The following is a 201220-nucleotide window of genomic DNA, read 5'->3' as shown; positions in this document are numbered from 1 at the left end:
CCCGAAGGCCCACTACCCGAAATGCGGGCAGTACCCGACATCGCCACCCTGCTCAACAAAGCCAAACACCAGGCAGAAAGCGCCGGCAGGGCGGAAAAGACACCGGCAAAACCGGCAAAGCAGGCCAAGCAGGCCAAGGGTTCCAGCGGTTGCGGCGTCGGCAACCACGAGCGCGGCACGGGCAACGAAACAGCCGATGCCGACCATGAAGGCAGCGGTGCCAGCGACACCACTAACGAGAATGGCCGCACACCGGCGAACGACCCGGACGAGCCGCCACCTTTCTAAACACTGGTTGAGCCGCGACGACGACCACCGCCATCCGGCATATAGCGACAAAGGCCCGGCGCGCAGCCACATCTTGAACGAGCGACGAGGTCCTGATGTGACAATGCAGATGCCCTGCCCGACAAGTGGGTATACCCTTCCCCGCAGCGGACAGATGACAAGCGGCGGGTTGTCGGAATATATGCTGGGTCTATGGTTTCCGTTCCTCAAGACACAGTTGTTGCCCGCGACCGACTATTGAGCCTTATCAACGAATTGGCAGTCGTCCGCGGACGTGTAACACTCTCCAGCGGCGAGGAAGCTAACTATTACATTGATCTGCGTCGTATTACCCTGCACCATGAGGCATCAAAGTTGGTGGGGCAAGTAATGCTCGACCTGATGGACAAGGCCGGATTCGACGGTATCCAGTCGGTGGGCGGTCTGACTATGGGGGCAGACCCCGTGGCAACGGCCATCATGCACGCTGCCGGTGATGCAGGCCGGGGAATCGATTCCTTCGTGGTCCGTAAGGCGCAAAAATCCTACGGTATGGGCCGCCAGGTCGAGGGTCCGGACGTCGCAGGACGGAAGGTCATCGCGTTGGAGGATACGTCGACCACGGGCGGTTCGGCGCTGACTGCGGTCGAAGCGCTGCGCAAAGCAGGTGCCGACGTCGTCGCTGTTGCTGTCATTGTGGATCGGAACACCGGCGCCGGTGACCGCATCGAGGAGGAAGCCGGTGTTCCGTACCTGTACGCATTCGGCAAAGACGAACTGGACGTTGACTAGCAACTGTTGGCTGACCTGGCACGGACTAACAGACGTTGGACGGCCAGTCGTGGGAATGACAACCGTAGTGTGACGGGGCGCGGGAGGAATCGTTGAGCGGGAAAATCGTCCTGAGGGAGCTCGCGGACACGGACATCCGGGCCGTGTCGGAGATCAATAACTCGGTTGTACCTGCGGTCCCGTACACCGACGAGCGGGGGATCGCGGATCTAATCCAGGTGTCGGGTTTGAGCTTGGTCGCGGTGCCGGAGGACGAGACGTCCCGTGTCGTGGGATTCGTGCTTGGCGTGCCGGCTGGTGCTGCTTACGACAGCGAAAACTTCCGCTGGTTCGAGCAGCGCGGCGAGCCACATTTTTATGTGGACAGGATCGTGGTCGCGGGTGGAATGCGTGGGCGGAACGTCGGCGTGCTCCTCTACGACGCTGTTTTTGAGCACGCCTTGGCCAACGGAGTCGAGCAGGTCACCTGCGAGGTGAACATCGACCCGCCGAATCCTGGATCGTTGAAATTCCACGGCCGGCTTGGATTCACCGAAGTGGGACGGCAACCCACAAAAGAGGGCACGGTAACGGTGGCCATGATGTCGCGAAAGCACGAGCCACCGCGCCACGGAGCGGGCGGCGACTGAACTGAGCGTGACGCCGCTGAGACGGCCCGGTGCCACATGTCTAAATCCCGCCTGGCGCAACCTAAATCTGTTCGAACAGGTCCGCGACCGAACCGAGGACCTGATTTGGCCTGAACGGGAATGCCTCGATGTCCTCTTCCTGAGTGATTCCGGACAAAACCAACACCGTGTGAAGGCCCGCTTCCATCCCCGCAATAATGTCGGTGTCCATCCGGTCGCCGACCATCGCCGTCGTCTCCGAATGAGCTTCGATCTGATTCATAGCCGAACGGAACATCATCGGATTGGGCTTGCCTACGATGTATGGGTGCCGTTTAGTGGCGGTGGTGATCAGCGCGGCTATCGATCCTGTAGCCGGCAGTGGGCCGTCTTTCGAGGGGCCGGTGGCATCCGGGTTGGTGGCGATGAACCGGGCACCTTCGATGATCAACCGGATAGCCTTCGTGATGGCTTCGAACGAGTAGGTGCGGGTTTCACCGAGGACAACAAAGTCCGGGGCCTCGTCGGTGAGGACGAACCCCGCCTCATGCAGTGCTGTCGTCAGCCCGGATTCGCCGATGACATAAGCTCTGCCGCCCGGCAACTGCTGCTTCAGGAATTGCGCAGTGGCCAGCGCGGAGGTCCAAATGTTCTCCTCCGGGATGTCAAGCCCCGAGCCGCTCAGCCTGGCACGCAGATCGCGTGGCGTGAAAATGGAATTGTTGGTCAACACGAGGAACCGCTTGGACGTGTCGACCCACCGTTCAATCAGCTCGGATGCGCCCGCAATGGCCTGGTTTTCGTGCACCAGCACGCCATCCATGTCCGTCAGCCAGCATTCAATGTGCTCGTTCTTCCGCATCCAAGGTCCCTTCGCTAGCTTGGGCGTCCGCATCAAGTCTTGCACCTTAGGGTTAAAGCGTGAAGGACAACGACGCCGGGCATCGCCCCACTTCCGCATCATACCCAGAGCCCCGCACTAAAGGGGGTGCGACGGTGCCTGGGCAGCGAGACCCGGCCGCAGCAGAATCGGCGCCCGCCCGGCCGAAAGTCGGCGTCGGCCCGTGGGACGGCCCGTGGCCGGAGGGCGGCCAATACGACCCCGAACTGCTCGCCGGGGGTGACACCCGGAACGTGGTGGACGAGTACCGCTACTGGAAGCATGACGCTATCGTGGCCGACTTGGACTCCCGGCGGCACTCGTTCCATATCGCGATTGAAAACTGGCAGCACGATCTGAACATCGGCTCGGTTGTCCGCACGGCCAATGCATTCCTGGCCAAGGAAGTGCACATTATCGGACGCCGGCGGTGGAACCGGCGCGGTGCGATGGTCACCGACCGATACCAGCATGTCCGCCATCACCCAACTGTTGAAGAGTTCACCGAGTGGGCCCACGGAGAGGGATTGCGGGTTGTGGGAATCGACAATTTCCCGGATTCCGTCCCGTTGGAGACGTATGATTTTCCTGCCAATTGCGTCCTCGTGCTGGGGCAGGAGGGTACGGGTTTGACCCCCGAGGTTCATGCGGCGGCCGACAGCACGTTATCCATTGCCCAGTTTGGCTCCACCCGGTCCATCAATGCGTCGGCGGCGGCAGCGATCGCCATGCACGCCTGGATGCGTCGGCATGCTTTCGGTCAGAGCGTTCAATAACAGGAGGAATTGTTGTGTGGGAAAACCTGGGCGTCAGTCCGGTGGAAGCGGCTATGGTGGCCGTCTCCGCGATCGGCATGTATTTCACCTTCCTTATCCTGATCCGGTTGCTCGGGCAGCGTGTTCTGGCGAGCATGTCCAGTTTCGACTTGGCGGCGATTATCGCGCTCGGGGCTGTGGCGGGCCGTTCGATCCTGGGCTACACCCCGACCTTGACTGCCGGCGTGATCGGCGTGGGGACGCTGCTGGCGATGCAAGCCATCACGGGCAGAATCAGACAAAGCCGCCGTGGCTCGGCCCTGGTCAGCAACCGCCCCCTGCTGCTGATGGCAGGACGTGATGTGATGACCGAAAACCTGCAACGCGCGCACATGGTCGTCGATGAACTTCATGCCAAGCTGCGGCAGGCGGGAGTGCGGACGACGTCGGAAATCGCGTGTGTGATTCTGGAATCCACCGGTGCTGTCTCCGTCATGCGGCGCGGCGAGCTTATCGATCCGGTGCTGCTGGACGACGTCCGCGACGCCGCCCGGATCCCGGCAGAACTGGTTGGGACACCACCGTCGGGGCCATAGGCCGAGGGCTCAAAAGTTCACACTCTCCGTAACGGCTTGGGACTCGTTAGGATGGACTCAGCCCCTGCAACATCTCCATTTCGAGTTACGAGGAGTTCCCATGCCCATCGCGACACCAGAGATTTACACCGAGATGATCGACCGCGCGAAGGAGGGCGGTTTTGCTTACCCGGCAGTGAACGTCACTTCTTCGCAGACATTGAACGCCGCACTGCAGGGGTTCGTCGATGCCGGTTCTGACGGCATCATCCAGGTTTCAACAGGCGGTGCCGGTTACTGGTCCGGCTCTTCAGTCAAAGACATGGTCGCCGGGTCCCTCGGGTTCGCCGCATTCGCCAAGGAAGTGGCCAGGAAGTACGACGTGAATGTCGCACTGCATACCGACCACTGCCCGCAGGACAAGCTCGATGACTTCGTCATTCCCCTGCTGGAAGCTTCGGAGGCCGCGGTGAAGCGGGGAGAAGACCCGGTTTTCAACTCCCACATGTGGGACGGGTCGGCCGAAACTGTCGAGCAGAACCTCCGCATTGCCGAGGATCTGCTGGCGCGTACCTCGGCCGCGAAGATGATCCTCGAGGTTGAGATCGGCACCGTCGGTGGCGAGGAAGACGGCGTGGCCAACGAGATCAATGACAAGCTCTACACCACGGTCGAGGATGGCATGAAGACCATCGAGGCCCTCGGCTCCGGCGACAAGGGCCGTTACATCACCGCGTTGACGTTCGGCAATGTCCATGGTGTCTACAAACCCGGCAACGTGAAACTGCGTCCGGAGATCCTCAAGGAGATCCAGGACGAGGTGGGCCGGAAGATCAGCAAGGAGCGCCCGTTCGACCTGGTGTTCCACGGCGGATCCGGCTCCAGCCAGCAGGAAATCGCCGATGCGGTCTCCTACGGAGTGATCAAGATGAATATCGACACCGACACCCAGTATGCGTTCACCCGTCCGGTCGCCGGACACATGCTGGCCAATTACGACGGCGTGCTCAAGGTGGACGGCGATGTCGGCAACAAGAAGATGTACGACCCCCGCGTGTGGGGCGCCGCTGCCGAAAAGAACATGGCCGCACGTATCGTCGAGGCGGCACAGTCCCTCGGCTCCGCCGGCAAGAAGCTTTAGGGGTACTGGATGTCAGGATTGCAAGGTAAAAGCCTGCTCGACGGTCCCGAACCGACGCTGCTGCCGGCCGAGCCTGAGGTCATCGAACGCCTGGAGGCCGGCGACGAACCGGTTGATCTGGCCGCCAGGTTCCCGTCGTCGTCGCTGGTGTGGGCCTTGCTGGCCAATGACGCGTACGCCGAGGGCAGCATCATCGAGTCCTATGCCTACGCCCGGGTGGGGTATCACCGCGGCCTGGATGCGTTGCGCGGTTCCGGCTGGAAGGGCCACGGTCCGGTGCCGTTCTCACACGAGCCCAACCGTGGATTCCTCCGGTCGCTGTATGCGCTGGGGCGTGCGGCCGGCGCGATTAATGAGGTGGAAGAGGCCGACCGGATTGCCAAATTCCTCAACGATTCGGACCCGGACGCAGCCGCGGAATTGAGTAAATAACAGTACCCAAACCCCCATACGGGCCAACCCCTTGTAGAATTGTTGACAAAGTAGAGTTGTTGACAAAACGACGTCAAGCGAGGGGAACGAATGGCACAGGGCCGCACCATCGAAACATTGGTGCAGGAGTCGACGCCGGCAATTATCGCCGGCAAGCTGCGGCACGCCATCGGCTATGGCGAGCTCACACCCGGCACCCGGCTGGGTGAAGCCGACCTTGCCCAACAGCTCGGGGTGAGCCGGGGGCCGCTGCGTGAGGCCATGCAGCGGCTGACCCAGGAAGGGCTGCTGACCAGCATCCGCAACAGGGGCTTGTTCGTCGCGTCACTCGGGGAGGACGATGTGCGGGATATCTACTTCGCCCGCACGGCCGTGGAAATGGCCGCCCTGGGCCGGGTGATGGCCGGCGACAACGCTGCCGCGGCTGAGCGCCTGCTGGAACCGGTCGCGGAGATGGACCGTGCCTCGGCCAACCACGATGCCGCCGGGGTGGGGGAGGCGGATATTTCGTTCCACGAGGCACTTGTGGAGCTCGCGTCAAGCCCTCGGCTGTCCCGGATGCATACCACCCTGCTGACCCAGACCCGCATGTGCATCACCGCGTTGCAGGAGACCTACCCGGAGCCGGACGGCCGGGTGGCTGAGCATACCGAGATTGCCGAGACCGTGCGGGCGGGGGAGACCGGCGCCGCCCATGAGCTGTTACAGGCACATATGGACGACGCCGTCACCCGGCTGCTCTCAGGGGCCCCCGGGCTCTTGTAAGGCACCTCTCGCGGCCACTTGTTGTCAGTCTGCCCGCGACCTGTTGTAAGCCAGGCCCGTTCTACTTGGACAGGCTGGTGACCGGCTTCTTGTTGTAACCGATCAGGTCGAACCCGGCGTCCTTCAGGTCGGCATCGTGGGAACCAGGGAGTTCGTCACCGCGCAGGGAGCGTCCGGCGGTTTCCCGCATCAGGATGATGGAAATGAGCCCAACGACCCCGGCGGCCATCAGGTAGAACCCCGGAACCAGATTGTTGCCGGTCACGTTGATCAGGCCTTCATTGACGGTTGCAGCGGTGCCGCCGAAGATCGCCGTCGAGATGTTGTAGCCGATGGCGAATCCGGAGTATCGCACTTGGGTCGGGAAGATCGCAGGCAGGGTCGAAGAGACCGAAGCGATCAGGATGACCAGCAACAGTCCCAGGACCCCCAAGCCGGTGAACTGGAAGAAGACACTGTCCGAATTGATCAACATGAATGACGGGACGGATAGCAAAATGTAGCCGGCGGCGGCCGTCAGCAGCAGCGGTTTCCGGCCAACGCGGTCGGTCAGCGCACCCATCGGCGTAATGACGATCATCATCACGATCATCACGGCCACCAGCATGAAGTTGCCTTGGGCCGTGGTCAGTCCAAGAGCGCTGCTCAGGTATGCAGGCATGTAGGTGAGGATCAAGTAGTACGCGATGTTGAGCAGCACCACGAAGCCCATCAGGACGAGGATCTGCCGCCAGTACTTGCGCAATAGGTCCCGCAAAGGGCGCTTCGTCGTCTCGTGCTTTGCTGCGGCTTCGGAGAACACCTCAGGCTCAGTCAGCCGCACCCGCAACCAGAGGGCAACCAGTCCCAGCGGCAGGGTGACAAGGAAAGGCAGCCGCCACCAACCGGCCAGCATGCCATCATCGCCCACGAGGAGGATCATCACCGTGCACAGCGCAGCCCCGGCAGTTGTCCCGGCCAGCGTGCCCAGTTCCAGGAACGAACCATAGAAACCGCGCTGCTTGTCCGGAGCGGACTCAGCCATGAATACAGCCGCTCCGCCGTACTCGCCACCGGCCGAGAAGCCCTGGATGATGCGCAGCAGGATCAGCAATGTGGGCCCCAGCATGCCAGCCACCGCAGTGGGAGGCAGCAAGCCGATGGCCGCCGTCGCGCCGGTCATCATGGTGATGGTCAAAACCAGCACCTTTTGCCGCCCGATCTTGTCGCCCAGCGGGCCGAGGACGATACCGCCGAGCGGACGGAAGAAGAAGGATATTGCCAGGATGAGGAAGGCGTAGAACACGCCCAGCCCGCTTCCATCTCCGCTGCCGCCCAGGAATAGCTGGCCCATATAGATGGCCAGGTATCCGTACACCGCGTAATCAAACCATTCGACGGCGTTGCCGAGGGCGGAGCCTGCAATTGCCCTGTGCAAGGTCTTGCGTTCGGCCGGATCCATGTCCTTGACGGTTTTCCGGCTCGGGTAATATTCAGGAGTTTCGCTGGGTGGGGGCACAGGGGCCCCCTGGTTCTCCGTTGTCATCGTTGCCTTACTTCTCGAAGGGAACAGCGTGCATTGGTGCGAGGCAACCGGCTGGAGTTACTCCAGCTGACCGGAAGTGATTCTCATACACATTAGTGCATATACGCGCGCCGCCGTCGTCATTTCGGTAACACTGACAGATTCGTCAGGCTGATGGGCCTGGTCGTTCAGCCCGCCCGGGCCAAGGACGATGGTGTCAACTGAAAAGTCACGGGCGATGAAACCGCCGTCACACGCGGCTGTCCAACCACCGACCGGGCTCTGCCCGCCACCGGCGTCGGCAAGGGCTTCCACTGCCGCGGATACCACCGGGCTGTCGGCGCTGGTGCGGAAGCCGGGCATTTCCATGGTGACGTCGAGTTGGACGGAGATTCCGTCCGTGTCGATACCGGCTTCGCCGATCTGCTTCCGCAAGGCGGCGGCGAGTTGTTCCGGGTCCTCGTCTGGCATTAATCGCCGGTCCAGGGAGACAGTGCAACCGGCGGCAACAATCGAGGTGCCGTGCCCGCCTTCGATCCGGCCGACGTTCCAGGTGCCGTGTCCCAGCAGCGGATCGGGGTCGGTCGCCAAGCGCTCACCGTCGTGCCGGATCAGCTCCAGCACACGGGAGGCGGCGTCGATGGCGTTCCGGCCGTCGGTCGGATTGCCGGAATGGGCGGCGATTCCGGTGACGGTCAGTTCGAAATAGCTGTCGCCGCGGCAACCGATGACGGTTTCGAGGTCGGTGGGCTCGGCGACGATGCAGGCCGCGTATGCGCCCGGACCTGCAGACCGGTCCGCGCCGGCCGTTGTGGGGACGTCGTTATGCACGGCGGCGGCCTGCCGGGCAAATGCCCGGATGCCCAGACCATGTTCCTCCTCGTCCACGGCACACACCAGCTGCACCGGGGCCGGCAGCTCGGTCCCGGCCCGCGCCAGCGCGCCCATGGCAACGACGACGGCGGCCAGACCACCTTTCATGTCGGTTGACCCGCGCCCGTACAACCTGCCGGCCTTGAGCACAGGAGTAAACGGGTCGCGGCTCCAACCGGCCCCTGCGGGCACCACATCCGAGTGGCCCAGGAAAATGACCGGTGCTGCACCGGGACCGGAACCACCCGGCAGGGTCGCCACCAGATTGGGCCTGCCGGGCGCGGCTTCGGCCACTTCCGTCTGTAGCCCGTAGTCTTCGCAGGCCTGGCGCAGCACCTCAACCGCCGCCGCTTCGGTGCCGCCGGGATTCTCGCTGGCGGCGGCAATCAGCTTCGACGTCAGGTCGACGAGTTCGTCCTCGTCGACCTGGTCGAGGACGTGCTGTTCGGCGGCGGTGAGCGGCGACGTCAACGGGCTCCCTGCACAGCGGCAAGTTCCTTGTCCATGGCATTGGCGAGGCGCTGCACGCCTTCCTCAATCCGCTCCGGGCTGGAGGATGCGAAGCACAGCCGCAACGCGTCGTCGAACTTGCCCGACGGCGACAAAGCCGGCCCCGGAATGAAGGCCACTCCTTCGGCCAGCCCCGTTTCGAACAGCGATTGGGCGGAGATTTGCGCATCCTCGCCTTGCAGGGTCACCCAAAGGAAGAAACCGCCTTCGGGGTCGGTGGACCGGATGCGGTCCCCTAAGTGCCGGTCCAGGGATGCCTGCATCGCCTGCTTGCGTTTCAGGTACTCCGTGCGGAGGCCGGTGAGGTGTTCGTCCAGCCCGCCACGGCGGATGAACTCGGCGACAATGTGCTGGTTTGGCACATTGGTGCAGGTGTCCATCGCCTGCTTGGCACTGATGACCAACGGCCGCAGTGATGGATCCGTGTTGACCCAGCCAACCCGCAGCCCCGGAGCCAGGATCTTGGAGAAGGTCCGCACCGAAAACAGCAGCGGATCTTCCGGGCTGATGGAGTGGAATCCGCCGACGTCTTCGCCGGCGAAACGCAACAGGCCATACGGATCATCGTCGATAATCACGCTGTTCCACTCGTGGGCCAGCTCCAGCAGCCGCTTCCTGCGGGCGACCGACAGCGTTGTTCCTGACGGATTCTGGAAGTTGGGGATGACGTAAATGGCCTTGGGGGTCCGGCCGGCCTCGTTGACCAAGTCCGGTAGTGCCTCGACGACCATGCCGTCTTCGTCCATGGGGACTTCCAGCAGCTCCGCTCCGTAACTCAGGGCCGTGGCACTGCCGTTGGTGTAGGTGGGGCTTTCGATTGCCACCAGGTCTCCGGGATCGACGAAGATCTTGCAGGCCAGGTCCAGGCCCTGCATCCCGCCGGCAGTGATGGTGATCCGCTCGGCCGGTGTCGGTTCGGCAGTGGTGGCGAGGTAGTCCACCAGCTGATTCAACAGCCGGGGCTCACCCTCGCTGGCTCCATAGGTGAAGGACTCGCTGTCGAAAATACTGCCGGCGATCTCCCGGAAGACGTCCGTCGGGACGGCCTCATTGGCCGGCGCTCCCATGGCAAATCGGACAATGTCGTGCTTTTGCTGTGCCAACAGGGACGTGCTGGAGTCAATAATGGACCCCACAAGCTGATCGGCACGCCGTGCGAGGGGCAGGGTCTGCGTATTCATTCTCAACTCCTTATCTGTTTCAGCTGACGGGGGAAACTGGTGAAAGCCTCGACGCCGTTGGCGGACACCCTGAACGGTTCGGACAGTTCATAGCCGTAACCCTTCATCCACATCCCGCCGATCAGGTGGAAGGTCATATTCTCTTCGAGGATGGTGTCGTCCTCGGTGCGGATACTCACGGTACGTTCGCCCCAATCCGGCGGGTATCCCAGCCCGATGGAGTAGCCAAGACGGGATGGTTTCTCCAGACCCTGGGCCCACAGCACCTCGTTCCAGATCCTGGCCAGCTCGCGCACCGGCAACCCCGGCTTAATGGCGTCCATGACAGCGTTGATGCCTTCGTCGGCGGTTGAGGAAACCCGTACCAGCTCGTCGGAGGGCTGCCCCAGAATCACTGAACGGGCCAGCGGGGTGTGGTACCGCTTGTAGGCTCCTGCGAGTTCCAGCACCACCGCCTGGCCTTCTTCAAAGCGGTCTTCGGTCCACGTCAGGTGCGGGGCGTCGGAGGCTTCGCCAGTTGGCATCATGGGAACAATCGCGGGATAGTCGCCGCCCACTTCCTCGGTCCCGGAGATCTGGGCCCGGCTGACTTCGCCGACCACATCACATTGCCGGGCGCCGGGGCGGATCACGTCCAGCGCGACGCTCATGGCCGCGGTGGCGACGGTGGCTGCCTTGCGCATCAGCTCAATTTCGCGGTCCGACTTGATCAGCCGGACCCAGTTGACCAGTTCGTAGCAGTCGACAAAGTCCCATTCCGGGATGGCATTGACGAAGGCCCGGTATCCCTTGGGCGAGAAGAAATGGGCATCCATTTCCATCCCGATGTAGCCGTCGGCACATTCGGCCACGACGCCGCGCTCGCGGAGCATGAAGGACACCCAGTCGAAGGGATGGATATGGGGCCGGTGGATGTACCGTTCCGGATAACCGATGATCTGGTCCATCGGCATCCAGGACGTGCGGAAGCCGGGCCGCGCATCCATTTCCCGGGCGAAGAACAACATGTCGCCCTCGGCGGGGACGAATAGAATCTGCGGGGTGTAGAACGACCAGGCGTTGTATCCGGTCAGATAGTTGATGTTCGCCGGATCGGCAATGAGCAGGGCGGAGAGCCCCTGGGCCGACATGCGGTCCCGTACCCCGGTAAGCCGTTCAGCATACTCTTGTGCAGAAAAATCCAGATCGGAAAAATCCACCGCCGAACACCGTCCCTTCACAGATTGTCAACAATTATCACGCTACGTCCGTTACCACGTCGTCAACAAGAGACACGCGGGTATTTTTGAACCATCTGGCTGCCGCCTGCCGCCTGCCGCCCGCCGACGCGGGACCGAGAACGGCCTTCCCCGCCCAAAACGCTTGTCCGCACGGCCACTGTTGACACCGGGGGGCCATTCTCGACACCGGGGCCGTTCCCGCCGATGCACCACACCAGGCGGGCCGGTGCCGGACCGGGCGGTGCCGCCCCGTACCGGCGGGCCACCGGCGAGGGCGCCGGATCAGGTTTTGGGGATGGCCAGGTACTTGTACTCGAGGAACTCCTCTATCCCGACCTTTCCCCCTTCTCGTCCCAGCCCCGACTGCTTGATGCCGCCGAACGGCGCAGCCGGGTTGGACACCAGGCCGGTGTTCAGCCCCACCATTCCCACTTCCATCTCGTCGCCGAGCCGAAGCGCCAGGTCCACGTCCTGGGTGAACAGGTAGCCGACCAGGCCCCACGGGGTGGCATTGGCCAGCCGGAGGGCCTCGTCTTCGTCGTCGAAAGTGATCACCGGTGCCACCGGACCGAAGATCTCGGTGTCCATCAGATCCGATTCCGGGTTCACATCCGCCAACACCGTCGGCGGATAGAAATACCCCGGCCCGTCCTGCTTCGTTCCGCCGGTCACCACGGTGGCGCCACGGCCGACGGCGTCGCTGACCAAGGCCTCGACCTTGGCCACGCCATCGGCATCGATGAGCGGGCCGACGTCGACCCCGTCCTCAGTGCCGTTGCCCACCGTGCGGGCGGCCATCCGCTCGGCCAGTTTCGAGGTGAAGTCGGAGGCAATCGAGCGGTGCACGAAGAACCGGTTGGCGGCCGTGCAGGCCTCGCCCATGTTCCGCAGCTTCGCCATCATCGCGCCATCGACCGCCTTGTCCAGGTCCGCATCGCGGCAGACAACGAACGGCGCATTGCCGCCCAGTTCCATGGACGTGCGCATCACATTGTCCGCGGACTGGCCGATCAGGATCTTGCCCACCTCAGTGGAGCCAGTGAAGCTGACCTTGCGGGCAATACCGGAGTTCATCCAGGTGCCGACCACGCTGCTGGAGCTGGACGTGGTGACCACATTCAACACACCGGGCGGCAGGCCCGCTTCGACCAGGATGTCCACCAGCGCCAGCGAGGTCAGGGGAGTCACCCCAGCGGGCTTGAACACCATCGTGCACCCGGCGGCGATGGCCGGACCGATTTTCCGGGTTCCCATGGCCAGCGGGAAGTTCCAGGGGGTGACCAGCACGCACGGACCCACCGGCTGCTTGCTGACCAGGATGCGGTTCTTGCCGTCGCCTGTGGTGGTCTGGTCGCCGCCGACCCGTACTGCCTCTTCGGAGAACCAGCGGAAGAACTCGGCGCCGTAGGCCACTTCGCCCCGCGCCTCGGCCAAGGGCTTGCCCATTTCCGAGGTCATGATCAGGGCCAGTTCTTCGGCCCGGTCCATGATGATGTCGTAGGCCCTGCGCAGGATCTCGCTGCGGGTCCGCGGCGGGGTCCTGGCCCAATCGGCCTGGGTGTCGCCGGCGGTTTCGATGGCCCGGCGGGCGTCGGCGCTGCTGCCGTCTGCCACCGCGGCAATCACCTCGCCGGTGGCCGGATTCTCCACGTTCATGGTGGATCCGCCCTCGGCATCCTGCCACTTGCCATCGATGAACAATCCGGTGTGGATGCCGGCTATCAGGTCTTTTACGTCGGTCATGGTGATCCTCCCGGTTGTTGTTGGTTGGTGCTGCTGTCGGCGGGGGTGCTGACGTCGGTGCTGCCGTCGCTGCCCGTGCCGCCGTCGAGCAGCTGGGCCAGATGGAGCGAGGTGCGGTCCGGTTCCAGCTGGTTGACCTGCATCAGGCAACTGAACCCGTCGGTGAGCACCGGCACGGAGTCGTCGGTGGCCTGCAGCGCCGGTATCAGCGCCTGTTCTGCGACCTGCATGCTCACGTCATAATGCTCGGCCTCGAAACCGAAGTTGCCGGCAACTCCGCAGCATCCGGTCGCCTCCCGGACCTCTGTGACCCCTGCCGCCTTCAGCGCTGCCCGCTGGGTGGATTCGCCGAACACGGAGTACTCGTGGCAGTGGGTCTGCACCGTGACGGCCTCCGGAGCCTGGCCATCGCGCCATTGCGGCGTCCAGCCTCCGGCGGCCAGTTCCGTCACCGCCGAGGCAAAGCTGGTGACTCTGTCTGCGACGCGGTGTGCGGCGTCGGTGGGGACCAGCTTGGGCAGGTCTTCCTTGAGCGCGGCGGCGCAACTGGGTTCGACGACGACGATCGGCCGGTCGGTGCCGTCGTCGAGGGTGCCGGCTGTCTTGTTCAGGATCTTTTTGGCCGTGCCGAGCTGCCCGGTGGAGATCCACGTCAGGGCGCAGCACGATTCGGCATTGCACTGCACCGTCTTGTCGGCATCGTTCAGCACGCGTTGGGCTGACCCGGCGACTTCGGGGCGGAAGCCGCGGGTGAAGGTATCGATGAACAACACGACGTCGGAGGTCTTGGAGCCGGCGTCGGCGTCCTTCCCGCTACCGGCCCCCAGCGCCCGCCGCAGTGCTGCCGCCGTCGTGAATCTGGGCAGCACTCGGTGGGGTGTGACCCCTCCCAGCCGGACCGCGAGATGACGCAGCGGGGTGGCCAGCAGCAGGTTCACCAGCGGTGCCATCCTGGTGGTGAGTTTCAGCCAGCGGGGCAGCCAGCCCAGCGAATAGTGGGAGAGGGGACGACGACGGCCGGCGTAGTAGTGGTCGTAGAACTCCGACTTGTAGGTGGCCATATCCACGCCTACCGGGCAGTCCGTGGCGCAGGCTTTGCAGGACAGGCACAGGTCAAGCACCTCGCGCGCGTCGTCGGACCGCCAGCCTTCCTCAACGGTTTTCGCCCCGCGGACCATATCCTGCAGCACCCGGGCGCGGCCGCGGGTGGAATCCTTCTCGTCGCGGGTGGCACGGTAGCTGGGGCACATCACGCCGCTGGTATCCGAGCGGCACTTGCCCACCCCCACGCATCGCTGGATCGAGTCGACGAACGGGTCGACGCGCTTCTGCCCGTCGCCCGAGGGCTGCACGGGCGTCAGATCGAAGCTGGTCCGCCACTGGCGGTCGGGGACGCCTTCCATCCAGAGGTTGTCCATCATGCTGTCCGGGTCCACCAGCGAGCCCGGATTGAGCCGGTTGGCCGGATCCCAGATCTGCTTGAACCTGGCGAAGGCTGACAGGATCTGCGGCGAGTACATGATCGGCAGCAGCTCGGACCTGGCCCGGCCGTCGCCATGCTCACCGGAGAGCGAACCGCCGTGCCGGACCACCGTCTGTGCCGCCGCGCGCAGGAAGCTGGCCATCACCTTCCTGCCGTGGTCGGTGCGCTGGTCGAAGGTGATCCGCACATGCATGCAGCCGGCTCCGAAGTGGCCGTAGAGCACTCCGTTGAGGTTGTACTCGTCGAGCAGGGCGAGCAGGTCGGCCAGATAATCGGCCAAGTGCTCGGGGGCGACGGCGGCATCTTCCCAGCCGCCCCACGATTCGCCGCCGGAGTACAGCCGGGTGGCCAGCCCCGCGCCCTCCTCGCGGACCCGCCACAGCGAGGCGCGTTCTGCCGCATCCGGAACCGGGCGCCCTTCGACCAGCCGGCCGTTCTGCCGCAGCCGGTCCAGCAGCTCGTCCGCTTCGGCCGCCACCGCGTCGGCGTCCTCGCCGTCGAGCCCCACGTACAGCCAGGCCTGGCCGTCCGGCAGGCCCTGCACGGCGTCTTTTCCCCGGCGCGCGCGCAGGGTCTTGACGATCTTCTCGTCGATCCCCTCGATCGCCGACGGCTTGAACTCGAGAATCGTCATCACGTCGGCGGCCGCATCCACCACGTCCTTGTAGCCCAGGCTGACCAGCAGCGGCGCCGTGGGGGTGGTGACCAGCTTGACGGTGGCGGAGACGACGACGGCGCAGGTCCCCTCACTGCCCACCAGCGCCCGGGCCACATCGCAGTGGTTCTCGGGCAGCAGGTGCGCCAGGTGGTAACCGGAGACCTGGCGCGGAATCTGGTCGAGCTGGAGCCGGAATTCGGCGAGGTTGTCCGCCGCGAGCCGCTTGAGTTCGGCTGTGATGCTCTCTGCCCGGCCGGACGCCTCGGTGTCCTGCGGATCGGTGGCTTCCAGCCCGGTGCGGGTCGCGGTCAGCCGCAGCCCGTCGGCAGTGACCAGATCCAGGCTGATCACATGGTCGGTGGTGCGACCGTAACGGACCGAGTGGTTCCCGCAGGCGTCGTTGCCGATGGCCCCGCCGAGGGTGGCGCGGCTCTTGCTGGACGGATCCGGGGCGAAGGTCAGGGCCCCGCCGGTGGCCTCCTGGACCACCCGCTGGAACGTGGTCAGCACGATGCCCGGTTCGGCGTCGGCCGTGAGGTTTTCCTCGTCGATGGCAGTGACTGTATTCATGTACCGCGACATATCCATCACCACGCCGGGACCGATGCCATTACCCGCCATCGACGTGCCGCCGCCGCGGGAAATCAATGCGATGCCATTGCGGTGGCAGTAGCGTACGGTGGCGACGACGTCGTCGGCATGGCGCGGAAAGACGACGCCGACAGGTTGGATCCGGTAGTTCGAAGCGTCGTAGGAGTACTCCGACAGGCGACGCGTGCTGGTATCGACATGCAAGCCCGCAGCCTCAAGTTCAGCCAGGGTGCCGCCAGTGGTGGTCAATGGTCCCATTGGCGGTCTGCGACCTGCCTTTCCGTGTGTTGCCTTGCGGCGTGGGTCACGTCGGTCATGGCTCCATCGTCGGGGCAACTGGCCGGATTGTCAACAATCCACATTGACACGTTCAACGCCGCTTCCTAGAGTCAGGATCATGTCCGCGGAACAGCAGAAACCAAAACTCGTCGTCCTCGGCGGCGCCGATCATCCCAAGCCCGCGGGCATGGAGCCAATTGAGCAGCGCGCTCACGTGCATTACGTGGACGCTGACGGGTTGGCCGACGCGCTTCCGGGCGCCGATGCGCTGCTGCTGTGGGACTTCTTTTCCTCGGCGTTGAAGGACTCCTGGCCGCACGCCGACAGCCTGCGCTGGGTGCACGTGGCGGCCGCCGGGGTGGACGCGATTCTCTTCGACGAACTGGCCGGATCCGACGTCGTCATCACCAACGCCCATGGCACCTTCGACCGGCCGATCGCCGAATATGTGCTGGCCACCATCCTCGCGGCCGACAAGGACCTGTACCGCAGCCACGACCTGCAGCGCGAGAAGACCTGGCAGCACCGCGAAACGCGGCTGGTGACCGGGTCCAAGGCGCTGGTTATTGGCACCGGTGGCATTGGACGGGAGACGGCCCGGCTGCTCCGCGCGGCCGGGCTCGAGGTGCGCGGCGCCGGCAGGACCGAGCGGCAGGACGACGACTTTGGCGCCGTGCTGGCCACCTCCGAACTCGTCGACCACATCGGCTGGGCCGACCACGTCATTACCATTGCGCCACTGACCGAGCAGACTCGCGGGATGATCAACGCCGACGTGCTGGCCGCGATGAAACCGTCAGCGCATCTGGTCAACGTGGGGCGTGGACAATTGGTCGACGAGGCCGCGTTGATTGAGGCGCTGACCTCCGGTTCCATCGCTCAAGCGTCGCTGGATGTGTTCGAGCAGGAGCCGCTGGATGAGTCCAGCCCGCTGTGGACCATCCCGTCCGTCCACATTTCCGCGCACATGGCCGGCGACGTCGTCGGGTGGCGGGAAACCCTTGGCGGGCAGTTCAAGGAGAACGCCTCAAGGTGGCTCGACGGCGGCGAACTGGCCAACGTGGTCGACAAGCAGCGCGGTTACGTCCCCGGGCGCCGTTGAGCCGGCCTGCAACGCTTGACTCAACTGTGACCTGCAACTCGAAAAGCATGGCGCTTCTCAGCTAGACTTGGCTGGTAAGAGCCCCTTTCCTCTTACCTGTCGACGGCGCAGAACGAGCCCGGCGTAAGATGCACAAGGGGCGTTTTCATGCTCTGTTTGATGTAGGGCTCATCGGCGGACGCCGGACCGGAAGGCAGGAGTTTCCATGCCCGCAATCGTGATTGTCGGTGCCCAGTGGGGCGACGAAGGTAAGGGCAAAGCGACCGACCTACTCGGCGGGCGCGTTGACTACGTGGTCAAACCAAACGGCGGCAACAACGCCGGCCACACCGTCGTCGTCGGCGGTGAAAAGTATGAACTGAAACTCCTCCCCGCCGGCATCCTCAGCCCCAACGTGGTTCCCGTCATCGGCAACGGCGTGGTGGTCAATCTGGAGGCGCTGTTCGACGAGATCGACGGCCTCAATGCCCGCGGCGCCGATACCTCGCAGCTGCGGATTTCGGCGAACTCCCACTTGGTGGCGCCGTACCACCAGGTGATGGACAAGGTCACCGAGCGGTTCCTGGGCAAGCGCGCCATTGGCACCACCGGCCGGGGGATCGGACCGGCGTACATGGACAAGGTGGCCCGACTCGGCATCCGCGCCCAGGACCTGTTCGACGAGTCCATCCTGCGGCAGAAGGTCGAAGGCTCGCTGCGGCAGAAGAACGAACTGCTGGTCAAGGTCTACAACCGCCGCGACATCGGCGTCGACGAGATCGTGGACTACTTTCTCAGCTTTGCTGAGCGGCTGCGCCCGATGATTGTCGATTCCTCACTGCTTCTCAACGACGCGCTGGACGAGAACAAGGTGGTGCTGCTCGAAGGCGGGCAGGCGACCTTCCTCGACGTCGACCACGGCACCTACCCATTCGTGACGTCATCGAACCCGACAGCGGGAGGCGCCAGCGTTGGATCCGGCATCGGCCCGACCCGGATCAGCCGGGTGGTGGGCATCGTCAAGGCGTACACCACCAGGGTGGGCGCCGGCCCGTTCCCCACCGAGCTGTTCGACGACATGGGCGAATACCTGCAGAAGACCGGCGGGGAATTCGGGGTCAACACCGGCCGTCCCCGCCGCTGTGGCTGGTACGACTCCGTACTGGCGCGGTACGCCAGCCGGGTCAACGGATTCACCGACTACTTCCTCACCAAGCTCGACGTGCTCACCGGTCTCGACCGCATCCCGGTCTGCGTGGCTTACGACGTCGACGGCATCCGCCACGACGAAATGCCGATCACCCAGACCGACTTCCACCATGCCGAACCGATCTTCGAGTACTTCGACGGGTGGACCGAGGACATCACCAAGGCGAGGACTTTCGAAGACCTGCCGGGCAATGCGCAGTCCTACATCCGCGCGCTGGAGAAGCTGTCCGGCACCCGATTCTCCGCGATCGGCGTCGGCCCGGACCGGGAGCAGACCATCGTGTTGCATGATCTGATTACAGGGTAGGTTGATTGGCTCAACTCCTGGATTATTCCACCAACGGGCCAAGGTTATTGGGGCTCAGGATTCAGTTGTTCCTCGTGTCCGTCTTTTTTGCGCCGGAGGTATTTCCAAGTCTGGAACGGCTCTGAGCATAAAACGATCAAAGTGCGGAACTGTGAATCCGGCATAGCCATGTGAAGGAGTGTAAAGCAACCCCATGCTGATCAATTCGGAGCGAGTCGGTGCCAACTGGGTTGACTCCCGCTCCATTATCCCGGCAACGTCCGCAGCTTTTTGGGATTCGGGCCCAAGCTGTGCCATAGCTCGCATGTAAGCGATTTGAAGTGGTGTAGCCCTATCCAAGCGCACCCTGAAGAAAGATGAGTCGAGCTTGGCTTCGTATGCGTCTTTGGCATCTTCGACGTCCTCCAAGGTTATAGTGTTCCCCTCGGCTACTGCCCAGACTTGGTATCCAAGTTCCTGGATAAAGTAGGGATACCCTTCGGTTAGCTCGAACGCGCGATATATGGCCTCGTTTTGGAATTCGACGCCTTCAAGCTCTGCCGACGCGACCAGAGCGGTTCTTGCATCGTCAAACGAAAGAGATCCGATATTTGGGAACTTGAACAGCCGCTCTGCGTATGATTTTGCGTCGCCTGCCAGCTCTTCAATTTGTGGCAGCCCTGCGCCGACAAAAGTTAACGGCAACTTCTTTTGCACGGTCTTATGTATAGCTTGGATGATTGCTTCCAGCTGCGATCGGTTGAGAAATTGAACCTCATCAACCAATAGCACAAGGCCAGTTCCGTGCTCCTTAGCTGCCTCCCCTATGGAAATCAGAACGTCGGTAAGATCCAATACCAAGTCGCCATGATCTGCGATACCTTCGGCCGGTGGAATGTCCAGTGACAGAATAGGGGCTCCCGACGCTGGTTCGATCGATAGGCTAAAGGACCGAAGGGCTTGGGCGGCCGCTTTGGCCTTGTCTCCCCATTTAGCCGTTGGGGATATTTGATAGAGCGCCGTACGTAGCTGTGCATATATGGTTTGCCGAAAGCGTTCATCGTCGTGTTTGCTGGCCTCCAGCTCCAAGACTCGCCATTTATGCTCCTCGGCAACTTGTCGAAACTCACCGAGCAGTACTGTTTTTCCCACGCCTCGAAGTCCGGCGATGATCATGGATTGGTTGGTTCGGCCTCGATCGAGTCGACCCAACAGGACCAGGAAGTCTTGTATGTACTCATCACGACCGCTGACGATCTCTGGTGTGGCCCCCGCATTAGGGGTGTAAGGGTTTTTCACTGGGTCCATGTGGCCATTTTACTCCATTTAGTTAACTTTATCGCACTCTTATAAAGTGGCCTAAAGTTGATAACTTCCGTTCCCTGCTGTCAGTGACCCGCCTGCTCTCCCTCGCCCCTTCCGAGTTGGGCCTTGTAGGCTTTAAAGCCCATGGACCATCTGCAGTGAAGAGGGCTCGGAATGAAAGTCAGTGTTGGCCAATTTCACCCCGGTGGGGTGATGGACGAGAACATCGCCACTATGCGCCGTCTCGCGGTGGAAGCCAAAGCCGATGGTGCGTCGCTGGTGATCTTCCCGGAAGAATCGATGTTTACTGTCGGTTTGGTGGAGGGCGACTTCATCGCGGCAGTGGATGAAAACTGGTCCAAGTTCGTCCAGCAACTGTCGTTTGTCGCCAGCGAAGTGCAAATCGCGATTGTGGCAGGCGGCTATGAGTCCAGCGGCGAGGAGCGGCCGTATAACACCTTGGTGGTGGTTGACGACGAAGGCCGGATAGTCGACACCTACCGCAAACTGCACCTCTACGACGCGTTCTCTTACCAGGAGTCAAAGCGGATCAAGCCCGGCGACACCGGCATCAAGACGGTCAATATCGGCGGCCTCAACGTTGGCATTATGACCTGCTACGACATCCGCTTCCCGGAACTGGCCCGGGTGATGGCGGACGCCGAGGTCGATCTGATCGCCGTCGCTGCGGCCTGGTTCAAGGGCGATCACAAGGTTGAACATTGGGAGTCACTGCTGAAGGTGCGCGCCATCGAGAACACGGTATGGGTGGCGGCGGCCGGAACGTCCAGCGATCACTGCATCGGCCACTCAGTCATCCTCGATCCGATGGGTGTTCCCCATGGGTACCTCAACGACGAGCCGGAGGGGCTCGTCACGGTGGATGTGACCAAGCGGCGGATCGACGAGGTCCGTGAGTTCCTCCCGGTGCTGAAGAACCGGCGGCTGGAAACATCTCCAACCATCGTCGAGAGTCACTGAACGATCAACTCCGGCGCCGCCAATTCAGTATGCCGCACGACAAACCCAACCCGGTGGCCATGATTCCTCCAGCGGCCATGAGGTTCAGGCCCGCACCTGTCTGTGCCAGCTGCGGGCGGCCGGACACTGTCGCCGGCTGATGTCCCGAAGGCACTTGGCCCCCGGGACGAGGGGTGGTGGGAGTGGCCGGTTCATTGCTTCGGAGCTCAGCGGCCTGCGTGGCCGAGTCGTGCTGCGTCGGTCTCGGAGACTCTTCAGGCGTTGCCGGTGTGGCGTGTTCCGGCGCTGCGGCTTCCGTTTCCGGTGTTGCCGCTGGAGCAACGCACACTGTTTCTTCGGGGATGCCGTACGACGACGTGTAGGGCAATGTCCGTGCGCTACCCGGCAAAGAAGCCACAACGGTATAGCACCCGGGACCTGGAAAAGGACCAAAGGTCCGGCTGCGATGTTGTCCGTTGCCAGCGGGTATGGTCATTTTCGTGAATACCGGTGCCTCCTTCGGCACTGTTGCCCGTTGGCGTGGTGCCTCTTCCAAAGGACCGTACATGGTCAGCCGGATCCGGGCGTCTTCGGGCATGTCGTCCGGCAAACCACCCACTGTCACCATATCGGTGGCCGTGTCGCCCACAACTGCCTCGCGCCGGGATAGTTTGGTCTTGACCTCCGCGTGCCATGGGACCAAGGTGGTTTCGTGGGCGACACCGAACTTGCTCTGCCAGGGTTTGACAAACTGCGCCGCCTGTTCAGGCTTGGTGCTCACCGGATCAATCGTTCCGGTCCATACGTAGTAGCCCGGATCTGCCACTTTCAGGGACGGCGTCTCGTAGGTGCCGGGACCGTGGACTCTGGTGGTTACCGTTCCAACTTTTGGTGTGCCGGTAGGGACAGTCCCGCTCAATTCCGGCTTCTGGTCGAGCGGGCCCCAGAGCGTGGATTTCACTGCTACCGACAGCGGTTTGCCGGTAGTGGGCTGATGCAGCCATCGATTCGGGGAATCCTGTCCGGTGTCCGCCGCCGACACTGTCAGAATGTCGTGCACCCGGCTGCCCGGATCCGCCCGCTCGCGGGAAGTTTGCGTAGTGACTCCAGGCTGGAATGCAGGTAATGCAGCGACTTTTGCCACGGTTTCCTCGGTCGTCAGCACCGGGGCCGTGAGCAGTCGTTGCGCGGACTCCCGGTTCGGTGCCAGCCAACGGACAGCATCAGAGGGAGTTGCGGGCACCTCAACTCTCAGCGTTCCGGTGCCGAGGGTGGTTCGGTCCAGTTGCAGCATTCTTTGGCTGGTTTGGCTGGTTTGGCTGGTTTGGCTGGTCCAGCTGGTCCTGGTGGTGCCATCCGTGAAGGTGAAGGCACCTGTCACCTCGGCCATGACCCTTAAACCCCCGACCGGGGTGTTGTCCGCGCCGAGGACCGCAATTGCGGCTTCGCTGACCAGCCCCGACTCAGAGTCGTCTCCCATAATGATCCGGATGGAGTAGGGACCTGCATTATCCAGCGCTGTCATCGTCATGGACTTCGCGGATTCGACGATTCCGGCAGGCAAGTTCTCCTGCTGGATGAACGTTGCCATCTTGGCGGAGTCCCACGCCATGCCGGGCGAGGTCATCGCCCAGACCGACAATTGTACGGCTGCCGCCGTGTGTTTCTTTGAGGTGCTGCCCCAACGGTTCAACACGTAGGCCAGTGCGGCGTTTTCGTCCGGAGTCAGCGCGTGACCATCGCTGCGGATAAATCGGCCCTGGTGGCCGCCGTCGTAATCCTGTGCATACCGCGGGGCCAGCTTGTCGAAGTCAGTGCAGTACGCCGTCCGGCCATTGTCGTTGACGTACTGGCCAACGAAATGGTTGGTGCCTCGGATTCCTGCACCTTTGTTCCACTCATGCTGACCTGCGGTGGCCGGGTCAACTGATCCGGGGACGAACAGCCAACTGCACAGCATCAGCGCGATGACTGCCGCCGCGCGACCCGTCCAGTGGGCAGTCGGTGTTCCGCGCCGTGGTCTTCCAGACGTGAGGCGAGGCCGGGGCGTGATGGAATGGCGGCTCGACAGCAAGGATCCTCCAAGGCTTCAGGATGAACGTGTACTGAAGCCACCCTTCCGGGCACCGCCTTAACCCGGTAGTCCGGACTATTCCGATGTGGAGGGGGCCGGTCGGCCGGCCCTGTGTGGAGGACAAGACGGAGGCCCTCACGTGGGGCCGGTCCGGGATGGGGCTACATATCAACTACGGGCTGACTCGTCGCAGTTCTCTGTCAGCCATTGCTTCACCGGGTCGAGGGCGTCCTGCAGTGCCTCGCTGTTGAACTCAGGGTTCTCCGAACCATCCGAGGCGTCAGGGGACGGGACCTGGACCGTGCCGTCATCGGCGCCGCTGCCGCCGTCGCCGCTGCCATCTTCAGTTTTGCTCTCCACGGGTGAATCTTTGCCCCCGGCCCGCTCGCCGGCGGCGACGCGTTCGCCGAATGTATCGATCAGCAGCTGCACGCGGGCGAAATCAGCCTTCAGAGCCTCAGGTGCGGAACGTTTCATCTTCGCAATTTCGTCTTCGGCATTGTCGATTTCCCGAGCGTCACCGCTGAGGTTGAGGCTCATGGGCAGTACAGCGACGGCGACGACGTTGGCAGCGACGGCGGTGCAAGCCCCGGAACGGGAGTTGTACCTGCCCCATTTCCCGGAAGCCGTGGAGGTGGCGTCGGGTGAGGCTTCCGAGGACTCCGGCGACGGTGAAGGGCTGGAGCCGGTCGTCTGTTCCGATGAGGGCGGTTGCGACGGCTCGCTGGTTTCAGGATCGGAGGGTTCATCTGTGCAGCCGGTGAGTACGACGGCGGCGGCCAGCGCGCACGCTGCCGTCCAGCGGCGGCGGGAACGCCGATGACGAATAGCCGGCGCTGGCAAAACGTCTCCGACGGTCTGGCTGTTCACCGGTTGCCACCTCTCCATACAGACACCGGACCTTATAGGAAACACCCTACGCGTGCTGTACATTGAGCGGCCAGCGGTGGCTCCGGCCCCGGCGCCGGGCACGTATTCTATGGGCAGGCGGGAACGGCACTGCCCAGTGTCGGGGCCGGGCAAATGCGACATCGTGCCGCGACCAGTGCGGCACCGGTGAACCAAAGGGGTGCGCGCGATATGCGGATGCTGTTCCTGATTGTCCGCGTCGCCGCGCTGGTGACCGGTTTGTGGGCGTTGATGTGGCGCGCAGACTGCGTGTTCGCCACCGGTACGTGCCTGGCCGCGAACCTGTTCAGCTACTTCACCATCCACAGCAACATCATGCTGGTCCTGGTGCTGATGATTGCCATGTATTACGGTGCTTCGTCCATTCACGAGCCGGAGTGGCTCACCGCTGCCCGGGCCCTGACAACTACGTACATGATCGTCTCCGGTACTACCTTCGGCGTGCTGCTGGTCAATGCCGACCTGCTCAATCACCTGTTCCTGGTTCCGCTGTCCTCCAAAGTGCTGCATTTCGTGCTGCCGGCGTATGCGGTGCTGGATTTCCTGTTGGTGCCGGCCCGTCACCGCTTGCACTGGAGCATCGGCTGGTTGTCGATGATCTTCCCGCTCATTTGGACGGTTTATACCCTGATTCGCGGGCGCCTGGCAGGCTGGTATCCCTATTTTTTCCTCAACCCGGATTTGGTGGGCGGTTATCGGACGGTGTTGATTTATGCCGGCGTGCTCGCCGCGTTCATCCTGCTGGTTTCATTCATCGTTGTTGCCCTCAGCCGGTTGCCCATTGCCAAGCTGCCGGAGGACTGAATGGGTACCGAGTGGATAACGCTTGTGTATCAATAACGGACGGTGCGCCCTGCCGGTGGGATGATGGAAAGATCAACCTTTGGGGTGTTTCGTCAACGAAGACGAGGAGGGCTCGTCATGCGGACTGCAGAGCGGAGCCGCGGCATGCAGATTGCGATTACCGTGCTGTGGGCGTTACTGGCCGCGCTGGTCGCCGCCGTCGTCATCCGGGCAGCAGTGCAGAAATTCCTGGGGGTACCTGCAGCCCTGGAACCGTTTGAAGAATTCGGCTGGCCAACGTGGACCATCTACTTAACCGGGATTGGCGAAATCATCGGATCCATCGCCTTGCTCATCCCGCGCACCCGGCCGTTCGGCGGAATCCTGCTGATCATCATCATGATCGGTGCCGCTTTCACCAATTTCGCCAATGGACATCCGGACTATGTGCCGCTGAATGCGGCGATCATCGCCGGGTCGGGATTGTTGGTCTGGGAGGCGCGGGACCAATTGCATGTTCCGGTGCGCGGGGCGCGCGGAGACAGGCGGGCCCGGACAGAGTAGCGGCCGAAACCGGGCTCGGGCGTATTTCCCCGTTAGGCCGTGACCTGCCGCTTGGAAGAAATCACCCCGGTATTGAAACCAGCGAGGTTCAGGCCGCCGTGGAACCGTGCGTGCTCAATCTTCACGCAGCGATCCATCACCACGTTGAGACCGGAGGCCTCCGCCTTGCGGGCAACCTCTTCATGCCACGATCCGAGCTGCAGCCACAGCGTTTTCGCGCCGACGTCGAGGGTTTCCTCCAGCACGGCCGGCAGGTCGTCATGCTTGCGGAACACGTCCACCAGGTCCGGTGTTTCCGGCAGGTCCGCCAGCGACGGATACGTCCTTTGTCCGAGGATCTCGTCGACCACGGGATTGACGAAATAGAGCCGGTAGGGCGACGAGGACTGCAGGTAGGTCGCCACGAAGTACGAGGCCCGCGAGGGCTTGTTGGAGGCGCCGACGATGGCGATGGAGCCGGTGTTGCGCAGGATTCGCAAGCGGTCCGGGGCCGACGGGGCCACCCACGGGGTTGCCGGAGTTTCGGTGCTCACTGATTGGCTCCTTCAAAGTCTCGATGCGGGTCTCGGTGCGCTCGTTCCTCGCTTACTCGACCACCGGTGGGGACGGCGGCGGTCAGTGCCTGGTCGAGGTCCCAGAGGATGTCCTCCAGGTCCTCCAGACCCACCGAAATCCGCACCAGGTCCTCCGGAATTCCGGCGGCCTCGAGTTGTTCCGCGTTCAGCTGCTGGTGCGTGGTGGACCCGGGGTGGATCACCAGCGTCCGGGCGTCGCCGACATTGGCCAGGTGGCTGGCCAGTTGCAGCGATTCGATGAACTTTTGTCCGGCGTCGCGCCCGCCCTTAATACCGAAGCTGAAGACGGAACCCGGTCCCTTGGGCAGGTACTGCTGCGCCCGCTCGAAGTGCACATGCGAGGGCAGGCCGGCGTAGCTGACATACTCGATCCGGTCGTCAGCGTCGAGCCATTCCGCAACTGCCTGAGCGTTCTTCAGGTGCTCGTCCATCCGCTGCGGCAGCGTCTCCACACCCTGCAGCAACTGGAACGCGGCCTGGGCGGAGAGCGAGGGTCCGATGTCACGCAGCTGCTCGGAGCGCAGCTTGGTAAGGAAACCGTATTCGCCGAAGTTGTCCCACCAGCTGACGTTGCCGTACGAGGCAACCGGCTCGGTCATCGACGGGAAGTTGCCGTTGCCCCAGTTGAAGCGGCCGGATTCGACGACGACGCCGCCCAACGTGGTGCCGTGCCCGCCAATGAACTTGGTGGCGGAGTGGATGACGATGTCGGCGCCGTGCTCGATCGGCCGCACCAGGTAAGGCGTCGACAACGTGGCGTCGATGATCAGCGGGACCCCGGCGTCGTGCGCCACCTTGGCCAACCCGGCGATGTCCGCGACCTCGCCCGAGGGGTTGGCGATGACCTCGGCGTAGACCGCCTTGGTGTTCTCCTGGACCGCGGCGGCGTAGTCGGCCGGGTCGGTGCCCGGGACAAAGCTGGTCTCGATCCCGAAGCGGCGCAGCGTTACGTCGAGCTGGGTCACCGTGCCGCCATAGAGGGCTGAGGCCGCCACAATGTGGTCCCCGACGCCGGCCAATGCGGCAAAGGTGATGAACTCGGAGCTCATGCCCGACGCCGTCGCCACCGCCCCGATGCCGCCTTCCAGCGAGGCGATGCGCTCCTCGAACGCCGCCACAGTGGGGTTGCCGATGCGGGAATAGATGTTGCCGTACTTCTGCAGCGCGAACAGGTTGGCGGCGTCGTTGGTGTCCTTGAAGACGAACGACGTCGACTGGTAGATCGGCACGGCCCGGGAACCATGGGTGGCATCCGGGGTGCCGCCGGCGTGCAGGGCGCGGGTGCGGAATCCGAAGGAAGGTTCGGTCATGGGGAGGCTCCTACTCCATCGGTCCTGGCGGTAGCACCCGGATGTCCTTGCGGACCGGGTTGCTGCGGCGTCGCGGAGCCAGATCTCTCAGCCGCTCGGGATGGTCAAGTTTCAGTCTGGCAGGCCGGCGCCGGTGATTCCAAACAATGTTGCGCCCGGTTGCGCGCGAGCTACCGTTCGGCTAGTACTTGTTGGATGTCGCCGATGCAGGGTTCGTTTTGCAGGGACGTGGTGTCGCCGAGCTCGGTGCCTTCGTACAGCTGGGTGAGCAGCCGGCGCATGATCTTGCCGGATCTGGTCTTGGGGATGTCGGGAACGACGACGACGGCGGCCGGCTTCGCGATCGGCCCGATCTCCCTGGCCACGTGGCGCCGGAGTTCATCACCGGAGGCCAGACCGTCGCTCAACACCACGAACGCGGCGATGGCGTGGCCGGTCTTCGGGTCGGCAATCGGGGCGACGCCGGCCTCGACCACGGACGGGTGGGACACCAGGGCGGACTCGATCTCGATCGTGGACAGTCGGTGCCCGGACACGTTGATCACGTCGTCGGTGCGGCCCAGGATCCAGGTATCGCCGTCGTCGTCATACTTCGCGCCATCTCCGGCCAGGAACCAGCCCCGCAGGGCGTACTTGCGCCAGTACGAATCCAGGTACCGCTGCGGGGCGTCCCAGACGGTGCGGGCCATCGCCGGCCCGGTCTTGTCCACGACGATGAAGCCCTGCTCGTTGGCAGCCACCTCGGCGCCGTCGTCGTCGACGATTCTAGTGCTGACGCCGGGCAGCGCCCGGCTGGCGCATCCCGGTTTGAACCCGGAATCCGTGGGGCGCGGGGAGAGGATGGTGGCGCCGGTTTCGGACTGCCACCAGGTGTCGACGACGGGCAGCTCGCCATGGCCGAACTGGTCCCGGAACCAGTGCCACGCAGCCGGGTTGATCGCCTCGCCGACGGTGCCGAGCACACGCAGCGACGAGAGGTTGTAGTGCTCCGGCACGCCGTCCGGGAACCAGCCCATCAGCGACCGGACCAGAGTTGGCGCGGTGTAGTAGCTGGTGACGCCGTAGCGTTCGATGATCTCCAGATGCCGGCCGGCGTGCGGAGTGTCAGGCGTACCCTCGAAAATCACCTGCGTGACGCCGTTGGCCAGCGGCCCGTAGATCTCGTAGGTGTGGGCGGTGACCCAGGCGAGGTCCGCGGTGCACCAGTGCACGTCGGCACTGCGCCGCTCCGGATCCGGGTGGCTGAACAACAGTTCGTGGCTGTAGGCCGCCTGGGTGAGGTAGCCGCCGGAGGTGTGCACCAAGCCCTTCGGCCTGCCGGTGGTTCCGGAAGTGTACATGATGAACAGAGGCGTCTCGGCGTCGAAGGCCTTAGGCACGTGGTGCTCGGAGGCAGGGTCGACGACGTCGTGCCACCAGACATCGCGGCCGCGGGTCCACGGGACGGACAGTTCCTGGTTGGAGCGTTTGCCCTTGCCCGAGCTGCGGGATCCGCTTTTGGAGGTGCGGCGGATGACCAGCACGTGCTCGATGTTGTTGTCTCCGGCGACGGCGGCGTCAGCGTTCTCCTTGACCGCAACAGCCTTGCCGCGGCGGAACTGGCCGTCGGTGGTGACGAGCAGTTTAGCCCCGGTGTCCTCGACGCGGAACCGCAGCGCCTCGGCAGAGAAGCCGCCGAACACCAGGGAGTGTATGGCGCCGATCCGGGCGCAGGCGAGCGTGACGACGATGGTTTCGACCAGCACGGGCAGGTAGATGACCACGCGGTCGCCCTTGCCCACGCCGAGTTTCGTCAGCGCGTTGGCCGCCTTGGAAACTTCCTTCTGCAGCTGGGCGTAGGTGACGGTGCGGCGGTCTCCGGGTTCGCCTTCGAAATGCAGTGCCACCTTGTTGCCGCGGCCGGCCTCCACGTGGCGGTCCACGCAGTTATAGGCAACGTTGAGTGTGCCGCCGGCGAACCACTCAATCGCGGGCACGCTGAGAGCCAGGTCGTCGCCTTCGGCGGCCAGCGCGTCGTCGTAGTCGAGACCGCTCAGCGGTGCGGCCGGTTCGAAGGTGTGGGCGGTGTGCCAGGGCGCGGCCCAGTCGAGTTTGTTGGCTGCTTCTTCCCAGAATGCAATGCGTGCGGTTTCGGAAGCGGACGCGTCACGGGAGCCTCCACCTGTCGAAGGGTGTCGGCCGGAGGCGAGGTCGAGAGTCATATCAATCTCCATCGGTCCTGGCGGTAGCACTGTCCTGATGCTGTCTCTGTCGCCGGGGCGACACGTGTCGAAGATCAAGGGGTTGCTGCGGCGTCGTCGATCCAGGTCTCTTAGCCGCTCGGGATGGGCAACTTCCAACTAAACGCGATACAGCCCGTCGGTTTCAAGCCGGGGAGTCATAATATGAAATCAAGTTGATAGGATAGTCGGGTGCAAACTCTTCTTTACCTCTAATCGGACTCCGGACGGCCCGCCTCAGCCACTGAGCTTGCGGGCGTTTTGACATGGCCGGTGCACGGCCGCGTGTCCGTTGATTTAACACACCTCCCCTGGCGAGGGGACGCGTGTGTCTGGAGTTAGAGGAAAAATGAAGAGCACTCTTATACTGCCCGCTCGTGCGCGGGCGCAACTGATGACATCCGGCCTCTGCGTTAACCGCGGTGGCCGACGCGTCCTCTCACAGGTTGAAATGACCGTATCGCCCGGTTCCCGGTGGGGCGTGGTCGGGGAGAACGGCCGGGGAAAATCGACACTGATACAGGTCCTTGCGGGCACATTGACACCCGATGAGGGCCGGGTGCAGCGGATTGGCACTGTCGGCGTGGCTGACCAGGAGATGGCATCGCACGGCAACAGGACGATTGGCCAATTCATCGATGAACAGATTGCCGACGCACGTGCGGCACTGGCTGCACTCGACGAAGGTGCGGCTGCCCTGGCCGAGGGCAGTCCGGGTGCCGAGCACGAATACACTGCCGCGCTGGAAGCGGCCGAGGCGCTCGACGCCTGGGACGCCGACCGCCGCATCGATCTCGCGCTGGACCGTCTGGATGCGGTGGCGGACCGGAGCCGGTTGCTGGCCGAACTGTCGGTCGGCCAGCGGTACCGGGTGCGTCTGGCATGCCTGCTCGGCGCGGAAGTCGACTTCCTGCTGCTGGACGAACCGACCAATCACTTGGATGCGGCAGGACTCGACTTCCTGACGGCAAAACTCCGCGAACATGCCGGAGGTGTCGTCGTCGTCAGCCATGATCGGGCCCTGCTGTCCGACGTCGTGACGACAATACTCGACCTTGACCAGAGCCGCGACGGGCTGCCGCGGGTGTACGGAGACGGATTCGACGGCTACCGCCAGGGGCGCGAGGCCGAACTGCAACGTTGGGAATCGGAGTACGAACGGCAACAGTCGGATCATGCTCGGCTTACCCATGATCTGGCCGAAGCCCGGAACCGGCTCAGCTCCGGGTGGCGTCCGGATAAGGGCACGGGCAAGCACCAACGGCAGAGCAGGGCTCCGGGCATTGTTCGTTCGGTGAACCGCCGCCGTGACGAGTTGCAGCAGCACGCCATCACGGCTCCGGTGCCGCCGCTGCGGTTCCGGATGCCGGAACTGCCTGCCCATCCAGGCGTCGCCTTGGTCACCGCAGACGGCGTACGGGTCGCGGACAGGCTGCATGACGCCGTCGACGTCGGCCTGGCGTCAGGTTCGCGGCTGGTGGTGACCGGGCCGAACGGTTCGGGCAAGACAACGTTGCTCTCCGTGCTGTCCGGTCGGCTCGAACCTACGAACGGCACCGTGCGGCAAGCCCGCAACGCCCGCGTGGGACTGCTGCCCCAGGAATCGGTCGGCTTTGCGCGGGGAGGGCCGGAGGACGTGTTTGGAAGCCACATGGGCAGACTGGTCAGCTCTGGAACGTTGAAGGAGGACGAAGCGATACCCCTGTCACAGTTGGGACTGCTGTCGGCGGCGGATCTCGACAAGCCGGCCCGGGAATTGTCCATGGGACAACAGCGCCGTCTGGACCTTGCTATGGTGCTCGCCTCCCGACCGCACGTCTTGCTGCTCGACGAGCCGACAAACCACCTCTCGATTGCTCTCGTGGACGAGCTGACCGACGCCTTCGGTGCCACCGAAGCTTGTGTGGTGCTGGCCTCCCACGATCGCCAGCTACTGCGGGACACGGAGGATTGGCCGCGGCTTCAACTCAGTTCAGTGCCTGCACCCCGTTCACCTGCCTGAGGGGGCCCGGCGGCAGCACTGTTCCCCATTTGGCGTGCGTTTCGTAGGGTAGGGGCAAGGAGGCGAACAGCCATGCCGACACCTCAACACCGCCGAACCCCACGACTTGCCCGTGCCATCGCTATGGCCGGGTCGCTGCTGGCGACCGCCGCGACACTGACTGCCGCCGCGCCGGCAACGGCGGCGGACCACAGCAAAGCCGACGGGGACCGAACCCACCATCGCAAGGAATTGGCCGGATTCGGAGACTGGACGTCCAACGGAGGCGGACCGGACAACCGGTTCTGGAACCGAGCCGAGTTCCACATCACGGTCGACACGGTTGATCAACTCTCCCCCGCATATCACGTCACCACCCCTCTGAAGCCTGTCGGTGAACCGATCGTCGCGGGAGGTCGCGTCTACCAGCTGCACGAGAGCGGCGTCGCCGCCTATGACACCGACGACGGCGACGTGCTGTGGAAGATCCGGCTGGACTCAACGCCGACGGATATCGCCTTCTCGCAGGGCATGGTCTATTTATCCACCGGCAGCCTCGGCGAAACCTCCACCCTGTACGCCATCGAGGCCGACGGGGACCGTCAATGGTCGAATAGCGCCCGTGATATCCACTTTGATCAGCTGCTCGCCGCTAACGGTCGGGTCGCGGTATCCGGCTCTGCACGTGGCGGCGGCCCGCACCGCGTGGAAGTTTTTCGATCGGATGGCTCGCTGGCGTGGACCCGCGACGACGCCGAAATTGCGCCCAAGTCCCCGATGGTCGATCCATCTGGCAGAATCTACTTGCGCCCGTGGAACAAGTGGTCGCCGAAGCACGAGACAGTGGCCGTATCGCTGCAGACGGGGCTGAACCAGGGGCACATCGACCGCCCGCTCCAGCCGCGGACAACCCTACCCTTTACCGGCCACGTGCTGGCCATGGAGGACATTGGGGTCATCCACCATCGGGCTATGTCGATCGATACGACCACCGGCAATATCTTCTGGGAAAAGGAGACACCGTGGTTCGCAAGCGAAGCCACGGCAGCAGTCAATGACTCACACATCTACCTGGCCGAAACCAACGATGATCTGAACGTGTCGGCCCTGCGTTCCTGGGAGCAGGATTCCGGTCGGTTGTCATGGCGGACGAGGCTACCCGAGGGGGCCGACATGGGTGATCCGGTGGTCGCCGGCGGGCTCGTCTACCTCAGAGTCAGCGAAGGCGGCTCCGAATCCCATCTCTATGCGTATCGCACCAGCGATGGACACAAGGTCTGGAGCCATCCGGTCGATCCACGCTCTTGGATGCAGCATCCGGTGATTTCCCACGGCACTCTGTACATGCGCACCGCGGACGGTTTCGCCGCGCTGCGACCGGAGTGATGCTCGCAGGGCAAGCCTGAGGCAATGTTGACGCCGCCGCCTCCTACCAGTGGAGATTCGCCTGAAACTGCCTTGCGGGGATGCTACCGGCGTAGTGGGTCATAAGCTATACGCCCGGCGCCGGCGGTACCTTTCCTGGGTTTGTCGAGGCTACTTGGATTTGTTGCCGACGCCGACGGCGGCCAGCAGGGAATCGCGCACGCGCGCCAGCGAGGTGGAGTTGATATCGCGGGGGCGCAGGGGGAGAGCATCGAGCACCTGGACGATGCTGGAGCCGATGCTCGGTCCGCCGCCGTCCTTGGACGTGCCGCTGCCGCTGTCCTGCGTGTCGTGTTTCAGGATCCGGCCCTGGACGACGTCGGCGTCGTCGGTGACGGCCTCACCATCGTCGGTGTTGGTCTTCGAGGAGCCGAGGACAATGATCCGGTCGGCCAGCTGCAGGGCTTCGTCGACGGCGTCGGTGACCATCAGCACCGTGGTGCGAGCCACCCGGTGGATATCGAGCAGCAGTTCCTGCGTCTTTGCGCGGGTCCTGGCATCGAGGGTGCTGAACGGTTCGTCGAGCAGCAGCACGCCGGGGTTGCGGGCCAGCGCCTTCGCCAGTGCGACGCGCTCGGCCAGTCCGGCGGGCAGGTCGCTCGGCCAGAGCTTGGCGAACTGCTCCAGGCCCAGCAGGTTCAACAATTCGGCGACCTTGGCCTTGCCATGCTTGGCGCTGGTACCGATCGGCAGGCCCATCGCCACGTTGGCCTGGATGGTGTGTTCGGTGGACAGCTGGCTCGGTCCGGAAGTCACGGCGCACCGATTGTCCACTGCGGCCACCGGGGTGTCGCCGATGGTGATGGTTCCGCCGCCGCTGGTGTCCAGGCCTCCCGTGGCCCGCAGCAGCGTCGATTTGCCGCACCCGGCAGGTCCGACGATGGCGACGAACTCACCGGCGTTGACATCCAGATTGATGTCCCGCAGTATCGCCTGCCGGTCAGCGCCGGTCCCGGAGCTGCGGTGTAGCGCGTTGAATGAGACGGGCAGGGCAGGATGGAAGTGTGGTGCGACCTTGTTGGACATGGTGCTCCCTGATTGGTCTCAGCATCGGTTGGGTCTCGCCCGTCACTGACGACAGGATACTGCCACCAACTAAACTGGATGCAGCGACAGGCCGACAAATCCGGTTTGTAACATATCGACGCGATGCCGGCAGCGGAGCCGGTGTCGGCAGCACAGAAAGGCGCCACATGGCCCATGTAAACGACCCGGACACCGTCAAACGGCTGCTGACCACCCAGGGCCGGTGGGCCGTCGTCGGGCTCTCCACCAATACCGCCCGCCCGGCGTATGGGGTCGGGCAGTTCATCCAGCAGCGGCTGGGGATGGAGATTATCCCGGTCAATCTCAAGGGCGAAGGCGTGCACGGTGCCACCGGCTGCCGGAAACTGGCCGACATTGACGGGCAGATCGACGTGGTGGACTGTTTCGTCAATTCGCAGCGTGTCGGCGCGGTGGTGGACCAGGCGATCGAAGCGGGGGCGAAGGCTGTGTGGCTGCAACTCGGGGTGATCGATGAGGACGCTGCGGCGCGGGCAGCAGCAGCCGGGCTCGACGTCGTGATGGACACCTGTCCGGCAATCGAGGCGCCGCGGCTGGGACTGTGAGCCGGTCGCCGTCGGCTGTCGTGGGCGAGCCCGCCGGTGAAACGGCCGGCGGGGCAGGCTCTCGCCACTATGCTGTAGAACATGCAGGCAGCAGAACTGAAAAGCGCATGCCTGGCTCTGCCGGGCACATTCGAAGATTTCCCGTTTGGGCCCGAGGCGTCGGTGTTCAAGGTGCGCGGCCCCGGGGGAAAGGCCAAGATGTTCGCGCTGGCCGATCTGGACTCCGCAGAGTTGAGCGTCAGCCTCAAGTGCGAGCCGGCGCTGGCCGAACAGTTGCGCGCCGCACACACCGAAATCACCGGCGCGTATCACATGAACAAGACGCACTGGAATGGCGTGCGCTGCGACGGTGCCCTGCCGGCAGATATGATCCGGGACATGATTGAAGACTCGTACGACCTCGTGGTGGAGTCCCTTCCGCGCAAAGACCGTGAAGCGCTCAAGTGGAGCGGACTGGCGGCCGGAGGATCATGCTGACTCCCGAGCTGCTGGACATTCTGTGGGACTTCTCCGACCCGGCGGACTCTGAGGAGCGGTTGCGGCAGGCGCTGCTCGGCGGGCAGTACGACGACGTCGAGCAGGCCGAGCTGGCCACGCAGGTCGCCCGAGCGATGGCGCTGCAGGAGAGGTTCGAGGAAGCCAAGGAGGCGCTGGCCGAAGTTTCCGAGTCCCATGCCAGCCAGCATCCGGCGGTGTGGGCGCGGGTGCTGCTGGAACGTGGCCGCATCCTGACCTCGACCGGGCACAAGGCGCTGGCGATCTCGGTGCTCGAACGCGCCGCGAATCAGGCCGCCGAGCACGGGTTGCTGTTCCTGGGGGTGGATTCCCTCTACATGTTGGCTGTCGCCGACACCGGGCATACCGAGGCGTGGACCCTGAAGGCGCTGGAAATGGCCGAGCAGGCCGAAGACCCGCGGACGGCGCAATGGGCGATCACGCTGCACAACTTCCTGGGGTGGCACTTCGACGAAGCCGGCGACCATTGGGGCGCGCTGCACCACTTCCGGCTGGCCAAGATCTCGGCCGACGAGTGCGGCACCGACGCGCAGCGGCACGTCACGCAGTGGACAGTGGCACGGTCGCTGCGCACCATCGGACGGTACGAGGACGCCCTTCAGATCCAGGAAGAGCTCGAAGCCAACGACCCCGAAGACCCGCAGGTGACCGAAGAGCTGATGGAGCTGAGATGGGCCATCACCGACCGGAAGCGGGACGCGTAGCGTCGACGCTAGCCGAAGTAGGCGGGCAGCGTCCCCTCATGGGCCTCCCGCAGTGAGGCCAGCGGCAACGTGAAGTGCCCCTGCACGTCCAGGGCGGGTTCCGGCTGGGTCTCCGCGCGCTCGCTGGCGCTCGCTTGGTCGACCACCGGTGATCGACCAAGGCGCTCCGCGCCGCGTGGAGATCCCGGAGGGTTGTCGACGACGCCGATGCGCAGGTGGGCGAAACCGCGGGCCGTGCACATGTCGGTGAACCGCACTTCCTCCGTGCGGGCCACCGAGACGACGGCGCGGCCCTGGGTCTCGCTGAACAGGGCGGTGAACGCGTCGATGCCGTCGCGCTCGCAGAGTTCATCGATCCCGACCCGGGCGCCGACGCCAAACCTCAGCGCCATCTCGGACAAGGTCGCTGCCAGTCCACCTTCGGAGACGTCGTGTGCGGCGTCGATCATCCCGTCCCTCGAAGCATTAATCAGGATCTCGCCCAGCTGCTTTTCGATGGACAGGTCGACGGCGGGTGGCTGGCCGCCCAGGTGTCCGCGCAGGTTGGCCCATTCGGAGCCGTCCAGCTCGTCGGCGGTGGTGCCGAGCAGGTAAAGGGCCTGCCCGTCGTCGCGCCATCCCGAGGGGGTGCGGCGACCGACGTCGTCGAACAATCCCAGCACGCCCACCACGGGAGTCGGGGGGATAGCCACACCGGAGGTCTGGTTGTAGAGGGAAACGTTGCCGCCGGTGACCGGGACGCCGAGTTCCTGGCACGCGTCCGCCAGCCCGCGGATGGATTCGGCGAACTGCCACATGATTTCCGGGTCCTCGGGGGAGCCGAAGTTCAGGCAGTCGGTCACGGCCATCGGCTTCGCTCCGGAGGTGGCTACGTTCCGGTAGGCCTCGGCCAGCGCCAGCCGGGCGCCGTCGTAGGGATTCAGGTAGCTGTAGCGGCCGTTGGCATCGGTGGACACCGCGATGCCGAGGCCGCTCTCTTCGTCGACGCGGATGACGCCGGCGTCATCAGGCATCGCCAACGCGGTGTTGCCCTGCACGTAGCGGTCGTACTGATTGGTCACCCAGTCCTTGGAGCACATATTGGGCGAAGACATCAGCTCCAGCACCGCGGCCGCGAGTTCGGGTCCGGACTGGGGGCGCTCCTGGTGCTGCTTGCTCGCGCGGAAGGAAGACTTCTGCAGCTCGTCCAGCCAGTCGGGGCGGTGATAGGGGCGGTCGTATACCGGCCCTTCGTGGGCGACGGTCTTCGGGTCGACGTTGACGATCTCCTCGCCGTCCCATTCGATGACCAGCCGTTCGGTGTCGGTGACCTCGCCGAGCCAGGAGTATTCGACGTTCCACTTGTCCATGATGGCTTCGAAGGCCGCCGCGTTTTCCGGGGTCACCACCGCCATCATGCGTTCCTGGGACTCGGACATCAGGATCTCGCCCGGGGTCAGGGTGGGATCGCGCAGCAGCACGTTGGTCAGCTCCACATGCATGCCGCCGTCGCCGTTGGATGCCAGCTCGGAGGTGGCGCAGGAGATGCCTGCGGCCCCGAGGTCCTGGATGCCTTCCACCACGGAGGCGGCGAACAACTCCAGGCAGCACTCGATCAGCACCTTCTCGGCAAACGGGTCGCCGACCTGGACGGCCGGGCGCTTGGAGGGTTTCGAAGAGTCGAAGGACTCGGATGCCAGCACCGAGGCGCCGCCGATGCCGTCGCCGCCGGTCCGGGCGCCGAAGAGCACCACCTTGTTGCCCACGCCCGAGGCGTTGGCCAGCCGGATGTCCTCATGGCGCATTACGCCCACGGCCAGCGCATTGACCAGCGGATTACCCTGGTAGGCCGGATCGAAGACCACTTCGCCGCCGACATTGGGCAGCCCGAGCGAGTTGCCGTAGCTGCCGATGCCGGAGACGATCCCGTGCACCAGCCGCTGGCTGTCCGGATGGTCGATGCCGCCGAAGCGCAGCGCATCCATCACCGCGACCGGGCGGGCACCCATCGAAATGATGTCACGGACAATGCCGCCGACGCCGGTTGCCGCACCTTGGAACGGCTCGACCATGGAGGGGGAGTTGTGCGACTCGATCTTGAAGGTCACCGACCAGCCTTCGCCAATGTCGACGACACCGGCATTCTCGCCGATGCCGACCAGCAGGTGCTGCTTCATCGCCTCGGAGACCTTGTCCCCGAACTGGCGCAGATGGACCTTTGAGGACTTGTAGGAGCAGTGCTCGGACCACATCACCGAGTACATCGCCAGCTCGGCAGCGGTGGGGCGGCGGCCAAGGATCGTCTGGATGTCCTCGAACTCGTTTTCCCTCAGCCCCAGATCGGCCCACGGCAGCTCCGAATCAGGAGTGCGCGACGCGTGCTCGACGGTGTCCAGGTTGAACTCTTCAGTCATGCTTCCCTTACGCAACCAGCAGTGTATTAAGGACGGAGGTGAACAGCGACAGGCCGTCGGTGCCCGAGGCCAGCGGGGTGTCGCCGAAGCGGCGGTCAGCGCCGGATGAGTCAGGTCCGAAGCCGGGCTCAACGGCATGTTCGGGGTGGGGCATGAGGCCGACGACGTTGCCCGCCGCGTTGGAGATGCCCGCGATGGACCGGCGGGATCCGTTGGGGTTTGACTCCGCGTAGCGGAACACTACGCGGCCGTCGCCCTCCAACTGGTCCAGAGTGTGCTCGTCGGCGATGAACTGCCCGTCCTGGTTCTTCAGCGGAATCACAATCTGCTCCCCTGCCGTGAACTGGTTTGTCCATGACGTCGAGGCATTCTCCACGGTGAGTTTCTGGTCCCGGCACATGAAATGCAGGTTCTCGTTCTTGACCATGGAGCCGGGAAGCAGGTGCGCCTCGGTGAGCACCTGGAATCCGTTGCAGATGCCCAGCACCGGCAGCGGCGAGCCGGGAGCCTCGGCCGCCGCGGTGACCTTGCCCATCAATGGGGCGAAACGGGAGATGGCACCGGCGCGCAGGTAGTCGCCGTAGGAGAAGCCGCCCGGCAGCACCACGGCATCGACATCCTGGAGCGAGCCGTCACCGTGCCACAGGTTGACCGGCGTGGCTCCCGCGAGGCGGACGGCGCGGGCGGCATCGCGGTCGTCCAAGGTGCCGGGGAACGTGACAACGCCGATGCGCGCACCGGCGGCATCGCCCTCAAGCGGAGCCATCGTCGATGACCTCCACGCGGGTGACGTCCTCAATCACCGGGTTGGACAGCAGGGTGGTGGCGGCCGTTCGGGCCTGCTCCAGCACCTCGTCGGTGATGTCGCCGTCGACCGCAAGCTCAAATCGTTTGCCTTGCCGCACTTCGCTGAAGCCGTTGAGACCTATCCGGGGCAATGCCCCGGCGATCGCCTTGCCCTGGGGATCCAGGATCTCAGGCTTGGGCATGACGTCGACAACGATTCGGGGCATATGCCTCACTCCTGCGGGGTAAATGTCATCGGGGCCGGCGCATGCCGAGCCCCTGGTGCGCCACCAGTCTACCGGCCACGCGGAGCCGGGGCTGAATCGTGACAGCGGGAGAGCGGCGGGTATGGCTACATCACACCACCGGCGCCGAGAATTGGTTCCATGGCGTTCCACCGGGAAATCTCGCAACCGTCCGTGCGGGCAAACTCGGCCTGCACAGGCCGTCCGTTGACGGTGCCCTTGACGGTTGCTGTCTGAGGGCCGCCGTACTGCTGGGTGCACTGCATCGTGGGGTCGGGCTTGGTGAAGAACAGCGCACGAGCCGACTTTTCAACCAGGGCGCAGGCAGCCTCCGGCTTGGGTACGTTGGAGGCCTCGCTCGGAGTGGTTCCGTCGCACTGCAGGAGGTACTTCTGTGGCTCCGCTCCGGGTTCCGGGGTGACCGTGATGCGCAGTTCGACGTTGTAATGGCCCTCGTCCGGTGCAGGTCCGGTGCTGTCACTGCTGCCCGGCGTTGCCGATGCTGAGGTCTCAGGCGGCGCCGACGCAGAGGTTCCAGGCGGTGTCGGGGCTGTGCTGTCGGGTGGTGTCGCCGTCGGGCTCTTGGTCCCTGGTTCCGTGCTGCCTGAGTCCGCGCAGGCGGTCAACAGCAACAGCGACGCGCATGCAGGCAACAGGAAGCGGGCAAACGCATCACTTGTCCGTCTCATCTGCTGCCTTCCGTCCGGCCCCACTGTCGAGCCTAGCCAGAAAGGGTCAGATCATCGACCACTTTGCATAACGATGCGCGCAAGATTTGGGCCTCTGCGGCGAATTCACGCTGGCCCTTGGCGTACTGTGCCTTGCCGTCCGGGGTCTCGATCCGGATCGGTTCGTACCCCCAGTCGGACAGGTCGTAGGGGGATGCCTGCATGTCCATCCGGCGGATCCGCCACGACAGTTCGAAGCAGTCCATCAGCAGCTCGCTGGGTATTGCCGGGGACAGCTTGTACGCCCATTTGTACAGGTCCATATTGGCGTGCAGGCAGCCGGGCTGTTCCAGGTCGCGCTGGGTTTGACGGGTCGGTTGCAGCTCATTGCGGGGTGCGGCCTCGTCAGTGAAAAACCGGAAGGCGTCGATGTGCGAGCACTTGATCCTGCTCTGCTCGACCACGTGGTCGGTGCCGCTGCTGCCCAGCCGGAGCGGCAGATACTCATGGCGCACGTCGTCGGGCTCCACCCGGTAGACCATTGCCCATTCATGCAACCCGAAGCATCCGAAATGCGGGCTGCGGTCCTTGGTCCGTCCCAGGATGATCCGACTGAAATCGACGGCCGACGCCCGCTCGGCGGCGAACTTTGGCAGATCCAGGGCCACCGCCGTCGTGCCTACCTCCAATCCCAGGCCGGCCACTTCGCCGGCATCGAGTTGGCGGTGGAACTTCCACGATGCGCGTTCGGCGGCGGCTTCGCCGGTCAGCACGACGCCGGGCCCCGGGTGCCAGCGGCGCAGCTGGCCCGGTTTGTGGCTGTAGTACGTGAAGAGGAAGTCTTCCACCGGGTGCTTCTGTCCGGCCGAGCGGCGCCGCAGGTACGGTTCGGTGAACGGCTCAACCCGGCGCCGGTGGTCCTCTTCGCGTTGGCGCCACTGTGCTTCGGACAGGATCGTCACTGATGGTGCCGGGTCCGTTCGTGCCGGGTCCATCACTCGGAGGTTGCGGAGTCGTCTGCCGCGGCGTCGTTTGCTCCGGCGTCGCCTTCTGCGGGACGGTGGGCGGCGGCAATGAGGCGCTGCATCATCGTGTTCAGCCGCACCGCGTCCTCCATCTCCAGCCCCAGCCGTTCAGCCATGATCGAAGGAACCTGCCTTGCTTCCTCGCGCAGTTCCTTGCCCTTGTCCGTCAGCTCGATGTTCATGGAGCGTTGGTTGCCCGGCTGCCGGTGCCGGGTGACCAGCTCCGCGGCTTCCAGGCGTTTGAGCAGCGGGGAGATGGTGGCATTTTCCAGCATGACGGCGGCACTGATGTCCTTGACCGAACGCGGGCTGCGTTCCCATAGCGCCAGCATCACCAGATACTGCGGGTGGGTAATGCCCATCGGGGCCAGCACCGGACGATAGGCAGCGATGACCGAGCGTGAGGCGGCGCTGAGGGCAAAACAGAGCTGTCGCTCGAGCAACAGGTCATCGTCGGCGGGAGCTGTTTCCTGCTCAGCTGCCGGGACGGAATCGGTGGAGGACATAAGGCAATTCTGGTTGCGGGCGGGGTGTGCACACAATTAGTTAGTGCACTAATTGTTAGGGTACCATTGAAGCGTCAACACGGTACTGAAAGGGGCAGCCATGAGCAGGGGCGAGGCATTCGCAGCGCGGATGATGCGTTTCACCGGCAAGCTGCGGCACATTTTTGGCCCTGCCGCCACCGGCAGCCTGGATGAACCGGTCAAGGAACCGACGGAAGCGCAGCGCCGTGACCATGAACAGCACATGGCGCAATTCACGGTCGAGCGGCTGCCCAATGGCCAGAGCTACCTGGTGGCCAAGGACCCGTCCGACGGATCCAACCTCAGGTAACTGCGGTCAGGTACCTTCGAATTAGCGTCCGGTGCCGCCGTAAACGGTCGCTTCACTGTCGCTGTCCAGATCGAATGCCTGGTGGACGGCCGCGACGGCTGAATCGAGCAGGTCAGCGCGGGTGACAACGGAAATGCGGATCTCGGAAGTGGAGATCAGGTCAATATTGATGCCCGCCGCCGAGAGTGCCTCGAAGAACCTGTGTGAGACCCCGGGGTGCGAACGCATACCTGCGCCAATCAATGACAGCTTGCCGACGTTGTCGTCGTACTGAACGGAGTCGAAACCGATGCCGGGCTGGGCAGCTTCCAGCGCGCCCAGCGCCGTGGCGCCTTCGGTCATGGGCAAGGTGAACGATATGTCGGTGCGCCCGGTGCCCTTGGTGGACACGTTCTGCACGATCATGTCGATGTTGGTGTGCGCGCCGGCGATGACGCCGAAGATCTCCGCGGCCTTGCCCGGAATGTCGGGCACGCCGACGATTGTGACCTTTGCTTCGGAACGGTCGTGCGCTACGCCGGAAATGATGGGCTGTTCCAAGGCAACTCCCTCTGAGATGGTGATTTTGTCGCCGGGGCTGGGCATAACCCATGTGCCTTCATGCCGGCTGAATGATGAGCGGACGTGCAGCGGCAGCCCGAAACGGCGGGCATATTCCACCGAGCGCAGGTGCAGCACCTTCGCGCCGGCGGCCGCCATTTCCAGCATTTCCTCGCTGGTGATTTCGTCTATTTTCTGGGCGTTGGCCACGATCCGCGGATCGGCAGTGTAGATGCCGTCGACGTCGGTATAAATCTCGCAGACATCAGCCTCCAGGGCGGCTGCAAGTGCGACGGCGGTGGTGTCCGAGCCGCCTCGGCCCATGGTGGTGATGTCGTTGGTCTCGCGGCTCATGCCCTGGAAGCCGGCGACAATGGCGATGTGGTCTTTGTCGAGGACGTGCTGCACGCGGTGCGGGTCGACTTCCACCAGGCGGGCCTTGCCGTGGATGGCGTCTGTCATCAGGCCGGCCTGGCTGCCGGTGAAGGACTGGGCGGTGGACCCCATCGAGTCGATGGCCATCGCCAGCAGCGACATTGAAATCCGCTCCCCGGAAGTGAGCAGCATGTCGAGTTCCCTCGCCGGCGGCCCGGACGTGACCTGTGAGGCCAGATCCAGCAGTTCATCGGTGGTGTCGCCCATGGCGGATACCACGGCCACTACCTGGTTGCCGGCTTGCTGGGTTTCGACGATCCGCTCCGCGACCCGCTTAATGCCGTCGGCATCGGACACGGAGGAGCCGCCGAACTTCTGGACAATCAAACTCATAGATGCATAACTCACTGGGATAGACGGTGGTAGCAGTGGCGCCGCGCGCGGCGTTGAACACTAATTCTAGCCGCGACAACGGATGCACAGGAATTGCGGTACTTAACCTTGGCGCGGCGGCGGGTTCCGCATCCGCCGCCGCGCCAGCGTTCCAAGCGTTCACACGATGGCGTGCAGGAACTGTTTAGTGCGCTCCTCTTGGGGGTTGCTGAACATTTCCTCGGGAGTGTTTTCCTCCACGATGTGACCGCCATCGAACATCATCACACGGTTGGAGACGTCCTTGGCGAACTGCATCTCGTGAGTGACGATCAGCATGGTGATGTCGGTCGTCTCCGCCACCTGCCGCAGCACGGCCAGGACCTCGCCAACGATCTCCGGGTCCAACGCCGAGGTGACCTCGTCAAGCAGCAGGATGTCGGGATCCATCGCCAGGGCGCGGGCGATGGCAACGCGCTGCTGCTGTCCGCCGGATAGTTGCAGCGGATGCTGGTTGGCCTTGTCGGCCAGGCCGACCTGATCCAGGAGTCCTTGGGCCTTGGCCTTTGCATCGGCCTTGGACATTCCCAGAACGTGCACGGGGGCTTCGATGATGTTCTCCATCACCGTCATGTTGGGGAAGAGATTGAACTGCTGGAACACCATGCCGATCCGCTTGCGGATTTCGTTACGATGCTTCTCCCTTAGCGCGACCCGCTTGCCGTCACGCTTCTCATACGCCAACGGGTCGTCCTCAATGTAAATGTATCCGCCGCTCAATTCCTCCAAGGTCATCACCAAACGGAGAATCGTCGTCTTACCCGAACCGCTGGGCCCAATCAACGTCACTCGGTCGCCCTTTGCAACCGAGAAGTTCAGGTCTTTCAGGACGACATTGTCGCCGAATCGTTTCTCCACGTCCTCGAAGAGGATGGCCGGATTGTTATCAGTAGCTGAAGGCAAGGCGCTTTTCCAATCTTCCAACAAGCAAAGCGGTGGGATAACTGGCGGCGAGGAAAATGATGCCAACCAGGGTTAAGGGCTCGGTGTAGTTGAACGTGTTTGCACCATAGATGCGACCGGCGTTTACGAGTTCCACCAAACCGATGATGATCAGGAAAGGAGTGTCTTTGAACATGGAGATTGCGTAGTTGCCCAAGGCCGGTACGGTGGCCCGCAAAGCTTGAGGGATGACCACTGCCCTCCATGTGCGGCCCTTGGACATGGAGAGCGCCGTTGTGGCTTCCCATTGTCCCGCAGGTACCGAATCAATCCCGGCACGGTAAACCTCCGCCATGTAGGTGGAGTAGTGAATGCCGAAGACAATGATGCCGCAAACCATCGCGCTCAGATTCGTGAAGGTGTAATAGACGAGCAACAGCTGCACCACGATCGGTGTCATCCGGATGAAGTCCACGGCGAATTTAATCACAGCATCCACCGGCTTGGGGACCGACCGTCGCAGCATAGCAATAATCAGGCCAAGCACTGCGGCGATGGCAGTGCTGACCACAGTGACCACCAGCGTGACCTGGAAGAATGCACCCAACAAGGTGGGGAGCACATCCCATACCGTGGCCCAATTCCATTCAAACTCGGTCATGGCAGCACCCCCGTTTCCGCACTTGGACGGGCTGGCTTCAGGCTCAGCATCTCACGCAACGATTCGCCGCGGCCCAAACGGTGCTTGGCCCTCACCTCGAGCATGTTCATGATCAGCGTCAAAATGTAGGCGATGATGAAATACGAGCCGAGGCCGACAAGCCCATAGGCGAACCACGTACCGGTATCGAGTCGCAACTGGTCGACGCGGAAGGTCAAATCATAGATCGTGATGAAGCTGACTACGGCGCTGCCCTTAAGCATGTGGATCAACAGATTCGTCAAGGACGGGATCATCAGTGCCCAGGCCTGCGGGAAGATGATCCGGCGCATCCGATGAACGCGGGACATGCTCAGTGCCGTCGAGGCTTCCCACTGCCCGGACTGCACCGAGTTGATAGAACCCCGTACCACCTCGGCACTGTAGGCGCCATAGTTCAGCCCGAGTGCCATGACCCCGACGAAGATCACATTCAGATTGATGCCGAGCCCCGGCAAAATGAAATACAACCACAGGAGTTGCACGACAAGGGAAGTGCCGCGGAAGAACTCGATAATGGCCCGGGCAATTCCGCGTATCAGCGTATTCGGTTGCCGGGCCATCAGGCCCAGCGTGACGGCGATGATCATCGCCAGGGCGGCGCCGCCGAGCGTCAGTCCCAGGGTCACCCAGACCCCGTTCATGATGCGCGGCAGCGCCTCCGCTAGCTCTTGGAAATATGTCATGGGGAAGGGCTTAGCCTACTTCTCCGGCACACAATTCCTTAGTGGTGAGGTCCTTCGGCGGGAGGTTTTCGGCGGTGAAGCCGTAGTCTCCGACCACGTTCAGGTACGTTTCCTTGTCGGCAAGGACGTTCTTTTCGAGGGCTTCGTTATAGGCCTTGCGCAGTTTGTCATCGCCCGCGCGGAACACGGTTGCGCCGGAGCCGATCTGCTTCTCGCCGTCAATCACGGCGGTGAAGGCTTCGGTGACCTCAATTGGCACATTCGGGTTGTTATCCGCCATGTAGTTCAGCGAAATGGCCGTCATGGCGAAGGCATCGGCGCGTCCATTGGCGACAGTGTCCATGCCGGTTTGCGCATCCGGAACTGACGTGACACCGGAAATGCCCATATCTTCGGCGTAACCGGCCTCAATGCCACCGGCCAGCACGGCGAGCTTGACGTCGTCGGCCTTCTTGACTGACTTCAGGTCGCTCAATCCCTTGGGGTTGCCTTCCTGGACCATCAGCGCTGTGGTGTACATGATCGTGGGGTGGCTGAAGTCGGCATTCGCGCAACGCTCCGGAAGGATGGACATACCGGAAGCGACCACATCGAAGCGTCCGGCGTTCAGGCCCGGGATCTGGGCGCCCCAGTCGACCTTTTCGGCCTCGACGTTCTCCACTCCCATGCTGCCAAATACTTCCTTGATGATGGCAACGGAGCCGCCCTTGAGCTCACCGTCATCCAGGAAGGAGTACGGTGCCTCGCCGGCGATAGCGACCTTGACGCTGCCCGCATCCTTGATCTTCTGCAGCGTGTTCGCAGAACCACCGCCGGTTTCTCCACCGCCGCCATCGCCGCCGGAATCGTCGCCACTGCCACCGCCGCAGCCCGCGAGGAGCCCCAGCGCCAGAACACTCGTGGCCGCGACGCCAATGCGTCCGGCGGAGTTGAATCGTGATTTCATCATGTTCCTCTTTCGGTCATTGCGAAGGGACGAAGCCACCGAGTCTGCCCCCCAAGGTGGCAACCCCAGCCGACCCGACCCGAAATACGGTCATGGATCTTTGTCTACGGTAGGCAAATAATTCCCCCACATACAATCCGGAAAACTGTATGTAGTATTGTCTACAACTACAACATATAGACCTTTTTCCGCGTGATCGCCAGCACAAAACGATTAAGTTTGATGGTTTGGACGTGGTTTTCACCGTAGATCACGGTTTAGTTACGATTGACGCTGATTTGTCATTCAGCCGCCTCGCGCCACGGAGCGGCCAAGGTGTCGGGAGGGCGCATGGCCCAGCACATGTCGCAGAACGGAGTTCCGGCAGTATTCCGGGTGCCTCGTGCGTCAACCGTGGATTTGATCGCACGGGAATTGCGGAATGCGATCTATTCCGGAGCCTTGGCCGTTGGAACCCAGCTCGGGGAAAAGGAGATCGCCCAGCAGCTGGGCGTCAGCCGAAGCCCGCTGCGGGAAGCCGCGCAGCGCCTGGTGCAGGAAGGCCTGTTGACCGCCACGCCGGGGCGTGGCTTGCGGGTCAGCACCATCAGAGGCGAACAGGTCAATGACCTGTATGTTGCCCGGACCGCCGTGGAGTCCGAAGCGGTCCGGCTATTGATCAACCATGACGACGAGGAGGCGATCGCCGGCGTCGAGTCAGCGCTCGAGGAGCTGGTCAACGCCAGCCGGGGCCGCGACCCCCATTCTATTGGCGACTCGGATCTCGATTTTCACTGGGCGTTGGTGGATGCCGCGGGCAGTCAGCGTTTGCGCCGTTACATGTCTACGTTGGTGCTCGAGACCAGGATTGCCAGCTTCAGTGTCCCCGAAGGATTTGTCGTACGCAGGAATGTTGCCGCATCCCACGAGACGATTCTTGAAGCAATCCGCGCCGGTGATGTTGAAACCGGAGTGGCAGCAGTGGCGGCCCTGATGGACGAGGCGGTGGCCCGGCTGACAGGGCTGGAACCGGGTGCTCTGGACGTGGAAACAGTCGGGGAGCCGCATCAGACGAGCGCAATCGCGCTTGAGCCACTCTCGCATCATTAGCGTAGGCGCGCACGGGGTTGATGGAGGGGCAAGCAGCAGGTTGATGCTGTGCGGCAGCGGCTGCCGCCGTCGTCGTCGGTCAGGAGCTGACGCTGCGCCGCCCCTCAAACGCCCGGCCCAGGGTCACTTCATCGGCGTACTCCAAGTCGCCGCCGACGGGAAGTCCCGATGCCAGCCGGCTGACGGTGACACCGATGCTCTGCAGCAGCCGGCCCAGATAGGTTGCCGTTGCCTCTCCTTCCAGATTCGGATCCGTGGCGATGATGATCTCCTGGATCTGCTCATCGGACAGCCGGGTCATCAGTTCCCGGATGCGGAGTTGCTCAGGACCGATTCCGGCAATGGGATTAATCGACCCGCCGAGCACGTGGTAGCGGCCCTTGAATGATCGCGTACGTTCGACGGCAATGACATCCTTGGATTCCTCGACCACGCAAATGACGCTTGGATCGCGCCGTGTGTCCCGGCAAATGCTGCAGGTGGCCTCTTCGGTGACATTGCCGCAGATCTCGCAAAACTGGACGCGTTCCTTGACCGTCGTGATGGACGTGGCGAGTCGCTTCATGTCTTCCGGATCCGCTTCCAGAATGTGGAAGGCGATGCGTTGAGCCGATTTGGGCCCTACTCCGGGCAGTCGTCCGAGCTCGTCAATCAGCTCTTGAACGGCACCTTCGTACACACGACCTCAATCTTGTAGTTGGAAGCAGCTCAGCCAGAGCCGTCGACATTGCGCTCCTCGATGAGCCTGCCACCCAGGATGCGTTCGACGGCGGCCCGACCGACCAGCCCCGACTCCTCTATGGTCTCGTCGTCGGCGCTGGGAATGTCCTCGATCGTGTCCAATTCTACGCCACGGCTGGTCTCTTCCGGCTCATCCGGAGGCTGGGCTGCGGCGCTCCGCGACATTTCCTCGTAGCGGCTGAGACGGCGTTCCGGCGGTTGGTCCTGTGGCTGTGCAGGGCTATCGCCGGGGCTGCCCGTGGCAACGGGTTCCGGCCAGGAGACATCGTCGGCGGTATCCGACGTCGGGATATTGCTGGCGTCCCAACTATCGTCCGGTACTGGCTCCGGACCCCAATCAGCCTGGCCTTCTTCGTCCTGGTCGTCATCCCAGTCCGAGGTCGGGGCGCTGCCGTTAGTGCTCCAGCCAGAAGCCGGGGCAGCGCCGTTGCCGTTCCGGTCAGCGCCAGAGGCAGCGCCGTCATCTTGTGGGTCTGGTGCCGATTGCGGTGCTGCCCAGGATTCCCCTGCGCTCGCCGCCGGCGTTGGCCGGCTAGAGGCTTTTGGGTCTGGCTCACCCGCTGACGGGTCGTCGTGAACCGGACGGATCGCGCACTTCACACCCAGGACCTGATTAATGGCCTGGCTCATATTGTCCAAATGGTCCTGGCGATTGAATCCTGCCGCGCGGCCCGGGGAATCGAAGGACAGCTCAACTGTGGTGCCGTCGAAGGATTTCACCGCGGCATAGTCCTTGACCATCATCCAGGAAACCTTGCGGATACCGGACAGGGTATCCATGATCTCGGGCCAGGCCCGCCGGATCATTTCAACACTTCCGGCGCCTCCGTTGGTTGAATCTGCCGCCCGGGCCGGGCTGGCTGCGGCAGCTTCCGGCGCGGGATCCGACGGGGCGGCGGTGGATGTATTGGCCCAGTCAGAGGCCGGGCCCGATCCGGCTGGCGGTGTCCCGTCGTCGGAGTCAGGGCCGTGTGGTTCGGCCGCTTGCTCCGGTTCTTCCAACGGGGCGGGACGTGCCGGCGCTTCGGGCCGGGCAGGCGGGGCGGATTGCTCCTGGGCGGATTGCTCCTGGGCGGAGGCCGCAGGTTCGGATGTCGCAGCTGTGGGCGTGGCAGGACCGGATGCCTCGGGCACGGAGGATACGGGGCTCGACGCGGCGGGACCGGATACCGCTGGATCGGATGCCGGCGCTGGAGGAGCTTCGGGCTCGGCCGCAGGCGCTGCAGACGCGTTGGATTGGGGCGCGTCTGCCGGTGCGCTCTGCTGTTCGGCGGGCTCGGCCGGAGGCGCTGCGGCCGGGGTGCCTCCGTATTGCAGGCGGCGTTCGATCCGGTCCACCCGGGCGGCGAGGCCGCGTTCGCCCTCTTCCGCGCCGGGCAGCAGGATCCGCGCGCACAACAGCTCCAGATGCAGCCGCGGCGAGGTGGCGCCGGTCATCTCGGTCAGCGCGGTGTTGGTGATGTCGGCTGCCCGGGACAGTTCGGCCGCCCCCAGATGGCTGGCCTGATTGCGCATCCGCGAGATCTGGTCCTCGGGCATGCCCCGCAAAATCGCATGGGCGCTGTCCGGCATCGCATTGACGATGATCAGGTCCCGGAAGCGTTCGAGCAGGTCCTCCACGAAACGGCGCGGGTCGTGCCCGGTCTGGATTACCCGGTCCACCGCCCGGAAGACAGTGGCCGCGTCCGCTGCCGAGATGGCGTCGACGACGTCGTCGAGCAAGGAGGCGTGGGTGTAGCCGAGCAGGGCGACGGCCATTTCGTAGTCGAGACCCTGATCGGCTGCCCCGGCCATCAACTGGTCGAGCACGGACAGCGAATCCCGCACCGACCCGCCGCCGGCGCGGACAACGAGGGACAGCACGCCGGGAGCCACCGGAACAGACTCGCTCTGGCACAACCGTTCCAGGTATCCCAGCAGGGGTTCCGGCGGGACCAGCCGGAAGGGGTAGTGGTGGGTCCGCGAGCGGATGGTCCCAATGACCTTGTCCGGCTCCGTGGTGGCGAATACGAACTTGATGTGTTCGGGCGGTTCCTCGACGATCTTCAACAATGCGTTGAAGCCGGCCGAGGTCACCATGTGCGCCTCATCGATGACGAAGATCTTGTAGCGGTCCCGCACCGGAGCGAAGGTGGCCCGTTCCCGCAAGTCGCGGGCGTCGTCGACCCCGCCGTGACTTGCAGCGTCGATCTCGATGACGTCCAGGCTGCCGCTGCCGTCGCGGGAGAGTTCCACACAACTGTCGCACACCCCGCACGGCACATCGGTGGGGCCCTCGGCGCAGTTCAGGCAACGCGCCAGGATGCGCGCCGACGTCGTTTTTCCGCACCCGCGCGGCCCGGAGAAGAGGTAAGCATGGTGGACCCGGTTCTTGCGCAGGGCAACGCGCAACGGGTCGGTGACATGCTCCTGGCCAATGACGTCGGCAAACGTGTCCGGCCGGTAGCGGCGGTACAAGGCTACGTTGGATGGGGCGGCGGACTGGGCGCCACTGGCCACGGAAACGTCATCGGCTGCTTGGATATCAGCAGAGTTCACGGCATTCCTCCAGTCACAGTAAAACCCTATCGGCACCTGGCGGCGGAGTGCACCCGCGCAGGTGTGCAGCTGTTGATATCTCTTCCGCTGCGCACGGCAGACGCCGGAGTCGAATGAGAAGACCCCTCACGCACCCGCCAGAGCCCGCTTACCCTTGCTACCTTCCGGTCCTGGGGGAGTTCACAGGATGACGCCACGTGAGGGGCCAGCCAATAGTCTACCTGACGGCGAAGTTCAGGCGGAAACCGGCGGTCGTTCGGTTTGAAGTGGCCGGTTCCACGGCTGAGGAATGCGTATTGGGAGTAGTTGCCGATCCATGCGGCGCCGGCTCGGAGCCTCGATTCGGCTCACAGAAATGCTTCAGGTATTCTGGAGTCTGCTCAAACGAGGAGGATTCGCCTAGCGGCCTATGGCGCACGCCTGGAACGCGTGTTGGGGTAACGCCCTCGAGGGTTCGAATCCCTCATCCTCCGCCATTGTCTTGACTCGAATATCGTTCTGATGAGTCGCGGCACAGACAGCACCCCGGTCTTCGGATCGGGGTGCTGTCGCGTGTGCAGCCTGCCGGTGTTCGGGCCAGGAGTAACTTCGCCCGATATTGGGCACCTTGTACCTGCGGACCGCGTTTTTACTCCGCAGCCGAACGCCGCAGCACCCGTTCCAGCCGTCTGCGGGCTGCTTGTTCGCTCGGTCCCACGCGGCCCAGCACCAGGCGCATTCCGGCCAGCGCCGCCCCGGCCGCGGCCGAGGCCGGAAGCGGCACGGGTCCCAGCGCCGCAGGTTTCAGGCCCAGCAGGCGGCGGTATTTCGGTTCAATGGTCGATACCGCCCCGGCGAAGAGCATCCGGTACCCGATCTTGAGCCTCGGATGCAGCGGCGGATCGCGGATGAAGCGGACGGCTTCGGCGACCTGGGGACTGTGGGTGAGGGTGCCGGCGTCGTAATGGCTGTCCAACTGCCGCCGCAACTGCGCCTCAGACGTCGGCGGATCCGGCACCTGCATCAGGCGGCCCGCCGTCGACCATTCACGGACGTAGGCATCAGGGCCGCCGGGGATCCGTCCGCCCCAGGCCTGATGCGTCCTTAAGAAGGAATCGGTGAAGGCGAGGTGAACCCAGCCGAGCAGCTCCGGATCGTTGGCACTGTAGGGCCGCTGCCGCCCGCCGGCGTCGACGTAGCTGCCGGAGACTTTCCGGTGCAGGTCCAGCACCCAATCGGAAGCATCCCGGGCAGCGGTGGTGCTCCCGTAGGTGACCGTGAAAATCCACCGGATGGTGCCGGCCAGCCTGCCCAGGGGGTCGTGCCGGAACCGTGAATGGTCATACACGCCGGCCATCGCCCCGGGGTGAAGTGTCTGCATCAGCAGCGCGCGGATGCCGGCCACGGTGCTCGCCGTCGAGCCATGCACCGCCCAGGCTGCCGAACCGGGACTGAAGTAACCGGCGTCGTCCCCGTCGGCCAACGCCTGCACCCAGCCGGGCAGACCATCGGCCTGACCGGTGAACGTCGTGCGCAGCAGTCGCCGCTGCGGGGCCAGCAGATCCGCCATGCTTTAAGTATGCGCCGCCGGCGCCGGACACGGCAGGGGGTGACAGGTCATCCCCCGCGTCCAGAGCGTCCGCCGCGCCCAGAGCGGGGGGCGTAAATTCAATTTGTCCCCGACGTTCTTTAGTCTGGATGGGTGATCTTCAAAGCTGTGGGCGAGGGACGCCCGTACCCGGACCATGGATACCAGAGCCCCAAGGACTGGGCATCGGTGCCTCCCCGCCAGGTGCGTCTGGACGAGCTCGTGACCACCAAGGGGACCCTTGACCTGGAAGCGCTGCTGGCGGAGGACTCGACGTTCTTCGGCGACTTGTTTCCGCACGTGGTGCAGTGGAAGGACACCTTGTATCTCGAGGATGGGCTGCATCGTGCCGTCCGCACGGCTTTGCACCAGCGGACTATCCTGCATGCCCGGGTGTTGGTCATAGATGAATAATTCGGGGCGAAAGCGGGGGCTGTTTAAGCGTCGGCCCAAGGAGCCGGACACCCTGCACGGCCAAAAGATTGTCACCGGCGAAGAGCTGCGTGAAGTATTCGACGACGGCGGTGAAGCTGAGTATCTGCCCGGTTACCGGCGCCGGCTGGTGCACGGCGTGGTGCTGACCGTCCTCGTTGCCGCCCTGATCACCGCGGTGCTGCTGGCGCTGGCCATCGCCCGCGGCGAGTTGAAGGTTCCGTTCCTGCAAACCGAGGCAGCGGAGCCGGTGGCCTGCCCGACGGCGGTCTTCAGCTACCCGGCCAACGAAAACGTCAACATCAGCGTCTACAACAGCACCAATCAAGGCGGGTTGGCCAGTGGCACCGCCGACAAATTGCGGAAGCGCGGATACACCGTCGGCCAGATCGGCAATAGGAGCCTGAACAACAACTCGGGCACGGCTGTGATTGTCTCCGGCGAGGCGGGACGGGCCGGCGCCTACAACCTGCAGCAGAACATCAAGGGCACGGAGTACGTGGCCGATGACCGCCAGGACGATTCCATCGACGTCATCCTCGGCCGTGGGTTCAGCGGGTTGGTGCCGGCGGAGAAGGTGGACGAGTCGGCCGGGCAGTTGTCCTGCCCGCGGCTCAGCCCATCGCCGACGACGACGGGGACCGGGACGGCTTCCGGCGGGGAGTCTGCGGAGCCGACTGCGGAGCACGGTTAGACAGCGCAGCCGTCCGGCCCGCACGCTGCGTCACCGCTGCCGCCGTCGTCGTTGGCCATGACCAGCGGGTGCGATTCTGGCCATGCCTGTTCGAGGGCGCGGGTGAAGGTCTCCACCGGCTGGGCGCCGGAGATGCCGTACTTCCTGTCGAGGACGAAGAACGGAACCCCTGTCACGCCCAAGGCTCTGGCTTCATCGACATCGGCGCGGACGTCCGCTGCGAAGCGTTCGCTGTCCAAGGTGGTGCGGATTTCGTCTGCTGCCATGCCCAAGCCGGTGCCGACCCTTACGAGGTACTCGGTGCTGCCGATGTCTTCGCCGTGTTCGAAGTGTCCGGACAGCAAGGTCTCTTTTGCCTGATCCATTGAGCCGTGCTGCTTGGCCAAGTGGAGGAATCTGTGGGCGGTGAAGCTGTTGGCCACTACGAGTGAATCGAAATCGTAGCTGAGCCCTTCGCCGGCGGCCTGTTCCATCACGTGGTCGAACATCTGCCGGACCTGGGCCGGCGGCATTCCCTTCATTTGGCTCAGGTATTCAGTTTCGTTTCCGTCGAAGTGTTCCGGCAGGGAAGGGTCCAGCTGGTAGCTGCGCCAGTGCACCTGGACCTCGTCGCGGTGTTCGAAGGATACGAGGGCGGACTCGAAGCGGCGTTTGCCGATGAAGCACCATGGGCAGGCGATATCGGACCAGATCTTAACCTTCACAACCGGCACAACGCCGCAGTCGGGAGGAACATTCCTTGGCCGCAGGGATAGCGGCTCCGACCGCCGAGTTAGCGGGTCAGCCGTGAGTTAGCGGGTTGCAACGGGCTACGTGACGGGCAAGCCGCTATCTCGGTGGATTGAACGGGCGCTGCCCGCCCAGGGTGACGATCGATGCCACCGTCTACGGCGGCCGGCTGGACTCGCGGTGGAACTCTGGCACGATCGGACTATGACGAACTCATCAACGATCCTGACCCACGATCTCGCCCGTTCGGCCCGGGCACTGACCCAAGTCTCGGCGAAGGTCATCGGACTGGCCGCCGGGTTGGAGAAGCAACAGGTCAGGGACTTCGAGAAGGGCAACCGGACGTTGACCGCCGAGCAGAAGGTGCGCCTGCGCCGTGCCCTGGAGGAACACGGCGTGGACTTCATCGCCGACGACGATCAGGGTGGCTACGGGGTCCGCCGGAAGTTCAATACCTCGAAGGTCCGCCGCCTCGAGACCTGGGAAGGCGAAGGCGGTCCGGCCTACGAGGACGACATTTAGGGGCTCCCACCCTGCCGGGCACGCCGAGGTAGCCCCTGAGCCGTGAGATAGCCCGTTGCAAGGGGCTACCTCACGGCTCAGGGGCTAAGTCAGCAGGTTTCGGCATGAATGCCGCCGCACCGGCCTTACGCGGCGGCGGCGAGTGCTTCCTGCCTGCACAGGTACCGGGCGTAGGCCGGCACGGTCAGGAAGGTGGGGAACTCCTCGCCGAGGGCGACTTCCTCGAAGATGCCGCGGGCGTGGTCGAACCTGTCGCCATCGAACCGTTCCAGCGAAGCGAATTCCTCCTCCACCAGTTGCTCCACCCAATCGGTCGTGATGATTTCGCCGTCGTCGGTGATTGCCTCCGCGCTGATCCACTGCCAGATCTGCGAGCGGGAAATCTCGGCCGTGGCGGCGTCTTCCATCAGATTATTGATGGCAGCCGCCCCGTTCCCGCGCAGCCAGGACTCGATGTAGCGGATGCCGACTTCGATGTTGCCTCGGATGCCGGTCTCGGTGATGGCACCTTCGGTGCCGGCGATGTTCAACAAGTCCCTGGCGCTGACGGGGACGTCCTCGCGCAGCCGGTCAATCTGGTTCGGGCGCTCGCCGAGAGTGCCGTCGAAGACCTCCATGGCCACCGGGACCAGGTCCGGGTGGGCGACCCACGAGCCGTCGAAGCCGTCGGAGGCCTCGCGGGTCTTGTCCTGGCGGACTTTCTGCAGCGCCTGCGAGTTGGCGTCCGCGTCCCGCCGGTTGGGGATGAAGGCTGCCATTCCGCCGATGGCGTGGGCGCCGCGGCGGTGGCAGGCACGGACGAGTTGCTCGGTGTAGGAGCGCATGAACGGTGCTGTCATGGTGACCAGATGGCGGTCCGGCAGCACGAACCGCGGTCCGCGGGTGCGGAAGTTCTTGATCACCGAGAAGATGTAGTCCCAGCGTCCGGCGTTCAACCCGGATGCGTGGTCCCGCAGTTCGTACAGGATTTCCTCCATTTCGAAAGCTGCCGTGATGGTCTCGATCAGCACCGTCGCCCGGATGGTGCCCTGCTCAATGCCGAGCAAGTCCTGAGCCAGGATGAAGATGTCGTTCCACAGCCGCGCTTCCAGATGGTTCTCGATCTTCGGCAGGTAGAAGTACGGGCCGCGTCCGGCGTCCAGCAGCCGGCGGGCGTTGTGGAAGAAGTAGAGCCCGAAGTCGACCAGCGCGCCGGCGACGGGGGTGCCGTCGATCAGCATGTGCTTCTCCGGCAGGTGCCAGCCCCGGGGACGGACGACGATGGTGGGCATATCGGTCAACTGCTGGTGGCGCAGCCGGTACTCCTTGCCCTCGGGCGAGGTGAAGTCGATCCGGCCTTCCAACACGTCCGTCAGGTTCAACTGCCCGTTGATGACGTTCGACCACCATGGGGTGGAGGAGTCTTCCATGTCCGCCAGCCACACCTTGGCCCCGGAATTGAGGGCATTGATGGTCATCTTCCGGTCGACCGGGCCGGTGATCTCCACCCGCCGGTCCTCCAGCCCGGGCGCCGCGGGGGCGACCCGCCAGGAGTCGTCGTTGCGGATGTGGGCTGTATCGGTACGGAACTTGGGGTCGGCGCCATTGGCGATCTGCCGCCGTCGTGCCTGCCGGTCCTGCAGCAGTTCCTGGCGACGGCTGCTGGTGGCGTGATGCAGCCGGGCGATGAAGTCCAGCGCCTCGTCAGTCAGCACTTCGTCCTGGCGGTCGATGGGCGGGGCGGTCAGCGTGATCGTCGGTGTTGATGTCTGGTGCATGGTGTCCTCCTTCGGGACAGTGCGGGCTCTCGGGCGGAGCGTGCGCGGATTAGAACTGGGATTCTTCGGTGGAGCCGGCCAGCGCGAGGGTGCTGCCGGAGGGGTTGAGTGCGGTGGAGACCAGGTCGAAGTAGCCGGTGCCCACTTCGCGCTGGTGCTTGGTGGCGGTGTAGCCGCGGTCCTCGGAGGCGAATTCGCGTTCCTGCAGGTCCACGTAGGCGCTCATCCCGTCCCGTGCGTAACCGTGGGCCAGGTCGAACATCGAGTAGTTCAGCGCGTGGAAGCCGGCCAGCGTAATGAACTGGAAGGTGAAGCCCATCGCGCCGAGCTCGCGCTGGAACTTGGCGATGGTCTCCGCGTCCAGGTGCTTGGACCAGTTGAACGACGGCGAGCAGTTGTAGGCCAGCATCTGGTCCGGATGTTCGGCCTTGACCGCCTCGGCGAACCGGCGGGCGACGGCGAGATCCGGCGTGCCGGTCTCCATCCAGATCAGGTCGGAATACGGGGCGTAGGCCTTGGCCCGGGCGATGCAGGGTTCGATGCCGTTGCGCACCTTGTAGAAACCCTCCGCGGTGCGCACTGGCTCTGATCCTTCGCGGATCAGGAACTCGTGGTCCCGCTCGTCGGCGTCGGAGGTGATCAGCGTTGCGGCTTCGGCATCGGTGCGGGCCACAATGACCGACCCGGCCCCGGCGACGTCGGAAGCGAGCCGGGCGGCGTTGAGCGTGCGGACGTGCTGCGAGGTGGGGATCAACACCTTGCCGCCCAGGTGCCCGCACTTCTTTTCCGAGGCGAGCTGGTCCTCCCAGTGCACCCCCGAAGCGCCGGCGGCGATCATCGACTTCATCAACTCGAAGGCGTTCAGCGGCCCGCCGAATCCGGCTTCGGCGTCAGCCACGATCGGGACCAGCCAGTCCTCGACGCTCTGGATGCCCTCGGAGAACTCAATCTCATCGGACCGCAGCAGTGCGTTGTTGATCCGGCGGACCACCTGCGGCACGGAGTTGGCCGGGTACAGCGACTGGTCCGGGTAGGTCTCTCCCGCCAGGTTCGCGTCGGCGGCGACCTGCCAGCCGGAGAGGTAGATGGCCCGCAGCCCGGCCTTGACCTGCTGCACCGCCTGGTTGCCGGTGAGCGCCCCGAGCGCATTGGTGTACTTGCCGGCGGCCGCTTCTTCGGTGAGTTGTTCCCACAGCTTCGCAGCGCCGCGGCGTGCCAGCGTGTGCTCTTCCTGTACCCGGCCGGAGAGCTTGACGACGTCGGCGGCCGAGTAGTCCCTGGTGACGTTCTCCCAGCGGGGGTTGGCCTGCCATTCCAGTTCCACGGCTTCTGCGCGGGCTTCGGGGCTCTGGTGGTCCGTCATTGCTCTCTCCTTGTGTTGCGGGACCGGCTGGTGGGCCGGTCCGGTTGGGACGAAATTTCTTCGTGATATCCACTTTTCGGCACTCTTCAAGGGCTGGCTAGGGGTAATCTCTGGAAAGATTTGCAATTCTTTGCGTATTATCAAGAAATGCATACATCAAGCTGGAATAGTCCCCGGCCGCAGCGTTCCGGGATAGGAACAGCGGCCGACGACGGAATCGACGTCATCTCGCTCGGCCGCCGGGTGCGTCATCTGCGCAAGACGGCGGGCATGACCCTCGATGCGCTCGGGGAGGCGGTCGCTACGGCGCCGAGTCAGTTGTCGCTGATTGAAAACGGCAAGCGCGAACCGAAACTCGGGATGATCAAGGCACTGGCTGCCGCCTTCGGGGTCGGCATCGATGAGCTGCTGGGAGCGGAGCCGCCGAGCCGCCGGGCCGCGCTGGAGATCGAGCTGGAACGGGCCCAGCGTGGACCGCTGTACCAATCCCTGGGACTGCCAACCGTGCGGGTTTCCTCGAGGCTTCCCATGGATGTCCTCGAGTCGCTGGTCGGCTTGCAGAACGAACTGGAACGGCGTCTGGACGAGCAGGCGGCCACTCCCGAGGAGGCACGCCGGGCGAACACCGAACTGCGCGACGAAATGCGCAGCCGCAACAACTATTACCCCGAAATCGAGCGGCAGGCACAGGAACTGCTCACCGCCGTCGGGCATGTCTCCGGCCCGCTGTCCCACCATGTCGCCGCCGATATCGCAGAACATCTTGGGTTCGGGCTGCGGTTCGTGGGGGACTTGCCGCACTCCACCCGGTCGGTGACGGACTTGAAGAACCGCATCATCTACCTGACGCAGAGTTCGGCCGCCGACCATGATCCTCGCTCGGTGCTGCTGCAGGCGCTCGGCCACTACGTGCTGGGACACGAGACGCCGGTGGACTACAGCGATTTCCTGCGTCAGCGCGTCTACACCAACTACTTCGCGGCGGCCCTGCTGATGCCCGAAAAGGACACCGTCGCGTTCCTGCAGGAGGCCAAGAACGCCAAGGAACTGGCCATCGAGGACCTGCGCGATGCGTTTGCCGTCTCCTATGAATCCGCGGCGCACCGGTTCACCAACCTGGCCACCGAGCACCTGGGCATCACCTGCCACTTCCAGAAGGTGCACGAATCCGGCATCATCCACAAGGCCTATGAGAACGACGGCGTCAACTTCCCCGCCGACCACACCGGAGCCATCGAGGGCCAGACCATCTGCCGCTACTGGACCTCGCGGGAGGTGTTCGACGTGCCGGACAAATTCCGCGCCTACGACCAGTACACCGACACCAAGGTCGGCACATTCTGGTGCACCGCGCGGACCGAACGGCACTCGTCCGGGATGTACTCGTTGAGTATCGGCATCCCGTACAAGGACGTGAAGTGGTTCCGCGGCCGGGACACCACCGAGCGGTCCAAGTCGAAATGCCCGGACGAGACGTGCTGCCGCCGCCCACCGGAGAGTCTCTCGGCCGAATGGGGCGGGCAAGCCTGGCCGGCGGCCCGCGCCAACACCCACCTGCTGGCGGCAATGCCGCAGGGCGCCTTCCCGGGAGTGGACGAGACCGAGGTGTACCGGTTCCTGGAAGCTCATGCGGGGCGGTAAAGCAGGTGTGGTCTGGCGCTGGCTGATGACGTTGTGTTCCCACTGGATTGGATCCACAGGGTGGAGGATGGAATAGACGCGTAGCGCACCAGCCGATGACAATGAAGTATGAGGTCTCGGAATAAAGAACGGAGGACAGTATGACGACGGCTACAGTGCCCGTATCTCCTGATGTCCTGCGTTGGGCGCAAGCACGCTCCGGCCGCGACGATTCGTACTTTGCCGGACATTTCGATGACTGGTTCCAATGGCTGGAAGGGATCTCCGCACCAACGATCAATGAAGTCGAAAAATTGGCGGACGCCACGCACGTACCCTTTGGTGTTTTCTTTATGGACGAAGCGCCCGACGTTCGGCTTCCCATTGCAGACTTTCGCTCGGGACGCTCAAACGACGCCGCCATGCCGAGCCAGGACCTGCTCGACGTCCTTTACCAGTCTCAGCGCCGCCAAGCATGGTACCGCGATTTCGCCGTCCGAGATGGTGAAGAGGAACGCACGTTTGTGGGGTCTGCAACGGTGTCTGCCGATTCCCGCCAGGTCGCGGCGGAAATCCGTAGACAGTTGGGCTTTTCCGTGCAAGATCGCCAGCGCCTCCGGATCATGTCTGAGGTACGGAAACACTTGATCCGTGCCGCCGAAGAGCTGGGTATCCTTGTCGTAGCCACATCCATGGTTGCCAACAACACTCACAGGATGCTGGATCCGCATGAGTTCCGTGGTTTTTCGCTCGCGGACGTCATCGCCCCGTTCATCTTTATAAATTCGGCGGATACCAAGAACGGTCAGATCTTCACGTTCATCCATGAATTCGCCCATCTGTGGCTTGGGCAGTCCGGCGTCGATGATCAGGGGCCTGAGAACCTCACCGACGATGCCGTCGAACGCTGGTGTAATTCCGTGGCTGCTGAAGTGCTCGTGCCCATCGACAGTCTGCCCTCGAGCGCGGACGAACACGAGCTCATCGATACCTTAGAAGAATTGGCGCAGCGATACCGGTGCAGCACGCTCGTGATCCTGTTGCGGCTGAGATCTGCAGGTCTGGTTGCGGCTGATGGCTTTAGCGACATATACGAACATGAACTCGCACGGGTCAATGCACTGGCTCATGCGTCTGAGGATCAAGCCCGTTCGGGCGGCACATTCTATGCGAATCAACCTCTGCGTGTTGGTGAGACACTCTCTAAGGCAATTATCCAGGATGGGCTGGAGGGTGGGACGCCGCTGCCCGATGCAATTCGGCTACTGGGATTCAAACACCTGGAGCAGTTTGACCGGTACGCGGAAGAGTTGGGAATCGCGTGAAGTATATTGTCGATACCAATGTTCTCGTCGAAGCCCATCGCTTCTATTACGCCCATGACATTGCGCCGTCATTTTGGGACTGGCTGACGCACATGAACGACGCCGGGAGTATCTATTCAGTCCCGGCTGTCAAAAACGAACTTGGCGGCGGCGATTGGCTTGCGGACTGGGTCCGGCGCCGGAAAAGCTCGTTCTGGATAACCGAAACAGCAGCGACTGTGACCGCTATTCGGGACTGTGTTGCCTGGGCTGACTCCGAAAGTCAGTTTACCGACGCCGCCTTGGCCGAATTCGAGGCGTCTGCGGATCTTCGGCTCGTTGCCGAAGCACGAGCCAGCCAGGCGCTGTTGGTGACGCGTGAGGTTTCAGATCCACGATCCAAGAAGCGCGTAAAGATGCCCAACGCCGCCCAGGCCGTTGGCGCCTCGTGCGCGAGTCCTTTTACGATGTTCCGACAACTCGGACTGACGTTCCGGACGTCGCCGGAGTCATCCGGGCAGTTGGACTTGGGCTGAGCGAACGACATGGAGTTGTGTCGGATGACTGGTGAAGTTGAAGGTCAGCTGTTTGCTTGGATGAATGCGGCGACCCGCCCGGACAGCGAAGCGCCGACTTCCTCTGCGGGCCGCTTGTTGCCGGCAACATTGAAGGAGTGGTCACCGCCGTCAATCCACTGAAGGACTGCCGACTGCCCAATCGCATCCACCACTGCTTCGAGTTTGTCGGTGGTGGCGAAGGTATCCCGGGTTCCTTGCAGGAACAGCATGGGCAGGGTGAGACCGTAGAGGTGTTCGTCGCGGACCTTGTCGGGTTTGCCCGGAGGGTGCAGGGGGTAGCCGAGATAGACGAGGCCGCCCGCTTCCATTCCCTCGGCCACCGCCATCGATGCCATCCTTCCGCCAAAGGATTTGCCAGCAGCCCACAGCGGCTCGCCGCCGGACCGGGACGCTGCTTCGGCCATCGCCGCCCGCCAGGTGGCGATAGCCTTGGGCGGACGGTCGGGAAACTTCTTGCCTGCTTCCCGGTACGGGAAGTTGAAGCGCAAGGTGGCCGCACCGGCGTCGTTCATGGCCCGCGAAAAACCGGACATGAAGGGATGTTCCATGCCGGCTCCTGCCCCATGCGCCACCACGACCGTGGCGAACGGGGAGTCGGGCCGGGCGTAGATGCCGGATACGGTCTCCTCGCCGGCGGCAAAGGTCAACGGCGTTTCGATCGAAGTCATGCGTTCATCATGCATCAACACGTGGATTAGCGACAGGAACGCATGGGTTGCCGCTAACCCCAAGGTGTTGGATGCGGGTTCTCAGCTGTCGCTGACGGTGAAGCGGGTCAGGCGGTGGGCCGGCTCCTCGATCTCGTCGAGGATGGCCACGGCCATCGTGCCGGTGGTGGTGTGCGATTCGCCATCGGGCGCGTACAGGAGTGCGTCGCCGCCGAGCGTGGGCTTGGTGGCCTCGCCGGGGGTGAATTGCGCAGATGGTGACACACCGACCCAATCAACCTCGGTGACGGTGCGCAGTTGCTCGAGTTGCTTGAGCTGGTTCTCGGGAATGGAGACCCACGCCTCGGCCCCGGGGAGGTTACGGAGGTCTTCGACGAACAGGTGGTTATCCCCGCCTGTGGTGAGGCTGCCGGCACCGAGGATAAAGACGAGTCGGGGAGCGTGTTCGCCGCGTCCCTGGTCAACCAGGGACTGCGTCAGGTCGACGTGCAGATGCGCCTGGTCGGGCGCGGCACCGAAGGCATTGACGACGACGTCGAACCCCGCCAGGTCTTCTGCAGTGAGGTCAAACGCATCACGTTCCAGGATCGCGGCATCGTCACCGAGTACCTCTGCGGCCCTGGCCGGGTTACGGGCTATAGCGGTGGTCTGATGGCCACGCTTGGCCGCTTCGGCGAAAAGGGCGCTTCCGGCGTTGCCTGTTGCTCCGATAATTCCGATCTTCATTGAAACTCCTTTCGTGGGCAGGGGCGACCCTGGGAGCTGCGGTTATGAGTCTCCAATAGGTGGAATCAATTGAAGGAACAACTTATTCCGTGCGCCCAACGCCTGCCTGCGCCCGAGGTCAAACACTTCTGAGATCGGATCGCATCGCAAGGTCAGCGGCTGTCCACGCCATCGCGATGGCGCCGTCGACGACGGCGCGGTCGGCCGTTTCTGTGATGCAGGCGGCCGTGAAATCGGGTTGGTGATTCACCGCGGGGCTGCAGCCGAGATCGAGCATGGGGTGAATGGTCGGTACGACGTGGGAGACGTTGCCCATGTCGGTGGCCGCACCGGCGAAATCGGAGGGGACGGGAGGGAATACGCGCCCGAGGGTTTCGGCATTGGCGCGGTAGAGTTCCAGCAATCCGGCGTCGGGGCGCAGATCCGCGTAGTCCGGACCGGTGGTCGTGGCCGAGAGCTCGCAGCCGGTCGCCGTGGCCCCTGCTTCGAAGCAACGGAGCACGCGTTCCTTCAACGCGGCCAGGGCTTCAGCCGTATCGGACCGGAGGACCCAGTGGCCGCTGCTGTGATCGGGGATGATGTTTGCCGCGCTTCCGGCATCGGAGACGACGCCGGCGACTCTGTCGTCCTTGCTGGTCTGTTGGCGCAGCAGTCCGATGGCAACCTGGGCGATGGTCATCGCGTCGGCGGCATTGATGCCAAGCTCAGGGTGTGCGCCGGCGTGGGCGGGTTTTCCGGCGTATGACACGTTGAGCTGGGTGACGGCAGTTCCGGGCATGGCGGTCATCTCGGCCGTGGCGGGGTGAACCATCATCGCCGCGTCGAGACCGTCGAACGCGCCGCGTTCGAGCATGAGCACCTTGCCGCCGCCACCTTCCTCGCCAGGCGTGCCGAACACGGTGACGGTCAGGCCCAGCTCATCGGCGAATTCGGCCAGCCCCAGTCCCGCGCCGACTGCGGCGGCGGCGATTACGTTGTGGCCGCACGCATGCCCGATGTCGGGCAGAGCATCATATTCGGCACAGATGCCGACGTGCACGGGACCCGAACCGATCGAGGCGCGTACCGCCGTCGGCAGCCCGTAGCAGCCGTGCTTCACCTCGAATCCGGCATCTCCGAGTGCTTCCGCTACCCATGTGCTTGCCTGCACCTCTTCGAAGGCCAGTTCCGGGTGGGCGTGGATTCGATGGGACAGGTCGACGAGGTCGTTTGAGGCGTTCCGGATGCGCGATTCGATGTCGGACCTCACCGTCGACGGGGCCACCGGTGACTGGGCCAATGTTGTCCTGGCCGCCATCACTGCGCCGAACTCGCGGTGGCCGGCTCCGTGGCCGATGACGTCGGCGCCTCCGCTGGAGTGTCGGGCGGCGGAGCGATGTGAACGGACACCGGACGAGTGGCGGCGTCGAAGGAGGCGGTGGACCCGGTGGCACCCATGCCGCTGGAGCGGGCCGGTTCGTAGATGCTTTCCGGACCTCCGCCCTGCCACTGGTTGACCCAGACCACGCCAGCCGGGATGCGGGAAGCCGCGGCAATGTGTTCGGGGTCGTTGCTGTAGACGGTTGCCGCGAGCCCGTACGTGGAGTTCGAGGCACGCTCGAGTCCCTCGTCGAAGGAGGAAACGACGCTCACCGGGGCGACCGGGCCGAAGGTCTCCTCAGTCATCACCAGCATCGAGTCGTCGACGTCAGTGAGCACGGTGGCCGGATAGAAGAAGCCCGTACCGTCCGGCAATTGGCCACCCGTACGGAGGCTTGCCCCGCCGGCGAGGGCGTCGGTGACGTGGTCGTGGACGATCTGCCGCTGCTGCTCATTGACCAGCGGCCCCAGCATGGTGCCGTCGTCGAAACCATTACCCATGGTGTATGTCTCCGCTGCCGCGGCCAGGGCGTCGATGAACTCATCCGCAACGTCCTGGTGGACATAGATCCGTTCCATCGAGGTGCAAATCTGCCCGGTATTGACGAAGGCACCGAAGGCGACGGCTCCGGCCGTGGCCGCGACGTCCACATCGGCGTCGACGATGACCGGGTCCTTGCCGCCGAGTTCGAGGATGGAGCGATGGAGCAGCCGGCCCGTCTCGGCCCCGACCTGCTGACCGGTGGTGACGGATCCGGTGAAGTGGACGAGCTCCACCTGCCCGTGCGCGACCAGCGGTTGACCGGAGCGGGCGTCGCCGAGGACGAGATTCACTACGCCATCCGGCAGGTCGAGCAGTTCGAACAGGCGGGCGGTTGCCAGCGGCGTGCGCTCCGAGGGCTTGACGACGACGGTGTTCCCCGCCGCCAGCAGAGGCCCGAGCGCACCGAGAACCATCGGCACGGGGAAGTTCCAGGGAATGACGACGGCGGCGACCCCGAGCGGCCGGCGGATAATCCGGGTTTGGCTCCCGCCGGGCAAATCGACGGTCTTCTCGAATGGATAGGACAGCGCCTGGCTCGCAGCGGCCTTGAGCCCTGCGGTGCCGGCTTCGATGAAGGAGCGTCCCAGCCCGACCGGTTTGCCCATCTCCCGGCACTCCAGCTCGGCAAGTTCGCCGGCATGCTCGGCGATTCGATCAGCCCACGACTCGATCCGGGCGGTGCGATCGGCCACGGACAGTGAACTCCAGGACGTCTGGGCGGCAACTGCCGCGCCAACGGCGTCGTCGACGTCGTCAGCGCATCCGGCCGGGAGCCGTCCAATGGTCTCTTCGGTGGCAGGGTTGACGAGATCGAGGAACGTTTCGCTGCGCGAATCCGTCCAGGAGCCGCCGATGTGGTGTTGCAGGGTCTTCATGAGTAAGCACTCCTAATGAGGGGTTGGGCGCTGGCGCCGCTTTTGGGGCCGGGTGGCCGGGACCGGAATCGGGATCAGGGCAGGGGGTCAGGCGAGACGGTCTGCCATGAGTTCGCCGGCCATGATGGCGGTCAAGTTCGTGTTGGCCCGCGGAACGGACGGGAAGATGGAAGCATCGATGACGTGGAGGCCCTCGACGTCGAGAACCCTGCACGCCGGGTCCACCACGGAGTCGGCGTCGTCGGAGGCGCCCATTCGGCAGGTGCTGGTGCCGTGTTGCGCATCCCCCGCGGTGGCCAGCAAATAGTCATCGAGTTCGCCGTCATTGTCCAACGCCGCGAACAGCGCCTGGTTTTCCCGCTCGATGGAGCCGTCGAGGATCGATCCAGTGGCCTCGTTGCCCGCCAGCCGAACCAACGTCCGCACCCCATGGCGCAAGCGGGAAAGATCCCGCTCATCCGATAGCATGCGCAAGTTGACCTCCGGCTGGGCGGCCGGGTCTGCCGAGGTCAGAGTCAGCTCCCCGCGCGAATAGTTCTGGTTGAGCCAGACGCCGTAAGCGCCGAACTCGGCACCGGTGTTGGCAGTTGCCATGGCCAGCACGCTCTGGTTCATCGAGACGAACATCAGGTCGTTGACGTGTGCCTCCGGGCCGCTGGTCCAGCGGACACACACGTTGGTGTGCCGGTCATGGGGTGTCTTGTTGGCGGCTTCCTTGGCCAGCGGAAGGGACAGCATGGCCATCGGGTGGTCCTGCAGGCCCTGTCCGACAGGGAGGTCGGCTCGTGTCTCAATGCCGAGGGAGCGCAGCTGCCGCTCCGGCCCAATGCCGGAACGCATGAGAATGGCCGGTGAATGGATCACGCCCGCGCTGAGGACCACGGTCTCGGCGCGCTCGACTACTTCCTTCCCGTCAACGAGGTAACGGACGCCGACCGCGCGGCCGCCTTCGAAAATGACCTTGTCCACCAAGGCGTCGCCCCGGATGGTGAGATTGGAAAGATCACGGGCGTCCTCAAGATATGCGTCATTGGTGGAAACCCGCCGACCGTCCCGGGAATTGATCGGATACGGAGAAACGCCCGTGCCGTCCGGAGCGTTCACATCGGGTGACCGCTGAAAACCGGAGGCCAAGGCAGATGCCGACAGCGCGGCGTCGACGGATCCCCACCGGTCCTGGGGCATGCGGAAGATCGGGGTCGGCCCGCCCCGGCCGTGATACGACTCGTCACCGAACTCCTCGTCGTCCTCCAGCTTGGCGAAGTAGGGGAGCACGTCCTCGGGTGCCCACCCGCTGCAACCCGCCTCTGCCCAGACTGCGAAGTCGGCCATCGGAGGGCGGATTGCGATTTGCCCGTTGACCGACGAACTGCCGCCCACGCCCCGGCCGCGCCAGTATGGCGCGGCCGGCTGCTTGCCAGTGCGGGTGGCATCCAGGCCCGTCCACACCATGCCATCGACGGCTGTGGGATCCATCAGCGCCACGACCGGGTTGGGCGACCGCCATGCCTCGTGCATGTCGGCGGAGCGGTAGTCGCTGCCGGCTTCGAGCAACAGGACGCGTTTACCCTTCTCGGCGGAACGGACAGCAAAGGCCGAACCAGACGAACCGGCTCCGACTACGATGACGTCCCAGCTCTCGTTCGTCATGTTGCTTCTCCCTTGCATAAACTCAAGTAACTGATGGCATTGGGCCGGTTGCGATGGCCACAATGTTTACTATGCGTCACCTCACACGTTCAGTCAAGAATGAATATTCAATTCAACGTGAACTTTTAGGAGTAGCCCGTGTCTGTGCCAACCAGTACCGATGAGAACGGTCTGGAACATGCGCTGATTGAGGACTTCGGCGTCCGTATCGGCGGTGCCATGGGATGGCCGCCGATGGCGGGGCGGGCCGCCGGCGTGCTCATGCTCAGCGAGTCACCGCTGACGCTGGCGCAGCTCCAGGATGCTCTCGAGGCCAGTAAGGGTTCGGTGTCGGAGACGACGCGGCTGCTGATGGTCAACGGCGTCGTGGAGCGGTTCAAGGAACCCGGCCAGCGGCAGTTCGTCTTTCAATGGCGGCCTGACGCATGGATCGGGTGTCTGCAACATCAGGTGGAGGCAACGACCCAGCTCCTGACTTTCGCCCGGGATGCCCAGCAGAAGGGGGCCGACCTTCCGGCGGTGCAGCAGCGGCGGCTGCAGGACATGGCCGACTACTACGTCTTCATCGCGGAGCGGTTGGAAAGACTGCTGTCGGAGTACGTGGAGCGGTGGGAAGGTCAATCACGAGGCGAGGACTAACGGTCGGGGAGAAATGAGAGCGCGTGCAGGAATGGAGCTTTAGCGCTCAGGATCGCGGTCCCATGCTCGGCGACGCATCAATCGCCCGTCCGGTGCCCATCCCCTCCAGCAGTTCGCGGACTGCCGAGAGGCTGTCCACCGTCGGGGACCATCCCAGTTCGGTCCGTGCCCGGGTGGTGTCCATCGGAGGGGTCTGCCGGGCCATATCCACCCATCCCGGATCCAGCGCCACCAGGCGAAGCCGCCAGGCGATATCAACCAGGGCGCGCACCAGCGGCACTGGGATCGGTAGCCAGCGTCTGGCTCCGACTAATGTAGCGACGGCGTGCGGGCCCAGCACCGGCTCTGCGGCAATGTTGAAGGCTCCGGCGGAGCGTCGGTCCAGCACCCGCCAGTACGCGTCCGCCAGATCGTCGGCATGGACGGCTTGGAAAATGAATTCGGCGGGGAATGGCAGCAGCGGGATCCGCAACGTGTGGATGGCAGGCGTGGGCAGCCACCCAATGAAATACCGGGCGATCTGGCTGCCGGCGTCGGGCTGGAAACTCAGGGCCTGCCGGATCCTGGAGACCGTGATGTCTGGATGGGCGGCCTCGAAATCATCCAGCAGTGTTTCCTGCTCACCCTTGAAGCGGCTGTAGTGGGACGATCCGATGCCGCCGGTCGGCCAGTCCTCATCCACCAATCTGTCTTTCGGCCCGGGAGAGTAGGCACCCAGCGAGGTGGCGCACACCACCTGGGATACCCCGGCGTCGGCTGCCGCGGCCAAGACGTGGGCGGTGCCGTCGACATTGATCCGACGCATCGCTGCTTCGTCCCGGTTCGGCTGCAGCACCCAGGCAAGATGTACGACGGCATCGCACCCCTTGAGCGCCTCAACCAGCTCCGCATGATGGCCGGAAGCGACGTCGTGGCTGACCCAGGTGACGCCGTCGTACGGTTCCGCCGAGTCGTCCGGCAACCGCCGGGCTATCCCGACCAGCTGCACCCCGCCGTCGTACTCTGCTGCTGCGCGTTTGAGGCGCCGCAACAGCGCCGTGCCGATGTTGCCGGTGGCTCCCACAATTCCGATGCGCATGCTTTGACCGTAGCAAGGGGGCGTCGGCCCAACAATGGCCCGGTCGACCCCTACCCCGCCAGCGCGGCAGCGCCAATCCGGTAGCGGCTACCTTTGTGCTCCTCGGGCAACTTGTCCCCCTGGTTGAACAGCTTGTTCCGCAGGGTGCCTTGGACGTATTCGGTGGGGTAGGCGCCGCGCTTTTGCAGCTCCGGCACCACGAACTCAATAACGTCCTCGAAGGTGCCCGGTGTGATCGCGTAGGCGAGATTGAAGCCGTCGACGTCGGTCTCCTCCACCCATTCCTGCAGCTGGTCGGCGATTTCGATACCGGAACCCACCATACGGGGCCCGAGGCCGCCGATGCCGGCCGTTTCGGCGATATCGCGCAGCGTCCAGGGCGTGCCGTCGTCGTTGACCTTTTGGAAGTTCGTCACGGCGGACTGGATGGCGTTCGAGTCCACGTTGCCGATCGGCTCATCGAGCTCATGGCCGGACAGGTCAACGCCCATCCATCCGGACATCAGCGCCAGCGCCCCCTCGTTGCTGATGTAGGACTGGTAGTCCTGGTGCTTTGCCTCAGCCTTTTCCGAAGTCTCGTCCGTGATGATGGTCATCAGGGTGTAGATGCGCACTGAATGCCGGTCGCGTCCGGCGGCCTCGACGGCGTCGCGGATCTTTTTCACGGTTTCTTTCAGCCGGGTCTTGGTGGGGGAGCCGACGAAGATTGCCTCGGCGTTTCCGGCAGCGAATTCGATGCCGCGCGGGGAGGCGCCGGCCTGGTAGATCACCGGAGTGCGCTGCGGGGAGGGCTCGCTGATGTGGCTCAGCGGGACATTGAAGTATTTGCCCTCGTGGCCGATGTCGTGAACTTTGTCCGGGTCGGTGAAGACACCGGTTTCGCTGTCGCGGACGACGGCGTCGTCCTCCCAGGAGCCCTCCAGTAGTTTGTAGATGACTTCAAGGTATTCATCGGCGTGATCGTAGCGTTCGTCATGCTCCAGCTGGTCCTTCGCGCCCAGGTTCTGGGCCGCCGACGGCAGGTATCCGGTCACCACGTTCCAGCCGACCCGGCCATTGGTGATGTGGTCAAGGGTCGAGAGCCGGCGGGCGAACGGGTACGGATGTTCGTAGGCGGTGCCGGCGGTGATGCCGAAGCCGAGGTGTTCGGTGACCAGGGCCATGGCAGAGACAAGCAGCGCGGGATCGTTGACCGGTGTCTGGGAGGCGGATCGCACCGCCGCGTCACGGTTGCCGCCGAACGCATCGTAGGTCCCCAGGACGTCGGCGATGAAGATACCGTCGAAGAACCCTTTCTCCAGGGTCTTGGCCAGCTCAGCCCAGTAACGGATGTCGGTGTAATCGGCGGACCGGTCGTCAGGGTGGCGCCACAGTCCCGGTGACTGATGCCCGACGCAGTTCATGTCAAAGGCATTGAAACGGATGTGCCGGCCGGTGTTGTCGTTCGTTGTCATCGCAGGGGCTCCTTCGAATCGGCCCATGGAATGCACATCCTGCCGCATATCTCCGCGCGGGTGATCGCGGGAGAAAAACGCAAAGCTGATGTTTCTCCATCGGTCCTGGCGGTAGCACCTTTTTCGTGTCAGACACGACTTGGTTGCTGCGGCGTCAACGATCCAGGTCTCTCGGCCGCTCGGGATGGTTACAGTCTCTATTTGACCCTATGCGGGCCTCCAACGACAATTTCCGCCGGTCATAATCCTTAACGCAGCATCCACGGCCTGAATATGGCGACACCCCGTATCAGGCTGTATCATTGAGTATGAGCACGCCAACTTCGAACTATGTTGCGGAACTTCATGAAGCACTCCATCGGCGGGGGGATCCCATGAGTCCCCAGGATTTCCTCGCCATCCTCCAGGAGATTGGCGGTGGCCAGTCCGAAGCTCTATCCGCCGGAGAGCGCGAATTCATTCTGGGGCACACAGACTTGACCGAGACCGGCCTGACTGACGAAGCCCGCACGGCCTCACGAATGAAGGCGCTAAAGGGGCGCATCACTGCTGACGAGTCGATAGAGGCCAACTCGCTGACTACTGCTGAGGTTGCGCAGCTGCTGGGACGGCTTGAGTCGAACGTGCGGCGGTCACGTCTAAGCGGCGACCTATATTCCCCGGGCACTGGCGTCGCAGAAAGCACCCTCCGGTTCCCCCGGTGGCAGTTCACCGAAGAAGGGCACGTGGTTCCCGGCCTGCGCCGCCTCCTGCCGCTATTCCCCCGCTATTTCCACCCGCAGTCCATCGAGCGATTCATGACCTCCCCCAACGAGGCCCTGGGCGGGCTTTCACCCGTCGAGTTTTTGACATCCGGCGGGGACGTTGATGCGGTCGAGCAGCTGGTTGACGAATTGGGATACGAGTGAGTTCAGGGAAGCCGAAGAATCCACGGTCCCCTTCACTCCCCCTTTCGCTGGACCCGGCCGAGGTCGTTCGATATACAGGGCCGCTGTGGCGTATCCATACAACGGCTGGAGCGCATCCTGCAGCATGGAATGATCTGCGCCGCTACGGGCCGCTCCCGGCGTTCCGATGGGATCCTCACCCTGTGCCGACGCAGCTGCATCCGCTGGTTGGGGTGTCATACACTGCACAGGACTACGCGACTGTGTTTGCCGAAGTGTTCCAGCGGGACCGTCTAATCACCCTGACTTCGGATAAGACCCTCTCCGGCTGGACGCCCTCACGGCCCTTGGAGCTGCTCGACATCCTCAATAGTGATTGGGCTGTGCGGAACCATGCGTCCGCATCCCTGCCTCAGTCGCCGAAGAAAACGTGCCGGGCGTGGGCGAACGCAATCCGGGAGCAATTCGGCACGAGCATTGACGGTCTGCTCGTGCCTTCCACCATGACCGGAGGCGCTGTGGTCGTGCTTTACTCGCGCGCAGGGACTGCATTCCCCGTCGCCCCGCAGTTCTCCCGCAGTCTTGATCACAGTGACGTCATGACGATGGCAGCTAATACAGCCCGGAAACTGAAATGGCAGATAGTCGTCGCATCCTGACGAAATTCAGCGCCCGGGCGGCAGGCGATCCAGCAGGGAACCCGCGCCGACGACCCTGGCACCCAGGCCGGTGACCCTTCCGCGCAGGCCACGGTCGGAAGTCACGACGGTAATTGGAGCGTCCGGGTCCTCGGCCAGGAAGGACCCGGCCTGGTTAACAATCTCGTCGTCGCCGGAGCCGGCGGCATGGACAATCCACAGCGGATCGCGGTTCCGGCCATGGGATGTGTCGGGCCCTGCTCGGGCAGACCGGCCGCCGTCCAAGGTGTAGCGGCCGGCGGCTGCCGCTGCTTTCGCGGCCCCTTCGAGCACGACGGCGGTCCGCGGCCAGATGCTCCCGGCATTGACCTCGAACATGTCGGCGGCAAACCCGTCGTCGGCTGCTGCCGCCAGGTTCGACAACAGCCGGCCGGCGGCACCGGCACGGTCGCGCCACCAACCGTCCGGGCGGGAACCGACTACGTTGGCGGCGTCGACGATCAGCACCGCCGGGTGCTCCAACAGGGCGCGCAGCCGCGGCCAGTCTTCGGCGAAGTGCGGGTGCAACGGCAGATGCTCGACGTCGGCTGGCGGAACCCACGCCAAGTCCAGGCTCTCGGCGTCGTTCATGCTCGGTTCGAAGGGACGCACGGTGCGTGCGGCAACTGTGGTGTAACTCCAAAAACCCAGGTCCCGGACGCTGCTGAACAAAGGTGTCAGGGCATCGACCGGAACTCCGGCTTCCTCGTGCGCCTCCCGCAATGCGGCATCGACGGCGGCCTCACCTTGATGCCGCGCGCCACCCGGGATCCCCCAGGTGCCGCCGAAATGGCTCCACACTGCCCGGTGTTGCAACAGGATGCCGCGGTCCGGGTCGAAAGCCACCAACCCGGCCGAACCGAACCGCCCCCACATCCGTGTTCCGTCGGGGCCTTCCACCCAGGCGTCTCCGGGATCGCGCGGGCCGGTGCGTGGGGGTGGGCGGTCTGAAGCTGCCATACTCCCAGCTTGCCACGATGCAGGCGCGGGGGCCCATTGGGTCTTGCCGTGAACTGGGATACATTGGCTTCCATATGCGTTGAGGGGACTAGGAACGCATTGGGAGGACACCATGTATCAGATTGACGACGCGGATTCGTTTGCCGGCTGGCGCCGGTTGATCTCGAACTCCTTTGTGCCGCTGAATGCTGAACCTGTCCGTGCCGGGCGGTTCGGCGGGCGTATCGGGGGGCGTCGGCTGCAGGACTTCGGCATGATGCAGGTGGACGCCTCCGCCCACACCGTGGTCCGCACCCCTGAACTGATCGCTGCTGGCGGTGCCGGGCATTACAAGCTCAATCTGCAGGTCGATGGTCACGCACTGTTATTGCAGGATGGTCGCGAAACCGTGATGCGGCCGGGCGATCTGGCCATCTACGACACCCAGCGCCCTTACACGCTGACCTTTGACCAGGACTTCCGCACGCTGGTGTTGATGTTCCCGCAGCACTTGCTTGGACTGTCGCCGGAGGACGTCGCCGAACTCACCGCGGTGCGGATGGGCAAGGGGCAGCGGCTCGGCGACGCCATCGTCCCGTTCGTGAGCCAGATCGGCCACATGCTGCCCACCCTGGACGGGCCCATCGGCAACCGCTTGGCGATGAACGTCGTCGACCTGCTGTCCACGCTGTTGGCGGATGAAATATACACCCGCCCGGATCAAGCCGCAGACGGGAACGTCCGATTGCTGCGCCGGGTTCAACACCACATCGATGCCAACCTCGCCGATCCGTCCCTGACGCCTCCGGCGATAGCGGCCGCGCATTACATCTCCACCCGCACCCTGCATCAGCTCTTCGCCGACAGCGGGCACACCGTGGGGGGGTGGATTAGGGAACGTCGGCTGGAGCGGTGCCGCCGGGATCTGATCGATCCGCTCCACGCCGGCGTCCCGGTCAGCGCCATCGGAGCACGGTGGGGGTTGGTCGACGCCGCGCACTTCAGCCGGGCGTTTCGAGGCGCTTTTGGTGCTTCGCCCTCCCAGTACCGCAAGGTGCAGGGGCTCGCCGCCGCGTGAGCGGACGGACGTGATGCCGTTCGCCAAGGATTCGCCGCTCTCCTGGACAGAATGCGGCCTTACCCAAGGAGTCGCCGCTAGGAACCGGCGAGTTCTCAGGCAAGGGCATAGTTTATGGCGTGGTGGTCAACGACCCACCTAACCTCGTCGGCACCCGCGCCTGAGCTTCGACAAACGCGCACTGGGTGACAAATGCGCTGCCGGGAAAGACAAGACAAGCCGATGTGTTCCGGGGCACAGTTGATGCAAGTGACACAGTCGGCCCGCGCGTCCGCTGCACGGGGGAACAGGAGATGGACATGACCACCGAACTTGATAACCAATTGGGCACCTACCGGGACCTGCTCTCCGCCATAGCACCAAGTGGCGATTCGCGTGAGATCAAGGATCCGGCCACTGGCGAAAAGGTCGCCAATGCCCCGGTGCACACTGCGACCGACCTGGATGCCGCCGTCGTCGCCGCCCGTGCTGCACAGCCGACTTGGGGTGCGCTTTCCCATGCCGAGCGCAGCGAGTACCTGAATCGCGCGGCAGATGCCGTCGAAGCCTCCGCCGAAGCGCTCGCCGAACTGCTCTCCCGCGAGCAGGGCAAGCCGCTGAACGGGCCGAACGCCCGCTTCGAGGTGGGAGCCTGCTCGGCCTGGCTGCGCGCCACGGCATCGTTCGAGATGGAACCGGAAGTGGTGGTCGACGACGGCGAGACCCACGCCGAGGTGCACTACCGGCCGATCGGCGTGGTTGGCGCAATCGGCCCGTGGAACTGGCCGATGATGATTTCCGTCTGGCAGATCGCCCCGTCGTTGCGCATGGGCAACACCGTGGTGCTCAAGCCGAGCGAATACACCCCGCTGTCCGTGCTGGCGCTGGGCGCCGTGCTGAGCCAGGTGTTGCCGAAGGACGTGTTGCATGTCGTGTCCGGCGGACGCGAGGTCGGCGAAGCACTCTCGGCCCATCCGGCCATCGACAAGGTCATGTTCACCGGCTCGACCGCCACAGGAAAGGCGATCATTCGCTCCTCGGCGGACACGGTCAAGCGCGTGACCATGGAGCTAGGTGGCAACGACGCCGGCATTCTGCTGGACGACGTCGATCCAAAGGCGATTGCCCAGGACCTGTTCTGGGGCGCGTTCATCAACACCGGCCAGACCTGTGCGGCGATGAAGCGCCTCTACGTCCCGGATTCCCTCTACGACCAGGTCTGCGACGCGTTGGTCGAAGTCGCCGGGCAGATGCCGATGGGCAACGGTCTGGACGAGAATAATGTGCTGGGCCCGCTGCAGAACCAGGCCCAGTTCGACATCGTCGCCAGGCTCGTGGAGGCGGCCAGGGAAGGCGGCGCCCGCGTGCTGGTGGGCGGCAACCCGGACAGCAACGCCACCGGTTACTTCTACCCGACGACGCTGGTTGCCGATATCGACAACAACAATCCGCTGGTGGCCGAGGAGCAGTTCGGGCCGGCGTTGCCGATCATCCGCTACTCGGATGTGGACGAGGCGGTGAAGATGGCCAACGGGCTCGACGTCGGATTGGGCGCCTCGGTCTGGTCCTCCGACCCGGCCCGGGCCAGGGAAGTCGCCGCCCGGGTGGAGGCGGGCACGGTGTGGATCAACAAACATGGTGCAGTTGATCCGCGGATCCCCTTCGGCGGCATCAAGGAGTCCGGCTATGGGCTCGAGTTCGGTGTCGCCGGCCTCAAGGCCCTCGGTGTCCCGCGGGTGATCAGCCAGTGAGCGGTGGAGCAAGGAGTGTCGACCAGATGAGCACCGATATCGACTACATCGTGGTCGGGGCCGGGTCGGCGGGCAACGTTATTGGCCGCCGGTTGCTCGACGCCGGCAAGCGCGTCGCTGTCCTTGAGGCCGGCGACGATGACACCAACCCCAACATCGAGCACCTGTATAACCTCGGCGCCCTTTGGCACAGCCCGCAGGACTGGGACTACCAGACCACCGAACAGCAGGGGTGCTCCGGGCGGAGCCTTGACGTGCCCCGCGGCAAGGTGATGGGCGGCTCGCATGCGCTGAACGCCACCATCTGGGTCCGCGGTGCCAGGCAGGACTACGACACCTGGGCCTATCTGGGCTGTCCTGGTTGGTCGTGGGATGAGGTGCTGCCGGTCTTCAAAGCTATTGAGAAATACGACGGCGGCGCTTCCGAATCACGGGGAGCGGCGGGTCTGCTTGATGTAGCCGAAGACTATCCGCGCAATCCGGTGCAGGAAGCGATGCTGGAAGGCAGCGTCGAAACCGGGGTGAAGCTGAATGAGGACTACAACTCCGGCGATGTCGAGGGTGTATCGCGGATGCAGCTCAACGTTCGTGACGGCAAGCGTTTCAACACGTGGCATGCGTACCTGAAGCCAGAGGCTTTAAATCCCGACCTCACCCTGCTGACGGGGGCGCATGTCCGCCGGCTGGTGGTCGAGGGCGGGGTGGTCGCCGGCGTCGAATTCGAGCACGACGGAGAAACCAGGACATTGATGGCCCCCGAGACCATTCTCTGTGCCGGGGCGATCAACTCGCCTGAGCTGCTGCTGCGGTCCGGAATCGGGCCCGCAGGCGAGCTTGAGGCCGCCGGAGTGCGGCCGGTGCACGACCTGCCCGGTGTCGGGAAGAACCTGCAGGACCACCTGCTCTCTCCCGTCATATTCGCCACGGGCAGCAGCACGCCCGTGCCCGCGCCGGAGGTGGCTCCGGCCGAGGTGCATTTGTTTGCCAAGAGCCGGCCGGACCTGCCGGTCCCCGACACCCAGCCGATTTTCTTCTCGGTGCCGATGTATTCGCAAGGTTACGGACCGGGGGAGATGACCGGTCCGGAGAATGGCTTCTCCATGCTCGGCGGGCTGGTGCGGCCGCAGAGCCGCGGCGAAATCACCCTGAGCGGTCCCGGCGCGGACGATCCCATCCGGATCGATCTTGGCGCACTGTCCGAGCGGGCCGACGTCGACGCCCTGGTCGCGTCGGTGCGGCAGTGCCGGGAAATCGGACGGAGCTCTGCTCTGTCGGTATGGGAAGCCGAAGAGATCCACCCGGGACGGGAAGTTTCGGACAGCGACGAGGATCTGGAGCGGTACGTGCGCGACTCGGTGGTGACGTACCACCATCAGGCCGGCACGTGCCGGATGGGCCAGGACGTGGATGCGGTGGTCGACCCACGCACGCTCAAGGTCCACGGTCTCGACGGGGTGCGCGTCGCCGATGCTTCGATCATGCCGCGGGTGACCACCGGCAACACCAACGCGCCAACCATTATGATCGCCGAACGCGCTGCTGTCCTGCTGACCGGCGAAGACCTCGGCAGCTGACCGGGGACGGCGGGTGGCGGATCCAGACCGCCCGCCGCAACCGGCCGCTCCTACAGGTTGCGCTCGGCGTAGACGGTTATCGCGTCGCGGACGAATTCCGCGCCCGCCTGGCCGCCATAATTGGCCGCGAAGCGTGGATCGGCGACGTACACCTCGCCGAGGCCCACGAAGTACTCCTTCGTCGGGCCGCCCCGCGAAGCGCCGGGCGTGCCGGGGATGCCGGCCAGCCAGTCGAACTGACGTTGCGCCAGCTGCTGAGCCTCGCCCGAATCCGGGTCGACGCCGCGGTCCGCGGCCGCGCTCCAGTCCGAGCACAGTTGCTGCATATTCCGCTGCCATTCCGACTTCTCGTCGTCGCTCATGGAGCGCCACCACTTGTCGCCTTCGGCGTAGGCATTGGCACCCCAGCGCTGCTCGACCTCCTCCTTGTATTGGGTGTGGTCGAAGCCGTTGAACATATCTTCTGCCATGAGTTGTTCACCTCCTTCCAGTTTCTCCAAGGTGTTCGTTACTGACGTGATCTGTCGCCCGATGCGCTCCTGCTCGGCCCGCAGCCACCCCAGATGGGTGCGCAATGCCCCTGTCGCGTCACCGCCACTGCGGTCCAGCACATCCTTGATGGCCGGCAGCCCCAAGCCGAGTTCGCGCAGCAGCAGGATCCGTTGCAGCCGCACCAGCGCATCGGCGTCGTAGTGCCTATAGCCGTTGAACCCGGTGCGGCTCGGTGCCAACAGGCCGATGTGCTCATAGTGGCGCAATGTCCTGCTGGTGGTGCCGGTCATCCGGGCGATGTCCTGGATGGGCCAGTCCACCTCTCCGGGCACGTCCGCAGGCTTCCAATCCAGTCGGGGACCGGTGTTCATGGCCGCCCACCTTTCGTCTCGAAGAACATCCGAAATTCACATTAGGGGTTGACGTGACGTCAATGTCAACGCTTCGTTGGGATATTGGTTTCACGAGGTTCGATCGGGCAGTCGGGGGCATAGAGAAATCAAATTCGGGGGCACAAAAAGGAGGGCCGGGATGACCCGGCCCTCCTGCCTGTCGCAGCTGTAGTGCTCAGCACATGTGTCCCACTGCCTATTTGGAAGCAGCTGCGAACGCCCTAGCTGGGAAGCAGCTGCGGGTGGAACTTTTCGGTGACGTCCGGATGGGCGCGTGCCCGGCCCTTGAGCATGTTGGCGCCGAAGCTCGAGAGCATCGGGTTTGAGGGATCGTCGGTGCGGCCACGCGAGGCCGATTGAAGCTGGTCGGGGAGTGGAACCGGGTCGATGACCGCGTCCAGGCGGGGAGCCCAGAAGAAGGGCACCGAGTAGCGGTCGACGCCGGGCGGCGGCGCGGTGACCCGGTGGACCGTGGCCGTGATGTAGCCGTCGGTGGCGACTTCGAGCATCTCGCCGAGATTGACCACCAGCGCGCCCTCTATTGGCTCAACCGGCAGCCATTCGTCAGATTCCGGCGGTCGCACCTCGAGCCCGCCGATCATGTCCTGAAGCAGCAGCGTGACGAAGCCATAGTCCGCGTGGACTCCCACGCCCTGGTCGCCTGCATCCTCCACGACGCCGCCGACGTAGTGCACCAGCTTCCCCATCCAGTGCGGAGTGTCGGCGAACGGTTCGTCGAAGTAATCCTCCGGCAGCCCGAGTCCCACGCCGATGGCCGAGAGTAGCTCCTGGCCAACGTACGACATCAATTCGGCCCAGGCCATGGCATTTTCCCGCAGGTCCGGCTGCACCTCGTCCGGCCACTGATTGGGGCCACGGAGCAGCCAATACTGCTGATCCTGCGGGTAATCGGTGACAGGTGCACTCTCCGGCGAGTAGTCCAACTGTTCGCGAGCGTCCGTCCGGCCCTGGGTGACTTCGGTGCCCATCCGGGTGTAGCCGCGGAAATGCGGTGAGTTCCGGTTGTCCAGTTCGAGCCGTTCCTCCAAGGGCAGGTCGAAGAAGCGTTTCATCGAATCGAGGAGTCCGGAGACCTGTCCCTCCGCGGCGCCGTAGCCGGTGATTTGGAAGAAGCCGACCCGATGGGCCGCATCGCGCAGCTGGTCGATGAACTCCGGATTGAAGTTGCCGTCGGCCAGCCGGGCAGTGCTCATATCCAGGACGGGAATTGTCGCCTGAGGTGCTTTCATGCTGGCAGGCTAGCACCGGCGGCCCCTAAGCGAAGCATGAACGTTACGGTTTAATTCTTCTGCCCCGCACCGGTGGCGCACATTCGACTGTCCTCACCATCCATTGGGCGGGATCTGCCGTATAGGAAGGGGAAGTTCCGGCAAATACTGACTCCTCGGCACGAAAAGGTGGATAGTGACCAATCGATGGTCCCGGTACGGCCCGGCGGATGCCCGTGCCGGTGATAGCAGGTTCCCGGAACGGAAATGAGTTGGATTAAATGCCGACGCCGGCACCCCTTGTTGAGTGCCGGCGTCGGACAGGTCTTCACGCGGGTCTCGATACGCTCGTTCCTCGCTTGGTCGACCACCGCTTGGTTACGCGGCCATGGCACCTTCGACCACGCCGACGTCGACCCGGAGGCTGTCGCCGTCGAGCGTGACGCTGACGTGGCCGCCGTCGTCCAGCTCGGAGGCGACCAGCAGGTCGGCAATCCGGTCGTCGAGCTCGCGCTGGATGACCCGGCGCAGCGGCCTGGCGCCGTACTCGGGCTCGTACCCGGCCTCGGCGATCCAGTCCACGGCCTCGTCGCTGATACTCAGCCCGATGCCCTGCGACTGCAGTCGTGCCTCGGTGCGCTGCAATTGCACCCTCACGATCTCGCGCAGCTGATCCTTCTCCAGCTTGCGGAACAGCAGGATGTCGTCGATCCGGTTGATGAACTCGGGCCGCATGGTCTCGCGCAGCCGGCCCATCACTCGGTCCCGCATGGCCTTGTCCGAGCCGAAGCCGTCGCCGGCGTCGCTGTTCGGGGTAAAGCCCATGGCACCGATCCGGCTGGCCAGGAACTCGGAGCCGACGTTCGAGGTCATGATCACCACGGTGTTCCGGAAGTCCACTGTGCGGCCCTGGCCATCGGTGAGGCGGCCGTCGTCGAGCACCTGCAGCAGCAGGTTGAACACGTCCGGGTGGGCCTTTTCGACCTCGTCCAGCAGCACCACCGAGTACGGATTACGGCGCACTCGTTCGGTCAGCTGGCCGGCCTCGTCGTAGCCGACGTAGCCCGGGGGAGCGCCGACCAGCCGGCTGACGGTGTGCCGTTCGCCGAATTCACTCATGTCGAATCGCAGCATCGCGTTTTCGTCGCCGAACAGCGACTCGGCCAGCGCGCGGGCTAGCTCGGTCTTGCCAACGCCGGTCGGTCCGAGGAACAGGAAGCTGCCCACGGGCCGGTTTTCGTCGCCCATGCCGGTCCGGTTGCGGCGCACCGACTTCGCAATGGTTGTCACGGCGTCGTCCTGTCCGATGACCCGCTGGTGCAGGTCGTCCTCGAGCCGGCCGAGGCGCTCGCGGTCGCCTTCGGTGAGTCGGGCCGCCGGGATGCCGGTGGCGCGGGAGATGATTTCGGCAATATGGGCTTCATCGACCACGGAGTCGACGGCGGACTGGCCGACGTCGTGCTGCAGTCCCTCTGCGCCGCTTGCTGTGCCGCCCGTCTGTTCAGCGGCGGCCAGCTTCTGCTTCACCGACTCGATTTCGTCGCGCAGCCGGGAGGCCTCCTCGTAGTTTTCTCCGGAGACCGCCGCACCCTTGGCAGACTCGAGCGAGGTGACCTGCTCGCGCAGCGCCTCCACGTCGACCTTGGGGCCGCGCTTGAGGCTAAGCCGGGCACCGGCCTGGTCGATCAGGTCGATCGCCTTGTCCGGCAGGAAACGGTCGGTGATGTACCGGGAGGACATGTCGACGGCGGCGCGCACGGCATCGTCCGTGTACTGCACGCCATGGTGCTCCTCGTAACGGTCCTTCAGTCCGGCCAGGATCCGGACGGTGTCCTCGCTGCTCGGTTCGCCGATCATCACCGGCTGGAAGCGGCGCTCCAGGGCGGCGTCCTTTTCCACCTTCCGGTACTCGGCCAGGGTGGTGGCGCCGACCATGTGCAGTTCGCCCCGGGCCAGCCGCGGCTTGAGGATGTTGGAGGCGTCCATGCCGCCTTCGCCTGAGCCGCCTGCGCCCATCACGGTATGCAGCTCGTCGATGAAGACGATGACTTCGCCCTCGTGCGAGCTGATCTCGTCCATGGTCTTGGTCAGGCGCTCTTCGAAGTCGCCGCGGTAGCGGGTGCCGGAGAGCATGGCGGGCAGGTCGAGGGAGATCACGCGCTTGCCGTGCAGCTGGGCGGGGACACCGCCGTCGACGATCGCCTGGGCCAGCCCTTCAACGATGGCGGTCTTGCCGACGCCGGCCTCACCGATCAGCACCGGGTTGTTCTTGGTGCGTCGGGCGAGGATTTCCACGGTTTGTTCAATCTCGTCAGCACGGCCGATCACCGGGTCCAGGCCCTTGTCGCCGGCGAGGGCCGTCAGGTCAGTGCCGAACTGGTCAAGCATCGGCGTCTCGCTGTTCGATCCGCCTTGCCGGGTCGATGCTCCGGGCTGCCCCTGCGCTGCTTCCTGGCCTGCGGCCTGTTGCAGCGACTGCGGCGTCACGCCGTGGGCAGCGAGGACCTGTCCGGCCGGAGCGTCCTGGTTCAGCACGAATGCGAAGAACATGTGCTCCGGGTCGATATAGGTTGAGCCGAACGAGCGGGCAACCTGATAAGCGTCCAGCAGGGCGCGCTGTGCCGGGGACGTCAGCGACGGCGCAGTGTCGATGGTTTCGTTGGTCTTTTCCGGCAGCCGCTGTTCCGCATCGCGAGCGATGGCCGCCGGGTCGCCGCCGGTGTGGCGGATGGCCTCGTTGGCCGGTTCCTGGCCGAGCATCACACGCAGGATGTGCAGCGCATCGATTTCGGCATGACCGTGCTCGACGGCGAAACGGGCCGCCTGGCTGAGCACCTCATGTGAGCGCCGACTGAGCAGACGGGTGATGTCGATGGGGCGCTGCGAACGGGCAGCACCTTGGCCCTGCAGGTAGCGGGCCAGGAATTCGTCGAATGAGCCGCTGTCGGAAGCTGCGGATCCAAAGAACGATGGCATCTAGTTCCTCCATAAAGAATATTGAGCGGATGTCACTAAAGTTAACGCTTCATGTCCGAGTATATTCCAACTTCGAGGAAAAGTTGAGTGTGAGTGGCTCAAGTCATGGCCGAGGGCGCAGTTGACCGCCGCTCGATTACTGGACGATGATCAGGGCATGGACCCCTTGAGCAGCCGCGTGATTCTACGCCCGTCGGACCTTCAGCAGAGCCAGGCTTTCTATCGTGATGTTCTGGGTCTGGCCATTTCCCGGGAGTTTGGCGACCCGAATGCCCCGGGGCTGGTGTTCTTCATGGGCAACGGCTTGCTCGAGGTCTCCGGACAAAGGGATAACGCGGGCAACAACGACGGCGGTCCGGGTCACCTTGAACTGTGGGTCCAGGTCAGGGACGTGGCCGCGGAGCACCGGCGGTTGGACGAAGCCGGTGTGACGGTACTGCGCGGTCCGCAGACGGAACCGTGGGGACTGGTCGAAATGTGGATCGCCGATCCCGATGGCGTGCGGATTGTGCTGGTCGAAGTCCCCGTGGACCATCCCATCCGCCGTGACCAGCGCGGGTTGTAAGCGGCTCAGCGGGGGCTGCTGCCGTTCGTCAGTACGCGGGCGGCGTACGTGAGTTCCACGGTTTACCGACCCCTCATGCGTCCCCGGTGGCCGCAACACAGTAGCTGGACTCGTCCAAACCGGACATCGTCGGGTCGTAATCGAGGTCCCCGATCTCATACATCGACGACATCCAGTGATAGAAGTTGTCGCCCCGGGCACGCAGCCGTTCATACAGGTCGGCAAGCATCGCGTTCCGGGTGTCCGTCAGCAGCGGGTCGTCATTCCGATTCTGTAACTCGTCCGGGTCGGTCTGCAGGTCATAGAACTCATTGACCGACTCGGGATTGACGATCAGCTTGTAACGGCGCCCCCGCAGCATGCGCTGCGCGATCGGGAAGTGGTGCCCGTGGAACTCGCACACCACGTGGTCGTCCCAGGCAACGTCCTCGCCGCGCACCAGCGGAAGCAGTGACCGCGAATCCACGGCCGGTTCCGTGTTGAGTCCCGCCAAGTCCAGGTAGGTCGCGGTCAGGTCCTGCAGGGTGACGAATTCGTCGCGTACCTGCGGGGTGCAACCGGGTACCCGGATAATGCCGCCGGTACGATAGATGTCGTCGTACATTGCCGGCCCCTTGTCGTGCAGGCGGTGCGAACCGGTGAATTCTCCGTGATCGGAGCTGAAGGCCACAGCGGTGGTATCCGCCAGGCCCAGTTCGTCCAAGGCTCGCAGAATGCGTCCGAACTCCTCGTCGATCATCGTTACGTACCCCCAGTACACTGCGATGAGTTTGCGGGACTCTTCCTCGGTCATGGAGTCGAACGCCCAGTGCCGGGAATAGTTCTGCTGCACGGGCGGCTTGTCCGCGAAGTTCTCGGCAACCGAGGGCGGCAGTACTACGTCGGCGGGATGGTACATGTCGAAGTACTCATCCGGGACGATGTAGGGCAGATGCGGTCCGGAGAAGCTCGAGACGAGAAAGAACGGGGCCTGTGTCGCATCTATGTCGTCGACATAGCGGGTGAGCATCTCAATCGTACGATCAGCCAGGTAGTGCTCGAAAGTTGCTTCCGTTGGTTGTTGCAACCGGGCCGCCAGCAGGTTCGACTTCTCGCCGTTGGGAAATGTTCCGCGCATCTGATTAGTGATCCGATACGGCGGGTAACCGTGTTCCTCCAGGTAGCGCAGATAATCCGGGTGGTCGACAGGGTTATGCCACCCCGGATAATGCTCGGCATCGAACCCGAAATCCGCCGCGGTGCGATTTTCCCCAACATGCCACTTGCCAACGAGACCGCAGTTATACCCATTGGCACGCAGCTCCTCCGGCAGGGTCCACTGCTCGTCGGGCAGATCCTCCATGTAGCCGACGTTGCGTTCGTGGTTGGCAAGCAGCTTGTGCCGGAATGGTGCCGCGCCGGTGAACAGCGATGCGCGGGCGGGTGTGCAGATTGCGGTGGGCGTGAACCACGAGTCGAACCGGGTGCCGCTGGCCGCCAAGGCATCAAGGTTCGGGGTCCGGCAGATCGTGCTGCCATAGCAGCCCAGCGTGTCCACGCGATGTTGATCGGTCATCAGCATCAGCATGTTCTTCCGCTGAGTGTTGGATACGCCGGTGGGGTGGCCGGCCTGCGGACGTGCGTCCTCGCTCATGTGTTACCTGCTCTTTCAAAGGGTCTTTGGCGTGCCCCGACGACGGCTCAAAAGATGTCGTCGGTGCTGACGTCGTCGGGTGCGGGCCTGGCTGGGCGGCGGGGATCAGTCGGCAAATTTGTCCATCTGTTCCAGCTCGAGCCCCTTGGTTTCGGGTACGAGTTTCCACACGAAGAAGATGGACAGCAGCGCGACGGCGGCGTAGATGCTGTAAGTGGAGCCAATGGACCATACGGCGAGCACCGGGAACGTCAACGTCACTGCGAAATTGGACATCCATTCGACACCGCCGGCGACCGACGTGGCGGCGCCGCGCATCCGATTGGGGAACATCTCGCCGATCAGCACCCACATGATAGGGCCCCAGGTGCCGGCATAGGCGAAGACGTAAAGGCACAGGGCCACCAGCGCGAGGACGGCGCGGATCGGCGAGTTCGCCAAGTCGGGGGCGCCGTCGACCTGCGGCGCGGTGAGCATCGTCAGCGCCGTGACCACCAGGGCGGCGAACATGAAGATCGAGCCCCACATCAGCAGCGGGCGCCGGCCGATGCGGTCGATCAGCAGCATTCCGGTGACGATCGCGGCGATCTTCACCGCGGTAAGGATCAGTGTCTTCTGCAGCGCGTCCTGTGCGTCGAACCCGAGGGTGGAAAAGATGGTGGTGGCGTAGTAGAAGATCGCGTTGATGCCGACCAGTTGCTGCAGCGCGGCCAGGCCGATTCCGATCCACACGATGCGCTGAATTCGGGAACCGCTGCGGCTCAGAAGCGACTTGAAACCGCCACCCTTCGCGCCAGACTTTAGGGACTGCGAGATCTCGCCGATCCGGTCATCGACAGCGTGCTCTCCGACGGTGCGGGCGAGTACCTCACGGGCGCGTTCGATGCGTCCGTGCGCGATGAGGTAGCGCGGTGATTCCGGGATGAGCAGGGAGGCGACCAGGTAGATCACGCCGCCGACCGCCACGGACAAAAACGCCCACTGCCATACCTCGAGACTCAGCCCCAGCATGGGCAGCTGCGACGTCGACAGTGGCCGATCACCGCCGGGATCCGGCGCCGCGCCGAGCATCGCCTCGCCGAGGAGCCCGCACACGAACAGCCCGATGATCAGCATGAACTGCCGGAGGGAAACGAGCATCCCCCGCATCTGAGCCGGGGAGGTCTCGGAGATGTATGCCGGCGCGATGGTCATCGCGGCGCCCATAGCCATTCCGGAGAAGAGCCGCCAGAATAAGAACATCGCCATCGACGAACCGATGAAGGCCGTGCCCACCGACGAGACGATGAACAGCACCGCGGCAACCACCATGATGGTCCGACGGCCGACGCGGTCGGACAGCCGTCCGGACAGGAACGCGCCCAGCACGGCAGAGAGGACGCCGAAGGCGATGGCGAACCCGAGCATGCCGGGGCCCGCACCAGTGTGGAAGCCCAGCGCGCTCTTGACGACGTTCAACGACATCGCGTCCCAGCCGAACATGAGGCCCGAAATGGACGCCGCGGTCGCCGCCCCTATGGCGTGTCGACGTGCCTGTGGTGGGACGGGGGGACTCGCATCAGCGGGAGGCGCCTGAGTCGGCGTCGTCGATACGGATAGGTGATCGGATTCCCCGGGCATAAGATCATTGCCTTTCGTGTCGTGATCCATGTAAATGGGTCGTCACGGACGTGGATGTGAGTGTGTGAAGGTGAGTGCCGCCCCGAGGACCCCTGCGGTGCCGTCGAGCCCGCTGCGTCGCACTGAGGCGGCTCGGAAGCGCTCTCCCATGCTGCGCGTGTAGAGGTGTTCGACGGCTGCCAGTAGCGAGTCGTCGGCGTCGAGCAGGTCGCCGGAGAGAATGATTTCATCCGGGTCGATGAGGGTGGATGCGATGACCAGGACATGTGCTATGGCCTGGGCTACTCGGTCCAGGAGCGGGCCGAGGCGTTTACGATCCTCGGCCAGGGCTTGGTGCAGATCTGCCAGGGTCACGATGCCTGGTTCGCGATTGCGGCACTCGTCGAGGACTGCCGGTGTCGACGCGATGGTCTCCAGGCAACCGCGTTTGCCGCAGCGGCACGGAGCACCCTCGGGGTCAACTTGCACGTGGCCCAGCTCCCCGGCCATGCCCGTGGCCCCTCGATCGAGTTCTTCGGCCCGCACGACGGCGCCGCCGACGCCTTGAAAGCACCTCAGGTGCAGGGTGATGTCGGCCGGGTTCGAGGCCGCCGTGTGCTCGGCAAAGGCGGCATAGCGGGTTGTGTTGTCCACCTGAACTTCCACGCTGAATGACCGGCCGAGGTCGGCGACGATCGGCTCCCATGTTTCGACGTCGAACTGAGGCAGCGGGACGGGACCGGAGATACCCAGGCCGATTCCGCGCAGAGCCGGCAGCGTGGCCGGCAAGTCCAAGGCGCCGACCACTTCCTGCACGATGGCGCGGCGCTGGTCCCAATCGATCGTGTCGTCATGCTCCCTTGCGGACAGGGCGAGCTGGTCGCCAAGCAGGCTCAGCCCTACCGCACGCACCATGCCGTGCGCCAGGTCCACACCGATGGAACGGACGACGGTGCGATCGATCTCGACCCGTTCGGTGGGACGTCCGCGGCCGGGTTGCTCGTCGTAGCTGGCGACGACTACGACTCCTTCGTCAACTAGACGTCCGATGACGGCGGAGACTGTGGAACGGCTCAGCCCGGTGATATCGGTAATCTGGGCGCGCGTGACAGCGCCCTTATTCCGAAAGGTTTTGACGACCTCGGCTTCCCGAGGGTGCGCCGACGCCAAGTGGGGCTCCGCTGTGACCATGAGCACAGACTAACCGCGGTGAATTATTCCATGGGGGCGGTACAGAAATCAGTTTGAAATGTTTCTATTTCCCCTGGTTCTTGTACGTGAGTGGACATGAAGAAGGCCCGGACGGAGATTCCGTCCGGGCCCTCACGCTATCGAGGCCGAGGTCGTTCGTGCCTCGAAGCGGGTAGTGCTACTTGTCCTTCAACCTGGCAGGTGGGCCGCCAACGACCTTGATCCTGTCCCAACCGAGGAGTTCGCCCTCGCCGTCAAAGACAACGATCTTGTTGTTGCCCGGCTTAGTGCCCTCCGGAGTGGTCACCGTGACGGTGCCATCCCCTGATGCCTGGTGCCAGCCCAGTCCGGTGTCATTGAGGTGGATGTAGACCCATTCGCCGGCCTCGAGGTTTTCCAGGGTGACTTCGGAGGCCCCGCGCGGGAACTTTTCCTTGTCCAGGCCCAGGTCGATTTCGGTGTCCTTCTTCAGGTCCTTGCGGTCCGCCGGCTTCGGGGTGAAATCCGGTTCGAGGTTCAAGGCCTGGTAAGCGACGTCGTAAGAGCTGTAGTAGCCCTGTCCGTCCACCCGCTTGTAGGCATTGACCTGTGCTTCCCCGGCCGGCACCGATGTCTTGCCTGTGTCGAACTGCTGGTAGACAGCGGCACCGGGTTCGACATTCGAGAACTTACGCTGACCGTAGTCGGTGACGAAGCGGATATCCACCGGAACGTCCTCCTGGTTTACCGCATGGACGGCGATATGCACTGTCCCGTTGACACCTTGCGACTTGGCATTGGCGCGAACATCGACTGTCTCGTCCACCGGTTCGTCTTCAGCGGAAACAGGCAGCACCTCGGCCTTTCCACCATCGCGACCACCGGCGGATTCCAACGCGTTGGACTGGTACAGATTCGTACTGTCCGCAATCACGCCGGTGTTGTTGTGCAGGTGCAGGAACAGAGCCTTTGCATCCGTGACGCCTTCGGCCCTGTGTGCGGTGACCCCGTTGCCTTCAAAGTCGTCGAACAACAGATCACCGGCCGCATCGAACTTGCCGGGACCGAACCACAAATCCGGAGTGACCGGGTTGTAGGAGATCCAGTCCGTGGAGTCCACCGGCACTGAATTACCCTCATCATCAGCGCTGTAGTAACTGTTGGTCACTACGCGGTAGCTGATGTCCTTGGCATCGCCGGGATCCAGGCCCAAGGCAGAGACCGAAACCGGCAATGTCATCACATTGGTGTCAAACGGATTGGTCTTCTCTGTCTGGAACGCTTGGTTACCCAGCATGCCGTTCATGGCCTGCAGACCCACTTGCGCTCCGGTATCCGCGTCATAGAGGAAGACCAAAACCAGGTCCAGCCCGGCAGCCATGCCAGTGCGCGCGAGATAATCCGCGGCGCCGTCGTCGTCGACGTCGATCTCCACACTGATGTTGGTGGACGGTGTCATGGCCGCCCAGTTCTGCCAAGTGCTGACACCGAAGTTGATGGTTGCGTTCGTCATCGGCGCGTTCGCTGCCCGAAGAGCGGGAATGTTCGAAGCTGCGCCGACATATTGCAGGTCGACCCGCCGGGAGCTGGGAACTGCCAGGCTGCCGCTGGGGATCTTTCCGCTTTGCGCTCCCAATTCGAAAGCGCCGACAAGCGAGTTGTACAGCGTGCCGTCGGCAAACGAGCCCTGGAGCAGGTCGCGTCCTTCAAACTCGACGTTGGTGCTGAGGCTGGTGCCGAAATCCAACTCATCTCCGGCACTCATATCAGCGACGGGCTTGGGAGCGGAATGAACAGGAACCCGGAGGGTGGGAGCGCTTGGAGCGCTCAACTGCAATCTGCCCGATTCCTCCGACAAATACGCCCGCCGCAGATCCAACTGGAACTCTTCCATGGTTGGAGCCAGCGTGTGCCGCAGCGCAGTCGGATCGTTGATGTTCATGGTCACGTCCACAGTTGCCGAGCCCTGGGCGGGCACCGTGACGGTTCCCGGAGTGCTGTAGCTGACTCCCGGGGTATCGACTGCGGGCACGTACTCCACGTTGTAGGTGCGGGCCGTTGATCCCGTGTTCTGCACCGTGACCGATTTGGTGACGGAAACCGGATCAGAACCGGCTTCCACAATGCCGAACGCCAGTGAGACCAGGTCTTCTGCCTTGGTGGCGTAGGCGTACACATCTGTGTCGACCGCAGCGAGGGCATCCACCCGGCCGGAACCGACCCGGTTGGGGCCAAACGGAACTCCGTCGGACGAGAGGATGTCATGGACGGCGGTGTTCATTACCATGGACTTCACCGTCAGCGCATTCTCGATGCCGGTGCTGTAGACCAGAGCCGCAATTCCAGCCACCATCGGAGTGGCCATCGAGGTGCCGGACTTGACGGCCACGCCGTCTCCCGAGGCCACGGCCACGGAACCGATCAGCGTGCCGGGAGCCGCGACGTCGGGCTTCACGACGCCATTGGAACCATGCACTCCGCGGGACGAGCTGGCATTCAGCGTGTCTTTCGCGTCGGATGGAGCCGAGATGCCTCCGAGGTAGTCCGGGCTGAGCTTGAGGGTCAGCGTTCCGGCTTCGGCGGCCGGGCGCAGCTTGTCCGAGCCTGCGTTGTTCAGCTGCACTCCGGGGATGGTGGAGTTGCCGGCAATCCCGGCGGAGAATACGGAACGGGGCGAATCAAGCACGACGCCTGTGGCACCTGCCGCTTCGGCGTTATTGAAACGCTGAGCGGAGCCACAGGGGAACTCGCCGTTCTCCTCCCATTGGATCCAGACCCATTTTCCGTCCATCCTGGCGGCTGCTTCATCCGAGAAGGCCTCACAGCCGAACCGGTTGGCCTCAGGGGCCATCACGACGTCGCCGGTGAGTTCTTCCTCGGTGGCAGCGGCGTAGTCGAAGTTGACGCTGTACTGGCCGGCGGCCTGGCCTGCCAGATCTTCGGGCGCCAGTACGTCCACCCGGTCCAGGGTGATCCGGGAGCCGACGCTGTTGGCCACGGTCAAAGCCGAGCGAGCGTTGCCCGGCGCCCCGCCGACGTCGTACACGTCTGCCGCATTGCCGGAGGCGACGACGGAGAGGATCCCCAGTTTGGTCAGCTCGTTGACGATGTCATTTTCCGGATCGTCGGTGGGGGTGAAGTCCGAGCCCAGCGACATGTTGACCACATCGGCGCGGTCGCTGAAGTCGCCGTCGCCATTAGGGTCCAGCACATAGTCGAGAGCCTGTCCGACGACGGCGCTGGAACCTTCGCAGCCGAAGACCCGGATGCCGACCAGCTGGGCCTCGGGGGCCGAGCCGGGGCCGATCCGCATTTCGTTGACTTCGTCAGCGCTCAGCTCGGAGTAGTCGCCTTCGAAGGTGCTGCCGTCGGCATTGACGCCGTAGCCCGCCGCGGTGCCGGCCACATGGGAACCGTGTCCCGCTGTCTCGCAGTCCAGTGGATTCGGGTCCGGGTGGGGAACCGGCTGGTAGCTGTCCATATTCGGGTTGGCATTGTAGGAATCGCCCACCAGGTCCCAGCCGCCGACGAACTTGTCCGGATCCAACAGTCCGGAATCATCGGAAGGGAGCTGCTCGCTGGCCTGGGCTTCCTTGTAGGCTTCGACCGTGCCCGGTCCACCGAAGGAAGCATGGGTGTAGTCGACGCCGGTGTCGAGCACGGCGATTTTGACTCCCTCGCCGGTCACGTCCCGTTTGGTCCAGGTGTTCAGTGCCTCCGTGTCGATCACGGTGCCCTTGTTCCCCGGTTTCTTGGGGACGATTGGGGTGACTTGGACGACGTCGTCCCGCTTGGCAAGTTTCCGCAGGACCTTGGCCTCGGCAGCGACCGCGACGCCGGGCAGCGTGTTGGTGGTGACGTACAGCTTTCTGCCGTTGACGTCGTCGACGACGCCCCTGGCTTTTGCCTTGATGTTCTTTCGGATTTTTTTGACTTCGGCGGTCCTGTTGACCGGCTTCTTCAGGCCTTTCTCGACCATGGCCGGCTGCGTTTGTTCGTAGGCACCGTTGCCTTCGAACTGCACGTAGACGGCGACGATTCCGGTCTCGTTGGCCAAGTCGCCGCCGAGTTTGTCCTGTTTCTGCGGAGAGATCTCCAGGAACGGGTTTGCATGGGTGGAGCGATTCTCGGTGGTGCCTGATTCATCAGCCATGGCAGGAGCACAAAGGCTTGTGGCCAGTGCCATGCCCGCCATAGATGCCAGGATGCGTGCCCCGGCCTTGTGGGGGAGTTTCTTATTCATTCTTCTCCTCATTGAGCTGGCACGGCCCGGACAGTGGCCGGTTCATCGGTGAGCCTGCTGTTCCGGCGGTGCCATTTGCAATGCAAACATTCACCACCGGGGCTCCCCACCCAGCACACGGCCGTCGAAGCGCCGCCAAGAGGACCCCCAATGGTCGGAGCCCGGCCCCCGATAGGCCGGACCACCATGTACAGCCTTCGGGGTGGCTGAGCGTCTGTCAAGCATTTGCGGCTAATTCACTCAGAATTCGCTCCCACCCCTTGACGTGAGAACCGGCGTGGTGGAAAATTCGCTCTCGACACCGGGCGGCGGCGGATCCAGGCAATTAAGATCCGGCGGCGGGGCCACGCCGACGGCAAGCGAGGGACGGGAGGTGCGGCCCCGCAGACCGCACGCGAGGGATGAAACTGTGGCCCCGACACACCTCAGGCGCGGCACCGTGGCGGATGCCGCGCCTGTTGTCGGCTCATGTGTGGCTGTTCGCCCGGTGTCAGCCCCGGACTGCCCCGCCCTGCCATAGGGCGTCGAAGGGCGCGTTCGAGGGGATCCTGGCCCTGATGCCGGCCGTGACGAAGTCCTTGGCGGTGCGCGCTGCTTCCAATGGTGCCGCACCCTTGGCCAGCTCCGCAGTGATGGCGGCGGCCAGCGAGCAGCCGGCGCCGCTCACCGCGACGTCGCCGATCTTCGGCGCACGCAGCACCTCGAGCGACTCGCCGTCGTAGTAGACATCGATGGCGTCCTCGCCGTCCAGCCGGACGCCGCCCTTGACCAGCACAGCGGCACCGCTGTTGGCATGGATTCTCTTGGCTGCTTCCACCAGATCCGCTTCGGACTCGATCGTCTCCATCCCGGACAGTGACAGCGACTCGAAATGGTTCGGAGTGATGAAGGTGGCCAGCGGGAGCATTGTGGCCTTGAGCGCCTCATCGGTGTCCAACGCATGGCCGGGCTCCTGGCCCTTGCAGATCAGTACCGGGTCGAGCACGATGTTCTTCCACTGCTGTGTCTTCAACGCGGTGGCAACCGTGTCGATGGTCGCGGGGCTGCCCATCATCCCGAGCTTGACCGTATCCAGCTCGTAGGCGGTCTGGATGGCTTCGAGCTGGTCGGCGATGACCTGCGGCTCGACCGGGGTGAACCGGTGGTTCCAGTTATCCTTGGGATCGAAAGCGACGATGCACGTCAGCGCGGTAATGCCGAAGGCGCCAAGTTGCTGGAACGTCTTCAGGTCAGCCTGCGCGCCTGCACCCCCGGTGGCTTCCGAACCGGCAATGGTGAGGGTGACGGCCGGGCGTTCTGTGGTTTCTGCAGTGATGGACATAGTACCTATTTTCCATTGTTGCCCCGATCAGATTCCACCCGTTCAGTTGTGAGCCTCCGGCATGAAACAATTGGGGTGCCCGAATCACCGCCGCGGCAGAGATTCGAGGCCGCGTAAGTGCTAATACAGCGGAGAAATCCGTCAACCACTTCAAAGAATGAGATACCGATGACCCAGCTGGCCGATCAGGTCGAGGCGAAGTTCGCTTCCCGTGGCAGTTCCCATTTCGACATCCTGCTCGCACTGTTCTGCGTGGTGCTGATCCTGTCCAACGTCGGCGCCTCCAAGGGGGTTGCGTTTGGTCCCATCATTACCGACGGCGGGTTCTTCCTGTTCCCCATTGCCTACATCATTGGGGACGTGCTCAGCGAGGTCTACGGCTTCCGGGCAGCCCGCCGCGCCATCATCACCGGCTTCGTCACCGCTGCGCTGGCGGCCCTGACCTTCTGGGTTATAGTCGCGCTGCCCGCGGCCGATTTCTACACCAACCAGGATGCGCTCGCCTCGGTGCTGATGCCGGTGCCGCTGATCGTGCTGGCCAGCCTGCTGGGCTTCGTCGCCGGCCAGACGTTGAATTCCTGGGTGCTGGTGCGGATAAAAGACCGTACCCGCGAGCGGCATCTGTGGGCTCGTTTGATGGGCTCAACCGGTGTGGGGGAATTCGCCGACACGCTGATCTTCTGCTCCATTGCAGCCTCGGTCATTGGCATCACGAGCGCCGGGGATTTCATCAACTATGTCCTGGTCGGTTTCCTGTACAAGACCGCCGTCGAGGTGCTGTTCCTGCCCGTGACGACCCTGGTGATCCGCTGGGTGAAGAAGCGCGAGCCCAGCTACGGTGTGGCCGCGTAGGGGTTGACTCAAGCACGCCGGCTTCCGGCGTGGACCGGCCCGAGCGCTGGCCGGCCCGGACGGACCGTGCGCCGGCGTGGACCGGGACGCGAACGGAAATCCCGCCGGATGGCGAGATAGCACCTTGGCCACGAGGTAGTGGGTAGCAATGGGCTACGTGGCCGGCAGGGCGCTACTTCGTCGGACAGCGTGCATCACGGGTGCGCCTGGAGGCGGGCAGCTCTAGCGAATGCGGACTTGATTCTCGCCTCTACTTCTCTGGGATGGAACAGGTCTTTCCACTCCAGGCGTACGAAAATCCATCCCTCTTCCATCAGTTCCCGTTCGCGTTTGCGCTCGGCCACCAGCGCCTCCTTTGTAGGCCGATAATCGAAATACTTGGAATCGCCATCGAACTCCAGTGCGACCTTCAGCTCCGACCACGCGAAATCGAGCCGGTGGCGGCCGTTCCTTGTCCTGACCGGTACTTGCAATTCGGGCATCGGTACATCGAGGGCCTTAAGCAGAATGCGGGTGATGGTTTCGCCCGGTGATTCCGAAAGCGGATTGATGCCTTCCACCACCCTCCGGATGTTACGAATCCCGCGATGCCCGGACATTGACTCGACGATCTGCCGGACCCGGTCGGGGGAAGCACCAAGCCGGGCGGCATGGTCGCCGATGACCATTGCATGCTGATAATCCATAATTGCCGCGCAATCGACGAGCGTCCGCTCGAGGGTCGTGACCGGCCGCGAACGTAACGTGATGATGTCCTTTTGCGGCAACGTTCTTACGTGCCTCCGCACATCGGCAGGTACCTTTTTCGTCGAAGTGCGGGCGCGCCGGGAGATATGGACGGTGTTTGGCGTATCCAGCAGGAAGAGGCCATGGAGCAATGCGGCTGTGGTGTGGCTATAGACAGTGAAGCCGGACTTTGGCGAATTCCGTTCGTATGCCAAAACATGCTGGAGGGACCGCTCTTCCGCGGTCAATTCCTTCCACGCCTTGGTCTCGATGTAGGAACCTCTCCGCAGGCGGACCAGCTTGCGCCCTCTGACCAAAGTCTGGATCGAGCGATCAGTGAGGCCGGCGTTCAATAGTTCGACGGTTGTCCAAGGGCCTCCCGTTGCGGACGGCGCGCGCTCCAGCAAGGATTCGGCAGTTTGAAGAGTCATCACAGAGGAGAGTCTTCAGCATTTGAGGTCTGCGCGAATAGTGCGGGCGCGACCGTTGTGGATAACTGTCGGCGGCGCACGCGGCGCATTCCGTACCCGGTTTCACATCCACCGGCCATGTCGGGCTTTCTCGTCCAAGCCCAACCCCGTCTCCGGCCAAACCCCGCACCCGTCCAAACCCCCGTCGAGGTAGTGGCTTACCCCCGAAGTAGCGGGTTGCAACGGGCTACCTGACGGGCGGGGCGCTACCTCGGCGGGTGCGTGGCGGTGGGACCCCGGCGTGGACGGTGCCCGGTGGCTGGGCAGAGGCGGTGGGACCCCGGCGTGGACGGTGCCCGGTGGCTGGGCGGAGGCGGTGCCGGAGCCCCGGTGGCTGGACGGAGGCGGTGCCGGTGGCTTTGTGCAGGTGGGCGGTTCCGGCATGGGCGGGGCCGGGAAGGCGCGGGATCCCGGCTACTTCGAGTAGTAGCGGCCGATGACGTCGTCGCGCAACTCGAAGAACGTTCCGTCGTCGATAGCGTGGCGGGCGTCGTCGACCATCTTCACCACGAACCGTTCGTTGTGGATGGACGCGAGCGTGGCAGCCACCATCTCCTTGGCCTTGAACAGGTGGTGCAGGTATGCCCGGGTGTAGTGGCCGCAGGTGTAGCAGTCGCAGTCGTCCATGATGGGCGTGAAGTCGCGCTTGTATCGCGCGCCGGAGATGTTGACCCGGCCGTCGCGGGTATAGACGGCGGAGGTGCGTGCCACCCGGGTGGGCGAGACGCAGTCGAAGGTGTCCGCGCCGTTCTCGATGGCAGTGAAGATATCGTCCGGTTCGGAAATGCCCAGCAGGTGCCGGGGCTTGTCCTCGGGCAGTTCCTCGCTGCACCAGCCGACGATGGTCCCCAGATTGGCTTTCTCCAGCGCCCCGCCAATGCCATACCCGTCGAAATCCATCGCCCCGAGATCCTGGCAGGCCTTGCGCCGCAAGTCCTCGTACTGTGCGCCTTGGATGACGCCGAACAGCGCCTGGTACGGCCGGTGGCTGCGTTCGACGGTGAGTCGCTGATGCTCGGTGATGCACCGCTCCGCCCAGCGGCGAGTTCGTTCCAGGGACTCTTCCTGGTAACCGCGCGAGTTCATCAGCGTGGTCAGCTCGTCGAAGGCGAACATGATGTCCGCGCCGAGCTGGTGCTGCACCTGCATGGACACTTCCGGGGTGAAGCGATGGATATCTCCGCTGAGGTGGGATTTGAACGTGACCCCGTCCTCGTCGACATGGGCCAGCCGAGTCTTGCCCGCGGCGACGACGTGGTCGTGCAGTTCGCTGCCCGGCGTTTGCGACTCCATGCTGATGACCTTCTTGAACCCTGCGCCCAGCGACATCACCTGGAAGCCGCCGCTGTCGGTAAAGGTCGGCCCGTCCCAGTTCATGAATTTCCCGAGGCCACCGGCTTCATCGACCACATCGGGCCCGGGCTGCAGGAACAGGTGGTAGGCGTTGGCCAGCACGGACTGCGCGCCGAGCTGCTCCACCGATTCGGGAAGCACCGCCTTGACGGTCGCTTTCGTCCCGACGGCGACGAAAGCAGGGGTCCGGATCTCCCCGTGCGGCGTGGTGATGGTGCCGGTGCGGCCGTGAAAGTTCCCGGCGCTGCCGGTATGCCTGCCGGAGGGGTCAGCACCCCCGGACGGCAGATGCCGCCCGGGAGCGGTTTCGGACAGGCGTTTGCCGACGGAGAATGAGAAATCGGTTTGGGGCACCAGACTATTTTGCCAGTTCTGAGCAAACCGGGCCTTCCGCTCCGTCCCGGGCTGGACGATAATCAACTGCATACATCCCTACGACAGAGGTAGACGCCATGAGCGTGATGATGAATTCGTATCTCAATTTCCGCGACACCACCCGCGAAGCGATGCAGTATTACCACTCGGTGTTCGGCGGGCAGCTGGAGCTGAACACCTTCGCTGAGTTTCAGGCCAGCGAGGATCCGTCCGAGCAGGACAAGATCATGCATTCCGTGCTGACAACCGACCAGGGGCATAAGTTGATGGCCGCGGATACTCCCAATGGCATGGAATACAAGCCCGGAAGCGCCCACTCGCTCTCATTGAGCGGGGACGATGAGGCGCTGCTGCGCGGGTATTGGGAGAAATTGTCCGACGGCGGGACGGTCACCCTGCCGCTGGAAAAGGCCCCCTGGGGTGACACATTCGGCATGTGCACGGACCGCTTTGGCACCTCCTGGATGGTGGACATCGCGGGAGAGGAATACTGACTGCGATAAACTGGAAGCGCCCTTTCCTCGTATCGATGCCAGAGCCGCCGTCGTTCACCACCACCTGACAGGACGGCGCCGGACCCTCTAATGAACCATGTGCGCGATTTCTTCACCATGGCTCCATCCCAGAGGGACCACTATCCGGCAGCCCGTATCGCACTGGGTATTGCCGTGCCGCTGCTGGTGGTACTGGCCATCGGGCGCATCGACCTGACCATTTTCGCCGCGTTTGGTGCGTTCAGCGGGATCTACGCCAAGGCAGAGATTGCCGGCCGGAGATTCCAGCACCAGTCGATCGCCGGCTTCATCCTGGTGGCCTGCCTCGGGCTGGGAGGCGCATATGCGTCGATCGGCGCGTCGCCATGGGCCATAGTGATAACGACGGCGGTGGTCGCCGGAGCCGGATCTGTCGCCGCGGACTACTGGCGTCTGAAGCCTCCGGGTTCCTTGTTCTTTGTCTTCGCCTTTGCGGCGGTCGCGTCCCTGCCCGAAGTGCCGCCGTGGTGGCAGGCGCTGACGGTAGGAACTGCGAGCGTGTTGTGGTGCCTGTTCCTCGGCGCCGTGCCCGCCGTCGTTCGAAAACTGCGGAGATCAGGCGATATCGGTGCGCGGCTGCCAGCTTCGGAGCGTCCCGCCCCCGCGCAGATCCGGCCGGACCTGTCCGGTCCAGCCCCCATCGGGCCGGCCCCGCAACAACCCGTGGACTGGTCAGCGCTGATGGTGCACGCGCTGCGTTACGCCGTTGCCGCCGCCATCGCCGGCGGCCTTGCCACGTTCGCCGATATCGGCCACAGCTACTGGGCGATGGTGGCCGCCGTCGTCCCGATTGCGGCTCCCACCCTGGCCGGCCGGCTGGCCCGGGCCGTGCACCGGATCGTCGGCACGCTGGGCGGCGTCGCAGTGACCGCGGCCATCCTCGCGCTGCCGCTGCTTCCCTGGCACATCGTGCTGCTGCTGGTGGTGCTGCAATTCCTCGCCGAGATGTTTGTGCAGCGCCATTACACCGTGGCACTATTCTTTATCACGCCCCTGGCCCTGCTGATGTCGTTCCTGGTGACGCAGCCAGACCCCGCGGATCTGCTGGTGGACCGGACGCTGGAGACGGTGATCGGCGCCTTGGTGGGCGTCGCCGTCGTCGTGCTGATGCGTGAACGGGCCGCCTCGCTGAAGGGCCCGGAGACCGTCGGCCGCTAAAGCAGCGGGTCGGAGTCGGACAGGTTCTGTTGCCTCCAACTGTCCCAGCGGGAGCGGATGGCCTGGAGGTCCCTTGCCCCGAGTTCGTACGTCGAGGCGATCACCATCGCCCCGCCGTCGGGCCTGTCCTCTGTCGGGGGAGTGTCGGCGACGATCAATAGCCCGCGGCCGTGGTCGGCATAATGGTTCACGGTGAGGCCGAGCTGGTGTTCGGAACGGAACCAGACCTTGCCGCTCAGGTCCTCGCCAGTGGCAGCCTGCACCGAGTACTCGTCGCCGGGTTCGGGCAGGCCGGTCAGTCCCAGTTGCCCCGCAACCGGATCGGAACTGCGCGGGGTGCCGGCCAGGAATATGGTGCGCCGATTCGCCTTCGGGTGACGTTCCAGCGCGAACCGCAACTGCTGCAGGAACGTGATCCAGCCTTCGGTGACGACGTCGTAATCGGCCGCCGATGTGATGGAATCGCGTGGTGCCCGTTCCAGCGTCACCTGAGTGCCATCACCGACGGGGGCCAGCACAAAACGGTCGCCGCCATTTACGGTGAGGACGCTGTGCTGTTCGTCCTCGACATCATTGGTGAAGTAGATCTGCTTGATCTCGTCGTCGAGTTCCTCGTAATCCCAGCCGTGCCATTGCGCCACTTTGGAGGGCTCGCGGAGCATCACCCACACCTGGGCGGCGTCCGCATAGATGTGGACACTCAGATCACGCTGTTCAGTGATTCCCGCCATGCTTCGACCATACTCCCGAACCATGACGGGCGGAACAGCTTATTTGCCGTCGCCCACCAGCGTCCGGATGGCCCCCAGCTCGTTGCTGGTCAACCGCTCCAGTTCCTCGCCGCTGTAGGTTTCCGAACCCTCGTGCGCCAGCAAGTACAGCAGGGACTGCACGCGGAGCTTGCGCCAGTCCAGTTCGGTCTTCTTGTCGACGGCGGCCGCTGCGCGGGCGATTTCGCGGTCATAGAGGTTGGGCTCGTTGAGCTGGCGCTGCCGGACACGGGCATTGATCTTGTCCCGGAAGTCGTCCATGCTCTCCCGGTCCGGTGCCCGCAATTTGTGGGCGTAGTCCGCGGAGAGCTTCTCTTCACCGTTTTCGGCCGCGATGTAGGAGGCGATTGCCAGGCATCCTTCGATTCCGATCCAGCGGCCGTGGGCGCCGTCATAGGGTAACTCGGTAATCAGCTGGCACACGGGCATGGCATTCGTGGAATCGCCCAGGTCGATGAACAACAGCTGGGCCATGTCCTTCACATCCGACAGGCTGCTGCCGGATTTGGCGTTCAGCCCCTTGGACAGACGCTTGGCGATGCGCTGCAACGCGGCATGATTGGGGTGGGCCTGCGCCGCCTGCGCGACCACCGCCTCTGCAGTTCCCGACGGCGCGGGGCGGCGTTTCGGGGCAGGAGGAATCACCGCGCCGGCGGCTCCGGCCGGTGATTCTGGCTGCTCGCTGCCGGTCATGCACAACTCCTTGATCTATTTGCCCAACTACAGACAAGTATAGGAAGTTTCCGCAGCAGTACCGGCCAATATCGGGCACTGCGTGCGTGTCCGCCGTAAGGCAGATGAAATGGGGTCTGAGACGACCTTACAGCAGGTGGCGGGACGTATGCCGACGGCGGTCAGCGCCCCGGCCGACGTCGGTCAGCGGCCCCAGCCGGCGTAGGCCAGGGCCTGCCGCACCAAGTCGCCGCGGCCGCCCGGGAACTCGGACAACACCTGCTCGGACAGCACCTCGGCGGGTGTGAGCCAACTCAACTGCAGGGCGTCCTGGCGGGGCTCGCATTCACCGGTGACCGGCACCACATAGGCCAGTGCGACGGCGTGCTGCCGTTCATCGGTCAGCCCGGTCTGCGACGGCGAGGGGAAAAACTCGGCCACCGTGAACGGGACGGGGGAGACCGGCAGCTGCGGCAACGCCATCGGTCCCAGGTCCTTTTCCAGATGGCGCAGCAGCGCGGCCCGGACAGTTTCCCGGTACAGCACGCGCCCCGACACCAGCGTGCGCACCATGGTGCCTTCGTCCGACGGCTGCAACAGCAGCCCCACGTCCGTGACGCACCCCAGCGGATCAAGACGGACCGGGACGGCCTCGACGTACACCAGGGGCAACCGCTGGCGGGCTTCATGCAGGTCTGCTTCGGAGAGCCAGCCGGGGTAAGGATCGGGAGTGCGCACAGAACTCATTCTCTATGTTGTATCGAATTCTGCCGCCGACGGCTATTCGGCGCGCGTGTAACCGTGCAGGTCCGACTGTTTCTGGTTGACCCAGATTTCGCCGCCATCGGGATCCGGCAGGCGCAGGCTCTTGCCGTAGTTCTCGTCGATAATCGTGGCTTCAATCGAGACGTCGGCCAGCCGGGACTGCAACGTCTCGAGGGCACCGTCGTATTCGAAGGCCATCAGGACTTCGACTTCAGCATCCTGGTGGGCCGCGACCAGTCCGCCATTTTTGGCCCGGTGGTCGACCCAGGTGCCGGCATCGGCGATGATCCGGGGCTTTGCTCCGATGTTGTCGAGGACTTTCCGGGCGCCGTCGACGTCGGGTGTCATCCACAGGGGCAGCACCGACAGGGCGGGGTCCGGGGCGGTTTCCGGGTTGTGCAGGGCGTCCGGGGCGGTTTCCGGGTTGTGCAGGGTGTCCGGGCCGGTGCCCGGATTGTGCAGGGCGTCCGGGCTGGCCCCCGGGGCGGCTCCCTGGCCCGCTTCCGGGAAGGTGTTCGCCGGGACGGGGTCGCACAGGAACACCAGTCCGTCGGCAGCGGTGATTTTCGCCGCAGTGCCGTGCCCCGCCTCGTAGACCTTCGCCGTCGTCCCCGCCTCGTTGGTGCGGCGGATGAATTCGTCGAGGTCGCGGATCTCGAAGCCCAGCGCGGTGGTGCCGTCGTCGGCGGCACCGGATTCGGCGAGATGGATCGCCATCCGCCCGCTGCCGGCGTCGAACTCGGTGTAACCGTCATTGTCGACGCTGACGCTGAGCCCGAGGCCGGTCAGCAGTTTCCGGTAGTCGGCCATCCGGGACGTGAAGTGGATGGGGCGTACGCGCAGCATTTACTTCTCCTCCAAGTAGTCGGTCAAGGCCCGCTCCACCAGGGCGGAGAGACTCGTGCCTTCGTCGATGCTCCGGTGCTTGACCCGTTTGATCAGCTCCGGGGGCAGGTACACATTGAACTGTGCCTTGGCGGCGGTTCCTTCCGTCATGGCTAATATGCTAGCACCCTAGGAGCGCGTTGTGGAACCTGTTCCGCCGGGGAGTAAGTCAGGCGGAAAAAGAGCGGTTTGTACCTGGAAGGGCCGGAATTACTCCCGGCCCGTGCAAGGTCGTCGCAGGAAGGTGCCATCGCGCGGGAAGGTGCCTTCGAGTGGGGAAGGTGCCATCGAGCGGGAAGGTGCCATCGAGCGGGAAGGTGCCTTCGAGCGGGAAGGTGCCTTCGGCCCGGCGCCCCGGCGACCCGGTACGGAGGTGGCCGCGCTGCCCGACCCGCTCCCGATACCGTGCTGTGCGGTGCCTCCAACGGAGCGGCTAAGCTCGAGGGAGAACCTCGCCCGGTGCCGCATCCCGCGGCGCCGGGCTTTCCAAGGCCATGCCAGCTCATCAAGGAGGATGAATGGACATCTCAAGCGGAGTCGCGCTGATCACCGGCGGAGCATCCGGTCTCGGCGCTGCCACTGCCAAAAAGTTGTACGACGGCGGCGCTTCCGTGGTGATCGTGGATCTGCCCCAGTCCCGCGGCAGCGAGTATGCGGCCGAGCTGGGGGAGCGGGCGGCATTTGTGCCTGCCGACGTCACACGTGAGGAGCAGGTCCAGGCGGCGGTGGATGCCGCCGTCGAACGCGGCCCGCTGCGCATGGTGGTCAATTGCGCCGGGGTGGCGACACCGGGCAAGGTGCTGGGCCGCGAGGGCGTGCTGCCGCTGGAGAAGTTCCAGCAAGTCGTCCAAATCAACCTGATCGGCACCTTCAATGTCACCCGCCTGGCTGCCGCGGCCATGGTGCAGACTGAACCGGTCGACGGCGACGGCGGGCCCGAACGTGGCGTTGTCGTCAATACCGCTTCGGTGGCTGCTTTCGATGGGCAGATCGGCCAGCCAGCCTATGCCGCGTCCAAGGGCGCCGTGGCCGCGATGACGCTGCCGCTGGCGCGGGAATTCGCCCGTTCACAGGTGAGGGTGATGGCAATTGCCCCCGGGATTTTCGAGACGCCGATGATGGCCGGACTTCCACAAGAGGCGCAGGATTCCCTTGGGGCGCAGGTGCCGCATCCGTCCCGCCTGGGCAAGCCGGACGAATATGCTGCGCTCGCTGCCCATATCGTGGAAAACCCAATGCTGAACGGCGAAACGATCCGGCTCGACGGCGCAATCCGCATGGCGCCGAAATAAGCTTCCCCGATTCCCTAAGGACGCCACATGAACCTCGAGGACTTGCCCTCGGCCGACTATTTCTCCTTCGAAGAACTGCTCAGCGATGCTGAACGAGACAAGCTGGCGCAATTGCGTGATTTCCTGGACAAGGAGGTGGCGCCCGAGGCCGGCAACTGGTGGAACCAGGACCGGTTCCCGTACGAGTTGCTGCCCAAGCTCGGCGGGCTCGGCCTGAGCACTCCGGTCCAGCAGGGGTACGGCCACCTGTTCGCCGGGATGGTGATCGCCGAAATGACGCGGTGCGACACCTCCATCGCCACATTCTTCATGGTCCATCACGACCTCTTCGTCGACGCCCTGCACCGGTTTGGATCGGCGGAGCAGCAGGACAGGCTGCTCGACGACGCGATGAACCTGCGCACCACCGGCGCCTTCGCCCTGACCGAGCCCGACCATGGCTCCGATGTCGCCGGCGGGATGGCCACCACCGCCACCCGCGACGGGGACAGCTGGATCCTCAACGGCGCGAAGCGGTGGATCGGTAATGGCACCTTCTGCGACTACATGCTGATGTGGGCCGCTGACGCGGACACGGGCGAAATCCGGGGCTTCATCCTCGACGCCACATTGCCCGGCGTGCACCGCACCAAGATCGAAAACAAGATCGCCCTGCGAACGGTGCAGAACGCCGATATCGTGCTGGACGGCGTCCGGGTGGACGAATCCGACAGGTTCGCCGGCATTTTCAGCTTCGATGACACCAAGCACCTGCTCCGCGCCTCACGGATCCAGGTGGGGTGGCAGGCCGTGGGGCAGCAGCTGGCGGCCTTCGACATCGCCCGCCGCTACGCCGTGGAGCGTTACCAGTTCGGCAAGCCGCTCGCTGGATTCCAGCTGATCCAGGAACAGCTGGTGCAGATGCTGGGCAACGCGGTGGCCAGCATGTCAATGATGACCCGGGTTGCCCAGCTGCAGCAGGCTGATTACGGCAGCCCGGAGGAGCCCGGCCGGGTGGACATGCCGCAGGCGGCCTTGGCCAAGTCGTATACCTCAGCGCGGATGCGGGAAACTGTGGCGCTGGGCCGGGGGATTCTCGGCGGCAACGGAATCGTCACCGACTACGGCATGGCGAAGGTGTTTTCCGACGCCGAGGCGATCTACACCTATGAGGGCAGCCGGGAAATCAATACGCTCATTGCGGGGCGGGACATCACGGGCGTTTCGGCGATCATTTAGCCAGCCCGCCGTCACGGGGCGCCATTTCGCCGGCGTCAACCGCGAATTCGAGCCGGTTCTTCTCCACCGGTGCCGGGCACGCTCCGAAGTCGGTGAAGCTGAACGGGTAATTGATCGTCCGGTTGAAGTCGATCACCATGGTGCCGTCGTCGTCGGGTGCCGGGATTTGCACGAACCGCCAGTCCGCGGTGGTGTCGCCGTTGGTGTCGTCATGGAAGTTCAACACCAGGGAGCCCGACGCCGAGGACGTGGCAGCGAGCCGGTGCGTGCCGCCGTCGTACTCAAACTCCACCTCACCGGCGGCCATCACACCGATGGTGACGTCTTCCCGTGCGGACGCCACCTCCTCGTGCCGCGGCTCCGGATAGGGAAGGAACTGCCCGGTCAGCACCCACCCCGGCGAGTAATCGAAGGTGGGGACGCCGTCGAAATTGGCCAGCGTGGAAGCATCCGCGTCCCGGGTCCGGATGGCATAGCGGTCGGAGCGCATCGCCAGTTCCACCACCACGTCTTCGTGACGCAGCCACATCAGCGAGTCCCCGTTCGAGAGCCGGGCGGTGATGGTGCCGCTGACGTGCTGGCCCGGAACCTGTGCCGAGCCGGGGGCCGGTTCGTCGATGCGGAATCCGTCGCCGCCGTCGGTGGTGACCGCCGCCGTCGTTTCGCTGCTGCTCCACAAGCCGGGAATCAGGTCAAGCCCGCCGGGTTCGTCGGGAAGCCATTGGAAGGAGGTAAGGGTGAGCCATCCGGACCGGTCCGCGAGGGCCTCCTCGCGGGCGGCGTGCCACTCGGCCCACTCGGTCTCGGACGGCTGCTGTTGTTCGCCAGGCATTGTTTAAGTCTGACGCCCTGTGGTGCCCTGAACAAATCCCGCCGCGGACCGGGAGCGTAAAGTCGGGATTAAAGTCCGGCCTAAAGTCCGACGTCGAAAGGTGGCCCGCGTGGGCAACGCAAACCTGAACAAGGAGCTGGGCAGATACGGGCTCGGCGCCGTCGAGCAGATTGACGATGAACGGACAGCCCTCAATTTTGAACGGTCCTACCCGCACCCTGTTCAGGATGTGTGGGCGGCGTTGACCACCGCTGAAGGCACCATTGCGTGGCTGGCCCAATCCGATGCCAGCCTGAAGGTCGGCGGCCACTTCGACCTGCGCTGGCTCAACGTCGCCGACGCTGATCGTCAATGGTGGAACGGCCGGATCCTGCAGATCGAACCGCCCCGCCTGCTGGTGTACACGAATTCCGCCCACGGCTTGCTGCGCTGGGAATTGGACGCCGACGACGGCGGGCGTCGCTGTCGCTTGAAGTTCAGCAATGTGGTCAACGCGGTGGGCGAAACCGCGCTGATGAGTGCCGCGGGCTGGCATGCCCATCTGGACCACTTGCGGGAGGCGCTGGACGGTAAGGTCATGGATTGGCCGCATTGGTGGCACGATTTCTATCCGGCCTGGGAAGCTATCCACGCGGAGTATATAAAGACCAAGGCGTGAAGGGAGTCGCGGCGATTCCCGGATGCCGCGGCGATCCCCGCATGCTCCCGCCGAATCCTGGATGCTCCAGCGATCCCCGCAGGTCAGGGCGCGGTGGTGCTGGCCGCAGGCGTCCGCGCCTCAGGAGCAGGCTCCGCCTCGTGAGGGGCGTACCGACGCAGCCAGGCGGACCTCATCGAAATCAATGCGGCGATGACAGCACCGACGGCCAGACCGACCCCGACCCCGATCAATGCGCTGCCCCACCACGGCAGGTCCGTTGCGGCACCGGTGAGGAAGCCCAGTCCGACCAGCCAGCACGCCCACATCAGCGAGCCGACGGCGCTGGCCAGCAAGAAGCCCCGGGTGGGCACATGGGCCATCCCCGCTGCCGCCATCGTTGCCGTGCGCCCGGCCGGTATGAACCGGCCGGCGATGATCGCTGCGTAGGTGGAGGAATTGCCGCCTTTGTGGCAGGCCTTCAACGTGGCGCGGTGCAGCCAGCGGCCCCAGCGGAAGCGGTCCAGAAACCGGGACAGCTTCCGCTTGAAGAGGTAGTAGACCATGGTGTCGCCCAGCCAGGCGCCGATAGCCGCCACCAGAATGGCGATGGCAACGTGCAGGTGCCCGCCCGCTCCGAGCGCTCCGGTGGTCACGACGAATACTTCGGAAGGCACGGCGGGGACGGCTGCGTCCAATGCCACTAAGGGAACGATCAGAAGGTAGAAAGCCGGATTCCAGGTGCCCAGGCTCATAAAATCCACGAGTCAAATCTAGCCCGGGGAGGTGGGGAAAAGCTATGGGTGTCTGTTTAGCTTGGAGACGAATTCATCCAGTTGTAACCGGCTGGTGAACTTGGCCGGCGCCCCGGTCAGCGGATCCGTGAACTCGATCGATCGGGCCAGCAGCTGCAGCGGCTTGCTGTGATCATCTTCCGCTTCGGGCTGCAACGTCGGGTAGAAGCGGTCGTTGAGGATGCCGATCCCGGCGGATGCCATGTGCACCCGCAGCTGGTGGGTCTTGCCGGTGTGCGGCTCCAGCCGGTACCGGCCGAGCCCGGCGTGCGATTGCACCAGCTCGACCCGGGTCTCGGCGTTGGGCTCTCCGGGGAGTTCCTGGGTGAGCAGGTAGTCGCGGGACTTGTACATCCGGCTGCGGAAAGTGGCCGGCAGCTCCAGGGCGGGGTCCACCGGGGCGACTGCCTCATAGGTTTTGCGCACCTTCCGGCGCTCGAACAACACCTGGTACTTGCCCCGGGTCTGCGGATTGGTGGCGAAGAGCAGCACTCCGGCCGTCATCCGGTCCAGCCGGTGGATGGGGGCCAGATCCGGCATATCAAGCAACACCCGCAACCGCACCAGCGCCGACTCGGTGACGAACATGCCGCCGGGAGTGGTGGGCAGGAAGTGCGGCTTATCCACCACCAGCAGGTTGTCGTCGCGGTGAAGGATATCCAGCTCAACGGGGATCCGGCGTTCATCCGGAAGCTGCCGGTAGTACCAGATGAAGGTGTGCTCGCCGAGCGGTGTCTGAGGGGTCAGCGGCACCCCGCCGACCCCCACCACCTCGCCGCGCTCGAAGCGCTCGACGATGCCGTCGGGGTCCACATGGTTGAAGCGCTGCAGCACGTATTCCATGGCAGTGGTCCAGTGACCTTCGTCGGGCAGCCGCAGGCGGGTTGCGTTGACGCCGTTGCGGACGGGCAGCGGGGAGGTCATCACGCCACCCCACTCTACCGTCGCGGACCGGCAGATTTTCCGTGTGGGGGATGCAGAGCGTTAACTGTGACTATGAGGACGTTGTTCCGCGGCAGGAAGACTCCCGGCCAGGCGTCGTCGGGCCTTGGCATGTTGGTCGTCGGTGCCTCATCCCAGCAGTTCGGCGCCGCCGTCGGGGCGAGTCTTTTTCCAGTGCTGGGGCCGGTCGGCGTGGTTGCGGTGCGGCAAGTGGTGATGGCGGCCGTGCACCTGCCCTTGGGGCGGCCGCCGGTGTTGTCCATGACCCGGGGTCAGCTCATGCTGGGGATCGGACTGGGGGTGGTGATGGGGATGATGAACCTGACCCTTTACCTGGCGATCGACCGGATCGGGCTGGGGCTGGCTGTGACCCTCGAGTTCCTGGGGCCGCTGACACTGGCACTGCTGTCATCGAAGCGGCTGATCAACGTGGTCTGTGCCCTCGCCGCGGCCTCCGGCGTCTACATCCTCGCCGGTCCGCAAACCAGCAACGATCTGGTCGGGATCCTGCTCGGTTTAAGCGCAGGCGCCTGCTGGGCGGGCTACATCCTGACCAATCGTGCGGCCGGCGCCCGACTGCCGGGACTGCAGGCTTCGGCCATGGCGGCGGTCACTTCGGTGGTGATGTTCGTGCCGGTGGCGGCTTTCACCGTTGACCTGTCCGGCGTGACGACGCAGGTCATCCTCATCGGGATCCTGGCCGGGGTGCTGTCCTCGGCTGTGCCCTACGCCGCCGATCTTTTTGTGCTGCGGCGGATCCCGCCGGGGTTGTACTCGCTGATGGTCAGCATCCACCCGGCCCTGGCCGCGCTGGCCGGATTGGTGCTGCTGGCCGAAACGCTGACGCTGCTTGAGGTGGTGGCCATCGCGGTGATCACGCTGGCCAACGTGCTGGCGGTCGCCGCCGTCTACCGGGACAACAAGCGCTACGTTCAGCCGGTTCCGCCCCGGCGTGATCAGGATGTGGTTTGAGCCAGCATTTGCTCGAACGACAGCTCGTCCCCGGCTGCCGAACGCTGGGCCGGGCGCTGCTGCAGGATCAATGAGGCCAGTTCGCTGCCAGCGCGATCAGTGCGGTCGGCGAGCCCGTCGACGGTGTCGTCCCCGTTGCCCCAGTCGGCTGGTCCGGCATAGACCGACGTCGGGGTAACAGTTGCCCGCAGGTACTGGAACAGCGGCCGGAGCGCATACTCCAGTGCCAGGGAATGGCGCGCGGAACCGCCGGTGGCGCCCAGAATGATCGGCTTGCCCACGAGTGCCTTGTTTTCGATGACGTCGAAGAACGACTTGAACAGCCCGCTGTAGGAAGCGGAGAAGATGGGGCTGACCGCGACGACGCCGTCTGCAGCCAGGACCGTATCGATGACGGCGGTGAGCCGTGGAGGGGCGAACCCGGCGACGAAGTTGTTTGCGATGTCGACGGCGGAATCGCGCAGTTCGAAGACGTCCACTTCCACCTGCACGCCCGCGTCTTCCAGATGCCGGCGGGCATCCGCGGCCAGCTGGTCGGCGAGCATCCTCGACGACGACGGTTCGCTCAACCCCGCCGTAATCACTGCGATTCGCTTTATATCGGCCACTTCCAGGACCCCTTCCGTCAGTGCATGCGTTTGCATCTACACACGGAACAGAAAGGGCGGTCAAATTATTTCCGGCCGCCGGGGGCTGTAGGCGCCTGGATCGTCAGCTGAGCCGTGGCGAGTCCGGCCATCGCACATCCGGGGCGGTTTCGGGATGCCGGCGGATGTATTTGGCCACGAAGGGGCAGTACGGCACAAGGGTTTTACCGTGGGTGACCGCATCCGACAGGGCTCCTGCAACCAGCTCGCGCCCCAGACCCTGGCCTGCGAACTCGTCGAAGGTCTCTGTGTGGGTGAAAGCTATTTCAGTGTCTGTTTCGCGGAATTCGGTGAAGCCTGCCAATTGGCCGCCGACCATAATGTCGTAGCGGCTCTCCGTCTCGTTCAGTTCCACCTTGATGGTGTTGCTTGTCCCGGTGTTGCTGGCGTCGGGCTGCTGGTTCATGGAATCCGTCCTTCGCTGGGCCATAACGCTCTACGGAACCTCCAGCGGCGGGGCCGGAGGTAGCACCTATAGTTTCACTCGATGCCGGAGGTGTCCAACACGTCCTGATTACCTGGCCGCTGGCAGAAAGGACAATAGTAGATGTCGCGCGCCGCCGTCGTCGGATCCCCCAGCCGGCCCCGCCGCACCAGCGTCCCGCACCGATGGCACGGCCGGCCGTGACGTCGGTGGACCCACAATCCGGAGCCGGCTGATGCAGCGCCGGCCGCCGTGCGGAGCTTCCGGTCCCGATTCACTTGCAGCAGCCGCCGGGCGGTCGCGACCATGCGCTCGAGCCGTGGCACCTCGGACACGGCGGTGCCCGGGTGCACCCGGGCCAGGAAGCACGCCTCATTGCGGTGGATATTGCCGATACCCGCGAGGTTGCGCTGGTCCAGCAGGGCCAGCCCAATGGCCCGATCCGGGTTCCGCAGCAGCCGGCGGAGAGCCTCGTGAAGATCCCAATCCGGGCCCAGCAGATCCGGACCAAGGCGTCCGACGGCGCCCGGTTCAGAGGCGGTGGGGATCACGTCGAGAATCCCGAGAGAATACCCGACTGCGACCGAGTCGGGGGTGGTCAGCACGACGCGTGCGGTAAAGGCAGGACGGCGCCATTTTTGACCCGGGCGGTAGACATGCCACGTGCCCTCCATCTTCAGATGCGAGTGCACCGTCACCGGGGTGTCCGCGTCGATGCGGACCAGCAGGTGCTTGCCGCGAGCCACCACCTCGGTGACAGTGCTGCCGGACAAATCCACGGTGGCGTACCGCGGAACCCGGAAATCGCTGCGGATCAGCTCCCGGCCGGCCAGGGCACGGTGGAGGCGATTCGCGGTCGCACTGACGGTGTCGCCTTCAGGCACGGCGCTCCTATTTCCTGATACGCAGGCCGCGCGGAGTGGTGTAGAAGCCGGCCTCCTCCAGCGCCTGGCCCATCGGCGAGCCCAGGATTTCGGTGCCGTTGACCTTCTCGACGGCGAGTTTGTCGACAGCGCCGCGGCGCACTGTGCCGGCCAGTGCCCGGGCCGCCGGGGCGAGGATCCCGTCGTCGTCCGTGAACGCCAACAGAGTTTTGCCGCCTCTTTCCACGTACAACGAGAGCTCCCCGTCAACCAGGATCACCATGGCCCCGGCCTTCCTGCCCGGGCGGTGTCCGGTCTCGCTGCCGGGCCATGGCAGGGCCGCGCCGTAGGGGTTGGCCGGGTCTGTTGCCGCCAGCGCCACCGCATTGGGGTCCCGTTTCTGTAGCTGCGCGTCATCGTTGAACGAACGGACCCGGTCGACGGTGGAGGGAAGCGCGAACTGGGCAGCGCCCAGGGACTCGATGAAGTATCCGCGGCGGCACCGGCCCATGTCTTCGAGGCCGGTCAACACCTTGTATTGCAGTGCGAAACCTCCCGGGATTCCCTCGGCGGACACGGCGCCGCGGGTGAGGATGCCATAGCGGTCCAGCAGCAACTCCGCGGTGGCATGGGCGTACACGGTGGTGTCCCGTTCCGTGGCCGGCAACAGCGACCATCGTCCGGCCACGATCGGCGGAGAGCTGCGAGGCCCGCCGGAGCTCCCGCCCGCAGCGGAACCCGCCATGCCGCGCGCCCCCAAGCCTCGCCCGGGCAGGGAACCGCGCCTGCTGTGCCGCATGGAACGCACCCGCGGAGTGGTGGCACGTTGCTTGTGGGCGGTGCGGCCTCCCGCCAGCAGTGACCGCACCGGGGTGAAGGTGTCGTTGCTGATCCTGCCCTCCCACGCCAGGTCCCACAGCGCGTCGATGACCGCCTCGTCGCCGGTGCCTTCGGCCGCAGGTGTGGCCGGTGCGGCGTCTGCTTCCGTGCCGGCCAGGGCCACGTCCGCCAACTGGCGGAAGAAGTAAGCTCCACCGTTTTCGAGGTAGTCCATGATCCGCTGCTGCATGCGGGAGGGCTCGAAGGAGTCCGACGGGTTCAAGGTCAACGGCGCGCTGTCGGCCAGATGCAGGCTGATCCACCCGTCATTGCCGGCTACGGATCCGGCACCGGCCCACAGTACCTCTCCGCTGGCCATGAGTTCATCGAGCATCGACGGCGAGTAGTCGGACACCCGCGCGGACAACACCAGTGGCTCCCAGGCCGATGCCGGGATGGGGACGCCGGCGAGCTGGTCGATGACCGAAGCCACGCCTTCCAGTCCGCGCAAACTGGTGGAGCCTGGAGAGCCGATCACGTTCTGCCACGAAGGAAGGAACCGCCCGTAGGTTGCGGGATCGACAGGTTCGACGTCGTGGCGCAACGCGGCCAGCGAGCGCCGGCGCAGTTTGCGCAGCACGTCGGTGTCGCACCATTCGGAACCGGCCGGAGCGTGATCGACGGTGAGGCCGGCCAGCGCAGCATCGTCGGCTGCGGGGCCGGATTCGGCGGGTCGGAATTCCCCTTCGACCACCCGGGACTCGTCGGCAAGCCTGCGCAGGGTGGACTCGACGACGGCGGTGCCGAGTCCCAGCCGGCCGGCCGTCTCGGCGCTGGTGAACGGTCCGTGCGTGCGGGCATACCGGCCGATCAGGTCTCCGAGCGGGTCAGCGACCGGTTCGACGAAGGCCAGCGGCACCCCCATGGGCAGCGGTGTTCCGAGCGCATCGCGCAACCGGGCGGCATCTTCGATGGGCGCCCACTGTTCGATGCCTGCGATGTTCACACGCAGCGCGCGGTTCGTCTTGACCAGGTTCTCCAAGTGCAGCAGCGCCGCCTCGTGTCCGCCCGGGCTGCCTCCGGGGTCCTCGCCCTGGTTACCTCCGGGGTAGTCGCCGCCCTGGTTGCCTTCGGGGTAGTCGCCGCCCTGGTGCCAGTTGGAGTCCCGGAGAGGATATCCGCCGTCGTCCCCACTGAGGTAGTCCCTTACCCGCGAGGTAGCCCCTTGCAACGGGCTACCTGACGGCGAAGTAGCTACCTCGGCGGATGTACGGGCAGCGGCGCCGCCGGCACTGCCAGCGCTGCCGGTTCCACTCGCGCTGCCGGTTCCACCCGCGCTGCCCGCACTGCCGGTTCCACCCGCGCTGCCCGCACTGCCGGTTCCACCCGCGCTGCCCGCACTGCCGGCGCTGCCGGTTCCACTCGCGCTGCCCGCTGGTACGGCGCCGTTCGGGCCGTTCCGCTCACCTGAGTCCAGCCGGGCGGCGACCTCCGACGTCGTCAGCGGACCCAGCAGCCGCAGCAGGTCCGCGACCCCTTCAATCCCGTGCACCCTCCGGTCCGGTGCCAGCCGCTGGAGCTCCGCCTCCGTACGGGCGATAACCTCGGCGTCGAGCAATTCCCGCAGCTCCGCCCGGCCGAGCAGCTCGGCCAGCATCGACGGATCCAACGACAAGGCCGCCGCACGGCGCTCGGCCAGTGGGCTGTCGCCCTCGTAGAGGAAGGACGCGACGTAGCCGAACAACAGCGAGCGCGCGAACGGGGACGGCTGGCCGGTGGTGGTCTCCAGTACCCGGAGCTCGCGGCGTTCAATCTGCCCGGCAATGTCCTGCAGCGCCGGCACATCGTAGACGTCCTGCAGGCACTCGCGCACCGTTTCCAGCACGATGGGGAACGTCGGGTACTTGCGCGCCACGTCCAGCAGCTGCGCGGACCGTTGCCGCTGCTGCCAGAGCGGGGAGCGCTTGCCAGGGTTCTGCCGGGGCAGCAGCAGCGCCCGTGCCGCACACTCCCTGAACCGGGAGGCGAACAGGGCGGATCCGCCCACTTCGGCGGTGACGATGGTTTCGAGTTCGGCCGGATCGAACAGGAACAGGTCGGCGCCGGGCGGCTCGTCGTCCATCATCGGCACCCGCAGCACGATGCCGTCGTCGGAGGCCATGGCTGACCCGTCCATCCCGTAACGCTGCTCCAGCCGGGCGCCCACCGCCAGCGCCCAGGGGGCGTGCACGGGCATGCCGAACGGGGAATGGAGCACCACCCGCCAGTCGCCCAGCTCGTCCTGGAAACGTTCGACGACGAGTGCCCGGTCGTCAGGCACCTGGCCGGTGGCCGTGGCCTGTTCGGTTAGATACGCGAGCAGGTTGTCGACCGCCCAGTCGTCGAGCCCGCAGTCGAGGCAGCGCTTCCTGGCGGTGTCGGCGTCGGTGTTGGACAGTTCCCGGATGAAGGTGCCCAGCGCGCGGCCCAGTTCCACCGGCCGGCCGGGGCTGTCCCCCTTCCAGAAGGGCAGCTTGCCGGGCTGGCCGTAGGCGGGGGTGACCAGCACTCGGTCGTGGGTGATGTCCTCGATCCGCCAGCTGGTGGCCCCGAGCGCGAAGACGTCGCCCACCCGGGACTCGTAGACCATCTCCTCGTCCAGCTCGCCCACCCGGCGGCCGCCGGGCGCCTTCGACGTGTCGGTGTCCTGTCCGCTGACCAGATAGACACCAAACAGCCCGCGGTCGGGGATGGTACCGCCGGAGGTGACGGCGAGGCGCTGCGCCCCGGGACGGCCGGTAATCGTTTCGGCCACCCGGTCCCACACGATTCGCGGCCGCAGCCCGGCGAACTCGTCGGAGGGATATCGGCCGGCCATCAGGTCCAGCGTGGCTTCAAACGCCGACCGGGGGAGGGAGGCGAAGGGCGCCGAGCGGCGGACGACGTCGAACCATTCCTCGACGTCGATGCTGTCCAGCGCGCACGCCGCCACGGTCTGCTGGGCCAGCACGTCCAGCGGATTGGACGGTATGGACAGCGGTTCGATCCGCCCGGCGAGCATGCGTTCAACCGTGATCGCAGAATGCACCAGGTCCCCGCGGTGCTTGGGAAAGAAGACCCCCTCGGAAATCTCGCCCACCTGGTGCCCGGCGCGGCCGACGCGCTGCAGCCCGCTGGCGACCGACGGCGGGGACTCAACCTGGACCACCAAGTCGACGGCGCCCATATCGATGCCGAGTTCCAGGCTGCTGGTGGCGACCACGCACCGCAGCCGTCCGGACTTGAGGTCGTCCTCGATCAGGGCCCGGGCCTCCTTGCTGACCGAACCATGATGCGCCCGGGCCAGCACTGCGTCTTCAGCGGCCCCCTCCCCTCGCACGCTCGGGGCGGGCCCCTCGCCGCTTCGCCTTAGCCCTCCGGAACCGTCGCCCTGCCCGGCGCCGGACGTGGAGCCGGCCTGGGCCATGATTTCGGCCGGCGGCTTCGAACCATTTCCGGAAGCCGGCCGCGGGCCGTCGGGAACATCCCGCACCGAGGTGTCGGCCCAGGCCAGCCGGTTCGCGTGGATCTCATTGAGCCGCGACGTCAGCCGTTCGGCCAGCCGTCGCGAGTTGGCGAAGACAATGCTGGATTGCCTGGCCGCGACCAGATCCGCAATCCGTTCTTCCACATGGGGCCAGATGGAAGCTTGCGGTGCCGTGCCGTCGTCGTCGTCCGCGGCAGCGGCTGGCAACTCGGTCATATCCGGCACCGGGACCGAGACTGTGACATCCCAGTTCTTCTGCGCCTCGGGTGCAACGATGGTCACCGGCGAATTGCCGCCCAGGAAACGGGCCACCGTGTCGTGAGGTTCCACCGTGGCGGACAAACCGATCCGCTGCGCCGGCCGGGACAGCATGGCGTCGAGCCGTTCCAGCGTCAGGGCCAGGTGCGCTCCGCGCTTGGTGCCGGCCACCGCATGCACCTCGTCGACGATTACCGTGTCGACGTCGGCCAGCGTGGACCGCGCACGGGAGGTGAGCATCAGGAACAATGACTCCGGTGTGGTGATTAGAATGTCCGGAGGCCGTGCCAGCATCGCCCGGCGCTCGGACTGGCTGGTGTCGCCGGAGCGTACGCCGACGCTGACATGCGGCGGTTCCACTGACAGCTTCTTCGCGGTCTGGGCGATGCCGATCAGCGGGGAGCGCAGGTTGCGTTCGACGTCGACGCCGAGCGCCTTAAGCGGCGAAACGTACAGCACCCGGGTTCCGCGCTTGCCCTCATTCGGGTGGGCGATTAATCGATCGAGTGCGGAGAGGAACGCGGCAAGGGTCTTGCCGGACCCGGTCGGGGCAACCACCAGCGTGTTGGCATCGGCCGTAATCGCGTTCCAGGCTCCGACCTGTGAGTCGGTTGGCGCGGCAAAGGCTCCTTCGAACCACTGCCGGGTGGCGGCGGTGAACTGTTCCAGTGGAGCATCCATCAGACCATCATCCCGTACGGCACCGACGATATTGCAGTGTCCCTTCGGCTGTACTCCCCGGCGGTCATTCCGGTAGTCATTTGACGGGCTGGAAGGCTCCGATGGTCAGCAATGCCACCCCCGGAGAGGCGCAGGCGCTCATCTCCTGTTCGACGATCAGCGAGTCGTAGGCGCTCGGCGGATAGACCCGCAGCCCGGCAGCCTCGGTCAGGTTGCACGCGGAACCATAATTCTCCGCCCGGATCACCTGCAATGTTGCCATTGCGGACTCGCCGGGCTTCAAGCTGAGCGCCGGGGACGTGGTGGACAGATCCCGGTCGGCGGCAGCTCCGATCTGCGCTCCAGCAGCAGTGACGAAGGAAACGCCCGGGTATCCTTTGAGGACGCACCCTTCTTCCGACGTGTTGGTCAATACCAGCCCGCGGTAGACGCTGCCCGCGGCGCCACCTCCGCGGATTTGTTGGATCGCCCCCTTCATATCCGCAGCATCACACAGTGAAGGGGCATTGTCGTGCCTGTTAGGACCGGTCCCGGTGTTCTTACCGCCCTGTTGGCCACCGGCGGTTCCGTCCCTGCCTGGCGAAGACGGGGTGCCCGACGTCGGACCGTCGGCCGGGTTTGAACGGTCCGTCTTCGGCGGGTCCTGGGAAGCCGACTCGTCCTTGGTCGGCTGCGGCGTCGATGATCCCTCCGGGGGCGCCTGCTGATCTGCCGGTGGAGATCCTTCCGCTGTCGGCTCACCTGCTGTCGGCGTGCCGGCTGTCGACTCGGTTGCGGTTGACCCGCCGTCGGGCGGTTCCGACGCCGGGTTGCAAGCGGTCAGCCCGATCAGGACAGCCGCCGATGCAGCCGCTGCAATGGACCTCATCAGAGTGTTTCGGCCCCAGCCACACATGCTCATGCTTCTACATTCCTGTCGTCGCCGATCATGTCCGCGGTTGCCTTATCCAATGGCGGTTCCGGCTCTGGCGGGCCGTTCCACACCTTAATGATGGTCCATGCCACGGCCGTGATCGGGACGGAGAGCACGGCGCCGACGATTCCGCCGAGGATCGTTCCGGCGGTGAGGGCCAGCAGTATCACCAGCGCGTGCAGCTTCACCGTCTGGCTCATGATCAGCGGCTGCAGCAGATTGCCCTCCAACTGCTGGATGACCACGATGACGGCCACCACAATGAGCGCGACAATCGGCCCGTTCGTCACCAGCGCCACAAGTGCGGCCAGGATGCCGGCAATGGTGGCTCCAATAATGGGGACGAACGCACCGAGGAACACAATGACAGCCAGCGGCAGCGCCAGCGGAACGCCGAGGATCGCCAAGGCAATACCGATGGCTGCCGCGTCGACAAAGGCGATAATTGCCGTTCCCCGTACATAGCCGCCCATCACCACCATCGAGCTGTGACCGATCCGCTCTGCGCGGTTACGCTGCTCGCCGCGCAACGGCTTGAGGAAGAACTCCCAGATTTCCAGCCCGTCCTGCAGGAAGAAGAAGAGCACAACGACTGTCAGCAGCAGCCCGGTGACAATCGAGGCGAAGACGCTGAGCCCGGCAATAGCGCTGTTGCCGAATTGCGTACTGGTAATGAAATCAATTGCCGCTTCGCGGGCCTGGGTCAACTGCTGATCGCTGATCGGCAACGGACCGCTGACGATGAAATCCTGCAGCTGATCGAGACCCCGGCTCGCGTTGGCAATCAGGTTGTTCCACTGACTGCGTACGGCGAACACGATGCCAGTGATGATTCCGCCCAGTATGACGACGGACGTCAGCAAGGCTATCCAGGTCGCCAGCACCTTCGGCACGTTGTGCCGGCGCAGTAAGTTCACCAGCGGGCTGATGGCAGCAGCGAGCAGCAGGGCAACCAGCAGCGGAATGACAACCAGCTTGAGCTGGATCAGTGCGAAAATCGCGGCGATGGCCAGCGTCAGTATGAGCAGAATCTGCAGGGTGCGCATTGCCACCCGCCCCAGGCTGTCGGACCAGACGCTGGAGACCGGCGGCCGTTGACGGGAACGGCTGACCGCCCCCGTCGGCTCTACGGAATTGCGTTGCATATCCCCGGCAGGCTGTTTGCGTTTCAATTTCATCCGCTCGTTGTCCTTTCGGTGGGCCTCTGGTCATGCCACCCCACCCCAACCCTATCGAGGCCCGGCCCATTTGAGGGGCCAATACGCGCACTGAATATCCCCGCCCTCTCGTGCAGGCCCAATACCGAAAGCAGTTGCAGGGTTATATCGGCCGCCCTGTGATTGTAGAACCGGACGGAGACGCGGGCACTATTTCGAGGGAAGGCGCATATGAGCCTGAAACCAACTGTCATCGTCTTTGATGTGAACGGGACGCTAGTCCGATATGACGGTTATGAAATCCCATTTCGAAGATGCGGAACCGCCGGCTGGACGACGCCGTGCGCCATGTGATGGAAGGTTTTGCAACGCCGCGCGCGGGTATGCAGACCGCCTGGGTCAATCGGACCGGCACGGATTTCTCCGAACCCGGACTGGACGCTGACCGCAATTAGCGAATTACCTGAAGCACTCCATACAAAATGAGTAGTGTGCATATTTGTCAACAGGTCTACACTGTGACGGGTAACACATAATTAGCCATCGTCTGCTCGGCCTTGGAATAGTAGACCGCTGCACTCAACGCACTTTTCCATACGGAAGGACATTTCATGGACGACCAGACGTTCAAGATTCTGGCCATGGTGGTCTATATGGCCGCCATGCTGGGGATCGGCTGGTACGCATACAGTAAAACGAGTGACCTCGATGACTACATGCTTGCCGGGCGGGGACTGAGGCCAGGCACTGCCGCCCTCAGTGCCGGCGCGTCCGACATGTCAAGTTGGCTGCTGATGGGGCTGCCCGGTGCTGTTTACACCTCAGGGCTGATTGGGGCTTGGATGGCCATCGGTCTGACCATTGGTGCTTGGCTGAACTGGAAGTTCGTCGCGCCGCGGCTGCGCAGCTACACGGAGGTTTCCAACAACTCCATTACGGTTCCGAGCTTCCTGGAGAACCGGCTAAGGGATAGATCACGCCTGTTGAGGATTGTCTCCGGCGTCATCATTCTTTCCTTCTTCACCTTCTACGTCTCGTCCGGCATGGTCGCCGGCGGTACGTTCTTCGATACTTCCTTCAACTCGAGCTACTTCCTCGGCATGGTTGTCGTGGCGGGTGTGACAATTGCCTACACCCTCTTCGGCGGTTTTATGGGGGCGACGTTCACCGATGTCGCCCAGGGACTGCTCATGCTGACCGCGCTGATTGTGGTCCCCATCATCGGCCTGACCCAGGTCGGAGGATTTGGGGGAATGTTCGAATCCATCAACCAGGTGGATCCAACCATGACGCAGCTTGTCACCGGAGGTTCGGTCGTCGGTATAATCTCCGCCGCTGCCTGGGGGCTGGGATACTTCGGCCAGCCGCACATCATCGTCCGGTTCATGGCGCTGCGCAGCCCCAAGGACGCACTAACCGGACGCCGTATTGGGATCAGCTGGATGTTTATCACTGTCGTCGGTGCCGTACTCACCGCTCTGGTTGGTATCGCTTATTACCAGCAGAACCCGCAGCTTTCGCTGGAAGATCCGGAAGCGGTGTTCTTGGCTCTTGCTGACGTCTTCTTCCATCCGTTCGTAGCCGGCATCGTGCTGGCGGCGGTTCTCGCCGCGATTATGAGCACCATCTCTTCGCAGTTGGTCGTCAGTTCCTCCGCACTCGTGGAGGACCTCTACAACATGATCGCCAAGAAGAACCTGACGCCGAAACAGGGAGTCATTCTGGGCCGACTGGGCGTGTTAGCCGTTTCGATCATAGCCATTGCCCTCGCGGCCGGGAGGAATGAGTCGATCCTCTCCTTGGTGTCCTTCGCCTGGGCAGGATTCGGCGCCTCCTTCGGTCCGATCGTCCTGTTGGCTCTCTACTGGAAGAAGCTCACCGCTGCCGGTGCGCTCTCCGGGCTGATCGTCGGCGCAGCCACGGTCTTCATTTGGGGCAATACCGGCGCGTCCGACTGGTTGTACGAAATTGTGCCAGGCTTCGTGTTCAATATGGTTGTCACCGTCGTGGTCAGCCTGTTGACCTACAAGCGCAACCCGGAGATCGAAGCTGAGTTCGCGGAAGCAATCCGCCGCCTCGACGCTCCGGCCCCGCCCGATGAAAAGGAGCACGCAGCGGCTCAGTAACCGCGGTTTCAACGTACTTCCTCCCCGCGTCAACCGACCGGCGGCGGCACCCGCGAGGGTGCGGCCGCCGGTCGATTGACGTTTGGTCACCCGTCAACCATCGCAGGCATCCCAACAGCAGATGTCTGAAACCTACTCAGTGGACGCTCACCGTGCTGCTGTGCGGCCCACGGTATCTCCTGCATATACAGAGAAGATGCCCCGCTCGCCAGGGCTAATGACTCCCTCACCGGTTTGAGCGGGGCGTTCCTGTATCTCTGGCGCTATTCCGTCACCAAATTTGTGACCAAGCACAGCCTGCGGCGCCCGCTCCCGCGCCGGCCCAGCCGCCACCAAACAGTGCGCCGATGCCTGCGGCACCGCCGCACTGCATTATGTTGGAGGCTACCTCGGGATTGGGCGGCGGCCGTCCGTCGTTCGGCTGCGCCCCGCACGGCTTCGCGTAATAGCAACCGTCACTGGCCGACGCTGCGCTTGCGCCGCCAAGATTGAAGAGCAACAACGACAGTGCGATGAGGGTCGCTGCTATGGCTCCCACCGCAAACTGCGTGGCTCCCCGCACCACGGGGTGGGAGTCGGCGGTTCGTTCGTTTGCATAGGTGATTACTGACTTCATCGTGTCCTCCCTACTTAGCTGTGGAGTCCGCCAGAACTCCGAGCACTTTCACTGAAAGTCTTGGTCCAAGCCTGCGACGAGGCAGAACCAAGAATATTCATCGTATCGTCCGCCCCGGGGCTGGAATCCGGCGATCGATGTGCTGTGTCTGTCTTCCGTTCCGGTGTGTGGGGGGCGTGACTATACAGCGTGCAGGCTCAGTGGCAGCTCGCCGGTCGCTGATCTCTCGCCGGTGATGAAGTTCCCATCCCCGGGCGCCGCCACGTTTCATCGACCAGAACCTCTGGATGGCGGACGCGAAGACATGAGAGCGTCGAGTTGAGCGTTCACACACAATGGCTCAATACTCTCCCAAGCTAAAAGGCTCCACACCCGCCCCGGCAGTAAGAATTACGGGTAAGGAAGACACATCAGAAAGCCCCGCCACTTCGGCTTGAATAACCAGAAGTAACGGGGCTCCATGTTGGCGGTGGCGGTGGGATTTGAACCCACGGTGGCTCTCACCACACATCATTTCGAGTGATGCACCTTCGGCCGCTCGGACACGCCACCAACTGGGGCTACGTTACCGGTTCGCAAGGCCGCAGCCCAAAACGGCGGGAATCAAGACGCCTGAAGCCGGCGCGTTGTCACCGGTGCCGGGCGAAAAACTCCCGCAACAGAGTCCCGCATTGTTCTTCCTTCACGCCTGCGTAGACCTCAACCCAATGGTTCAACCTTCTTTCCCGCAGGATATCGAACACGGAGCCGGCGGCCCCTGCCTTCTCGTCCCAGGCCCCGAAAACGACCCGGGGGATCCGGGAGAGCACCACCGCCCCGGCGCACATGGCGCAGGGCTCCAGGGTGACCGCCAGGGTGCAGTCGTCGAGCATCCAGCGATCCAGCGCCCGGGCCGCCTGCCGGATGGCGATCATCTCGGCGTGGGCGGTGGGATCAGCCGCAGCTTCGCGCTCATTGTGCCCGGTGCCCAGCACGGTTCCGTCCGGACCGACGACGACGGCGCCAATGGGAACGTCATCGGTTTCGAGCGCCTGCTGCGCTTCATTGAGCGCCAGATCCATCCATCCGGTGTAGCGGTCCATACCCTCGCGGTGCATTAGCCTACTGGCGGCGGAACCGGGAGGTGATGGGGCACTCGAACGGATCGCGGGCGGAGAGCCCGACGTCGTTCAGGTAGCGGACCACAATTCCGTAGGACTTGAGCAATGACGTCTCAGTGTATGGAATCTTGTGCTCGGCACAGTATTCGCGGACGATCTCGCTCGCCTTGGCCAGATTCGGCCGCGGCATGTTGGGGAACAGGTGGTGCTCCACCTGGTAGTTCAGCCCGCCCAGCAACGAATCGATGGCCTTGCCACCGGTGATATTGCGGCTGGTCAGCACTTGGCGGCTCAGGAAGTCGGCTTTACTGTCCTTGGGCAGCACGGGCATTCCCTTGTGGTTGGGAGCAAAGGACGCCCCCATGTAGACACCAAAGACGGCCAGCTGGACGCCGAGGAATGCAAAGGCCATACCCAGCGGAAGGAACACGAAGATGGCGCCGACGTACAGGCCAAGCCGGGCGAAGACCACATACAGTTCGCGCTTGCGGCCCTTGACTGCACCCTTGGCGAACAGCGACCGGATGGAGGTGAAGTGCAGATTCACGCCCTCGAGCATCAATAGCGGGAAGAAGAGGTATCCCTGTCGGCGGGTCAGCCACCCCATGAAGCCGGACTGTTTCGCCGCGTCTTCAGGCAGGAAGGAAATCGTGTCCTGCGCGATGTCAGGATCCTTGCCGATGGTGTTGGGTTTGGCGTGGTGGCGGGTGTGCTTGTTCATCCACCACTGGTAGCTGATGCCGACGGCGGCATTGGCCAGTATCCGGCCGGCCCGGTCGTTTGCGGGGCCGGAGGCGAAGACCTGGCGATGGGAGGCTTCGTGGGCCAGGAACGCCAGCTGGGTGAAGAGGATCCCCAGCACACCGGCGATCAACAGCTGGAACCAGCTGTCGCCCAGAAGGACGAATCCGCTGACGGCGCCTCCGAGGGCCAGCGTCAGGCCGATGAAGAGCGAAATATAAAAAGAACGACGCCGGTGCAGAAGTCCGGCGTCGCGTACGGTCCGCATCAGGTTGGCGTAGCCGCTGGTGGCGGCGCTTGCCCTCGTGGTGGAGCGGACGGTGGGTTGGGGTGTTGATGGTGCAGTAATACTCATACGGTTCCTGGGGTGTTTGATTCCGACTTCCCAGCCGCGAAAACGGGCGATTGCCCTGCAGATACCTCCATCATAGCCGTTAAACCTGATCAGTGTCTGATGGGCGGCGACGCTACCCGCCAAAAGCGCGGATTCATGCCGATGCGCATGATCCGGGCGGGATGCGGTAGGCTGGACGGGTAGTAGTTGTGTTACGCATTTTATTTGTGGCACCACGATCCCATCCAAGCGGATCTTGTGCTTCTCTGAACGGCGGTCAAGAACACCGCTGCATTTGGTCCGGAAAATACCGGGTCAAAACATCCAATCTCCAGAGGAGTACAAAGTTATGGCTACAGGCACCGTTAAGTGGTTCAATTCCGAAAAGGGCTTCGGCTTCATCGCGCCTGAAGATGGCAGCGCCGACGTTTTCGCCCATTACTCGGCAATCGATGCTTCGGGTTACCGCGAACTGCGCGAAGACCAGAAGGTCGAGTTCGAAACCCAGCAGGGCCCGAAGGGCCTGCAGGCAGCGAACATCCGCTCCCTCTAAGCACCGCTTCGTCCCCGATGGCTATCGCCGCAGGGGACAGGTAAGCGTTTATTTGCACCGCAGGGCCGGTCCCATGGATATCCATGGGACCGGCCCTGCGGTCGTTAAACGGCTGGTAGATTCGTACCCATGCGCGTTCTGGTAGTCGATCACCCTCTCGTGGCCCACAAGTTGACGGTACTGCGGCAGAAAGAAACCTCTTCGCCGGTGTTCCGGCTGCTGACCGAAGAATTGGTGACGCTGCTGGCCTATGAAGCCACCCGCGATGTGCGCGTGGAGCCGACCGAAATCGAAACTCCCGTGACACGGACCATGGGCACAGGGCTGAAGAAGCCAACGCCGCTGGTGGTCCCCATCCTCCGCGCCGGGCTGGGAATGCTTGAGGGAATGACCCGGCTCGTGCCCACCGCCGAGGTCGGCTTCCTGGGAATGGCGCGCAACGAAGAAACTCTTGAAGCGATTACGTACGCCGAGCGGTTGCCGGACGACCTCACCGGCCGGCAGGTATTCGTGCTGGACCCAATGCTGGCGACCGGCGGAACCCTGCGCGAAGCAATCAAGTTCCTGTTCGAGCGTGGCGCCGCGGACGTCACCTGCATCTGCCTGCTGGCGGCACCCGAAGGGCTGGACAAGCTCACCGAAGAGCTCGACGGCCGGAACGTCACCGTGGTGCTGGCCTCCATCGACGAGCGGCTCGATGAGAACGCCTATATTGTCCCGGGACTTGGCGACGCCGGCGACCGGCTCTACGGGATAGCGGACTGAACACGAAGCAAATGCGAGGCGCTGAGGATACCTCCGCCCGGCGTGACTGCCATCACCTTTTCGCTGCAAATCTCATTATGTGGACATCTGGACACTATGTTACTTGCGAGTTGGGTTTGTTACGTTGCAAAATCAAGAGGTGAACACCACCTCCGCAGCACCTGCAGCCGCAGTTATCCGCCCCAGCTCATCCGCTGGCATGGACATGTGCTGTTGTCGAATGCACGCCTAACTTTTCCACCCCCAAAAAGTTTTCAGGCATTTGAAATTTCGCCCAATGGCGGGCTTCCACCGCCGTCACGTGTGGGCAAAACCAGCATTCCTGCCGCGTAGACGGCCATTCACAATGAGGTAGCAACATGTCAGTGTCATCTGGATACGTCCACATTTCCCTCCGCAACCGCAATAATGCAGGACCGCAGTCCCGGCAGCAGCCGGCCGGCGAGAATGCATATGGGGCAGGTCCCGAAGCGCAGGCCTACGCCCGGCCGGCCGGATATCGCCCCCTGCGGGCAGTACCATCGCAAGACTCCGCTGCGCATGCCGGCGTCGAACCGGCACCGATGACGGCACCCACCCAGGTGGTGGCGGCCAACGGCCAGCAGGGCAGCGGGGTCCGTCCGGTCTCAAACGACAACGTGGCCCGCGGTTTCGTCCTCTACCTGGGCCTCGATGAGGAAGCGGCCGCCGCCAACGGTACGACACTGACAAAGCTTGTCCAGGACATCCGCTCCTACGCCCAGTCGCTGGTGCCGGATGCCGAAAGCTACGCCGCCGTCGCGCTGGCCCCGGCTGACGCCACCGGCAGCGATATCGAGGTCGTCCGCAATGCCCTCGGCGACCCGACGGTCGCCGGCAATGTCCGCGTCGAGCCGGCCCGTACTCCGCAGCCGCCACAGGCCCCGCGGCCAACGGGGGTGTTGATCGACCTGTCCCGCCGCGAGGTGCATCTGGACGGTGACACGCTGAACCTGACCTTCAAGGAGTTCGAGCTGTTGAACTACCTGGTGGAGAACGGCCAGCGCACCGTTGCCCGCGAGGAGCTGCTCACCGGACTGTGGAGGAACTCCGACGAGGTCCCGAACGAGCGGACCATCGACGTGCACATCCGCCGCCTGCGCTCCAAGCTCGGCCGGCTGGCCAACACCGTCCGCACCGTCCGGGGCCAGGGATACCGTTTCTACGAGCACCCCGAGGTCGTCGTCTGGGCCGCCCCGGAATACTCCATTTAGCGCCGCGGCCGGTGCGGCAGTGACAGAGCGGCAGTGACAGACTGGTCGAATGAGCCAAGACCACCTGAAGAAGCTGATCCTGCTCCGGCACTCGAAAGCCTCCATGCCCGGCCATGTCGCCGACCATGAACGGCCGCTGGCCGAGCGCGGACACCGGGATGCCGCGGCGGCCGGCAAGTGGCTGGTCGAGCAAGACGCTGTGCCGGATTTCATTCTCTGTTCCACGGCGCTGCGGACCCGCCAGACCTGCACGTGGATCTGCCAGGAGCTGGGGGAGAAGGCGCCGACGGCGAAGCTGGAGGACCGGCTCTACAACGTGCCGGAGACACAGATCCTGACCCTGGTCAACCACGTGCCGGAGACTGTCCGGTCGCTGCTGGTGATCACTCATCTTCCGGCCGTGCAGGCGCTGGCGCTGCGGCTGGCAGCGGATGACTCCGACCAGGAGGCCTACACCGACGTCGCCCTGCACTATGCGACCAGCGGAATCGCGGTGATGCAGCACGACCTCAAATGGGCGGAATTGGACGACCGGGACTGCACCCTGACCAGCTTCGCCGCACCCCGCGGCTGAGCGCACCCGCGGCCGGCTACAGACCGTATTCTTCGAGCAGCCGGAGCCAGATCTCACTGATCGTCGGGTAGGACGGAACCGCGTGCCACAGCCGGTGCAGCGGAACCTGCCCGACGACGGCGACGGTCGCCGCGTGCAGCAGTTCGGCCACGTCCTGGCCCACGAAGGTCATCCCGGCAATGGTCGTCCGCTCCTCGTCCACCACCATTTGCACCCATCCGGTGTAGTCGTCCGCGTGGAGCGCCGAACCGGCCACCGCAATATCCATCTGCACTGTCGAGACCCTCAGGCCCCGATCCCGGGCAGCGTCTTCCGTGAGGCCGACCATTGCCACTTCCGGGTCGGAGAACACAACTTGCGGCACGGCTGACTCGTCGGCGGTGGCCGCATACTTGCTCCATCGCTCCACCTCTTCGCCGAGCGTGCCGTGGGCGCGGGCGGCTATGGCATCACCGGCCACGCGCGCCTCGTACTTGCCTTGGTGGGTCAACGGTGCGTTGCCTGCGGCGTCGCCGACGGCATACAGCCATCCGCCCGCACCGGAAATCCTGCCCGAGGGATCCACGGAGAGGTTCCCGGCGTCGACGCCGACAGATTCCAGCCCCAGGTCCGCAGTGGCAGGACGCCGGCCCGTCGCTACCAGCAATTGATCGGCTTCCAGCGCAGAGCCGTCCCGTAGCGTCAGCGCCACCGTGCCGTCGTCGTTCCGCGCAACAGTAGCGGCTTCCGCCCCGATCCGCAGGTCAATCCCATCGGCCGCCAAGGCATCTGCCACCAGCTCCCCGGCCGGGGCGGGGAACTTGTCCAGCAGCTTCGTCCGGACAACCATTGTCACCTCCGACCCGAGCCGGGCAAAGGCCTGGGCCAGTTCCGTTCCCGCGACGCCTCCACCGATGACGGCCAGCCGCGGCGGAACCTCCCGGGCCGATGTCGCCTCCGGAGTGGTCCAATACTCGATCGTCTCCAGCCCGTCGATGGGCGGCTTGGCCGGGGTGGAGCCGGTGGCGACGACGACGGCGTGGCCGGCAGTGACGCTGGTGAGGGTGCCGTCGTCGGCGGTTACCTCCACGGTGCGTTCGCCGCTGATCCGCGCGGCACCGCGCAGCAGTTCGATGCCGGCGCCGGAAACCCACTCTTGCTGGCCCGAATCGTCCCAGTGCGAGGTGAATGAATCGCGGCGCTTCAATACGGACTGCACATTCAGCCCGTCCGTGACCGCCTCGCGGGATCCGGCCACCGCCTGTGCTCCGTGCAGGGCAATGCCGGGACGGAGCAGTGCCTTCGAGGGCATGCATGCCCAGTAGGAACACTCCCCGCCGATCAAGGCGGCTTCGACCAGAACGGCCTTTAGACCGTTCTGCACTGCGCGGCCGGCGGCGTTCTCGCCAACGGCGCCGGCGCCGATCACGATGACGTCAGTGGACAGTTGCCTGGTTTCCGAGCTCATGGGTTGAGCCTGCCACTGCCGCTGAACCGTTGGCAAGGGATCATCCCGGGCGATCAGCCCGACCGATCAGTCCCTGGCCGACTCGGCTCCCATGGCATCGGTGAACCAGCCGGTGATCGTCGCCGGGTGTGTAATCGCTGTGCCGACGACGACGGCGAATGCCCCGGCGTCGAGGGCGGCCCGCGCCTGGGCGGGGGTGTGGATACGGCCCTCGGCAATCACCGGTGGCCCGGGGGTCGCCCGCACGATGTCGCCAATCAGCTCCAGGTCGGGCCCGTCGGTGGGGGGCCTGGCCCCGGTGTAACCGGCCAGGGTGGTTCCGATGATGTCCGCGCCTGCCTCCGCCGCGGCCAGAGCGTCGTCGAGGCTGCCGCAGTCGGCCATAATCAGTGCCCGGGAGGCATCCCGGATCCGTTCGACGGTTTGCGCCAGGGTCAACCCATCCGGGCGGTGGCGCCGGGTTCCGTCGAGTGCCACGATGTGGGCCCCGGCCTCGGCCACCGCCAGGGCGTGGCGCAGGGTGGGGGTGATGAAGACCCCGTCCCAGCCGTCCTTCCATAACCCGATGACGGGCACGTCCACCGCGGAGCGGGCGGACTCGATGTCGGCCACGCCCTGCACCCGGACTGCGGCCGCGCCTCCGATGACTGCCGACTGTGCAACCTGGGCAGTGGTCTTCGGATCCCGCATCGGTTCACCGGGGTAGGCCTGGCAGGAGACGACGAGCTGCGAGCGGAGTTTTTCAAGGCGGAGCATTAGGGCCCATCTGACGTGTGCTGTGAATTGAAGGCGTGCCTGGCGGCGCCGATGATGGCGGAGGCAGGCCCCAGGCGGGCACCAATGATCGGAATGTCGCAAAGCGGATCCATCAATTCCGCCCGGCCGGCCTTGAGTAGGGGGTCCCACCAGAGTGGGCCGGCGGCTGCCAGTCCTCCGCCGACGACGATGACGTCCGGATCGAGTACGTTGGCCAGGCCGCCGAGCGCCTGGCCGGTGGCCCGGGCGGCTGTCGTGACGGCGTCGACCGCTGCCCTGTGGCCAGTGGAGTCCTGCCCGGCGGCGCCGGCTTCCGAGGCGAGTGCACAGACGGCTCGTGCGTCCCGGATTGAAGCGTCACCGCCGAGGCGCAGGAAGTGTTGATGCAGCGCCGGCCCTGATGCGATGGCTTCGACATGGCCGGCCCGCCCGCAGCTGCAGGGCAGGCCGGCGGCGTCAGGGGAAGCAATATGCCCGATGTGTCCGGCAACGGACCGGGCTCCGGACAGCGGTATCCCGTTGTTGATCAGCGATCCACCGACTCCCGTGCCAATGGAGGCGAGCAGCATGCTGCCGGCATCGCGGCCCGCACCCTGCCACGCTTCGCCCAGCGCATGGGCATGCACATCGTTGATGACCGAAGCCGTCAACGATGTGCGGGTGGCCAGTCCGGTGGCGATATTGGTTCCCGCCCAGTCCGAGATGGCATCAGTGGAGGAAATGACGACGCCGGAAGCGGCATCGACCACCCCGGCCGCACCCACCCCGACGGCGGAAACCGGTCCGCCGCCATCGGCCTCCAGCCGGTCGGCCAGGCGGCGGACCAGGGTGGCGGTTGCGTCCAGTACCGCTTCGCCCCCGGCCCGGTTGAGGGTGGGGATTTCCTCGATGAACCGCACCCGACCATCCGCCCCGACCGCTCCGGCAGCCGTCTTGGTGCCGCCGAGGTCCACGCCGATGACACACCGGCCGGCGGTTGGTGCCTGGGCTGCTCGATGCTCAGAGCAGGCCATTGCGCACCAGGATCTGCTTGATCCGGTCCGTCTCGTCGTCGTCAAGCGCCAGCATGGGGGTGGACATTTCATTGGAGTCGATGATCCCCAGCAGCATCAACGCGGTCTTGAAGGCGCCCAGGCCGGCGGCTCCGGCCGATACCCGTCCGGGCTTGGGCGTGTAGGCGATGTTGAACAGATCGGCCAGCCGGGCTTGCTCGTGAGCTGCCTTGGCCCAGTCCCCGTCCTGTGCGGCTGAGAACAATCGCCTGTAGCCCTCCGGATCGACGTTGCCCAGGCCGGGCACGATTCCCTGTGCCCCGGCGAGCAGAGCACCGTCGGCCACGATCTCGTGACCGGTGAAGATGTCGAAATGCGCGATCCCCTTGGCGGCCATCAGCAGGTGCCGGAAAGCGACGTCGTCGCCGGAAGAATCCTTGACGCCGGCGATCACCCCATCGGCTCCAAGCTGCACCAGCAGGTCGGTGGGCAGCTTAAAGTGGGTGCGGACCGGAATGTCGTAGGCAAAGACCGGAAGATCGAGGGCGCTGTGCACCGTACGGAAGTGGGTTTCCGTTTCCCCAGCATTGGTGAGGGCGTAGAAAGGAGATGTCACAACCAAGGCGTCGGCTCCGTTGCGCACGACTCGCCGGCCCTCTTCGATCACCCTGTTGGTGGTCTGCTCGTTGGCGCCGACCATCAGCGGCACCTGTGAGGCATTGACGGCGGCGGCGGTCTTCACGACCATGTCCCGTTCGTCGTTGGTCATGTAGGGCACCTCGGCAGACGAGCCGAGGACGAACAGGCCGTCGACTCCGCCATTCAGCAGATGCCCGATCAACCGTTCCAGGGAGGGGAGATCGATCTGTCCCTCGGCGGTGCGGGGGGTGACGACTGGCGGGATAACTCCCTGGTAGCGGCGGGCGGGATTCATATGGTGTTACTCCAAGCAGTAGAAAGCGATAGAAAAGTGATGCCGATGCGGCCCCACGCGCGGTTTTATTCCTTCGTGGCTCCTGCCGTGAGGCCGCCGACGATGAAGCGCTGGAGCCCGGCGAAAATGACGATCACCGGCAGCGCGGCGATAGTGGCCACAGCCATCAGGTCGGCCCATCGTGTGCCGTACTGGCCGATGAACCGATTCAGCGCCACCGAAATGGGCTGCAGTTCCTCGCTGGTGGCCAGGGTCAGCCCGAACACGAACTCGCCCCACGCCGTGACGAACGCAAGCGCGCCAACGGTGATGAGTCCCGGCCGGATCAGCGGCAGCACGATGCGCCGGAACACGGCAAAGGGCGTGCAGCCATCGACCCGCCCGGCGTCCATGAGTTCACCGGGTACGGACAGGAAGAAGGGGCGCAGGATGATAATCGCGAAGGGTAGAGCCAGCGCGGTATTCGCCAGGATCAGTCCGGCATATGTGTCCACCAGGCCGACATCGGTGAAGATGACGAACAACGGCAGCGCCAGGTTGATGGTCGGCAACATTTGCGCCAGCAAAAGGACCAGCGAAATCAGCACGGTGAACCGCAGTCGCAGCCGCGCCAACGCGTAGGCCGCCGGGGTGCCCAGCACCAGTGTCAGGAATAAGGTGCCGGTGGCGATAACCAGGCTGTTGAGCAGGGCACGGAGCACCGGCGGACTTTGGAAAACCGATTCGATGTAGGAGCCAAACACCACCGGTGAGGGGAACAATTCCGGGGGAATGCTGAAGACGTCGCCCCGCAGCTTCAGGGACGTGGATACCATCCAGAACACCGGAAAGAGATAGACGAGGACAATCAACAGTCCGACGGCGGCCTTCCCGTACTGGGTGGTCCGCTTGCGCCGGGCGAAGCGGTCCTGCCCCTGTTCGGCCGTGTCGGGCTGCTGGTCGAGCGTTGCCATATCAGGCAGCCTCCTCTTTGCGGGTCATCCAGAAATACAGCAGAGCCATCACGATGGAGATAATGATCAGCACCGTGGAGGCCACGGCACCATCGCTGAACTCGAAGAAGTTGAACGCCTTGTCGTAGGCGTAAATGGGCATGATTCCGGTGGCGTCCCCGGGGCCGCCTTTGGTCATCACGTAGATGTTGTCGAATGTCTTGAAGGTGAAGATAAAGCTGAGCAGCAAGACTGTCAGGGCCACCGGCCGCATCATCGGCAACGTGACGTGGCGGAAGCGTTGCCAGGCGTTGGTGCCGTCGATCTTGGCTGCTTCATACAGCCCCGGCGGGATACCCTGCAGTCCGGCCAGCAGCAGAATCATCACGAACGGACTGGTCACCCACACGGTGGAGATGATCACGCTGATCATTGCCGTGGGGCCATGGATCAGCCAGTGGACCGGTTCATCGATAATGCCGATTCCTTGCAGCAGGGCGTTGACGATGCCGCTGTCGCCCTGCAGCATCCACCGCCAGACCGTGCCGCTGACCACCGACGGGAGGACGTAGGTGACCAGCAGCACCGCGCGCATGGTGCCGCTGCCGGGAAACGCCCTGTCGAAAAAGAGTGCCAGGCCGTAGCCAATCAGGAAGGCAAAGAGGATGGAGCCGCCGGTGTAGAGCAGCGAAATCCACAATGAATGCCAAAAGGCGGGTTGGCTGAACGCATCGAAGTAGTTCTGCAGCCCGACAAAGGGGCGCTCGCCGGCGAGGAAGTTACTCAAATGCACATCGTGCAGGCTGAGATTCAGGTTATAGAACAGCGGGTAAATCATCAGCAGGCCGATGAACAATACTGCCGGCAATACGAAGAGGTATTTACCCAGCCGGCTCTCGCTCAACTGGCGGCGTGTCCGTTCGGGCTTCACTACGGGTTTGCGGGGTTGCCTGCCACGTTCGGGGATGTCCCGGGGCGTGGCCGTAGCGGATTGGTCCATCACTGGTTCAGGCCGCCATCAACTTATCGATCTTCTGCTGTGTCTGCTTCAGGGCTCCGCTCACTGAGGCGGAACCGCTGATCGCCAGTTGAATAGCCTCCTGGATGTAGGTGAAGATTTCGTTCGAGTTCACCGCCACATCGCCCTCGGGCGCCCAGGCCGTGGCCAGCTGGTCGACGAAAACGCTCCAAATCGGATCCTCGGACCACAGCGGATCCTGGGCCAGATCCTTCCTCGCCGGGAGCTTATTCCGCTCCGGCAGGTACTTCTTCAGCACGTCGGGGTGCTGCATGTAAGTCATCAAGTCCCAGGAGGCGTCGACGTCGTCAGCCCCGGAGGTGATGATCAGGTTCTCCGCGCTCAGGAAGCTGGCACGCACCTTGTCCTTGGGCAGCAGCGCGACCTTCCAGTTGAGGTCGGGCGCTTCCTCCTTGAGCACGTTCACGTAGGAGGCGGATTGCAGCATCATGGATGCCCTGCCGGCCTTGAACCGGTTGTAGGTGTCTTCCTCGATCCATTCCAGGACGCTGGCTGACGTGGCTCCGGACTTCACCAAATCGACCCACTGCTGCAGGGCGGCTTCACCGGCCGGACTCGCGACCTTGGTGATGTCGCCGCCGGCGGCGAGGAACCGGATGACCCATGCCGTGGCCCCCTGGACGCCTTCGACGGCGCTGAAGGCGAAGCCGATCCGGTCACCTTGGGAGAGTTGTTCAGCCATGGTGCCCAGCTCTTTCCAGGTCTTCGGCGGCTCGAATCCGGCCTCCTTGAAGTGGTCCACGTTGTACCAGAGGACGTAGCAGTCGGCCACGTGGGGCAGGGCATAGTTGCTGTCTTCGTACACTGTCGAGCCCCAGCTGGTCTCGAAGTATTTGCCTGACTTGCCCCAATCCTCCACCTGGCTGGTCAGTTCCCGGGCCACGCCGGCCTGGGCGAATTTGCCGGTGTCGAAGGCATTGACCAGGGCGATATCGGGCAGGTCGCCGCCGGCACCGGACTGCAGCAGCAGCCGGTTGAATTCGCCGAAGGTGACAAAGCGCTTATCCACCTTTACGCCCTTGTTCGCCTTCATATACCTCTCGTAGAGGTCTTGAAGGGCGCGGCCGTAGATGCTGTCCGGCGGGCCGTAGTAGTCCCAGATCTCGATGGTGGCCCCATCGCCGCCGCCCCCGCCGCTTGAGCCGGGGCCGCACCCGGTGATTCCGAAGATCGCCGCACCGGCTCCTCCGATTCCTGCGTAGCGGAGCAGATCCCTGCGGGATAAGGATGTGAATGTCGATTTCATCTGGCTGGACTCCTGATCGAGTGGAAAAATCCAAGGAGATCAGACATCTGACGTCTGATCGCGGTATGCTGTGAGTCTAAACACATTTCTGCAGGAGGGCAAGAGTCGCCATGACCCAAACTTCACTCACCAACCAGTCCGGGCCGGATCCCCTGGCCAAGGGAACGACAGTGACTGACCGGATTAAGAGCTACATTTTGCAGAACCACTTGGGCCCGGGGGACCTGCTGCCCACCGAGGCCGAGATATGCAAGGCGCTGGAAGTGAGTCGCTCCAGCGTGCGGGAGGCTGTCAAGACTCTTGATGCGCTGGATATTGTCGAGGTGCGGCACGGGCACGGAACCTATGTGGGTGAACTGTCGATGTCGGCGCTGGTGGAAAGCCTGACCTTCCGGGCCATGCTAAGCAGCAGGGACGACCTGGCGGCGTTGGAGGAGCTCATCGATGTGCGGCAAATGCTGGAGCAGGGTCTGGCTTCCCGGATCGTGAGCTCGTTTGACGATGCCCTGCACGAGGCGCTGAACGATGAGGTGGCAGAGATGAAAGGCCTGGCCGCCCGGGGCGAGTCGTTCGTGGACCAGGACCGCCGTTTCCATCTGCTCCTGATGGGGCCCTTGGAAAACCAGCTCATCGCCCAGCTCACCGGCGCGTTCTGGGACGTCCAGTCGATCGTGGCGCCAAGACTCGGTGCCTCTCCGGCCGATGCGCGGACGACCGCCGAAGCGCACGGGAATATCGTTGAGGCCGCCGCACGCGGCAGCGTGCCCGAATTCATCCAGGCCGTCGCCGAGCACTACGAGCCGGTCCGCCGCCAGATTGCGACCCAGATCGCCGGGCCGGATCAAGGTTCGGCCGCAGGGAAGTAGGACATGGCGGGCGCCGGGCCCGGCATGGAAAAAGCCGCCTGCCAACCGGCAAGCGGCTTGTTCTGTCCTGGTTCCGTGCGCCCGACAGGATTCGAACCTACAACCTTCTGATCCGTAGTCAGATGCTCTATCCGTTGAGCTACGGGCGCATGGCCATCGAAGGCCGTAGACCACTCTAGCGTGTTTCGATTTTCATGGCGAATCCCGGCCCCGGCACCTTGGGCAACTATACCGGTCTACGTGACCTTGATCACAAAAATATGTCGTACTTATGCCCTGCAACCCCGGCATGGTGCGAAAGTCACCCCGCGGAGCTGCCGCCTGCCCCAGACTACTCCTCTTTGGAGCGCCCGTTCGGCCCATAGCATTTGAAGCACCTCATGGGACCAACGAAGGGACAAATCATGGCCGAGGCTTCGCGTCAACTTCTGATGGAAGATTCCGTCGACCCGGCTGCCGCGCCGCAGCCCGCACCGCACGCGCATACCAATGCGCCCACCACCCATGAAGAGCTGCTTGGCTGGGTCGCCGAGGTGGCGGAATTGGCCCGGCCGGACAGCATCTATTGGGTCGATGGTTCTTCCGAAGAGTATGCCCGGTTGACCGATCAGCTGGTCGAGGCCGGGACGTTGACGCGGCTCAACCCGGACACGTTCCCCAACTCGTTCGCGGCGTTCTCCGACCCCAAGGATGTCGCCCGCGTGGAGGAGCAGACCTTCATCTGTTCCGAGCAGGAACGCGACTCCGGTTTCACCAACAATTGGTTGGAACCGTCGCAGATGAAGGCGAAGTTGAACAGCCTGTTCGACGGCGCCATGCGTGGCCGGACGATGTATGTAATTCCGTTCGTCATGGGTCATCTGGATGCCAAGGATCCGAAGTTCGGCGTCGAAATCACCGACAGCGCCTATGTGGTCGCCTCGATGCGCATCATGGCCAGGATCGGCCAGGACGTGCTGGACCGGATGACTGAGCTGGATGCGTCATATGTTCCGGCGCTGCACTCCGTTGGCGCCCCGTTGGAGCCCGGCCAGCAGGACGTGGTGTGGCCGTGCAACGAGGACAAGTGGATCGTGCACTTTCCGGAGGAGCGTTCAATCGTCTCGTACGGATCCGGCTATGGCGGCAACGCCCTGCTGGGTAAAAAATGCTTCTCGCTGCGGATCGCCTCGGCCATGGCCAAGGACGAGGGCTGGCTGGCCGAGCATATGCTCATCCTGAAGATGACCCGCACGGCCGACCGGAAGACGCATTACATCTGTGCGGCTTTCCCCTCGGCCTGCGGCAAGACCAACCTGGCACTGCTGGACCCGACCATCGACGGCTGGGAAGTTGAAACGCTCGGCGACGACATCAGCTGGCTCCGCATCGGCGATGACGGGCAGTTGCGTGCGGTCAACCCCGAGACCGGCCTGTTCGGGGTGGCACCGGGCACCGGCTGGGGCACCAATCCCAATGCCATGCGCGGCATCGCGAAGGGCAACTCCATCTTCACCAATGTGGCGCTGACCGACGACGGCGGCGTCTGGTGGGAGGGGATGAGCGAGGAAACCCCGGACCACCTGATCGATTGGAAGGGAAACGACTGGACTCCGGAATCGGATCAGCCGGCCGCGCATCCCAACTCGCGGTTCTGCACGCCGATCGACCAACTGGACATGATCGCGCCCGAGTACGACGACCCGGAAGGCGTACCGCTGTCGGCCATTCTCTTCGGCGGGCGTCGCAAGACAACCATCCCGCTGGTGACGCAGTCACGGGATTGGACGAACGGCGTCTTCATGGGATCCACGCTGTCCTCCGAGACGACGGCGGCCGCCTCCGGAAAAGTGGGCGTGGTCCGCCGCGATCCGATGGCGATGCTGCCGTTCATCGGGTATGACGCCGGCGACTACCTGCGGCACTGGCTCTCGATGCCGGAGCGCACCGACGAGAACAAGCTGCCGAAGATTTTCCTGGTCAACTGGTTCCGCCGCGCTTCCGATAACAGCTTCCTGTGGCCCGGATTCGGAGAAAACTCGCGAGTCATCCAGTGGGTCATCGACCGGGTGGAGGGCAAAGCGGATGCCGTTGAGACCCCGATCGGCCAGGTTCCGACCCCGGATGGGCTGGAGCTGACTGGCCTGTCGACCACCCCCGAACAGGTCAAGGCGGCAGGCGCCGTCGACGACGGCGAATGGCAGGCCGAACTGGCCGATATTGAAAGCTGGTACGAGCGGTTTGGCGACTCCCTGCCGACGGTGTTGAGGCAACAACTGGACGGATTGCACGAACGGTTCTCCCGTTAGTCACCGGCTCACGTGAGACCGGCCAAAGCGCAGTGCCCTTCCCCGCCACGGGAGGGGCACTGCGCGTTTAAATCCCTCTTCGATGGCCGCGGCGCACGCGTTCGATTACTGGACACCGGTTACGGGTAACGGGCAGACTAAAAATCCACCGTACTCACGCCACTATCGCGGAGAAAGGGCAATGGAGCACCTTAGACGGTTCGTTCGCGAACTCCTCAAGGCGCTGAGAAACCTCCTGCCTATCGTGCTCGTCGTCGTGCTGTTCCAGCTGCTGGTCTTCCAATCGATGCCCGATGATCCAGTGACCCTGGCCGTAGGACTCCTCGTCGTGGCGGTGGGCATCGCACTGTTCCTCTACGGCCTGGATTTGAGCGTTTTCCCGGTCGGGAAGAATCTGGCCAATCAGTTCGTCCGCCGCGGTGCGCTCTCCCTGTTGCTGCCCTTCGGGTTTGCCATCGGGTTCGCCGCCTCCATCGCGGAACCCGCGGTGATCGCCGTAGCCGAACAGGCGCAGCTGGTCAGCGACGGCCGGATCGACTCGCTGGTGCTGCGCTTTGTGATTGCCACCTCGGTGGGCCTGGTCCTGATCCTGGGCATCCTGCGCGTGCTGCGAGGGTGGGCAGTGCACAAACTGCTGATCGGCGGATATGCCCTGGCGCTGCTGCTCAGTTTCGTGGCGCCGCGGGAGATTATCGGTCTGGCCTACGACTCGGGCGGGGTCACAACCAACATCGTCAGTGTTCCGCTGATCGCCGCGATCGGTCTGGGGCTGGCCAATTCCATCCGGGGGCGCAGCCTGCTGGCAGACGGCTTCGGCCTGGTGGCGCTGTGCGTAATGGTTCCCATGATTGGAGTCCAGCTGTACGGCATCTGGGTCTACACCTTCGGCGGTGCCGGTGCGGGGGCCGTGGCGGAGTCCGGCGGAGGCGCGGGAATCTCTGTGCTTGGGGTGATCCTTGGCCTGGCCGAAACGTTCCGGGAAGTCCTGCCGATCGTGGCAGTGGTGCTGTTCTTCCAGTTCGTGGCGCTGCGGCGGCGACTGTCCCATCCGGTCAGAGTCGTCGTCGGGTTCGCCATGGTCGTCGTCGGCCTGCACGCCTTCGTCATGGGGCTCAAGCTCGGCCTGTTCCCGCTGGGAAGGGTCATGGCGGAGCAGTTGATCGAACAAGGCATGCCGGTCCTGATCCTGCTCTTTGCCCTGCTCATCGGTTTTGCCACCACGATGGCCGAACCCGCACTTGTGGCCATCGGCGAACAGGCACACGAGGCTTCTCCCGGGAAAATCAGCGCATCCGGCATCCGAATCATCGTCGCCGTGGGAGTGGCGCTCGGCATCGCATTCGGGGTCTACCGGATCCTGGTGGGAGGACCCTTCCATTACTTCATCATGTCCGCCTACCTGCTGGCGATGGTGCTGGTGATCTTCGCACCGAAGTACATCGTCCCCTTGGCCTTTGACCTGGGCGGAGTCACGACGTCGGAAGTTACGGTCCCGCTGGTCACCGCCCTTGGTATCGGGTTGGCCAGGGCTATCGAAGGGCGGGACGTCTTGATCGATGGATTCGGACTGATTGCGTTTGCCTCAATATTTCCCGTGATCTCCGTCATGATCTATGCCATCATGATGGAGAGATTTCCGCGGCTCCGGAAGGAAGTGTCGTGAAATTTACGGCCATAGTTGTCATTGCCCCGGACGACTATGAAGATAAGGCGATTGAGTACGCTCAACGGGCCGGTGCCACAGGTGTGACGATCCTGGCCGGCAAGGGCATCGGAGGGGAAGCCAAAAAATCATTCCTCGGGCTGACCTTTGAGGGAACCCAATCCGTGCTTTTGATGGTGGTGGGCAGGCACCTGGCCGCTCCAATCCTCAAGGAACTGCATCCGCTGCTGGCCAAGGGCGGCAAGTCCCGGGGGCTGGCATTCGCGATTCCGATCGAGCACCTGACCGGCATCGACTTGCGCCAGGTCGGTAAATTCGAGGAGCGTCTGCGCCGCGAAGACGAGTGAAGCAGGCCGGCCGGGCACTTTATGAGGAGGAAAGAGATGCTCACTGTCAAAGACGTCATGGTTCCAAAGGTCGTCACCATCTCGCCGTACAGCACCCTGCGCGAGGCAATTGCCGCGATGAAGGACCGCCAGGTGAAGAGTCTTGTGGTGGACGGGCAACACCCTCATGACGCCTACGGCCTGCTGACATACAGCGAACTGCTCCACACCGTCGTCGCCGAGGAAGGGGACGTGGATCTGCTCAACGTCTACGACGCCGCCACCATCCCGGCTATCACCGTCGGCGCGGACCTGTCGCTGCGCCAGGCCGCGGCGCTGATGAGCCGCTATCACCTCAACCGGCTGGTCGTGGTCGAGGGGAATCATCTGGTCGGGCTGCTGGCTATGAACGACATCCTGGCCAGGTTGATGGAGGACATGGTGTGACCGCCGTATTCGCAGTGATTTCAGTCTTCCCAGACTTGCCGTCCCGCGCCTTCCCACTGCGGTTCGGCGAAGGTCCAGGAACTGTCTTCCTGCTGTGAGTACGCCTGGACGGCTGCGACCGCAACTCCCTGGGAATGTTCGGTCGCGACAAAGATCGCATCGGTGGCTTCGTCGGGCAGATGCACATCCGAGACCACGGCAACCGCGCGGTGTTCACTGCGCTGTTCGCCGAGCACCTTGTACAGGTCGTTGATCATCATGTCGGCGTCGACATCCTCGTCGTCATTGGCCGGTGAGACAGCGACCATGCGGATGCCGCCGTCGTTGCCCACCACTAAAGCAGCCGGCAGGAAGGCGCCCTGGTCCTCGAGTTGTTCCTGGGCCATGCCCAGGGCTGTGCCCATTAGTTTGTTCAAGTCTTCCTGCACCCAGGCCGACGGATCAGTTCCGCCGTCGGCCGCAGGCTCTGGTTGCTCTGAGCTCACGTATTCCGTACCAATCCGAGAACGTCATCGCGTACGTTCTCCATCGTGGGCTGATCCACGGCTTCAACGTTCAGCCGCAGGTATGGCTCGGTGTTCGAAGCCCGCAGGTTAAACCACCATTGGCCATCTTCGCGGATAAACGTCAGCCCGTCGAGCTCATTAACCGCTACACCGTCCCGGGCATAGGACTGGCGCACCCGGGAGACGGCGGCGGGGACGTCTTCGATGCGGGAATTGACTTCCCCGCTGGCGACGTAGGGATCATAGTCGGCCGCGAGCGCCGAGAGCGGGGTCTGAGTTTCGCCCAGGGCGGCCAGCACATGCATGGCGGCCAGCATTCCGGTGTCGGCGTTGTAGAAGTCCCGGAAGTAGTAGTGCGCGGAGTGTTCGCCGCCGAAGACCGCGCCCTCGGCAGCCATCAGCGCCTTAATGAACGAGTGCCCCACCCTGGTCCGCACCGGGCGCCCGCCTGCAGCGGTGACCAGCTCGGGCACCGCCTTGGAGGTGATGAGGTTGTGGATGATCACCGGCGTCTCCTCCGGCGGGCGCAGGTTGCTGCCCCGCCGGGCGCGGGCGATTTCGCGCAGCGCCACCAGCGCGGTGATGGCGCTGGGGCTGACCGGAGAGCCGTTTTCGTCGATCACGAAGCAGCGGTCCGCATCGCCGTCGAACGCCAGCCCAATATCGGCACCGTGTTTGACGACGGCGTCCTGCAGGTCCCGCAGATTCTCCGGTTCCAGCGGATTGGCCGGATGGTTGGGAAACGAGCCGTCCAACTCGAAATACAGCGGCACGATCTGAAGCGGCAGCGGACCCAGGATGGCTTCCCCCAGCACCGCCGGCGTCGTCAATCCGGCCATTCCATTGCCGGCGTCGACCACCACCTTGAGCGGGCGGGAGTCGCTCAAGTCGACCAGTGAACGGAGGTAGTCGGCGTAGTCGCCCAGCACGTCATGGACCCCGATGCCGCCCGGGGTGTCCGCCACCGGGATGGAGGACGCCAGATACGCCTCGGCCTGCTCGCGGATTTCGACCAGCCCGGTCTCGGACGAGACGGGGACGGCTCCGGCTTTGGCCAGCTTGATTCCGTTGTACTCGGACGGATTGTGGCTGGCGGTGAACGTCGCGCCGGCCGCGCTCAGGGCGCCGCAGGCGTAGTAGAGCTCGTCCGTGGAAATCTGTCCGAGCAGCTGCACTTCCGCACCCCGGGCCGCGGCGCCGTTGGCGAAGGCGCGGCAGAAGCCGGGGGAGGAGGGGCGCATATCGCCGCCGACCAGCACGTTCTGTCCGGCCAGCTGAAGGACCTCGACGAATGCGGCGCCGATAGCCTCCACGATGTCCTCGGTGATGGTCTCACCGACGATGCCCCGGATGTCGTAGGCCTTGAAAGACGGAGAAAGGTCATTGGTTGTGCTCACCAGCCCAGCCTAATCCGTAAACCGCCCCGCTGGGGGGTTATCCACAGCGGTCCGTCCGGGGAGGAATTTTGCCGGGGGCGGCTGAGAGACTGGCAGCATGGTTGAAACAGGAACAACGCCAGCAGCACCGACGACGGCGGCGGCGACGACGACGGCGGAGGCGGGCACTGACGGTGCTGATGGAGGGACATTGCAGGCCGAGGCGACAGAGCTGCTGCGGCGGCTGGTCGGTTCCACCGCAGCGGAATTCCATCCCGGGCAGTACGAGGCGGTGCACGCCCTGGTGGCCGAGGGACGCCGCGCGCTGGTGGTGCAGCGGACCGGATGGGGAAAATCAGCTGTCTATTTCGTTTCCAGCCTGTTGCTGCGCGCCCGCGGTGCGGGCCCGACGCTGATTGTCTCGCCCCTGCTCGCACTGATGCGCGACCAGGTGGCGGCTGCCGAACGGGCCGGCGTGCGCGCGATGGCCATCAACTCGGCCAACCAACACGAGTGGGATGAGATCCGCCAGCGGCTCGAGGCCGACCAGGTGGACGTGCTGCTGGTTTCTCCCGAACGGCTCAATAATCCCAGGTTCAGGGACGAACAGCTGCCCGACCTGGTTGGCCGGATGGGTCTGCTGGTCATCGACGAGGCACACTGCATTTCCGACTGGGGTCATGACTTCCGCCCAGATTACCGCCGAATCAGGGACCTGATCGACCGGTTGCCGGCATCCGTTCCGGTGCTCGCGACGACGGCGACGGCCAATTCGAGGGTGGTGCGCGACATTGAGGAGCAGCTGGGCGGCGAATCGTTGAGCATCCGCGGACAGCTTGCCCGCGACTCACTGCGGTTGGGCGTATTGCGGCTGCAGTCCACTAAGGACCGGTTGGCATGGCTGTTATCCAACCTGGAGTCGCTGACCGGATCCGGCATCATTTACACCCTGACCGTATCTGCGGCCGAAGACACCGCCCGGTTGTTGGCCGAGGCCGGACACAACGTGCTGGCCTACACCGGCCGGACAGATCCGGCCGACCGGGAGGAAGCCGAGCGACGGCTCAAGGCCAACGAGGTCAAGGCGCTGGTGGCGACCAGTGCCCTGGGCATGGGGTTCGATAAACCGGACCTGGGGTTCGTCGTGCATCTCGGGGCCCCTTCATCGCCGGTGGCGTACTACCAGCAGGTGGGCCGCGCGGGACGGGCCACCGACAACGCGGATGTGCTGCTGCTTCCCGGTGCCGAAGACCGCGACATTTGGCGCTATTTCGCCACTGCATCCATGCCTTCCGAGGAGAAGAGCAACCACGTGCTGCGCGCCTTGGAGGAGGCGCCGAAGCCACTGTCGTCGTCGGCGCTTGAAGCATTGGTGAACCTGCGTCGCACTCCCTTGGAGCTGCTGCTCAAGGTGCTCTCCGTGGACGGGGCCGTGGAACGGACCGCGGGCGGGTGGACATCCACCGGCGCGGGATGGACGTACGATCATCCCCGGTACCAGCGCATCGCAGAGGCCAGGGAACGCGAGCAGCAGTCGATGCTCGACTATGAAGCGATGGACGGCTGCCGGATGCAGTTCCTCACCACGGCATTGGACGACGATACGGCCGGGCCATGCGGGCGGTGTGACAACTGCGCCGGCGCCTGGTTTCCCACTCAGATCGGTGAAGACGCGGCCGGGGCGGCCGGCGACTCCCTGCAGCGGGCCGGCGTCGCACTGGAACCGCGGGCCATGTGGCCGCAGGGCATGCCGCGCCTGAGCATCGATGTGAAGGGCAAGATCCCGGAGAGCGAACGATTGGAACGCGGCCGCGCGCTGGCCCGGCTCACCGATCTGGGCTGGGGCACCTCCCTCCGGGAGGTCTTTGCCGCCGGGGCGGCGGACCGTGACATCGACGCGGCTATGCTCAAGGCCTGCGTTGGCGTACTGGCGCAATGGGATTGGAGTGAGCGGCCCGTTGCGGTGGTCAGCATTCCCTCGAGGAGCAAACCGCAGATAGTCGAGTCCCTGGCGCGAGGACTCGCCGGCGTCGGACAATTGCCGTACCTGGGCGCGCTCACCATGGAAATGGACGGGCCCCTGGGCGAACCCGGAGGAAACAGCGCCTTCCGGCTCGGAGCCGTCTGGGAGATGTTCACTGTCGGGGACGGTCTCGCCGAATCCCTGCAGGCGTATTCAGGACAGCCGGTGCTGCTCGTCGACGACCAGGTGGACAGCCGCTGGACCATGACCGTTGCCGGCAGGGCGTTGCGACGCGCAGGGACCGGACCTGTGCTGCCCTTCGCGCTCGCGGTGAAGGGGTAGGCAGCAGGCACAGGCGTCCGACGGTTCCGCTGCTTCCGGCCGCCCGGCACATCTCTTGATGCTCGGAGTCGAGTGTGCGAGCTTCGGATATAACACCAAATGCCGCGGCCTTGTAGGGGAACGCTGCTGCGGCCCGTCACGGCGGGATGGATGACTATGGATGATGAACGGCTCAAAGTAGTGACAGGTGACATCACCGTCCAGGACGTGGATGTGATCGTCAACGCGGCGAACGGCTCGCTGCTCGGCGGCGGTGGAGTGGACGGAGCCATCCATTCGGCCGCGGGGCAGGGGCTGCTGGAAGAATGCAGGACGCTTGGCGGATGCGGCGTCGGCGAAGCCAAAGCGACGGCCGGCTACCAATTGGCCGCCGCTCACGTGATCCACACCGTGGGGCCGGTCTACGGCAGGCACGACGGCGCCGAACCTGACCTACTGGCCGCCTGTTATCGCAACAGCCTGTCCCTGGCCGACGAACTGGGCGCAACCAGCATCGCCTTTCCCGGGATCTCCACCGGGGTGTACGGATACCCGAAGCACGAGGCGGCGGACATCGCCGTCGGAACTATCCGGGAATACTTGCGGTCCCACCCCGGCAGCAGCCTGGCCGACATTCGGCTGGTGGCATTTTCAAAGTCCGATGCGCAGATAATTTCTCCCGCCTTGCTATAGCCGTACGTCGCTGGTCACAGTACGATTAACGCAGGTGTACAGAGGGGGCTGTTGCATGTCATCAAGTCTCGAACCGGCGTCTTCCGGAAAGTCCGTAACACCGTCCCGCGAGGGCCGGCACAAGGCGTCGTCATCGATATTGGCCGGCGTGCCGAAACTCGCTCCGGCAGTTGGGCTGTCGTGTGGCGTGCTGCTTGGGGCCGGACTGTTGTTCCAGGGCCCGCCAGTGCAGCATCAGCCGGCACCGGGTGCGGCCACGACGGTGTCACCGGCCTCAGTAACCGCATCGCCGTCGGTGCACCTCTCCTTCGATCGGACCTCAACGCTCTTCTCCCAGCCCGGGTCAGGCTGGAAGGCCGGCGGCAGCGCCGGGCAGGGCTGGGGCGCCGGGGGCTTTCCCGGGTCAGGCTGGGGAGCTGAAGGTGTTCCCGGGTCGGGCTGGGGCTCCGTTGGCGGATATGGACAACCTGCCAGCGCCGTTAACGGAGACTTGTCCGCCGTCGTCCAATACGCGTATGCGGGACTCGGCCATCCCTATGTGTGGGGAGGCACCAGCTTCGCCAACGGCTGGGACTGCTCGGGGTTTGTGCAGTGGGCCTACGCGCAGGCCGGTATTGCGCTGCCGCGGGTCAGCCAGTGGGAGGCCTTGACGCCGACGACGACGCCGTCCCCGGGAGATCTGGTGACCCAACGCCCGGACGGGCCAAACCACTGGGCGCACGTCGGAATCTACGTGGGCAACGGGATGATGATCAGTGCGCTCAATCCTCAGCAGGGCACGATTTTGCACTCGGTCGGCCCGCCCGGTACGTCGTGGTTCTTCACCACCAACGTGTCCGCCGGTCCAGAGTCTCCCGACTCGTTGCCGGCACCGTGGCAGCCTCCGGTTCAAGCATCCGCGCCCCAGCAAGGCGGGCCACCTGAGGCCCCCACAGTCGGGGACTCCAAGGACCAGAACAACGCGTCTGACCCGAAGCGGGACAAAGATCCAGCCCCCAAGCGGGACGACGAGCCGCGCACGAAACGGGACAGTGCGCCCGCTCCGAAGCATAAGGACACGTCACCCCGGAACGACCCGCCTGCGCAGGCGAGTCTCCGTCCGGCACCGGAACAGGAGCGGACCGGCGGAGGAGACCGGCACGACCGACATGGTGAGAACGACACTCAGCAGGACGAAGACCGGCAGCCGGAGCAGAGTAATGAGTCCCATTTGGATTCGGGTGAGGACGACCGGGGCCAGGAACAGGACCAGGAACAGCACCCGAAGCCGAGTCCCGCCCTGCCCACGGACGGGGCCGATAATCCTGACGACCAGGGGGGCGGCGACAACTCCGATGTCGAGGAAGGCGCCGCCGCCGACAAGTCCGAGACAGACCCCTCTGATACGACCACTCCGACTGAGGAGGATCCACCCGCAACGGAGGAACAGCCGACAGACGAGTCAACGGCCGAGGAGTCTACTGAAGAAGCGTCCTCTGACGATGGGCCGACCAAGTCGGAACAGCCGACGGACGAGTCGAAACTGCCGGAGACGCCAACCGCGACAGACGAGCCTACCCCGGAGCCGACTAATACGGATGCGGAAGCCGAGACAAACGAGCCGACAACGGATTCGCCAAACTCGACCGACGAGCCGACAACCAAGCCGTCACCGGAGGACTCGTCAACGGCTTCGGAGCCCCCAACCGTGAATCCGCTGGCCGCCGTCGAAGCCGCGCAGAGCCAGGTCGGCCAGGCACTGGACCCTGCGGCCTTCATCGAGACCGTGCTCCTCAGCGCCGGATACCAGCCGACTGAGATTCCGGATACGTACCTGAAGCTCGGTAAGTCGGTCGACTCCGTTAATGGGCTGTTTCCCGGGGACCTGCTGTTCTACCCCGCCGCCGAAGACGGGTCCCTGAGGGTGGCTGTCTATGTCGGCGTCGATGAGACGGGCGCCGGCAAGGCCGTGTGGGCCTCCCCGGCCGGAAAAGTGGCAGAATTCACAGTCGCGGAACACGAGGCCGAGCTGGTGCAGGTTAATCGCCTGGAATCGCCGCAGTGACGCTGCTTTCAGGCGCAAGCAGACGGGATCTTACGGACAGATGAGAAGGGACTAATCTTCGGCACATGATCGACTCATATTGGTTCTGTTCTATGGATAGTGAACGGAAACCAACAAAGGAGTCTCACATGTCCATCCCCACCCAGCCCGCAGTTCACCACCTCCCCACCCCCGGCACCGCTCCGATCGATCCCGACCGGTTGCTGTCAGCCAAGAAGGCTTACACCACCCGCTTCGTCTCCGCGACGATCGAGGAGAACCCCGACGACTTCGAGCTGCTGACCGAGGTCGCGCCGCAGGCCGGAGACGTCGTCCTGGCCCGAGTGACCGAGATCGGCCAGCACACCCGGCTGGAGTCTCCGGTGTCGCGGCGCCAGACGATGTTCGTCGGTGACGAGATCCTCGTCGCCTACGGCGACCGCTACGCGCCGGACCAGTTCCACTCCGTCGTCCCCTCCAACCTGGACGACTGCCAGCTGGTTGCCGGCGGCGGACTTGCCTCGCTGGTGCTGGAGCAGCATGCAGACATCAAACCGGCGACGTCGATCTCCCCGGTGGGTCTGTTGGCTCGTGAAGGACGTCCGGTGAATTTGCGGGACGCAGCACCGCACCGCATCCAGCCCACGCAGGAGCAGCCCGGCCGTCCTCCGGTCATCGCGGTGCTGGGCACGTCCATGAACTCCGGCAAGTCCACCACGCTGGGGTGTCTGGTCAAGGGCCTGACATCGGCCGGGCTGAACGTCTCGGCGGGCAAGGCAACCGGCACCGGCGCCGGGAACGACCCTCGGCTCTTCGAGGACAGCGGCGCCACTCACGTGCTGGACTTCACCGATTTTGGGTATCCCACCACGTTCAAGGTCGACTATGAGACGGTCCGTTCGTTGCTGACGAGCATGATCGATGCACTGACCCTGACCACCACGGATGCGGTGGTGATCGAGATCGCCGACGGCGTGTACCAGGGCGAAACGGCCCGGCTGCTGCGCGACCCCGTGTTCCAGCAGGCCGTGGACCATGTGGTGTTCTCGGCTGCCGACTCCCTGGGTGCGGCAGGCGGTCTGCAGGTGCTCGACAAGGCTGGCGTGCACGTGGCAGCCGTTTCCGGGCTGGTCACCGCTTCGCCGCTGGCGGCGCAGGAAGCCTCCGCCGTGCTCACCGCACCGGTCATCAGCACTTTCGATCTGTGCCGGCCCGCTACGGCACTCAGTTTGCTGCCTGCTCGCCACACGGCTCCAGTGGCCGCAGTGGGTGAGTGGAGCCCGACGACGGTGCCTGCCGCAGCTGCGATCGCTGAGGTTCCTTCCGTGGCGGTCCAGGAACGGGCGTAGCCATGTTGCCAAAACTCCTCGCCGGACGGCGCCGGAAGCTGATGGGCCTGTTGGTGCTCTCCGGCGTCGGAATGGCAGCGCTCGCGGGCATCAGCGCGGTGCTGATGACCTGGATGCTCGGATCGGGGGGCCGGTTTCCGCTGCCGGTAACGGTGGGCGGACTGCTGCTGGCCGGGCTTGGTACCGGCGGCTTGCGGGCCGGTGAGCGGATCCTGGCCGAGCGGCTCGGCCAGGACTACATTCACCAGATCCGCGTCGGGCTGGTGGAAGCAGGCCTCGTCGGGGACCGCGGTCCATCGGCCGGTATCACCATTGCCCGGACCACCAACGACCTGTCGAGTGTGCGCAATTGGGTTGCGATGGGAATCTCGCCGTTGGCGGTGGGTATTCCGCTGATCCTGGGCACATCCGTTGCGCTCTGGCTGCTGGCACCGCCGCTGGCCATCGCCGTCGTCGTCCCGCTGGCGCTGATGGCGGCAACGCTGGCCTTGCTGGCTGGCCCTGCCTACCGGCGGGCGCGGGCACTGCGGCGCAAGCGCGGGAAGCTGGCCGCCCATATTGCCGACACGGTTGCCGCTTCGGGCGCCATCCGTTCTGCCGGAGGCGCCGAGCGTGAGGTCAAGCAGGTCAACAAGATCGGTTGGACCGTGGCCAGCGCGGCGGTCAACCGGGCGGTTACCGCAGGGTGGATACGCGGCGCGGCCGCTGCGGCGGCCGCCCTGTCCGGCGCTGCCGTTGCGGTGGTCGGAACCACGCAGGCAGTCCCCACGGCGACGGTCGCCGGCGCTCTCACTATCGTTGGTATTATCGCGGCGCCGGTGTCGGACATGGGCCGGGTGATTGAGTACCGCCAGAACTTCAAGGCCGCACGGCGGATCCTGGGGCCGGCGCTGGCCGCGGGTGCGGTGGCGGAAAGACCCCGGCAGGAACCGCCGGAGCGGATCGGCCCCCGCGACAGCCTGGTCCAGATTTCAGGCTTGTCCGGCCGCACCTGCGATGACACGGTGCCGCTCCGGCTGCTGCGCCGCGAGCGCATCGTGGTCCGGTCCACGGACCCCGCGCAGTCGACCGACGTGGTTGAACGCATGCTGGGGCTGCGAACCGATCCGGGTGTGCAGACCATGGTGGCGGGCGTGGACCTGTGCGCCGCATCCGGGCGTGACCGGAGAATGCTTGTCGGATACGCGGCCGCGTCAATGGTGCTGGAGCGTGGCACTATTGCCCGCGCCGTTCGCTACCGCCGCCCTGAGCTGGACGCGGAAGAAGGCAGCGAGGCGCTCGACAAGGCGGGATTGTCCGCTACGGTAGCAGCCCTTCCCGACGGCGAGCGGACGCGCCTGAAGCGCGGTGGCGAGCCCTTGACCATCTCGCAGCGTGCGCGCCTGATGGTGGCCCGGGCTTCGTTGGGGGATCCGCCATTGCTGGTGCTGAACCGGATCGACGCCGAGCTGGACCACGAGGGCAGAGTGATGCTGCGCGAGCTGGTCCGCAGCTATCCCGGAGTCGTCATTCTGGTTCCGGCGACTGCTGAACTGGAACAGGTGGAGGCCGACGTCGACGTACAGGCCGACGCTGCTGCGGGCGCCGTGGCGTCACTGCCGCAGGACGACGAAGCCGAATCCGCCTGACCGATGAGGCTGAGATGCAAAAACCCCCGGTCCGCAGACCGGGGGTTTGGCGAGGCCGGACATCAATCACAATGACGCGGCGTCTCATATGGCGGAGACGGAGGGATTTGAACCCTCGGTGGGCGGAACCCACACTTCATTAGCAGTGAAGCCCATTCGGCCGCTCTGGCACGTCTCCAACGCTGGCATCCAGCGTGCTAAGACTATCTAGAGATGACCAGTGAGGGCAAAACGCCCCGCTACAGCTGACCCGTGGTGGCCTTCCACAGGAATTCGTGGGACGAGGCGTGCAGCCGTGCCGCCTGCCGATTATCGGTTGCCCCGGCGTGGCCGCCTTCGGTCGACTCGTAGAACCACACGTTGGGAATCCCCATCGCCGCCATCCTGCCGGTCATCTTCCGTGCCTGCACCGGACCCACACGATCGTCGCTGGTGGCTGTGTAGATGTACACCGACGGGTAATCCACCCCGTCGCGCAGGTTATGGTACGGCGAAAAGGTGCTGATGAATTGCCACTGCTCTTCGTCGTCTGGATCCCCGTACTCGGCAATCCATGAATAACCGGCAGACAGCTTCGTGTAGCGGCGCATGTCGAGCAGCGGCACCCCGCAGGAGACCGCGCCGAACAGGTGCGGGTATCCGGTGAGCATGTTGCCCACCAGCAGCCCGCCGTTGCTGCGCCCCTCGCAACCCAGATGCTTCCGGGAGGTGACATCCCTCTCGATCAGGTCTTCGGCCACGGCGGCGAAGTCTTCGTAGGCGCGGGGCCGGTTCTCCTGCAGGGCCGCCCGATGCCATCCGGGGCCGTATTCACCCCCGCCGCGGATGTTGGCCACCACGTACACCCCGCCGCGGCGGTTCCCGTCGTCGTCGGGTGCGGTGCGCCGTTCCAGCCAGCTGCGTCCGGTGGCGCCGCTGTAGGCAGGTGTGCGCGGAATCTGGAACCCGCCATATCCGGACAGCAGCGTCGGGTTGGACTCGTCGAGCTCCAGATCCTTGCTACAGACCTGGAAGTACGGCACCCGGGTGCCGTCCCGGGAGGTGGCGAAATGCTGTTCCACCACGTAGTCGTCGGTGTTGAAGTACGACGGCGAGGTCTTCACTTCCGTTGCCGACCCGCCGATGGTGCCGCGGCTGAGTGTGGTGGGGGTGAGGTAGCCGCTGACCACCAGCCAGTAGTCGTTGCCGGCCTCCGGATCCTCATCATCGACCGCGAATGCGTCGACGGCGTGCAGCGGCGGCGCGGTGTCGAGTGCTGCCTCGGACCAGCCGTGCGGTCCCGGCGTCAGCACGCGGACCGCCGACGAGACGTCCTGCAGCAGGTTCAGCAGCAGGTGATCAGCCGCCCAGCTCCACGATTGCAGGGCGGTGTTCTCGTCCGGGGTGAACAACACGGTCAGGTCGCGCCCGCCGGCGAGGAAATCGTCCAGGCCGGCCGCGAGCAGCGACCCGGCCGGATGCGTGGTGCCCTGCAGCTGCCACGTCGTCTGCGGTCGGAACAGGATCCAGTCGCGGTGCAGGTCCACATTGACGTCGTCGGGCACGTCGATGTGCTGCCATCCGCCGTCGGTCATCACGTAGTTGCGCCGGCTGTAGAAATCGACAATGTCCAGGGCAATGTCACGTTCGTAGCCGGGTGTGAGATCGCGGACGAGGATGGCCATCATGTGGTCGTCCTCCACCTCGAAGACCAGCTCGGCGTCGTCCAGGCTCTGGCCGCGGCGCAGCTTGCGGTTGGTGCGCGGATAGGACGACGTCGTCATGGACCCGGGCCCGAAGTCGGTGCCGACGTAAATGGTGTCCCGGTCGACCCAGCTGACGCTGGTCTTGGCGCTGGGCAGGTCGAATCCGCCCTCGACAAAGCTGCGGGATTCGACGTCGAACTCCCGCACCGCCTTCGCGTCCCCGCCGTCGGGGGACAGCGAGATCAAGGCCCGCGCATAATCCGGGCGCAGCAGACTGGCGCCGGCGAAGACCCACTCGGTCTCTTCGACGCGGGCGAGCCGGTCGACGTCGAGCAGCACCTCCCAGTCCGGGTCGGAGCTCTGGTAGCTCTGCCACGTGGTGCGCCGCCACAGTCCCCGCGGGTGTTCCTCGTCCCGCCAGAAGTTGTAGTAGAAGTCGCCGCGCTTGGTGACCATTGGAATCCGGTCGTTGGAATCGAGCACTTCCAGCACGCTGCGTTCGAGGTCCTCGTAGCCGGCCGAGTGCAGCATGTCATCGGTGCGGGCGTTCTGCTCGGCGACCCAGCTGAGTTGTTCATCGCCGTGAATGTCTTCCAACCATTGGAATTCATCGGGCGGGTTATGGTCGACGACGGCGGGTGCGGCGTCAGGGGCAGGGTCGGCGGCAGTGCGGGATTCAGAGACCATACGCCAATCCTGCCACGTGCCGGCACCCGGGGTAACCCACCATGGCTGATCGGGCCGGGACCGCCGGCGGGGCCGGCCGGACAGGTCCCGCCAGCGGCCGGAGGACCGCGCAGGGCCGATAGCCTAGACGCATGGCAAAAGAACGGACCCACAGGATTGCGCTGATCGGCGCTGGTCCCCGCGGCACGTCCGTTCTGGAACGGCTGCTGGCCCATGCCGCTGCGCAGCGGCAGCGCGGACCCGGCGTCGGCCTGCACATCGACCTGATCGACCCGTACCCGCCCGGTGCCGGGCATGTGTGGCGCCCGGGTCAGTCCCGGCACTTTCTGATGAATACGCCGTCGTTGTTTCCCACGTTGTCCCCGGGGACGATGTTTGATGCGGCTCCCGTGGCCGGCCTGAGTTTTGAGCAGTGGCGGCAGCAGCTGCTACAGGGCGGCCCGGACGAGAGGGTCGGGCTCTCGGATGACGATGTGAAGGAACTGGCCGGACTGGATGCAGCCGGGTTCGCCAGCCGTGCGCTGTACGGGCGGTACCTGCGCTGGATGTTTGAATGCCTGGCGGCACACTGCCGCGGCGACGTCAGCCTGACGGTCCATGCCACCGAGGCGGTACGGGTGAACCAGACGGCCGGCGGGCTGGAAATCGAGCTGAACGACGGCCCGGACCTGGTCGCGGACAGCGTGGTGCTGGCCCTGGGGCACCTGCCGGCGGGGTTGCGGCCCGACCAGCAGGCACTGCTGAGTTCCGCGGCAAGGCTTGGCCTGCGCTACCGTCCGCCGGCCATCCCCGCCGACGTCGACTGGTCGGCCTTCCCCGCAGGGGAACCGGTGCTGGCGCGGGGACTGGGGCTGAACTTCTTCGACATGATGATGCAGCTGACCGTGGGTCGTGGCGGCAAGTTCGTCGAATCCGGCGACGGGCCCGACCAGGCGCTGAGGTATGAGCCGTCGGGGGCCGAACCCGTGCTCTATGGCGGCTCCCGGCGCGGCACGCCGTACCGGGCCAAGGCCAACCTGACCACCTACATCCCGCGCCGCGTGAAGCTGCGGTTCTTGACCCCGGAACGTGCCGGACGCTTGGCGGCCAGCGGGATCCAGCCGGCCTTCGACCACGACCTGTGGCCGCTGATGCACCGGGACGCGGTCTGGACGTATTACCAGACCATGGCGCGGGTGCGGCCGTCAGCGTTCCGGCAGGGCCCGGATACCTTCATGCCGCAGCTGGACGAAATCCTTTCCGCCGGAGTCACGGCCGGTGCCGAACCGTGGGAGCGGGTGGCTGACCGGTTGATCGACCAGCACGTGGCGCCGGATGACCAGTTGCACATCCGGCATCTCGCACACCCGTTCTCGCGGCGGCACTTTGAAAGTCCAGCGGACCACGATGCGGCTGTACTCCAGCATCTGGAGGCGGATGCCGCCGGGTCCGCGGCGGGGGAGGATGATCCGCTGAAAATGGCCATCGGCGCGCTGAATGCCGCCCGTTCGGTGGTCAAAACGGTGGTGGCCGACGGCGGTCTCACCGACTCATCCTGGTTGAACGAATTGCGTGGATGGTTCGAACCATTCGTCGAAGGGCTGGCCAGCGGCCCGCCGGCGCTTCGGATCGAACAGATCGCCGCCCTGGCCCGCGCCGGGCTGGTGCACTTCATCGGTCCCGACCCCAAATTCCACATAGATGAACGGACCGGGCTATTCACCGCTTCCTCTCCCTGGGTCCGCGGCGGCGCCGTCGCCGCCGGCCAGATGGTCGAGGCGATGATGCCGGCGAACAACGTGACGGTGAACGTCTCGCCGCTGTTGCGGCAACTGCTCGACGACGGGTTGGCCCGGCCCAAAATGATGGTCTCCATCGAAGAGACGCCGGTGGCCACCAGCGGGCTTGATGTGACGGCACCGCCTTACCGGCTGCGGATGATGAGCGGCCGGCACCATGAGGGCCTCTACGCGCTCGGCTTGCAGCTGTCGTCGGTGCAGTGGGGAACTGCCATTGCGGCACAGGCCGGCGGAAACCCCGAATCCGGAGCGCGAACCCTGAAGGACGCCGATGATATTGCCGCGGATATCATGCGGCGCGCTACTGACGCCGGCGGCTGTTCGATGACCGTCGAATACAGTTGATGGGCCCGGGTGCCGCCCCCGCCGGACGAAAACCCGGGCCCATCAGTTGCTATTTGCCCATCAGCCTCCAAATACACATGACAGATACGCGGTAAGCGCAGCTGCGTATCTGATCCAGGCCCCGATATTCCACCAGTTGTCCGGCGGATCCGGAACAGTACATTGGCCGCCGGAACCTGCCGTCACCTCCAGGGGGATCGACGCCTCGGTGTCCGTCGGGGTGGCCGAGAGCAACAGGGTGGCCGTGCCTGAAGCGTTCGATGGAATATCGACGCTGACGCTGGCAGACCCGTTGGACACGGGTTCCTTGGCGAGGACCTGCGCGGTGCCCGTTGAATCGACGTATTCCACCGTCAACTCGGAGATCTCCGGTGCACCCAGCGAAGCGATGTCCAGGTTCGACACGTCGAAGCTGACCTGCTGGCCGGCCTCGACCGACTCGGGCGCGTTCCGGACGATGATGCCCCGCTTCGAGAAGTCCGGCGAGACCGGGCTGTTGGTCTCCAAGTAGTCGATCCACGCTTCGCGGTCGATCAGACCGGAGTCCTTGGTGTTGGTCCCCTCGGTGAAGACGGTGAAGTTGTCACCTCCCTGGGCCAGGAAGCTGAACGTGCCAATGCGGTAGCCACGCTCAGGGTCCAACGGCTCACCATTGACCGTCACGGACAGGATGCGGTCGCCCTTCGGCCGGTCGGGGTCGAAGGTGTAGGAGACATTCTCGGACAGGCCCAGTGCCAGGAACGGACGCGAAGCGGACTCGGGCTGCCACTGCTGCTCCAGCATCGTCTTGACCTGGGCGCCAGTCAGCGTGGTGGTCCAGAGGTTGTTGACGAACGGCAGCACCGCGTTCGCCTCGGCGTAAGTGATCACACCGTCTGAACCGCCATCGCAGAGATCGCCCTCGGGGCTTGGAACACCTTTCTCGCTGTCACAGAGCTCCGCGCGCAGGCCGCCGGGGTTGGTGACCCCGATTTCCGCGCCGCCCAAATCCTCGGCGCTGAGGGTCTGAAGCAGCGCATCGGCCACCACATGTCCCAGCGCGGATTCGGATCCCCGGTCATCGCGGACACGATTCTCTCCGGTTCCGGAGAACGCCGTCGTAATATCGGCGGTCACTTCACCGACAGGCTGCGAACCAATCTCTTCCGCTTCGGCGAGGGCAGCCTCGACGATGTCGTTTACCTCTTTCACCGCCGGGTAGGTGGCAATCAGGTCCTCCGGTGCGGCATCCGTGCGGGGCACGTTCGCCGCCTCGTAGCTGACAACCTCGCCGGTGGCCGCGTCCACCGTTAGCTGGATCTGGCCGATGAACTCCCCGTAGCTGCCGGTCTGCACCACCGGCCGGGTCTCATTGGCCGATCCGGGAACCGGCGCATCCCACGCGTACTGCTGGTGGGTGTGCCCGGTGAACATCGCGTCAACCAACGGGCTGGTTTCGGTGATGATGCTGGCGAAGGCACCGCCGGCTGCGACCTGCTCCTCCAGGGTGGTGCCGTCGGGCATCCCGGCCGGGGCACCCTCGTGGTAGAGGGCGACCGTGACGTCAGCCAGATCCTGCTCCTCGATCTGCTGGGCCACGCGGTTCACCGCCTCAACCGGATCACCGAAGTCAAGGTCGGCAATCCCGCCGGGGCTCACCAGGCTGGGGGTTTCCTGGGTGACCGCTCCGATGACGGCGACCTTCACTCCGTTGAGGTCGATAATGGCGTACTCATCCATCACCGGGTCGGTGGTGCCGGCCGCATACACGTTGGCTCCCAAATACGGGAAGTCGGCCAGCTCGCCGACCCGGTCCCGCAGGTCCGGCCATCCCTTATCGAATTCGTGGTTGCCCACGGCCGATGCCTTCATGCCCAGGGCATTGAGCACGTCCAGCGTCGGTCGGTCGCCCTGGCTGGAGGAGGCAAACACCGACGCGCCGATGTTGTCCCCGGCCGAGAGCAGGGCCGTCTGCCCGTCGGGGGCATCCTCCTTGAGCTGTTCGATAGTGCCGGCAAAATTCACGGTGTCTGAATCAATCCGACCGTGGAAGTCGTTGATCCCCAGCAGGTTGATTTCAGTCGTCGTGCCGTCGCCCGGCTGTTCAAAGTTCAGTCCAACGAGAATCGGATCATGATCGCTGGACCGGTAGACGTCCGGTGCGTAGTAGTTGGTGACGTTGTAGTTGTACCGGCTGTACTCCATGGCGACGGATTCGACCGAGTTGATGTTCCAGATATCGGCACCGCTGACCATGGCATCTGCCGCCGCGGAGGCGAAGATGTAGTCCAGCGAGCCGACTGCGCCGTCGTAAACGTAGGTATGTTCACCGGTCTTCGCGCCCTGGTTGACGTACCCGGCATCGCGCAGGACCTGGATCGGGTCTTCCATCCGGTAGGAATTGAAATCACCCATCAGGAACACCAGCTCGGTGCCGACCTGCTGCTTGACGGAGTCCGCGAACTCCACCAGTGCCCGGGCCTGTTCGGTCCGCTTGGCGTTCCACGCTCCGGCGCCGTCACCCTGGTCCGAGTTCGGGCCGCCGTCCTCGGGATCGGAGCCCTTCGACTTGAAGTGGTTCGCGATCGCGACGAACGTTGAGGCAGCGCTTCCGCCGACCGGCTTGAACGCCTGAGCCAGCGGTTCCCTGGCATTGGAGAAGGCTTCGCTGCCCAGCAGGATCTGCGATTTGCCGACGGTCTCGACGGCGGCCTTCTTGTAAATGAAGGCAGTGCGGATCACGTCTTCGTTGACTGGCGTCTCGGCCGGCGACTCCACGTAGTCCCACACATCGCCGGCGGCGGCGTTGAGCGCAGCCACCAGATCCGCCAACGCCGCGTCCCGGTCCTTGCCGAACGCGGCCGAGTTTTCGATCTCCGCCAGCGAAACGACTTCGGCGCCCAGGGAGTTGATCGCGGCGACGATCTTGTCCTGCTGCCGCTTGAGATTCTCGTCATTGGCCGCGCCGCGGGCTTCGCAGCCGCCGCTGACGGTGATCGGATTCCCCTGCCGGTCCGTGTAGTACTCACAGCCGGACAGCTCATCACCGGTGGTGGAGAAGTAGTTCAGTACATTGAACGAGGCCAGCTGGATGTCGCCGCCCACCGGCTCGGGGGAGCTGGCGCGGGTATTGCTGAAGCCGGCCGGCTGGACGCTGTCGGCGTTGCCGGGCGTCAGCTGAGTCAGCGGCTGGTACTTCCAGGCCTCGAAGCGGTAATCGAAGATGACGCCGGTTTCGAAGTCCACCGAGGACCCTACCCGTACCGGTTCTTTCATCGTCAGGTACGGCAGCGGCTGGTCCCCGTTCGACATGAAGTCGGTGCTTGCGCCGTCGTCGAGGGTCACCGCCCGTGCGTTGTTGTCGGCCTCCACCTCCAGGGCGCGGTCGCTGCCAGGGGGCGCCACCGCCGTCGGCTGCACCAAAGGCTTAGTGCCGGCAGCCAGCCGGACTTCGCCGTAGCGGTTCAGCTGGTAGTTGCCGGTGACGGTGTATTCGCCCTGCGGCGCCAGCAGCATTCCCTCCAGGTCCTCGCGCCCGGCGCTGGTGGCCGGCAGTGCGGCTGTCGCAGCCTTGACCTCTTCGGCAGCCGTGTCCAGCTGGGTCAGCCCTCCGGCTTTGACCGACAGTTCGGTGAGTCCGTGGTACTCCTTGACGATTCCCTGTACCTGGACGAAATCGCCGATCTGGACGTCAGCGACCGTACCCGGTGAGTAGACGAACAACCCGTGCGAGGCGTCATGGGTGTCGGGGTCGAGGCTGCCGCCGGTTCCGGGCGTCTGGATGTAATACCCGTCGAAGCCACCGGTCGGGTAGACCGCAGTGACCTTGCCCTCGGTGGTGACGGTCTTGCCCTTCACCGGGCTGGCAGAGCCGGTGCCCTGAATGCCGGCGATGGCCATTTCGCCGCCCGGCTGCGGATCGCCGCCGTCGTCGCCGCCATTGTTGCCGCCGTCTGCCGGGTCTCCCGTCACTCCGGCGGCGTTGGTCGGCGTCACCCCTGCGCTCAGCGTGAAGTCGGCGGAATTGTCATCGGTGTCGATGGCATCGGTGCGGTTAATGGACTTCGGGTCGGAATTGCTCGACGGTGCCGGAGCCGGCGCCGTTTCGAACGTGTTGGTCGATCCGTACCCCAGCAGATCCACTACATCCGCGTGGCCGGTGATGGAGCCGGTGCCCAGCGAACCCAGCGCTGTGGCGGTGTCGCTGAGGATCAGCGTGCCGTGCGTTCCGCTGGTATTCAGCGCCGGGTCGATGACGTCGGCAGCCGGCAGTGGAGCCCCCTCGGCGTTGTCACCGTTGTTGGAACTTCCCTGCACCAGATAGTGGCTCTGCGCCGCTATTTCGCCGTCCAGTTCGATGACCGACGTCGGCGCGCTCTCTCCACTGGCCGAGCGGTACTGAATGGACCAGCCGTCCAGGCTGACCGGTTGGTCTGTGGGGTTGTACAGTTCCACGAACTTGTGGGAAAAGGCAGCGTTGCTGCTGCCGGCGTTGGTGTACGCCTCATTAATGACGACGCCGTTACCGTCCGTTGCTGCCGGGGCGGCCGGCTCTTCGGCCGTCGCCGGTAACGCAGCCACCGGTGCTGCGATCAGCCCCACCGACAGCGCAGTTCCCAGCGCAGCCCTCCATGACGAGATACTCATCCGCGATTACTCTCCTTTGAGTGGCCCCAATAAAGCCACGAGTGACACGAACCACCGTGGTGCAGTGGTCCGCTTAAGAACCTACGTGAGGCGTGTGACAAAAACCACACATGCGTTTGAAAAAGTTGTCCTCCTTTCCAGAGGACAGCAGCGGGATGAACAAACCGTTACGAGCCAACAGTTGCTGGGCGAACGGTTGGGGTACGGTCATCACGGAGCGATTCGGCACGTTAATCAGGAGCAGAGTCACGGACAACGACAACAGGTGGGACGGCCATCCCAAGGGCAGCCGGGGATACCGGAACATGCTGTGGGCTCTGCTCTTTGGCGGCGTGGCGACTTTTGCGCAGCTCTATTCGGTCCAGGCCGTGCTGACGGCTATTGCGGCGGATTTCAGTGTCAGCGCCGCAGATGCCGCGCTGGCGGTTTCCGCCTCCACGATTGGTTTGGCTCTCGCGGTCATCCCCTGGTCCTGGGTGGCTGACCGCGCCGGACGCAAACGCACGATGACCGTGGCCATGGCCCTCGCCGTCGCATGCGGGTTGCTGGTGCCCCTGGCGCCGACCTTTGCCGCCATGCTGACATTGCGTTTCCTGCAAGGAGCGGCCCTCGGGGGAATTCCCGCCGTCGCGCTCGTCTACCTCAACGAGGAAGTCCAGAGGATGCACGTCGCCGTGGCCGCCGCGACCTATGTCGCCGGCACCACGATTGGTGGACTGGCCGGCCGGTTGATCGCCGGTCCGGTCGCTGGAGTGCTTGATTGGCGCGCCGGGGTGCTCGCTGCCGGCATCGTGTCCGCACTGGCTGCGGTCGTATTCGTCTGGCTCGCTCCAACTCCACGCGCTTTCCAACCAGCGGTCAGCGGCCGGGGCCCGAACCTGTGGCGAAGAATCCTGATCAACCTGCGGTCGCCGCGCCTGCTCGCGCTCTATGCGCAGGGATTCCTGTTGATGGGCGGGTTCGTGGCCGTCTACAACTACCTCGGCTTCCGGCTCGAATCGCCGCCCTTCAACCTGCCGACGTCGCTGGTCAGCCTGCTGTTCCTGGCGTATTTGGCGGGCACGATCACCTCACGGCTGACGGGCGGGCTGACCGTGCGGCACGGCCGGCTGCCGGTGCTGCTGACCAGTATCCCCGTCCTCCTCGGCGGACTTGGCCTCACCCTGGTGCCGTCTATCCCGGTGATCCTGCTGGGCCTGCTGATTTTCACGGGAGGGTTCTTCGCGGCTCATTCGGTGGCGTCAGGATGGACGCCCAGGTTGGCCCACACCGGAAAGGCCCAAGCGTCCAGCCTGTACAACTTGTCCTACTATGCCGGCTCCAGTCTGCTGGGGTGGGCCGGCGGCCTGTTCCTGGACAGCCTCGGTTGGGCCGGCGTCGTACTCTTTGCTGCCGCATTGGCACTGTTGGCGGCGACGACGGCGGCCGTTTTCTTGCGCCAAGTTCCCGCCACGTAGCACAGGGAACCGGAAGCGGGCGCAGAAAAGCCCGGCCGGATAATCCCGGGCCGGGCAACAGCGGAAGGTGTGGGATTCGAACCCACGAGACGGGGAAACCGCCCACTGGTTTTCAAGACCAGCTCCATCGGCCGCTCGGACAACCTTCCAGATAGTAGTGTGGCATGAAGTATCAGCGTCAGACAAAATACCCTAAGGGAACGACGGCGCTGTGTTGCGCAGTTGCCGCTCGCTAGCTCGACACTGCATGACGCAGCACGACGCTGTAGACGCTGCACGACGCTCAGGAGGTGCCATGAAGGCAGTATACATTCGTGAATCCGGCGGACCGGAGGTTCTGGAGGTGCGGGAAGCGGACGCACCGCAACCAGGGCCCGGGGAAGTCCTGATCGACGTCGTCGCTGCCGGGTTGAACCGCGCGGACGTGCAGCAGCGGCGCGGGCTGTATCCGCCGCCCGATGGAATCTCCGAAGTGCCCGGACTGGAGGTCTCGGGCACGGTCGCTGCCCTGGGTCCCGAAGTGGGCGAGTCGGACTTCGCAGTGGGGGACGCCGTCGTCGCGTTGTTGGCTGGAGGAGGTTACGCCGAGCAGGTGGTGGCCCCGGTCGGTCAGGTGCTTGCGGTCCCCGAAGGTATGGACATTACGACGGCGGCCGCGCTGCCCGAAGTGACCGCAACTGTTTTTTCCAACCTCTTCATCTCGGCTGCCGTGCGTCCGGGAGAGACGGTCCTCATCCACGGAGGGGCAGGCGGGATCGGCACCATGGCCGTCCAACTGGTGAGGGCGTTCGAAGCTCACGCTGCTGTCACCGCCGGTTCCACGGAGAAGCTTGAAGTGGCCGGGATCCTGGGTGCCGAAACAATGATCAACTACCGGTCCCACGATTTCGTCGAAGAGATCCGCAACGCCACCGATGGCCGCGGCGCCGACGTGATTCTCGACGTCGTCGGAGCCAAGTATCTGGACCAGAACGTCGATGCGCTGGCGGTGGCCGGGCGCCTGGTGGTGATTGGCCTGCAGGGAGGCACCAAGGCTGAACTGAACCTGGGCAAGCTGATGAGCAAGCGTGCCGCGATCATTGGCACCACGCTGCGGGCGCGGCCCGTGGAGGAAAAGTCGACGATCATGCAGGCGGTCGGCGAGCATGTCTGGCCACTGATTCGTTCCGGGAAAGTCCGTCCGCAGGTGGACCGGACTTACCCGTTGGAGGATGTTGTCACCGCCCACGATTACTTCGACTCCGGCGAGCATACGGGTAAGGTGCTGATCACCATGCAGTGATCGCGCCAGCTGATAGGGCCAGGACGGAACATGAGATCATGACATCATGAGTGACGAGCACACTGATGGATCGGCTGCCCGCCCAGGTTCCGACGCTGCGGCAGAGAACACCGGCGAGGATCCGCAGTCCAATGTCGCGGGCATGGTCTCCGAGGAATCCGAGGCCGGAGTCGCCGGTGCCGACGTCGAAATCAGCGACTCCGATGAGGGCTCCGAAGCCGGCGAGGGCAAAGGAGGACGTCCTCCCAAACTGCACGAGCTGGTGGACGAGCCGGCCAAGGTGATGCGCATCGGCACCATGATCCGGCAGCTGCTCGAAGAGGTGCGCAGTGCACCTTTGGATGACAAGGCGAGGGGCAGGCTGGTGGAAATCCACGAGCGCTCGGTGCGGGAACTCGAAGACGGGTTGGCCCCGGAACTCGTCGACGAGCTGCACCGGATCAACCTCCCGTTTTCCGACGACGACCGGCCCTCGGACGCCGAACTTCGGGTGGCCCAGGCACAGCTCGTCGGGTGGCTGGAAGGACTCTTCCACGGGATCCAGACCGCCATAGCCGCCCAGCAGATGGCCAACCAGCAGGTCGAGCAGCGGGTGCAGATGCGCCAACTACCGCCGGGGACCATGATTGCTCCCGGGGTCGTCATTGGGGAGAACGGCGAACCCACCCGCGCCGACCCCAACAAGCAGGACGAAGATCGCCACCACCGGCCCGGGCAGTACCTTTAGTGGCTCTTTTCGCCGCAGCCCGGCAGGGCCGAAAAGACGACGCCGAGCTCGGCAAGGGCGTGTGGCGCCGCGCCCACGACCGGTTCCGCCGCGGACTGGACCGGTTCCACCAAATCCTGGAAGGCGTGCAGGACGAACGGTTGCATACCGACCTCGTCCCCGTCGCCAATACCCTCGCCGACCTGCTGCCACGCGTCCGGGCCGTGTGCACTCAGGCGCAGCGGATCGCACCCAGCGCCGACCTGGACGTCCCCTCCAGCGAGGCCGGCTACCTGTCTGAAGTGCACAGAGCCTTGTCCCGGGCGGGCAACGCATTGGCGACGACGGCGGAAGCGGTTGCGATGGCACGGCTCGACGGCGGCAAGGCAAGTATCGACGGCCCCGACACCGGCGCTGGGGCCGCGTTTCAGAGCGTGGAACGCCGCGCCGCCACGGTCACCGCGAGCGTCGAAGAGGCGGAGCGGCTGCTGGTTGGTTAGTCCCCGGACGGAACAATTAACTGGCCGGGTACTCCCATTCCCACCCGGTGGGGGTCAACAAGTCGTGGAACATGAATGTCCCCGCCGGGTGCGGGGAGTCGAGTACGACGATGCCGCGAGCCTCCTCGCCAGGGCCAAGCCATGAGGGCAACTGCTGGGCTGGGGGTAGGCACTGGTAGGCACCGAACGTTTCCAATACGGCGTTGGATGTCTGTCCCGCCGGCCCGATTACTTCCCACCCGCCGGTGAAGCCGAACTCGGGTGACCCGTAGCCTTCGACCAGATTAGGGGATGTTGCAAGGGAGACATCCAGGAACATGTAGTGGCCGTTCGTCGCGGGTTCGGGTGCCACGCCGGTACAGGTTCCCTCAGTGATTGAGTAAACGGTGAACGTCACAGCGGGTTCGCCGTTCGTGTCGAGTATGCTGGCTTCTTCACCCATGGCCTTTATCAGGTTGCCGCGCTGGGACATTCCAGTTTCGGCGGACTCAGTTTCGGGGCCCGGCTCCGGCGCAGCCTTGGGCTCGTCCATCGGTTCCATTTTCGGCTCCGGCTTGGCCTTGGGACTATTGTCCCCCTCGTCCGGTTGCGGCTGGAGGGTGACTGTCTCGGTGGCGGTGACCGTCGCTGTGGCGGTAACCGTCTCGGTTGCTGTCGGGCCTGAGGGGCCGGAGCAGCCAGTGAGTCCAGTTGTCAGCGCGAGACCTACCAGCATTATGGTCGATAATTTCCGGAACACGGTGGGTCTCTTCTGTTAGATGGGCCGGCAGCGTTGGAACCGCCCTGAGGTGAGACCAAGAGTAAACGTGTCCATGATCCCCGTCAACGAAAAGGCTCATCTACGATCAAGCCGGCCAAGGTTGGCCCGGCCAGTCCAGCGGGGCATCCGGCGATTAGTCTTGTTCCACGGCGCTATAGCGTTGCGTCATGGGACTTCCGTTAGGGCGCACGTCGTTTCGGTGCGGCGACTGCCGAGGCTATTTGCAATAGGGTGAGACAGCGAAATTACGATGTTCATGGCCTTCTTTGAGAATCCACGAGTGGAGCCTCCTACCAGAATCGAACTGGTGACCTTCTCATTACGAGTGAGACGCTCTACCGACTGAGCTAAGGAGGCCTGCGGTGCCCGGAAGGAACCGGCAGTTTACGCAAGCACCAACTTTAGCAGAGCGTCTGGTGGGGTTTCGAACTGGGGTCTCCGCGCGGTCGCTGGCGCTCCCTTGGTCGACCACCGGGTCTCGATGCGGCGCGGGGCGCCTTACTCGACCACCGGGTCTCGATGCGGCGCGGGGCGCCTTACTCGACCACCGGTGGGGCGGGTCAGCAGCGGGTGCCGTCGTCGGGCACGGTTCCTTCGATGAAGTAATTGTCCACGGCGTCGGCGATGCACTCGCTGCCGCGGCCGTAGGCGGTGTGCCCCTGGCCTTCCCAGGTGAGGAGGACGCCGGATTGGAGTTGTTTCGCGAGCGCCTTGGACCATTGGTAGGGGGTGGCCGGGTCGCCGGTGGTGCCGACGACGACGATCGGCGGCGCACCTTTGGCGTGGATCGGCTCGGGTGGTTCCTCGGCGTCGTAGGGCCACGCGTTGCAGGACATGGCTCCGTAGGCGAGGAAACGGCCAAGCGTGGGGGAGGCCTGGTCCAATTGCTCCTCGTTCTGCCGCATTTGTTCCACCGACAGGTTCATCGGGTAATCGAGGCAGTTGACCGCCGTGAAGGCTGCCGAGGAGTTGGTGGTGTAGTCGCCGTCGTCCTGCCGGCTGGCTCCCAGATCGGCCAGCTTCAGCATGGGGGTGGGATCGCCTTGGAATGCGGCCTGAAGCGCCGCGGTCAGGGCGGGCCAGTTGGCATCGTTGTACAGCGGCAGGATCAGCCCGGAAACGAACAGCGCCGCGGTGACGGTCCTGCCGCTCTTGGCGGTCATCGGGCTGGCTTCGACCGACTTGATCAGTTGGCGGATTTGCCCGACAGCTTGTTCGGGCGAGCCATTCAGCGGGCATTTCTGCTGTTGCAGGCAGCTTTTGGCGTATGCGAGCAGCGCATCTTCGAAGGCCTTGGCCTGGCCGAGCGTCATCTGAGCGCTGGTGATTGAGGGGTCGATGCCGCCGTCGAGCACCATCCTTCCCACGGTCTTCGGAAAGAACTCCGCATAGGTGGCACCGAGCAGTGTGCCGTACGAGAAACCGAGGTAATCCAGCTTCTTTTCACCGAGCACCGCCCGGATGATGTCCATGTCCCGGGCTGCGCTTTCGGTGCCGAAAAATCCGAGCTTCTGCCCGGTGTGCTTGGCGCACTGCGAGGCGTAGTCCTCCGCGCTGGCACGCGCCTTGGCCAGGCCGCGTTTCGTCTCGACGTCGAAGATCTCGGCGCGGAACTTGTCCCGCTCCTTGTCGCTGAGGCATTCGACGGGGCTGGAGCGTTTCACGCCACGCGGGTCGAAGCCGATCAGGTTATATGACTCTCGCAGCCGGTCGGTGCTGATTCCGGAGGCGTTGTCCTGGACGGCGTCGATCCCGGACCCGCCGGGGCCGCCCGGATTGACCAATATCGATCCCATCGGGTCCGAACCAGTGGCCGCAGCCCGGGTGATGTCGATCTTCAGGGTTTTGCCATCGGGATTTTCGTAATCCATCGGCACCTTTACGGTGCTGCAGTGGAAGTCTTCCGCACACGGTTCCCACTCGATGGACTGTGAATAGAATTCCATCAAACGTTCGGGGGCCTGCTCCAGCACTTCGGGCGGGGCTGACATCGTCTCCGGCGGAGCGGACCCGCCGTCGCTGAATGGTGTGCAGGCGGTGACCAGGAGCAGGCCACAGGCCGCGACGGCAGCCGCGGCGCGGTGGCGGCGGGGGATCTTGGGCATCGTGACTTTCCGGTTGTCTTACAGCAGGCTGACTGCCATCGACTCAAGCGCCAGCAGGGGAGCGGCATTGGTCGTGGCGAGCCGCTGGCGGGTTTCGCCGATCGCGTCGAGCCGTTTCAGGGTCGATTCCGCAGTGGTGTTGGAGGCGTACTGCTCCAACTCAGCACGAATCTGCTCGTTGATCAGTTCCGAACTGGTCCCCATCTGCAGCGTCAGCACGTCCCGGAAGAACGTCGTCAGGTCGATCATCGCGCGGTCCAAAGCGTCGGTGACCGCGCGTTTGGCCCGCCGCTTCTGGTCCTCCTCCAGCTGCTTCACCTGGCTGCGCATGGACGCGGGCAGTTTGCCCGTTTCCGGTGCGCCGAGGGCGGTGAGCAGTTGCTCCCTCTCGGCGGCGTTGCGCCGTTCGGAGGAGGACTTGGCGTCGTCGTTGGCCAGATCGTGCAGCCGTCCGGCGGCGACGACGGCCTCCGAGACGCTATGCAGGTTCAACGGCAGCGAGACCACCCGGGAACGCCGCTCGCGGGCCTCTTCATCATGGGCCAGGCGCCGGGCGACGCCGATGTGGCTCTGCGACACCCGCGCCGCATACCCGGCGGCTTCGGGTGTCGCCCCGTCGCGGCGCACCAGCAGTTCGGCAACGTCCTCGGCCGGCGGGATCCTGAGGCTGACCGGACGGCAGCGGGAGCGGATGGTGACCATGACATCGGCGGGGCTTGGCGCACACAGGATCCAGATGGTCCGCGGTGGTGGTTCTTCAATGGCCTTGAGCAGCACGTTGGTGGTCCGCTCCGCCATCCGGTCGGCGTCTTCGACGATGATCACGCGCCAGCGTCCGGAGGAGGGGCGGTCCTGGGCCCTGGTGATCAGCTCCCGCACTTCGGCGATGGAGATAGTGACCTTTTCCGTAGCCACATTAGTGACGTCCCCATGGGTGCCGGCGAGCACGGTGTGGCAGGCATGGCAGGTGCCGCAGCCGCGGTCCTCGGGCCGGTCCTGTTCACACTGCAGGGCGGCGGCAAACGCGCGCGCTGCGTTGGAACGGCCGGAGCCCGGCGGGCCGGTGAATAACCACGCATGGGTTGGCCGTTCCGCTTCGGCAGCCGAACGGAGTTGCTCGATGACGGCAGATTGCCCGGGCAGGTCGTCCCAGACACTCATTAGGCGCTGCCTTTCACGCTGTGGGCGGCGGTCAGCTCGTCGACCTTCTCGCCGATGACGGCGGCCAGCTCTTCGGCCGGACGGGATGCGTCCAGCACCAGATAACGGTCTTTGGCGGTGGTGGCCAGTTCCAGGAAGGCGGCCCGGATCCGGCCGTGGAAGTCGTCAGGTTCGGATTCGAGCCGGTCTTCGGCGCTGGTTCCGGCCGCTCGCCGGGAGCGGCCGGCGGCGGGATCGACGTCGAGCAGCACGGTCAGGTCCGGCCACAACTCCCCGGTGGCCCAGGCGTTCAGGTCCCGCACTGTGCCGGTGCCCAGCGATCGTCCGCCACCTTGGTAGGCGACCGAAGAGTCGATGTAACGATCGGTGATCACCGTCGTGCCGGCGCTCAACGCCGGACGCAGCACCTGCTCCGCGTGCGCGGCACGCGAGGCTGCAAACATCAGCGCCTCTGTGCGGGCGTCGATCTCGCCATGTCCATGGTCCAGCACCAGGTTCCGTAGTTTTTCGCCAATCGGCGTCCCACCCGGTTCCCTGGTGGTCAGCACCTCACGTCCGGTGGACCGGAGCCGTTCGGCGAGCAGGCGGGACTGGGTGGATTTACCTGCCCCGTCCCCTCCTTCAAGGGCGATAAAGAGGCCCCGGCATTCGGCGGAGCCGGCTGCCCCGGTGGCGCTGTCGCGGCTGTTCTCACTCACCATCACAGCCTAGGCGATAATTACGCGCCGGTTTTCATCAGCGGGCCCGGCCGGCTTTAAGCTGGCAGCATGGATTCCAGCGCCCCCACCGCCGAAGAACATACCGGGCTGCATCAGGACAGCGTCGCCGTGGCCTCCGGCCGCCCGGACCGCGAGCCGGGCAGCGCGGTGAATCCACCGGTGGTCTTATCCTCCACATACTTCGGGCAGGGCCAGGTCACTGCGGGGGACCGCTCCTACGGGCGGTATTCGAACCCGACCTGGGACCCCTTCGAAACGGCGCTGGCGGAACTGGAAGGTGCCTCCGAGCCGGCGCTGGCCTACGCATCGGGAATGGCCGCCGCCGCCTCGGCCCTGTCACTGGTGCCGCCGGGCGGGACAGTGGTGATGCCGAACCACAGCTACGGCGGAACCGTGGGGCTGGCGCAACGGCTGGCCGACGACGGCGCCTTCAGCCTGCGGCTGGTCAATATCGCCGACACTGCCGAGGTGAAGGCCCAGTTGGCCGGCGGCGGGCAACCGGCCGGAGGGGAGCAGCTGGCCGGCGGCGGGCAACCGGCGGACCTGCTCTGGGTGGAGAGTCCCACCAACCCGATGCTGGAAGTCGCCGACGTGAGCGCCATTGCCGCCGCAGCGCACGACGCCGGCGCATTAGTGGTTGCCGACAACACGTTTTCCACCCCGCTGGTGCAGCAGCCGCTGGGACTTGGCGCCGACGTCGTGATTCATTCGGTGACCAAATACCTGGCCGGCCATTCCGACGTCGTACTCGGTGCCGCGGTGACATCCGATCCGCAGCTGCGGGAGAGGCTGCTGACCCACCGCTCCATGCATGGCTCCATCGCCGGGCCCTTTGAAACCTGGATGGCGCTGCGCGGGCTGCGCACGTTGGCGCTGCGCGTGGAACGGTCGCAGGCCAATGCCGCGGAATTGGCGTCGCGGCTGCAACGCCATCCGGCGGTTGCCGCGGTGCGGTTCCCGGGGCTGCCTGACGATCCGGGCCATGAGCGGGCGAAGCGCCAAATGAGCGGCTTCGGTTCTATTATTGGCGTGGAAATGGCCGGCGGCGCGGCAGCAGCGGACGCCCTGGTTGGAAGGCTCAAGCTATGGTTGCCGGCCACGTCACTGGGAGGGGTGGAGTCGTTGATTGAACGACGACGGCGGCACACCAATGAGCCGGAAACTGTCCCTGAGCCGCTGGTCCGGATGAGCGTCGGCATCGAACACGTGGAGGATCTGTGGGCGGATCTGGACCAGGGGATGCGTTAAATTTCGGCTGCGCGGCCCTCGTAACGGCTAGGCTTGTAACGTGGACATCATCATCCTGACCCAACGGTATCTCTTCCTCGCCCTGTCACTGGTGGCCCTCGGCATCCAGATCTGGGCGCTGGTGGACTGCGTCAAAGCCAAGCCGGTCGAGTTCCAGCGGGCCTTCAAGAAAACCAAGGGCTTCTGGCTCGGGATCACGGCAGGCTCCACCGCCATCGGATACATCTGCGTCCCACCCCCCGTTGGATTGGGCGGCCCGATCTTCCTGCAGCTGATAGCAGTGACGGCGGCGGCCATCTACCTGGCTGACGTGCGCCCTGCCCTGCGGGACGCCCGGCGCGGGGGCAACCGCAATTCGGGACCCTACGGCCCCTGGTAACAGCCCGCCGCGGCACAGATGCGTCATTTGAAGCGCGGAAGTTTTATCAACCCGGGCTATGGGGCAGACTGGAGCCATGCCAAATTCTTCCGCTCCATACAAGCTGATCCTGCTGCGCCACGGCCAGAGTACGTGGAACGAAAAGAACCTGTTCACCGGCTGGGTGGACGTCCCGTTGACCGATAAGGGCCGCGGTGAAGCCATCCGCGGCGGCGAATTGATCGCCGAGCACGACATCCACCCGGACATCCTGTTCACTTCCCGGCTGAAGCGGGCCACGGTGACCGCTGATCTGGCGCTGGAGGCGGCGGACCGCACCTGGATCGATGTGAAGCGGAACTGGCGGCTGAACGAGCGGCATTACGGCGCCCTGCAGGGCAAGGACAAGGCCGAGACGCTGGAGAAATACGGCGAGGAGCAGTTCACTCAGTGGCGGCGCTCCTACGACACCCCGCCGCCGCCGTTGGACGACGACAGCGAATTCTCCCAGGCCGGCGATCCCCGCTACGCGGACCTGGGCGAGGACTTGCCCCGCACCGAGTGCCTCAAGGACGTGCTGGAGCGTTTCCTGCCGTACTGGGAAGCGGAGATCGTCCCGGAGCTGAAATCGGGCAAGACGGTGCTGGTCACCGCCCACGGCAACTCGCTGCGTGCCCTGGTGAAGCACCTCGACGGCATCAGCGACGAGGACATTCCCGGGCTGAATATCCCCACCGGCATCCCGCTGGTCTACGACCTGGACGAGGACATGACGCCGCTGAACGCCGGCGGCACGTACCTGGACCCGGATGCGGCTGCGGAAGCAGTGCAGGCGGTGGCGAACCAGGGCCGTAAATAGGCTCGGCGCCGGATCTGACCGAGGTCGGCGCCGGTCACCGGACCCGGCCGCCCGGCGGCCTGTCCGCCCGACCGCCGATCCGGGTGGAGGCCCTGACTACCGGAACCGGCGGCCCTGGTCGCGCCGGTTGGCCCACACCGCCAGCGTCCCGAGGACGGCTGTCCACGCGATGATGGCGACAATGGTGCTTCCGTGCAGCCCGGTCCCGGTCAGCACTTCCACCGACAGGTCGCGCGCCGCCCGCGAGGGCAGCATCAGCGAGAACGTGTTCAGCCACGCGGGAAAGATCATTGGTGGCAGCATCATCCCGCCGGCGAACGCCATCGGGAAGAACACCACCTGGGTGACCGCGACCGCGACCTTGGAGGTGCACAGGTAGCCGATCGTCAGCCCCAAGGCCAGGAACGGCAGGCCGCAGAGCAGGAAGACTGCCAGCGACGCCGGAATCCGCCACCACGACAGGCCATCGACCGTAAAGGCTTCGAGCGCACTGGTCAGGAATCCCCCGAGCAGGAACAGCGGCACCAGGGCGAAGAACGCGAACATCATCGCGGCGGCGGCGCGGGCCACCGTGCCCGGTACCGGGCCGACAGGCAGGGTGCGCATATACGTGGTCCAGGGGTTGGCGCGGTCTTCGGCCACGCCCACCCCGTAGCTGAACAGGAAGGCGCTCATCACGCCGAACATGGCCAGCTGCGACAACGCGGTCAGCGCCGCCGTCGGGTTGGACGCCACCGCCTCCTGCGGGATCACGAAGAACAGGAATGCCAGGGACGGGAATATGGTGTTGGAAATGACGGCGACCGGAATGCGCAACTGCTCGAGGATGTGCGCCTTGGTGTGCGCCTTCACGAGGGTGAACTGGGTGGGGCCGGTTGTTGCCGGTTGCCTGGCCGGTGCCGACGGTGCCGCCTGGGCCTGACCGGCGGATCCGGCCGAGCTTGCTTGGCCGGCCGGACCGGTCGGCCCGGCTGGCTCAACCGCGCGCGTGTGTGCTGCTGATTTCATCACGAATCCTTACTTTTAGGACTGCTCGGGGCCGAACCGGTGCCGGTGATAGCCATGAACGCCTCTTCGAGGCTCGCCGCGTGCACCTGAAGATCACTGAAGTCGATACCGTCGCCGACAATTCTGCGGACCAGCTCATCGGCGTCGCGGCTGACTAGCCGGGTGGTGCCGCCGTCGTTGGCTGCATCCACCACGCCGGGCAGGGCCGCCAAGGTATCCAGTGCCGTGGGGGTGCGCAGCGAAATCCGGCGGACGGATATGTGGCCACGGATCTCGTCGACGGTTCCGTCGGCGACGACGTGGCCCTGGTCGATGACGACGACGCGGCTGGCCAGCGCCTCGATCTCGGCCAGATAGTGGCTGGTGATCAGCATCGTGCCGCCGTTGGCGCGATACTGCCGCAGTTGCTCCCACAAGATCTCCCGGGCCTCGACGTCCAGCCCCGTGGTCGGCTCGTCAAGGATGACCAGGGAAGGGCGACCCACCAGTGCGATGGCGACCAGGAGCCGCCGTTGCTGGCCGCCGGAGAGGCCGCCGCACTGCTTGGACGCCATGTCGGTCAGGCCGAACTGGTCCAGCAGCTCCGCGACCGGAACCGCGTTGGTGAAGTGCGCGGCGACCAGTTCCACTGCCTCGCGAACTTTCAAGGTGTGCGGTACGGCCGTGGCCTGCGGGGTGACGCCCAGGGCGCGGCGGGCGGCCGGAGTGAGCGGGTTGTGGCCGAAGAGTTCGACCGTCCCGCCGTCGGACCTCCGCAGCCCGGTGAGCAGCCCGATCAGGGTGGACTTTCCGGCACCGTTGGGCCCCAGCAGCCCGACTGCCTCGCCGGGCTGGATGTCGAGGCTGACGCCGTCGAGCGCTTTCTGGGTTCCGAATGTCTTGCTGACGTTCCGGGCAGCGGCCAACGGAGCGGCTATTGTCGTTGTCATTTCGAGTCCTGACTTTCGGCGGTGGTGGAGGATATTCCGGGTGAGTCGGTGAGCAATGTCCGCAGCGCCTGCCGGTAATCGAGGAAGGCGACTCTGCCGCGGGGAGTGATCTTCACGTAGGTGGCAGGCGAGCGGTTTTCGATCACTTTGCTCTGCTCCACATAGTGCGCCTCCTCCAATTTGCGCAGGTGCGTGGAGAGGTTCCCCGCTGTCATATCGAGGATCTTGCGCAGCTTGGGGAAGGAGATTGCATTGTCTTCACCAATCGAATTCAAGGTGGTGATCACACGCAGCCGCGCTTCGGCGTGAATGACAGGATCAAGCCCGTTCATGCCAGGCTCCGGCGCCGACGGCTGCGGACGAGCTCGACGACGGCGCCAACATAGAAGCCCAGCACGCCGAGGGTGACGAACACGGTCAAGTAATGCTGCGGGCCGGCAACCATCCCGACAACGTCCACCACCAAGAACCACACGCCCAGTGCCGCCATCGGGATATCGCGCCACATGGCTCCGCCGCACATATACATCATCCCGACCACCAACACGGCCAATGAGTTGATAATCAGGCCGCGTAGGTCTGTGGCGGCGATGGAATCGGCGATGATGCCGGCCAGCAGGCCGACGACGACGAAGGCCAAGACCCACGTCCAGCCATAGAGCCCGCCCTGGAAGGAGGAAGCGCCCCTGATGCCCACCGAGGCCCGTACGGTCAGGATCGCCGAGACGACCACGCCAAGGGCAATCATGGCGAACAGCACGATGAGTGCCGCCGGGGTGCTCAATGGAAGCCAGCCGTGCTCGGCGCCGTGCAGCGCACCGTAGCCGATCAGCCATGCGGTGCCCCATCCCGCATACAACAGTGGAGTATGCGGAAAGAGCGCCCGTGCGGTCTTGGCTTCCGTCGCGTCGGCCAGGCTCATGGCCGCGCGCGGATCGAAGCCGCCGGTCTGGTCCCGGTCGTTGTGTGGCTCGGTTCCGGCGTGCGGGCTGACGCCGTTGTGCGGGTCGAAGCCGCCGGTCTGGTTCTGCTCCGTCATGCGTGGCTCCCGACAGTCGGGCTGTAGCCGGTATCTCGTGTCATGCAAATCAGTTTGTAACACAAACCGCTTTGTGTCTATAGGCGGCAGGGAAGTTTCTGTGCGGGATGCCGGCAGATCATGTGCCGTCGTGCTCAGTATTGGGATGTCCAGGCCCGGGCGCCGCGGCCGACTCGCGCCGACTATTGGGCCGCCTGACCCAACCGCCGGGCCAGGTCCATGGCATTGAACGGCGCATGGACCTTGACGTCGTTATCGAAGTACACATATACGCCGCGTCCCTTGCCGTCCGGGCACCCGGTCCCGGAGACCCAGCCGCGGATGGTCTCCGCCCAGCGGTCCAGTTCCTCATCGCCGTACCCGCTGACATACAGCTCTTCGCCACCGTGCAGCCGGACGTAAACGATGTCGGAAGTGACCCTGTCCAGCTGCGGCCATTTCCCGGCGGAATCGGCAATCACCAAGGCAACATTGTGCCGCCGGAGCAGTTCATAGAACCCGGGGTCGTCGAAGCTGGGATGGCGCACCTCGAGGGCATGGCGCAGCGGTCGATCCGCGTCGACGTCAGTCCACGCCCGGTCCTTCAGCTTGTCTCCGTGACCGGTGGCCATCGCGGCCGCCGTGCCGGTGCTGTGCGGAAGTTGGCTCAAGAACCCGTCCAGTATCTCCGGGTCGAACTGCACTCGCTCGGGCAGCTGCCACAGTACCGGGCCGAGTTTATCGTCGAGTGCCAGCACCCCTGAGGCAAAGAAGTTGGCCAACGCGAGCTCCACGTTGCGCAGCCGCAGCATATGGGTGATGTAGCGTCCGCCTTTGACGGCGAATTCAAACCCGGGCGGCGCGGCTTCCTTCCACCGCAGGTAGCTGGAGGGGCGCTGCAGCGAGTAGAAGGAGCCGTTGATTTCAACGGTGTCCAGCTTCGTTGCCGCGTACTCGAGTTCTTTACGCTGCGGCATCCCGGTGGGAAAGAAGACGCCCCGCCAGGGCGCGTATCGCCACCCGGAGATGCCGATACGGGCCACCGCTGCCGGCGTCGTCATGACTGTCCGCGGGTCGCCCGGTCAAGCCGCGCCGCCCGGTCAGGTGGCCGGGTCAGGAGAAGGAATTCGAATGCCATTCGCCGGTCACCAGATAGGTCACCTTCCGGGCCACGGATATTCCGTGGTCGGCGAACCGCTCGAAGTAGCGGCTGGCCAGCGTGACGTCCACAGTCGTCGTGGCCGGCGCATCCCAGGTATCTGCTGCGACAGCCTTGAAGACGCCCGCGTGCAGCTCGTTGATCCGGGCGTTGTGCTGCTGGATCTGGGTGGACAGTTCCAAGTCGCGGGTATCCAGCAGTTCGGAAACCTTCCGGGCGATGGCCAGATCGCCTTCGGAGAATTCCTCGAACGTGGACCGCAGCGAATCGGGGACCACGTTTTCCGGGTAGCGCAGCCGCGCCAGCTGGGCCACGTGCCGGGCAAGGTCTCCCATCCGTTCCAGCGACGCGCTCATCCGCAGCGCGCCCACGATCATCCGCAGGTCGCTGGCGACGGGCCCCTGGCGGGCCAGGATGTCGATGGCCCGCTCGTCGAGGTCGTTCTGCAGGAAATCGATGCGGGCGTCGGCAGCGATCACGTCCTGTGCGAGTTCGATATCGGCACCATGGAAAGCCGTAGAGGCTTTGTCCATGGCCTCAGAGACCAGATTGGCAATCTCGATCAGTTCCTCGCCGACCTGATGGAGTTCGGCCTGGAAAACCTTTCGCACTTGGCGTCCTTTCGCTCGACATGCACGCTCCGTGACGCTCTCACGGACACGTTCAGCACACTTCCAGTCTCCCATGAACTTTAGGGCACCTCGAGGTGAACGTTAGTTGAACGCGGCGGATGGGGCCATCCCTGCGGCGCATTGCGGCCTTGATAGCGCCTAAGCTGGACTCGTGAGTGACGTTTACATCGGCTTGGTGGCCGGACTCGTGGGCCTGTGCCTGGGCGTGTTCGGGATGCTGGCTTTCCGGCTCAGCGAGCAGCAGCGCAATGAACTGGCCGAGGTCGACGAACCGGTCCTTCCCGATGGCGCGGCCGAAGTGCTGTCCGTGGGAGGGCGGGCATTCCTGATCGTCGATTCAATTGACGGTGTGATCAGGGCCAGTCCCGCCGCCTATGCCCTCGGGCTGGTCCGTGGACACACCGTGGTGCACAACGAGTTGATCCAGATGACAGGAAGGGTCCGCCGCGACGGCGTGATTGAGGAGCGGCAACTGGAACTGCCGCGCGGTCCTCTGGGGCAGGGGTCGATTGTGCTGCATTTGCGCGTGGCGCCGCTGGGGCAGGAGTACATCCTGCTTCTGGCCGATGACCGCACGGAGATTACTCGCACCGAAGAAATCCGGAACGACTTTGTCGCCAACGTCTCCCACGAGCTGAAGACTCCGGTGGGGGCCATCTCGCTGCTGGCCGAGGCTCTGGATGACGCCGCGGCCGATGAAGAGGCCGTGCGCCGCTTCGCCTCGAGAATGCACAAGGAATCCGCTCGGCTTTCGGCTCTGGTGCAGGACATCATCGAGCTGTCCAGGCTGCAGGGGACCGACGTCGTCCAGCAGGGAGAGCCGGTCGACCTGAACGAAATCATTGCCGAAGCGGTGGACCGGAACAAGCTGCCGGCCGAATCCAAGGACATCAATATGGTCATCGGCGGCCGGGCGGACGCGGACGTCTACGGCGACACCGAACTGCTGACCACCGCATTCCGCAACCTGATCGACAATGCCATCCGCTACTCGCCGGTGGGCACCAAGATCGGTATCGGGCTGCGGTCCAAGGACGGTATGGCTCAAGTGTCCGTGCGGGACCAGGGCTCTGGAATCTCCGCCGAGGACCAGGACCGGATCTTCGAGCGCTTCTACCGGATCGATGCTGCCCGTTCCAGGGCAACCGGAGGGACCGGGCTGGGACTGAGTATCGTAAAGCATGTGATTTCCAACCATGGCGGCGAAGTGACGGTGTGGTCACAGCCGGACCAGGGGTCGACCTTTACCGTCAGGCTTCCACAGATGGAACAGGCCGACGACGAAACGTCGCCCGACCAGCCCGTGCACCGGAACGACACCGACGGCACCAATACCCCCGATGACGCACGACACAAAGGAGCTACCGCTTGAGCCGGATACTGATCGTTGAAGACGAAGAGTCTTTGAGCGACCCACTCTCATATCTGCTCACCAAGGAAGGTTTCGAAGCCGTCGTGGTTGAAGACGGCCTCGAGGCAGTGGCCGAGTTCGACAGGTCCGGAGCGGACCTGGTGCTGCTGGACCTGATGCTGCCGGGCCAATCCGGCACCGAGGTGTGCCGGCAGTTGCGGCAGCGTTCCAACGTTCCGGTGATCATGCTGACGGCCAAGGACGCGGAAATCGACAAGGTCGTCGGGCTGGAGATCGGGGCCGACGACTACATCACCAAGCCGTACTCTTCACGCGAGCTCGTGGCTCGGGTGCGCGCGGTGCTGCGCCGGCAGGGCGAACAGGAGGAGCTCTTGTCGACGTCGGTGCAGGCCGGCCCGGTGCGGATGGATGTGGAGCGCCATACGGTCAGCGTGCACGGCGAGGATGTCTCACTGCCGCTGAAGGAGTTCGAACTGCTGGAGATGCTGCTGCGCAATTCCGGCAGGGTGCTCACCCGCGGACAACTGATCGACCGAGTCTGGGGGTCGGACTACGTGGGCGATACCAAGACGCTTGACGTCCACGTCAAGCGGTTGCGCAGCCGGCTGGAGCCCGATCCGACCGCCCCGCAATACCTGCTGACGGTGCGTGGGCTGGGGTACAAGTTCGACGCCTGACCGGTTTCCGCCAAATGAGGTGTGCGACCCGAGGGAGTCCGTTCGTTGCGAGCAGTTCGCGCGGTGACGAGTCGACAGGGCCCCGAGCAGCCAGTAAGTGCCGGTACGACGGCGGGTGGCCACTAAGTGCCCGTATCACGGTCCGCAGATGGCAGTTAGTGACTATTCGCGGCGGGGTGAGCCCCTTATGCGGCAGTTAGTGACAATTCCAGATGGGGCAGGTCCCCTCACGGGCAGTCACCGCCTGCCCGTGGCGAGGCTACGACCCTTCGGTGGGCACCATGGTGGCGTAGCGCGGGAACGTGTCGTCCAGCACCGGCAGGGTGAGGTCTTCGGAAGCTCCGCTGATTTCGAAAGTCACGAGCGACATGGCCCCCGGCTTCGCCCCGGCGGGCTCGATGATCTCCGGCGGTGCATCGTTGTCGATGAAGTATGAGCCATTGGCGGGCACAGTCAGCTCGGTGGTTCCGCCGTCGGGCCCTTCCATGGTCAGCTGAACCTTCTGGTCGGAGTTGTTATACACCGCTCCGGTGATCCGTCCGGGCTGGTCGGCGCCGGCTGCCACAATCAACATATTGCGCAACTGCAGCGGACCGACTTTGCCGTTGACTCCATCCGAGGCGGCGTACTCAATGGTTGTCGCTTGCTTGGTCACGTAGCCGCATCCGGTCACGGAGAGCGTGGCGACGGCGGCAATAGTGGCCAGCGCCGCTGGGCGCGTCCGGCTGTTGGCGGTGAATCTCACGGCGCGAACTCCTCGGTAAGGCATCAAGAGTGAACAGAACTCAGTGACAAGCCTATCGTCAAACAGGGCTCGATGTTGCCTTCAACGGGACGTGCCAGTGACGTGAGTTGCATCAAATCCCCGATTCGTCAAGGCCTGCGCGGTATCCAGTTTCGTGGTCATGGCCCCTCTGACCTGCGCAAACACGCGGAAGCAGGCCCTCCGGGCGTGGTAAGATGGTCTGCGGGAAAGGGGTTTATCCACATGGTTTTTGAGGTCGGCGAGACGGTTGTATACCCTCACCACGGTGCAGCGAAAATTGAAGAGATCAAAATGCGCACCATCCGAGGCGAAGAGAAGATGTATCTCAAGCTCAAGGTTGCCCAGGGCGACCTGACGATTGAGGTACCGGCAGACAACGTGGACCTCGTCGGAGTGCGGGACGTGGTCAATAAGGACGGCCTCGAGCACGTATTCGACGTCCTGCGTGCAGAGTTCACCGAAGAGCCGACCAACTGGTCGCGCCGCTACAAGGCGAACCTGGAAAAACTGGCTTCCGGCGACGTGATCAAGGTTGCCGAAGTTGTCCGTGACCTGTGGCGTCGGGATCACGATCGCGGCCTGTCCGCCGGCGAGAAGCGGATGCTGGCCAAGGCGCGGCAGATCCTGATTTCCGAGCTCGCGCTGGCGGAAAAGACGGACGAGGACAAGGCCGCGAGTGTCCTCGACGAGGTGCTCGCCGGGTAGGTGCAAACCGGAGTCATCATAGTCGCCGCCGGTTCCGGCGAGCGCCTGGGATACGGCATACCCAAGGCACAGGTTCCCTTGGCCGGGGAGCCGATCCTTGCCTACGCCCTGCGCGGGGTGATCGCTTCGGGGATTGCCGACGCCATCTGCGTTGCGGTGCCCCGCCACGACGAAACCCTGCGGCAAGTATGCGGCGAGGTCTCCGAGGCAATGGCGGCCGATGGAACCGACTGTCCACCTGTATTGGCGATCGACGGCGGGACGAGCCGTACCGATTCCGTGCGCGAGGCGCTCGCAACACTGCAGGGCGTTGACGCGGTCTTGGTCCATGATGCTGCCCGGGCGCTGGCTCCGCCCGAGGTGTTCCAGCGGGTGGCGACTGCCCTGGCCCACGGCGGCGAGGCGGTGATCCCGGTGCGGGAGATGACAGACACCGTCAAGATGGTCGAGCATTCCGACAACGCCGCGATCGCGCAGGACATGGTTCGTGAAACACCTGACCGTACACGACTGCGCGTGGTGCAGACACCACAGGGCTTCACTCTCCAGGCGCTGACCCGCGCCCACGCTGCCGCGGACCTTTTCGACGACCAGCAGGCCGCGGCCGTGACCGACGACGCGATGCTGGTCGAGTCGATGGGGATTCCCGTTTATGCGGTGCCCGGCTCTGACTTGTCGCTGAAAATCACCACGGAGACGGACCTGGTGCTGGCCGAAGCACTGCTGCAAAAATACGGCAGTTGAGAATGAAAGGCCGCGACATGATCATGAGCAAACCCCCGGTGCCCCGGACCGGAATCGGCGTCGACGTGCACGCCTATGCGGACGAACCCCGACAGTTGCACCTGGGCGGCTTGCTCTTCGACGGCGAGCGTGGCCTGGCCGGCCATTCGGATGCTGATCCGGTGGCCCACGCCGCAGCGGATGCGTTGTTCTCCGCAGCCGGCGTCGGGGACTTGGGCACGCACTTCGGGACGGACCGTCCGGAATTCGCCAATGCCTCCGGCACCGAACTGCTCGGCGAAGCGGTGCGAATCGTGGGTGAGGCGGGTTTCGACGTCGGCAATGTCGCCGTGCAGCTGATCGCCAACCGGCCCAAGTTCGGACCCCGCCGTGCCGACTCCGAGGCGGTGCTGAGCGCGGCTGCCGGGGCACCGGTGAGCGTCTCCGCCACCACCACCGACGGCCTCGGGCTCACCGGGCGGGGCGAGGGCGTGGCGGCTATCGCCACGGCTCTGGTGCTCCAGCGTTCGGGCCAGGAGTAATTCGCGGCCTTCCAGGTACAAAGGCGCCGAATCGGCTCCAAAGTACTCCCGGCCCGTGCATCCTGGACCGGGTCGGCCGGTGCCTTGCAGCCCCGGCATCCGCCGGTATTGGGACTGGTCCCGCCGCGTCCAGTAATCTAGTGCGGTGAGCCTGAGATTCTACGACACCAAAACCGCAGCAGTGCGTGACTTTGCGCCCCTTCGCGAGGGACAGGCCGGACTGTACTATTGCGGGGCCACGGTGCAGGGCGAGCCGCACGTGGGACACATCCGTTCCGCCATCGCCTTCGACCAGCTCGGCCGGTGGCTCACGTACAGCGGCTACGACGTGACAGTGATCCGCAACGTCACCGACATCGACGACAAGATCCTGACCAAGTCCGCCGCATCCCACCGGCCCGGCGCCGGTGAAGACCCGGCGGTGATCCAGGACGAGCCGTGGTGGGCGCTGGCGTTCCGTTTCGAGCAGGCCTTCGACGACGCCTATGCATTGCTCGGCGTCGCCAAGCCCACCTACGAACCGCGTGCCACCGGCCACATTCCCGAAATGCACCGGCTCATTGCGCGGCTGATCGAGGCCGGCCACGCCTATCCGGCCCTGGACGGTTCCGGCGACGTCTATTTCGACGTCCGGTCCTGGGAGCGGTACGGGGAACTGACCCGTCAGCACATCGACGACATGCAGCCTGCCGGTGACGCCGGATTGCAAGGCAAGAAAGACCCCCGCGACTTCGCACTGTGGAAGGGGCACAAGGACGGCGAACCGGCCACGGCGGCCTGGTCGAGCCCCTGGGGCGCGGGACGTCCGGGCTGGCACCTGGAATGCTCGGCGATGGCCACCAAGTACCTGGGCAGCTCCTTCGACATTCACGGCGGGGGACTGGACCTGCGGTTTCCTCATCACGAGAACGAAATGGCCCAGTCGGCCGCCGCGGGCGACGGGTTCGCCAACTTCTGGATGCACAACGGAATGGTCACCTACCAGGGCGACAAGATGTCCAAGTCGGTGGGCAACGTCGTCACCCCGGCCGAAATGTTGTCGATGGCCAGCCCGCTTGTGGTCCGTTACTACCTCGGCCAGGCCCAGTACCGCTCCGCCCTCGACTACAACCCGGGCTCACTGCCGGAGGCGACTGCCGCCGTCGAACGCATCGAAGGGTTCATGCAGCGCGCGACGTCGGTGACCGGCGGTGGTTCCGACGACGCCGGCACCGGTGGGCAGGTCCCGACGGCGTTCGCCGAGGCCATGGACGATGACCTGAATGTGCCGCAGGCGCTGGCCGTCATCCACGAGACCGTCCGCCGCGGCAACAGCGCACTGGATGCCAGGGACAACGAGGCTGCCCGTGCCGCCTTGGACCAGGTCACCGCGATGACCGACGTGCTGTTCATCAACCCGCTGCACCCGCACTGGAACACCTCGGGCGGCGACTCCGCGCCGCAGCAGGCGCTCGAGGCGCTGGTGCAGGGCCAGCTGCGGGACCGTGCCGAGGCCCGCGGCAACAAAGACTACGCCCGGGCCGATGCCATCCGCGACGCATTGACCGCCGCCGGCATCATCCTCGAAGATACGGCAGACGGCGTCCACTGGACGCTGCGTGCACGGCAGGACCGTGCGGCCGGCGGCGTACCCTTCGGGAAAGAAGCCGGCAAAAAAGCCGTCCAAGAAGCCACCCGAGAACAAGAAGCCAGCCAAGGAGCCAATCATGGCCAATAAGTCGAGGCCGGGCGCCGTCCGCAAGAACAAGAAGGGCCCCACCACAGGTACCGGCGGCCACGGCAAGAAGGCACTGCAGGGCAAGGGGCCCACGCCGAAGGCGGAGGACCGGCCGTATCACAAGGCCCATAAGCAGAAGGCGGCCAACGAGCGCCAGGACGCCAAGAGCAGCGGCGGGGCCGCCAACCGTTCCGCGTCCCGCGGCTCAAGCGGCCGGGCGAAACCATCAGTGGAAATGGTCACCGGACGCAACTCCGTGGTGGAGGCGCTGCGCGCCGGCGTCCCTGCCAAGGCCCTCCACGTTGCAGTGCGGATCGAAACCGACGACCGGGTGCGCGAGGCCCTCAAGCTCGCCGCCGAACAGGGCATCGGGTTGCTTGAAGTCCATAAACCCGAACTGGACCGGATGACCGGCGATGCAATTCACCAGGGCCTGGCGCTGCAGATTCCACCGTACGACTACCCGGACGCGGTGGACCTGATGCAGCAGACGGTCGCCAAGTGGAAGAAGGGGCACATCAGGAACGCCCCGCTGTTCGTCGCCCTCGACGGGATCACCGACCCGCGCAATCTGGGCGCGATCATCCGTTCCGTATCAGCCTTCAGCGGCCACGGCGTGCTGGTTCCCGAGCGCCGCTCGGTGGGGATGACGGCGTCGGCCTGGAAGACCAGCGCCGGAGCCGCGGTGCGCGTCCCCGTGGCCAAGGCGGGCAATTTGAACCGCACCTTGGAAGCTGCGAAGAAGCAGGGGATTTTTGTGCTCGGGCTGGACGGTGACGGCGATGTGTCACTGCCGGACCTGGATTCGGCCACCGAGCCGGTGTGCCTCGTTGTCGGCTCCGAAGGCAAGGGGCTGTCCCGGCTGACCCGGCAGACCTGCGACCAGATCGTCTCCATCCCGATCGACTCGTCCATGGAGTCGTTGAACGCGTCGATGGCCGTCGGCGTCAGCCTCTACGAGATTTCCCGGCGCCGCTCGGGCCGCCGGTAATCATCGCCGTCGACTGCGCGGCTTCCGGCGCCGCAAGTATCCGAGTATGCGAGCAGCAGAGTAGCAGAGTACCTGTGAACCCGAGTATCCGATGACACATCCGGTGCATAGAACTGCTGCAGCAAGCCAGCCGTCACGGTCGTTTCCGCTGGGAATCAGCCACGCCGAAGGTGCCGCCAACGTGGCTGTCCACGCCCCCGGGGTCGACGAACTCGAGCTGCATTTCGCCCCGCCCGGCGGGCCCTGGCAGTCGACGCTGCTCACCGGCTACACCGAGGGCGTCCACCATGAGCTGGTGCCGGAACTGGTGCCGGGGTCGCGTTACGGCTTCCGGGACCGGCAGCACACGGATATCCGTGCCATGGTCTCCGGCGAGCATCAGCTGTTGCTCGACCCCTACGGAAGGGCCATCGACGACGACGCCGGCCGCCTCACCTCGGTATGGGCCGCGGACGGATTCGACTGGGGGGAGGACTCCCAGCTGCACACCCCGTGGCGGGACACCATCATCTACGAGGCCCACGTCAAGGGCCAGACGATGCTGCACCCGGACATTCCCGAGGAGCTGCGCGGCACCTATGCGGGCATGGCCCATCCGGCGATGACCGGGCATTTGCGTGCCCTTGGGGTGACCGCCGTCGAGTTGCTGCCGGTGCACTACCACCTCGACGAACCGCACCTGCAGGACCTGGGGCTGAGCAACTATTGGGGCTACAACACCATCGGATTCTTCGCCCCGCATACGGCCTATGCCACCCGGGAGGCTCAGCAGGCCGGGCCGCAGGCGGTGCTGGACGAGTTCAAAGGGATGGTCAAGCTGCTCCACGACGCCGGGCTGGAGGTGATCCTCGACGTCGTCTACAACCACACGGCCGAAGGGGACCAAGGCGGCAGCCCGATCAGCTTCCGCGGTCTGGGGGAGCAGCAGTATTACCGGCACGACGACGACGGCACTTACCTGGACACCACCGGCTGTGGCAACACGGTCGACTTCAGCGAGCCGCGGGTCGTCCAGCTCGCGTTGGATTCGCTGCGCTACTGGGTCGAGGAATTCCACATTGACGGGTTCCGCTTCGACCTGGCCGTGACCATGGGCCGCGACGGCGACAACCGGTTCACCCCGCAGCACCCGTTTCTGGTCGCGGCGGCCGCCGACCAGACGCTGCGCGGGATCAAGCTGATCGCCGAACCGTGGGACCTGGGCCCAGGCGGATGGCAGACCGGCCACTTCCCGCCCGGATGGGCAGACTGGAACGACAGATTCCGCGACACCGTGCGCGACTTCTGGGTGGCCGGGGCCGGAGCTATCGACGACGGCGGGCACCAGGGTTCCCTCGGAGCGCTGGCCGCTGCTCTCGCCGGGTCGGCAGACGTCTTCGCCCCGTCCGGGCGCTACGCGCTGTCATCGATTAATTACGTGACAGCCCACGACGGGTTCACGCTGGCGGACCTGGTCTCCTACAACCACAAGCACAACGAGCCCAACGGGGAAGACAACCGTGACGGCACTGAGGACAACCGCAGCTACAACCACGGCTTCGAGGGACAGACCCTCAATGGCGCGATCCTCGACCGGAGGGCGCTGACCAGCCGGAATGTAATGACCACGCTGATGCTCTCGCTCGGAGTGCCTATGATGACGGCCGGAGACGAATTCGGCCGCACCCAATGGGGCAACAACAACGCCTACTGCCAGGACAACGAGTTGGCCTGGCTGAATTGGAACCTCGACGAGCGGGCACGGCGGCAGCTGGAAACCACGCAGGCGCTGACCAAACTGCGCCGCCAGTTCCTCGAACATCAGCCGCACAACTACCTCGCCCGCCAGGACAGCTCCTATCTGTTGTGGTTCTCCGCCGCCGGAGAACCGATGACCATCAACGAGTGGACGGACCCGGCCACCCGGGTGCTCCAATTACTGCTTGGCTCACCCGAGGGCGTGCTGGACGGACTGATGGTGATCAATGGCGGCGGCGAGCCTGCGCATGTGGTGCTGCCCACCTCGGAGGCACTGCACGCAGCCGGCATGGACGGGGCCGGATCCCGCCACTACGTGCTGCGGTTCAGCACCTCCGACGACGACGCGTCGCCGCCACGCCGCGAAAACCCCGCACGCAGCGACGACCCCGCCCGCAGCGACGACCCCGCCCGCAGCGACGACCCCGCCCGCAACGGCGGCACGACCGACGTCGTCGTCCCCGCCTTGTCCATCCACGTCTACCGCGCCGAATAGCCTGATGCTCTGTGCTGCACGGCGCCCGTTAAGGCCGAAACGCGGGTACGGACGCCTACTCAGGAGTACGATCGGAACCATCCCGGTGAACGGGAGCAAAAGAGAGGACCTCAATCAAGCATGACGGACCCTGCCAGTGAATATGCCGACGAAGATGCGCCGTTAGGGCTCGGCATAGCCGAATTGTCGTATCTGCTGTCACGATTCGACAGCGCCTCGGCCCGCAAGTCGGTCGAAATGCTGCACGTCAACGAGGACTATCTCTCCCCGCTGGTCACCGCCGTCGGAGCGTCGAGCCTGCTGGCCAGGGGGCTGCTGCACGTCAATGGCGATGAAGTGGAACCAACGGAGGCGCTGAGCCTGGTCAACTACATTATGGCGGCGTCCACCCGGTGGATCGAATTGGGGTTCGTGGGGGAGGACGACGTCGACGGGGGCCTGCTGCTGCAGGCCCCCGAAGCATCAATGTTCCTGCAGCCGCTTGCCCTGGGGGCGTGGCAGGTGCTCGTCAAGGACCGCAGCACGTCCGATATGAGAACCCTGCGCTCGCTGGTCGATGCGCATTTCGAGTCCAATCCGCACGGCGCCGTCCACTTCGGTTCAACGACGTTTGAGTCGGTGCAGACATTGTCTGTGAGGTGTGAGGACGGCCAGTGGAGGGTCGGGCTGGGCGCCGGCGGCGAACGGCGGGATACAGCCGGCGGGCCGGACATCACGTCCGAGGAACTCGACCGGAAACTGGTCGAGCTGCTGTCCAACTAAGCTTATGAAGAACGACGCCGACGACGGCGGGTCGGCCCGCCCGGGTCAGGCTTCGGCGACCAGGCCGAGCTCGGCCTTGGACGCCAGTCCCTCGTGCGAGGGGAAGATCCGGACGGTGTAGCCGAACGCGCCGGGCTGGCCGATCGTGATGTCCGCGGTATACGAGTAGCGGCCGGACCCCAGGTCCTGTGACACTGCCATCGGCTGCAACGTGGCGTCGGCCAGTTCATCCGAGCCGGAGAGCCTGCCATAGGCGGCCTCCACGCACACGTCCTCCGGGGCCAGTCCGCCCAGGTCCACGTACCCGGTGACGGTCATGGTGTCGCCGATCCGTGGCGAATCGTCCACTCCGGCGGAGTCGACGTGCTCAACCACCACCGAGTCCCAGCAGGCCCTGACCCGGTCGGCGTAGGAGGCCAGTTCCCGCGCGGCTCCATAGTCCGCGGCCCGGATGCCGCGGTCCGCCGCGCCGGCGGGACGATACAGCGTCTGCACATACTCGGCCACCATGCGTTCGGCGGAGACGGCCGGTCCCAGCGTGGCGAGCGTGTGCTTAATCATCGCCGCCCATTCGGCGGGTACGGTCCCGGAACCGGTGCCGCCGGGGCCATAGAACGTCGGGGCAACGGTATGTTCCAGCAGGTCGTACAGCGCCGCGGACTCCACATCGTCGCGGTGCTCGGCTTCCGGGCCGGTCAAGGGCCGGCCCGCGTCCGCACTGCTGCGGTCCGCGGTCGGGATCGCCCAGCCATTGTCGCCGTCGTACATCTCGTCCCACCAGCCGTCGAGCACCGACAGGTTCAGTCCACCATTGATGGCGGCCTTCATCCCGGAGGTTCCGCAGGCTTCCAACGGGCGGAGCGGATTATTCAGCCACACGTCACAGCCCGGGAACAGGGTGCGGGCCATGGCGATGTCGTAGTTGGGCAAAAAGACGATCCGGTGCCGGACTTCGGGATCGTCGGTGAACCGGACCAGGTCCTGGATCATCCGCTTGCCTTCTTCGTCGGCCGGATGCGACTTGCCGGCGATCACCAGCTGGATCGGGTGCGTGGGATGCAGCAGCAGCGCCTTGAGACGCTGAGGATCACGCAGCATCAGCGTCAGCCGTTTATAGGTGGGAACCCGCCGGGCGAAGCCGATGGTGAGTACATCCGGGTCCAGCACCGAGTCCGTCCACGACAGCTCCGCGTCCGTCAGGCCGCGTTCCTTCCAGGCCGCGCGCACCCGCCGTCGTACGTCCTCAATCAGTTGGCTGCGCAGGTTGCGGCGCAGCTGCCAGATGGTGGCGTCGTCGACGTCGTGGGCGCGCGTCCACTCCGGATCCAGGATGGAGGCCGCGCCGAACTGTTCTTTCGCCAGCTGGGCGATCTGCGGGTCCACCCACGTCGGGACATGGACCCCGTTGGTGATGGAGCCGATGGGTACCTCTGCCTGGTCGAAGCCCGGCCACAAGCCGGCGAACATTGACCGGGAGACCTCCCCATGCAGTTTCGCCACCCCATTGGCGCGCTGGGCCAGCCGCAGGCCCATCACCGCCATGTTGAACACGGACGGGTCTCCGCCCTCGTACGATTCATGTCCCAGGGCCAGGATGGAGTCCACGGGAACACCGGGGGCCAGGCCCGCATTGAAGAAGTGTGCGATCTGGTCGCGTTCAAACCGGTCGATGCCGGCCGGAACCGGGGTGTGCGTGGTGAAAACCGTACCGGCGCGGGTGGCCATCAGGGCTTCATCCCAGGACAGCGGCTCAGGGGCATGCATCAGCTCGCGGATCCGCTCCACGCCGAGGAAACCGGCGTGGCCTTCATTAGTGTGGAAGACCTCCGGAGCCGGTGTGCCGGTCAGCCGTTCGAAGATGCGCAGCGCCTTCACCCCGCCCATGCCCAGCAGCAGTTCCTGCTGCAGCCGGTGCTCGCCGCCGCCGCCGTACAACCGGTCGGTGACGCCCCGGGCGGCCTGGTCGTTGTCCGGCACGTTGGAATCGAGCAGCAGCAGCGGGACACGGCCGACGTCGGCGCGCCAGACGCGAGCCAGCAGTTGCCGGCCGTCGGGCAGCGGAAGCTGGACCTGCGCCGGTGTCCCGTCGGATTCGCGCAACAGGCTCAGCGGCACCTCATCGCGGTGGAGCACCGGATAGGACTCCTGCTGCCAGGCATCGCGGGAGAGCCATTGGCGGAAGTAGCCGGATTGGTAGAGCAGGCCGACGCCGATCAGCGGCACTCCCAGATCCGAGGCTGCCTTGAGGTGGTCGCCGGCCAGGATGCCAAGACCGCCGGAGTACTGCGGCAGCGCCGAGGTGATCCCGAATTCGGGAGAGAAGTAGGCGATGGAGGCCGGGGCATCAGAGCCCAGGGACTGATACCACTTCGGCTCCGCAAGATAGTTGTCCAGGTCGGCACCCAGCTGCTGCACCCGCGACACCACGTCCGGGTCGGCGGCCAGCTGCTGCAATCGTTCGGCGCTGATGATGCCCAGGAACGACGCCGGGTCCCGGCGGCTCTGCTGCCACAGCTGCGGGTCGAGCTCCTCGAACAGCCGTAGCGTGCGCTGGTGCCACGACCACCGCAGGTTGGCTGCCAGCCGGCCCAGGGGTTCCAGAGCGTCGGGAAGTACGGTACGGACGCTGAATCTACGGATTGCCTTCACAGCGGCTAGATTAGCGCAGTTCGCGCATCCGGGCACACAACGGATAAAAAGGGCTCTTGTGACGTATCCGTGGGTGGTTCCGGGCGTCTGAAGGAGCTGCACGCCGCCCCCCGTTAGGTTCTGGGCCTGAGAAGATTCACCCCCGTCAGTGACGTCGCCTGACGAGACTGCTCCGATGTTGAACGGGAGTCAACGAGTAGCCGCGGAACTTATCGTCCCCGACGTTGTTGCAGGTGGGGGGTTAGGCATGACCTCGGCATTTGCCGCTGGCCTGTCCGCCAGAGTATTCTGTGACTGATTGATCAGACAATGATTGGATTGGTGTGGCGAGGCGAGCGGATCAGGAGCGGATCGCGCAGAAGCGGGAGCAGATCGCAGCCCAGGCGGGCCGGCTGTTCGCAGCACAGGGCTATGAGCGCACGAGCGTGGCGGAGATCGCAACAGCCGTAGGCATCAGTCCGGCCAGCGTCTTCTACTACTTCAACGACAAGGCGGCACTGTTCCGGGCGGTCTTCGAGCGCGACCTGCCCGCCGCGGAGGCCTTGATAGCCCGGCATGCCGACGCTAAGGAACCGGTATCGGCGATTCTCGATGTTCTTGGCGAGCTGGCGAAGGATGCCATCGATCCCGGCGCTTCTGGGATGCTCGTCGAGCTGCTGCGCCGTGCCGAGCATGACCCCGACTTGATTGCGGTAGTCGGGCGCACCTCAGAGGTGGTGCGCGACGGCCTGGCAGTGCTGATCGTGCGAGGAATCGACGACGGTGACATCGATCCCGCCCTGGATCCGATCCAGACGGCGACATGGTTGCAGGCCATCGTGGATGCCACCTATCTCAACGCCCGCCCTGGCTACTCGCCGCTGCCCGAACTGCGGCGCACCGCCATGGGTTATCTGACGACGTTTCCGTCGCAAGGAGTGGACCACCGTGACTGAGAATCATGTCGCCATCGCGATTCCGACCAGATGGATCGTGGGTGTTCGCATCGCAGGGGCGGTGCTGGGATTCGGGGCAGCGTTCGTCATCGGCCCGATCGTGAACTGGCTGCTCGGCCTGGCCGGCGATGCTCCCGGCCCGCTGCGCCTGGCCGCCGGACTGCCCCTGATGTGGGCAATTCCTGCGCTGACCATCGCCGGACTGGGGCTCGGCTTCTGGATCACGCGAGAGTGGCAGAAGGAGAACGGCATCATTACCGTCTCGCCCGACGGCGTGACCGTGCAGCGAGGCGGGGCCGGCAGCCATGTCGCCCGTGATCGGATCGACGAGGTCTTCAGCGATGGCCGAGACCTGATCCTGGTCGACGAGCACACGAACGAGCTGCTGCGTGCCAAGACCGACAAGATGCTCCTCCCCCGGCTGCGTCAGGCATTCGTAGGATTCGGCTACCACTGGCAAGGGACCACCGACCCTCACGAACACGCCTTCGAGACGTGGGTCGACGGCAACGGCCAGCTGAGCGACCGAGTACAGGACCTGTTGCGTGCCAGACAGCGTGCTCTTGCCGACAAGCGATCCGGAGCGGCCGAGGACGCCCGCGACGACCTTCGCGACCTCGGCATCGTCGTGCGCGACCGCAACGACGCCCAGCAGTACCGGGTCGTGCCCGACCAAAGGTGATGTTCACGAGAATGCCACCAGCTTGGTCGCTGACGCCGCCGCCCTCCTGAACCTCGAATCTTACGGCCGCACCCGCAGTCACGGACCTGCCAGCGAGGGCGGCGACCGGCCCTACTGGTACCGGGAGCCGATCCAAGAACTGTAGACAGGAGAATGGCATGCAGAATGCCACTCTATGGCGTTGCCTGCTCGGACTCGAACGCAGTGTGGTCGAGGACGTCGAGTTCGACGAGGACGAGCAGGCGTTGATCGCCGAAGTGCGGCCTCGCAAGGGCGCAAGGCGACGGTGCGGGCGCTGCCGGAGGCCGGCCGGATGGTACGACCACGGGGAGGGCCGCCGCCGGTGGCGGGGGTTGGACCTGGGCACCATTGCGGTGTGGCTGGAGGCCGACGCACCACGTGTGCAGTGCCCCGACCATGGGGTGGTGGTCGCGCACGTGCCCTGGGCGCGGCACGGTGCGGGGCACACCCACGCGTTCGATGAGCAGGTGGCGTGGCTGGCGACCAAGTGCTCGAAGTCCGCGGCGTGTGAACTGATGCGGATCGCCTGGCGCACCGTGGGCTCGATCATCACCCGCGTGTGGGCCGATGTCGAGGCCGTCCATGACCGGTTCGCAAACCTCTCGCGGATCGGGATCGATGAGATCTCGTACAAGAAGGGCCATCGCTACTTGACCGTGGTGGTCGACCACGACACTGGCCGGTTGGTGTGGGCCGCGCCCGGGCGGGACAAGGCCACCCTGCGCAGGTTCTTCGACGCCCTTGAAGAGTCCGGGCAGGTAGCAGGTGAGGACCGGTGCGGGGCCATCACTCACGTCTCGGCCGATGGAGCGGACTGGATCAGCGATGTGGTCGCCGAGCGGTGCGGCAACGCCGTGCGGTGTGCCGATCCCTTCCACATCGTCAAGTGGGCTACCGAGGCCCTCGATGAGGTCCGCCGCGATGCGTGGAACACCGCACGGGGCGCGGTCGGACGGCGTAAGGCCAGTCGCTCGCGGGGCACGGCGAAGCTGCTCAAAAACTCTCGGTACGCGCTATGGAAGAACCCCTCGAACCTCACCGAAAAGCAGCAGGCGAAGCTGGACTGGATCGTCAAGACCGACCCGGGGCTGCACCGCGCGTACCTACTCAAGGAGGGTCTGCGGCTGATCTTCCAGCTACCCTACGAGGAAGCCGTCGCGGCCCTGAGCCGGTGGATCGGTTGGGCCCGCCGCTGCCGGATCCCGGCGTTCGTGACACTGCAGCGCAGGATCGTGCGGCACCGCCACTCGATCCTCGCCGCGATCGAACATGGCCTGTCCAACGGACGCATCGAATCGGTCAACACCAAGGTCCGACTGATCACCCGGATGGCCTTTGGCTTCGCCACCCCCGACGCCCTGATCGCCCTCGCGATGCTCAACCTTGGCGGCCATCGACCTGAACTTCCCGGCCGGTCATGACCCACGGATCAGTCAGGAGAGCCATAAAAAGGAAAGGGGTGAGGGAACATAATGCGTGTTTCCCTCACCCCAAATACACCTAATGCTGCTGTGAGAATCGATGATTCGTATTCAGTAGGAACCGATCACTGCTTGTCGTACCCTGAGTCACTTCGCGGCTTGGAGTCGGGTTCCCTTCTGCCTCTATGAAAGGCAGCTTCAACCATCCGATAGATGACGAACAAGCCAATCATGAGAAAGATGGCCATCAGGCCGAAGGAACCTATGGCTTCTCCGAAGGTCGGGACTAGAGGATTTTCCGTCACACCCATCCACATGACACTACACCAGGTCCATTCGTAACGAGTCGGAGGACTCCGCTCCGGGTGCTGTGTTCCCAGCCAAAGATGGATCGCGTCACCGTTACGGTAGTCCGGAAGTGGCCCCGTCCGCCGGAAACGTAATGCCTTTTGTCGGAGTTTGATATTGACACACCGGGCTCATAGGAGTGGAGAACACGGAAGTATGCGCGGTGTGTGTCAAGTACGCGACCGCGCCCAGTTGTATATTTCCCGGTAAGACGGACTTTGGTAACGCTGATACCGGCGAAGAGGAACTCTTGGTCGCACGTTGCCGTAACCCGATAGGTCGCCGCCAGAGTGGAGGTGCCACTCAGGCTGCTAAACCTTGTCGGAGTGACATGGCAGTTCGATTGCCGCATACTAACGCCGCTGCCAGGCCGTTCTGCAGCAAAGAGGACCCTCTCGTTCTTGAGAATGCCCTCAAGCTTTTGACGTTCCTTACCTGAGAGAGCATCGAAGGCTTCGAGGGATTCTGCGGCGTCAGCATCACCGTTCATTGCCGCATCCTTGATGTTCGCGCGGAGCATCGAAGTTGCATCTTTCGTATTCACGTGAGTTTCGGTCGCTGTGCTCGCTAGAGCTGTAGCAGGGGACGAAAGGCCCGCCAGACTAATGGTCGCGACACTCACCACAGCACATGTCTTCCCAAATTTTCTCAAGAGCAATTCTTTATTTCCCTAACCAATCATCTACTTTACACAGTCGTTCAGGAAATGTTTTGCCAACGTTCGGCGGACATGTAATGACAGATGCTTTTGGCCCGCCGCGCCCTTCGCATTGCGGCACAAGGCCGAACCATGAACCTCGGATTGGCGGCTCTTCCCGGTTCGTGGGGAACGGCGTGTTGAGGTGAGTGTCATGCCGCTCCGAAAAGCTTCAATGAAGTCACGCGGCCATAATCGTTCCAGTTGGGTAGATGCCTTGGTAGCGTTCTGGATCGGGCCAAGCGGAACTATGTTGATCGCGGCTCACCGGCAGAGCCACGAACCGCACCGGCCTGCGTGAGGCGTTGGCGGTCTGCCGGGCCGGTGGTACCTTCGTCGTCACCCTACTGGGCCCTCTGGTCGGCTCCGAGCGGGGCGCCCATGAAATCCCTGACGTCCTCGACGACCGGGAAATAAGGCTGCGGGGCGCAGCATTTTTGAAATGGCCGAACTATTCGCTGTGAGCCGGCCGACAATCTACCGCACCATCGAACGGGAACAGCGCAAAGCGGTCAGTGCAAGCGATTCCTGACTGGATCTGGGCAGTCGGCTTCTGGCGGTGCCACCGCCTCCTGAACTGACGCCGGGGCGTCCGAGAGGGTGCGGAGCATGAATTCCGCCGCCGATGTTTTCACATACCCTATGCACCCTTAGCAATCTGCCCGGAATGTCGCTAACGTCTAGGGTGTGACCACTTCCAAGGTGATACCTGCATCGGAATCGTCGACATCGGAACTGCGGACCGGCCGTATCCCGATCACCAAGGTCCAGCCTGTCATTGAGGGCGGTGCGTTCAGCGCCAAGGCCATTCCCGGACAGAATATGGAAGTGTCCGCAACCGTCTTCCGCGAGGGACATGACCGTCTCGGGGTCACTGCGGTGTTGTACGGCCCTGACGGGGAGGAACGGCAGCGCACCCGGCTGGTCGAGCGGCTCCCCGGAACCGACAGCTGGACCGGGCGGCTCACGCCTGCAGCCACCGGCGACTGGTCGTTTGCCATTGAAGGATGGGCGGATCTGTACGGCACCTGGCAGCACAATGCCGAGGTCAAGCTCGACGCCGGCGTCGACGTCGAGCTCATGCTGGCCGAAGGCGCGGCGCTGCTTCAGGTCGCCTCCGCCGATGAACACCGCGAACCGGCCGACCGGGACACCATTGCCGCCGCGGCCGCCGCGCTCGCCGACGGGGCGCTGACGGTGGCCGAACGCCTGGACGCCGGGACCAGCGCAGCGGTGCTGGCCGCCGTCGAACGCCAACCCATCCGCGACCTGGTGACCTCCAGCGCCCGGTATCCCATCCGGGTGGAACGCCCCGCGGCGGGCCGCGGCTCCTGGTATGAATTCTTTCCCCGCTCCATCGGAGCAGTGCAGGACCCCGCGACGCTCGAATGGACTTCCGGGACCTTCGCCACTGCGTCACGGCGGCTCGACGACATCGCCGCCATGGGGTTCGACGTCGTCTACCTGCCACCGGTGCATCCGATCGGCCGCACACACCGGAAGGGGCCGAACAACGCGCTCAATGCCGCCGAACGTGATCCGGGCTCGCCGTGGGCGATTGGTTCGCCCGACGGCGGCCATGACGCCATCCATCCGGATCTGGGCAGCTTCGAGGATTTCGATGCATTCGTCGCCCGGGCGGAAGAATTGGGAATGGAGGTCGCCCTCGACCTGGCACTGCAGGCCTCGCCGGACCACCCGTGGGTGACGTCCCACCCCGAATGGTTCACCACCCGGGTGGACGGCACCATCGCCTACGCCGAGAACCCGCCGAAGAAATACCAGGACATCTATCCGATCAATTTCGACAATGACCCCGATGGGCTCAGCGCCGAGGTGCTCAGGATCGTGCGGTTGTGGGCCAACCACGGCGTGAAAATCTTCCGGGTGGACAACCCCCACACCAAGCCCGTCTGGTTCTGGGAGTGGCTGATCGCCGAAGTCAGTGCCTTCGACCCGGACGTGGTGTTCCTCGCCGAGGCGTTCACCCGCCCGCCGATGATGCACCAGCTGGCCAAGGTCGGCTTCCAGCAGTCCTACGGCTACTTCACCTGGCGCAACACCAAGCAGGAATTGGAGGAGTACTTCACCGAGGTCAGCCATGAAACCTCGGGGTTCTTCCGGCCCAACTTCTTCGTCAACACCCCGGACATCCTGACAGAGTACCTCCAGTTCGGCGGTCCGCCCGCGTTCAAGATCCGGGCGGTGCTGGCCGCCATGTCCAGCCCGCTGTGGGGGGTCTATTCGGGCTACGAACTGTTCGAGCATGTGGCCCGGCCCGGCTCGGAGGAATACATCGACAACGAGAAGTTCGAATACCGGCCGCGTGATTACGCGGCCGCGATCGAGGAAGGCCGCTCGCTTGCGCCGTATCTGAAGCGGCTCAACGAGATCCGGCGGTTGCACCCGGCGCTGGGCGATCTGCAGAACATCACCATCCACAGTTCCACCGACGATGAGGTGCTGGTGTTCTCCAAGCACAAGGCCGTTCCCACGGCCCGCGGACCGGCCAAGGACACGATTATCGTCGTCGTCAATCTTGACCCCCACAGCACCCGCGAGTGCACGGTCAGCCTGGACCTGCAGGCGCTGCAGCTCGATCCGCAGGACCTGACGGCCGAGGGCACCTACCGGGTCGATGACCTGATCACCTCGGACGGATGGTTATGGGGCGCCGACAACTACGTCCGTCTCGATTCCCATGTTGAACCCGCACACATCCTGCACGTGAGGAGGCCGGTATGACGTTGGCCCCGCAGTTCCAGCTGCACGCGCCTGGACTGCAGCACGATCCGCACTGGTACCGCAAGGCGGTCTTCTACGAAGTGCTGGTCCGTGGCTTTGCCGACGCTAATGGGGACGGATCCGGCGACTTTTCCGGATTGATCGAGCGGCTCGATTACCTGCAATGGCTGGGGATCGATTGCCTGTGGGTGCCTCCGTTCTACGAGTCGCCGCTGCGCGACGGCGGCTACGACATCGCCGACTACTACTCGGTGCTGGACGAATTCGGGACCATCAGCGACTTCAAGCGGCTGGTATCCGAGGCCCACGCCCGCGGGCTGCGGGTCATCACCGACCTGCCCATCAACCACACCTCGGACAAACACGAGTGGTTCGAAGCCTCGCGCCATGAACCCGATGGCCCGTTTGGCGACTTCTACGTCTGGAGTGACACCGACGAGAAGTACGAGGACGCGCGGATCATTTTCGTCGACACCGAGGAGTCCAACTGGGCCTTCGATCCGGTGCGGCGGCAGTTTTATTGGCACCGGTTCTTCAGCCACCAGCCGGACCTCAATTTCGAGAATCCGGCGGTGCAGAAGGCCGTATTCGATGTCGCGCGGTTCTGGCTGGACCAGGGGATCGATGGCTTCCGTGCAGACGCCATTCCTTACCTCTTCGAAGAGGAGGACACCAACTGCGAGAACCTGCCGGCCACCCACGACTTCCTGAAGAGGCTGCGGGCCATGGTCGATCACGACTACCCGGGGCGGGTGATCATCGCCGAAGCGAACCAGATGCCCCACGAGGTGGTGGAATATTTCGGGGACGAGGACGGGCCCGAGTGCCACATGTGCTTCCACTTTCCAATCATGCCCCGGCTGTTCTATTCCATGCGCGACCAGAGCGCCGCCCCGATCATCCAGACGATGGCCGAAACCCCCACCATCCCCGAAGGCGCGCAGTGGGGGACGTTCCTGCGTAATCATGATGAGTTGACGCTGGAGATGGTGGCCACGGAAGAACGGGAGGCGATGCTCGGCTGGTACGCGCCCGATTCGCGGATGCGTGCCAACATCGGCATCCGCCGCCGGCTGGCTCCGTTGCTGGACAATTCCAGGGCCGAACTGGAGCTGATTCATTCGATGCTGTTGTCGATGCCCGGCAGTCCGTTCCTGTACTACGGGGACGAAATCGGAATGGGCGACAACATCTGGCTCGACGACCGCGACGCCGTGCGCACGCCGATGCAGTGGAACCCCGACCGGAACGCCGGGTTCTCGCAGGCCGATCCGGGCAAGCTGTACCTGCCGGTGGTGCAGTCGCTGGTGTATCACTACAACCACAGCAACGTGGAGGCCCAGCTGGCCCATTCCGGGTCGCTGCTGCACTGGATCCGGCAGATCCTGAGCATCCGCAAGGCCCATCCCGCATTCGGGCTGGGCAGTTACATTAACGTGGACGCCGACGCCGTCCCGGTGCTGGCTTTCCTGCGCGAACTGCCGTCCCGCAATGCAGCCGGCGAAGCGGCCGAGACCATTCTGTGCGTGTTCAATCTGTCGCAGAACCCTGTTTCGACCACGCTCGACGTGCCCGAATACGCCGGGCGCGGCCTGCGCGATTTGTTCGGCGGGACCCCGTTTCCGGCCATCGGAAGCGACGGACGGATCACCTTCACCATGGGAAGCCACGACTTCTTCTGGCTCCGCATCCGGACCGACCATTCCAACCCGGCCGAGCCCGAAACCACCACCATGCCGATCATCCAGCAGCCGGGAGGGACCGCGACGTGAAACCCATGACCCCCACGCTGCCCGAGTTGCTCCGCGGATGGCTGCCCGCCCAGCGCTGGTATCCCGCCAAGGGCGCCCCGGTCAGCCTGCGGAGGGTCGGCGGGATCCACTTGCACGACCCGGACGGGGCCGTGGGGCTCGAAGTGCATCTGGTGGCGGTGGACAGCGGGGAACGGGTGGACGTGATCAACGTGCCGCTCAGCTACCGCAGCGCGCCATTGGACGGGGCGGAAGCCGGACTGGTCGGCGAAACCGAGTACACCGTCGACGGGTCGGCGGCGCCGCGGTGGGTTTATGACGGCGCCTACGACCCGGTGTTCGTCACCGCGTGGCTGGAGATGATGCGCGGCGGCAGCACCACCGCCGACGGCCGGGCAACCGGCCACGCCGTCGAGCCCTTTGCCGGCAGCGCGCCGCGCAGCACCCCGGCGTCGATGCAGGTGCTCACCGGCGAACAATCCAACACGTCCGTCATCATCGACGACGGCGAACTGCCTTCCATCGTCAAGTTCTTCCGCGTGCTCGGGCCCGGTCCGAACCCGGACGTGGAGGTCGGCGCCGGGCTCACCTCGGCCGGATGCACCCAAGTGCCTGCCACCTACGGCTGGGTTTCCGGCTACTGGCATGACCCGGCGGGCGAATTCGTCGACGGGCGCCCCTCCGGCGCGCTGGTTGAAGGGCAGCTGAGCGTACTGCGCGAATTCATCGACGGCAGCGAGGACGCCTGGCGCCAGGCCTGCCGGGCGGCGTTGAACGGCGATGACTACACCGGCCAAGCCTTCGGGCTGGGACGGGCCACCGCCGGAGTGCACCTGAGCCTGTCCATGGCCTTTGGTACCAGGACCGCGACCGAGGCCGAACGGTCCCTGTTCATTGAAAGCATTGTCGACCGGATTGACTGGGCCTGGGCCGAGGCCGGGCCCGCTGTCGGCGAGGGGTATGCGGCGCTGCTGCAGGGCCACATCGACGCTTTGCGGAACGAGCAGCAGCTGCCCGATCTGCAGCGGATCCACGGCGACTACCACCTGGGACAGGTGCTGTACGCACCGCACCGGGGGTGGGCGGTGCTGGACTTCGAGGGCGAACCGCTGCGCACCGCCGCGGAACGGTCACAGGCCGATGTCCCGCTGCGCGACGTCGTCGGCATGCTCCGCTCTTTCGACTACGTTGCCGGGGTGGTGATGCACGGTGACAGCGGTGCCGCCTCTGGAGGCGGTCACGACGACGGCCGCCGACAGCGGGCGGAACAAGCACGGCACTGGGCCGCCGCCTGCAGCCGCGCGTTTATCGACGGGTACCAGCAGGAAACCGGCCGGAAACTGGAAACCAATTCCCCGTTGTTCGTAGCGTTGTGGCTGGACAAGGCCCTCTACGAAGTGGTGTACGAACGGCGTAACCGGCCCGACTGGCTGCCCGTCCCCGTGGCCGGCGTGCGCAAAGCGCTGGACGACCGGTCATCCGGTGCCGGCAGCTCAACCGCCGGCAGCTCAACAGACGGCCGTCCATCTGAGGGTGACCGGGAACTTTGAATGAAGAGGTGAAGCAGTGACTGAAAAGAACACCGGCACCGAGGCAATTGCGCCCGAGTCCGTCGCCGACGATGTGCTGGCGGCTGTCGGGGCGGGGCGGTTCCACGACCCTCACCGAGTGCTCGGCGCCCATTTGACCACGTCGGCCTCCGGCGTCGAATCAGTCACCTTCCGCACCATGAAGCGGCTGGCCAGGCAGGTCACTGTCGTGACGCCGTCGGCCCGTATCCCGCTGCAGCATGAGGCGCGGGGGATCTGGGTCGGTGCCTCGCGGCCGGAGGAGGCCGGCCACGTCCCCGACTACCGGCTGGAGGTGGCCTACGACGACGGCACTGAGCTGACCGTCGACGACCCGTACCGTTTCCTGCCCGCCATCGGCGAGATGGACATTCACCTGTTCAATGAAGGCAGGCACGAAACACTGTGGACGGCGCTGGGGGCGCACATCCGGCGGTATCCCTCGACTCTGGGGGAGATTTCCGGCGTCGGTTTCTCCGTCTGGGCCCCCAACGCCGAGGCCGTGCGGGTCAAGGGCGACTTCAACGATTGGGACGGGCTGACCCATGCGATGCGTTCGCTGGGCACGTCGGGGATCTGGGAACTGTTCATCCCCGGTGTCGAGGACGGCCACTGCTATAAGTACGAGATCCTGGGCAAGGACGGACAGTGGCGCGAAAAGGCCGATCCGATGGCCTACGGGACGGAGATTCCGCCGCAGACCGGGTCGAAGGTCATCGAATCAACCTATGAGTTCGTCGACCAGCAGTGGATGGAGGACCGTGCGGCGAAAGACCCGCACAACTCGCCGATGAGCGTCTACGAAGTTCATCTCGGTTCCTGGCGGCTGGACCTGAGCTACCGGCAATTGGCCGAGCAATTGGTCGAATACGTGCAGTGGCAGGGCTTCACCCACGTCGAATTGATGCCGGTTGCGGAACACCCGTTCGGCGGGTCCTGGGGATACCAAGTCACTTCGTACTATGCGCCGACCTCCCGCTTCGGCCATCCCGATGAGTTCCGCCACCTCGTCGACGCGTTGCACCAGGCGGGGATCGGCGTGCTGCTGGACTGGGTGCCGGCGCACTTTCCCAAGGACGAATTCGCGCTGGCCTGGTTTGACGGGCAACCGCTCTATGAACATCCCGATCCTTTGCTGGGCGAACATCCGGACTGGGGGACCCTGATTTTCGATTACGGCAGGTCGGAGGTGCGCAACTTCCTCGTCGCCAACGCGTTGTTCTGGCTGGAGGAGTTCCATATCGACGGGCTGCGCGTGGATGCCGTGGCCTCGATGCTCTACCTCGACTATTCGCGCGAAGGCGGCGACTGGCGCCCCAACAAGTACGGCGGGAACCACTATCTCGAAGCCATTGCCTTCCTGCAGGAAGTCAACGCCACGGCCTACCGACGTGCCCCTGGATCGGTGATGATTGCCGAAGAATCAACAGCGTTCGACGGCGTGACGCGGCCGACGTCGGAAGGCGGGCTTGGTTTCGGGCTGAAGTGGAACATGGGCTGGATGCACGACTCGCTCACGTACATGGCCGAGGACCCGATGAACCGGCAATACCACCACCATCAGGCGACCTTTTCGCTGGTGTATGCCTTCACCGAAAACTTCCTGCTGCCCATCAGCCACGACGAAGTGGTCCATGGCAAAGGCTCGCTGCTGCGCAAGATGCCCGGGGACCGGTGGAAACAGCTGGCCAATGTCCGCGCTTACCTCGCTTACCAGTGGGCGCATCCGGGAAAACAGCTGATCTTCATGGGCACCGAATTCGGCCAGGAAGCGGAATGGTCCGAGCAGCATGGCTTGGACTGGTGGCTGACCGAAGACCCGCAACATCGGGGAATGCAGCTGCTGGTGCGCTCCCTGAACGAGATCTACCGGCAGACCCCGGCGCTGTACGCCAGGGATAACGATCCGGCCGGCTTCTCATGGATCGACGCCAACGACGCCGGCCGGAACATCCTGTCCTTCACTCGCTGGGACAGCCAAGGCAACCCGCTGGTCTGCCTGGCCAACTTCGCCGGCAACCCGCATCAGGACTTCCGCCTGGCCCTGCCCTGGGCGGGAACCTGGCGGGAAGTGCTCAACACCGACGCCGGCGGGTTCGGCGGATCCGGCGTGGACAATGGCGGATCAGTGGTGGCCGAAGAGGGTGCCTACGGCGGCCAACCTGCTTCCGCCGCATTGACCGTTCCTCCCCTTGCAGTGCTGTACCTGAAGCCGGAGGGCCGAAGCAGCTGAGGCTGTGCAGCAGATCATAAAAACTGATTCCGCCAGTGCCTCCACTGCGGGCGCCGGATAGCAGCCCGTCCGCAGCCGGAATTCCGCGTCATGGCAGGGATGCAGCCGCTCCGGGGATGCCGCGGGAGAGCCGCTGGCGACGGTTTGTGTCCACCCATCGCTGGTGGTAATGTTTATATCCGCGCTGATCGATGAAGACAGTTCGGGACAGGCCCTCATGCAGGGTCGTGGTTCAGGTTTGAGGCATACGCCGGACAAACGGAGAACCAGCCGATTTGACTTCAACAGTCAGCGTGGGTAAATTAGAAAAGTTGCTTCGGAGCGAAACGGGAAAGAAAAAGACCCGCTGAAACCGAATGCTCTTGTTGTTTGAGAACTCAATAGTGTGTCATGTTTGTTGATACCAATTTTTTATTTGGTTGATTTGCTGCCGGCTGCACGCACCCCGTGTGTGGTTGGTGGTTTTTTAGCTGGTTTCAAATTTTTGTTGATGCATGGGCTTTTTTGGTTTGTGTGTTGATGTTTGTTTTTTAACGGAGAGTTTGATCCTGGCTCAGGATGAACGCTGGCGGCGTGCTTAACACATGCAAGTCGGACGATGAAGCGGTGCTTGCACCGTGGATTAGTGGCGAACGGGTGAGTAACACGTGAGTAACCTGCCCTTGACTTCAGGATAAGCCCGGGAAACTGGGTCTAATACTGGATATGACTGCCGGTCGCATGGCCTGGTGGTGGAAAGCTTGATGCGGTTTTGGATGGACTCGCGGCCTATCAGCTGGTTGGTGGGGTAATGGCTTACCAAGGCGACGACGGGTAGCCGGCCTGAGAGGGTGACCGGTCACACTGGGACTGAGACACGGCCCAGACTCCTACGGGAGGCAGCAGTGGGGAATCTTGCACAATGGGCGAAAGCCTGATGCAGCGACGCCGCGTGAGGGATGAATGCCTTCGGGTTGTAAACCTCTTTCAGTAGGGAAGAAGCCGCCTTTTGGTGGTGACGGTACTTGCAGAAGAAGCGCCGGCTAACTACGTGCCAGCAGCCGCGGTAATACGTAGGGCGCAAGCGTTATCCGGAATTATTGGGCGTAAAGAGCTCGTAGGCGGTTTGTCACGTCTGCTGTGAAAGCCCGGGGCTTAACTCCGGGTGTGCAGTGGGTACGGGCAGACTGGAGTGCAGTAGGGGAGACTGGAATTCCTGGTGTAGCGGTGAAATGCGCAGATATCAGGAGGAACACCGATGGCGAAGGCAGGTCTCTGGGCTGTTACTGACGCTGAGGAGCGAAAGCATGGGGAGCGAACAGGATTAGATACCCTGGTAGTCCATGCCGTAAACGTTGGGCACTAGGTGTGGGGGACATTCCACGTTTTCCGCGCCGTAGCTAACGCATTAAGTGCCCCGCCTGGGGAGTACGGCCGCAAGGCTAAAACTCAAAGGAATTGACGGGGGCCCGCACAAGCGGCGGAGCATGCGGATTAATTCGATGCAACGCGAAGAACCTTACCAAGGCTTGACATGGACCGGTTTGGGCTGGAAACAGTCTTTCCCTTCGGGGCTGGTTCACAGGTGGTGCATGGTTGTCGTCAGCTCGTGTCGTGAGATGTTGGGTTAAGTCCCGCAACGAGCGCAACCCTCGTTCCATGTTGCCAGCACGTTGTGGTGGGGACTCATGGGAGACTGCCGGGGTCAACTCGGAGGAAGGTGGGGATGACGTCAAATCATCATGCCCCTTATGTCTTGGGCTTCACGCATGCTACAATGGCCGGTACAATGGGTTGCGATACTGTGAGGTGGAGCTAATCCCAAAAAGTCGGTCTCAGTTCGGATCGTGGTCTGCAACTCGACCACGTGAAGTCGGAGTCGCTAGTAATCGCAGATCAGCAACGCTGCGGTGAATACGTTCCCGGGCCTTGTACACACCGCCCGTCAAGTCACGAAAGTTGGTAACACCCGAAGCCGGTGGCCTAACCCCGTTTGGGGAGGGAGCCGTCGAAGGTGGGACTGGCGATTGGGACTAAGTCGTAACAAGGTAGCCGTACCGGAAGGTGCGGCTGGATCACCTCCTTTCTAAGGAGCACCTGCAACTGGTTCGCACTGCCTGATGGTGGTGTGGGTGGTTGCCAGGAGTAATACTCATTGCGGGCACTTGTGTTGTCCGGTGGGTGGCTCATGGGTGGAATATCAATGAATTGTGGCATTGCTGCTGGTTTGTCGGCTGTTAGTACGGCATTGTCCTTCCTTTGTGGTGGGGTGGTGTTGGGAATGTGGTTGTTCATCTGGTGGTGGTGTCCATGGCACACTGTTGGGTCCTGAGGCAACAGGAGCCCGCATGGTTTCGTCGTCTGCTGTTGTGCGGTTGGCGGGTGTGTGGTGTTTGGTTGTTTCTGGTTTGTCCCGGCATCCTGGTGCGGCCCCCTGTGTGGGGTTGTGTTCGGGGTGTGTGGGGTTGTTGTTTGGGAACTACATAGTGGACGCGAGCATCTGGTGCTGCGTGATGTTTTCGGCCTCTGCCTGTTTGGGTGGGGGTTGTGTGTTGCGTGGTGCCTTGTAGCAATGTTTTTGTTTCGAGTTGAAACGTCATGACTGCAGTTTTTTGTG

General features: G+C 64.4%; 167 protein-coding genes, 6 tRNA genes, 1 rRNA gene, 1 other RNA gene, 1 pseudogene and 2 riboswitches. Of the genes and pseudogenes, 81 read left to right on the top strand and 95 right to left on the bottom strand.

Annotated elements, in window-relative coordinates; all coding sequences use genetic code 11:
* The 3 genes from H535_RS0110025 to H535_RS0110015 form a co-directional block, all read left to right on the top strand.
* Window positions 1–288, top strand: a 288-nt coding sequence (locus H535_RS0110025) for a hypothetical protein (RefSeq protein ID WP_211236568.1), incomplete at its 5' end; no start/stop codon positions are given.
* Window positions 289–480: 192 nt separating this feature from the next.
* A complete protein-coding gene (gene pyrE / locus H535_RS0110020) occupies window positions 481–1059 on the top strand; it encodes an orotate phosphoribosyltransferase (protein WP_026819442.1) in 579 nt (192 codons plus the stop codon).
* A 92-nt stretch (window positions 1060–1151) separates the two neighbouring features.
* Window positions 1152–1688: a GNAT family N-acetyltransferase gene (locus H535_RS0110015; RefSeq protein WP_051298962.1), complete on the top strand. Its 537-nt coding sequence runs from the start codon at window positions 1152–1154 to the stop codon at window positions 1686–1688.
* Window positions 1689–1749: 61 nt separating this feature from the next.
* Here the strand turns inward: H535_RS0110015 and H535_RS0110010 are convergent, their stop codons facing one another.
* The gene (locus H535_RS0110010) at window positions 1750–2529 is read right to left on the bottom strand and encodes an HAD-IIA family hydrolase (RefSeq protein WP_211236567.1); all 780 of its coding nucleotides are present in this window, start codon (window positions 2527–2529) and stop codon (window positions 1750–1752) included.
* A gap of 134 nt (window positions 2530–2663) precedes the next feature.
* Between H535_RS0110010 and H535_RS0110005 the strand changes: the two genes are divergently transcribed.
* The 5 genes from H535_RS0110005 to H535_RS0109985 all read left to right on the top strand — a co-directional run bounded on the left by H535_RS0110005 (window position 2664) and on the right by H535_RS0109985 (window position 6215).
* Window positions 2664–3323, top strand: a complete 660-nt coding sequence (locus tag H535_RS0110005) for a TrmH family RNA methyltransferase (RefSeq protein WP_026819439.1) — start codon at window positions 2664–2666, stop codon at window positions 3321–3323.
* Between the two features lie 14 nt (window positions 3324–3337).
* On the top strand, window positions 3338–3898 hold the full coding sequence (locus H535_RS0110000; RefSeq protein ID WP_026819438.1) for a DUF421 domain-containing protein: 561 nt from the start codon (window positions 3338–3340) through the stop codon (window positions 3896–3898).
* 100 nt (window positions 3899–3998) lie between these two features.
* On the top strand, window positions 3999–5018 hold the full coding sequence (fbaA, locus tag H535_RS0109995; RefSeq protein ID WP_026819437.1) for a class II fructose-bisphosphate aldolase: 1020 nt from the start codon (window positions 3999–4001) through the stop codon (window positions 5016–5018).
* 9 nt (window positions 5019–5027) lie between these two features.
* A complete protein-coding gene (locus H535_RS0109990) occupies window positions 5028–5450 on the top strand; it encodes a DUF3151 domain-containing protein (protein WP_026819436.1) in 423 nt (140 codons plus the stop codon).
* Window positions 5451–5540: 90 nt separating this feature from the next.
* Entirely contained in the window at window positions 5541–6215 is a 675-nt protein-coding gene (locus tag H535_RS0109985; protein ID WP_026819435.1) for a GntR family transcriptional regulator, read from the top strand.
* A gap of 61 nt (window positions 6216–6276) precedes the next feature.
* Here H535_RS0109985 and H535_RS0109980 read toward each other — a convergent pair whose 3' ends face one another.
* The 6 genes from H535_RS0109980 to H535_RS24645 all read right to left on the bottom strand — a co-directional run bounded on the left by H535_RS0109980 (window position 6277) and on the right by H535_RS24645 (window position 16236).
* Window positions 6277–7740, bottom strand: coding sequence for an MFS transporter (locus H535_RS0109980; protein ID WP_245580253.1), 1464 nt, complete (start codon window positions 7738–7740; stop codon window positions 6277–6279).
* Window positions 7741–7797: 57 nt separating this feature from the next.
* Window positions 7798–9063: a M20 family metallopeptidase gene (locus tag H535_RS0109975; RefSeq protein WP_026819433.1), complete on the bottom strand. Its 1266-nt coding sequence runs from the start codon at window positions 9061–9063 to the stop codon at window positions 7798–7800.
* Complete coding sequence (locus H535_RS0109970) at window positions 9060–10283, bottom strand: aminotransferase-like domain-containing protein (protein ID WP_026819432.1); 1224 nt, start codon at window positions 10281–10283, stop codon at window positions 9060–9062. The genes H535_RS0109975 and H535_RS0109970 overlap by 4 nt, the downstream gene beginning before the upstream one ends.
* Window positions 10284–10285: 2 nt before the next feature.
* A complete protein-coding gene (locus H535_RS0109965) occupies window positions 10286–11482 on the bottom strand; it encodes a M24 family metallopeptidase (protein ID WP_281171238.1) in 1197 nt (398 codons plus the stop codon).
* A 303-nt stretch (window positions 11483–11785) separates the two neighbouring features.
* Window positions 11786–13246 (bottom strand): NAD-dependent succinate-semialdehyde dehydrogenase, encoded by a 1461-nt coding sequence (locus H535_RS0109960; protein ID WP_026819430.1) that lies wholly within the window; start codon window positions 13244–13246, stop codon window positions 11786–11788.
* Window positions 13243–16236 carry an FAD-binding and (Fe-S)-binding domain-containing protein gene (locus H535_RS24645; protein ID WP_051298961.1) on the bottom strand — a complete coding sequence of 998 codons (2994 nt, stop codon included), beginning with the start codon at window positions 16234–16236 and terminating at the stop codon, window positions 13243–13245. The genes H535_RS0109960 and H535_RS24645 overlap by 4 nt, the downstream gene beginning before the upstream one ends.
* Window positions 16237–16375: 139 nt before the next feature.
* On the opposite strand from H535_RS24645, the gene H535_RS0109950 reads away from it, so the two are divergent.
* The gene (locus tag H535_RS0109950; protein WP_035769037.1) at window positions 16376–17359 is read left to right on the top strand and encodes a D-2-hydroxyacid dehydrogenase; all 984 of its coding nucleotides are present in this window, start codon (window positions 16376–16378) and stop codon (window positions 17357–17359) included.
* 205 nt (window positions 17360–17564) lie between these two features.
* Window positions 17565–18854 (top strand): adenylosuccinate synthase, encoded by a 1290-nt coding sequence (locus tag H535_RS0109945; protein ID WP_026819428.1) that lies wholly within the window; start codon window positions 17565–17567, stop codon window positions 18852–18854.
* A gap of 54 nt (window positions 18855–18908) precedes the next feature.
* Here the strand turns inward: H535_RS0109945 and H535_RS0109940 are convergent, their stop codons facing one another.
* Window positions 18909–20141, bottom strand: coding sequence for an AAA family ATPase (locus H535_RS0109940; RefSeq protein ID WP_026819427.1), 1233 nt, complete (start codon window positions 20139–20141; stop codon window positions 18909–18911).
* Between the two features lie 171 nt (window positions 20142–20312).
* On the opposite strand from H535_RS0109940, the gene H535_RS0109935 reads away from it, so the two are divergent.
* Complete coding sequence (locus tag H535_RS0109935; protein WP_026819426.1) at window positions 20313–21119, top strand: carbon-nitrogen hydrolase family protein; 807 nt, start codon at window positions 20313–20315, stop codon at window positions 21117–21119.
* A 4-nt stretch (window positions 21120–21123) separates the two neighbouring features.
* Here H535_RS0109935 and H535_RS0109930 read toward each other — a convergent pair whose 3' ends face one another.
* Both H535_RS0109930 and H535_RS0109925 read right to left on the bottom strand, forming a co-directional pair.
* Window positions 21124–23058, bottom strand: coding sequence for a hypothetical protein (locus H535_RS0109930; protein WP_026819425.1), 1935 nt, complete (start codon window positions 23056–23058; stop codon window positions 21124–21126).
* A 282-nt stretch (window positions 23059–23340) separates the two neighbouring features.
* Window positions 23341–24042 (bottom strand): hypothetical protein, encoded by a 702-nt coding sequence (locus tag H535_RS0109925; protein WP_026819424.1) that lies wholly within the window; start codon window positions 24040–24042, stop codon window positions 23341–23343.
* 210 nt (window positions 24043–24252) lie between these two features.
* Between H535_RS0109925 and H535_RS24640 the strand changes: the two genes are divergently transcribed.
* A complete protein-coding gene (locus tag H535_RS24640) occupies window positions 24253–24885 on the top strand; it encodes a Pr6Pr family membrane protein (RefSeq protein WP_035769034.1) in 633 nt (210 codons plus the stop codon).
* Window positions 24886–25002: 117 nt separating this feature from the next.
* Window positions 25003–25428: a DoxX family protein gene (locus H535_RS27750; RefSeq protein ID WP_162144879.1), complete on the top strand. Its 426-nt coding sequence runs from the start codon at window positions 25003–25005 to the stop codon at window positions 25426–25428.
* Between the two features lie 32 nt (window positions 25429–25460).
* Here the strand turns inward: H535_RS27750 and H535_RS0109910 are convergent, their stop codons facing one another.
* The 3 genes from H535_RS0109910 to acs form a co-directional block, all read right to left on the bottom strand.
* Window positions 25461–25961, bottom strand: coding sequence for a CoA-binding protein (locus tag H535_RS0109910; protein ID WP_051298958.1), 501 nt, complete (start codon window positions 25959–25961; stop codon window positions 25461–25463).
* Window positions 25958–27313 carry an O-acetylhomoserine aminocarboxypropyltransferase/cysteine synthase family protein gene (locus H535_RS24630; protein ID WP_081416573.1) on the bottom strand — a complete coding sequence of 452 codons (1356 nt, stop codon included), beginning with the start codon at window positions 27311–27313 and terminating at the stop codon, window positions 25958–25960. Before H535_RS24630 ends, H535_RS0109910 begins: the two co-directional genes overlap by 4 nt.
* A 12-nt stretch (window positions 27314–27325) precedes the next feature.
* A riboswitch (SAM riboswitch) is annotated at window positions 27326–27420 on the bottom strand.
* A 63-nt stretch (window positions 27421–27483) separates the two neighbouring features.
* Window positions 27484–29514: an acetate--CoA ligase gene (gene acs, locus H535_RS0109900; protein WP_026819422.1), complete on the bottom strand. Its 2031-nt coding sequence runs from the start codon at window positions 29512–29514 to the stop codon at window positions 27484–27486.
* A gap of 367 nt (window positions 29515–29881) precedes the next feature.
* Here acs and H535_RS0109895 point away from each other — a divergent pair, with 367 nt between their 5' ends.
* Together H535_RS0109895 and H535_RS0109890 are read left to right on the top strand one after the other, a co-directional pair.
* The gene (locus H535_RS0109895; RefSeq protein WP_026819421.1) at window positions 29882–31534 is read left to right on the top strand and encodes an ABC-F family ATP-binding cassette domain-containing protein; all 1653 of its coding nucleotides are present in this window, start codon (window positions 29882–29884) and stop codon (window positions 31532–31534) included.
* Window positions 31535–31606: 72 nt separating this feature from the next.
* On the top strand, window positions 31607–32899 hold the full coding sequence (locus H535_RS0109890; RefSeq protein ID WP_081416572.1) for an outer membrane protein assembly factor BamB family protein: 1293 nt from the start codon (window positions 31607–31609) through the stop codon (window positions 32897–32899).
* Window positions 32900–33049: 150 nt separating this feature from the next.
* On the opposite strand, the gene H535_RS0109885 is transcribed toward H535_RS0109890, so the two are convergent.
* Window positions 33050–33964, bottom strand: coding sequence for an ABC transporter ATP-binding protein (locus tag H535_RS0109885; protein ID WP_026819419.1), 915 nt, complete (start codon window positions 33962–33964; stop codon window positions 33050–33052).
* Window positions 33965–34131: 167 nt separating this feature from the next.
* Here H535_RS0109885 and H535_RS0109880 point away from each other — a divergent pair, with 167 nt between their 5' ends.
* The 3 genes from H535_RS0109880 (at window position 34132) to H535_RS24625 (ending at window position 35768) form a co-directional block, all read left to right on the top strand.
* Window positions 34132–34548, top strand: coding sequence for a CoA-binding protein (locus H535_RS0109880; RefSeq protein ID WP_026819418.1), 417 nt, complete (start codon window positions 34132–34134; stop codon window positions 34546–34548).
* An 81-nt stretch (window positions 34549–34629) separates the two neighbouring features.
* Window positions 34630–35025, top strand: a complete 396-nt coding sequence (locus tag H535_RS0109875) for an MmcQ/YjbR family DNA-binding protein (protein WP_026819417.1) — start codon at window positions 34630–34632, stop codon at window positions 35023–35025.
* Entirely contained in the window at window positions 35019–35768 is a 750-nt protein-coding gene (locus tag H535_RS24625; protein ID WP_051298956.1) for a tetratricopeptide repeat protein, read from the top strand. Before H535_RS0109875 ends, H535_RS24625 begins: the two co-directional genes overlap by 7 nt.
* An 8-nt stretch (window positions 35769–35776) precedes the next feature.
* Here the strand turns inward: H535_RS24625 and purL are convergent, their stop codons facing one another.
* The 6 genes from purL to H535_RS24615 all read right to left on the bottom strand — a co-directional run bounded on the left by purL (window position 35777) and on the right by H535_RS24615 (window position 41391).
* Window positions 35777–38161: a phosphoribosylformylglycinamidine synthase subunit PurL gene (purL, locus tag H535_RS24620; RefSeq protein ID WP_035769032.1), complete on the bottom strand. Its 2385-nt coding sequence runs from the start codon at window positions 38159–38161 to the stop codon at window positions 35777–35779.
* 7 nt (window positions 38162–38168) lie between these two features.
* On the bottom strand, window positions 38169–38927 hold the full coding sequence (gene purQ, locus H535_RS0109860; RefSeq protein WP_026819416.1) for a phosphoribosylformylglycinamidine synthase subunit PurQ: 759 nt from the start codon (window positions 38925–38927) through the stop codon (window positions 38169–38171).
* Window positions 38914–39174, bottom strand: coding sequence for a phosphoribosylformylglycinamidine synthase subunit PurS (purS, locus tag H535_RS0109855; protein WP_026819415.1), 261 nt, complete (start codon window positions 39172–39174; stop codon window positions 38914–38916). The genes purQ and purS overlap by 14 nt, the downstream gene beginning before the upstream one ends.
* Before the next feature lie 125 nt (window positions 39175–39299).
* Window positions 39300–39881: a hypothetical protein gene (locus tag H535_RS0109850; RefSeq protein ID WP_051298954.1), complete on the bottom strand. Its 582-nt coding sequence runs from the start codon at window positions 39879–39881 to the stop codon at window positions 39300–39302.
* A gap of 32 nt (window positions 39882–39913) precedes the next feature.
* The gene (locus tag H535_RS0109845; protein WP_035769030.1) at window positions 39914–40855 is read right to left on the bottom strand and encodes a hypothetical protein; all 942 of its coding nucleotides are present in this window, start codon (window positions 40853–40855) and stop codon (window positions 39914–39916) included.
* Window positions 40855–41391, bottom strand: a complete 537-nt coding sequence (locus tag H535_RS24615; protein ID WP_051298952.1) for a MarR family winged helix-turn-helix transcriptional regulator — start codon at window positions 41389–41391, stop codon at window positions 40855–40857. The genes H535_RS0109845 and H535_RS24615 overlap by 1 nt, the downstream gene beginning before the upstream one ends.
* A 100-nt stretch (window positions 41392–41491) precedes the next feature.
* Here H535_RS24615 and H535_RS0109835 point away from each other — a divergent pair, with 100 nt between their 5' ends.
* Window positions 41492–41722 (top strand): hypothetical protein, encoded by a 231-nt coding sequence (locus H535_RS0109835; protein WP_026819412.1) that lies wholly within the window; start codon window positions 41492–41494, stop codon window positions 41720–41722.
* Between the two features lie 21 nt (window positions 41723–41743).
* On the opposite strand, the gene H535_RS0109830 is transcribed toward H535_RS0109835, so the two are convergent.
* From H535_RS0109830 to ehuB, 5 genes are all read right to left on the bottom strand, one after another.
* Window positions 41744–43030: an aspartate kinase gene (locus tag H535_RS0109830; protein ID WP_026819411.1), complete on the bottom strand. Its 1287-nt coding sequence runs from the start codon at window positions 43028–43030 to the stop codon at window positions 41744–41746.
* Between the two features lie 159 nt (window positions 43031–43189).
* Window positions 43190–43972, bottom strand: coding sequence for an ectoine/hydroxyectoine ABC transporter ATP-binding protein EhuA (gene ehuA / locus H535_RS0109825; protein WP_026819410.1), 783 nt, complete (start codon window positions 43970–43972; stop codon window positions 43190–43192).
* Window positions 43956–44612 (bottom strand): ectoine/hydroxyectoine ABC transporter permease subunit EhuD, encoded by a 657-nt coding sequence (gene ehuD, locus H535_RS0109820; protein WP_026819409.1) that lies wholly within the window; start codon window positions 44610–44612, stop codon window positions 43956–43958. The genes ehuA and ehuD overlap by 17 nt, the downstream gene beginning before the upstream one ends.
* Complete coding sequence (ehuC, locus tag H535_RS0109815; RefSeq protein ID WP_026819408.1) at window positions 44609–45337, bottom strand: ectoine/hydroxyectoine ABC transporter permease subunit EhuC; 729 nt, start codon at window positions 45335–45337, stop codon at window positions 44609–44611. Before ehuC ends, ehuD begins: the two co-directional genes overlap by 4 nt.
* 10 nt (window positions 45338–45347) lie before the next feature.
* The gene (ehuB, locus tag H535_RS0109810; RefSeq protein ID WP_026819407.1) at window positions 45348–46286 is read right to left on the bottom strand and encodes an ectoine/hydroxyectoine ABC transporter substrate-binding protein EhuB; all 939 of its coding nucleotides are present in this window, start codon (window positions 46284–46286) and stop codon (window positions 45348–45350) included.
* Between the two features lie 327 nt (window positions 46287–46613).
* On the opposite strand from ehuB, the gene H535_RS24610 reads away from it, so the two are divergent.
* The gene (locus H535_RS24610; RefSeq protein ID WP_051298950.1) at window positions 46614–47372 is read left to right on the top strand and encodes a GntR family transcriptional regulator; all 759 of its coding nucleotides are present in this window, start codon (window positions 46614–46616) and stop codon (window positions 47370–47372) included.
* 79 nt (window positions 47373–47451) lie between these two features.
* On the opposite strand, the gene recR is transcribed toward H535_RS24610, so the two are convergent.
* The 3 genes from recR to ffs all read right to left on the bottom strand — a co-directional run bounded on the left by recR (window position 47452) and on the right by ffs (window position 50861).
* Window positions 47452–48051, bottom strand: a complete 600-nt coding sequence (recR, locus tag H535_RS0109795; RefSeq protein WP_026819406.1) for a recombination mediator RecR — start codon at window positions 48049–48051, stop codon at window positions 47452–47454.
* 29 nt (window positions 48052–48080) lie between these two features.
* Window positions 48081–50531 (bottom strand): DNA polymerase III subunit gamma and tau, encoded by a 2451-nt coding sequence (locus H535_RS0109790; protein ID WP_051298976.1) that lies wholly within the window; start codon window positions 50529–50531, stop codon window positions 48081–48083.
* Window positions 50532–50765: 234 nt separating this feature from the next.
* Window positions 50766–50861: signal recognition particle sRNA small type (ffs, locus tag H535_RS28375), an RNA gene on the bottom strand.
* A gap of 178 nt (window positions 50862–51039) precedes the next feature.
* Here ffs and H535_RS0109785 point away from each other — a divergent pair.
* A tRNA-Ser gene (locus H535_RS0109785) sits at window positions 51040–51127 on the top strand.
* A 152-nt stretch (window positions 51128–51279) separates the two neighbouring features.
* Here H535_RS0109785 and H535_RS0109780 read toward each other — a convergent pair.
* Window positions 51280–52200 carry an oxygenase MpaB family protein gene (locus H535_RS0109780; protein WP_026819404.1) on the bottom strand — a complete coding sequence of 307 codons (921 nt, stop codon included), beginning with the start codon at window positions 52198–52200 and terminating at the stop codon, window positions 51280–51282.
* 132 nt (window positions 52201–52332) lie between these two features.
* On the opposite strand from H535_RS0109780, the gene H535_RS0109775 reads away from it, so the two are divergent.
* A complete protein-coding gene (locus H535_RS0109775; protein ID WP_026819403.1) occupies window positions 52333–52632 on the top strand; it encodes a type II toxin-antitoxin system VapB family antitoxin in 300 nt (99 codons plus the stop codon).
* The gene (locus tag H535_RS24605) at window positions 52625–53344 is read left to right on the top strand and encodes a LytR C-terminal domain-containing protein (protein WP_051298947.1); all 720 of its coding nucleotides are present in this window, start codon (window positions 52625–52627) and stop codon (window positions 53342–53344) included. Before H535_RS0109775 ends, H535_RS24605 begins: the two co-directional genes overlap by 8 nt.
* Here H535_RS24605 and H535_RS0109765 read toward each other — a convergent pair.
* Entirely contained in the window at window positions 53341–54048 is a 708-nt protein-coding gene (locus H535_RS0109765; RefSeq protein WP_026819402.1) for a DsbA family oxidoreductase, read from the bottom strand. The two genes, H535_RS24605 and H535_RS0109765, sit on opposite strands and share 4 nt — an antisense overlap.
* Window positions 54049–54277: 229 nt before the next feature.
* Between H535_RS0109765 and H535_RS0109760 the strand changes: the two genes are divergently transcribed.
* Window positions 54278–54595 (top strand): hypothetical protein, encoded by a 318-nt coding sequence (locus H535_RS0109760; RefSeq protein WP_026819401.1) that lies wholly within the window; start codon window positions 54278–54280, stop codon window positions 54593–54595.
* Window positions 54596–54720: 125 nt separating this feature from the next.
* Here the strand turns inward: H535_RS0109760 and aceB are convergent, their stop codons facing one another.
* Window positions 54721–56352, bottom strand: a complete 1632-nt coding sequence (aceB, locus tag H535_RS0109755; RefSeq protein WP_026819400.1) for a malate synthase A — start codon at window positions 56350–56352, stop codon at window positions 54721–54723.
* Between the two features lie 49 nt (window positions 56353–56401).
* Window positions 56402–57715: an isocitrate lyase gene (gene aceA, locus H535_RS0109750; protein WP_026819399.1), complete on the bottom strand. Its 1314-nt coding sequence runs from the start codon at window positions 57713–57715 to the stop codon at window positions 56402–56404.
* Between the two features lie 120 nt (window positions 57716–57835).
* Here aceA and H535_RS0109745 point away from each other — a divergent pair, with 120 nt between their 5' ends.
* The 3 genes from H535_RS0109745 to H535_RS24600 all read left to right on the top strand — a co-directional run bounded on the left by H535_RS0109745 (window position 57836) and on the right by H535_RS24600 (window position 61175).
* The gene (locus H535_RS0109745) at window positions 57836–59356 is read left to right on the top strand and encodes a helix-turn-helix transcriptional regulator (protein WP_026819398.1); all 1521 of its coding nucleotides are present in this window, start codon (window positions 57836–57838) and stop codon (window positions 59354–59356) included.
* A gap of 140 nt (window positions 59357–59496) precedes the next feature.
* Window positions 59497–60660, top strand: a complete 1164-nt coding sequence (locus H535_RS0109740) for an ImmA/IrrE family metallo-endopeptidase (RefSeq protein WP_026819397.1) — start codon at window positions 59497–59499, stop codon at window positions 60658–60660.
* Window positions 60657–61175 carry a DUF4411 family protein gene (locus H535_RS24600; RefSeq protein WP_051298945.1) on the top strand — a complete coding sequence of 173 codons (519 nt, stop codon included), beginning with the start codon at window positions 60657–60659 and terminating at the stop codon, window positions 61173–61175. Before H535_RS0109740 ends, H535_RS24600 begins: the two co-directional genes overlap by 4 nt.
* Before the next feature lie 44 nt (window positions 61176–61219).
* On the opposite strand, the gene H535_RS0109730 is transcribed toward H535_RS24600, so the two are convergent.
* The 5 genes from H535_RS0109730 to H535_RS0109710 form a co-directional block, all read right to left on the bottom strand.
* Entirely contained in the window at window positions 61220–61885 is a 666-nt protein-coding gene (locus H535_RS0109730) for an alpha/beta hydrolase family protein (RefSeq protein WP_026819396.1), read from the bottom strand.
* Between the two features lie 81 nt (window positions 61886–61966).
* Window positions 61967–62611, bottom strand: a complete 645-nt coding sequence (locus H535_RS0109725; RefSeq protein WP_026819395.1) for an NAD(P)-dependent oxidoreductase — start codon at window positions 62609–62611, stop codon at window positions 61967–61969.
* A 118-nt stretch (window positions 62612–62729) separates the two neighbouring features.
* The gene (locus H535_RS0109720; RefSeq protein ID WP_051298943.1) at window positions 62730–63908 is read right to left on the bottom strand and encodes an amidohydrolase; all 1179 of its coding nucleotides are present in this window, start codon (window positions 63906–63908) and stop codon (window positions 62730–62732) included.
* Entirely contained in the window at window positions 63908–65389 is a 1482-nt protein-coding gene (locus tag H535_RS24595) for an aldehyde dehydrogenase family protein (protein WP_081416571.1), read from the bottom strand. The genes H535_RS0109720 and H535_RS24595 overlap by 1 nt, the downstream gene beginning before the upstream one ends.
* An 87-nt stretch (window positions 65390–65476) precedes the next feature.
* Entirely contained in the window at window positions 65477–67039 is a 1563-nt protein-coding gene (locus tag H535_RS0109710) for a GMC family oxidoreductase (protein WP_026819393.1), read from the bottom strand.
* 138 nt (window positions 67040–67177) lie between these two features.
* Between H535_RS0109710 and H535_RS0109705 the strand changes: the two genes are divergently transcribed.
* The gene (locus H535_RS0109705) at window positions 67178–67678 is read left to right on the top strand and encodes a GbsR/MarR family transcriptional regulator (protein ID WP_026819392.1); all 501 of its coding nucleotides are present in this window, start codon (window positions 67178–67180) and stop codon (window positions 67676–67678) included.
* 46 nt (window positions 67679–67724) lie between these two features.
* On the opposite strand, the gene H535_RS0109700 is transcribed toward H535_RS0109705, so the two are convergent.
* Both H535_RS0109700 and H535_RS0109695 read right to left on the bottom strand, forming a co-directional pair.
* Complete coding sequence (locus H535_RS0109700) at window positions 67725–68756, bottom strand: NAD-dependent epimerase/dehydratase family protein (RefSeq protein ID WP_026819391.1); 1032 nt, start codon at window positions 68754–68756, stop codon at window positions 67725–67727.
* A 50-nt stretch (window positions 68757–68806) separates the two neighbouring features.
* Window positions 68807–70210: an LLM class flavin-dependent oxidoreductase gene (locus tag H535_RS0109695; protein WP_026819390.1), complete on the bottom strand. Its 1404-nt coding sequence runs from the start codon at window positions 70208–70210 to the stop codon at window positions 68807–68809.
* Window positions 70211–70303: 93 nt separating this feature from the next.
* Window positions 70304–70401: riboswitch (SAM riboswitch) on the bottom strand.
* 183 nt (window positions 70402–70584) lie between these two features.
* Here H535_RS0109695 and H535_RS0109690 point away from each other — a divergent pair.
* Window positions 70585–71118, top strand: coding sequence for an MbcA/ParS/Xre antitoxin family protein (locus tag H535_RS0109690; protein WP_026819389.1), 534 nt, complete (start codon window positions 70585–70587; stop codon window positions 71116–71118).
* Window positions 71115–71756: an RES family NAD+ phosphorylase gene (locus tag H535_RS28370; protein ID WP_026819388.1), complete on the top strand. Its 642-nt coding sequence runs from the start codon at window positions 71115–71117 to the stop codon at window positions 71754–71756. The genes H535_RS0109690 and H535_RS28370 overlap by 4 nt, the downstream gene beginning before the upstream one ends.
* Window positions 71757–71762: 6 nt before the next feature.
* On the opposite strand, the gene H535_RS0109680 is transcribed toward H535_RS28370, so the two are convergent.
* Window positions 71763–72734, bottom strand: a complete 972-nt coding sequence (locus tag H535_RS0109680) for an NUDIX domain-containing protein (protein WP_026819387.1) — start codon at window positions 72732–72734, stop codon at window positions 71763–71765.
* A 112-nt stretch (window positions 72735–72846) separates the two neighbouring features.
* Between H535_RS0109680 and H535_RS0109675 the strand changes: the two genes are divergently transcribed.
* The 3 genes from H535_RS0109675 (at window position 72847) to H535_RS0109665 (ending at window position 77095) form a co-directional block, all read left to right on the top strand.
* Window positions 72847–73791: an AraC-like ligand-binding domain-containing protein gene (locus tag H535_RS0109675; RefSeq protein WP_051298939.1), complete on the top strand. Its 945-nt coding sequence runs from the start codon at window positions 72847–72849 to the stop codon at window positions 73789–73791.
* 323 nt (window positions 73792–74114) lie between these two features.
* Window positions 74115–75521 (top strand): aldehyde dehydrogenase family protein, encoded by a 1407-nt coding sequence (locus H535_RS0109670; protein WP_026819385.1) that lies wholly within the window; start codon window positions 74115–74117, stop codon window positions 75519–75521.
* A gap of 26 nt (window positions 75522–75547) precedes the next feature.
* Window positions 75548–77095: a GMC family oxidoreductase gene (locus H535_RS0109665; RefSeq protein WP_026819384.1), complete on the top strand. Its 1548-nt coding sequence runs from the start codon at window positions 75548–75550 to the stop codon at window positions 77093–77095.
* A gap of 50 nt (window positions 77096–77145) precedes the next feature.
* On the opposite strand, the gene H535_RS0109660 is transcribed toward H535_RS0109665, so the two are convergent.
* The 3 genes from H535_RS0109660 to H535_RS0109650 all read right to left on the bottom strand — a co-directional run bounded on the left by H535_RS0109660 (window position 77146) and on the right by H535_RS0109650 (window position 82184).
* Window positions 77146–77907: a MerR family transcriptional regulator gene (locus tag H535_RS0109660; RefSeq protein WP_026819383.1), complete on the bottom strand. Its 762-nt coding sequence runs from the start codon at window positions 77905–77907 to the stop codon at window positions 77146–77148.
* A gap of 293 nt (window positions 77908–78200) precedes the next feature.
* A complete protein-coding gene (locus H535_RS0109655) occupies window positions 78201–79229 on the bottom strand; it encodes an isopenicillin N synthase family dioxygenase (protein WP_026819382.1) in 1029 nt (342 codons plus the stop codon).
* A gap of 357 nt (window positions 79230–79586) precedes the next feature.
* Window positions 79587–82184 carry an ATP-dependent Clp protease ATP-binding subunit gene (locus H535_RS0109650; protein ID WP_026819381.1) on the bottom strand — a complete coding sequence of 866 codons (2598 nt, stop codon included), beginning with the start codon at window positions 82182–82184 and terminating at the stop codon, window positions 79587–79589.
* Window positions 82185–82341: 157 nt separating this feature from the next.
* Here H535_RS0109650 and H535_RS0109645 point away from each other — a divergent pair, with 157 nt between their 5' ends.
* A complete protein-coding gene (locus H535_RS0109645; RefSeq protein ID WP_026819380.1) occupies window positions 82342–82749 on the top strand; it encodes a VOC family protein in 408 nt (135 codons plus the stop codon).
* A gap of 73 nt (window positions 82750–82822) precedes the next feature.
* On the opposite strand, the gene H535_RS0109640 is transcribed toward H535_RS0109645, so the two are convergent.
* The 5 genes from H535_RS0109640 to thiD all read right to left on the bottom strand — a co-directional run bounded on the left by H535_RS0109640 (window position 82823) and on the right by thiD (window position 92715).
* Window positions 82823–84382: a sulfatase family protein gene (locus H535_RS0109640; protein WP_051298937.1), complete on the bottom strand. Its 1560-nt coding sequence runs from the start codon at window positions 84380–84382 to the stop codon at window positions 82823–82825.
* 105 nt (window positions 84383–84487) lie between these two features.
* Entirely contained in the window at window positions 84488–86002 is a 1515-nt protein-coding gene (locus tag H535_RS24590; RefSeq protein ID WP_281171237.1) for a sugar porter family MFS transporter, read from the bottom strand.
* Window positions 86003–86044: 42 nt separating this feature from the next.
* Window positions 86045–87172: an ROK family transcriptional regulator gene (locus H535_RS0109630; RefSeq protein WP_026819378.1), complete on the bottom strand. Its 1128-nt coding sequence runs from the start codon at window positions 87170–87172 to the stop codon at window positions 86045–86047.
* 178 nt (window positions 87173–87350) lie between these two features.
* Entirely contained in the window at window positions 87351–91394 is a 4044-nt protein-coding gene (locus tag H535_RS24585) for a S8 family peptidase (RefSeq protein ID WP_162144877.1), read from the bottom strand.
* Window positions 91395–91884: 490 nt separating this feature from the next.
* Entirely contained in the window at window positions 91885–92715 is an 831-nt protein-coding gene (gene thiD, locus H535_RS0109620; protein WP_026819377.1) for a bifunctional hydroxymethylpyrimidine kinase/phosphomethylpyrimidine kinase, read from the bottom strand.
* A gap of 168 nt (window positions 92716–92883) precedes the next feature.
* On the opposite strand from thiD, the gene H535_RS0109615 reads away from it, so the two are divergent.
* Entirely contained in the window at window positions 92884–93567 is a 684-nt protein-coding gene (locus H535_RS0109615) for a queuosine precursor transporter (RefSeq protein ID WP_026819376.1), read from the top strand.
* A 194-nt stretch (window positions 93568–93761) separates the two neighbouring features.
* Here the strand turns inward: H535_RS0109615 and H535_RS24580 are convergent, their stop codons facing one another.
* Window positions 93762–94646, bottom strand: coding sequence for a hypothetical protein (locus tag H535_RS24580; protein ID WP_155838644.1), 885 nt, complete (start codon window positions 94644–94646; stop codon window positions 93762–93764).
* A gap of 358 nt (window positions 94647–95004) precedes the next feature.
* On the opposite strand from H535_RS24580, the gene H535_RS0109605 reads away from it, so the two are divergent.
* A complete protein-coding gene (locus tag H535_RS0109605; RefSeq protein ID WP_026819375.1) occupies window positions 95005–95190 on the top strand; it encodes a hypothetical protein in 186 nt (61 codons plus the stop codon).
* Here the strand turns inward: H535_RS0109605 and tgt are convergent.
* The gene (gene tgt, locus H535_RS0109600) at window positions 95178–96470 is read right to left on the bottom strand and encodes a tRNA guanosine(34) transglycosylase Tgt (RefSeq protein ID WP_245580250.1); all 1293 of its coding nucleotides are present in this window, start codon (window positions 96468–96470) and stop codon (window positions 95178–95180) included. The two genes, H535_RS0109605 and tgt, sit on opposite strands and share 13 nt — an antisense overlap.
* 98 nt (window positions 96471–96568) lie before the next feature.
* Here tgt and H535_RS0109595 point away from each other — a divergent pair, with 98 nt between their 5' ends.
* Complete coding sequence (locus H535_RS0109595; protein WP_026819373.1) at window positions 96569–96985, top strand: VOC family protein; 417 nt, start codon at window positions 96569–96571, stop codon at window positions 96983–96985.
* 99 nt (window positions 96986–97084) lie between these two features.
* The gene (locus H535_RS0109590) at window positions 97085–98182 is read left to right on the top strand and encodes an FUSC family protein (protein ID WP_162144876.1); all 1098 of its coding nucleotides are present in this window, start codon (window positions 97085–97087) and stop codon (window positions 98180–98182) included.
* On the opposite strand, the gene H535_RS0109585 is transcribed toward H535_RS0109590, so the two are convergent.
* The 5 genes from H535_RS0109585 to H535_RS0109565 form a co-directional block, all read right to left on the bottom strand.
* Entirely contained in the window at window positions 98179–98913 is a 735-nt protein-coding gene (locus H535_RS0109585; protein WP_035769022.1) for an SRPBCC family protein, read from the bottom strand. The two genes, H535_RS0109590 and H535_RS0109585, sit on opposite strands and share 4 nt — an antisense overlap.
* Before the next feature lie 39 nt (window positions 98914–98952).
* On the bottom strand, window positions 98953–99645 hold the full coding sequence (locus tag H535_RS24575; protein ID WP_051298933.1) for a DUF6707 family protein: 693 nt from the start codon (window positions 99643–99645) through the stop codon (window positions 98953–98955).
* Between the two features lie 183 nt (window positions 99646–99828).
* Window positions 99829–100371: an NUDIX hydrolase family protein gene (locus H535_RS0109575; RefSeq protein ID WP_026819370.1), complete on the bottom strand. Its 543-nt coding sequence runs from the start codon at window positions 100369–100371 to the stop codon at window positions 99829–99831.
* A gap of 33 nt (window positions 100372–100404) precedes the next feature.
* Complete coding sequence (locus tag H535_RS0109570) at window positions 100405–101235, bottom strand: glyoxalase/bleomycin resistance/dioxygenase family protein (protein WP_026819369.1); 831 nt, start codon at window positions 101233–101235, stop codon at window positions 100405–100407.
* Window positions 101236–101385 (bottom strand): ribbon-helix-helix domain-containing protein, encoded by a 150-nt coding sequence (locus tag H535_RS0109565; RefSeq protein WP_026819368.1) that lies wholly within the window; start codon window positions 101383–101385, stop codon window positions 101236–101238.
* 407 nt (window positions 101386–101792) lie between these two features.
* Between H535_RS0109565 and H535_RS0109560 the strand changes: the two genes are divergently transcribed.
* The gene (locus tag H535_RS0109560; protein WP_026819367.1) at window positions 101793–102566 is read left to right on the top strand and encodes a 3-hydroxyacyl-CoA dehydrogenase; all 774 of its coding nucleotides are present in this window, start codon (window positions 101793–101795) and stop codon (window positions 102564–102566) included.
* Between the two features lie 27 nt (window positions 102567–102593).
* Window positions 102594–103784, top strand: coding sequence for an acyl-CoA dehydrogenase family protein (locus H535_RS0109555; RefSeq protein ID WP_026819366.1), 1191 nt, complete (start codon window positions 102594–102596; stop codon window positions 103782–103784).
* Here the strand turns inward: H535_RS0109555 and H535_RS24570 are convergent.
* Window positions 103777–104616, bottom strand: coding sequence for a DUF1684 domain-containing protein (locus H535_RS24570; protein ID WP_051298931.1), 840 nt, complete (start codon window positions 104614–104616; stop codon window positions 103777–103779). The genes H535_RS0109555 and H535_RS24570 overlap by 8 nt on opposite strands.
* Before the next feature lie 109 nt (window positions 104617–104725).
* On the opposite strand from H535_RS24570, the gene H535_RS27740 reads away from it, so the two are divergent.
* Window positions 104726–105274, top strand: coding sequence for an SRPBCC family protein (locus tag H535_RS27740; protein ID WP_051298929.1), 549 nt, complete (start codon window positions 104726–104728; stop codon window positions 105272–105274).
* Between the two features lie 83 nt (window positions 105275–105357).
* Here H535_RS27740 and H535_RS24560 read toward each other — a convergent pair whose 3' ends face one another.
* Window positions 105358–106008, bottom strand: a complete 651-nt coding sequence (locus H535_RS24560; RefSeq protein ID WP_245580256.1) for a DedA family protein — start codon at window positions 106006–106008, stop codon at window positions 105358–105360.
* A 42-nt stretch (window positions 106009–106050) separates the two neighbouring features.
* The gene (locus H535_RS0109535) at window positions 106051–106971 is read right to left on the bottom strand and encodes a pseudouridine synthase (RefSeq protein WP_035769020.1); all 921 of its coding nucleotides are present in this window, start codon (window positions 106969–106971) and stop codon (window positions 106051–106053) included.
* Window positions 106972–107043: 72 nt separating this feature from the next.
* Here H535_RS0109535 and H535_RS24555 point away from each other — a divergent pair, with 72 nt between their 5' ends.
* Window positions 107044–107961, top strand: coding sequence for an EamA family transporter (locus H535_RS24555; RefSeq protein WP_051298927.1), 918 nt, complete (start codon window positions 107044–107046; stop codon window positions 107959–107961).
* On the opposite strand, the gene H535_RS0109525 is transcribed toward H535_RS24555, so the two are convergent.
* From H535_RS0109525 to H535_RS24535, 6 genes are all read right to left on the bottom strand, one after another.
* The gene (locus H535_RS0109525; RefSeq protein WP_035769072.1) at window positions 107946–108569 is read right to left on the bottom strand and encodes an FMN reductase; all 624 of its coding nucleotides are present in this window, start codon (window positions 108567–108569) and stop codon (window positions 107946–107948) included. The two genes, H535_RS24555 and H535_RS0109525, sit on opposite strands and share 16 nt — an antisense overlap.
* A gap of 103 nt (window positions 108570–108672) precedes the next feature.
* Window positions 108673–109014: a GNAT family N-acetyltransferase gene (locus H535_RS0109520; RefSeq protein WP_035769017.1), complete on the bottom strand. Its 342-nt coding sequence runs from the start codon at window positions 109012–109014 to the stop codon at window positions 108673–108675.
* Window positions 109015–109088: 74 nt separating this feature from the next.
* On the bottom strand, window positions 109089–109916 hold the full coding sequence (locus H535_RS0109515) for an Fpg/Nei family DNA glycosylase (RefSeq protein ID WP_026819362.1): 828 nt from the start codon (window positions 109914–109916) through the stop codon (window positions 109089–109091).
* Window positions 109917–109923: 7 nt separating this feature from the next.
* A complete protein-coding gene (locus tag H535_RS27735) occupies window positions 109924–115158 on the bottom strand; it encodes an Lhr family ATP-dependent helicase (protein ID WP_026819361.1) in 5235 nt (1744 codons plus the stop codon).
* Window positions 115159–115234: 76 nt separating this feature from the next.
* Entirely contained in the window at window positions 115235–116026 is a 792-nt protein-coding gene (locus H535_RS27730; protein WP_162144875.1) for a DUF4232 domain-containing protein, read from the bottom strand.
* Window positions 116027–116055: 29 nt separating this feature from the next.
* Window positions 116056–117249: an AI-2E family transporter gene (locus H535_RS24535; RefSeq protein ID WP_245580248.1), complete on the bottom strand. Its 1194-nt coding sequence runs from the start codon at window positions 117247–117249 to the stop codon at window positions 116056–116058.
* 590 nt (window positions 117250–117839) lie between these two features.
* On the opposite strand from H535_RS24535, the gene putP reads away from it, so the two are divergent.
* Entirely contained in the window at window positions 117840–119354 is a 1515-nt protein-coding gene (gene putP, locus H535_RS0109490) for a sodium/proline symporter PutP (RefSeq protein ID WP_026819360.1), read from the top strand.
* Window positions 119355–119625: 271 nt separating this feature from the next.
* Here the strand turns inward: putP and H535_RS0109485 are convergent, their stop codons facing one another.
* From H535_RS0109485 to H535_RS0109470, 4 genes are all read right to left on the bottom strand, one after another.
* Window positions 119626–119970 (bottom strand): hypothetical protein, encoded by a 345-nt coding sequence (locus H535_RS0109485; protein ID WP_026819359.1) that lies wholly within the window; start codon window positions 119968–119970, stop codon window positions 119626–119628.
* A gap of 464 nt (window positions 119971–120434) precedes the next feature.
* Window positions 120435–120522: transfer RNA gene (locus tag H535_RS0109480), tRNA-Ser, on the bottom strand.
* 77 nt (window positions 120523–120599) lie between these two features.
* Window positions 120600–121067: a tRNA adenosine(34) deaminase TadA gene (gene tadA / locus H535_RS0109475; RefSeq protein ID WP_155838643.1), complete on the bottom strand. Its 468-nt coding sequence runs from the start codon at window positions 121065–121067 to the stop codon at window positions 120600–120602.
* Window positions 121068–121071: 4 nt separating this feature from the next.
* The gene (locus H535_RS0109470; protein ID WP_026819357.1) at window positions 121072–122166 is read right to left on the bottom strand and encodes a fatty acid desaturase family protein; all 1095 of its coding nucleotides are present in this window, start codon (window positions 122164–122166) and stop codon (window positions 121072–121074) included.
* A 328-nt stretch (window positions 122167–122494) separates the two neighbouring features.
* Between H535_RS0109470 and H535_RS0109465 the strand changes: the two genes are divergently transcribed.
* The 4 genes from H535_RS0109465 to H535_RS0109450 all read left to right on the top strand — a co-directional run bounded on the left by H535_RS0109465 (window position 122495) and on the right by H535_RS0109450 (window position 125269).
* The gene (locus H535_RS0109465; RefSeq protein ID WP_026819356.1) at window positions 122495–122698 is read left to right on the top strand and encodes a cold-shock protein; all 204 of its coding nucleotides are present in this window, start codon (window positions 122495–122497) and stop codon (window positions 122696–122698) included.
* Window positions 122699–122827: 129 nt separating this feature from the next.
* Window positions 122828–123463 (top strand): uracil phosphoribosyltransferase, encoded by a 636-nt coding sequence (gene upp / locus H535_RS0109460; protein WP_026819355.1) that lies wholly within the window; start codon window positions 122828–122830, stop codon window positions 123461–123463.
* 359 nt (window positions 123464–123822) lie between these two features.
* Complete coding sequence (locus H535_RS0109455; RefSeq protein WP_026819354.1) at window positions 123823–124695, top strand: winged helix-turn-helix domain-containing protein; 873 nt, start codon at window positions 123823–123825, stop codon at window positions 124693–124695.
* 49 nt (window positions 124696–124744) lie between these two features.
* Entirely contained in the window at window positions 124745–125269 is a 525-nt protein-coding gene (locus tag H535_RS0109450) for a SixA phosphatase family protein (protein WP_026819353.1), read from the top strand.
* A gap of 16 nt (window positions 125270–125285) precedes the next feature.
* Here H535_RS0109450 and H535_RS0109445 read toward each other — a convergent pair whose 3' ends face one another.
* From H535_RS0109445 to H535_RS0109415, 7 genes are all read right to left on the bottom strand, one after another.
* Window positions 125286–126716 (bottom strand): dihydrolipoyl dehydrogenase family protein, encoded by a 1431-nt coding sequence (locus tag H535_RS0109445; RefSeq protein ID WP_026819352.1) that lies wholly within the window; start codon window positions 126714–126716, stop codon window positions 125286–125288.
* Between the two features lie 66 nt (window positions 126717–126782).
* Window positions 126783–127472, bottom strand: coding sequence for an N-acetylmannosamine-6-phosphate 2-epimerase (locus tag H535_RS0109440; RefSeq protein ID WP_026819351.1), 690 nt, complete (start codon window positions 127470–127472; stop codon window positions 126783–126785).
* Window positions 127472–128485, bottom strand: coding sequence for an ROK family protein (locus H535_RS0109435; RefSeq protein WP_051298923.1), 1014 nt, complete (start codon window positions 128483–128485; stop codon window positions 127472–127474). Before H535_RS0109435 ends, H535_RS0109440 begins: the two co-directional genes overlap by 1 nt.
* A complete protein-coding gene (locus H535_RS0109430; RefSeq protein WP_026819349.1) occupies window positions 128472–129398 on the bottom strand; it encodes a dihydrodipicolinate synthase family protein in 927 nt (308 codons plus the stop codon). The genes H535_RS0109435 and H535_RS0109430 overlap by 14 nt, the downstream gene beginning before the upstream one ends.
* A 65-nt stretch (window positions 129399–129463) precedes the next feature.
* Window positions 129464–130351 (bottom strand): carbohydrate ABC transporter permease, encoded by an 888-nt coding sequence (locus H535_RS24530; RefSeq protein WP_081416561.1) that lies wholly within the window; start codon window positions 130349–130351, stop codon window positions 129464–129466.
* A gap of 1 nt (window position 130352) precedes the next feature.
* Complete coding sequence (locus H535_RS0109420; protein ID WP_081416560.1) at window positions 130353–131330, bottom strand: carbohydrate ABC transporter permease; 978 nt, start codon at window positions 131328–131330, stop codon at window positions 130353–130355.
* A 7-nt stretch (window positions 131331–131337) separates the two neighbouring features.
* On the bottom strand, window positions 131338–132615 hold the full coding sequence (locus H535_RS0109415) for an extracellular solute-binding protein (protein ID WP_026819347.1): 1278 nt from the start codon (window positions 132613–132615) through the stop codon (window positions 131338–131340).
* A gap of 110 nt (window positions 132616–132725) precedes the next feature.
* Between H535_RS0109415 and H535_RS0109410 the strand changes: the two genes are divergently transcribed.
* Window positions 132726–133481 carry a FadR/GntR family transcriptional regulator gene (locus H535_RS0109410; RefSeq protein ID WP_035769015.1) on the top strand — a complete coding sequence of 252 codons (756 nt, stop codon included), beginning with the start codon at window positions 132726–132728 and terminating at the stop codon, window positions 133479–133481.
* Between the two features lie 76 nt (window positions 133482–133557).
* Here the strand turns inward: H535_RS0109410 and H535_RS0109405 are convergent.
* Window positions 133558–133630, bottom strand: a tRNA-Arg gene (locus H535_RS0109405).
* 282 nt (window positions 133631–133912) lie between these two features.
* Between H535_RS0109405 and H535_RS24525 the strand changes: the two genes are divergently transcribed.
* The 4 genes from H535_RS24525 to H535_RS0109385 all read left to right on the top strand — a co-directional run bounded on the left by H535_RS24525 (window position 133913) and on the right by H535_RS0109385 (window position 138205).
* Entirely contained in the window at window positions 133913–135769 is a 1857-nt protein-coding gene (locus H535_RS24525; RefSeq protein WP_051298968.1) for a phosphoenolpyruvate carboxykinase (GTP), read from the top strand.
* A gap of 181 nt (window positions 135770–135950) precedes the next feature.
* On the top strand, window positions 135951–137432 hold the full coding sequence (locus tag H535_RS0109395; protein WP_026819345.1) for a DUF1538 domain-containing protein: 1482 nt from the start codon (window positions 135951–135953) through the stop codon (window positions 137430–137432).
* Entirely contained in the window at window positions 137429–137779 is a 351-nt protein-coding gene (locus H535_RS0109390) for a P-II family nitrogen regulator (protein WP_026819344.1), read from the top strand. The genes H535_RS0109395 and H535_RS0109390 overlap by 4 nt, the downstream gene beginning before the upstream one ends.
* Before the next feature lie 36 nt (window positions 137780–137815).
* Window positions 137816–138205 (top strand): CBS domain-containing protein, encoded by a 390-nt coding sequence (locus H535_RS0109385; RefSeq protein WP_026819343.1) that lies wholly within the window; start codon window positions 137816–137818, stop codon window positions 138203–138205.
* 20 nt (window positions 138206–138225) lie between these two features.
* On the opposite strand, the gene H535_RS24520 is transcribed toward H535_RS0109385, so the two are convergent.
* Both H535_RS24520 and H535_RS0109375 read right to left on the bottom strand, forming a co-directional pair.
* Window positions 138226–138690, bottom strand: coding sequence for a hypothetical protein (locus tag H535_RS24520; RefSeq protein WP_051298921.1), 465 nt, complete (start codon window positions 138688–138690; stop codon window positions 138226–138228).
* Window positions 138687–140108, bottom strand: coding sequence for a phosphomannomutase/phosphoglucomutase (locus tag H535_RS0109375; protein WP_026819342.1), 1422 nt, complete (start codon window positions 140106–140108; stop codon window positions 138687–138689). The genes H535_RS24520 and H535_RS0109375 overlap by 4 nt, the downstream gene beginning before the upstream one ends.
* 97 nt (window positions 140109–140205) lie before the next feature.
* Between H535_RS0109375 and H535_RS24515 the strand changes: the two genes are divergently transcribed.
* The 5 genes from H535_RS24515 (at window position 140206) to H535_RS24500 (ending at window position 148064) form a co-directional block, all read left to right on the top strand.
* Window positions 140206–142392 carry a RecQ family ATP-dependent DNA helicase gene (locus H535_RS24515; protein WP_035769008.1) on the top strand — a complete coding sequence of 729 codons (2187 nt, stop codon included), beginning with the start codon at window positions 140206–140208 and terminating at the stop codon, window positions 142390–142392.
* A 150-nt stretch (window positions 142393–142542) separates the two neighbouring features.
* On the top strand, window positions 142543–143064 hold the full coding sequence (locus H535_RS0109365; RefSeq protein WP_026819341.1) for an O-acetyl-ADP-ribose deacetylase: 522 nt from the start codon (window positions 142543–142545) through the stop codon (window positions 143062–143064).
* A 55-nt stretch (window positions 143065–143119) separates the two neighbouring features.
* The gene (locus H535_RS27725; RefSeq protein ID WP_211236566.1) at window positions 143120–145108 is read left to right on the top strand and encodes an NlpC/P60 family protein; all 1989 of its coding nucleotides are present in this window, start codon (window positions 143120–143122) and stop codon (window positions 145106–145108) included.
* Between the two features lie 128 nt (window positions 145109–145236).
* Complete coding sequence (locus tag H535_RS24505) at window positions 145237–146436, top strand: DUF1611 domain-containing protein (protein ID WP_211236565.1); 1200 nt, start codon at window positions 145237–145239, stop codon at window positions 146434–146436.
* A 2-nt stretch (window positions 146437–146438) separates the two neighbouring features.
* Window positions 146439–148064, top strand: coding sequence for an ABC transporter ATP-binding protein (locus H535_RS24500; RefSeq protein ID WP_051298915.1), 1626 nt, complete (start codon window positions 146439–146441; stop codon window positions 148062–148064).
* Between the two features lie 89 nt (window positions 148065–148153).
* On the opposite strand, the gene H535_RS0109345 is transcribed toward H535_RS24500, so the two are convergent.
* A tRNA-Ser gene (locus H535_RS0109345) sits at window positions 148154–148242 on the bottom strand.
* 61 nt (window positions 148243–148303) lie between these two features.
* Complete coding sequence (locus H535_RS0109340; protein ID WP_026819340.1) at window positions 148304–150436, bottom strand: prolyl oligopeptidase family serine peptidase; 2133 nt, start codon at window positions 150434–150436, stop codon at window positions 148304–148306.
* 131 nt (window positions 150437–150567) lie between these two features.
* Here H535_RS0109340 and H535_RS24495 point away from each other — a divergent pair, with 131 nt between their 5' ends.
* Window positions 150568–152559 (top strand): FAD/NAD(P)-binding protein, encoded by a 1992-nt coding sequence (locus H535_RS24495; protein ID WP_051298914.1) that lies wholly within the window; start codon window positions 150568–150570, stop codon window positions 152557–152559.
* Between the two features lie 60 nt (window positions 152560–152619).
* On the opposite strand, the gene H535_RS0109330 is transcribed toward H535_RS24495, so the two are convergent.
* Entirely contained in the window at window positions 152620–157185 is a 4566-nt protein-coding gene (locus H535_RS0109330) for an ExeM/NucH family extracellular endonuclease (protein WP_026819339.1), read from the bottom strand.
* Between the two features lie 305 nt (window positions 157186–157490).
* Here H535_RS0109330 and H535_RS0109325 point away from each other — a divergent pair, with 305 nt between their 5' ends.
* Complete coding sequence (locus tag H535_RS0109325) at window positions 157491–158642, top strand: MFS transporter (protein ID WP_081416575.1); 1152 nt, start codon at window positions 157491–157493, stop codon at window positions 158640–158642.
* Between the two features lie 61 nt (window positions 158643–158703).
* Here the strand turns inward: H535_RS0109325 and H535_RS0109320 are convergent.
* Window positions 158704–158791 (bottom strand) — tRNA-Ser (locus tag H535_RS0109320).
* A 146-nt stretch (window positions 158792–158937) separates the two neighbouring features.
* On the opposite strand from H535_RS0109320, the gene H535_RS0109315 reads away from it, so the two are divergent.
* The 3 genes from H535_RS0109315 to H535_RS0109305 are packed head-to-tail and all read left to right on the top strand — an operon-like array spanning window position 158938 to window position 161130.
* Entirely contained in the window at window positions 158938–159924 is a 987-nt protein-coding gene (locus H535_RS0109315; protein WP_026819337.1) for an NAD(P)H-quinone oxidoreductase, read from the top strand.
* Window positions 159925–159970: 46 nt separating this feature from the next.
* Window positions 159971–160651: a bacterial proteasome activator family protein gene (locus tag H535_RS24490; protein ID WP_281171235.1), complete on the top strand. Its 681-nt coding sequence runs from the start codon at window positions 159971–159973 to the stop codon at window positions 160649–160651.
* Complete coding sequence (locus H535_RS0109305) at window positions 160651–161130, top strand: hypothetical protein (RefSeq protein WP_026819336.1); 480 nt, start codon at window positions 160651–160653, stop codon at window positions 161128–161130. Before H535_RS24490 ends, H535_RS0109305 begins: the two co-directional genes overlap by 1 nt.
* A 16-nt stretch (window positions 161131–161146) precedes the next feature.
* On the opposite strand, the gene H535_RS0109300 is transcribed toward H535_RS0109305, so the two are convergent.
* The 5 genes from H535_RS0109300 to tmk all read right to left on the bottom strand — a co-directional run bounded on the left by H535_RS0109300 (window position 161147) and on the right by tmk (window position 165857).
* The gene (locus tag H535_RS0109300) at window positions 161147–161845 is read right to left on the bottom strand and encodes a hypothetical protein (RefSeq protein ID WP_026819335.1); all 699 of its coding nucleotides are present in this window, start codon (window positions 161843–161845) and stop codon (window positions 161147–161149) included.
* A gap of 326 nt (window positions 161846–162171) precedes the next feature.
* Window positions 162172–162247: transfer RNA gene (locus H535_RS0109295), tRNA-Thr, on the bottom strand.
* Between the two features lie 203 nt (window positions 162248–162450).
* Window positions 162451–163995 carry an alpha/beta hydrolase gene (locus tag H535_RS0109290; protein WP_026819334.1) on the bottom strand — a complete coding sequence of 515 codons (1545 nt, stop codon included), beginning with the start codon at window positions 163993–163995 and terminating at the stop codon, window positions 162451–162453.
* An 18-nt stretch (window positions 163996–164013) separates the two neighbouring features.
* Window positions 164014–165156, bottom strand: coding sequence for a DNA polymerase III subunit delta' (locus H535_RS0109285; RefSeq protein ID WP_026819333.1), 1143 nt, complete (start codon window positions 165154–165156; stop codon window positions 164014–164016).
* Window positions 165156–165857 carry a dTMP kinase gene (gene tmk, locus H535_RS0109280; RefSeq protein WP_051298912.1) on the bottom strand — a complete coding sequence of 234 codons (702 nt, stop codon included), beginning with the start codon at window positions 165855–165857 and terminating at the stop codon, window positions 165156–165158. Before tmk ends, H535_RS0109285 begins: the two co-directional genes overlap by 1 nt.
* A 66-nt stretch (window positions 165858–165923) precedes the next feature.
* Here tmk and H535_RS0109275 point away from each other — a divergent pair, with 66 nt between their 5' ends.
* From H535_RS0109275 to H535_RS0109265, 3 genes are all read left to right on the top strand, one after another.
* Complete coding sequence (locus H535_RS0109275; RefSeq protein ID WP_051298910.1) at window positions 165924–167123, top strand: trans-sulfuration enzyme family protein; 1200 nt, start codon at window positions 165924–165926, stop codon at window positions 167121–167123.
* Window positions 167124–167163: 40 nt separating this feature from the next.
* Complete coding sequence (locus tag H535_RS0109270; protein ID WP_026819330.1) at window positions 167164–167502, top strand: DUF2516 family protein; 339 nt, start codon at window positions 167164–167166, stop codon at window positions 167500–167502.
* A 76-nt stretch (window positions 167503–167578) separates the two neighbouring features.
* Window positions 167579–168340 (top strand): phosphoglyceromutase, encoded by a 762-nt coding sequence (locus H535_RS0109265; protein WP_026819329.1) that lies wholly within the window; start codon window positions 167579–167581, stop codon window positions 168338–168340.
* A 96-nt stretch (window positions 168341–168436) separates the two neighbouring features.
* Here H535_RS0109265 and H535_RS0109260 read toward each other — a convergent pair whose 3' ends face one another.
* From H535_RS0109260 to phoU, 6 genes are all read right to left on the bottom strand, one after another.
* Window positions 168437–169348: an ABC transporter permease gene (locus tag H535_RS0109260; protein ID WP_081416558.1), complete on the bottom strand. Its 912-nt coding sequence runs from the start codon at window positions 169346–169348 to the stop codon at window positions 168437–168439.
* On the bottom strand, window positions 169348–170277 hold the full coding sequence (locus tag H535_RS0109255; RefSeq protein ID WP_035769003.1) for an ABC transporter ATP-binding protein: 930 nt from the start codon (window positions 170275–170277) through the stop codon (window positions 169348–169350). Before H535_RS0109255 ends, H535_RS0109260 begins: the two co-directional genes overlap by 1 nt.
* A complete protein-coding gene (locus H535_RS24485) occupies window positions 170274–170609 on the bottom strand; it encodes a transcriptional regulator (RefSeq protein WP_035769001.1) in 336 nt (111 codons plus the stop codon). The genes H535_RS0109255 and H535_RS24485 overlap by 4 nt, the downstream gene beginning before the upstream one ends.
* Window positions 170606–171316: a hypothetical protein gene (locus H535_RS24480; protein WP_051298908.1), complete on the bottom strand. Its 711-nt coding sequence runs from the start codon at window positions 171314–171316 to the stop codon at window positions 170606–170608. Before H535_RS24480 ends, H535_RS24485 begins: the two co-directional genes overlap by 4 nt.
* A 182-nt stretch (window positions 171317–171498) precedes the next feature.
* Entirely contained in the window at window positions 171499–172356 is an 858-nt protein-coding gene (locus H535_RS0109240; RefSeq protein WP_026819326.1) for a DUF72 domain-containing protein, read from the bottom strand.
* A 52-nt stretch (window positions 172357–172408) separates the two neighbouring features.
* Window positions 172409–173065, bottom strand: coding sequence for a phosphate signaling complex protein PhoU (phoU, locus tag H535_RS0109235; protein ID WP_026819325.1), 657 nt, complete (start codon window positions 173063–173065; stop codon window positions 172409–172411).
* A 235-nt stretch (window positions 173066–173300) separates the two neighbouring features.
* On the opposite strand from phoU, the gene H535_RS0109230 reads away from it, so the two are divergent.
* Window positions 173301–174458 carry a sensor histidine kinase gene (locus tag H535_RS0109230; RefSeq protein WP_051298964.1) on the top strand — a complete coding sequence of 386 codons (1158 nt, stop codon included), beginning with the start codon at window positions 173301–173303 and terminating at the stop codon, window positions 174456–174458.
* Window positions 174455–175135, top strand: coding sequence for a response regulator transcription factor (locus tag H535_RS0109225; protein WP_026819323.1), 681 nt, complete (start codon window positions 174455–174457; stop codon window positions 175133–175135). The genes H535_RS0109230 and H535_RS0109225 overlap by 4 nt, the downstream gene beginning before the upstream one ends.
* 259 nt (window positions 175136–175394) lie before the next feature.
* Here the strand turns inward: H535_RS0109225 and H535_RS24475 are convergent, their stop codons facing one another.
* The gene (locus tag H535_RS24475; RefSeq protein ID WP_081416557.1) at window positions 175395–175880 is read right to left on the bottom strand and encodes a hypothetical protein; all 486 of its coding nucleotides are present in this window, start codon (window positions 175878–175880) and stop codon (window positions 175395–175397) included.
* A gap of 243 nt (window positions 175881–176123) precedes the next feature.
* Here H535_RS24475 and H535_RS0109215 point away from each other — a divergent pair, with 243 nt between their 5' ends.
* The 7 genes from H535_RS0109215 (at window position 176124) to H535_RS0109185 (ending at window position 183574) form a co-directional block, all read left to right on the top strand.
* The gene (locus H535_RS0109215) at window positions 176124–176606 is read left to right on the top strand and encodes a CarD family transcriptional regulator (protein WP_026819322.1); all 483 of its coding nucleotides are present in this window, start codon (window positions 176124–176126) and stop codon (window positions 176604–176606) included.
* Window positions 176607–177350: a 2-C-methyl-D-erythritol 4-phosphate cytidylyltransferase gene (gene ispD / locus H535_RS0109210; RefSeq protein WP_026819321.1), complete on the top strand. Its 744-nt coding sequence runs from the start codon at window positions 176607–176609 to the stop codon at window positions 177348–177350. It abuts the gene before it with no gap.
* Window positions 177351–177373: 23 nt separating this feature from the next.
* The gene (gene ispF / locus H535_RS0109205) at window positions 177374–177871 is read left to right on the top strand and encodes a 2-C-methyl-D-erythritol 2,4-cyclodiphosphate synthase (protein ID WP_026819320.1); all 498 of its coding nucleotides are present in this window, start codon (window positions 177374–177376) and stop codon (window positions 177869–177871) included.
* Window positions 177872–178016: 145 nt separating this feature from the next.
* Window positions 178017–179588, top strand: a complete 1572-nt coding sequence (gene cysS, locus H535_RS24470) for a cysteine--tRNA ligase (RefSeq protein ID WP_081416556.1) — start codon at window positions 178017–178019, stop codon at window positions 179586–179588.
* Complete coding sequence (gene rlmB / locus H535_RS0109195; RefSeq protein ID WP_026819319.1) at window positions 179578–180579, top strand: 23S rRNA (guanosine(2251)-2'-O)-methyltransferase RlmB; 1002 nt, start codon at window positions 179578–179580, stop codon at window positions 180577–180579. Before cysS ends, rlmB begins: the two co-directional genes overlap by 11 nt.
* A gap of 91 nt (window positions 180580–180670) precedes the next feature.
* Window positions 180671–182812 carry a glycogen debranching protein GlgX gene (gene glgX, locus H535_RS0109190; protein ID WP_026819318.1) on the top strand — a complete coding sequence of 714 codons (2142 nt, stop codon included), beginning with the start codon at window positions 180671–180673 and terminating at the stop codon, window positions 182810–182812.
* A gap of 120 nt (window positions 182813–182932) precedes the next feature.
* Entirely contained in the window at window positions 182933–183574 is a 642-nt protein-coding gene (locus H535_RS0109185) for a hypothetical protein (RefSeq protein WP_026819317.1), read from the top strand.
* Window positions 183575–183619: 45 nt separating this feature from the next.
* Here the strand turns inward: H535_RS0109185 and glgP are convergent, their stop codons facing one another.
* Entirely contained in the window at window positions 183620–186223 is a 2604-nt protein-coding gene (gene glgP, locus H535_RS0109180; protein WP_026819316.1) for an alpha-glucan family phosphorylase, read from the bottom strand.
* 323 nt (window positions 186224–186546) lie between these two features.
* On the opposite strand from glgP, the gene H535_RS0109175 reads away from it, so the two are divergent.
* The 7 genes and pseudogenes from H535_RS0109175 to H535_RS0109130 all read left to right on the top strand — a co-directional run bounded on the left by H535_RS0109175 (window position 186547) and on the right by H535_RS0109130 (window position 200689).
* Complete coding sequence (locus tag H535_RS0109175) at window positions 186547–187158, top strand: TetR/AcrR family transcriptional regulator (protein ID WP_026819315.1); 612 nt, start codon at window positions 186547–186549, stop codon at window positions 187156–187158.
* Complete coding sequence (locus H535_RS0109170; RefSeq protein WP_026819314.1) at window positions 187151–187840, top strand: YqeB family protein; 690 nt, start codon at window positions 187151–187153, stop codon at window positions 187838–187840. The genes H535_RS0109175 and H535_RS0109170 overlap by 8 nt, the downstream gene beginning before the upstream one ends.
* 158 nt (window positions 187841–187998) lie before the next feature.
* Window positions 187999–189282 (top strand): ISL3 family transposase, encoded by a 1284-nt coding sequence (locus H535_RS0109160; protein WP_026819313.1) that lies wholly within the window; start codon window positions 187999–188001, stop codon window positions 189280–189282.
* A gap of 1732 nt (window positions 189283–191014) precedes the next feature.
* The gene (locus H535_RS0109145; protein ID WP_245580245.1) at window positions 191015–193072 is read left to right on the top strand and encodes an alpha-1,4-glucan--maltose-1-phosphate maltosyltransferase; all 2058 of its coding nucleotides are present in this window, start codon (window positions 191015–191017) and stop codon (window positions 193070–193072) included.
* On the top strand, window positions 193069–194844 hold the full coding sequence (gene treS / locus H535_RS0109140) for a maltose alpha-D-glucosyltransferase (protein WP_026819310.1): 1776 nt from the start codon (window positions 193069–193071) through the stop codon (window positions 194842–194844). The genes H535_RS0109145 and treS overlap by 4 nt, the downstream gene beginning before the upstream one ends.
* A 5-nt stretch (window positions 194845–194849) precedes the next feature.
* Window positions 194850–198624, top strand: a pseudogene (glgB, locus tag H535_RS24465) (1,4-alpha-glucan branching protein GlgB).
* A 530-nt stretch (window positions 198625–199154) separates the two neighbouring features.
* Window positions 199155–200689: ribosomal RNA gene (locus H535_RS0109130) — 16S ribosomal RNA — on the top strand.
* Window positions 200690–201220: the final 531 nt, after the last annotated feature.

The sequence above is a fragment of the Arthrobacter castelli DSM 16402 genome (genome assembly GCF_000430705.1).
GTDB classification, from domain to species: domain Bacteria; phylum Actinomycetota; class Actinomycetes; order Actinomycetales; family Micrococcaceae; genus Arthrobacter_C; species Arthrobacter_C castelli.
Note: the sequence above shows the minus strand (reverse complement) of the source record. Positions and strands in the feature narration are given on the sequence as shown.

Bases quoted from the DNA above. Each gene is read 5' to 3' on its own strand.
- pyrE (WP_026819442.1), top strand. From the start codon at position 481: ATGGTTTCCGTTCCTCAAGACACAGTTGTTGCCCGCGACCGACTATTG.
- H535_RS0110010 (WP_211236567.1), bottom strand. From the start codon at position 2,529: ATGCGGAAGAACGAGCACATTGAATGCTGGCTGACGGACATGGATGGC.
- fbaA (WP_026819437.1), top strand. From the start codon at position 3,999: ATGCCCATCGCGACACCAGAGATTTACACCGAGATGATCGACCGCGCG.
- H535_RS0109990 (WP_026819436.1), top strand. From the start codon at position 5,028: ATGTCAGGATTGCAAGGTAAAAGCCTGCTCGACGGTCCCGAACCGACG.
- H535_RS0109985 (WP_026819435.1), top strand. From the start codon at position 5,541: ATGGCACAGGGCCGCACCATCGAAACATTGGTGCAGGAGTCGACGCCG.
- H535_RS0109980 (WP_245580253.1), bottom strand. From the start codon at position 7,740: ATGACAACGGAGAACCAGGGGGCCCCTGTGCCCCCACCCAGCGAAACT.
- H535_RS0109970 (WP_026819432.1), bottom strand. From the start codon at position 10,283: ATGAATACGCAGACCCTGCCCCTCGCACGGCGTGCCGATCAGCTTGTG.
- H535_RS0109960 (WP_026819430.1), bottom strand. From the start codon at position 13,246: ATGACCGACGTAAAAGACCTGATAGCCGGCATCCACACCGGATTGTTC.
- H535_RS24645 (WP_051298961.1), bottom strand. From the start codon at position 16,236: ATGGGACCATTGACCACCACTGGCGGCACCCTGGCTGAACTTGAGGCT.
- H535_RS0109950 (WP_035769037.1), top strand. From the start codon at position 16,376: ATGTCCGCGGAACAGCAGAAACCAAAACTCGTCGTCCTCGGCGGCGCC.
- H535_RS0109945 (WP_026819428.1), top strand. From the start codon at position 17,565: ATGCCCGCAATCGTGATTGTCGGTGCCCAGTGGGGCGACGAAGGTAAG.
- H535_RS0109940 (WP_026819427.1), bottom strand. From the start codon at position 20,141: ATGGACCCAGTGAAAAACCCTTACACCCCTAATGCGGGGGCCACACCA.
- H535_RS0109935 (WP_026819426.1), top strand. From the start codon at position 20,313: ATGAAAGTCAGTGTTGGCCAATTTCACCCCGGTGGGGTGATGGACGAG.
- H535_RS0109930 (WP_026819425.1), bottom strand. From the start codon at position 23,058: ATGCTGTGCAGTTGGCTGTTCGTCCCCGGATCAGTTGACCCGGCCACC.
- H535_RS24640 (WP_035769034.1), top strand. From the start codon at position 24,253: ATGCGGATGCTGTTCCTGATTGTCCGCGTCGCCGCGCTGGTGACCGGT.
- H535_RS27750 (WP_162144879.1), top strand. From the start codon at position 25,003: ATGCGGACTGCAGAGCGGAGCCGCGGCATGCAGATTGCGATTACCGTG.
- H535_RS24630 (WP_081416573.1), bottom strand. From the start codon at position 27,313: ATGACCGAACCTTCCTTCGGATTCCGCACCCGCGCCCTGCACGCCGGC.
- acs (WP_026819422.1), bottom strand. From the start codon at position 29,514: ATGACTCTCGACCTCGCCTCCGGCCGACACCCTTCGACAGGTGGAGGC.
- H535_RS0109895 (WP_026819421.1), top strand. From the start codon at position 29,882: ATGAAGAGCACTCTTATACTGCCCGCTCGTGCGCGGGCGCAACTGATG.
- H535_RS0109890 (WP_081416572.1), top strand. From the start codon at position 31,607: ATGCCGACACCTCAACACCGCCGAACCCCACGACTTGCCCGTGCCATC.
- H535_RS0109885 (WP_026819419.1), bottom strand. From the start codon at position 33,964: ATGTCCAACAAGGTCGCACCACACTTCCATCCTGCCCTGCCCGTCTCA.
- H535_RS0109880 (WP_026819418.1), top strand. From the start codon at position 34,132: ATGGCCCATGTAAACGACCCGGACACCGTCAAACGGCTGCTGACCACC.
- H535_RS0109875 (WP_026819417.1), top strand. From the start codon at position 34,630: ATGCAGGCAGCAGAACTGAAAAGCGCATGCCTGGCTCTGCCGGGCACA.
- H535_RS24625 (WP_051298956.1), top strand. From the start codon at position 35,019: ATGCTGACTCCCGAGCTGCTGGACATTCTGTGGGACTTCTCCGACCCG.
- purL (WP_035769032.1), bottom strand. From the start codon at position 38,161: ATGACTGAAGAGTTCAACCTGGACACCGTCGAGCACGCGTCGCGCACT.
- purQ (WP_026819416.1), bottom strand. From the start codon at position 38,927: ATGGCTCCGCTTGAGGGCGATGCCGCCGGTGCGCGCATCGGCGTTGTC.
- purS (WP_026819415.1), bottom strand. From the start codon at position 39,174: ATGCCCCGAATCGTTGTCGACGTCATGCCCAAGCCTGAGATCCTGGAT.
- H535_RS0109850 (WP_051298954.1), bottom strand. From the start codon at position 39,881: ATGAGACGGACAAGTGATGCGTTTGCCCGCTTCCTGTTGCCTGCATGC.
- H535_RS0109845 (WP_035769030.1), bottom strand. From the start codon at position 40,855: ATGGACCCGGCACGAACGGACCCGGCACCATCAGTGACGATCCTGTCC.
- H535_RS24615 (WP_051298952.1), bottom strand. From the start codon at position 41,391: ATGTCCTCCACCGATTCCGTCCCGGCAGCTGAGCAGGAAACAGCTCCC.
- H535_RS0109835 (WP_026819412.1), top strand. From the start codon at position 41,492: ATGAGCAGGGGCGAGGCATTCGCAGCGCGGATGATGCGTTTCACCGGC.
- H535_RS0109830 (WP_026819411.1), bottom strand. From the start codon at position 43,030: ATGAGTTTGATTGTCCAGAAGTTCGGCGGCTCCTCCGTGTCCGATGCC.
- ehuD (WP_026819409.1), bottom strand. From the start codon at position 44,612: ATGACCGAGTTTGAATGGAATTGGGCCACGGTATGGGATGTGCTCCCC.
- ehuC (WP_026819408.1), bottom strand. From the start codon at position 45,337: ATGACATATTTCCAAGAGCTAGCGGAGGCGCTGCCGCGCATCATGAAC.
- ehuB (WP_026819407.1), bottom strand. From the start codon at position 46,286: ATGATGAAATCACGATTCAACTCCGCCGGACGCATTGGCGTCGCGGCC.
- H535_RS24610 (WP_051298950.1), top strand. From the start codon at position 46,614: ATGGCCCAGCACATGTCGCAGAACGGAGTTCCGGCAGTATTCCGGGTG.
- H535_RS0109780 (WP_026819404.1), bottom strand. From the start codon at position 52,200: ATGGCGGATCTGCTGGCCCCGCAGCGGCGACTGCTGCGCACGACGTTC.
- H535_RS24605 (WP_051298947.1), top strand. From the start codon at position 52,625: ATGAATAATTCGGGGCGAAAGCGGGGGCTGTTTAAGCGTCGGCCCAAG.
- H535_RS0109760 (WP_026819401.1), top strand. From the start codon at position 54,278: ATGACGAACTCATCAACGATCCTGACCCACGATCTCGCCCGTTCGGCC.
- aceB (WP_026819400.1), bottom strand. From the start codon at position 56,352: ATGCACCAGACATCAACACCGACGATCACGCTGACCGCCCCGCCCATC.
- aceA (WP_026819399.1), bottom strand. From the start codon at position 57,715: ATGACGGACCACCAGAGCCCCGAAGCCCGCGCAGAAGCCGTGGAACTG.
- H535_RS0109740 (WP_026819397.1), top strand. From the start codon at position 59,497: ATGACGACGGCTACAGTGCCCGTATCTCCTGATGTCCTGCGTTGGGCG.
- H535_RS0109730 (WP_026819396.1), bottom strand. From the start codon at position 61,885: ATGACTTCGATCGAAACGCCGTTGACCTTTGCCGCCGGCGAGGAGACC.
- H535_RS0109725 (WP_026819395.1), bottom strand. From the start codon at position 62,611: ATGAAGATCGGAATTATCGGAGCAACAGGCAACGCCGGAAGCGCCCTT.
- H535_RS0109720 (WP_051298943.1), bottom strand. From the start codon at position 63,908: ATGGCGGCCAGGACAACATTGGCCCAGTCACCGGTGGCCCCGTCGACG.
- H535_RS24595 (WP_081416571.1), bottom strand. From the start codon at position 65,389: ATGAAGACCCTGCAACACCACATCGGCGGCTCCTGGACGGATTCGCGC.
- H535_RS0109710 (WP_026819393.1), bottom strand. From the start codon at position 67,039: ATGACGAACGAGAGCTGGGACGTCATCGTAGTCGGAGCCGGTTCGTCT.
- H535_RS0109700 (WP_026819391.1), bottom strand. From the start codon at position 68,756: ATGCGCATCGGAATTGTGGGAGCCACCGGCAACATCGGCACGGCGCTG.
- H535_RS0109695 (WP_026819390.1), bottom strand. From the start codon at position 70,210: ATGACAACGAACGACAACACCGGCCGGCACATCCGTTTCAATGCCTTT.
- H535_RS0109690 (WP_026819389.1), top strand. From the start codon at position 70,585: ATGAGTCCCCAGGATTTCCTCGCCATCCTCCAGGAGATTGGCGGTGGC.
- H535_RS0109680 (WP_026819387.1), bottom strand. From the start codon at position 72,734: ATGGCAGCTTCAGACCGCCCACCCCCACGCACCGGCCCGCGCGATCCC.
- H535_RS0109675 (WP_051298939.1), top strand. From the start codon at position 72,847: ATGTATCAGATTGACGACGCGGATTCGTTTGCCGGCTGGCGCCGGTTG.
- H535_RS0109665 (WP_026819384.1), top strand. From the start codon at position 75,548: ATGAGCACCGATATCGACTACATCGTGGTCGGGGCCGGGTCGGCGGGC.
- H535_RS0109655 (WP_026819382.1), bottom strand. From the start codon at position 79,229: ATGAAAGCACCTCAGGCGACAATTCCCGTCCTGGATATGAGCACTGCC.
- H535_RS0109650 (WP_026819381.1), bottom strand. From the start codon at position 82,184: ATGCCATCGTTCTTTGGATCCGCAGCTTCCGACAGCGGCTCATTCGAC.
- H535_RS0109645 (WP_026819380.1), top strand. From the start codon at position 82,342: ATGGACCCCTTGAGCAGCCGCGTGATTCTACGCCCGTCGGACCTTCAG.
- H535_RS0109640 (WP_051298937.1), bottom strand. From the start codon at position 84,382: ATGAGCGAGGACGCACGTCCGCAGGCCGGCCACCCCACCGGCGTATCC.
- H535_RS24590 (WP_281171237.1), bottom strand. From the start codon at position 86,002: ATGCCCGGGGAATCCGATCACCTATCCGTATCGACGACGCCGACTCAG.
- H535_RS0109630 (WP_026819378.1), bottom strand. From the start codon at position 87,172: ATGGTCACAGCGGAGCCCCACTTGGCGTCGGCGCACCCTCGGGAAGCC.
- H535_RS24585 (WP_162144877.1), bottom strand. From the start codon at position 91,394: ATGAATAAGAAACTCCCCCACAAGGCCGGGGCACGCATCCTGGCATCT.
- thiD (WP_026819377.1), bottom strand. From the start codon at position 92,715: ATGTCCATCACTGCAGAAACCACAGAACGCCCGGCCGTCACCCTCACC.
- H535_RS0109615 (WP_026819376.1), top strand. From the start codon at position 92,884: ATGACCCAGCTGGCCGATCAGGTCGAGGCGAAGTTCGCTTCCCGTGGC.
- H535_RS0109595 (WP_026819373.1), top strand. From the start codon at position 96,569: ATGAGCGTGATGATGAATTCGTATCTCAATTTCCGCGACACCACCCGC.
- H535_RS0109585 (WP_035769022.1), bottom strand. From the start codon at position 98,913: ATGGCGGGAATCACTGAACAGCGTGATCTGAGTGTCCACATCTATGCG.
- H535_RS24575 (WP_051298933.1), bottom strand. From the start codon at position 99,645: ATGACCGGCAGCGAGCAGCCAGAATCACCGGCCGGAGCCGCCGGCGCG.
- H535_RS0109575 (WP_026819370.1), bottom strand. From the start codon at position 100,371: ATGAGTTCTGTGCGCACTCCCGATCCTTACCCCGGCTGGCTCTCCGAA.
- H535_RS0109570 (WP_026819369.1), bottom strand. From the start codon at position 101,235: ATGCTGCGCGTACGCCCCATCCACTTCACGTCCCGGATGGCCGACTAC.
- H535_RS0109565 (WP_026819368.1), bottom strand. From the start codon at position 101,385: ATGACGGAAGGAACCGCCGCCAAGGCACAGTTCAATGTGTACCTGCCC.
- H535_RS0109560 (WP_026819367.1), top strand. From the start codon at position 101,793: ATGGACATCTCAAGCGGAGTCGCGCTGATCACCGGCGGAGCATCCGGT.
- H535_RS0109555 (WP_026819366.1), top strand. From the start codon at position 102,594: ATGAACCTCGAGGACTTGCCCTCGGCCGACTATTTCTCCTTCGAAGAA.
- H535_RS24570 (WP_051298931.1), bottom strand. From the start codon at position 104,616: ATGCCTGGCGAACAACAGCAGCCGTCCGAGACCGAGTGGGCCGAGTGG.
- H535_RS24560 (WP_245580256.1), bottom strand. From the start codon at position 106,008: ATGAGCCTGGGCACCTGGAATCCGGCTTTCTACCTTCTGATCGTTCCC.
- H535_RS0109535 (WP_035769020.1), bottom strand. From the start codon at position 106,971: ATGACCTCCCCGCTGCCCGTCCGCAACGGCGTCAACGCAACCCGCCTG.
- H535_RS24555 (WP_051298927.1), top strand. From the start codon at position 107,044: ATGAGGACGTTGTTCCGCGGCAGGAAGACTCCCGGCCAGGCGTCGTCG.
- H535_RS0109520 (WP_035769017.1), bottom strand. From the start codon at position 109,014: ATGAACCAGCAGCCCGACGCCAGCAACACCGGGACAAGCAACACCATC.
- H535_RS27735 (WP_026819361.1), bottom strand. From the start codon at position 115,158: ATGGATGCTCCACTGGAACAGTTCACCGCCGCCACCCGGCAGTGGTTC.
- H535_RS27730 (WP_162144875.1), bottom strand. From the start codon at position 116,026: ATGAGGTCCATTGCAGCGGCTGCATCGGCGGCTGTCCTGATCGGGCTG.
- H535_RS24535 (WP_245580248.1), bottom strand. From the start codon at position 117,249: ATGAAATTGAAACGCAAACAGCCTGCCGGGGATATGCAACGCAATTCC.
- putP (WP_026819360.1), top strand. From the start codon at position 117,840: ATGGACGACCAGACGTTCAAGATTCTGGCCATGGTGGTCTATATGGCC.
- H535_RS0109485 (WP_026819359.1), bottom strand. From the start codon at position 119,970: ATGAAGTCAGTAATCACCTATGCAAACGAACGAACCGCCGACTCCCAC.
- tadA (WP_155838643.1), bottom strand. From the start codon at position 121,067: ATGCACCGCGAGGGTATGGACCGCTACACCGGATGGATGGATCTGGCG.
- H535_RS0109470 (WP_026819357.1), bottom strand. From the start codon at position 122,166: ATGAGTATTACTGCACCATCAACACCCCAACCCACCGTCCGCTCCACC.
- H535_RS0109465 (WP_026819356.1), top strand. From the start codon at position 122,495: ATGGCTACAGGCACCGTTAAGTGGTTCAATTCCGAAAAGGGCTTCGGC.
- upp (WP_026819355.1), top strand. From the start codon at position 122,828: ATGCGCGTTCTGGTAGTCGATCACCCTCTCGTGGCCCACAAGTTGACG.
- H535_RS0109455 (WP_026819354.1), top strand. From the start codon at position 123,823: ATGTCAGTGTCATCTGGATACGTCCACATTTCCCTCCGCAACCGCAAT.
- H535_RS0109450 (WP_026819353.1), top strand. From the start codon at position 124,745: ATGAGCCAAGACCACCTGAAGAAGCTGATCCTGCTCCGGCACTCGAAA.
- H535_RS0109445 (WP_026819352.1), bottom strand. From the start codon at position 126,716: ATGAGCTCGGAAACCAGGCAACTGTCCACTGACGTCATCGTGATCGGC.
- H535_RS0109440 (WP_026819351.1), bottom strand. From the start codon at position 127,472: ATGCTCCGCCTTGAAAAACTCCGCTCGCAGCTCGTCGTCTCCTGCCAG.
- H535_RS0109435 (WP_051298923.1), bottom strand. From the start codon at position 128,485: ATGGCCTGCTCTGAGCATCGAGCAGCCCAGGCACCAACCGCCGGCCGG.
- H535_RS0109430 (WP_026819349.1), bottom strand. From the start codon at position 129,398: ATGAATCCCGCCCGCCGCTACCAGGGAGTTATCCCGCCAGTCGTCACC.
- H535_RS24530 (WP_081416561.1), bottom strand. From the start codon at position 130,351: ATGGCAACGCTCGACCAGCAGCCCGACACGGCCGAACAGGGGCAGGAC.
- H535_RS0109420 (WP_081416560.1), bottom strand. From the start codon at position 131,330: ATGGACCAATCCGCTACGGCCACGCCCCGGGACATCCCCGAACGTGGC.
- H535_RS0109415 (WP_026819347.1), bottom strand. From the start codon at position 132,615: ATGAAATCGACATTCACATCCTTATCCCGCAGGGATCTGCTCCGCTAC.
- H535_RS0109410 (WP_035769015.1), top strand. From the start codon at position 132,726: ATGACCCAAACTTCACTCACCAACCAGTCCGGGCCGGATCCCCTGGCC.
- H535_RS24525 (WP_051298968.1), top strand. From the start codon at position 133,913: ATGGAAGATTCCGTCGACCCGGCTGCCGCGCCGCAGCCCGCACCGCAC.
- H535_RS0109395 (WP_026819345.1), top strand. From the start codon at position 135,951: ATGGAGCACCTTAGACGGTTCGTTCGCGAACTCCTCAAGGCGCTGAGA.
- H535_RS0109385 (WP_026819343.1), top strand. From the start codon at position 137,816: ATGCTCACTGTCAAAGACGTCATGGTTCCAAAGGTCGTCACCATCTCG.
- H535_RS24515 (WP_035769008.1), top strand. From the start codon at position 140,206: ATGGTTGAAACAGGAACAACGCCAGCAGCACCGACGACGGCGGCGGCG.
- H535_RS0109365 (WP_026819341.1), top strand. From the start codon at position 142,543: ATGACTATGGATGATGAACGGCTCAAAGTAGTGACAGGTGACATCACC.
- H535_RS27725 (WP_211236566.1), top strand. From the start codon at position 143,120: ATGTCATCAAGTCTCGAACCGGCGTCTTCCGGAAAGTCCGTAACACCG.
- H535_RS24505 (WP_211236565.1), top strand. From the start codon at position 145,237: ATGTCCATCCCCACCCAGCCCGCAGTTCACCACCTCCCCACCCCCGGC.
- H535_RS24500 (WP_051298915.1), top strand. From the start codon at position 146,439: ATGTTGCCAAAACTCCTCGCCGGACGGCGCCGGAAGCTGATGGGCCTG.
- H535_RS0109340 (WP_026819340.1), bottom strand. From the start codon at position 150,436: ATGGTCTCTGAATCCCGCACTGCCGCCGACCCTGCCCCTGACGCCGCA.
- H535_RS24495 (WP_051298914.1), top strand. From the start codon at position 150,568: ATGGCAAAAGAACGGACCCACAGGATTGCGCTGATCGGCGCTGGTCCC.
- H535_RS0109330 (WP_026819339.1), bottom strand. From the start codon at position 157,185: ATGAGTATCTCGTCATGGAGGGCTGCGCTGGGAACTGCGCTGTCGGTG.
- H535_RS0109325 (WP_081416575.1), top strand. From the start codon at position 157,491: ATGCTGTGGGCTCTGCTCTTTGGCGGCGTGGCGACTTTTGCGCAGCTC.
- H535_RS0109315 (WP_026819337.1), top strand. From the start codon at position 158,938: ATGAAGGCAGTATACATTCGTGAATCCGGCGGACCGGAGGTTCTGGAG.
- H535_RS24490 (WP_281171235.1), top strand. From the start codon at position 159,971: ATGAGTGACGAGCACACTGATGGATCGGCTGCCCGCCCAGGTTCCGAC.
- H535_RS0109300 (WP_026819335.1), bottom strand. From the start codon at position 161,845: ATGCTGGTAGGTCTCGCGCTGACAACTGGACTCACTGGCTGCTCCGGC.
- H535_RS0109290 (WP_026819334.1), bottom strand. From the start codon at position 163,995: ATGCCCAAGATCCCCCGCCGCCACCGCGCCGCGGCTGCCGTCGCGGCC.
- H535_RS0109285 (WP_026819333.1), bottom strand. From the start codon at position 165,156: ATGAGTGTCTGGGACGACCTGCCCGGGCAATCTGCCGTCATCGAGCAA.
- tmk (WP_051298912.1), bottom strand. From the start codon at position 165,857: ATGGTGAGTGAGAACAGCCGCGACAGCGCCACCGGGGCAGCCGGCTCC.
- H535_RS0109275 (WP_051298910.1), top strand. From the start codon at position 165,924: ATGGATTCCAGCGCCCCCACCGCCGAAGAACATACCGGGCTGCATCAG.
- H535_RS0109265 (WP_026819329.1), top strand. From the start codon at position 167,579: ATGCCAAATTCTTCCGCTCCATACAAGCTGATCCTGCTGCGCCACGGC.
- H535_RS0109260 (WP_081416558.1), bottom strand. From the start codon at position 169,348: ATGAAATCAGCAGCACACACGCGCGCGGTTGAGCCAGCCGGGCCGACC.
- H535_RS0109255 (WP_035769003.1), bottom strand. From the start codon at position 170,277: ATGACAACGACAATAGCCGCTCCGTTGGCCGCTGCCCGGAACGTCAGC.
- H535_RS24485 (WP_035769001.1), bottom strand. From the start codon at position 170,609: ATGAACGGGCTTGATCCTGTCATTCACGCCGAAGCGCGGCTGCGTGTG.
- H535_RS24480 (WP_051298908.1), bottom strand. From the start codon at position 171,316: ATGACGGAGCAGAACCAGACCGGCGGCTTCGACCCGCACAACGGCGTC.
- H535_RS0109240 (WP_026819326.1), bottom strand. From the start codon at position 172,356: ATGACGACGCCGGCAGCGGTGGCCCGTATCGGCATCTCCGGGTGGCGA.
- H535_RS0109230 (WP_051298964.1), top strand. From the start codon at position 173,301: ATGCTGGCTTTCCGGCTCAGCGAGCAGCAGCGCAATGAACTGGCCGAG.
- H535_RS0109215 (WP_026819322.1), top strand. From the start codon at position 176,124: ATGGTTTTTGAGGTCGGCGAGACGGTTGTATACCCTCACCACGGTGCA.
- ispF (WP_026819320.1), top strand. From the start codon at position 177,374: ATGAGCAAACCCCCGGTGCCCCGGACCGGAATCGGCGTCGACGTGCAC.
- rlmB (WP_026819319.1), top strand. From the start codon at position 179,578: ATGGCCAATAAGTCGAGGCCGGGCGCCGTCCGCAAGAACAAGAAGGGC.
- glgX (WP_026819318.1), top strand. From the start codon at position 180,671: ATGACACATCCGGTGCATAGAACTGCTGCAGCAAGCCAGCCGTCACGG.
- H535_RS0109185 (WP_026819317.1), top strand. From the start codon at position 182,933: ATGACGGACCCTGCCAGTGAATATGCCGACGAAGATGCGCCGTTAGGG.
- H535_RS0109160 (WP_026819313.1), top strand. From the start codon at position 187,999: ATGCAGAATGCCACTCTATGGCGTTGCCTGCTCGGACTCGAACGCAGT.
- treS (WP_026819310.1), top strand. From the start codon at position 193,069: ATGACGTTGGCCCCGCAGTTCCAGCTGCACGCGCCTGGACTGCAGCAC.